Below are 230,686 nucleotides of genomic sequence, written 5' to 3' on the forward strand. Positions count from 1 at the left end.
CCATGCCGACGGCAATGCAGGCGGAGCGCGAAGCTCTATCACATCGGCGAAGACTGTCCAATCGCGGACACTCTTTTGCTTGCAGAAATCGGTCTCCGCCTGCTCTGCAGCAGCACTCAGCGAGGCGGCATCGACCTTGAACGCTGCCTGACAGGCACGATGTTCGTGGCCGGTATCGTCACGAACGGTCTTAATGAACCGAACGTTAAATGAAGGCATGACAGCCTCTTCCTGTGGGTTTACTCATCCACCATTCTGCCATTCGCGCCACAAGAGTATTTGATCTGCCTCAAGCAGCATCCCCAAGAGGTTGTCCGCTCCTCCGATCGAAATAAGGTCGAGACTTGGGTAACGCGGCGCGAGCGCTCCCGTCGGCCCGCAAACCCCGCAATAGCTCTCTGTGCAGCTTGGCGGACCGCACTCTGTTTTGAGCCGACGGACAGCGCCTTCTGGTCTGCTCATGCCCTCGACCGACAAAATTGAGTCGATGATCGAGGAACGTCTCGAAGAGACGATTGAGAACAGCATGCACCGTCACGCCCGAGATGCCGGCTATTGATCTCTATCGATCCCATACTCAACCGCTGGCAATATCGAACCTCGAGCCGCCGCGAACTTTGCACGCGATACTTGGTCTCACGAGGCATCGCCGCAAATACCGGGTCATTGGCCAATCACCGGGTAGAGCCATTTCTGACGCGCGCCGGCGGCCGGGGGCTATCGACGGCGAAACCTACGCGCACGTGATCATGGCCAATGAGGCGAACCGCCTCGATCTCGGTCCTGACGGTCCACCCTGCCGCCGCGACAGCAAAGCCGATGATCAGGCTTGTCACAGCCAGCGTTTCGATAAGCCCAAGGTTCAGGACTTCCGCGCGAAAGCCTATGGCTGGGATTAGCCCCGGCAAGGCTACCGACAATGCGAGGCGAGCGATCAAATTACCATCTGCTTGCCGGCTATCGCAGCATTGAGGACAAATGCTGTCGTGGCCCATCCGCGTGCGGTGCGCCTCAAATCAACCCTGCTACACGCTGGCGTGTCGCGGACCAACGCGACGCTCTGGCGGATCGCACGAGTTGTGACATGTCGCCTGCCAACGCGGGCCTGTCCGGCTCGCAGCGGCCGCTCGGGCTCGGCCATTCTGGACGCGCATCAGCTCTTTTTTTGACCTGTATCAATTACTGCGACGGCTGCCTACTGATACAAGTGATCTTCCAGTCCAAGGTCAGACACATGGCAGACAGAAAGACTTGGCGCCCCATCATCTTTTCATGTCCAGATACCGGCGACCTAGTTCAAGGACTGCTGCCGGACGCACCCGAACCGTGTGCCGATGACCTGCACCCGATAGCCTGCGTCGCTTGCGATGGCGCACTTCATCGACCTGCGGACCGGCGCGCGATGATCGGTGCCGAGCGCATCATCCGAATGGCGTCAAGCGATTTCCGGCATCTTCCCATTCTAGCTTGGGATGCCGCCCGCTCGCAAGGGCGCGGCTGAAGTCATCATAACCCAACGCCCCACGCTGACGCCGTGGGACAAGGAGATTCCTCACCAACGAAGGATGTTTCGACATGACGGACATTTGTCCCGCCGCGGGCCAAGTTGCGGGAGCGGCAGTCCAGTTTAACTTCTGCAGAACAGCGATGAATACCAACCGCCGAAGGCTCGAGCTGATCCAGATCGATTCGACCGAAGCCCGGGAGTTGTTTCGCAGCGCCAATCCTAATATTTCGGTCGGTGAGCGGATCAGGTCCCGGCACGATAGGTGCCACGGCGCCGCGGCCGATAAAACCCCGGTCACGGCTGACGCGATCGAGACCACGCGCCGCCTGGGCAATATTGGGCTGAGCCTGTTCGCACGGCGGCCAAGCGATCGCTTCCTTAGTGCCCAGAAGGTTGCCTGAATTTGTCAGCCCGCAGCGATGAACCCCGTTCAGGATCTAATGGCGACCTGACCTGGGAGCTACTCGAAACGGCGCCGCCCTTTGATCGAGATTTGGAGATTGCCGTGATCGAGGGTAACACCATTCACCGGGTGGTCTTTCCTTGCCGCCGGATCTTCGGCGGCTGGATCAAGGCCAAGACCGGAGAACACGTCACCGTGCAGCCGACGCACTGGCGCATCTGGCCGAGATAGCTGCGGCCATCCTGCACAATAGATTGGCGTGAGTTGAGACGCGGACTGCCTCCGGTGGCCTCTCGGGGGAAACAATGTAAAGTCGATCGAATGAGAGGGGCTGCGAGGAAACATGCCGGACCACATCTGGTACCGCTATGGCACTGCCGCGGCCGTCGCCGGGCTGGCTCTCGTACTGCGCCCAGCGCTAAATCGGTATCGTCCGGACCGCACGTTCACGATCATCTACCTTCCAGTGGTCGTTTTTGCCGCTCTCGCCGCGGCGGCGGACGGACCAACTTCGCTACCGTGCCCTGCCTCATCATCAGCGTGGCCTTTCTTGCGAAAGGCCTCATCACCGATTCCGCAAACATGATCAATATCGCGGAATTCGCGGTACTTGGCCCCCTCCTTGGCTTCATGGGCAATCGGCTGCGGCGGGAATCAGAGCAGGCGCGTATAGGCTAGCCCTTCTGCAGTTGATCCTGAACACCGTGCCGGAAGCCATGATCGTGATTGACGAGAAGGGCATCATTCGCTCGTTCAGCGCCGCGGCAGTGCGTTTATTTAGTTGCTCTCCGGACGAAGTCGTCGGAACGAATGTATCCAGGTTGCTGCCGGAGCCCTGCCGCGCCGAGCATGACCACCACATCGAACGTTATCTGAGCAATGGCGAGCGGCACACGGCATCGGCCGCATCGTGGTCGGTGAACGGAGCGACAACTCGACCTTTCCGATGGAGCTTGCCGTCGGTGAGGCCAAAGTGCGCGGCGAACGGTTCTTCGGTTTCATCCCAAATCTCACCGAACGGCGAGCGCAGAAACGGCGCTTGCAAGAGCTGCATTCTGAACTCGTGCACGTGTCGCGGCTGACCGCCATGGGTGAGATGGCATCGACTATTGCCCATGAGATCAACCGGCCGCTCTCCGCAATTACAAACTACATGCGCGGCACAAAGGCTCTGCTGGCGCCCGACAAGCCGGACGCCAATCGCATTGCTGGCGCACTCGAACACGGCGCCCAACTGGCTCTGCGCGCCAACGCTGTCATCAAGCGCCTGCGGGAATTCGTTGCCAAGGGCGAGACGGAGCACACGGCGGAGAATCCGCTCACGCTCCTTGAAGAGGCTGTGGCTTTGCCCCTAGTCGGCGCCAAAGTGCAAGCCGGGCGCGTGGCCATCCGCAGCGACCGCAATCTGCCATCAATGATTGTCGACAAGATCCAGATCCAGCAGGTCGCGCTGCACCTGATACGCAATGCAATCGAGCCATGGCTTCCTGCCCGCGCCGCGAATTGACCGTTGAACTTGCCAAGGTCGACAGGTTTGCCGTTGCTGATAAGGGCCCCGGCACCAGCCCTGATATCGCCGACCGCTTGTTCCAGCCCTTTGTCACGACCAAAGAGCATGGCATGGGTGTGCGGCTATCAATCTGCCGGACGATCATCGAGTCACATGGCGGCCACATTGTCCCGGAAGCGAATTCGGGCGGCGGCACGATCTTTCAGTTCACCGCGCCATTTGCGGAGCTTAGTGAAGAGACATGATTGGCCAGCGCATTCTTGTGATCGACGATGACGCGGCGATGCGGGAATCGCTCGCGTTTCTGCTTGATGTTAACGGTTTCTACGTAGCAACCTATGAGACGGCGACCGCCTTTCTCAATGACGTCGCGAGCGGTCCGGTTGACTGCATTGTGTCAGACATCCGCATGCCCGGTATGAGCGGTCTCGAACTGGTCCGCAAAGTGAAGGCCGATCGCGTCGACTGCCCCGTCGTCCTGATAACTGGTCATGGCGACGTATCGCTCGCAGTCGAAGCGATGAAAGCGGGTGCGGTCGACTTCATCGAGAAGCCGTTCGAGGAGGAGGTGCTATTGCGTGCGATCAATAGTGCTTTGGAAGCGCGGCCAACAAGGCAAGCCGATGACGCAGCGAAACTACAGGCGGAAGCCCGCCTCGCGGACCTCTCGTCGCGCGAGCGTGACGTCCTGCAGGGACTATTAGCCGGCAAGATTAACAAGGTGATCGCCCATGATCTCGGCATCAGTCCCCGGACAGTCGAGGTTTACCGTGCGAACCTCATGGCCAAGATCAATGTCCGCAGCATGTCCGAGTTGATGCGGATCGCCATTACCGCGGGACTCTAGCAGCAGCGCAAATGGCGCGAATGGCTGATTCCTGCATTCAAGCTGCGCAGTGCAGACGACGAACGGAGGGTTTTTCGGGCGCACGGCACCGAGCCGATCATGTTTTCGGTGACGGCTCCCGATGCAACACGGACAACGGCATAGTTCGGCAATATATTGGTCCATCCTCCAACGGAGCTCCCGGTGCGGGCTGCAGTAAACAATTCGATTTCCTTCGCATATTGGGCACGGGTGCGCATTTTGACGCTATGGCGATCGGTTACGAGAGGACCATCATTCAGTGATTGCGCTAGGCTGGTCGGCAGTCACTTCGGTGTTCGAAATCAAACGGTCGCGTGCGTTGGAGCGGGCCGAAGCGGCACTTCGGGTCTTTGATCTGCGGGCACGGAACCGCCGGCATACCAGCGCACTGAGTGGGGTTCCGGCCGAGGCGCGCCGGATTATCTGCACGAGCGCGCGGGTCTACGACCTAGCCATCGTCACGCAACCTCCATCGCCAGGCCGGCGACCCTGTTTTTTACCAGCCATACATCTTCCATGGTGCTTTTTTTCGATCAGACGAATCGGGATTTGCTCGGGCGGCAGGCGCCGTGCGGCCCGCGCGTTGCACGACCCGATGCCGCTGCTATGTAAAGCAGACGCCCTCACCATCGTCGCGACCGCCGCTCCGGACAAGGTCCCGCCGGAAAGTTCCACCGCCTGTCTGGGTTAGTACCTTGCAAAGCCAGGACTTACTGCAAAGGTCGTCTCACTCCCGACATCCCGGTCAGCGCAGCGCGCCCGCCTATCGCTTGCGGCGGACGAAAGCCTCGACCTGCTGGTGATGGGCGGATACGGCCGCTCTCGGCTCAAGAAAGGCTGCTCGGCGGTATCGCGGGAGATATGCTTCGTGCAATCTACCATCCCAGTCCTGATGTCACAATGAGGGCAAGAATTTCAGATACGGTCAAAAGGCCGTCGCAATCGGCGCAATGGCGACGCCAGGCGCGCATCAGGAACAGGAGTGCCGTCTGTCCGGAGCCCTCACGGTTCGCCGGCGCTCCATCGACGAGGTGCGGCCGAGCCCACCGGTGATGCCCCGAGCTTAGCTTCAAGCCAGGCCAGTCACGATTTCCTCCGGCTTCAAAAACGCGGGAGAGTCGGCAAGGCCGGCCGTTGCGCCAGGTCAATATGTCACGCGAGCCAAGCACTATGATCCGGGTGGGCCCCAACTCGGTCCACAGGCGCAAGTATCGCATGATCATCAAGCACGTCGACCACGTCGGCCTGCGTACATCGATCAGGATGCTGTCAATATCCGCCTCGTCACCTCCGCGGCCGACCGATGCTGACGAGCATCAGAGTCAAGGCGAGCGAACAAGACTTCCTGCGGCGAGCCGAAAGTGGCGGTGGACGCCCGCGTTCGACTTGGCTGGCGCTCTTCACGGGTGCGGCCGTGCGCTTCCGACTGTTCCCATGGTCGCGGCCGACGAAGCCAGCATGCAGCTTCCTAATCCGATTTGAGCATGTTTGAGCAACCAAGGGACCGCGCCGCGGCGCGCATACGAGATGCCCTCCTCACGGGACTTACGTGTAAATACTTAGGGGCTTCTACCTAGGGAAAACATCCAAATTCCCCAGTTCGTCAAGAGCAGTCAACATGAGAGGGAGCTAACATGGGAGCTGTGGGACGCGATGGCGCTTGAGCTCCGCCGCTTTCACGAACATATGATGATCCTGATCAGCAGCGCTGAAGACCGGATCGTCGCCTTCCTGCTCGATATGTCTCGCCGCGCTATGAAGAACGCTGCCATCGAACTGCCCAGTCACGGCAGGAGGTCGTCGATTATCTTGACTTCACGATCGAACCGGTGTCGCGCACCTTTACCCAACTTGAGCAGAATGGCGTGATCGCCCTGCCGACATCACGCCGACTGGAGCTTCGTACAGATTGCCCAGGAGCTTTGTGCAAAAACCTAGGTTAAGTTGATTTATGCCAGCTCGAATTGAAGCGCGCTACGCTTTTGCGTCGAACAGCGCTGACAAATTGCAGCGCATAAGGACACCGAATTCGGCTTAGGCGATCTGGCAAATGGCAGAAACGCGTCCAGCCTACATTGTTCCTCTAGGAGTATGGCAATGATCATCGATCTTTTGGTTCGAGAGCATCGCAATATTGATCTGCTTCTGGTCGCTCTTCAACGCGAATTGGAGATTTTTGAGAAAGGGATCCGTCCCGACTATGAGGTCATTCGCGCGATTATCAGCTATTTCGAGGTTTACCCGGAGGTGTACCATCATCCACAGGAAGACTTGATTTTTTTCCAAGCTCAAGGTTCGCGATCCGGATGCGGCTGCAATCGTCGGCGATCTCGCGCTTGAACACCAGGAAGTCGTCGACCGTTTGCATCACTTCGCTCAAGCTATTGATGCCATCCTCGCGGATCGTGAAGTCCTTCGGCAAAACGTCGGCAATATCGTACGCGACTTTATAGTACGCGAGCGGCACCACATGATGTGGGAAGAACGAGATTTCTTTCCCGCCGCCCTGAAGGCTCTCTCGGCTCAGGATTGGACCGAAATCGCCTCCGCCCTCACCGATGATGGAGATCCGCTATTCAGCGAGACAGCGACAGCGACTTCCGATGCACTAAGAGCGCATATTTTGCAATTGGAGCAAGAAGCTGAGTCCGAACGGAGCTCGGTCGCGTTGTCGTCCGCCAAGGCCGGCAACCCGCGACACGGCGCCGAGACGGATGGGGCGTATTGACCGCTGCCGTTTCACAGCAGGAAGTGGACCTCATGCTTGGGGGTGCTCACCGGCGCGCAGGCTGCCGTACTGCGAATATGGCTTCGGCGCAATAATCGCTTCCTCGACCACCGGTGCAAACGGCATGGCCGAACTTCCTGAGGTTTTGTTCCGGCACGTTCCACACTGGGACCGTTGCAGGTTCGGCATGCGCAGTAATATCGCACTAAGCGGACGCCTCTCATTTCCGCCGACCGATAAGGACGGACGATTGCGGCCTCGGGGGGCGGCGAAACACTCCCATTCCTTCCCCGCCCGGCATGCTCTGAATCATCCTGGTTCGGCTCACTGGACGCCAACTGCCACGTCCCGGTACGTTCAGCACGAACAGCAAGGCGTTGGATGTCGATCGCCTCGCCCAGTTCTAGCGGTATTGGATCACAACGAGCTGTGGGGCTCAGCATCGTAAGGATGCTCATTCCTGGCGTGTGACCGCTTCATCGGAATCCAAGATACGATGTATGCCGCGTGCAGTATGCCCTACCAATTGCGCTGTGGAGTGGCCATAGCCATCAGCAAGACAGATATTTTGAGGCAGCGCAAAGCTTCTCCGGGCGTGTCCGATAATCGGACCCAGAAAGCAAGAAAGGCATCCGAATGCGACCGGACCTGGCACAATCCTAAGGGCAGCATCGCCTACCGCGCTACACCAGCTATCTGACGTCCCCGCATTTCTCAGCGTCAGTTCGCGAATTGGACCATCAAGCGTGGCTCAAGTCCTTGGGCAGGCGGCAATCCGCCTCGATCTACGTGCACCTGCATTTGGTCGAAGCATGTGCTGATACAGCGGCTGCCAGACGTCAGTCACGAAACGCGGCGAGCCGATCGCGACTATGCCTTCGGTCGATCGGTCACGCCGCGCCCGCGTCGGCCGGATCAATTTCGACCTGCTCTATGGCCTGTCCCGGCAGACAGTAAGCCTATATGCCTGGACAGCCAAATGCCTCGAGTTGCATCGGACCGGTTTGCCGCCTTTGGTACGCGCACATTCCTCCATTCAAAAAGCACCAACGCAAGATCGACGAATTCACTCTGCCGGACAGTGTCGAGCGCTACCCCCATTCGAAACGATCGCGGAAGCTTTAGTTGATGCTGGATACGTACGCATCGGCATCGATCACTTTGCTCTGCCGCACGAAAGTCTTGCCCGGGCGAGGCAGAAAGGCAGGCTGAAGAGCAACTTCCAGGGCTATACTGACCATTGCGCGGACGCCCTCATTGGTCTCGGCGCGGGCGCCATCGGGCGCATGCAACAAGGGTTCGCGCGAACGCTGTCTCGGCAAAGGACTACCTTGCTCTCATCACCGAGGATCGGCTCGCCACCGCAAAGGGCTATTTGCTGACGGATGAGGATCGCTTTCGCGCCGAGATCATCGAGCAAATCATGTGCGACATGGCAGTCGATCTCTCAGAGACATCCCGTCGTCACGGTCTGGATCCGAAGTTCGCCGTCGTCGATCGTTCTCGAATAGACAGCCTTATTGCAGATGGGGTCGTGCTGATTGACGATGCCCGGCTTTCCGTAGCTGATGGCGCAGAGTTCCGGTTCCTGGTCCGCAGCGTCGCATCGTCGTTCGACGCTCATCTTCCTCGGTGCGGGGCTACACACAGTCCGGCGGTCTAAACCGGCTGCGCCGAGCCGAGTCGTGTCGGGTTCGAGATCGCCATCACTTAACTGGCCTATTTTTGGCGCAGGACCACACTCACTTCTGAGTAGCACCCTATTGGCACCCGCCACCTTCAAGTTCGTGACGTTCTCTAACTCGTCCGCTCATAGAGCTCAAACACAGGCCCAAGCCGAAACTGACTATCGGTGGAACCGGTCAACCGACGACTGCCTTAATCAGGGTCCCAATCAACAGTAGCCGCTCATGCATTCGTACGTTTGCGAGATCCTTGGAGCCCGGTTTTTCGTATCGCCGCGGTGATCAAGCATATCGTTTCCAGCCAGGAAGCGCACCAATTTGCGGGTGGCCCCCGCGGCGACCGCCGGCATCACTGCCCCTCGTTGCCGACGTGCTCATGAGCTACAAACCTTCGTGTAGACTTCTAAAACTCAGGCTATACGGTCGCATACCACAGCATAATTGAGCTTACGCTGAGCTTGTGCTTTAACTGGGCTCAGATTTTCGGCGAATGTCCTCGCCGTGATCGAACCGTCGGCTGTCCTCCCTCCGCCGATGGAAGTCGGCGCGATGCGCCAGCGGTCGTTCCTCCCAGACTTCCTTCCGCCCGGCCCGCCAAGGCCGGGCATTTTTTTGCGTTCCCAAGGCTCCCTCGAGATTATCGAGAGCGCAAATGACCACAAGCGGATCAGCTTTGTCGAGAAAAGGCCCAGGCCCGCGATCAACGGCCTAGCGGATCGGATGCAGCGCGCAATTCGCGGGCGGCAGCGACCATGTTCGCTAGCGCCGGCCGAACCTCCTCCCATTTGCGCGTCTTCAGGCCGCAGTCCGGATTGACCCAGAGCTGCGAATCCCGCAGCCGTGCCCGAGCCAATGCCATCAGCTCCTTCATTTCGCCCGTCTCGGGAACACGTTGAGAGTGGATGTCGTACACGCCTGGCCCGATCTGATTTGGATATTCGTAGTTCCTGAACGCGTCGAGTAGTTCCATTTTCGAGCGCGACGTCTCGATCGAGATGACATCCGCGTCCATTGCAGCGATCGCACTCATGATGTCGTTGAACTCCGAGTAGCACATATGCGTATGAATTTGCGTTTGATCGGCGACGCCAGATGAACAGATGCGGAAGCAATCCACGGCCCAGTCGAGATAAGCCGTCCACTCCGATCGACGCAACGGCAATCCTTCGCGGAGTGCAGCTTCGTCGATCTGGATCATGGTCGCACCAGCGTTCTCGAGATCGCGGACTTCGTCTCGGATCGCGAGCGCAATCTGGCGGCAGATCTCGCTTCTGGGAATATCATCGCGAACAAAGGACCAGTTCAAGATCGTCACCGGTCCGGTCAACATCGCCTTCATCGGCTTCCTGGTTAGTGATTGCGCGTAGCGCCACCACTCCACGGTGATCGGCTTCGACCGCAAGACATCGCCAAACAGGATCGGTGGCCTGACGCAGCGCGAGCCGTAGGATTGCACCCATCCGTTCGTGGTAAATGCGAAGCCGGCGAGGTGCTCGCCGAAGTACTGCACCATGTCATTGCGCTCAAATTCGCCATGCACGAGGACGTCAAGACCGATATCCTCCTGCCAACGTACGGCGCGCGCAGTCTCCTCCTTGAGGAACCGGTCGTATTGCTCGTCGCTCATCGCGCCTCGTGCATGCGCTGCACGGGCATTCCGGACCTCTGTGCTCTGCGGAAACGATCCGATCGTCGTGGTAGGGAAAGCCGGTAGTCCGAAACGATTGCTTTGGATCTCGGCACGACGGGCAAATGGGCTGGCGCGCCGGCGCATGGTCTGGTCGATCGCTCTCATCCGGACAGCGACATTGGCATCACGGATTTTCGGGGAAGTCCGGCGGACAGTCGCGGCACATTCCGACTCGGCAAGAGCTAGCGCAGCATTCTGGTCGCCTGCGAGTGCCCGCGCCAGGGTTGCAAGCTCACGCATCTTCTGAACCGAGAAAGCAAGCCAACGCTTGACGTCGGAAGCGAGTCCGGTCTCGAGTTCAACATCGACCGGCACATGAAGCAGCGAACAGGATGGGGCGATCTGTACACGATCCTTGCCAAGCTCCGCAATCGCGGGTTCCAGCCGCTGGCGGAGCGACGACAAATTCGACCGCCATACATTCCGGCCGTCGATGACACCGAGAGACATGACAAGATCACTTCGGCCGCCAGCGATGATCTGATCCAATAACTCTGGCGCTCGAACCAGATCGAGGTGCAGTCCGGCAACTGGAAGGCTCAAGGCGGTGTCCAGATTGTCGCCTAGGTCGCCGAAATAGCTGGCAACCATGATCTTGATGGCCGGCCCCTCCTTCGCGAGCCGGTTATAAGCATGTAGCAAGGATTTTCGCGCCACCTCGCCCAGATCAAGAACCAGGCAGGGCTCGTCGAACTGAACCCACTTTGCCCCGCGTTTGGCCAATTCCTGCAGGACCTCGATATAGACCGGTATCAGATCGTCCAGTAGCGAGAGTGGCTGGAACGCAGGATCGGCACTCTTGCCGAGCTTTAGGAATGTGACCGGCCCGATCAGGACAGGGCGGGTCTGGAAGCCAAGGGCCTTAGCTTCCTCATACTCCTCGATCGGCTTGCGAGAGCACAGTCTGAAAGTCTGTCCCCCGTGAAACTCGGGGACCATGTAGTGGTAGTTGGTGTCGAACCACTTGGTCATCTCCTGCGCGGGTGCGCCAAATCCGCGCGGTCCGTGACCGCAACTCGCATCCTGGTCGTCGCATTGTGAACCGCGGGCCATGGCGAAGTACGTCTTGAGCGAAACGGACTCGGCTTTCGAGGCGTAGATGCCCGGGATGGCGCCAACCATGACACTTGTGTCGAGCACCTGGTCATACAGCGAGAAATCGTTCGATGGAATCACCGTGACGCCGATAGAATTCTGACGAGCCCAGTTCGCGGCACGCAGGCCAGCTGCGTCCTCGAGCAACTGCTGTTCGCTGCTTTTTCCGGCCCAATAGCTTTCGAGAGCGCGTTTGAGCTCGCGCCTTGGACCCATGCGTGGCGTTCCGAGCGTGGCAACCGGAAGGGAGAGAAGAGACATAGCGTTAACCCCATGTTGGGGGCAAAGGCCATGGCGGACGCAGGCAGGGGAAGTCGCGCGTGCGACGGCTGCTTAGCGCACCACCGGGACACCCCGCCCGCGGACGAATAGATGTCGGGGCAGGTCTCCTGGCTCGCGGGTCATCGCTGCTGTCCGGCCTTCCCGAAGCCGCGCAGGCTTCAGTGACATCGTTGGACAGCGGCTCGCCGCTCACAGTTGCGGGGGCAGCGCCGGCATTTTCACCGGCTTCCCTCTTAGCTCCGGATCAAATGCAAACCGGAGAACCTCGACGAGTTGGATTATCGGCAAGAGAACTCTTCCGTCAACCTCTCAGATTATATCTCAAGCTAACGCTGCGACATCTGCTACGGGAATGACGTGCATATCTTTCGTTGACCACGATGTAGAAGCGCTCTCCAATCAGCGATGTCGGAATGACCATCGGAGCTGCGTGCGCGTGGGGCCGCACGCCAGATCGGTGGAAGGGGCAAATGCGGCTTGCGCGGTCGGGACTGCTGCCTCGAGCAGAACGCATTTGATGCGAGTCCCGGCTTCCCAGCGGTTCATCGAGCACGTCCGCCATCCAACCGCCTTCTCGACCAACAGGATCCGTATTGAATAGGCCTAAGACACCTGGCGAAAGTCAGCAACATACCGGCGAGCATGTTGATTTGCGGTGCGAGCCAGACTCCAAATGCTCGGCGTAAAGATCGGCTTGGCGTCGTTGGCCATCGAGTGCAATCCGCAGCTGACTGAGGCTGCTCTCGACTTCCGGAGCCGCCGCATATCGCGAAAGGAGCGCCAAACGCGCCGCGGCCCCGTGGCCACAAGCGCCCAAAGGCATGGCAGAGATCGAAAGCCCACATTCCTGCAACCGAACCAAACGGTTCAATGGCGGCAAACGTGCTCCGAATTCTCATCAGGAACTTGGCACCGAAGCGTTCCCCTGCGTCGTCGAATATCCGGTGCGGGACGAGGATGGGTAAGCCGCGATGGATAGGCTGAATGGAACGATCGAAACGTGTGCAAGTCGGAAAGTCGACAAAGAAGACACAAAACCGGTAAGAATTTCCGTCTGTTACCTGGCACGAAGAATGCAAGTCATCGGCATGCCCAGGCCCTCCTGCTGGGCATGTCCAGCACAGCAAATCCGGGCTGTCGCTGGCGACTGAAGTTAGCGGCGCGTGACATAGAGGGGAGCGCCTGCTCGCGCGGGACACCATCGGTCGCCCCGTCGCGTCGACGCTAACTTATTGCGCTCGCGCATAACAGGTTGAAGGTTGCCCGCCTTGAAAGACGTGTTGATGAAAAACCAGATAGGCCGACGGTTGTGAAGAAAATGTCTGGAAGACGCGCGCTATGGTTTTGTCTTGGTCCATCGCTGATCTGCCTGGTCGGACTGGCTGCGACGAGCAACAGTGTTCGTGCCAACGAAAGCGCCCTCGTCGAAAGAGTCAAGTCCACGTGGCGAGCGCAAAACGGTGAGACGATAGAACACATTCTCTCCAACGTCTCGAAGGTCGCACAGTTCGTCCCTCGAACGTGGGGCGTTGCTGAAGGATTTGACCGAGATGAATATGTTTTCGTTTCCTGGACCAGGCACCGGGACAATAAATCAGACGAACAGTACGTTATCACCTGGAAGATCGCATTCGACGGAACGATTCAACTTGCGTCGACCTATGCAAAGCCGATGGAATTGGGCTGGCGCGCCCTGGCGCTCTCGTTGATCGCCAGTGAAGTCGCGGATGGCGAAAGGGACGCAAATCATCGCTTTCTGCATGACCTGGCCAACTTCGACTTTGTCACGACCACGCGAGGTCCGCTCGGCAATCTTCTGCGGCAGGGCCGCTGCACTATCGTCGAACCTGTTGGAGTGGACTACTTGCCGAAGCCGAATGATAAGCCGACCGAGAAAGGGGGTCTATGGCGCGTTCTGCTTTTGGTGAACTGTAATATCCCCGGGCCCCGCTTTTTTACTCACAACGGGGTCATCATTTTCGAGAAGAGCGAAGGATACGATTGGGAGCCGCAATCCTTCTTTGCCAAGCGTATCGCGGCGTTCCCTCCCGGCTCCTGGTTCGATCGCATAGAGCCAAAGGAATGGGAAGAGTTAGACGGGCGCGACAGGCCTCGGTAAATAGTCGCGCAGAGCAGGATCGCGCCGCAGCTCTTTGGGCGCCGAGCGCCTCAGAGCAACTGCAAAACATATGCGCTCCAAAGTCGCGGTGTTTACGCCTTCGCAACAGTCGCGAGCCTTCGGGCCGTGATCGGAGCGCGCGCAGAACCTATTTCCCTGACCCGTTCGCGGGCTCGATTTTGACAACGACAGCGTTCACGAACGACACGGTCGTGCCGTGGCGCCGCTCACGATGTTGAAGTCACTCGTTCCAGGGCCTACAAGAAGGACGGTCAGGCACTCGTCGCACAAAAGAACGGAGCTATCGTTCGCCGCCTGGTGGGCTACGGGCGGCAGATGACGGGCTGCCCCAGCGAGGCCTGTTCGATATGGGTGATTTGCCGATGGGACGCCGCCCGTACGGATGATCAACGATACACGGTGAACTTCAAATTCACGTTCAAGGAGGGCAATGTCCTGCCGTCGCCCGATGAAGCCGGCCATTTTGTACGAGGGCCCGGTCGGATCAGCTGATCTGCTGGGCGAGCATAGAGCACGGCCCGATCGAGCGTCGACGATCGATGATGCTTGCTTCTCAAGAAAAGCGGCAGTTGGTCCGCGTGGCGCGTCAATATGCGGTCAGTACCACGAAAGAGCGGCCGCCCATCGGGCAGCCTGGGTCATGAACAATCCGGTCCGATTATACGAACGGTGCGGCAGCACCACGTACGATTATGTGGAGCTCGGAGGTGCGAAAAGCCATAATGTGATCGGTATCAACGACCATCCGGCTGGCTGTACGAAAGAGAGCTCCAGGTTTTGCAGGGTTTGCGCAACGAGATTCCGACTCATTTACGCAGCGAGGGGTGAGCTGAACTCCTTGGCGCCTTTGTCCAAACCGGTCAGAGGAAGCGAGACCATATTTCTACATCGGTCTTTTCGCGACAAGAATTTTACGACGAACTGTCATCACCGTCGTCGAAACCGTCGGCAGCCTTCTGTCTGCCGATGCAGGTTGGCACGAAGCGTAGCAAGGTCGCTCCTCCACGACTGACTTGCGCTCGACCGCCGAAAATTCACAGGCGCTTTTGTTCAAGCGCGTGAGAAACAGCGTTCCGAGGTCCGGCTTTCTCCTGCATCTTCGAGCGATGGGGATCTCCTCCTCAGGTCGTCAGGGTGCAGTGCGCGCCGACTGAGAGAGACCGGCGAGCCTCGAAGGATACCGAGACACGCACACCGTAAGAAATCGCTTGAACCTCACGCTGCGTCAGGTCGTAGGTTGGAAATCACGACCAAGCTTTCATAAAGCACGTCGAACGATGCTGGCCCAATAACGGACATGGTGCGGTCAAGCAGTCGAATGTGGCGGCGCCGGATCGTGCGTAAACATGGACCAAGAACGAAAGGTTAGTGTCGGGATGAAACACCGCCGAATGATGGTCGCATTGCTCGCCGTCATGACATCTCCGGCTTGCGCGGCGAAACTCAGCGACGCTCCGCGCATCCTCGACGGCAATACGATCGAGATCGAGCAAACCAAAATACGGCTCTCAGGCATCGAAGCTCCTGCGACTGATCAGATTTGCGTCGACGCCCACGGCCGGAAATGGGCTTGCGGCGTAGCGGCTCGCGACGAGCTTATCAAGCATTCAAAAGGACGAACGTGGGATTGTCATACCACAGGAGTTGATGAGTACAGGAGGTCACTCGGCACTTGCTTCATTGAAGGCGAGAATGTGAACGCCTGGATGGTACGCTCGGGCTGGGCACTTTCGTCGGGTCGATCTAACCCTAACTACGCCATCTATGAGTTGGTGGCGAGCACAGCCGATGTGGGGCTGTGGTCGGGGGCGTTCATCGCGCCTTGGGACTGGCGTCGCCGCAACAAGTCGACGATCATCGTCGGTGCGAGCTCGGTTCCGATCAACGCTCGGGAACTCCTGCTCGGTTCCACTCTGTTATCGGACCCGCCCTCGCCCGAGTGTCTGATAAAAGGCACCGTGGACCGCAACGGCGAGCGCATTTATCACCTGCCCGGACAACTCAGTTACGAACAAATCGACATAACGAAGATGCCTGGTGACCGCTGGCTCTGCAGCGAAGCGGAAGCTGAAGCCACCGGGTGGCATAAAGCCGTGCGATGAGGTGAAGCACATGCATGCAGGCCGTTCTCCGAATATGTCCTATCCGACCAAGATCGCGCCTTCGCGCCGCTCGCTGTTGCTGTTCGCTGTTTCGGCGAGTTGCCTGCGGCTTGCCAACATTGTCGATGCGAAGGAAGCAAAAGCGCCGCCGAAGCCAGATAACCTGCTCTCGCCGGATGCTGCGCTGAAGCGGCTGATGGAAGGGAACGATCGCTATGTCCAGGGCACTTCACGAGGCGACGATTTCAAACGCGAGCGCCAAGTCTTGGTCGATGGGCAAAATCCTTATGCGGCGGTTCTGAGCTGCGCCGATTCTCGCGTGGCGCCTGAACTTGTCTTCGGCAGCGGACTTGGTGATTTGTTTGTCTGCCGTCTCGCCGGCAACTTCGTCAACGATGACACGCTCGCCAGTGTGGAATATGCGGTCGCCGTGCTGAACACGCCGCTGATCCTGGTACTTGGTCACGATCATTGCGGTGCGATAGACACCACGGTCAAGTCGCTCCACCACGATAAGCCACCGCCGGGGCACATTTCATCCCTCGTCGCTGCGCTTGCGCCTGCGGTAACGGCATCTCGCCAGCAAACCGGTGACACGTTCGCCAATGCAACCCGACAAAATGTAATCGATAATGTCAACAAACTCAAATCGGCGGGCCCGATTCTGAACGCGGCAGTTGAGCAGAACAGACTGAAGATCGTCGGGGGCCTGTATCGGCTCGACACCGGCAGGGTCGATTTGCTGAGCTAACGCTGGCACCTTCGGGCGGCCGGCTAGTCGTTTGCCGCCTGATACAGGGCTTCGGTCGAGTTCTACGTAATCACTCGTCCATCGGCTGCATCAAATGCACCGAATACAATTCGCTCCACAAATGTCATAGCTTCGGGAAGACCTTTGGTATGCGCGGCCTCTTAATTCTCCTCGTACTCTACGTACTCATGTTGGCAATGCGAGACCAGCACCAAGAAACACTCATACCGCGGCCGACAGCATCCATACCTTCACGTTGATCCGCCAAGCCCACAGAGGTGGTTCAAGAGGCAGATTGCGGTGCGAGGCATGCGCTGGGGCTGAGCTCTCGGCCTCAGGACACGCGACAATTCCGGCAGACCCTCACCCGCGATCCGGCAAGTCACCTATGGTTCTGCTTATAATCACCAGCCTCAGTCAGGGCCGAAGATCACATAGAGCAGGATTACGACCACGACCACTGCCCAGCCGGCCGATGTAAAGAAAATTGCTACTCGCGTCGGCATCGGACGATCTCTCCTGCATCAGATTTTTGGAGACCGCCAGTCTCGGAAAAGCAGCCTCGTTGCATCTGCTTGGGAACGCCTCGACGTGCCATCCAAAGAGCGTTCCTGGTTCTGCGCAGGCCGGGCTTGTCATTGCGATTTGAAGTGCGCATCGAAATGGAGCATCTTCGCGCGCCGACGCGCACCTTTGAAAATCGCTTTGCCGATGCGGACATCAGCCCCATGATCGCGGCTCGCGCCGTCATCGCACGTCGCCCCAAGTCTCTTCGACCAACGCATCAATCATGTCGGATACATCAACTTGCCCGACGTTAAGCGTCAGCGAGATCCGCAACCTTGCCGTTCCCACAGGCACTGTTGGGCGGCCGTATCCCGCGGATATCAAAGCCGCGCGCCTGTAGTGCAGAGGCGAGCCGCATCGCGCGGCCGTTGTCACCCACGACGTAAGGAATGATCTGAGAGTTCGAACGGCTCGGGCGCCCGCACACAACGAGCTGACGATGTGTAAAGTCGATCAGATCGATAAGGCGTTGCTGCCGCTCGGGTTCCTCCTGCAGGATCAAGAGTGCTTCTCGCACCGCGACAGCCATAAGGGGTGATGCCGCGGTGGCGAACACAAATGGACGGCACCGATTGACCATGAAGTCGCGCAATACGCCGGAAGCAGTGACGAGCGCGCCCGCCGCGCCCAGCGCCTTCTCGCAAGTGTGGATCACCACCAGATCTTCGCGCCTCTCATAGGAAGCGGTGAGCCCCCGGCCCTGCTCGCCGTAAACGCCTGTGGCATGAGCCTCGTCCACGACCAGGAACGCCTCGTAGCGCTCGGCCATTGCGACCAGATCTTTAAGCGGCGCGAAGTCACCGTCCATACTGTAGAGGCTCTCCACCACGATCCAGATGCGCCCCATTCCGCCCTTGGCGCGCCAGTCGCTAATCGTATCTGCAACCGACTGTAGATCATTGTGGGCGCTTATCCGAAACTCGGCTCGACCCGCTCGCGCGGCTTCATGAATGCTGGCGTGCACGAGCGAATCGAGAACGAGCAGATCGCCCCGCTGCGGCAGCGTCGTCAGAACAGCGAAGTTTGCGATATAACCGCCGCCAAAGAACAGCGCTGTCTCCGATCGGAAGAACTGCGCCGCCTCGGCTTCGAGAGCTTCGTGCTCCTCGCAATTGCCGCGCAGCAGCCGTGACCCACCAGCTCCGATCGGCGTGCCGCCCTCAAGCGCGGTGAACAAAGCCTTTTTCATACGCGGCGCGCTCGCCAGGGCCAGATAATCGTTCGAAGCAAAATCGGTTCCTGCGCGTGGCATTAGGCCGCGCAGTCGATCGCCTCGTCTCAAGGCTTCCAGGGCCGCGGCATAGCTGTTAAGCTTGCCTATATAGGTTGGGTACATTGATCAATCCGCCCAATGCCATCAATCGTGAAACGACTGTGATGGCTACAAAAAGAAGATGAAGGATCCGCCGTGCACTTTTTCAGCCGGTCGGACGTAACTGTCTCCCATCAACCAGCACGATGCGCGGCCTGCACGTTTTTCCCGCCCCGAAGGACTCATAACTGCAGCCAGTCGCGCGCCCATTAATCGCCACCATGATTGGCGACAGGAGTGCTTCGATTACGTATGTGACAGCGCTTCGGTTTCGATTTTGGCAGGTCACAGCGTGTCCGTTGATCAACGATCCCGCCCCCCGCGACAGCGCGCGGTCGAGCCTTCGTCGCACAAACTTGCTCGTGTCACCGGCGCGCGACACATTTGTAGGAAGATCGAACGCGCGCTGGCGAAGCCGGGCGCAGCCGGTGCCATCCGTTATTTGCTGCCGCCCGGAAAACAAGTCTCCTGTTGGGGTGCATGTCGCGACCAAGCGCACTCCTCAACGCCACCAAACGGCACATGCTTGACGCCATTCCAGAGGAATGACGGTTAGGCAGAACCAGCATACCTAGGTCACCCTCGACACGCTCGCCCATGCCGGTGATGCCGCCACTGCACACCTTGATGCCAGCGCCACGCGGAGACACCTGCGCCCCAGTTCTTTGCCCCTAAGGGCCTTTCCAAAGGCGCGCCGAAGGAAGGAACCGGTGCGGTGCGGGCGATTCCTCCCCGCATGCTTATTTGGCAGATTGCGCTTCGGCAGGCGCGCGCAACCTTCGTACTGACCGGACAAACGCACACTCTCTCAGCGAGAGTGGTCTGATCGTCTCAGAAGCGTACGGTGCGTACGGGAGCGAACTGAGAAGATCTCCAGTTTCGGTATGCCGAACCACCGGCCGTCTTGCCGCGCGTCACGGCAGCCGCACCAGCATTGCGATGCGGCCAATCTCACGATAGTGATCTGACAGATTTGCGACACCAGCTTCGCATCCATGCTAAGTTACATCGTCTCGTTCGCCCAAGGATGCGACTCACATCGATGAGATCGTCGAAGGTGTGGCTGTTCTCACCACAATCCCGCATGCGCGCCGCTCGAGATCGCACCCAATCGCAAGACGGGCGCGCGTCCGTCCCTTTAGTACAATATTTTCGCTATTTGCACCAGCACACCTGACAATGGAGCCCGATCAGGTCGTGTTGCGCTTAGCAGCCGGGAGACGCACGGGAGTTCAGTCGCTCTACCGGATGGCTGTTGGCCCAACCCGCGACAATCTGGCGACCTTCTCCGCTACCGATCGCGCCTCCTTGGGATCGCAGCCATACGATGTCGAGGGCGAGCGTCTTGCCGAGTACGCCGCGGGAAGCGTTAATCTGCTCCGCCGCCATCTCTGCCGTTCTTCATTTGTCGCCCGAAGGCGGACTCGCTCCCTGCTATCGATCTAGCGACGGCGATGGTGATATCCTCCAACATGCCGCGGTGGACGGCGCAATCGCTGCTCCAAGTGCAAAGCCGATCAGCTTGAGCGATGTCAACCAGTGGTGCGTGTGGTCAAACCAGCATTCTTTGAAAGTGTTGGGGTGAACGCGGCCCAAGCGCGAAGTGAGCAAGACGTGCGAGGTTCGGGCACGATTGCCCCGGATAGGTCACTGTGTTCCGATTGACATTCCATCTTGCTGCCATGGTGGTTGAAATGCGCGTGTCTGCCCCTGTACCGGGCCTGCCGGGCGGACGTCGCTCGCCCCTTTTAGCGACAGTGGCTTGGAAGGTTCGTGAGTTGAACCGGGAGTCGTTGCGCTGAAATGCAAGTGGATCGTGCTCGACACGACAATGATCAAGGCAGTGGGCGTAGAGGCTTATGAGAGCTCGCTATGTTGGCGACTGGGAAGGGAATGCTCACGGATATACCGCGGGTGTTTTTGAGAAGCGGTTTTCCTCAAGGGTCGCTCTCTCTTGGCCTTTAAACAAGGCTGGCAGGCCGCCAGGTCCTCCAGCGGCAGACCACATCATGACGCAGGTCTGGCAATCCGTTGCTGCGGGGCGTGCGGAATTGCTCGTGGATGAACCATTTCATGGAAAGCCTGGTATGCTGCACTTCCGAGCAGGAGTCCGACGGGCGCTGTCACAACCAACTTGCCCGGCGCGCCTTCTCGTAGCGAGCCGAGAGCGAGCGCTGGCGCAACAGATCCAGCTCGTACTCGTTGAGGCTGCCCTTGAGCCCGAGCAGCAGGGGCGTCGTTGCCGTGCCTTGGCGCATAGATGGTCTCTTGATCGACCAGCACGGTATCGACCACGCGGCACATCTCGATGAGTTGCTGCCTATCCCGGCTGTTGCGGGCGAAGCGCAAGACCTCGCGGGCGCAAACCGCACCAACCTTGCCGAGGCAAACCTCCGCCACCATTCGCTCGAATCCGGTGCGTTGTATGCCGCCGGCCGCTGAACGACCGAGATCATCATCGATCACTTCAATTTTCCGACCACTGGCGGATCACTTAGCTGCCTGTGACAGCTCGGCGACTTAAATTTTATGCGGATCAGCTCACAGGCCTTGAATCGCACGTAGCGTCACGTTGTACATTTCGAAGTAACTGATGAGGATGCCCGGCAAGTCAGACCGGCCCGCTGTTTGCTGCCATCAGTGAGACGATGATACCAATGCGGTCGATGTGTGTACAGCAGAGGGCGACGCAGGTGGCCCAAACCCCGCCTGCGGGATCGCGCGAACGGGCTCCGAGTGCTCGCATGCGAACGATGACAGCCGCGGGGGATGCTGGGCTGCTGCGCTCTGCGGCCGGCACGTTGAAGCCGTTCGAACAGCCGCGGATCGTCTCTGTTCGGCGCTGCTCATTTAATCAGCATGACTTTGACGATCCTCAGGGCAGCGGAGACCCCCCTCCAAGGTCTGTGCGAGCCAGTGTTGAGCCGCATTCCATCAATATCGTCTTGATAGAGAAGGAAACGACGACAGATTTCTCGATCATTGATCCTCTCGCAACTTGAATTTGCGGTAAGCGTTTTGCCGCAAATAACCGTCGGCAGGTCCTCCCTCTGTCGACGACTGACTTCCGCCCGGCCATCGAAATGAGGCCGGGCTTTTTTTGCTACCAATGAACGACAGTTTGGAGTGTTCTGGCCCGCCGTGTCTGATGATTGATGATTGGACGATTAGGGAGACAGAGACAAGCATAAGCGATCGATTGGGATGATAGTTCGTCACATGCTGAAATCCTGATCCGATCCTGACGCCCGAGCTGCTCTTGCTGCTCGCCTCCATGGGCACGCGGACGCCGATCGGACCGGCCTGAAATTGCGGTTGATCGAGCGGCAACTCCGGACCACCTCGATCAAGCTGACAAGCGCGGCATTGAAGGGGTCGAGGCCTTCCGCCGGAATTCAGTACTTCCGACGTGAGCGGCCGCCGGCCTCTTGCACATCGTAAAACGGCGTATGGTCGCCGAACTTGGAGACGATCACGTGCGCAATGGCCGCCTCGGTCGACAGTCTGCCGGGCACGACATGCTCCGTCGCGTGTGCCTCCGATAGCGCCCGAGCGGCCACGGCAGACGTATTTTGGGCGGCGCGTGACCAAAAATCCGCCGTTGCGCCGGGATCAGGTCGAGGCGTTTACTGAGGTGCTCGCCGATCTTCGTCATGGCGCCGCAGCCGCACGGACAGAGCGTGCTCGCAGCCTCGATGATCCGCTCCACCTGGGGCACATGAGCAGGCAAGCAGCCGCGATTGCGATCACGATCTTGATCCGATCCGGCGCGCGATCGGCCCCTGATGATCGCCGCCGCCTTCTCCTGCACCGTGTCCAGGACGCCTTGCGGGACAATCGACTTCGGCAGTTATGCTGGACCCCTCACGGCAATCTTGATCCGGAATGAACAACATGCTTCAGCTCGCTTTCCCATTGAGACAACAATAGCGACGTCAAGCGCGTGATGAAATCTGCCCATCTCAAGGAGCTAGGAGAACTGATGCAATTGCTTTGGCATTTGTTCGAAGCAGTGCACCAGCTTCCCAGAGGGCCAGACCATACAGCAGCCGTTCAGACGATCAAACGCCTCGAGCGCCGGCTGACAGTGTTGATTCAAGCCTCTGCTCGAGCTGCCGACCGCGAAGTCGTCGGTCGCGCCGGCTCGGCTAAATAAATGATTGTCAGAAACCCACCACCCGCCCGACGCGGACGTCGCGCGCGGGGTTTGCAATGGCAGCCGGAAACCGGAGTGCCCGTCCGGCTACCGATATCCCCTGGCCTTATTGATCACCAGTTGTGCCCCGTGGGTCGGTCAAAATCCCCCGGGTATGGTCACTTGAAACTCCCCCACCTGATGATCGCCGTCAGCGCCGCTGAACAGCAGTAGCCGGTCAGGCAGGACGTTTATGTTCGACCCCTTTAGCCAGCAAGGGGCCGGGGAGTTGAACGTCTTGAAGCGACATCTGCAAAGCACGGTATTTACATTACTTGATCGCAACGCCAGCCAGCGCGAGATCCACAGGCTGACGGGGGTCGATCGCAAGACGATCCGGCGTTACCGGGCGCTGCGGGCTGGTGCGGAGGCAAATTCCCCCGGGGAAGTGACCACCGGCACGGTGAGCGCGGACGACCAAATTCCCCACCCCGACCACCGGCTTTTGGGGTGTCGGAAGCGACAGCCGCCTGCAGCCTGGCCCGCTCGGCCTGCGAACCGCATCGGGCATGGATCGAAGAACAGGTCCGCCTGAAGCGGAATGCGCAGGCGATTTACCAGGACCTGGTCGATCGATTTGGCTTTCCGTCCAGCTATCAGAGCGTCAAGCGGTTTGTGCGCACGTTGCGACACAGCGATCCCGAGCAGTTTGATCGACTTGAGTTCCTGCCTGGCGAGGAGGCCCAGGTCGACTATGGCGAGGGCGCTCTGACGATTGATCCCAGGAGCGGCCGGTACCGCCGTCCCCGCCTGTTTGTGATGACGCTGCGCTACTCGCGGCGCAGCTTCCGGCGGGTGGTCTGGAAGTCCAGCCAACACGTCTGGGCGCAGCTCCACGAAGAGGCGTTCCGGTATTTTGGCGGGGTCCCCAGCTATGTCGTGCTCGACAATCTGAAGGAAGGCGTCCTCAAGCCGGATTTGTACGAGCCCGAGCTCAACCCGATTTACAGCGCGATGCTGGCTCATTACGCCGTGGTCGCCGATCCCGCGCGGGTGGCCGATCCCAATCGGAAAGGCTGCGTCGAGAGTGCGATTCAACATACCCAGGGCACCGCGCTGGCCGGACGGCGCTTCGAGACACTGGAAGCCCAGAACGAGTTCCTGAGGCACTGGGAGGAGAATTGGGCCTCCAAGCGCATCCACGGCAGCACGCGCCGTCAGGTCGAGGCGATGTTCCAGGAAGAGAAGCCGCACCTGCGGCCGCTGCCTGTCGCTCCCTTCCGCATCTTCACCGAAGTCGTCCGGACTGTCTGCGACGACACCACCGTACGCGTCGACAACAGCTATTACGCCGCGCGGCCCGCGCCGATCGGCAGTCAGGTCGTGGTGCGGATCTACGCCTCCACGATCGAGATCCGTGATCGCCACACCCGTGCGCTGCTGCGTGTTCATTCCCGGATGACGCACCCCGGTTCTGTTGTCCTGCCGACCAGCGAACGGCCGTTCAATCCGTCGCGGCAAACCGCCGTGCTGCTGGCGAGCGCCGAGCGCATCGGGCCGCAGACCAGGGCGCTATGCCAGCAAGTGTTCGACACCGAGGGGCGCCCCGGACAGCGCGCGATGTGGGGCATTGTCGGGCTGGGCCGGAAGTATCCGGCGCGGCTGGTCGAGCAGGCCTGCGCGCACGCCATCGACAACCGCATCTACCGCTACAAGCACGTGCGTGCGACCGTCGAGCGGTTGTTCGAACAGGCGATTGAGCAGGTTGGAGTGACGCCACAGCCGGCATCGCCGCTCACCCAGGATCATCCGCTGATCCGTACCCCCGCGGAATACGGCGACCTCTTCAGCCGCGCTGTGCGGCGCGACGCCGACGATAATGGTCGGCAGGCCGAGGCTCACGACGATCACGCCACGGCAATCCGCGCTCGTGTCGCCTGCGCAACCCCGGCCAGCTCCGGCGCCACGAGCGCTCCCGCTGCACCTTCTCACCTTAAACTGGAGACCTAGCCACATGATGACCATGCCGGAAATTGAGCGTTGCCTACGACAGCTGCGCCTGTCGGGTGTCCGCGACACGCTGCAGACGCGCGTGCTCCAGGCGCAGGGCGCCAACCAGCCCTTCCTCGAGACCTTCTCCCTTATCCTGCAGGATGAACTGGACCGTCGTCAGTCCCGTCTTATCGAGCGGCGATACCAGCAATCCGGGCTCGACGAAAAGCTGACGCTCGCCGAGTTCGACTGGTCCTTCAATCCCAAACTGCCACGTCAGACCTGCTTCCAGCTCCACACCCTGGCGTTCATTGCCGCTGGCGAGAACGCTCTGCTTGTCGGCAAACCTGGCACCGGGAAGTCGCACATCGCCAAGGCGATTGCCTATCAGGCGATCCTGCAAAGCCACAAGGTCCAGTATCTTGAGACCGACGACTTCTTCCACCGCTACGCCCTGAACTCTCCGGCACAACGCGAGGTCCGGCTGCGAACCATCATCGACTGCGATCTCCTCGTGCTGGACGATCTATTCCTCGCACGCGCCATCCCCGACGACGCCGGCACTTTGCTGCAGACCCTGATCCATCAGCGCTACAAACTGCGCCGCAGCGTCATCGTCACCTCCAATCGCGTCGTGCAGGATTGGGGGGCATACCTTGGGGACAACACTATGAGCACGACGATCCTCGATCGCCTTATGCATCATTGCCATCTGCTTGAGTTCGACGGACGCAGCTATCGGCTCAAAGAAGCCGCTGAAGCTCTTGCCCGGGAAACAAACTCAAACTAACAGTCCCTTGTCCTGCCTCGCGGGTGGAGGAATTTGACTGACCACACCCGGAGGAATTTGAAGTGACCCGCGGGGAGTTGTGCAGCTTTGGGTGGCATAGAGCGCACCAGTCACGTCTTCCAGCGATGAGTGAGGCGCTCGATATGAGTAGCCACTAGAAGCGCGTATTTTTGAGCAATACATCACCTTCCACTGCGCGTGGATAGTGGGCCGCCACTTCGAATGATGGTAGCAGGTCCAGAATGGCTTGCAGAGACAACTGCCCTTCGTAGAGCTCGCGGTCGCTATATTCCGTGTAGATGAAGCGCGTGTTGCTCAAGGTCCGCATGCCGCCGGCGATAACATCGGCTTCGGCTCCCTGGACATCCATCCAGATGAAATCGACCGTGTTCAGCTTGGCATCGCTGCACCAGTCGTCCAGCCGCCGCGTTTCAACCGAGACAGGGCGATCGAACCGAACCCAATCATACTCGGTAAGATGGTTCTTCGGGCGGCGTATCGAGCCGGAGAGGTCCCATTCCTTCGCATCACCATCTGCATTGCTTGGATGGAAGTCGATCATCCCGTTTCGATCACTGATGGCGATTTCAAGCAGCTTCAACCTATTGAGGGATGGGCCCAGCTTCTTCTTGAAGCGCGCGATCGCTCTGGGGTCCGGCTCAAAGCAGTAGAGCTGAGCTTGCGGGCACAGGTTGAGAAACTGTTCCGTATCGGTCCCGTCATTGCAGCCGATATCCAGGATGACCGGATTCGGCTTCTGAAGAAGTGAAACGATGTGCTGGTGTACTTCTACAGACGACACAGGTGCTTTATCCCTTGGGCGCGGAGATCGGGTGAATTTCGACTTCGAAGCCGCAATCACACGCCAGACGCGCCGGCACAACGTATATCAAGGTATACAATGCATATGTCCGTCAGTTCCCTTGATCCATGACGGCTATTTGGATGCCATCGACATCAAAAGGGAACCTGTCGGACCGGGAGGTGCAGCGACTGCCTGGAATGGAAATTGCCACCCAGCGTCGGCAGACGCGCCCTCTGTGAGCCAGATCGTCGTCTGCGGTTCTTTTTCGGGGCGGCCAAAAGATGAGCTTCGCTCGAATGTCACCTGTGGCTATTCTCCCTGGAGCGTGCCGGGCAGAGTGATCTCTCGTGCGCAGCAATAGCCTATCACCTAGATCACAGTTGCGCGAGATATGCTCTGCCGGCTGACGGCCGCCATCTCAGATTCGGCTGACGCAATGTGCGAGCAGCTCCGGACGATACCTTCCTCGGACTCATCTGCTCTTTGGAGAAGACCATACGCGGATCCGCGTCTCGACGCACGCGTTTGCTGCAGCAATCCTCCGCAGCGCTCGTCGCAGATCTCTTCGACTTTCTGCAGCAAACCTTGCAGCGGATCTCCGGCAACCCAAAACTGGCGGAGCCAATCCGTTATGGCGTCTCGAGGGTTGCCATCTTCGAACGCTTCCTCACCGACGGCCGCATTGAGCTCGACTGCAGCATCGTCGAACGCGCCACCGCCACAAAAATTACGGGAAAGCTCTTCGCGGGCAGCGGCGGCGGACAAACCTGGGCAACTATCGCAACGCTGCCGCAAACAGCGAAAGTGGACGATGTCGATCCGTTCGCCTGGCTCGCCGTATTGCCAACTGTTTACCGAGGTTGACGGCCTCAGCTTGCTTTCAATTACCCACATTTGACATCGGATTTGAGCGAGGCGCCGCGGGCGAAATCTTAAATCGCTAGAATCTGTTGTGATTCGTTGTTGAGCACCTGATTCGGAAGCGCGGAGTATTCGATGGGCTTGGTGAAAGAATGCGCGGGGGCGCGTGCTCAGCGATTGACGACCGGTATCGAGACATGGGTTGATCGGGAAGTTGCGGGATTTGAGTTTAAGGATGAGCGGCTTGGTCGCCAGTTCTGCAAACTTCTCGCCAAATCGGGCGCGACATGGGTCAAAGCATCCCGCTGGTTTATCAGGATTGGGCCAACACGAAGGCCGCCTATCGCTTCTTCTCCAACGAACGGGTCGACGAGGCGGATATTCTTTGCGGTCATTTCGAGGCGACGCGCGGGCGCGTAGCGGCGACGGAGGGACCGATCCCCGTCCTCCATGACACGACGGAATCTTCAGGCTCTAAAGCCAGCGAACGATTCCGCCCAATTTGGCGATGAGCCATCTTCTCAACTTTAGCCTCCGCCGATTTGCGTCTGCCACAAGCGAGCATAAGCGCTTTCACCAAGCAGATCAGTATGCCTGCCCTCCGCAACGATGCGGCCCCTGTCTAAGACGACGATCTTGTCGGCATCACAGATGGTGCTGAGTCGGTGAGAGATGACCACGATGGTCTTGCCGGCCCGACGCAAATCCTGGAGGAGCCGGTGCACCGTGGCTTCGGCAACCGGGTCGAGAGAGGAAGTCGGCTCGTCTAGGATTAGGATTGCCGGATCCCGATAGAGAGCTCGCGCCAACGAAAGGCGCTGCTTCTCGCCGCCAGAGAGCCTTACGCCGTTTTTGCCCAGATAGGCCTGGAAGCCTCCGGGCCAACGCTCAATCACCTCCCGCAGCCCAGTTTGATCGCAGATTTTCATGATCCTGTCGATCTCCGGCTCGAACTCGCCAAGTGCGATGTTCTCGATCACCGAGCCCGAGAATACGTCCGTTGACTGCGGTACCGAAGCAACAACGTTACGCAGGGATACGGTCGATAAGTCTTTGAGATCATGGGGGCCGATCCGGATGCGCCCACCCTCGAGCGGGTAGATGTTCTGCAGCAGCGCGGCAAGGGAGCTCTTGCCGGAGCCGCTTTCCCCGACCACGGCCGTCATCTCGCCTCTGCGGAACGTGACGCTGAGGTCTTGAAATAGCTTGGGCTGGGCGCCGTGACGGAACGTGACATTCTCGAAGATGATATCACCGAGACTGGATTTCGTGACATCAGCGCCTCCGTCACGCGCCGGCTCAAGGTCAAAAATCTCAAACAGGCGATCCGCCGCGATAAAGGCGTCCTGCACAACTCTGTTAGCTTGGATCAGGTTGGCGACTGGGCGGGTGATATAGCCGAGCAGCGCATAGCACGAAAGTAATTCACCCGGAGTGACGGTCTGATCCAGAACAAGCGTCGTCCCGAACCACATTAGCAGGATCGTCAACAGAGTTGAGAGGAACGAAGAAGCGTTATCTCCTAGGATCGAGATAAGGCCGGCACTGTAGACTGACTGCAGCGTCTTAACGAAGCGGGTCTCCATCTTAAGGCAGGAGCTGTTCTCCATCCCGAATGTTTTGATCGTAGAAACAGCTCCGAGCGATTCCACCAATTGCGCCTCCAGATCGGCGGCATTCTCCATGATTGCGCGCTGGCGCTTGCTGTTCAGCCGATTAGTGGTCCAGTATACCAGCGAATATAGTGGAACCGAGATCGCCACGACCACAGCGATCTTCCACGAGTAGAGGAACATCAACCCGAACGAGAACAGTATGACTAGGATGTTGACGAACATCGTGATGGAGACCTCGTTCAAGAAGCTCCTGATTTTCACCGCGTCGTTCATCCGGGAAACGATTTCTCCCACTTGCATACTATCGAAGAACTTTTGGGGTAAGCTTAGGATGTGATTGTAGTAGCTGAGGATCAAGCACACATCGATCTTCTGCCCAGTTTCCAGGGCGAGCCGGCTTCTAAGGAGACTGATAAGGATTTGTGGCACCAGGATCAGCAACATCGCGACGCTCATGAGGTTGAGCAAGTTGCGGTTGCCCGATGCAATCACGTGATCGACGATCTTCTGTACGTAAATGGCCGTCGAGAGTCCCAGAATGGTGGTTACCAGTGCGCCGACGAGCGCCTGCGCCAGCGCAGCTCTGTGCGGCGCAAGCAGTCGGACGAAGCGAAGAAAAGTTGAGGTGGTCTCATCGCGGCGCTTGAAGGTATCTGCCGGAACCAGGAGCACCAGGACACCGGTCCACTGCCCTTTGAATTCTTCATGCGACAGCTTTCGAATTTCACCAAAAGCTGGGTCCATCACGGTGACGCACCTCGCGTCGATCGCCTGGACGACCACGAAGTGATGCAGGACGTCCTTGACGATCACATGCGCAATAGCGGGCTTCGGGACCTTGTACAAGCTGTCGAAGTTGCCCTTGACACCTTTAGCAATGAAGCCCAGCTTTTGAGCCGCGTGCAAAAGACCCGCCACCGTGGTGCCGGAGCGGTCGGTTGAGGCAAACTGTCGGATGCGAGACAAGGGCAACTTGCAGCCATAGAAGGCGCCAACAGAAGCAAGGCTGGCTGCCCCACAATCCGTCATGTCCCGCTGCTTCAACTTGATGATCTGTCTCGACATTGGCTCACTGGCTCTCGAATAATCAATAGTTAGCGGGCAGCCAGGAGCGGGTTGAGCCAATCGTCGACCTCAGTGTAGAGGAGTTGCAGTAGAGTGCGCTCAGCCACGAAAAAGCGGGCTCGCACGGTCATGCCCTTCTTCAGATGGCCAATAATTCCGTTTTTGAGTGCAAGGTAACTGCGAGAGAGCGCGCAACGGACCTTGAAGACCGGGTTCTTGTCCAGGAGGATGAAGTCCTGCGCCACGTTTAGCACTTTCGCGTCGATTCCCCCCCACTGATTGTAATTGAAAGCGTCGACCTGGAGCCGCACCGCCTGCCCCTGCTGCACGAAGCTGATGTCTTTGGGAGAGACGTAAATTTCTGCCACCAGTTCGCCTTCAGGCGATATCCAACCCACGGTTTGCCCTGCCTGGACGTAGCCGCCTGGCGACAGGCCAGAGAATTGCTCGAGCGCGCCGGACACGGGAGCGCGAATGCGGGTCAGGTCGCGTTCGCTCTCAAGTTGGTGCAGGCTCGCAGTGAGCTCCTGAAGGCGGAGGTTCGTATCGAAGAGTTGCTGATTCCATTCGGCGGATTTGCTCCGTGCAAGGATCTCGCCTTTTACTTCGAGGCTCTGCAGCGCCAAGGTCTTTTCCTCAACCGCCTTGGCGGGCGCTGCAGCAACGGAGAGGAGGCGCTTGGCCCGATCGAGCTCCACCGCGGCATTGCCGCGGGCATATTGGTTCTCCCGCAACAGATTGAGAAAATGCAGCCGCTCGGCCTCGGCGGCCTCGGTCCGGAGGCGGATGGGAGGGGCGAACTGCGCGCCAGAAGAGATCAGGGTCTGGAGGTCGATGGCACGATCTCGCTTCAGACGGATTTCGTCCGTTAGCGTACCGATTTTTTCCTCAATGACCTTGTCGTCGAGAACTAGGATCTCCCGGCCTTGTTCAACGCGATCGTTCTCGACCGCAAGAACCCGGGAGATGCGCCCGGAAAGCGGCGCAATCAGGGGAGTCTTCTCCATTGTGGGACGAATAGTACCGGCACTTTGAACAGAAAGCGTGACAGTAATGATCGGCAGCGACGACATGGTCGCAACGACAGACAGTACTATCAGCTTGTAGATTGCCAAAGATCGCCCTGATCCTCGCGACAGAATACTCTCCGCAGTGCAACCGACCACTTCCGGAGGCAGTAACTCATCAGTCATAGTAGTCACGCTATATGGCGATTAGCAGGCCCAACATGCAGATCTAGCTTGAGCACCTCCGAGGGATGCACCGCCTCTTATTCACCGGACCAAACGATCAACGCATTATATCCCATGCAGCTACAGCTGCGAACACCGCAATAACTGCTGCAAACAATCCGAGAACCCACCCTCCCGAGATCGCAGCTGCTTCGCCAGCGGTGAGTTCGGCCAGATTGAAAGATGGCACATCGAGCTTCATTGTTTGTCTCCTCCTGAATGGGGAACGGTCGGCTCTGCAGGTCGGCGGCTTGCTCGGTCACCGAGAGAAGTTAAGAAATTCTCAGACCCTCAGCGCCCACATTTGTCCTGCTCCAGAGCGACGGACTGTTAGCGGACGCACGTTGAAGAGGATATTCCAACCGTAGCTGCGGCGCGAAAGCGTTTCCGTCCCGTACAGAAGTTTCTGCATCATGAGGCGAGCCAGCCTGGAGGACAGGTATCTGCGCCACAGACTGGCTCACCAAGTTACTTTTTGCGCAGGCTACTTATGCACTCGGAGTCGGAGGCGGGCAGTAGATTGGCTCGACGATGATATAATTACCCTCCGGATTTGGCCTAACTACCCAACCGCACGGATCTTGCCCTCCCGCAGCAGCACACGCTTCTTCGAGAGTCAATTCGGTCACGTCATAAGCTGACATATTCATGCTTTTTCCCTTCGCGTAGTCGGCGGTCAGGAACTGCTGCCGCCGACGCAGGATAATCAAATCTCGTGCCAAGCGCTCAGGAAAGCCAACAAGCTCGGGAAAGCCAAAAATAAGCGGCTCTGCGTCTTCAGAGGCTTAACCGAACTGTGCTGCAGGCCGCGCGAACATTACGTCGCCAATGCGACTAATCAGTCGCGAACACAACAAGTGTGAAGAAGCCGGTGAGCATCCGTATTGGGCGAGCCGGCTACCCGAGAACTGCTGGAGCGAATTCCCATCAGCACCGCTGGCCGGCCTTTGCGCGTTCGTACTGGGGCGCGCAATGGCCAGATCGAGGTCGGTGCGGATCATTCTTCAAGAACTCCCGCGCTCTTTCCCGCACCGCTGTCTCCGCTCCATGGCACGAATCTTGGTTTTCTATTTGCGCGAGGCGGCAGGCGTTGTCGGCCAGCGTCACGCCGGACCTTCTTGTTTGGAAAGGAGACTCTGATGAGGACCAATATGTCAGCTTAGCGTGTAGCCTAACTAACCCGCGAACCAGCATCTGCAACTTCGGGAGGGTCGATATTGACCTTGCCCCTCGGGCTTAATCCAGTTTGAAGTTCGTTCTGGCCCAAGACGAGGACCAGAGCATGAAGCGCAAGCGGTTTACGGAAGAACAGATCATCGGGATTTTGAAGGAGCACGAAGCCGGGGTTCCGGTCGCCGATCTCTGCCGCAAGCATGGTGTCAGCGACGCCAGCATCTACAAATGGAAGGCCAGGTTCGGCGGGATGGACGTCTCGGAGGCCAAGCGACTGCGGTCGCTGGAGGACGAGAACACGAAGCTGAAGCGGCTTCTGGCAGACGCCATGTTGGACAATGCGGCGCTGAAGGATCTCCTGGGAAAGAAGTGGTGACGCCCGCGGGGAAGCGGAAAGCTGTCGCTCATCTGGTGGATGCCCATGGGATGAGTGAACGGCGGGCGTGTAAAGCCATCGGCTGCTGCCGCATGACCATGAGATACCGGACGACCCAGGCTGACGATGCCAGCCTTCGCCAGCGCATGAGGGCGATCGCCCAGGAGCGCCGCCGCTTCGGCTATCGGCGGCTGCATGTTCTGCTCAGGCGGGAGGGCTATCTGATCAACCACAAAAAGCTCTTCCGGCTCTATCGGGAAGAGAAGCTGACGGTGCGTCGCCGTGGTGGCCGCAAGCGGGCGATCGGGACCAGGGCGCCAATGCTGGTTCCGATGACGCCGAACGACCGGTGGTCGCTCGACTTTGTGTCGGATCAGCTGACCGACGGCCGCCGCTTCCGCATCCTGACTGTCGTCGATGATTGTACCCGTGAGTGCCTGGCGCTGGTGGCCGACACCTCGCTCTCCGGCGTCCGCGTGGCGCGGGAACTGGACCGGCTGATGATCGAGCGCGGCAAGCCCAGGACGGTGGTCAGCGACAACGGCAGCGAACTCACCAGCAACGCCATCCTGGTGTGGGCCGACCAAAGCCGTGTCGAATGGCACTACATCGCGCCGGGCAAACCCATGCAGAACGCCTTCATCGAGAGCTTCAACGGCCGGCTGCGGGATGAGCTGTTGAACGAGACGTTGTTCACGTCACTGGCACAAGCCCGCGTCACACTTGGATGTTGGCGGGCCGATTACAACGACACACGACCACACTCGCAGCTCGGATGGAGAACCCCGTCCGAGTTCGCGATGACATGCCACCCGCGCCGGGATCTGGCGCTGCGCTATGCCGAAGGCTCCGCGCCAGCCCCCGTCGCTGCCACCGCCCAACCGGGCAAATCCAACGGCACGGGCGAACTCAGGACTGGATAAAACTTGGGGCAAGGTCAATATCGTTGGGAGCATTTGCCTGAATTTTGGGGCTAGCAGGGGCTGCAGCTGCAATTATAAAGCAGATAGTGCTTGGCTTGAAAGTCCGATCCTGGGTGGCGAGTTCAGCTGCATGGTGGACTTCACTAACCTGACCCGCAAAACAGCGGTGTTCGATCCGATGACGACACTCGCCAACGCCAATGGTCTGTGCACGACCGCGTCCACCGATCCGATGGCGCGATTGCCGTCGCAGCGCTTGCTGCGCGGCATGCCGGGGGCCTATACCCGCCTGACGGCCGAGGCGCAGTGGCGCAAGCCCTTGCACGCCGTTCGTCAGTGTCCGCGCCGGGCATCAATGCCGACATCTCGAGCCAGCCGGGCGTTTCCAACTACCTGCCGGTTGGCAGCACCCAGACGGTCCGCCTGATGCCGACCGTCGGCTTTGAATACCGCTATCCCCTCATCAATGTGCAGTCGATCGTTAATAAGCCGAATTGGGCTGAACTGGACAGTTGAGCGTTGGCCAGAGTGAGAGCAGGAAGAGGGACAAAAGGTCTCTGAGCCAAGCCAGGACACGGCGGAGGTTGTGGCCAACGGCCGAGAGGAGAACGTTAGCGGCATCTCCGGCGCGGCCTTTGAGATAGCAGCGGCCAAGGTGACCTTCGTTCTTCATGTGTCCGATGATGGGCTCGATGGCGGAACGGCGGCGTAGCTCGCGCTTGATGACGCCGAAGACGCCGCGCTTCTGGCCCGAGATGAAGACGCGGCGGGGATTTTGTGTGTCGTGGCCGCGATATCCCTTGTCGACATAGGCCCGTTCGATCGGGCAGCCGGTGAGGCTCTCGGTGCGCTCGATGACGTCGCGAAGGGTGTGACCGTCGTAGGGGTTGTCCGGCAGCGCGCAGGCGTGGAGCACGAACAAGCCGCCGGGAGCTCTTTGGTTGTTGGTGACGATGGATGCCTTCACGCCGAACTCATAGGGCGCGGCGGCCTTGCCCTTGCCGATGCACTCGACCTCCGGAGCATGGAAGGAATACAGCTTGAAGCCGCGCTGGCGCTGCTGCTGCGAGCGGATCTGGGTGGCTCGGCTCAGCGGCAGGGCGAATGCCTCCTCCAGTGCGGGCTGGCCCTCGGTCTTGCGGCGAATGTCGCGGATGATCCGGCCCAGCCGGCTGCGCAGAAGGCGCAGCTGTCGCTGATGCCGGTTGAATTGTTTGGCATGAGCGTAGCGGCCCGCCATCATTGCCGCGCTTTTGGCCACGCGAATATAGGATTGCCGGAGCCTGACCCCGTGCTTCCTCGCCAGGCGGTTCAACCCGCGGATCGCTGCATGCAGCAGCTTGGCGTCGGTCGGAAAGCTGATGGCCTTCGGTTGGACGGTCGTGTCGACCGTGACCCGCTTGAGGTCCTGGCTGCGCAACGCACCGCTCGCGTGCGCCACCCGAAGGCTCTCGGCCAACAACCGCTCCAGCTTGTCGCCGAGCCGCTTGCGCCAGTGGCTCAGGTCTGAGCGCTCATGCGGGAAAACGTGCTGGAAAAACTCTTCGCCTGTGAAGAACTGGAAGTACGGATCGTGGACCCAGCGCTCGCACACCCCCTCATCGGACAGGCCGTAGATGTGCTTGAGCAGCAGCAATCCGATCATGAATCGGGTCGCGATACCCGGCCTGCCGTTGTCGCTGTAGAGCGGCGCGATCTCGCCGTCGATCCAGTTCCAATCGACCCTGCCGGCGAGCAGAACCAGCTCGTGTCGCATGTTGATGATCTGGTCCAGCCGGGACCGGAACAGATCGTTCGAGCCTGTCGTCCTGTGCTTCTTTGGTCGCATCGGTGCCTCCGATGCAGCACAGAATCACGGTTCGCAGCGGCAGGGAAATCCAAAATCGAAATTGCAGGGTTTTGGGCTGTGAAGCCTCAATCCCCTGCAATCTCAAATGCCGTCGCAACCGGAAAACAGACTCCCAATCAAGTGCTTGGAGGCTTGTTCACGGACAACTGTGCAGCCACGGGGCACGACCGCCGTCGAGCCAATCGCGCAGGTCATCATCCGGCCCGACGAGCCCCACGCCGGCAAGCTGCCGAACGAGGACGCGCAGAATTTTGTATTCGACACCTCGAGCCTTGTTCGCGGTCGTATGTCGACGATTGCTTCGTACTGGCGGCAAACTACGTAAGTTCCTACAACTACTCCGCTGGTTCGGCATCGCCCGTGCTGAACAACACCTGCCTGCTCACTCTCGGTCTACGAACGATCGGGGTAAATTCAGTCAGTTTTTGAGCGACCGTGCCACGGCTGGACATCGACAATTCGATACAATTCGATGATGGCCTCTCTTGGAGCACGCCGCCTGAGTTTTTGAGATAGTTGGCATACTTGTTATTGTGCGCGACTTCGTCAAATTCATCGAGCGCCGATCTTCGATGAGTCTTGTGCACCGCACGCTTCGTCGGCGTCAGCTCCTAGATGCTGCCGTCAGACGAAGCAATCATGTGCATTCCGGCCACCGCCGTCGAAACACGCGGCGCTTCTACCGGTGTAACGGCCGCCAGGCCAATGTTGAGGAAGGTTCAATCTGGGTGTTTCGACGAAACGCAATGTTATTTTCGTCACAGCTTGGCGGGCCGTGTACCTGAGGGCGTTGGCTTCCGGACAAAGACACGCGCAGGCCAGGCAACGATTCAGCAGAACTGCAGGGATGGATCGTTCAGCTCATTTTTGGCCTGACTCTTGCTACAATTGGGCTGGTCACAATGTGCCTATCACCAACTTGCTCAAACGCTCAGGAGACCTGTATGACTTTCCGTCCGCTTCACGACCGCGTTGTGGTCAAGCGCATCGACGCCGATGAGAAGACCGCTGGCGGCATTATCATTCCCGACACTGCCAAGGAAAAGCCCTCGCAGGGCGAAGTCATCGCTGTCGGCCCCGGTGGCCGCGACGAGACCGGCAAGCTGATTCCGATCGACATTGAGGTCGGCGACCGCGTGCTGTTCGGCAAGTGGTCCGGCACCGAGGTCAAGATCGACGGGCAGGACCTGTTGATCATGAAGGAGAGCGACATCATGGGCGTTCTCACCGATGTGTTGTCCAAAAAGAAAGCCGCCTAACCCAGCGCTCGCACAGCTCACCCCTGACGAGCGCCCACCGGGCGCGCTGAAGGATCAGAAACTAAGAACTGAGGGAATTCTTTATGTCACCGAAAGAAGTCAAATTCGGAGTGGACGCGCGGGACCGCATGCTGCGCGGTGTCGACATCCTCGCCAATGCCGTACAGGTCACGCTCGGTCCGAAGGGCCGCAACGTGGTGCTCGATAAGTCGTTCGGCGCGCCTCGCATCACTAAGGACGGCGTTGCCGTCGCCAAGGACATCGAACTCGACGACAAGTTCGAGAACATGGGCGCCCAGATGGTGCGCGAGGTGGCTTCGAAGGCGGCGGATGCTGCCGGCGACGGAACCACCACCGCGACCGTGCTGGCCCAGGCGATCGTGCGCGAAGGCGCCAAGTCGGTTGCCGCCGGCATGAACCCGATGGACCTGAAGCGCGGTATCGACCTCGCGGTCGAAGCCGTGGTTGCGGACCTGCAGAAGAACTCCAAGAAGGTCACCTCGAACGAGGAGATCGCCCAGGTCGGCACCATCTCGGCCAACGGCGATGCCGAGATCGGCAAGTTCCTCGCCGACGCCATGAAGAAGGTGGGCAACGAAGGAGTGATCACGGTCGAGGAGGCCAAGTCGCTCGAGACCGAGCTCGACGTCGTCGAGGGCATGCAGTTCGACCGCGGCTACATCTCGCCCTACTTCGTCACCAACGCCGACAAGATGCGCGTTGAGATGGACGACGCCTACATCCTCATCAACGAGAAGAAGCTCTCCTCGCTGAACGAGCTGCTGCCGCTGCTCGAGGCCGTGGTGCAGACCGGCAAGCCGCTGGTCATCGTCGCCGAGGACGTCGAAGGCGAAGCGCTCGCGACCCTTGTCGTGAACCGCCTGCGTGGCGGCCTGAAGGTCGCGGCCGTCAAGGCTCCGGGCTTCGGCGATCGCCGCAAGGCCATGCTGCAGGACATCGCGATCCTGACCGGCGGACAGGCGATCTCGGAAGATCTCGGCATCAAGCTCGAGAACGTCACGCTCAACATGCTCGGTCGCGCCAAGAAGGTGATGATCGACAAGGAGAACACCACGATCGTCAACGGCGCCGGCAAAAAGGCCGACATCGACGCGCGCGTGTCCCAGATCAAGGCGCAGATCGAGGAGACCACCTCGGACTACGACCGTGAGAAGCTCCAGGAGCGTCTCGCCAAGCTCGCCGGCGGCGTCGCGGTGATCCGCGTCGGCGGCGCGACCGAGGTCGAGGTAAAGGAGCGCAAGGATCGCGTGGATGACGCGATGCACGCGACCCGCGCGGCAGTCGAGGAAGGCATCCTGCCGGGCGGCGGCGTCGCCCTGCTCCGTGCTTCCGAGCAGCTCAAGGGCCTGCGCACCAAGAACGACGACCAGAAGACCGGCGTCGAGATTGTGCGCAAGGCGCTGTCCTGGCCGGCCCGCCAGATCGCGATCAACGCCGGTGAAGACGGTTCGATCGTGGTGGGCAAAGTTCTCGACAACGAGCAGTACTCTTATGGCTTCGATGCGCAGGCAGGCGAGTACAGCAATCTTGTCTCCAAGGGCATCATTGACCCGACCAAGGTCGTGCGCATCGCGGTCCAGAACGCCTCCTCGGTGGCGGCGCTGCTGATCACGACGGAAGCGATGGTTGCCGAGCTGCCGAAGAAGGCCGCGGCTGGTCCAGCAATGCCTCCGGGCGGCGGCATGGGCGGTATGGACTTCTGATCCACCTCTCAAAGCGTCGATGACATGCAAAACCCTGGCAGGAATGCCAGGGTTTTTTGCTCCGCGGGAGCTTGCAAATAGCCCTTGCAAGCCGCCCCGAAGGCCCAACCCATCGGCCTATCGATATGAGCGGCGGTTGGGCCCAGACCTAATTTACTTGTGACTTTTCCCTCGGCGGCGACAGGGCCTCGGCCAAGGTAAAACGGGTCCAGCACTGCGATGGAACCGGGCCTATCGCTATTTGACTCTCACGAAGCTGCCTCTGCTCATCCGAGTGTTGAACCCTTGGTCTGCGGCATATCCGGTGCTGCCTACCCGCTTTCGACCTTTTGCGTACTTTCCTGTCCTGACGCGTAGTCCCAAGCGCCCAAATGCCCTTTCCTGGAGCTTCGCACTCACATCTCATGGCCAGAGGGCTCGTTTGAAAGCAGCGAGAATGCTCATTGTCAAAAACCACACAGTATCCTGCGGAAGTGCCATGATTAGTGTACGCTTTATTTTGTCCTCGCGGACGGGCTCCGCTTCGCCTACGGGGGCCCCCTCAACTCCGCTGCAGCGTCCTACCATGGATATCTGTTTTAGAGAGAGTGTGTGTCGGCAGGTCGTGCAATTGATGCTGTTCCAGGCAGATCACGGGGAATGACTTTTGAGGAAGCAGCGACACCGAAGTTTGGACCGCCCAGAAATGGAGTTTTACGACTCTTGTAGCGAGACCGAACTTTGGACCAGCCAGAACTAGAGTTTTGCGCCTCTCATCACGTTGGCGGGCTGGTGGCGCCGGCGTGATTCTGCAGCAAAATCGGCGGCCGATTGCCGATCGCCCCGTGGGGCCGTTCCTCGTTATAGTATCTGCGCCAAGTCTCCACTTTTTCCTGGGCGTCTGCAAGGGACAGGAACCAATGGGCGTTGAGGCATTCGGCCCGGAAGCGGCCGTTGAACGCCTCGATAAAGGCGTTGTCGGTTGGCTTGCCCGGCCTTGAGAAGTCCAGCGTAACACCGCGCTGATAGGCCCACAGATCGAGCTCGCGCGACACGAACTCGCTGCCTTGATCGACACGGATCGTCGCCGGGAGCCCCACTTCCTTGCAGGCTCTTTCCAGCCCACGACGTCGCTGCCGCGGAAGGCTCGCGCTCCGCAAATCGCTCAATATTTGCGGATCGGCTTCATGGAGCTCTCTCCGTGCAAACGGCACGAATCTTGATTCGTTTCTTTCGCACAGCAGCAGCCACCTCGTAACTGTCATCACCCCAAGCCGCCCGAGAAGGACATGAGGAAAGCCAAAGTTCTGATCGACCGCGACTTCACCATTGGTTACACCGACCCTCGTCTTTTTGGTGCTTTCATCGAACATCTGGGCCGATGCGTCTACGGCGGCATCTACGAGCCCAACCATCGGACCGCAGACAAGAGGGGTTTTCGGAAGGACGTGCTGGCGCTGGTGAAGGAGCTCGGCCCGACCCTCGTTCGATATCCTGGCGGCAATTTTGTCTCCGGATACAACTGGGAGGACGGCGTTGGGCCACTGGAGACGAGGCCGGCGCGCCTCGACTTGGCCTGGTTCAGCACCGAGCCGAACAGCTTCGGCACCAATGAATTCATGGACTGGTGCAGGGCCGCCGATGTCGCGCCGATGATGGCTGTCAATCTGGGGACACGCGGCGGCGATGCCGCTCGCAATCTGGTCGAATACTGCAACCATCCCGGAGGAACTGCGTGGTCGGAGCTCCGCCGCAAACACGGCTGGCAGACGCCTCATGGGATCAAGCTGTGGTGCCTCGGCAATGAGATGGACGGGCCCTGGCAGATAGAGCAAAAGAGCGCCGCCGCTTACGGGGTAGTTGCAAGAGAGGCGGCCAAGATGATGCGGCGGGTGGACCCTACCATCGAGCTTGCGGTATGCGGTTCATCGTCGCGCAAGATGCCTAGTTTTGGCCAATGGGAAGAAACGGTCCTGGAACACACCTTCGATTACGTCGACTACATTTCAATCCATACTTATCTGGAGAACTACAGTCAGGACACCGCATCGTTTCTCGCGAGCACCGACCTGATGGACAGCTTCATCGATGAGGTCGTCGTCCTAGCTGATGCGGTTGCGGCCAAGCGGCGCTCCAAAAAGCGTCTTATGCTGAGCTTCGACGAATGGAACATCTGGTATCGAACGAGCAACGAGGTTGCCCCGGTAGACCGCTGGCCAGTGGCACCCCCCATTCTTGAGGAACTCTATACGATGGAGGACGCGCTCGCCTTCGGCGGCGCCTGCATTTCCCTGCTGAATCACGCCGATCGGGTGAGAGTTGCCTGTCTGGCGCAACTCGTGAACGTCATCGCGCCGATCATGACCAAGACAGGCGGAGGTGCGTGGCGCCAAACCATCTTCTTTCCTTTTGCGCATATGAGCCGCTTTGGCCGCGGCAGGATTTTGCGCGCGCAAGTCGAGTCGGAGGCCTACTATGCGTCGTACAACAATCCTGACGGTAGACCGGCCGACACCCTTCCAGCGCCCGACGTACCGTATCTCAAGATAGCGGCAGTCGCCGAGCAAGGCGGCGGCTTGTCGCTCTTTCTGCTCAATCGTGATCTGAAGCAGGAGATGGAGGTGAGCGTCGAGGCTAGAAGCTTCGGTCCCCTGACAGTTCACGAGCGGCTCGAGCTCCGGCACGATGATCTGATGGCGGCAAATACCGAAAATACGCCGGACAAAGTCAAGCCGGCGCCCTTGCAAAGCGTGGCCTTTGACCGCGGGAGGTTGCGGGCGAGACTCAAGCCGGCGTCATGGAATGTGATCTACCTGGCGGCAGACTGAGAAGATGAAGGATCCGCGAAGGCAGCGCCAAAGGATCAATTACCATCGCGGTTTAGGTTCTTGCTTGAGCATGATTTCCGCGAAAGCTATTAGGCCGAGAGCGTGAGCACATCGCAAAAGCTGTGACCGCTGCCGGTCGTACCAGGGCCGATGATCGCAGCCAACGGCATGGTGATGGGTCACATAGCCCCCTGCCGCGATCAGCGCGTCCGCCGCCGCCGCACCCGGCCCAGCCTTGCCTGCATGGGGTACGGCCAAATTTCAGGCCGCCGTATTCCGCGCCTGCACCACGTCATACCGTGATCGTCGCTCGCCTGCCCGAAGCAATCGGTCCGTTCGAGAGCGGCTCGTCCCACCGCGTCAGCGAGGTCGCAGCGTTATGCTAAGTCCACGCCACTCTCGTTGACACCGCTCTGGCCGTCCATGACCTGATCCTGCCTCCATTCTCCGTCGAAAAGCGCGAGCGCTATTGGGCTAAAAGCCGGCTGTTCGGGGCAATATTCGGGCTGACGTCGAGCGAGTTGCCGACGCATTGGGACTCGTTCGCGGCCTACAACGCGGCGATGATGCAATCGGATACATTGTCCGTCGGCACCGCCGCGCGCGAGGTGGCCCAAGATCTTCGCCGGTTCACGACCATGTTGCGGCCGCCGCGGCTGGTATCAAACCCTGAGTGCCGGACTACCGCCGGACCGATTACGCACCGGCTTCGGGTTTGCGCTCGACGAACGCGAGAGAGAGGCCGCAGAGCGTGCAGTTGCCCAAATACTACGCATCTATCCCAAAATGCCGACCGGCTTCGCTACGTCGGCCCCTACTAGGAAGCTCAAAGCGCGACTGCAGTGAACGCCGCAACTGAGCTGGACAACCGGGTGCCTGAAGAGTGCCTGGAGAGCACAACCCCAGTTGGATGACCGCCGGAACAGGTAAAGCTGTCCCGGACAGCCGCGGACGTTGCCGACCGCCTGCCGCGCCTCGCCGGCGGTCTTTGCCCGCAAATTTCATTGCCAGGTTACGCGTGACGTCGGGGTAGATGTCGCCGCTCATGACGTCGTAGAGAGGCACCATCGTGATTGTGCCTCCCGCCCGGAGGAGAAGTTTGCGTCAAGCCGACGGACGCAGCCTGCGAGCTCTTTACGGCGATCTTGTCGCAGGACACCCGTATCGCAATTGGGCGTACGCCACGATGAAAAATCCGAGAGGCTCCCGCACAGCGCAAGGAGTGGGGAGATCAACTCTGCTGTTGCAATATGCTCAGGGCGCCAAGGTTGCTAGGTGCAATTGGTCATCATCGTCGTAAGCTAATCAGTGACGTTCGTCCGGAGCGAGCGGACTCCCCGGATGTTGTAGGAGTTGGCAGACCCGTCATAGTCGCAAAGATGCGTTGGATACGTCCCCCTCCTCATCCCTGCCGTTCGTTTGCCAGGAAGCCTGACGAGATCAGGCGGATGCCAAATCTAGACTTGGCGACCCCAGAAGGACAATCGGCCTGCTGCGAGCAACCGCCGTCCCGGGCGGCAGCTGTGCCACTTAGACTTCGCACCGGGGCGGCCCCATCCGGTCTTGCCGCAAACAATCAAACTTCCGGTTCTGATCAGCAAAGTCATCGGCAATCCCCATTGCCACCGTCCAATGTGGCCGGAGGCAAACGAAGCCGAACGACCGCAAGAAGCGCGAGCCGAAGGCTTGGTATTCCAAAGCGCTGGGCCCATAGTCGCACGCGACTTTGCTGGCGCAAATATTGCCCACCATCAACTTTGCGCGCGGCTGAGTTCAAATCCATCACGTATAATGCGATGCAGGAGACAGTTTGAATTGGTTGCGAAAATTCATTGAGCAAGGCCCGTCTGACGAAGGGCCAGGCCGAAGCGCGTCCACTTTCGAGCCATCCGCCTTGCCATCTCCCGGCGCAGGCATGACGTGGCACCCCATCGCGGATTTCAGCGCTGCAGAGGAGATCCTGCTGGACCCGAACCTTAAGAAGGTCTTCAAGGCGGTTCTTGACAACGGATCCGCAGTGGTGTCCGCGAGCAAGGACTAGCTGAACTGCACAAATGACGATCATGGGGCCTTGCACAAGGAGCCGGCCCAGCGATCGAAACGCCGGTGTCGGTTCACTTTCGAAATGCGTTCCTGCCTTGACCATTGTCCGACATCACCGTTTGAAGTCCCGAGTGCCCGTCGCGAGAGATCAAGGTCGGCGACCGTGAACACGATGCGAGCGATTGCTTGCAGTCTTGAGCGACAAGCGCGTATGTCCGCGCTATGCCGAACAACCACGGAGTGGCGGTGAACATGATTTAAGTGCCATATGTCACGTATCGGCTCGCTATCCTGGCGATCGGTGCATGACGGATGTCTCCCCAGGAGGCTCTCTTAGGGACGAAACACCAAGCGACAACCCTGAGTGAGTCTTGAGGAGAATGGGAGGTCACTGAAACGAGCGTGCGCCTCCGATAGGTCATATCGACAAGACGCATCTTGACGGGAGACCCATGCGGCGGCCGCAATAGATCCCAGTCCCGGACAACGTGCTTATACTTGCATCCACACTATACCAATGTGTAACCGAGCTAACCCCGGGGATGAATTGGCACGAAGCGCGGCCGGGATCATTGTGGACCTTATGGCTATGCAAACTCAGGTTTACGCCCAATTCGGGGAGGCGCAGGAACGCACAGCTGAAGGCCGTGCAGCTGCACTATACTCCGGTTTAATCGCTGACCTCAGTCAGCTGAATTTCGCAGACGCGGACGACCGCCGAGCATTCCCTCCCACCCTACACAGCATATTGGCAAGGCATGGACTGTTCGGGCTCACCACACCAGGAGAGCACGGCGGGTTAGCTCTTCCGTTGCAAGAGGCCATCGACCTCATCTCCGCCACTGCATCCTTTGATGTCTCCGCTGCCTCTACCCTCGTCATCCATAACTTCCTGGCCTTGCCCTGCATCGAAGCGGCACCGCACATCCCCGAACAAAAGCATATCATTTGGGGTGCAACACGCGGCGATCTCTGCGCTTTCGCTTTGACGGAGCCTGGAGCTGGCTCTGCCCCGAGGCATATAGAGGCTTCGGCTCTCATGCACGAAGATAAAGTTCGTATCTCTGGCCGCAAGATCTGGATCGGCCTCGCTGACTGGGCCCGCTGGATCGTTTGCTTTGCGCGCGCGTCTGGTCTCGATGCGAAAGGTCGGCTCGTTGGTGTACTCGTTGACAGGCAGGCTCCAGGCCTAAAGGTCACGCACGAGCATCGCACACTCGGTCTACGTGGCATTATTCAGAATACTCTGGAGTTCCAGGATGTCGAGGTGCCGCGTGCTTACGTGCTCTCTCGCGATCAAGACGGCTGGGGCGCGGCGACATCTAGTATGAACCGCGGCCGTATCGGTGTGGCCGCTATGGGTCTTGGAGCGCTTGAGCGCGCTATCCAGGTCGCAGCTTCTTATGCGAGCCATCGTCGACTCGGTAAACTGCGCATGATCGAGAACAGCTATATCGAGCAGTTATTTGGGCAGATGGTGCTGCGGCGGGAAGTAGTGAAGGCGATGCTGGCAGCATCCTGCCGACTTGTTTCAGCGCAGGGCGCGCCCAACGTCCACCTTGCGTCGGCAACGAAGGTTTTGTCCTCGGAGTGGTGCGGCCTTGTCGCTGATCAATGCGTCCAGCTGTTAGGTGGCCGTGGTTACGATGAGGGAACGCCTTTAGCCAAAATCTATCGAGACGCTCGCATCCTTCGCATCTTCGAAGGTCCGACTGAGGCGCTCCTATCACATCTCGGCCGCTGCCTCCTCTCTAGAGCCACGCGGGACGAGATAGCCGATCTCTTTCGGTCTGTTGGTGCGGCATCAGTCCATGCTGCTGTACTTGAGGAACTCTCTGCGCTCAGTGAGACCGACGGTGCCGTGCTGATCTATGCGGGTTGGCTCACCACACTGGGACTGGCACAGGCTGTCATGTCTGCTGGTTGCTTCTCTGCCTCAGATTGCGCCGCAGCAGCGGCTGACCTGGTCAGTTCCGAATTAGCAATTCTCCGTACTCGCGCGCCGGCACGGCAATCTTTCGAAGGCCGCAATCGGGCCAGCCGGACTCTGACCACCTTCCTTCAAGACGCGGCCTGTTCCATTCGTTCACCTGTCCTCACAGACGATTACCTCAAACTGGTGCAGTATGTCTGACATCTAGCTATGGGTGCCGGACGTCTTTCCACGTGGTGGGGCCGCGCGCGACGACGCAGCTGCGCAAAGCCGAGGCGTCCCTGAACACTGCCACCTCTGAATCCGGCAGGCTCTGCTATGAGGCCCTAACCCAAGCTCGCTTCCGGGCAGCGCCGGCCGCAGCAAAGGCTTGCGCGTTCAGGAGGAGCACCGCCTCCTCGACCGGCTGTGGCTCGACAACGGTCGGCCGCATCCATGAACTTGAGCACGTTCTGTCCCTTGTCCGTGATGGCCAGCCACCGTTTCGGGGGCTTCCATGTTCGATACTAAACCACCGTGCTTTTGCGCCCGGGCGACTGCGCGATAGGGATGCGGCTTCCGACCTTTCTCGTAATGCGCCCGAGAAACGTCATGTACCGCCCAAGGACGCGGTGCCGCCCCACGCACACAAAAGCCCAAGCCCTTCGTTTTTGGTACTGTTCCGCTCCGTTGGGATGACGGCGCCCAAGCGCATGCTGCAACGAGATCCGCCATGACCTAGCTAGTGCCATGGGGCATCTGTTATTTTGGGCATGAGCGGCCAAGCCAGGCACCCATCAGCCATGTGTAAGCGGCCTGATGGTTCGCTGCTCGCATGTTCGAGTCGTGCAAGATCAACGACGTCGATCCCCTCGCCTATCTCACGAACGTCCGACAGGATCGTCAACGGGCATCCAAACCGCGACATGGACCAGCTACTGCCCTGGGCCTACCGAGGTCAAACCTTCAGAGCCGTGGTCTGAGAGCGGCGCTTACGTTCTACCTTAATGTGTGATCGGTCTTTACCGGCACGCCAACGGCAACTTGGTCGGTCCAAGCACGGCGGATGCACTAGCTAGCGGCGGCGGTAATCGACACTGGTAGTGATCGGGGGCTTCAGGCCTGACAACCGCATCGGGCGATCCGCTGGCCAGATGGGTGGTTTCCAGACAGAGGGCACCGACCCACACCGGCCACTTTTCGTTTTGTGAATCGCGTCGGGTTCGTCAGCTTTCGGAAAGCTAGTCCGCGTACAACGCCGTTGAAGTTAGCGGCGCGTGGTAGGGACAGCGCTTGCCCTGTGTATGCGTGGGGCTTTTGGGGCGCCGAGTCACGTTTCTGCTAACTTCACTCAGTAGTGCGGGCGTGGCAGGGACAGCGTCTGATCCATCCCAGCCGGACCAGCGCCGAGTCGCGCCCGCGCTGCTTCCGTGTGAGATTGGAATCATATCCAAGCCACCGGGCGACGGTCTTCCAGATCAAGCTTAATAGCCAGCTTGCGCCGCTCCGCCGAGAATGGGCACGGGCCGTAAATCAGAATGTCACCTCGCATTATTCGGGAAGAAAATTGGCAAATGACCATGTAGTCGGTGCAAGCTGGACCAATTCCAAAGAGTAATGCGTCAAGCTGGGGACATCGCTGCCGGTTAGGGCGAGCCCACCTTCAATGCTGCGCCCCACCTGCGGCTTGGCGAACTCCTCCCGGAGTCGTTTGGTCACGGCTCCCATCAGCCAGTCACGACGTTTGTAGGGTTCGATCAACAGTCGTTAGCAAATCGCGCGTATTCGACATAGGTGCAAGCATCCGGAAATCTCATAGTGCGCGACGCCACCGCACTAACGCCTGGCAGCCGACCCCACGTATCTCCGACGCGGTTCGAGCCCGATCGCGGGTAATCTGCATAGCTTAGAAATCGATCGAGTTGCTGGCGCAGCAAGATCTAGCCGCCCCTGAAGTCGGGCGGGCGATCGACTACTGCGGTCCGCCGATCGACTTGTTCCTCGCCGGCTTGCCAATGATTTGAAAAGAGGCCGCGTCTCGACGGACCGGCCGATCCCCAAAACAGAGGGAGGTAACCGTTGCCCCTGAACCTCTGGTTCGGTCCGCCGCACAGTCTGGTGTCGGTGAGAGCCGTTCCACCAGCTCCATCAGCCCAAGGAGGATCAGCCCCTCAGTCGGTCCTGGAGTGCCCGCCGATCGGCGACGAGATTGTCGAGGTCCAGCGGCTCGTGCTCTGGCCGCTCTCCTTGCGCTAATCGACCAACCAGCGCCCGCGTGCCGTCAACGACAAAGACGCCGCAATCATAACCGTTCTCCTGCTGGGCGATGCGGGCTGGCTCCAGGTGAAGGTCAAGCTTTTCCGCGAGCGCTTTTGCAATGCCCCAGTTCATGGTCTCGATGGAGTCGTAGTGATAGGCGACCGGCTTTTCCCGATCGCGGCGATCAATGAACAGCAGCGACCAATGCGTGCCGCGGCGATCCGGACTGGCATCATTCAGCGGCAGGAACACGAAGTCGGCTGTATCCTCTCCATTCCGATTAGAAACGATGCGGTCGAATGAGCCTCGCGCGACGCTCACGGAGCCCCAGCGCTGCCTATAAAGGGCTTCGAGGGGATCCACGAACCGCGTCCGGGCGGCGAGATCCGGATTGGCCCGCTGCAACTCCTGCGCCAGGAGCTCGTAATCCCTCTCGATATGCTCGTCGCCCAGCCATGCCATGGCATCGAGCTCAAGTCCTCTGCGGCCGGCGAGCGAGGCTGCCCCGATCTGAGCATCGAACGGTGCGCGCGGGAGCATCAACGGATAGTCAGCCTCATCGCTCAACTCCTGCGGATTGGACGGCAAATCAACCAGAGAGGCAAGACCGCCGTAGATGTCTGACGGATCCATCGCGGCTGCCGCTGGCACAGCTTGACTACCAATTCGGGTGTGACGGATGAGCTGAACGTCATTGCGCCCGTCCGGTCCCAACAGCGATCTGCCGTACTCACCGCGAGGGAGCATCATCTCCGAGGCGGGGTGGTTGCCGTGGGAAAAGCCCTCGGGAAGGGCCGATGAAGCATCAAAAGTCTCGCCGAGCGCTGGCGAGGTTTCCTCAGCCCTGTCGGACGCCGCCGCGACTTGCTCCATCCTCCGTGCACGCAGCTCTGGCAACGCCCCATCCCCCAGCTGCGCGCTGGAATGCGGAGCGTTTTCCGGCCGATAATTAAGACGAATGGCAGCGCCTGGCTGATTGAGTGGGATGCTCTGCCTCATCACTCCCGCGGGCACCAACAACGCCGTGTAACGGTCATCGTTGATCACGAAGCTGGTCGGTCGGTTGTCCTGGCTCGGCAGGACGCCGCTCCCGTCAAGCGCAACGATCAGCTTGTCCGGCGCGCTCTGGTCGCCGTGCCGCCAGTTCAAGGGAGGAACGGCCTCTCCGAAATCCGGCGCCTGGTGATGGAGCGCTGTTGGCTTGAGAGACGGCGGCGGGCCGGCGTCTTGCATGAGCACACGAGCCGCGAGAGGGGCCTGGATCAGCACGCCACCGCCTGCCTTGCCATCGCTCAGCTGCCGCTCAATGTCGACGCCTTGCGGATTGTTAAAAGTCCTCTGCCTCTTCGCTGGCCTCAAGTCCGCTGTAGCATGCCCGCCGTTGATGAGGAGCTCCTCGCCTGGCAGGCGGCTGGTCCTGACACGTGCGTCCGTCAGCTCGTCCGTGCCCTGGTGGTTCTGCTCCTCGTTGACAGCTGGGACTGGCGGGGCGGCAGCCTGTCGGTCCTGTCGAGAGCCGCTCCTGATAGAGGCGCGCTCCCCGCGAGCTGGCCCGTCGACAGGCCCGTGGTCGTCTCGAACAGCCGGAGCACTGCGTTCGCGATACTTACGAAGCGCCTCCAAGGCGGGAACCAATTCCCTCTTCGGGAATACGGTGGCAGCGAGCTCGATCAACGAGTCGTGAGCAAGGCCTTCAAACGTTTTGCCCTCAGACTTGAGGTGATTTACCAATTTGCGAAGATACCCAATATATTGCCTCACGGTACTCGATCGCAGTTTCCGCCGCGCCTGAACCGCGGCGTCGATGAGGTCCAGATCATCCTGAGACAGATGAGGATGAAACGGGTCTGGCCGGACCACGATGCCGGAAGCCGGAATTGCGGCGTTGGCTCGGCCCACCTCGCCCAAGTGCCCCTGAAATTGCTCTTGCCCGGCATGTCCCGTTTGATGCTCTTGCAATTGGAAAGACGGCGGCGAATCAACCCCTAATGCAAGACCGCCGTAGATATCTGAGGATGCCCTCGGCACCGTAGGCGCAGCTTCACCAAACAAGGCGGGCTGGGGGTGATGAATGAGTTGAACGTCTTTGGATCCCCCCGGTCCCAACACGGCCGTGTAACGTTCGCCGCCAATTTCGTAGCTCATCATCGGATATTCCGCATTAGGCAAGAAGTCCCACTCACCTAACTTGGACAGCATCAAGTCGGGTGCGGGCTGGGTGCAATGGTAAAAGTCCTTGGGAACGGCGAACGATACATCAAAGATATCGCCGATAGCGGGAGAGCGCAGATGGATGAGCTGAACATCGTTGAGCCCTCCCGGTCCTAACACGGCCGCATAGCATTCACCCCGAATGTCGTAGGTCTTAACCCGCTGTGCTGCATCAGGCAATAGGCCCCAGCGGCCCAGCTTGGAGCGCATCATATCCGGCGCGGGCTGGGTGCCGTGAGAGAAGTCCTCGGGAACAGCCAAAGAAGCATCGAAGCTCTCACTGGTTGCAGGGAGCGTCTGTTGAAGCGCTACCGAAGCCGCATCGCGCTGGTCGATCATCCTGTGAAAGTAGTCTTCAGGGCCGGAATACCGCGGCCGCGAGGCGGGCGGCCAGCTTGCGGGATCCAAAAGCTCGTCCTGGCGGACAGTTTCCGGCGGCTGCGCGGCACCCGCTATTTCTGGCCAAAGCTCCGACGCATCGAGACCATCAGCAGACTTGGAGCCGTCCCAATTCACGCCATCGAGGAGCTCGTCCTGGGCGAAACTCTGCACGAGCGAGGGAGAGACTGAACGCTTATGTTGCCAGAGCACTGGTGCATCGAGATCCGGAGCTGGAGACTCGGCGCTCGGCTCCGCTGCGTCGAAAAGCACGTTCTGGGCGACACTTTGTATCGGAGAATGAGCGGCTGAACTCGGTCCCTGCCAAAGCTGCAGAGTATTGAAACCGTCAGCCCGCAACGAGCAGCCGCGATCCGCAGCGTCTCCCAAGCGCTGCTCATCGACAAGCCGCATGGGCGAAGGGGCAGCCGGCTGAATGGCCTGCCGCGAGCTGCCTCCTTCTGCGCCCAAATTGCTGTGACCGATGATCGCACGATATTCGCGAAGACCGTTCAAGGCGGAGATGAGCCCCCTGTCATTCTGAAACAAAGTGTCGGCGTGACCGAGCAGGGTATCATCACCGAGCTTGGCCATAGACAACGGTCGGAGCGCTGCCGCCAGCTTCCGCAGACAGCTCGCATAGGTCTCGGCGGTTTTCGCGCTGATCCCTCGACCAAAACCTGCCTCACTTGCCTCCCTGATGAGACGTTCATCTTCTATGGAAGGACGATAAGGACGATGATGTGTTGTGGCGGGCCGAGCGATGGCATAAGACTTGCGGTACCGCCTGACCATTAACAATGCTGGGGCAATGATCTTGTCGTTTGGAAACAGCTGCTTGGCGCAACCGAGCAACGTATCGCCATCGAGGCCAGCGATTGATTTGCCAGACTGCTTCAGCGCAGCAGCCAATTGGCGAAGTTGACGATCATAAACGCTCACGGTGGTTGGATTGGGCGGTGGCCTTCGCTCGAGGGCGTCGGCCAACGCAGCCTGGATGAGGCGATCGTCTTCCTCACTGACGTCGTGAAGCTCTCTATGGGAATATACGGGACCGACCGATCGCGCGTCTCCCAGGTGCTGCTCAAACTGCGCTCGCTGCTGCTGCGATTGCTCCGCGGGAGTATCAGACACAGCGGAATCATTGCCGGCTCGGTTGATATTGTTGAGTCGCTCCATGTTCGTCCGCTGGCCTCGCTGATCTGGTTCCCTAGCTACGAGCGTTAGCTTTCCAAAAGCTGACGTTGATAGAATGAATTGGACGGCAAGGGTCTTCTTCCAAGACGCTCAATCGCGAATCGTGCCAAACGAAAAATCGTGACTGTCAAAGTACCGACGACCGACTGTCGTGGTTTTGTCTATATTCGGATCGCTACGGCCTAGCCTGCTGCTCAGCGGCCGCAAGCGCTCTAGTCCCCGACCTTGAGGAGTACGGGAGTGTGTTTCGGCATGGAGTAAGGGCTCGCAGCCTGATCAAGGAGTATGGATTATTGTTCCCTCGCGCAATCGGCCTGCAGTTCCGCCACTAGGTCCACGAGCTCTTGGGCGATGATCATCAGCTTCTGAGCGTGATAGCGCCGCTCTTGTCGATCCGCGAGAACGTCAGTAAACAACGGTGCAAATTTGATGACGAACTCCGTCGTTTGGCAAAACAGCACGAGACGACGCGCCTCAGATGACGGTCCCGGGTGTCAGCGTCGTGAACGCCCTAACGTTCCGCCACACGATCGATGACCCTCCGCGCTTCCGATCGGCCTCGACGATCGGCGCCCACCTGGGCCTTACGCCGCGTACGTAACCAATCTGGCGAAACTGACACCAACAGCAAGATATCCCGATGGGGCGACCGACTTCTCCGAACTTACAGCTCGAGGCCGCGACCGTTCTGCTGTATCGAACAAAGAAATGGACTTGCCTCAAGGCCGGGGGGATGAACCTCGCAAGCGGATTGGCATGAGGAAGGCAAAGGTAGCCATTGCCCGGAAGATCGCCGTAACCTGCACTTCATCTGGGTCGACGGCACATCGTTCGACTGGGGGCAGGCGAAAGAGGCCCAATCCTATTTTGCAAGTTCATAGTCCGGTCCGCCGGACTGGCGATGTCCCGCGGGGACGGTGGTCGTGGCGACCTCGGTCAATCGGCTGGTGACGGTTCGTCCGCACTCCGCCGCAAATGTTGAGGCGCGCGATCCGGACGTCATCATGAGGCGCTTGCGAAACGGGAATGACCATGACCCCAGCTGCGACATCAAACCCAATCACGCTGAAGCCGCCAACGACATCGATTATCCAATCCCATCGGCGATCGTCTCCGCGATCGCTCCGTCTCCGCAACCCCGACAGCTCCGACGGAGCAATCGCTGCCGGCATGTCACTAGAGAGAAAGAATAATAGCTCGACAACAACCCGCGTATTCCTCCGTTGAGGCCGTTGAGGACCGCCTTGTTTGATGGACGCGAGTGCTGCAGGTCCTAGGGGTAATCCCAGGAGAAGCGCTATGACGATTTCGCGGGCGGAGGTGATCACATCGGTCGAGCGGCGGCGGCGGTGGTCGCAAGATGAAAAGGAACGGCTCGTTGCAGCATCGCTCGGGCTCGGGGCTACAGTTCCCGAGGTGCCTCGCATGGCCAGCCTTCATGTGAGCCAGCTGTTCAGGGTGCGCAAAGAGCTTTGCAAGCACGGTGAAACGAGTGTAGCGCCGTTGATGCCGGTCGAGATTAGCCCGTCTGTGCCGCCGCGGGATGTGGCCGAAGCGCCGTTGATGACGAAGCGCTGCGTCGAGTTCTCGATGCTCTGATGCGTCGATGATCCCGGTACGGCGCATCTCGAGCTGCGGATCGAGAAACACAAACGCGAACTGTACGGGCCGCGGTCTCCACAAGTCACCAATACCTGGATAGCAGAGCTGCTCGGCAGGCGTCCCTTCAATGTCGTGACGGTTGCGACTTCGCTCGCTTCCTCGACGATGGCAGGATCTGCTCGTCTCAACGACGTCGATCCCAAGGGCTGGCTCGCCGACGTCCTGGCCCGTATCGCCGATCTTCCCCCATCGCGTCTGCGCGTGCTGCTGCCCTGGGAATGGAAGCTCCTGCGCCAAGCCGACAAGGCCACCGATCAGCAGGTCGCCTAACCTTCGCGCAGCCCATCATAGAGCTCGCCACGCCCGCGCGCATGCGTCAATCAGGCGGTCTTCGTCGTCTTCGTCGTATGCGTACCTACCCGCAATTAAAGGGCGGATTGAAAGTGAGGCCAACGCGCCGCGGCCCCTTGATGCTGGGATGCCAGCTAGGGAATTTCGAAGCCCACAATTGAGGGTATTCAACGCCCGGCGACACCCAACCGAGCGGGCGGCGAGCCCGCCACTGCCTGTGAGTATGGGGGGACATGATTACGACCGCAGGCAGGTCTGACGATCAGTGAGGCTGCGTGGACGGTTACATAGCGTCACAGCCGTAACTCTGATCATCTCTAAAGTCCTGATGACGAGATATAGACTATGGACCGGGATGCCACCCCTTCTTGCGCAGCGTGCTGTCAGACTCTAACAGCGTCGATTGTCAGCTCTGAAACAATGTCTGATTGTCGACGCTACAAACATTCGTAGAAGACGCAGAGCAAGCTGCGATTTTCATCGGCACGTCCATGCTTGGTTCATCTACGAAGATCTCGGATCGCTGTCACAGAGTGGGTGAAGCTGAAGGTTGCCTTCTTGCGTGTCGCCACGAGCGCCGTGATCGTCAGCTTGCTCTGAGGCAACAAAACACTAGGCTCAAGCGATAAGGTCGCGTTGGCTTGGCGCCTCCGCCCTCATATCGCGTCGGACGTATCAGACGTGATGCCGACGGCCATTTGTTCTTATGGACATCGAGATTGTCGCTCTGCTCAGCAAGGGGTTTATACCCAGGCGTCGGTCGGCGAACGCAAGTGACAAGCTTCCGCGAACAACAGTGGCCTTTGGCACGAATGTGGCATCAGAACTCAGTGCCAACGCGGACATCGGTTCGCACGTGATGGCCCATAACATTGGGGTGAAGGAACCTCTTTGATGAGGACCGTATCGATTGAGTTCACCAGGTTGGTGTTTGTGTACTTCGTGAGCGTGCTCGCGGCCTTGCTTTTGCTGGTGGCGAGCATTCGCGGAGCCATCGAAAAACACCCCGGCTATCGGAGTGATTGCGCCGGGATGCTGATTGTTTCTTCTATGCTACTTGTTGATAATTTTCAGTCGGAATGCCGCGCTCTCCTTCTTTTCGGTGACAACCAGCCCGCACGAAGAAAGATCTTTGAGGGGGGTGCGGATCTGTTCAGCGTCAATGGGGCTAATGCGAAGGCACCGTGCAACGCTGTATCGGCTCCTGTGATTCTTCCAGCGCCCTCCCGTCTGCGCTGTCGATCGATGACGCTGAGCAGTGACGAGCCGTCATATTGTCCCGACGAAGACGTTCTAAAGAGGAGAGCAGACAAAGGGTGCCGAGTGGCGTCGTTCGCGCTTGCAGGATCGTTCCGGCAGAATAGTCCGGCTCTCCGTGCGGAGGCGCCTGCCGGTCCGATGCTGATGCAGAGGCCAGTCTCTTTGGCACCTCATAGTTTTACGACCTCAGCCGGGGTCACAATTAGCTTCACGTTGATCATGGCGTTAAACCCGAGCGGTACTGCTTTTGGTCCAAAGGTCTTTATGGATGCCGACAGTAAAGCTTTGGTCTGCGCGATCTCGCCCACGGATGCGGAAAGCATCTCTGCGTTTCGGCACTCGCTGGCGCAAGCCTTTGTTCAACAAGCGGCGAATCCCGGCGGGGGACTCCCGAGCAAGGATGTCGATGATTTGTTCGCGAACAACTGGGCTGCTAATGCAACAAATGGCATTATGGGCGGTTGCCTGCTCGGAAATAATAATGGAAGGGGAGCGATAGTGTAGCGCAGCACGTGGGCTTCGCGAACTCCACGAACGAGTCCGGGTCGCCAGATCCGGATTGAGCGTAATCCGCCCGATATGCTCGTCGCCCAGCCATTCCATGTCGTCGAGCACCCGCCCTCTGGCCGTGAAGCGTGCCGAATTGAAAAGTGCGGTGCATGCCGTCGCTTGATAATCGTGTGGGCGCGTCGGGGTGCGGGTTAGCGGACAACTGGCAGGCAGTCTTCATAACTTGGGCGTCGACGATCGACGATCTGGTCCCTCATCGAACACAGGCGGCGCGCCCTCATCAATCGCCATCTGGGCTGACGACCGCTTACACGCACTAATGAAATCGTGCGTTTCACCAACTACCGATACCCTGCCAAGGGCTCGATTGTCTGGTTCGGACCAATGTCGACAACCGGACGCACGTCCCATGAACGAACCCGCTTGAGGCTCTATCTTCGAGCGGCATGCAGCTTGCTTCGTTTGCGCAGGCGCTCGGTATTGGACAGAGTGCATGATGCGATTTGGAGTTCTTCTTTGAGTAGCCACCACCATTGCGCTTCTAGCCGGCGGCAGGCCGGCTGGGCCGACTTTGGGCCAGCAGTGAAGCCCTGGTGCCAATCCGCAAACGGGGGAGCAGAACACAGCATTGGGCTCTGGCCCCGGCGCGGTTGCGTTATTTGCGGCTTCGGTCTGAGCCTTCCCATGCAGTTGAGGTACCGTGTTCACCATCTTTGTGTTCACTGGTTGTGGCTAGTTGCATCTGGACGTCAAGAAAATGTGCGTTCATGCATCTGGTGACTTCCGTCTGGCCGCCAGTACTGGTTGGCCGCTTTATCAGATTGTTGGCCTTGCTGACCCGACGGAAAGGTTAGTGGCTGTGGCTGCGCATCGTCACAAACTGATTGCGGTCGCGCCGGGGCGCGATCCGTGGCTCTTCACGTCGCTAGTCTGCCACTGCTTGCTTGCCATAGCCCTTGTCATCGCGACTGGTTTCGGCCCCGTCGTTAAGGCATCCGCCCAGAGCTTCACCTACAATCCGCTGCCGCCGCGTCCGAAGCCGCCGAAGGTCGCCAACGACAACCAGATGCTGGTTCAGGCGACCGAGGTCGTCTACGATTACAACAATTCGCGGATCTCGGCGGTCGGCAACGTGCAGCTGTTCTACAACGGCACCAGCTTCGAGGCCGACAAGGTCATCTACGACCAGAAGACCAAGCGGCTGCATGCCGAGGGCAACACCCGCATGACGGATACGGAGGGTAAGATCACCTATGCCGAGATTCTGGATCTGTCCGACGACTATCGCGATGGCTTCGTTGATTCGCTCCGGGTCGACACCGCCGACCAGACGCGGATGGCTGCGACCCGCGCCGACCGCTCCAGCGGCAACTACACCGTGTTCGAGAACGGCGTCTACACGGCCTGCGCACCCTGCAGGGACGATCCGAAGAAGCCGCCGCTCTGGCAGGTCAAGGGTGCCCGCATCATCCACGACCAGCAGGAGAAGATGCTGTATTTCGAGACGGCGCAGCTCGAATTCATCGGCGTTCCGCTCGCCTACATGCCCTATTTCTCGACGCCCGACCCGACCGTGAAGCGCAAGACCGGCTTCCTGATGCCGGGCTTCACCTCCTATACGGCGTTCGGCTACGGCATCGAAGTCCCGTTCTACTGGGCGATCGCGCCCGATATGGACGCGACCTTCAACCCGCGCATCACCTCCAAGCAGGGCGTGCTATTGCAGACCGAATTCCGCCAGCGCCTGCTGGACGGCGCCTACCAGATCCGCGCCTACGGGATCCATCAGCTTAATCGCGGCAATTTCCCCGGCCAGCCCGGCGACCGCCAGATCCGTGGCGGCGTCGAGACCAAGGGCCAGTTCGCACTGAATGACAAATGGGTGTGGGGCTGGGACGGCGTTCTGCTGTCCGATTACTATTTCATGTCGGACTATCGCCTGGCGGCGTATCGCGATCCGCTTGGATCGTTCCTGAATCTGCCGACGGAAGCCATCTCGCAGCTCTATCTGACCGGCGTCGGCAATCGCAGCTTCTTCGATGCCCGCACGATGTACTTCCTGAGCTTCTCGGGTAACCAGCAGCAGGTTCCGGTCATCTATCCCGTGATCGACTACTCGAACGTGCTCAACTATCCGATCTTCGGCGGCGAGGTCTCCTACAAGACCAATTTCGTGAACCTGTCGCGTGATACCGCCGTGTTCGATCCGATCACGACGCTCGCCAACACCAACAGCCTGTGCACGACGGCGTCGGCCGATCCGCTCGCGCGCACGCCTTCGCAGTGCCTGTTGCGCGGCTTCCCCGGCACCTACACCCGCTTGTCGGCGGAGGCGCAATGGCGCAAGTCCTACACCGATCCGTTCGGCGAGATCTGGACGCCCTTCGCGATCCTGCGCGCTGACGCGATCAACGCCGACGTCTCGAACCAGCCGGGCGTGTCGAACTACCTGCCCGTCGGCGACACCCAGGCGTTCCGCCTGATGCCGACCGTCGGCCTCGAATACCGCTATCCCTTCATCAACGTTCAGCCCTGGGGCTCGACCACCATCGAGCCGATCGCGCAGGTCATCATCCGTCCGAACGAGACCTATGCCGGCAAGCTTCCGAACGAGGACGCGCAAAGCTTTGTATTCGAAACGTCGAAACTGTTCAGCGTCGACAAGTTCTCCGGCTACGATCGCGTCGAAGGCGGCGGCCGGGCCAATGTCGGCGTGCAGGCCACCACCCAGTTCGACAGGGGCGGCGCCGTCAAGGTGCTGTTCGGGCAGTCCTACCAGCTGTTTGCCGTCCGGGATTCCACCAATACTGGCCTCGATTCAGGTCTCGACAAGCCGCGATCCGACTATGTCGCGAGCGTCGACTACTCCCCGAACCGAACCTACACCTTCAGTGTCCGCGGCCGGTTCGACGAGCAAACCTGGAACGTCCAGCGCTTCGAGGCTGAAGGCCGCGCCAATTTCGACCGCTGGTCGCTCAGCATGATGTACGGCAATTACGCGCCGCAGCCGGAGCTCGGCTACCTGACGCGACGCGAAGGCATTCTCACCTCCGCATCGGTGAAAGTCGCCTCCAACTGGCTCATGCAGGGCTCCGCCCGCTGGGACCTCGAAGCCAACAAGATCAACCAATACGTGGTCGGCGCCGGCTATGTCGACGATTGCTTGGTGCTGGGATTGAACTATCTGAAATCCTACAATTTTACAGTAGGTGGCGTGCCCCCCGTCTTGAATGAAACCTACATGCTAAGTATAGGTCTACGAACATTCGGGACGATCGCAATCGGCTTCTGAGGCACGGATAGCGCGGCATGCGGGTCACGTCGGGCGACGTCACCACCACGACCGAGGCGCGCGATGGCGGGCAGCGGTCACGGCTGTGCTGGGAAAGCTCGAGTTCAACGAACGCGCAGAACTGGTCCACTTCATCCATGTCGCTTATCCGAGGGACCGCTGAGACTGAAATGGATCCCGGTTTTGGGACCAGGGGCGAAGTTAAGGGCCGCGCATTGGAAGCGGTGCTGGAGCAGGCGACGGCGGCCGTTCTGGCCCAGCGCTATGAGGTTCACCCGAACCAGATCTACGCATGGAAGAAGCACCTGCTGGACTAGGCGGCCGGAGCGTTTGACGCGGGTGTCGGGCGCGAGAGCGAGGAAGCGCGCGAGTTGTCCGTGAACAAGCCTCCAAGCACTTGATTGGGAGTCTGTTTTCCGGTTGCGGCGGCATTTGAGATTGCAGGGGATTGAGGCTTCACAGCCCAAAACCCTGCAATTTCGATTTTGGATTTCCCTGCCGCTGCGAACCGTGATTCTGTGCTGCATCGGAGGCACCGATGCGACCAAAGAAGCACAGGACGACAGGCTCGAACGATCTGTTCCGGTCCCGGCTGGACCAGATCATCAACATGCGACACGAGCTGGTTCTGCTCGCCGGCAGGGTCGATTGGAACTGGATCGACGGCGAGATCGCGCCGCTCTACAGCGACAACGGCAGGCCGGGTATCGCGACCCGATTCATGATCGGATTGCTGCTGCTCAAGCACATCTACGGCCTGTCCGATGAGGGGGTGTGCGAGCGCTGGGTCCACGATCCGTACTTCCAGTTCTTCACAGGCGAAGAGTTTTTCCAGCACGTTTTCCCGCATGAGCGCTCAGACCTGAGCCACTGGCGCAAGCGGCTCGGCGACAAGCTGGAGCGGTTGTTGGCCGAGAGCCTTCGGGTGGCGCACGCGAGCGGTGCGTTGCGCAGCCAGGACCTCAAGCGGGTCACGGTCGACACGACCGTCCAACCGAAGGCCATCAGCTTTCCGACCGACGCCAAGCTGCTGCATGCAGCGATCCGCGGGTTGAACCGCCTGGCGAGGAAGCACGGGGTCAGGCTCCGGCAATCCTATATTCGCGTGGCCAAAAGCGCGGCAATGATGGCGGGCCGCTACGCTCATGCCAAACAATTCAACCGGCATCAGCGACAGCTGCGCCTTCTGCGCAGCCGGCTGGGCCGGATCATCCGCGACATTCGCCGCAAGACCGAGGGCCAGCCCGCACTGGAGGAGGCATTCGCCCTGCCGCTGAGCCGAGCCACCCAGATCCGCTCGCAGCAGCAGCGCCAGCGCGGCTTCAAGCTGTATTCCTTCCATGCTCCGGAGGTCGAGTGCATCGGCAAGGGCAAGGCCGCCGCGCCCTATGAGTTCGGCGTGAAGGCATCCATCGTCACCAACAACCAAAGAGCTCCCGGCGGCTTGTTCGTGCTCCACGCCTGCGCGCTGCCGGACAACCCCTACGACGGTCACACCCTTCGCGACGTCATCGAGCGCACCGAGAGCCTCACCGGCTGCCCGATCGAACGGGCCTATGTCGACAAGGGATATCGCGGCCACGACACACAAAATCCCCGCCGCGTCTTCATCTCGGGCCAGAAGCGCGGCGTCTTCGGCGTCATCAAGCGCGAGCTACGCCGCCGTTCCGCCATCGAGCCCATCATCGGACACATGAAGAACGAAGGTCACCTTGGCCGCTGCTATCTCAAAGGCCGCGCCGGAGATGCCGCTAACGTTCTCCTCTCGGCCGTTGGCCACAACCTCCGCCGTGTCCTGGCTTGGCTCAGAGACCTTTTGTCCCTCTTCCTGCTCTCACTCTGGCCAACGCTCAACTGTCCAGTTCAGCCCAATTCGGCTTATTAACGATCGACGCGCGAACGCGAGTAGCTGCAAGCCAAGATCGGACAATGACAGTCGAGCGCGATTTGTATGAGCAATCTCACGTCAAGAGACATCATCAGGTCATTTTGCTTCCCCTGTGGGAATCGATTTTGTGCATTGGCGGGCTTCGGATTGAGCGGCGGCGGCGCTCCGCACCTAGCGGAGCCCGACGGCGTCGTGTCTCGGTTCGATCGGATTGCCGGGTTCGATAATCTCTCGTGCGCGCGTGCGTTTGGCGCATCAACTTATATCCAACAGCTCCGTAACGGCATACGACAATCCTGCATGCACGAACCAAGACATCGAGGAGGCATCAGGCGCCTGGAAAACTGCGCGCCGATGGCGGTCTGGCGGACCGCTGTAACCGGCGCATTCGGCGAAGAGTGTAGAAGTTTTGACTTAATCTGACGGCAAGGTTTGAACTGGCAGGGAATGGAGCTGCGGGCGAGCAGGAGCGCTCACCCAAAGGGCGCTCCCGCGCAGCCCGCAGCGTGCGGCTGAACTGTTGAATGATCGCGTGGTGCCGTTCTTCGATGCGCGGGGCATCCCACTGAACCGAATCCTGACCGACCGCGGCACCGAGTATTGCGGCAATCCGGAGCATCACGAATACGAGCTCTACCTCGCCGTCGAAGACATCGATCACACCCGCACCAAGACGAGGAGCCCACAGACCAACGGCATTGTTGAGCGCTTCCACCGCACCGCGCTCGAGGAGTTCTATCGCGTCGTGTTCCGCAAGAAGATCTATCCGAGCATCACCGCCTTGCAGAGCGATCTCGATGAGTGGATCGCTGCCTACAATGAGGTGCGCCCGCATCAGGGGCGCTGGTGCTACGGCAAGACGCCGATGCAAACATTGCTTGACGCAAGTGCTCTGTCGAGAGAGAAATTGTTGCCGGCTGCGTGAGGTCGGACATGAAACCTTTGTCGGACACCTGCCGCGGCAAAGCACTCACTGTCAGCTCAAGTCCCTTCTTTTACAGCGAAGAGGCTGTGGATATGTCGCTTCCCGCAAGCGAGAAGCTTGGACAGCGCTGCGCGTTGCCCACATCCCGCAGCCACAACAGCGGCACGCAAGAGTAGCGTATGGGAAGAACGAACGGCAGCAGCTCCACTTAAGAACCGGACCCGGTGGTCCTCAGCAAAGGGTCCACTTCAATTCCCTGCCAGTTCAAGCCTTGCCATCAGTTCTACAATTTCGCGTTATGCCGTTTGGTAGGAACATGCTTTTCGCTCCAAAGAGTGCGCAATTCGCGTCGTCGGATCGTCCAGTGATTGCCTTGAGAGCTGGCCCCGGTTGTTTGGACAGCGCCCCGCTGGATTTAAGTGGATTCCTGCCGGGTTATGCTGAACGCGGGGCTTTACGATTTTGTCGTTGCGTCGGGAGGGCGTAGCCCGACCAGAGCGACGACAAAATCGTCGGCGACGGTCATGCGGCCATCACCATAGCTTGCGTGCCGAAGTAAGCCTCGTCGGGCGTGCGGTCGTCAAGGCTCGAGTGAGGGCGTCCCTGATTGTAGAAGGCCAGATACTTGGCAATTGACGCTCGCGCCTCGGACGCGCTGTCGTAGGCGCGGAGATAAACTTCTTCGTATTTGACCGTGCGCCAGAGCCGCTCGACAAACACGCTGTCGCGCCAGGCGCCCTTGCCGTCCATGCTGATGGCGATCTTCGCGTCCAGCAGCACATCGGTGAACTCGAGGCTGGTGAACTGGCTGCCCTGATCCGTGTTGAAAATCTCGGGCCTGCCGTGCTTCGCCAACGCCTCCTGGACCGCTTCGACGCAGAAGGCCGCCTCCATTGTGATCGAGACGCGATGGGCCAGGACCCGTCGGCTGAACACATCGACGACCGCCGCGAGATAGACGAAGCCACGCCGCATCGGAATGTAGGTGATGTCCATTGCCCACGCATGGTCGGGCCGCTCGATCTTCAATCCGCGCAACAGGTACGGGTAGATCTTGTGACCCGGAGCCGGCTTGCTCGTGTTCGGGCGACGATAGACCGCCTCGATCCCCATGCGCTTCATCAGCGTCGCGATGTGGCCGCGACCGGCGTATACGCCCTCCCGCCGCAGCAACGATCGCAGCATACGCGCTCCCGCGAAGGGATAATCGAGATGCAGCTCATCGAGCCGACGCATCAAGGCAAGGTCCTCGGCCGAAACTGGCCGAGGTTCATAGTAGACCGTGCTGCGAGCCAGCTTCAGGACCTTCGCCTGGCGCACGATAGAAAGATCATGACCGCGGTCGATCATCGCTTTGCGCTCAGTAGGCCCGCCTTGGTGAGCGCGCCGGACAAAAAATCGTTTTCCAACGCCAGCTCGCCGATCTTGGCATGTAACGCCTTCAAATCGACCGGCGTCTCGGCCGATGTCTTGTCGTGCCCAAACACGCCGGCGGCGCCTTCCAGGAGCTGGTTTTTCCAGATCGTGATCTGGTTCGGATGAACATCAAACAGTTGCGCCAGCTCCGCCAGGGTCTTGTCGCCTTTGACCGCAGCCAAAGCAACCTTCGCCTTGAATGCCGGAGAATGCGTCCGGCGGCTCTTCTTCGTCATCTTCGCTCCTGATTCGCAGCAAGAATCCTCGCCGCTGTCAGGCAGAAAATCCACTCAAGCTACTGTCCGAATTTGCGGGGCCAGCTCTCTTGTGACCCGTCGTCGGCCAGGTGAGACTTTGTTGTTGCTGCCGAGCCGGCGTTCATCACGATTCCGCAAACACTGGTTTCAATGCCGCCAAGATCCTAACTCCAATCTATCGTTCTCCCGACAATAACTGGTCTAAGCGCGTACGAGACATCTCTTGAACCGGATTAGTGCACTGTCAGCGGGCTCCTTCAGGCGATCGGTCTTGACATATATCCGCTTGTGACGCCTCATTCCGGTGGCGCCGAACCAGTTCTTCTGCATCCACTGGCCTCATCTTTCGCTCCGATATCGTTTACTCAGCTCATCATGCTGTCGCGCTCATCCGCGCGAACAACATTGCCGCTTCCGATGGCCCTAGCCCAACGATGCCTACAAAGCTCGGCGGCGGCATTGGGATGCCCCGATGAGTGGGTCTCCACAGGTGCAGGCAGTATCGGCTGTTATTCACATACTGCGAATGTGGCGGATGCAGCTGCATGACGCACTCCTCTTCATCCCAGAACAGGTCTTTGACAAAGCACATCTCCTCCCAATTCGGACAACGCCGCGGCGTCGAGACAGCGACATGTTCCCAGCCAGGACGGACAAATCCACTTATCTTGAGTTCACACCCGCAAGGCCCCTGCACAAAGAACAGACCGCAAGGGCCTGATCCCGGAACGGTAGCGAACTGGCCGTTTTGCACGCGGCCGGCCTCCAACTTCTCTATGATCTGCGCTCGCACGCCCCCTCCTTTGCCTCTCGGATGGCCTTGAACTCGACGTAGATGACGTTGTCTCGCAACTCATTAACCGGCTGGGTCCTCTGCGCGGCGTTGCTACATCGCTCTTCAGCGAACCATCTGCCGATAAAGCTGCAGATGTCCATCGTCACTCTTCTCCTGTTATTAGTTTTCTAACGCTGGCATCGTGGCTGACGAACGCTCTCGAAGCTCGTTGATTGCCTGACTACGAGCCGCGCAGCTTCTGCGCGATGGCGAATAAGCCCGCAGATCGCACATTCCCGCTCATGGTGGCCCGACGGGGTTCGCTCACGGGACAACTCCGTCATCAAGCCCTCTCATGCGAAGCATCTTGTCATCCATGCCCGCCGGTGCTGGCCGCACATCGCCGAACAGAGCGCCCGCACCAGCAATTGTAATATCCGCCATCGAGCTTTCGTGCGTCCAGCAAGCGTTCGTGCCCCTGCCAATTCATGTCTCATGGCGACTTGCTTAAGTCCATGAAATCGGCGGCTCTTGGCTCATCGCCCGCCCTCAAGGAATCGCTCGTCATCATGGCAATGCTCTCAATAAACCTTTTGCATCTAAATTCCATGATGGTTCTCAAACCAGTGCGGCACCAGGTGACGCTTCGCGGCGATGTTGCTGCTTCGTGAGGTCGTACTTGATCATTCGCTGCTTTCTCGCCGAGTCTGAAACAGTGCCATTGAGCCATCTATGTGACCACGATTGAGTTGTATGGGGTCAAATCGAACGGGCTCACACCAGAGCCGCGGACGCCTGGCATGAACTGTCTTCGAGCCGATAACAGCCAGCGGATCGCCTACCATCTCGGTGCTCCTTGTAAGTCGGCGATCAGGAACAATGATTAATCGATCTCATTGACTGCAAATGCGACCGGCGGCCGATCTTCCCGCGTCACTACGATGCAACTCCTAACGCATTGTTTCCGGTATCGCGCACGCGAAGCGCTCACCTTTTTGCCGCTAATACGGGCGTTGTCTTTCAGAGGTCGACGTCGCGAATCCGACAACGGGCGGCGACTCCGTGTCGCCAACGCTGATAGCGCGCTTGTTTTTTTGCATCAAAGCCGTGCAGGCACTCCTCCGTCGTGGCATGTAGGTTGCTGTGGTGACGGAACGCGACCTCCCTGTACCGACGATGCGCGAGCATGTCATCGGCCGGATGCTAGCCGCGCAACAAACAGGGATTCTGATACTCGCGCTTTGAAAGAGGACTGCGAACTTATGAGTGATACGAGGCATGTAAGGCCTGGACTTTTTCCGCGGACCAGCGCGGCAGGTGATGAAATGACACATTGGCGCGCACCAAAGCACTCAACGATCAACCATTATGGCGCCGATTGTCGCTCCTGGCAGGCGCAAAGGAGGTGGAACCTGTGGCCTCTGGCCGCACTCCTCATAAATGCGCTGCTTTGGGCTGGTATCTACTGGATCATCGCAGCGTTCTTCTGAAATAATCTCGCGGCTGGCAAAGGCGCGAGGGGCTTTCCGACGCCCCTCACGTGCCGCGGCCGCAACGTATGCACACCATCAATCGGACGTGGAGACCTCTTCACAGACTTGGTCAAGCCCAGACTTGGCGCGGCTACCAGGATATAAAATCCGCACCTCCGACCAACGCAAACGAAATATTGAGGCATGACGCAGATGTCTCGAATTGGCGAAACTGATATGCGGCCAGCTTGCCCGCGTGGATTGCAGCGGCGATGAAGTGCCAAACACTGACCTGTAACAGCTCAACACGGCCACGCGAGGATGGCATCCGGCCTTCTACGTTCAGCGCGACGCATTGACTGCAGGCGGAAATCTAGGTTCGGCATCTTCATGATAAGAGGATTAGCTTTCGAGAAGCTGACTAAACGAGTAGACTGAAGTGACCGTTAGGCAGGCTGCCTGCTCCGCCTTCTCACTTAGTCGATCGTTAATAAGCCGAATTGGGCTGAACTGGACAGTTGAGCGTTGGCCAGAGTGAGAGCAGGAAGAGGGACAAAAGGTCTCTGAGCCAAGCCAGGACACGGCGGAGGTTGTGGCCAACGGCCGAGAGGAGAACGTTAGCGGCATCTCCGGCGCGGCCTTTGAGATAGCAGCGGCCAAGGTGACCTTCGTTCTTCATGTGTCCGATGATGGGCTCGATGGCGGAACGGCGGCGTAGCTCGCGCTTGATGACGCCGAAGACGCCGCGCTTCTGGCCCGAGATGAAGACGCGGCGGGGATTTTGTGTGTCGTGGCCGCGATATCCCTTGTCGACATAGGCCCGTTCGATCGGGCAGCCGGTGAGGCTCTCGGTGCGCTCGATGACGTCGCGAAGGGTGTGACCGTCGTAGGGGTTGTCCGGCAGCGAGCAGGCGTGGAGCACGAACAAGCCGCCGGGAGCTCTTTGGTTGTTGGTGACGATGGATGCCTTCACGCCGAACTCATAGGGCGCGGCGGCCTTGCCCTTGCCGATGCACTCGACCTCCGGAGCATGGAAGGAATACAGCTTGAAGCCGCGCTGGCGCTGCTGCTGCGAGCGGATCTGGGTGGCTCGGCTCAGCGGCAGGGCGAATGCCTCCTCCAGTGCGGGCTGGCCCTCGGTCTTGCGGCGAATGTCGCGGATGATCCGGCCCAGCCGGCTGCGCAGAAGGCGCAGCTGTCGCTGATGCCGGTTGAATTGTTTGGCATGAGCGTAGCGGCCCGCCATCATTGCCGCGCTTTTGGCCACGCGAATATAGGATTGCCGGAGCCTGACCCCGTGCTTCCTCGCCAGGCGGTTCAACCCGCGGATCGCTGCATGCAGCAGCTTGGCGTCGGTCGGAAAGCTGATGGCCTTCGGTTGGACGGTCGTGTCGACCGTGACCCGCTTGAGGTCCTGGCTGCGCAACGCACCGCTCGCGTGCGCCACCCGAAGGCTCTCGGCCAACAACCGCTCCAGCTTGTCGCCGAGCCGCTTGCGCCAGTGGCTCAGGTCTGAGCGCTCATGCGGGAAAACGTGCTGGAAAAACTCTTCGCCTGTGAAGAACTGGAAGTACGGATCGTGGACCCAGCGCTCGCACACCCCTTCATCGGACAGGCCGTAGATGTGCTTGAGCAGCAGCAATCCGATCATGAATCGGGTCGCGATACCCGGCCTGCCGTTGTCGCTGTAGAGCGGCGCGATCTCGCCGTCGATCCAGTCCCAATCGACCCTGCCGGCGAGCAGAACCAACTCGTGTCGCATGTTGGTGATCTGGTCCAGCCGGGACCGGAACAGATCGTTCGAGCCTGTCGTCCTGTGCTTCTTTGGTCGCATCGGTGCCTCCGATGCAGCACAGAATCACGGTTCGCAGCGGCAGGGAAATCCAAAATCGAAATTGCAGGGTTTTGGGCTGTGAAGCCTCAATCCCCTGCAATCTCAAATGCCGCCGCAACCGGAAAACAGACTCCCAATCAAGTGCTTGGAGGCTTGTTCACGGACAACCACTTACGTGTTGCGGCAAAGGACCGTCGGGATGCCTCGCCCTACGGTGCCGCCTCAACGTCCCGTGCAAGCGCACTGACTCGCCTGCTGAGCGACATTTTATTGGATCGGGTAGCGATCAACAGGCCGGGGCGTTTTTATGGAACCGCAGCGACGCTTTACAGCTCTTGCTCAGGCCACATCATCCTCGCCGCTGCGCGTCTGCCACACCTGGGCACGGAGAGCCAGCTTGTCATATTCCATGGCAATCTTAAGCAGCCTGTCTCTCGGTTTGCCGTCGGCGAGCGCTTCCGCCTTCTTTCGCGTTGCTTCCGCACGGCCTCGCCAGTGGTCGGGCTGGTAGAGTTTACTTTTCGGATTCATGCCGAGAGCATGCAATTCGTAGATCAAAGAAATGCGACACGGGCCTCCGTATAATAACGTAACAGCGACGCTCGTTGCCCGGCTGCCGAAGCGGACAGTCGCCCTGCACAGCCGCTATTCAGAAACGCCAAAGTGCGCATTGCAGCCGAAGCTCGTACGAAGATTGCACAGCTCCAACATCTTCAGACGATCGGACGCACGAAGGGGCTTGAATCGCACTTAGCGTTAGATTGTACGATCCTGGACACGTGGGAACGACCTCTGACAATCCAGACGCTTCCTGACAGGTCATGAGAATTGCAAATGTCTCAAACATCTAAACTCACCTGCCACGACCGCATAAGACCACAAGATCCTCCAGATGCCCGCTTGTCCGCGCTTCATCGGAGGTGTTCCTGTCGCAACTGGACGAATCGCGCGTTTCGAGATCTGCACGGCAGGCGCTCCCACCACCGTAGCCTCACCGGAACTGACGCAAGACGAATTCTCCATCCCAGATACCCCACCCACGTCTTCACATAACGTGGAACACAGGCGCGCGATTACACCAAAGATAGTCTCGGCGCGCGCCATCATGGTTCGCTCTGCACAATCGAATGCATCATCAACAATGCCTTGAGCGCACCTGGCTTTTGCCTGATCTCTCTGCCTCGCGATAACTGGCCCGGGCCCCTCGCGCCGGCTACGGGGTCATTAGTCGGCTGGCGGGTACGCTGAGCCAGAGTACCTAAGCACCTGTCACGCCCAAGCAATGCCTCGCGACTCCAGGCAGGCACCGACCGCACAATCGACCGGAAGCTCCAAAATGATCCCTTGCTGGACCAGTTCAGCCGCCAGTACTTCCCCTCTTCGGCTGGCTCCGCCACTTCGGCAGGTGTCGTTTCTGTCGTGCCGGACCGATGACCAGCACCGTACAGTCAAGACCGCAAAAGTGGAAGAACGAGCTTGCGGCACCGCGCTTAAGCAGTTCCGGCCTGTTTCCCCCCGGTTGACAGGTCATGTTGCGCTTTGCGCAAAGAACAATACCGCAGCCTCACCGATTTGAAGGGATATCATGACTCAAAATCACCGAGCTCAATTGGCTTCCAGCCTCACAATTTACTACTGCGCCATCGCTCTTGCGGTCGCAATGACAGCTGTGATGCCCGGGCCAGTCGACGCGCGCGATCAAGCGCCGACCGCAGAGGAGAAAGAGGCTTGCATGGAGGACGTGTTTCGCCTTTGTAGCAGCCACATACCAGATCGCACCGCTATCACTACCTGCCTCAGATCCAGACAAGCGAGCCTCAGTCAGCAATGTCGCTACGTGATCTCCGTGCGTGACACTGGCAAGAAAAGCAAGGACTCGAACTGAAGATATGGCGGCCTGTTCGTTTGCCTCATCCTCAGAAGTGGACCCAGCCTGACCAGCAGGACCGTCGCCCAAGGTCAGGTGACGAGCATGGCTCGCCTACAATTGACCGACGCTCTGGTTCAATCGCGCTTGTCTGGATCGGCGAATGCGCAAATTACCCTTCAATACCGGTCTGACCGCGAATACGGGGAGATAGCCGCACGTATCATCAAAACGTTGCACAAGCTTGGACGTCGTTCTGCAATTGCCCAGCATGAGGTTGACGAAGGGACCCCGGCCGTCTCAATGGCCGGCTTGGCCATTCCGATCAGCGGCCGCCCGCCGATCGCAAGCTATCTGAACATCGCGCAGATTATCGCTGCCGCCCACAAGGCGAACGCCGGCGCGATACATCCGGGTTATGGAGTGCTTTCTGAGAGTGCGGAATTCGCGAGGACAGTGTTAAAGGCCGGAATTGCGTTCATTGGGCCGGTTCCAGAAACTATCGAACTAATGGGCGATAAGATCCGCGCCCGTAATTTCGTTCAGGGCAACGGCTTCGCACCCTGCGCCATCGAGGAAGATGATCCGCCAACATTCGTTTCGAGAGCGCGGGCTGTTGGAGTTCCTTTGCTCGTCAAGGCCATCAGGGGACGGTGACGGCAAAGGAATGCTGATTGTACGCGACCATGCTACGTTGGAGGCAGCCATTGAGCAATCGAGCAGTGAAACGCGTCGCTGCTTTGGAGATGTCCGACTTGATGTTGAACGATATGTCGAAAGCCCTCGACATATTGAAGTACAGGTGCTCGGTGACTGCTTCGGTAACCTGATCCCTCTCTTCGAGCGCGAATGTTCGGGTGCAGCGCCGTTTCCAAGAGATCATCGAGGAAACGCCCACGCTGGCGCTATCGCCGGAATTGCGGACCCCGGTTTGCGAGAACGCTCCTGCTCTTCCTGCAGAATGCAACGGGCTTGATGGTTGGCCGCGAATATGAACGGCGTGGGATCACCAAGGACGCAAAGCTGATCATGGCGCGTCCGTGCCGACGTTTGCGATCATTTGTAATAGCTCGCACGGCGCAGGAACTTACGCTATGTCGGGACGCGCGTTTGATCCATGCGCTTTTCGACGCGCCGCAGTACGGCGTAGTCCGACTGTAAGGCGGGACCGAAGACCGGCGGCTCACCGCCTCATGTGGGCGGATCAACGGAACACGTCCATCGCTCTACGAAGGCTGTCCTGCGCACCTTCATTTGCAATCGGCTGGGGTTCTTTTGTAGAGCGGGCTCGATCTACCCAGCACCGATAGCCTCGAAGCAGGTAGAGGAAGCCGCTTCAACGCTCCACGACGGCGGCGCCGGAAAGCCATAAGGCTTTGAAGGATGCGGTGATCCGGCCGGAACACCGCGGTCAAGAGGGCGCTGCGGACGCGGCAAGCGGTCCCTAGACAGTGCCATTGGTCCCGGCGTCAAGCAAACTGCAAGTTCCAACTAGGCGGCGATCTCCTATCGACGGCACCATAAAATGAAGCTTGCCCCTCACGTAGCGTCAGGTTGTAGCCTCGCCAAGGTGCGCACACTCAACCGACTGCCGCCTCAAGCGTCAATGAGACCATGCCCCGTGGGGCGGGCAGCTGCATCAAGGCAACCGGTGCCAGGTCTCTTCAACGATGCTTCGTTGAACGGAAGAGCGCGAGGCTTGGACAAGGAACGTGTAAAGTTCGATGGAAGCGCTTAGATCAATCATCGGCAAAGTTGCCACCGGCGCCACTCTGACGCGTGAGGAAACTGCGTCAGCCTTCGAAAGCATGATGTCGGGGTACGCGACTCCCTCGCAAATCGGTGGCTTGTTGATGGGGATGCGGGTCCGGGGCGAGACGGTCGAAGAAGTCACCGGCGCCGCCTCCGCGATGCGGAATAGGATGCCGCGTGTCGAGGCGGCATGCGACCCCTTCGGTATCGCTGGCGCGAGCGACACCCTTATGTATTCGGTCAACGTGTCGACGTGTGCTTCCTTTATCGTCGCCGGGGCCGGCATTCCTGTCGCCAAGTATGCCAGCCGCGCTGCGTCTTCGGGATCAAGCACCGCAGACTTGTTGGTGCGGCTCGGCGTGAAGGTCGATCTCAAGCCTGAGGCCATTGCACGTTGTGTGCAGGAAGCCGACGTCGGCTTCATGTTTGCGGCAGCCCATTATCCGGCGATGCAGCGCGTCGGCCAGATCCGGAACGCACTTGGAACCCACACGATCTTTAATCTGATCGAGCCTCTGTCCAATCCGGCCAGGGTAAAGCGGCAGATCGTTGGGGTGTTCTCTGCCGAATGGGTCCAGCCCCTGGCGCACGTTTTGAAGAACCTTGGGGCCCAGTCGGTATGGGTTGTTCATGGCTCGGACGGGCTCGATGAAATGACCCTCACCGGTCCAACCTTTGTTGCTGCGCTTGAGGCGGGTATAGTCCGCACCTTCGAAGTGACGCCGGAAGAAGCCGGGCTCCCCCGCTGCCGCAACGACGCGCTGGAGAGCAGCGATGCCGAGGCTAATGCCGTTGCACTGCAAAATGCGCTTGATGGCGTACCAGGTCGATTTCGCGACGCTGCGCTTTTGAACGCAGCGGCGGCATTGGTCGTGGCCGGGCGGGCCTCGACCCTGCAGGAAGGCGTAGCACTTGGACAAGAATCACTTGATCGCGGCGCCGCAGCCGCTCGACTGAAGCGCCTGATCGCGGTTTCGAACGCGTGACAGCTAGGCTGGCCGATGTCCCAGTATTCCGACCAAGACTGCGGCTCACGAGCGCGACGATATTGCAGCCGCGAATGCGCTCACGTCTGTGGGATTTCAAGGAGCGTGCGCCGCCTGCACTCGCCCCGACCAAAGCAATTCGCGCTGAGCACGCGGCCCGAGAGCCAATTTTTTTTATCGAAGAGCCTGTTGCAGCCGGGGTTGCCGAGGTGAGCCCCCGACGAAGCGCGCGCTGCGCTCCGAAGGAGAAAATCGATGATGTCCCGGCAGAATATTGAAGCACTCGGATCTATTGCAATGATAGAACACATCATTCGGAAGTTTCGGGAATTGATCGATACAGATAGCTCGATCCCGCCGGAGCTGCGGGGTGCGCTGCACGCGACGCTCGATAAGCATCTTCTCGAGGCAAAAAAGCGTGTTCTCCTAAAAGTGCCTTAGGTGCGCCGCTGCCGTCTACGTGCGGAGAAACTCTGGCAGGCGCGCACCGGTACCGCAATCGGCATCATCCCATCCGCACGGGGGCCCAGCGAGGCTCCAGCCCAGCCGGTCGGATCGCGACTCCATGTGCACTTCGCCGGCCGCTCAGCGTGGTTTCCTGCTTGAGAAGGGTCCTATTGTGCGGCAATTCTCAGTTGGCCGCTGGATCGCTGATCCGGCCTACACGGCGAAATATTGCACGTCCGTCGGGTCATGATGGTAGCTAATCCAGCGGACACCAACGAGATGACGAACTCTCTTGACGCAAATTGCAGCGCTGAATGCTTGCGACACCAGACCGGCCGATCCGGCAGCCCGAGAGCTTGGCCATGTTCTCACAGGCTGCCAAAAAAAGCTTGAATCTGACGTAACGTTAAATTGTACGGTCTTGAGGTTGGCACCTATCTTGGTCTGCCGCCGGGATTATGAAGGATTGCGAATGTCTCAGCAGGTCAGATCCACGACCCGATGGCGCTACGGCTCGCTCGTAGCTTTGAATGCTTAGGCATTCAGGAACCGAAACTATGGGGCTAACCTGAGCCGAGCCACCAGAGAGCCGCGCGACACCGCGCCAAAATCAGTTCGCCGAACCGGTTTTGCGCTCTGTTCAAACTACTTTCCCGTGGCTGGCTAGGCATTTCCATGGCGCAAAGGTGCGGCTGACGGCGGGCCTCCGCAGGTTTCCTAAGATCCTGAGCTGCGAGTGCCGCTCCGCGTGATCCCGCGGCATCGGAAGATATTGCTTGGCATTATGGAGCATCCAAGTTGAAAGAGCCCGACGGCGTCAAGAAGGTCCTGTTAATCGACCATATTGAAGGCCAATGCCGTTGCATCATCGGCTTCAAAGATGGAGATGCCAGAGCGGCCTATATGTGCGGCGAGCCTGTATATCAAGGACGCGGCAAGAAACTATCTTCGTGGTGTGCCTATCACTACCGACAGATGCACACGACCGTCGCCGAGCAGAACAGAGTGAGCGATCAATCGCCCGAGATCCCTCAAGCAATATCCATTGTTCGCAGCCAATGACAACCATCCAGAACCAAATCCTGCCAAGGCGGTGCGATCATAGCCTGTACGAAGGCCAACCGAAGCATACGAGCGGGAGCTCGAACAAGCATTTCGGGGTTGCGACTGAAGCGCATCGGGACAATCGTGCTGTGCGGACCTGATGCGCATGGATAACAAGTTGGATCGCTGCATACTGATCGAGCGCGTCATTGCTGGCCTGGGCTTGCATCATGGCTGGCACCAGGGCTGCCAGCGTCGACCGGCCCCGCTCGAATGCATTAAGCGTGGTCTCCGGCATAAAGCGGGTGTGGAGCACCTTGTCGTATAGCGCGACGATCTGGGTCGGAAGAGCGCGGCGATCAGGATGGCGAGTCAGTGTCGCGGCGCGATGATGATCGCCGCGATGATTGTCGCGTGCAAGCGTTTTGTTGGCTCTGGTTGTCGCGGAGCGTCAATCAAGCGAGCGTTTTTTGTGTCGCGTGCTCCGGTGGCCGCCCTGGACCACGCTTTCGCTCGAGGGCAGTGCGCCTGCGATAGCTCTCGACGTTCATCTCGACGATGGTGGCGTGGTGAACAAGGCGATCGATCGCCGCGAGGGTCATAGCTGGGTCCGGAAAGACCTTGTTCCATTCTCCAAAGGGCTGATTGGCGGTGATCAGCAAAGAGCGTCGCTCGTAGCGTGCGCTGATGAGCTCGAACAGCACACTGGTCTCGGCCTGGTCCTTGGTGACATAGGCAAGATCGTCCAAGATGACGAGATCGAAGCGATCGAGGCGGTTGATGGCGCCCTCGAGGTTGAGCTCGCGGCGAGCCACCTGGAGCTTCTGCACGAGATCGGTGGTGCGGGTGAACAGGACGCGCCATCCGTTCTCGATGAGGGCCAAGCCGATTGCTGCCGCCAAGTGGCTCTTGCCTCCACCGGGCGGACCAAACAGCAGCAGATTGGCGCCCTTGCCGAGCCAGCCGTCGCCGGCGGCGAGTGCGGTCATTTGCGCCTTGGAGATCATCGGCACGGCCTCGAAGTCGAAGCTGTCAAAGGTCTTTCCGGTAGGCAGCCGCGCCTCGACGAGATGGCGCTCGATGCGGCGGCGGCCGCGCTCAGCGATCTCGTGCTCGGCAATGGTGGCGAGGAAGCGCGCCGCCGGCCAGCCTTCTTTATCGGATTGCTCGGCAAATTGCGGCCACAGCGCCTTGATGGCGGGCAGCCGCAGCTCGTTGAGCAACAGATTGAGGCGCGCGGTGTCGACTACGTTGGTTGTGCTCATGCGGCGCCTCCGATCTCGGCGGTACCGATGAGGCATTCATAGGTGGCGAGCGGTGCGAGGCGTACCACGACGTTCGGCACCTGGGCGGGATCCGGGGCGAAGTGAGTACGTAGCCGGTTGAGGTCGGGCAGCCGGCCGTCGTTCAGGTCGGCCGTGAGCTGATTGGCGAGTTCGGCCTCGCAACCGCGCTCATGGGCGAGTGCGAGGAGATCGACCATGATCCGGCAGGCCTTCTTGTCCGGTAAGCGTTTGCGCAAGACGTCGAAGGCTCGGCGGTAAGCTTCCCGGGGGAACAGCTGGTCGCGGTAGACCAGGTTGAGGAGCGCCATCGGCTTGCGCCGCAAGGAATGGATCACGTGCCGATAATCGACGACCTGATCGTGCTTGCCATTGGGATGCGGCCGCCCGCGCGGCAAGGTGAGGAGATGCGTGCCGCCGACAAACACGTCGAGGTGATCGTCATACAGGCGCACCCGCAGCCGATGGCCGATCAAGCGCGACGGCACCGTGTAGAACACCTTGCGCAAGGTGAAGCCGCCGGACGACGTCACGTGGACGATCACCTCTTCATAGTCCGACGTGCGGCGGTCCGGCAGATCCTGAAGTGCGCTACGTTCACTGTCGATCCGCTTGGCGTTGCGGGCATTGCGGCGGCTGGCGATCTCATGGATGAAGCCACGATAGGCAGCCAGATCGTCGAAGTCGGCGGTGCCACGCAGCAACAGCGCGTCGCCAATCGCTCGCTTGAGATGACCATGCGAACTCTCGATCGCCCCGTTCTCGTGGGCGATGCCACGATTGTTGCGGGAAGGCCGCATGCTGTAATGGGCACAGAGGTCTTCGTATCGCCGCGTCAGATCGTCTTTGGCGTCGCGGTCGAGATTGCAAAAGGCGGCCGACAGGCTGTCGGTGCGATGCTCCCGTGGCGCCCCACCGAGTGACCACAAGGCATTCTGCAGGCCTTCGGCCAGAGCGACGAAGCTCTCACCGCCGAGCACGACATGGGCGTGCTCAAACCCGGAATAGGCCAGCCGGAAGTGATAGAGACGATGGTCGAGCGGTACGCCCGCGATCGTGACACCCAATTCGCCCATGTCGGTGAAGTCGGACAGGCCGCGCTGACCGGGTTCGTGGGTCTGGCGGAAGATGACCTCCTGCTCCTCGCCGTGGATCGCCCGCCAGGCCCGGATCCGGCGCTCCAGCGTGCGACGGATGCCGGCGCCGAGCTCGGGATGGCGTCGGAGCAACTCCTCGAAGATCGTGACCGGCCGCACACCGGGGGCGGCCTTCAGCATCGGCACGATATCTGTCTCAAATACGCGGGCCAAGGGATCTGGCCGGCGACGGCCGCGGGGAGCCTTCTTCTGCGACGGAAGGCGTCGATCCTTCTCGATCCGGTAAGCGGTCGAGGTGCTGAACGACGCCTTGGCGGCGGCCACGGGTGGGCTATCGGTCTGACGGTACTTCATGTAGAGCCTCATTTGGTGATCGGTAATGTGTCGGCCTGGCACGCGAGTGATTCCTCTTGGCGGAAGAACCACTTGCATAACCAGCCGGCCGCGATCACCAGTCGGCGCGGTCCGCTGTGGATCGCGCCGACGCCGGGCTCGTAACTCCGGTCGGGCTACGCCCTCCCTGCGTCATGAGCCCGGCGTAGCCCTCTCATCATGGTCGACGCTCCACTTCCATCCTGTTCGCCGCGCGGCATTGTCGAGCGCTTTGACAAAATGAAAAGTGCTCGGCGGCCGCACGGCGCCAATTCAATGATACGAGGATTGCGCCGAGCCTCGCAGCAGGCATAGAGCAACGCCAGATAATCAGGTCTATTGAGGCTGACGATCGCGATCCGGTCTCCCCTCTGGACGCCGAGCTGGCTCTTGAAGGCGCGGGCGATCCGCTCGATCTGTCGATTGAGGCCGGCGTAGCTGAGAGTCTGCCCCTGACTATATTTAAATCGCTCAATTCATCCGAACTTGCCCAAGCTTTCGATCGCGCGCTGGAAAGCGGTACCCTGAGGACGTGAGGTGAATGTCTGCTTCGTCTCGTTAGAGCATTTTCCGACCGGAATGAATCGGGTGGGGATTCCCAAAGCGGCGCGAGTCAGATTCAAGCTGCATGCTGGCGAGGGAGGCCAGCATGTATGGCCAGGGCGCTTTCGGTTGATCTTCGCCAAAGGGTGGTAGCAGCGATTGACGGTGGCATGTCCTGTCGACAGGCTGCCGAGCGCTTTGGTGTCAGCGCGGCCAGCGCGATCCGCTGGCGCGGTCGCCTCAAGGAAGTTGGCGACATCGTTCCTAAACGCCAGGGCGGTGACCGCAAATCGCAGCGCATCGAAGCGCATTCGCAATTGATTCTGGAGGCGGTGAACGCGAAGCCGGATATCACGCTCGCCGAGTTGCGAGAACTGTTGAAACGTCGTGGAATATCGACTGGCATCGCGTCGCTCTGGCGTTTTTTCCAGCGCAGAAAGATCACACTTAAAAAAAGACAGCGCACGCCGCCGAGCAACGGCGCGGCGATATAAATGCCGCGCGCGAGGAGTGGTTCGAAGGGCAAATCGATCTTGACCCTGAGCGTCTCGTTTTCATCGACGAAACCAGCGCCAACACCAAAATGGCGCGGCTTCACGGGCGCTCGCCACGCGGCGAGCGATGTCGTGCAGCTATCCCACACGGACATTGGAAGACGACGACATTCACCGTTGGATTGCGCTCCGACGGTCTGATCGCGCCGCTTGTTCTGGACGGCCCAATGGATGGCGACGCTTTCCTGGCCTACGTCGAGCAATTGCTCACCCCATCGCTGCGGCCGGGCGATACCGTTATCATGGACATGTGTGGACGCCCCCGTTGGTGCAAGAAGAATCTTTCGCCCCGCGGGTCACTTCAAATTCCGCCGGGTGTGGTCAGTCAAATTCCTCCACCCGCGAGGCAGGACAAGGGACTGTTAGTTTGAGTTTGTTTCCCGGGCAAGAGCTTCAGCGGCTTCTTTGAGCCGATAGCTGCGTCCGTCGAACTCAAGCAGATGGCAATGATGCATAAGGCGATCGAGGATCGTCGTGCTCATAGTGTTGTCCCCAAGGTATGCCCCCCAATCCTGCACGACGCGATTGGAGGTGACGATGACGCTGCGGCGCAGTTTGTAGCGCTGATGGATCAGGGTCTGCAGCAAAGTGCCGGCGTCGTCGGGGATGGCGCGTGCGAGGAATAGATCGTCCAGCACGAGGAGATCGCAGTCGATGATGGTTCGCAGCCGGACCTCGCGTTGTGCCGGAGAGTTCAGGGCGTAGCGGTGGAAGAAGTCGTCGGTCTCAAGATACTGGACCTTGTGGCTTTGCAGGATCGCCTGATAGGCAATCGCCTTGGCGATGTGCGACTTCCCGGTGCCAGGTTTGCCGACAAGCAGAGCGTTCTCGCCAGCGGCAATGAACGCCAGGGTGTGGAGCTGGAAGCAGGTCTGACGTGGCAGTTTGGGATTGAAGGACCAGTCGAACTCGGCGAGCGTCAGCTTTTCGTCGAGCCCGGATTGCTGGTATCGCCGCTCGATAAGACGGGACTGACGACGATCCAGTTCATCCTGCAGGATAAGGGAGAAGGTCTCGAGGAAGGGCTGGTTGGCGCCCTGCGCCTGGAGCACGCGCGTCTGCAGCGTGTCGCGGACACCCGACAGGCGCAGCTGTCGCAGGCAACGCTCAATTTCCGGCATGGTCATCATGTGGCTAGGTCTCCAGTTTAAGGTGAGAAGGTGCAGCGGGAGCGCTCGTGGCGCCGGAGCTGGCCGGGGTTGCGCAGGCGACACTAGCGCGGATTGCCGTGGCGTGATCGTCGTGAGCCTCGGCCTGCCGACCATTATCGTCGGCGTCGCGCCGCACAGCGCGGCTGAAGAGGTCGCCGTATTCCGCGGGGGTACGGATCAGCGGATGATCCTGGGTGAGCGGCGATGCCGGCTGTGGCGTCACTCCAACCTGCTCGATCGCCTGTTCGAACAACCGCTCGACGGTCGCACGCACGTGCTTGTAGCGGTAGATGCGGTTGTCGATGGCGTGCGCGCAGGCCTGCTCGACCAGCCGCGCCGGATACTTCCGGCCCAGCCCGACAATGCCCCACATCGCGCGCTGTCCGGGGCGCCCTTCGGTGTCGAACACCTGCTGGCACAAGGCCCTGGTCTGCGGTCCGATGCGCTCGGCGCTCGCCAGCAGCACGGCGGTTTGCCGCGACGGGTTGAACGGCCGTTCGCTGGTCGGCAGGACGACAGAACCGGGGTGCGCCATCCGGGAATGAACACGCAGCAGCGCACGGGTGTGGCGATCACGGATCTCGATCGTGGTGGTGTAGATGCGCACGACGACCTGGCTGCCGATCGGCGCGGGCCGCGCGGCGTAATAGCTGTTGTCGACGCGCACGGTGGTGTCGTCGCAGACAGTCCGAACGACCTCGGTGAAGATGCGGAAGGCAGCCACAGGCAGCGGCCGCAGGTGCGGCTTCTCTTCCTGGAACATCGCCTCGACCTGACGGCGCGTGCTGCCGTGGATGCGTTTGGAAGCCCAGTTCTCCTCCCAGTGCCTCAAGAACTCGTTTTGCGCCTCCAGCGTCTCGAAGCGCCGTCCGGCCAGCGCAGTGCCCTGGGTATGTTGAATCGCATTCTCGACGCAGCCTTTCCGATTTGGATCGGCCACGCGCGCGGGATCGGCGACCACGGCGTAATGAGCCAGCATCGCGCTGTAAATCGGGTTGAGCTGGGGCTCGTACAAATCCGGCTTGAGGACGCCTTCCTTCAGGTTGTCGAGCACGACATAGCTGGGGACCCCGCCAAAATACCGGAACGCCTCTTCGTGGAGCTGCGCCCAGACTTGTTGGCTGGACTTCCAGACTACCCGCCGGAAGCTGCGCCGCGAGTAGCGTAGCGTCATCACGAACAGGCGGGGACGACGGTACCGCCCGCTCTTCGGATCAACCGTCGGCGCGCCCTCGCCATAGTCGACCTGAGCTTCCTCGCTGGGGAGGAACTCAAGACGATCAAACTGCTCAGGATCAGCGTGCCGCAACCGGCGCACAAACCGCTTGACACTCTGGTAGCTGGACGGAAAGCCAAATTGATCAACCAGGTCCTGGTAAATCGCCTGCGCTTCCGCTTCAGCGGACCTGTTCTTCGATCCACGTCCGATGCGCTTCGCAAGCCGAACGGGCCAGGCTGCTGGTGACCGTCGCTTCCGATGTCCCAAAAGCCGGTGGTCGGGGTGGAGGAATTTGGCCGTCCGCGCTCACCGGCCGGTGGTCACTTCCCCGGGGGAATTTGCCTCCGCACCAGCCCGCAGCGCCTGATAACGCCGGATCGTCTTGCGATCGACACCCGTCAGCCGGTGAATCTCGCGCTGGCTGGTGTTGCGATCAAGTAATGTAAGTACGGTGCTTTGCAGATGTCGCTTCAAGACGTTCAACTCCCCGGCCCCTTGCTGGCTAAAGGGGTCGAACATAAACGTCCTGCCTGACCGGCTACTGCTGTTCAGCGGCGCTGACGGCGATCATCAGGTGGGGGAGTTTCAAGTGACCATACCCGGGGGATTTTGACCGACCCACGGGGTTCGAAGAGTGCGGAGCGTGGTCGGGTGCTGACATGTGTCCGGCCTTTTGTTGCGGCATGTCACATGCCGCTGGCCCGTATGGGAGTTCGCGGAACGGGTCCAATTCAACTTCGCGTGCTCGAGGCGCGTATCCATGATTAAAACGAGCAAAGCCATCCCATCGGTTGAGCAGATAATTGATCGGCTTGATCACGTTTGACGAACGCGAGAGCCGGGCGGATTCCGCCCGTAGCCAAGCCTCAAAATCGCTCAGCAGCGGCGCGCTTCTGTCTTGGCGGACCCGCAGCCGCTCCTCGGCATTCAACCCATGGATCTCGCGCTCGATCTCGAACAGCTGGTCAATTCGAGGCACCGCTTCCAGCGCAATGGGCGAGATCGCCGCCGCCGAAGCGCCTCAACGTCGACGCCCGCATCGACAATGACGCGCCGCCCGCCAGCCAGCTCGATCTCAATCCGACGCTCCGTCGAGTGTGCTGTCGCGCTCTCCGATGAAGCCGCCACCGACGCCACAGGCCCATCCTCGGCCACAACTGCCCTGACAAAGCCAGCCTCGGATTTGGTCCGCTCCGCCGCGAAGGCTCTTCGCCAAGTCACCAGCAGAGAACGCGACAAGCCGTATCGCCGCGCTGTCGCCGCAACCAGCCGCGGCTCGGACAGGCTCTCCAAAACAATCCGCGCCTTCTCCTCCTCAGACCAACACCGCCGCCGGCCCGTCTCCACCACTTCCAGTCGATTCAGCGCACTGATCGTATGGCTGTCCATACGTACAGTTCTCAACCATCAAGCCAGCCCGTCGCAAGGCGTCTTTCCTCGGAGGCTTACCCTGCGCCAACGGCGTAAGGCAGCGCAACGCGCAAGACGGCCTCCCCGGCCTCTAATCAGCGCTCGTGTCAAGTCTACCAAAAAACTCCGCAATCATGGCCGTTCTGCTGCCGGGCTATGCGGGGCGGTTGCACGCGGGAGCCGAGACGGGCGGCGAACTGGACGGCGCTGTTGCGAGACCCAGCGGAGTTACTCTTCCGAGCGGCTTTAGCCGGCGACCTTTCGTTGGGCTTTAAAAGAAACGTCTATGTCCCAACCTGGTTCTTTCACAAGATGGCCGAGCTACCAACCTCATCTTCTGATGAGCTCACCCGATACCCAACTCATTCAAAGGCCATTTCAACCACCTCAATCACAGGCCACCGGTAGGGCTTCCGACGACCCGGCGGTTCGCGCCGGTGCGTTTTGAACAGAAGTAGACCAACGATCGGCGCTCCCCGGTCAGCACAGGCTTCACCTCATGTCGGAGCCTACATGTGGTGACAAGCACGGCGCCAAAGGGCGGTCGGAATACCTGCTGTTCGTATCCGCTTGGATATACCACGAACTCCCCCCCATCGAAGTCTCTCGCGAGCTGCACAATCACCGAGTACTCGAAATCCGGGTCGCTCGCCGCATCCCGATGCATGCCAACAAAGGAACCAGGTGGCATACGATGCATTTGGCATCGGCGAATCACGTAATCTGACGATGCCCCCAAGATCTTTCTTACCGCGACTCTGCGGTCTTTCCTTTCAAGTAGTTCCATGATCTGCCCTGGAGCTGCACCACTCGCGTTGCTAGGAGCGCGGCCGGGCGGGTCTACCCTCACGCGTTTGACAAAGACATGGTGCGAGTCGCCGGCATCTCCTTCCCGCACTTCTTCTTCGGGAATCTCAGCCTGCAGCTGATCGATCCTGGCCAAGTCATCTTGGGTGAACAATATCTGGGGGCCGATCACGACCGTCCCCTTCACCAACAGCTCTATGCGGTATTTTGTCAGAGCTTCTTCTGAAAGCAGACGGGATTTATCATTCATTGCGCGCGCCATTCTAGTTCACTCCAGGGCTTCAATCTTCGAGGCAGGGCTACCGGGTCCTGGCGCATATAGCGGAATGCTTGCTCCCAATGCTCGCCATCGAACTCGTTTATTCTTATGCATTCGATTATCCAGGCATCGAATATTTACGGCTGAATCCGGAAGGGTTCGACTGCGGCCTATAGAATGGCTTTGGGCCACAAAGCCGGCAAAACGTGTGCCGAGCGATGTTCTTGTTGAACTGGTACGCAGTGAGGAATTCTTCGCCGCACTTAATGCCGAGCCTATCGCCAGGTACGAGCAAGTGCAGAAATCCAGACATTTGGCAGATTGAGCAATTGCATCGAACTGCAGAAGCTCTCGTGGCGCTCGGACGCAGAACTTGACAGAACCACAATGGCAACGGCCATGGTGTTCGATCTCCGAGTGACCATCTCCCTCACGTGAGACGATTCGGAGCAGATCGCGGCACCACAGTAAGCTGAGCCGATAGGCTCGATCGAATTCATTCAAAAAGCGACCATTAAGGTCTGCCGGGACAAGTTCGCCAAGCAGCCGGCTTGTCATTTCTCTGTGATACTTCTCCGCGGGATCTTCTCCGCGGACATGGCTGCGGAAATTCTCAAGATCGTCAGACCGCGCCTCAAAGGTTTTTACCAAAGTGGTCCGCCGCGACTGGATCATGTCCGCAGCGTGTAGCTCAAAACCGACCATGTAGGCGCAACCCACTAGGGGGTCTTTCGATGACAATCCGGCATAGAGAGAATACAGGTACCGCTTCGTCGTGGCACTGTAGTTGGTCCGCACTGCTCTGCCGAGTAGTCGCGAAGCATTCTTTCTAAAGAGGTTTGAGTGGAGGTTTTCAATGACCGGAATATCGGGTAGCGCTGCCTTGCCGCCCTGGGGAACTCGGCGATAACCACCCCTCTCATCCCAACAGTTAAAATTTGCGACCATGCTGGTCAGTTCAATGTCCCTCGCACGATCTCGATTGTGATGCATTGCATCGAATATGAGATCCCTTTGCGACTCTGCCTGCAGGTACGAGAACGCCTGTGACATCGCCAGGTATTCAGGCATCAGGATAGCGACCTGGTCTTCGGACATCTCCACATCGAACGGGTGCGGGCCGAACAGGGCTCGCGCTTGCTCAGTCAAATACTCGCAGCATATCTGCGGAGGCTGATCCGGTGGAAATCGAGACGCTTGAGATGTCATTTGACCTATGGCGATGAGGAGAGAACGAAGCCACTTCGTGTCCGGACCGGCTATTGGCCGCCGCGGAGATCTGCAACTTCGTTGGTTCGATGGTCGTATGATCGCGTTCACCATCGAGGCGAACTTCCTCGTGCCGACGTTCACGTACCAGACAGCGGCATGCTCAATCCTGCTCACGCGATGTCCACCAAATTGAGCGGCGGCGATCCAGTCGGATTCCGGACCATGAGCAGTCCGATGCCGTGAATGCCCGGCACGGCTAGCAATCGCTTGTAGAGTCATGGTGAGATCTTGCCGGCGCACGCCATCGGGAAGCTAACGTCACTGCGCGAGTCGCCCGGGCGCTTCCAGCTTTCGCGATCTGTCGTGGATGAATCAAGCCCTCGCGGTTGCTGCTCCTGCCAGTTCATCGAACGGCTATGACCTACGTACAACATTGCAAGGATCAATCCGCATCTACCTGGCGCTTGACGCCTTTGGCCGCAAGCTGCGCGAAATGCCGGCTGCTGGGCGGCACGAGCGTCTCAAAGAGACCGCCGCTAGTTTTCGCGTTGCGAGCGCCGCCATATTGTGTTCTTGCACGTTTACAGCAATCACCGTGCCAAAACCGTGCACTCGCCCCATAAGGTTATGAGTGCGTTGACGAAACGCTGGCGACCGACTCCTCATTGCAAGTGTATTGAACCTGACAGGACTTGCACGGCCCTCGGAAACCAAACAGCGAAGAGCCAGCGGCCACTCACAATGGGTATAGGGCTGTTGAATTGCGAACATTGCTCAAAAGGCGACACATAGGTGGGCTTTGCGCCCTGAACCGCGCGACAGCACTTTGGGCGTTCAAGCGGCATCGCGCTAGCATGGTGATCCTAGTCGCTGACGTGTTCCGTCTTCGTTCGTAACAACTACGCGCGAAGCAGTCGTCGAATACGACCACACAGTGGGGGTCTGCACGCATGCGCAGCCCTTAGTCGATGCGCCTGATCGCAGCCAACTCGGGGCATCGATCGGTCTACGGAACATGCAGTCCCGGGTGATCGCGAGCGATCGAAGAACGCCATAGACCAGAATGCGCAGGTCGCGGGCTGAGATGCGTACTACATCTTGCGCGCTCTCACTGGACGGTGCCTCTTGCCCTTGGTACATCCTCGGACCGTTTCCGATCTATCGTTGCCAGGGCTCTCCAGATCACGCGTCACGGACAAGTGCCGCAAGATCGGTTTCGAGCTTCGGTTGATACTTGAAAATAGCGTCTATCAACGCCTGTGCCGGTTGCTCGGCGGCCTCAACCAACGTTGCCTTCTCAGCCCGCGCAGAGGGAGCGAACACTCGTTTGACGACGGTCGGCGAGCCCTTGAGGCCGCATTTGGAGACGTCTTCGACACCGGCATCGTGCGCGCTCCATTTCACGATTTGGGCACGCGCGGCACGCAAGGCATCCGCCATCGCGCCGCGCCGAATCTGATTCGTTGCCTCCAGCATGGTGATGAGACAGGGCAGCCTCGTGTGCAGCACCTGGACACCACCTTCGGAGCGTCGTTCCGCTTCAATTGTATGGGCGGCGAGATCTAAGGATCTGACCTTGGCAACGTAGGTTAGCTGCAGTACGCCAAGCCGCTTTGCGATGCCGGGCCCAACCTGCGCGGTATCGCCGTCGATGGTCTGCTTTCCCGTGAAGATAAGGTTGGTCGGGCCGTATTCCTTACCAATTTTTCGGATGGCTGTTGCAAGTGCATACGTTGTGGCCAGGGTGTCGGAGCCCGCAAAACAGCGATCGGTGAGGAGTACGGCGCGATCGGCGCCATAAGTCAGCGCCTTTCGCAAGGAATCTTCCGCCGATGGCGGCCCCATTGTAAGCACGGTAATTTCGCCGCCGAACCGATCGCGAAGCTCCAGCGCGGCCTCGAGTGCGAAGAGGTCATATGGATTGATGATGGTCGGCACTCCCTGACGCATGATCGTATTGGTCACGGGGTGCACGCGGATCTGCGCCGAGTCCGGAACCTGTTTGATGCAAACGACATTGTGCACGGAGTTGCTCCAAAAAGTTGCGACAGCTGCGAAGAGAACAGCAAGTGTTGTACCATCGCCATCCTTTTGAAATCGGCTTGCCATCACAGTGGCTAGAGCGGGTAATGCGCCCCTCTAGCCCGCTCTTCCTGACGAACGAATGCTGACACAAGTCGGGGCTGCGACAGCGCTGTTCCGCAGGGCACGCCAGCCGAGTGACGCCAGGACGGCTTGCGACAGACTACCGCCGCTAATCACGAGCGGGCGGCGGACCGGTTGACGGTCAATGAGAATTGCCGCTAGTCCGGCTTGATGGACGAATACGCGTGATAGCTCGTCTGATGTCGAGCAATTGACGGCTCGCGCTTGCAGACCGAAGGTGACGCTCTGTATGTCGTGGCGCGCAAATCCATCTCTCACCGAACCAGGTGAGTTTGCTTGCGACAGCAGTCTCGGAAGCGAGCGGAGCGGTTTCGGTCGTGGCCAAGTCGCCGCCGAGGGCGGACCCGTTCCTTTAAGATTGCAATGAGATTGGCCACCGGAGATCGTCCTCACATAGCTATTTGGCTCAACTGTGATAGTAAAGGTTCCGGCCGATTTTGTCGTTCAGAACCGCTTTATTTCGATTCCGTATTTCCTCAGCGCGTAGCCGATCTGGCGTGGCGTTAGTCCGAGCAGGCGCGCTGCCTTTGCCTGCACCCAGCCAGATTTTTCCATGGCCGCAATGACCCGTTCGCGATCGGCCATCTTCGCGCCGCTTACGAGAACTGTGCCGGGAGGAGCCAGTGAGGTCAGTTCGCTGCCGACGGACGGGACCGGCGGGGTCGCTTCAGCTAGCGGAATGATGGACTTTCCGGGCACCGGCGGGATGGGTGCCGGCTGGTCTGGCCTCCCGTCCGATGTACTTTTCCACAGCATCGCGGAAAGGCACTGGGCCTGGTGGCATGCAAAGTCAGTTCTTACGATCGATGATCCGGCGCACAGCGTCGCTGTCCGCTCGATGCAGTTTTCGAGTTCGCGGACATTTCCCGGAAAGCCGCACTTCATCAGAACATCGATCGCACTCGCCTCCAAGGTCAGCGTACGGCCGTTCTCGTTGTTGAACTTTCTGAGGAACTCGCTGGCAAGCAGCGGAATATCACTGCGTCTTTCGCGCAGCGGTGGCAACAGCAAGGGAACTACGCTGATGCGATAGTAAAGGTCCGCGCGGAACTCACTCCGTGCCACGGCCTCTTCAAGGTTCCTGTTGGTCGCAGCTATGACTCGAACATCGACCTTAATCGTCTGGTTGCTGCCGACGCGCTCGAACTCCTGCTCTTGCAGGACGCGCAGCAACTTCGCTTGGAACGGAGCTGAAATCTCGCCGATCTCGTCAAGAAATAGCGTTCCTTTGTCAGCAAGTTCGAAGCGTCCCTTGCGCGAACTGAACGCACCGGTAAAGGCACCTTTCTCATGGCCAAATAATTCCGATTCCAGGACGGTCTCAGGAAGCGCCGCGCAATTCAGCTTAACGAACGGCCGCTTGGCGCGGGACGACGATTCGTGAATGGCCTTGGCTACGAGTTCCTTCCCGGTACCGGATTCGCCACGCAACAGAACCGTGCTTTTCGATTTGGCTACAACCGCAATCTTCTCGAGCAGCCCGCGCAGCGCCGGGCTGTCGCCAATGATCCCATGGACGTGTAGCTTCTTGCGCTCTCGAGCGGGCTGCCTGAGGTCAAATATCTGCTTTTGTAGACGGTCTTTCTCCGCCACCAGTGGTTCGCGATCGCAGGCGAACACGCGGTCTAACTTCACTGTTTGTCCCACGAGGTTGGCGATCATGGCGAGCAGCCGCGCATCGTAATCGATGCGGAGGCTTGACCTATCGTCGCGGATACGGTCGATCGTCAGAGTACCCACAACCTTCGGACCAATGCGAATCGGAACCCCGATGAACGACACTGGCATATTATCGGAGGCGCCGAGCACTTCCCGGTCGTCAGCGCTGAATGCCGGCTCGGCGGCCACGTCCTCGGCGACAAGAGGCCTGTCTGTCGCGACGATCTGATCGATTGCCTTCCGTGGCAGGCGCATCCGGTAACGCTCGTCGCTGCCTTCGCTCCAGCCGGCGCCCACTGTAATGTCCGGCATGCCGTCATCGTCGAACAGTGAGACGATGCCGTGTCGCATCTGCACAAACGATTGCAGAAGATCAACAACGTTTGCCAATGTGACTTCGAGCGGACAAGGAGCCGTGAGTATTTTCGATATTTCGAAGATGCCGGCTAACGCACTCTCACGCAACGGCTCCCCCGAGAGCTTATGCTCCGGCTCAAGTTGCGAGGCAGGTCTTTCGAGTGAGGAAGGGATATCCAGCATGAGGCGGCCTCCGTTGTCTTGATGATCCTCCGTAGCACCTTGTTCGGGTTTGCGAGGTTCGTTTTGCATGTCACTCTCGATCTAGTGCCAAGTGTTGACGAGATGACACAGAACCGTAACACCTTTTCATGGCACGACGGTAAACTTACAGTGTGCCTTTTTCCTTTTGCGGAATGTGTGCGCGTCGTCAGCGGAGAGCATAAGTACCGCTGCTGCAGCTCAAGTCACTGCGGCGCCAAGGCTTGGCCAATTCACAGATGTTGCCCACCATCGATCGGCACCTCGGCCCCCGTGACATAGCTCGCCGCATCCGAGCACAGGAAGAAGATGACCTTGGCAACTTCATCCGGGGTTCCCACTCTGCGCAAGGGGATGTTTGGCACGAGACGCGCTTCTGTGTCGGGCGATAACATGTCCGTCCTGATTTCGCCGGGCGCGATCGCATTCACGCGAATGCCATGCGGCGCATAATCATGGGCCATTTCGCGTGTGAGGCTTGCAAGCGCAGCTTTTGAGGTCGCATAGGCACTGCCGGCAAACGGGTGCACCCGCGAGCCCGCGATCGAAGTCACATTCACGATCGATCCTGACGCGGCTCTTAGCTCGTCAAACAAACCCTGCGCCAGCATGATCGGGGCCACCAGATTGAGATGGAACACGCTCATCCAGGTCTCGGTTGAAGTCGTCAACGACGTCATCCGATCGCCAGTGGGCGTTTTCGGCGAGACACCAGCATTATTCACCAGCGCGTGCAAAGGAGCACCTGCCAAGCGCTTCTTGACCTCGCTGATCGCGCGCGGCAGCATTCGATGATTGCTCAGGTCGATCTGGACATGATCCTCGTTCCCTGCCTCCCAGGGGCATCGCTTGCTGTCGAACGGTTGGCGCGCGCAAGAAATGATGCGCCAGCCCGCCTCCGAAAACAGCTTGGCAGTGGCATGGCCAATTCCGCGCGATGCCCCGGTCAGCAACATCGCCTTATGTTCTCCGCGATGAATACGGGCATTATCGGCGTGAAAGAGGCAACCCAGGTGTGTTTCGGGCAGCTGACCTCTGATCAGATCGTCATTCGGCAGATCGAGACCCACGCCCGCCTCCTCTCCTATTGCGTCGGCGCACGCGTAGCAGAATTTGCGCCACTGCGATGCACGCAAATCAACTCCGTTTTTGCGTCCTAATGTCGCGCACGCGGAATGCTTGGTGGGTTCAAGACACCGTGCGTGTGCTCTGCGACAACGATGGTGCATTACCTACGTAATGTCACGAGCACACTCGCCTGCGTCAAGACGAGGGTGCAGCCGCGCTCTCTTTCCTGATCGCGCAACCGAGGAGCCAGCCGATGGGCACCGCCTCTCGTTGGAGGAACGATCGATCAGGATAGCGGCCCGCGGCCAGTAGCCGCGTCAACTCGAAAACTGACGTTACCAGCTTCGTGCGTCAGATTTGTCGGCAACTGATGCTGACTTTATCGCGCTCTGCTCTGCAGTGTCCGGCACTGGCACTTCGCCGGATTGGTCCTGGACCACGACCTGGCTTACTGGATGTTCAGCCCAACATAGTGGCTCTCGAGACCGCCGCTCCGCACCAGCGCGTGCCCGACCGCAACTACGGAACTCACCGGCTCTACGGAGACCCTTTCGATATGTTCGTCCGCGACCGACCACCGATTAGCTTCCACTCGCGGTCCGCGCAAGGCGAAGACGTGTTCCACCTGTTTAACGTGGCGGCAGCACGTTAGGGCCATCGTTGTCGACGTCGAGCTTCGGCGGGAGGCATTCGGTGGAGTTGTGCGACAGAGCATTACTTTGCGACAAATGCCGCCCCGAAAAAAAGTGCCAGCACTGCTGGATGCAACGAGCGGCAATCAGATCGATCAAGCGGGCAACGACTTTCATGAAGCAACGAGCTCTTGCGAGGTTTCTTCAATCAGGACCAAGCGGCTCGGATCGTTCAAATCGAATTCAATAACGCGTGGTGCGTGGAGACGCGCATAGCGCGTGAAGGCGCTCGTCGGGGGAAAACGGATCACGGTGTCGCAGCGCGCAAGAAGATACATATCAATCAGGGCGGAAAAGCCGCCCTCGGCTCCTAGCGCGGCGTTGTGCAATGGGCCGGCCTGAGGCGCCTGAAACCGTTTGGGGATCGTGAACACATCGGGAAATCTAGTCGACACTTTCTCAAGGACGAGCGCGCTGTCCGTGCACAGGAAAGCTCTCACGGGTTTTGCGTGGGGTAACCCCCGGGCCTTATCAATGGCATCAAAGACCTGTCGCAAGGCGCGCTCCGGGTCGGCCCAGTAGGGAGTATGCCCCATAATATCTTCGCCGTTGCCATGCCGGACATGAATGCCGATTACGCTGTACGGCTCAAAGTGCTCACGGTAGACAGCATCAATCCGAGCCTGAATTTCAGGTCGTGGCTTGATGCTCCGAAAGATTTCTCGTTCGGCCTCCTGGTCGCAGCGCCACATCAGGCACGCGTCACACACGACCGTGTTAGCGTCACTATCTTTCTGACTTCGCAACAATTGATCGAGTTCGTCGCGTTCCCGGAAAATCTGCTCGTCCGGACGATAGACGCAATCGATGGATGGCTTGTTCCACCATGTCGGGAAGAATGGTCCCGGAAATGAGCACTGATTGATCCTGTCGTCGCAGATCACCCGCACGCCGGCAATGTCTTGAACCGGTTCGAAGAAGACTGGAAAGGCGTTGGTGAATGGCTCATCGAGATAACAAGATCCCCGCCAATCAATGGCTAGCGTCCGTCCTGTCTGCTTTGCAAAACGCCAGGCAGCGGCCAGTGACCACAGGCAGTCGCCGAACCCCGTACGTCGCCGGGAAACTACGAACCGATCCTTCCTCGAACCGCTAAGCATCTGCATCGCCTCTTCCCGGGCTCCTGGTTGGACAAGAGACGTCATTGCAGACATCTTATGTATCATCTTGTCCGACGTCATGGTCTGAAATCGCAGTGCCGGCGAGCTGCGTCGGTAGAACTTCATAACAGCGCTATCCTTGATGGGCCGCGTTCTCTCAACACTTTCCGTCTTTTCTTCAGCGGTGTCGCGTCCACGTGCCCGATTTCAGTCGGATGCCCGATAACCCCGTGTGCGTCGGATGGCCTGGCCCCCTCACATGCAGGTATAGGCATGGCCATGCTCATGAGTCCCGGCTATGTCTATTTTTCACTTCATTGTGGCCGCAAGCCGCGCGCGGCGGATGCAGGCGAACGCCCCGCAGCTCCCACACGAGCCGCAATTCCTTCACGAGATCTTCACGCTGGGCCTGGCTCAGCATGGTTGTGTCGAGAAGCCAGCCGAGCGACGCCTCGCCCTCGATCCGCATCAAGATCTCGAAAAGCTCATGTGAGATACGCATACTATCGTGGGCGGAATGTCCCTTGCGGATCTCGCAGACCGTTTCCTGACGATCTGGCGCTGTGTGGGAGCGAACACGATGAAGGGATGCATACGGCGGCAATGAAACGCCCAGTGCACTCCAATCCTGCAGTGATGCTGGCCGCTTCCTGACGAGGAAAGGCCCAACAACAAGTCCGTCCAGATCAGTCGTCAAGAACGTGGTGATCGCATCTGACACGGACTCCACGATCGGCTCGGCATTGTTGTTAAATGACGTATTTAAAAGAACCGGGATGCCCGTTCGCCTCTTGAACGCATTAATTACATCCCAATAGGTGGGGTTTGTCTTGCGCGATACTGTCTGCAGCCGAGCGGTCCCATCAACGTGCGTGATCGCACCGAGCACGTTACACTTGGTTTCACGCACACGAACTACGAAGTTCATGAAGGGGAGCTGCTGCGTGCCGTCCGGGAGCTCAAAGAACTCGCTCGCATCCTCCTCCAGTACAGATGGCGCAAACGGGCGATAGCCCTCACGCTTCTTGACCATCGCGTTGATGCGGTCCTTGTTTTCCGCAGGGCGCGGGTCCGCAAGAATGCTGCGGTTACCAAGCGCACGGGGGCCGAACTCAGAGCGGCCCTGAACCCAGCCGATTACAGCGCCATTTGCCATCCAGTCTGCCGCACTGGATGCTATGTCATCACTTCGTTGAATGTCGAGGTGGCCTGACCATGCGTTGAGCTCATGCTCTACGGCTTGGTCGCTCCCGAGATCGGGCCCCCAATAAACGTCCGGCAGTCGCTCGCGTGGTGCTGGCCTGCCCAGCTCGTTCGATACCATCAATGCAGCGCCGAGTGCGCAACCGGCGTCGTGCGCCGCGGGTTGAACAAAGATGTCGTCAAATAGCCCGGAATAAAGCAGTTTACCGTTCAGCGTGCAATTATGCGCTACCCCGCCAGCCAGGCACAAGCGTGTCATGCCCGTCGCTTCACGATGGTGCCGCAGGATGTGAAACACGATCCGCTCCAGCGCTTCCTGCAGCGAAGCGCTGACATCTCGATGCTGTTGAGTGAATGGCATTCCTTTTCGCCGAACCTCGATGTTGCGGACCAGGGCCGGACCGATTCGATCCAGGTAAACGCGATAGCCACCGTTGTCCAACAACTCGTAGAACTGCGCGAAGAGCTCGCGATAGGGAGCGGGATCACCATACGGGGCAAGCCCCATCACTTTGTACTCGTCGAACAACCCGTAGCCGAGATATCGGATCGTCTCGAGATAGAACAGCCCCAGGGAGTTATGTTCCGGGAAGCTTTCAAGTTGCGTAATTTCGGTGCCAGACCCCACCGCCAATAAGCCGGAGAGAAAATCGCCACCGCCGTCGATCGCAAAAACAAGACTTTGCTCGAACCCGGACATGGCAAACGCGCTCACAGCATGCGCTTCGTGGTGATTCACGAAGGAAACTCGGGACGGATCGATCTCGGCGCCGAACTCCCGTGTCAGCAGCTGCCGCAGCAACAGTTTGGCGTCCAACGGAATGGGCTGAGAAACAGAAAGGCGCTCGAGCATAGTATTGCAGTAGGCTTCAGTCGCGTAGAACGCGATACGGTCGATCTCTCCGAGCTCAACTCCTGCGGTAGAAAGGCAGTATCGGATCGAATTGCTCGGGAACTTGTTGGAGTGCTTGACGCGGTTGAGGCGCTCCTCTTCGACAGCAGCGATCACGCGGCCATCCTGCACAAGAACCGCAGCCCCATCGTGAAGAAATGTATTCGGCAGCTCCGGCGAGCTTTCATAGATTCTGTCAAGACCGCCACTCACTCCCAGGCACAACATCCCGTTCTCCATTTGATCATGACGGCAAGGCCAACTGCCGTCCCACCTACTTAATCTGTACAGTCACGCTCCGTCGGGTGCGCGGGCCAGACAGCACAACACAACTTTGCAAAGTCCGTCACGGCGCCTAGCGACAGGCGCTCAGAAATAACGGTGCTGGCGTCCGACACCGATCGACCGAACAGGCGGCCGTAGACCTAACTCGATCGCGACCTCTTAAGGCCATTGCAGCATCTGCTGTGACAGACCAGGTCACTCCCGAGCTACCGCAGAAAGCATCGTGACACTGAATCGATTTGACATTCTCCGTTTTCGCTCAACTCACATCAACGCAGCAGGCGGCGCCGAAATAGTGCCGTCGACGCGAAAAAGGGCAAGACCGCGTAAACGCAGAGCGCACCGACGTGCAGCGCAGCACTGTCGGCGCCGCGCTCAAGCATCGCTGGGCGAATAAGGTCGACCGAATGTGCGAGCGGCAACAAGCCGGCGAAGTGCTGAAACGAGCCGGGCAGCTGGCTCGTCGGAAAGACCACGCCACACAAAAACACCATAGGAGTGAGGACAAGCGTCTGGTAAAACACGAAGTAATCGTAACTTGGCGCAAGAGATATGACGAGCATCGCCAGGCTGGCGAAGACAAGGCCAGTGAGAGCGATTGTTGGCATCGCATACAAAATGGATGGCCATGATGCATAACCCAGCGTAGCAGCGACGATCCCGATCGCTGTTCCGGCCAGAACGGACTTACTGGCCGCCCACACCAGTTCACCCAGAACGATATCGCCAAGCGTGAGCTGAGTAGAGAGGATTGCTTCCCAGGTGCGGCTGGCGTCCATGCGTGCAAAGGCTGCATACATGGTTTCAAAGGTCGCGGACGTCATGGCGCTGGTCGCGACCATGCCTGCCGCCAGGAACGCGATGTACGACGTCCCCTCAACGCGCCCCACGATCAGTCCAAGGCCAAAGCCGAGGCCAAACAGATTGGTTAGAGGATCTGCGAGGTTGCCAAGAATCGATGCAAGTGCGACTTTCTTCCATGCCAGGAAGTTCCGACGCCATACCGCGATCCAGTTGTACGCGTTAGCGGGCATCACCGCCGCATAACTTTCACCCATCGCTCACTTCTCCATCTCGCGCCCGGTCAGCCGCAAAAACACGTCTTCGAGATTCGGGGGGCGCTGCAGAATACGAAGGCCCGCTCGCCCGCGCAGTTGCACGCGTACCTGCTCCGGATATGGCGCATAACAAAAGAGCGTCTCTCCACTCACTTCGATGTGCCGCGCATACGGCCTAATCAGCTCGCAGAGCTGGTGCGGATCACCCCCATAGATTTCGATCACGTTACAGCCGATATGCTCATCGATCAGGCCGTCTGGCTTGCCCTCGGCGATCTTGCGTCCACCCTCGAGGACACACAGCCGATCGCACAGGCGTTCGGCCTCTTCCATGAAGTGAGTGGTCAAGAGAATCGTCTTGCCCCGCGCAAGCAGAACTCGCAGACGTTCCCAAATCAGGTGGCGGGCGTGCGGATCCAAACCAGTCGTCGGCTCGTCCATCACGAGCAGATGCGGGTCATTGATTAGCGCACGCGCCAGCGTCAGCCGCCGTTTCATGCCACCGGACAGCTCGGCAACGCGCGTGTCCGCCTTGCTTTCGAGGCGTGCAAACTCGAGCAGCGAGGGGGCGACCGCCTCGATCTTGCGAGCGCTCATGCCGAAGTAGCGGCCAAACACCAGCAGATTCTCTCGTACGGTGAACTCGAGTTCAAGATTATCGAATTGCGGCACCACGCCGATACGCACACGTGCGACACGAGCGCGTGCAGGTACAGGCTCATTGAGCACCGTAATCTTTCCTCCGTCCGGCGAGATCATGCCAAGCAGCATGCGCGCGATCGTGCTCTTGCCAGCTCCATTCGGCCCGAGAAGGCCAAAGCATTCTCCCCGCGCGACCGAGAACGACAGATCATTGACGATGATCTTGTCGCCAAATGATTTTTTCACGCCGGCAAGGTCGATTGCTACGGTGGACATGCTCACTCTTAGGCTGACAGAAGTCGTTCGGCCGATGATGACTTCCTTACGACCGTCTTGGTCCAGAGCAGGCCGTCGCACCACACATGCTCAACCCGTCCCCACTCGCAGGCCGCGGCAGCATCCGGAAAGAATCCACGTCCGTGGAGGTTGGCACTCGTATTGCAGAGCAGCGGAACGCCTGTGAGTTGTTCAAATTCGACGAGAAGCTCGGCGATTTTGTGCGGAGAGTTGCGGGAGATTGTCTGCAGCCGCGCCGAACCGTCCAGATGGACGACAGCGGGGACCTTGTCGCGCCATTCCGCGCGGGTCTGGTGATCGAACAGCATGTAAGGATCTGGCGTACCTGGGTTGAAAATCTCTGGGGCCCGATCCTCCAGACAAATCGGCGCCACCGGTCGGAAGTGCTCGCGACGCTTAATGTCGTTGAGATGATCTTTCATTGCTGGGGAGGTCGGGGCTGCAAGAATGCTTCTGCCGCCCAACGCCCGCGGCCCAAGCTCGGCGCGCCCGGAAAGGAAGATGATCGGCTTGTTGTCGGCGAGAATCGCCGCAAGTTCACGCAGAGTGCACGGCGCGGCCTCCCAGTCCGACGGAAGCTCGCTGTCCTGCAGGGCCGGCCCACTGTAGACTGACCATTCCACTGGCCCGAAGCCATTTTGCGCCGCCATCGCACCGCAAGCAGCGCCGATTGCCGAGCCGCTGTCATTCGGAAACGGCGGCACCCAGACATCATCGAACAGTCCCGTCATACGAAGCGCACTGTTCCACTTGATATTGAGACCGCAACCTCCGGCGACACATAGATTTCGCGCCCCCGGAAGCGACGAGTGCCGCAGCAGAACCATCGCGATTTCCCTGACAAGAAGACGTTCCAGGAACACATGAAACGACGCAAGAACGTCCTCCGCTCGCTTGGCCGTCAGGCGCAATGCGCTTGCCTCAAAGAACTCGTGTATAGCTGCGAGAGACGATTCCGCATTGTTTATGTCCGCGCGGTAGCGACGAGCCTGCTCGGTGTCGGCCGCGAAGCGCTTTTCATAGAGCTCCTGAAACACTGCCACGATGCTTTCGTCGACAGCGCCAAGCGCGATGTATGCCATCAGCTTGCCGGCGATGCCCAAATCCCAACTGGAGCGGTTCGGCTGCCTGTAAGGCCCGAAGTGAAGGCCCGCGGCAGCATAGGCGTGGCCGATCATCGGAAACAGGGATCCAATGAGCCGCGCCCCCCGAGGTTCGACATAGTAAAGACGTGGAAAGATGCAGCCGTCCCATACCAGACACAACGCCGGTTCTCCCGCGCTGGCAAAGGGACTGGTGCTATATGCTGACGCGACGTGGCCCGTGACGTGCGGGTAGCTCTTATATGGAAACACCTTGCCGCCGAGGATCAGGCCAAAGCCGTCGACGGAATCAAGAAGCCCCTCAGCATGGCGCTCGACGTATGGCGCCCCTTTCAGCGCGATCGGCACAGCTCCACTGAGGACCTGGAAATGCGACTCGATCTCCCCATCCCAGCCATCGATGACGAACTGATCGATATCTCGCGGATCCAGGCCATGCTCCGCCAATGCGAGCACGACTGCATCGAGATTCTCGACGGATTGATAGCGTGGACTGTTGCCTCGCTTCTCTTGCTCGGTGCAAAAGAGAAGCCGCCCGTCCTCGACGACAGCAATTGCGCCGTCATGTGTTAACTTGATGCCGCAGATGCGCATACGACCCCCTGCCTAGTGACTGACGTTTGATTGTTCTGACGGGTGACCCTGCTTCCGGAACCGGACGATCAAGCAGTCTTCGTTGACCGACCCGGTGTGGCAGTGCAGACGCTCGACCTCCGATAGACTCTCGTTAAAGAGACCGATCACCGTCTCGGCACCAGCTGTATGACCCCAGCGTTGACACGTGGCATCACGTGCGGACCCGAAAATCAGAGCTCCATTTGGTGCAAGCATACTCACCAGGTTGCGGATAGCCGCATGCATCTCGACAATGTCCTTGAGGTAGTAGAGAACTTCGGCCACGACAATCAAATCGAACTGCTCAGTGGTCGAGAACCGTTGAATGTCGCAGGTCACCCACGTGATATGTGACCACTTCCTGGTCCGTAGTCGCGCTCGCTCGATCGCCTGCGGCATGACATCGACCACCGTGAGTCGCTCGCAAAGCGGCGCCAGCCTGTCCGTGAATGCACCGGCTGCACATCCTACTTCGAGGGCATACGCAACATCTCCACCGCAACGCGACATCCGGAGCATTTGCGCGTATCGCTCCTGCTCGAACGAACTACTGTCGAGGCGCCATGGATCGTCGACAGCCAACTCTCGCTCTAATAGCTGATGATTTTTGTCCGAGATCATGAGCCAACCACTTATTTGAAGGCGGTCGAACGATCGCGAGCGCAAACACTCTCCGTCGCCGCCAGGTTCGATGAAGGGTGCGAAAGCCCCGCCTTATGAATTGTGCCGGACATTCCCCCTATACTTGCAGGACTTCGTCCAGCGTTCGGGTGCAGGATGACGCACTGTTTTTCCCCTTCGGCCGGCACGTTGGCGACCTTGCGCGATAGCCAATCGCTGTTGCTCAATGTACAAAGTGCATAGGCCTTCAAAGGAAGTAAGAGAAAGATATTGATCGGTGTGTGGAGCGAGAAGCCGAGAAACCGCACTTCGCGAGCACGAAGCGCTGCAACACTGCACCGGACCATCGTCATTGCTACAATCGTCAATCCCGTCCACCAGGGTACCGAGCCGCCGATTACAAGCTGCGCGAGCGCAGCCAGTGATGAAAGGGCGAGAAGCAACGGGCCGAGATTTTGCCCGATAACGTCTAGCGTCAGATAGCCATCGAGCTCTGGCAGCAGACGTAATGCAAGAAACGTGTCCCGAAAGGTACTGCGCGCCCAGCGGAGCTGCTGACGCAGATATGGCCCAAGGCTGTCCGGAACTACTGTTGCTGCGATCGCGTCCGGGACATATTCGGTTCGAAACCCCGCCTTGAGCATGAGGATCGTTAGATGGCGATCCTCGCCGAAATCGCTCGGCTTCCCGCGAAAGAATTGCGCTTCGTATTGATCAAGCAGCAAAGCGAGCGCGGAGCGACGATACATCGCACATGGGCCGCAGCAGCACATGACGGCACCGAAACGAGCCTGTGCCGCACGCTCTTCGTTGCATGCCAACCAGTATTCCATATCGATCAGCCTGGTCAGCCAGGTTTCGCTGCGATTGCTCGCTATCAACTGACCCATGGCCGCACCGATTTCTGGGTCATGCATCTTCACTACAAGCTTCGTGACAACGTCAGCAGCAAGTATCGTATCCGAGTCGACGTTGAGCACCAGGTCCCCGGATGAGCTGCGTATTGCAGCGATCTGCGCCTTGCGCTTTCCAACGTTGTTTGCCAGCAAGATGATGCTGAATCTCGGATCGTTCGCATAGATTTTGTGTACAGGCGCGACAACGTCGCGATTTGCAGATCCGTCGTCGACCACATAGACCTGTAACTTTCCCGCGTAGTCTTGACTCGCAAGCGACTCCAGACATTCGGCGAGCGTGTTTGGATCCTCGTTGAAGCACGGCACGATGACGTCTACACTGGGAAGGACCACGTCCGATTGTCCCAGGTTGTCCTGCAGCGATGAGTTATTCGCCGGTTGGGCATAAAGCGCTTGCGCGCTCTTGTAGATAGTGGAGAGCAGTGCATAACACGAAACGGCGACAGCACTGGTTGTAGCGAGCAGGTCCATAGGGTGCCAGTTTTTGTTCAGTGAAGTTGAGGGAGCGGACGAATTACAAACCCGCGCCGTTGCAATGCCGGAATCAGATATGACAGCGCCATCGTGGTCTGATCACGCTGCGTAGCATCAGTGCACAGCCTCTCCTCATCAGGAGGATATCCGTCGTGCAGGAGCACAATTGCACCCGGGCGAACGCTCGCGAGCACTGAATTCACAATTCTATCAACCCCGGGGCGGGACCAATCTCGCGGATCGACCGACCAGTGCAGAGCTGTGAGACCAGCGCTCGCTGACATAGCGAGCACCTCTTGTGTCCATATGCCGTAAGGTGCTCGCATGTGCCTGGGCGAGGCCTCCGGGCACGCCGAACGGATCGCCTCGCTCGCCGTCAACACTTCATCGTGCACCTCCGCAGGTCCGCATCTGGATAGATCCGGATGCGTCATCGTGTGGTTCGCAACCTCGTGTCCTTCCGCGATCATTCGTCGAATGAGTTCAGGTTGGTCGGCCGCATACGTGCCGATCACGAAGAACGTCGCCGGAACCTGATGTTGCGCCAGCACATCGAGCACCTCTGGCGTGCAAAATGGATTTGGCCCATCGTCAAAGGTCAAATAGACAGGGCGACTTCCGCTCACGTCAGCGTAGTCGCATCGGACAGCAGATAGGGGGAAAAGCTCGTTCACAGCTCAGGCCCGTTCCGATCGATGATCGTCCCGGCCGGCCACTCGCTCATCGAGCGTCCAACCGGGAAAACCACCACGATCACGTCTTCGATCCGGATCGGCGACAAATTGGGATAGACATCCGGATGCGTGGAGCGGACGCGAATGCCAGACAGGAGGGTGGCGAGCCCCTGCCTTTCGACCAGTCGGGTCATATGTTTCTCTAGCGCAGGCCGAACTGTACCAAAGCCGAACGGGACCCCAAGCTCCTGCAGTATGGGATACATCACGCGCATCGCGTGGCTAATTCCCAGCCCTTCAAGATCCGGACGCACCGCATATAACCCCAGTTCGGCCACGAGGAGATCGACCCCACCAATCTTGATGAAGCGGCGTAGTAACCCGGCGTGAGCAGCTACCCCGCGGGCGTCGTAACCAATTACGCGGACCTCAGGTCTTGCACCGGCCCAACTTCGGTTGCCCTCAAATGGCTGCGCATTGAACGCACCGGTCGGCCCGTAACTCTTGCGGAAGAACTCGGCGAGCTCGGCATGATCGGCGAGCCGCAGCTCGTTTTCCCAGCGACGGCTCCACTGCACTTTGGCGCGCGCAGAAGGAGCTTCCGCAGTCCGGCATACGGCGATGTTCATGGCGGGCTTCCTTGCGCCAGTCGAATTAAGAGGGGAGATGGTCACGTGATGTCGCTACTCGCCGAACCGCTGATCAATACTGAAATGCGCTGCCATGCGTCGTAGGAGCTCAGCACCCTCGCCTGCACCGTGCCGTGCGCCTTCGCTCGCGACGAAGCGATCGCATGGTTCGCGCTCGTCATCCCGGCCAATGCCCCGCGCGAGATATGCCGGAAGATGCCGACGAGGCGATTGGACCATCCAGAACCTGTCGGCACCATGGAGCTTTTCCGCCTCGTCCAGCATCGCTGTCGACGTGTTGACGTCTGAGGGCATGCCATCGATGCGCGGGGCCGCTTCGAGGGCGCATCGGAGTGGCATTAGATCAAACTGGTTCTTATGCATCTTCGACTCGCCCTGAATGCGGTGGACAGGCGAGCCGTTTGGACAGTCGCCGGGAATACTTGGCATGCGCAATCTGCACCTGCCGCTATTCCGCGACACTAGAATGAGGCTGAACGCGCCCTCAAGTGTACGTGGGTAAACCTCCAATATGGAAACGGATGGAGTACGCATACCAACGTTTATCGGGACCCGCTTGGCGTCCGATCGAGCGCGCTTCGCAACCGAGAAGAAGCGATGCGGCACGCACGGCGCGCCCATCGCAGCCCGCGAAACCGATGCGGCGGGTGCTCGCACCTCCAGGAGTTTTTCTCTGAGCCCGCGCGAACGACCAACAGCCATCGTGGTATGCCATGATTACTTTTCCAAACCGATGTTTGCTATCCAACATCTCGCGATTTGGTAAAATCGATTGTTTCGATAGAACACATCCACACGATGGATAGACTCACAACATGCGGTTCAAGGGACTCGATCTAAATCTTCTCGTTGCGCTCGATGCTCTGATGACGGAGCGCAACCTCACAGCGGCGGCGCGCAAAATTAACCTGAGCCAGCCCGCTATGAGCGCTGCGATCGGGCGGCTGCGCACCTATTTCCGCGATGAACTATTTACCATGAGAGGTCGCGAGCTCGTCCCGACACCTGGCGCGGAGGCGCTTGCAGGTCCGATTCGCGAGGCCCTGCTGCACATCCAACTCTCGATCATATCACGGGACGGGTTCGACCCGACTCACTCGAGCCGACGCTTCAGGGTCATTCTCTCCGATTTCATGACAATCGTCTTTTTTCGGAGAATCGTGGACCGTATTGCACACGAAGCCCCCGCGGTACGCTTCGAATTGCTGCCATTTTCCGATGAACCCGATGAGCTGCTCCGCCGGGGCGAGGTCGACTTTCTCATTCTGCCAGAATTGTTCATGTCGAGCGCGCACCCTAAGGCGACGCTGTTCGACGAGACCCTCGTGTGCGTGGGATGCCGCGCGAACAAGCAGCTATCGCGGCAGCTTACGTTCGAGAAATACATTTCGATGGGGCACGTTGCGGCCAAGTTCGGACGGGCGCTGAGACCAAACCTAGAAGAATGGTTTTTGCTTGAGCACGGCCTCAAGAGACGCATTGAGGTCGTTGTGCAGGGCTTTAGCCTGATTCCGCCGATATTGTTAGACACGGGCCGTATCGGCACGATGCCATTACGGCTCGCCAGACACTTTGAAAAGCGGATGCCGCTGCGGATCGTCCAACCACCGCTCCCCCTGCCGACATTCACCGAGGCTGTGCAGTGGCCTGCGTTCCACAATACCGACCCGGCGAGCATTTGGATGAGGCGGATATTGCTGGAGGAGGCATCCAACATGGCATCTGGGCATCAGGAGCCTCCAACTCGAAGGCGCTGCTAGGCTCACCATAAGCCGGTTCTAAATACGCTATTAAATCCTTCGATGTGCTCGGCAACTTTATCATCTCAACCGTCTCGGGGGCGAAGCTGCTAGAGGCCGCGGGGAGGCGGCGATCAGTTGCGAAGGCTTGCCGGGTGGTGAGCGTGGTGATCTCGCAGGTGTGGTTTGACGCCCAGCAATATTGCGCTCGCTTCTTCCAGAACAATAAATGTTTGGCTTGCCCAATAGAATCGCTTGAACCCCACACTGCGTCAGGTTGTAGATTGGCCGCCGTGACTAACGCTGCGCTACGGAACCCGTCGACGGAGCGCTTTGGCGAACTTAGGGCGCTGGCCGGACACTGTGGTTGATCTTCCATTAACGAACTGACCGGGTCCTGTTGCGTGGCTCGTCGGAAGGGGCGAGACCGATCAGCTTCGGGGCACCTGACGGTTTTCGGCCGCTGGTGGTCGGCCTACCGCCTTGCTCGCCATTCTTGCGATCATTTCGCGAGCGTCTTCTCGCGATCACACGATGGAACCGATGTCCATTCGGACGACGCAATAAGACCGCATCAGACGAGCCGTCACCGCTCGTTGTATGCACCGCAAGGATGGTTTGTGCTGGATAAGAAGACATGCGTTTCAACGGCCTGGATCTAAATCTTCTCGTCGCGCTGGATGCTCTAATGACTGAGCGCAACCTCACCGCAGCGGCACGCAAGATTAACCTGAGTCAGCCGGCCATGAGCGCAGCCGTTGCCCGGCTGCGCACCTATTTCCGTGATGATCTGTTTGCGATGAGAGGGCGGGAACTTGTCCCGACCGCGCGCGCGGAAGGACTCGCAGCTCCAGTTCGCGAGGCTCTAATGCACGTTGAGCTCTCCATTATCGCGCGGGACGTGTTCGACCCGGCTCGATCGAATCGGCGATTCAGGATCGGCCTTTCTGACTTTATGACAGTCGTATTCTTCCGAAATGTCGTGGAGCGCGTCGCGCGAGAAGCACCCGCCGTCAGCTTCGAACTGGTGCCACTCACAGATCAGCACGATGAGCTTCTGCGCCGCGGCGAAGTCGATTTTGTTATCCTGCCGGAATTATTCATGTCCAGCGCGCACCCCAGGGCGGCCCTGTTCGAGGAGAGCCTCGTCTGCGTAGGCTGCTGCACGAACAGCCAACTACTACGGCGGCTTACATTGGATCGGTATATGTCGATGGGCCACGTTGCGGTTAAGCTCGGAGGTGCGCGCAAGATCCCGGTCGAGGAATCCTTTTTACTCGATCTCGGCCTCAATCGGCGCATCGACATTCTCGTGCAGAGCTTCAGCATGATCCCGCCCTTGCTGGTAGGCACGAACCGCATAGGAACGATGCCATTAAGGCTCGTAAAGCATTTCCAAAGAACGATGCCCCTTCGGATTGCCGAGCTTCCGCAGCCATTCCCCGCCTTCACCGAGGCGGTCCAATGGCCCGTGTTTCACAACAGCGACCCGGAAAGCATCTGGATGCGAGAGATATTGTTGCAGGAGGCTACCCTCATGGCAACTGCACAAGAGCCCTCCATCATCTGCACTTCGAAACCAGCGGATACTGCCGGCGATTTCGCACGATCTGTCTCGCCGTTGTCGTAAGGACGTTCGCAAAGTCTGCGAGCCTCATATCCCAACACATGTCTCAAAGCACGCAATTCAGGCTTGCCTCGCTCGAACTCATTGTCGCTGGATAAAGATCCTCGCAGCGGACGGCTATCATGACGACGTTGCGAAGCTCTTTCGCACGTTGGCATCAGGCTCGTCGTGCAAGCGGCGGCTCAGACTGGCGGCCCTCTTACAGACAGGGACGGAGCGACGCGCTGGCTGCCAAGCCAGGCCTTTACGTTGCAACCCGGCGTCCGGGCGCACCTGCCTCGATACAGGGAGGATCGGCGCGCGGCTGTCGTCGTCAAGTCTCCGAATGAGTAGCGGCTCCCAATGAGCGGAGACGATTCCGCTTCTTCGGAGCTGTACCACGCGCACAGTGAGCGGAGCTATGGCTGATTTTGGGTGACGCGGCCTGATCAGGCGGCGTGGCTTTCAGTGTTCGGAATGACTTCGATTCCGTCGATGAACTTTACACCGGCGATGACTTTCGGCAACTGGTTCGTGCTCTTCAATCGCCGCCAGGTCTTCGATGCGGCGTCGATGAGCTTGAACACCATCAGCTTCGCAGTTTGTTGCGACAGCGATCCCTTGGTCCGCACCGTTCGGTGGCGCACCGTGGCGAAGACGCTCTCGATCGGGTTCGAGCTGCGTAGGTGGATCCAGTGCTCAGCAGGGAAGTCGAAGAAGGCGAGCAGCGCATGGCGATCCTTGATCAGGCACTCCACCGCACGTCCGTATTTGACGTGGTATTTCTCGACGAAGACGTCGATCGCGGTTTCAGCTTCGGCCCGGTGTGGGGCCAGATAGATGTTCCGCAGGTCGTTCTTCATGGGCCCTGCACGGATTTGGCGACCTTGTCGAGTACGTTGCTCACTTTATGGCACCAGCATCGTTGGTGCCGCGTGCCGGGAAAGGCCTCGTCCAGTGCCTTCCAGAAGCCGAGGGCGCCGTCGCCGATGGCGAGTTGCGGGGCAATCCGTAACCCGCGTTGCCGCAGGTCGATCAGGAGTTCGCGCCAGCTCTGCGCGCTCTCGCGCACGCCGACCTGGAAGCCGATCAGCTCCTTCTTGCCTTCCGGCGTGGTGCCAATCAGCACCAGCATGCATTCGCTGTGATCTTCCATGCGGGCCTGCAGGTACACGCCATCGGCCCAGATGTAGACATAGCGACGCGCCGACAGATCGCGTCTCTGCCAGCGTTCGTACTCGACCTGCCAATCGGCCTTCAGGCCGGCGATCACCGAAGGCGACAGGTTCGGCGCATCCTTGCCGAGCAGCGCCGAGAGCGCCTCCTGGAAGTCGCCGGTCGAGATGCCGCGCAAATAGAGGACCGGGATCAAGGCATCCAGGCTCTTCGTCCGCCGCGCCCATAGCGGCAGGATTGCCGAACTGAAGCGGAGGCGGTCGCCTGGCCCGCTCGCTCCGCGGTCGCGGACCTTGGGACGAGCGACCTCCACCGGACCGATGCCGGTCGCAATCTCGCGCACCGGACCGTGCCCATGTCGGACCAGGCGCGCTCGACCGTCGGGCAGCGTCAGATTGGCCGTGCTGGCCAGAAACGCGCCAACCTCGATCTCGATCGCCCTGGCAAGCAGGTCCCGCGCGCCGGCACGAACGATATCGGTCAGTGGATCATCAACCGCGGACGGCTGACGGAAAGCAAGAACATTGGTAGTCTCGGTCATGGCGTATCGCTCTCCTCGAGAGGTTCTGGCAGGCTCGTCACCCGCCTCGATACGCCGCCTTCCTCACACCGTCATCACCCAGATTCCGCCATAGCTCCAGTGAGCGTGGTGGTCATCTCTCATGTATATGACCACGACCTCTTACGCTCTCGAAGCAAGCATCGCGCACGTGTGTTGCCCTGTCGCATCACCCTGGAGTACATCGCATCTTCGTCGCTCTGCGCCGCCGGTCTGACTTCTTTTGGCCCTACCGCGGCCAAACGTCTTGACGACGTGCGCTGCCCTGACGCAATGACAAACAAGGGCTGAACGTTGGAGCAATGCAGCAGGGTGTTCGATCCGGAAGAGCTTTCCGTCTGGGAAGCCCTTATGATGGCGCGGCCACCGCGTTACCGCCACATGCGAAATCCGGAGAATCGCACGGCAATCGCCAAACTCATCCTGGAGCGTACAGCGGCTGGCGAGGCTCAACTGGCATGCCTGACGAACTTGTTGATCACCATTTTTCCGCTCAGGGTTGATCCCCCGCCATTCTGAGGATAGTCACCACTCTCGCGCTGGAATGGAAGACGATCCAGTTAGAGCTTTGAAATAGCTTGAATCATACGTGACGTCAGGTTGTAGGCTTTGAAATGAACAACATGAGCAAAGCTACACCACGAAGGCGTCGATGGCGCATTGGCGAACTTGCAGAGGCGACCGGAGTAACGGTGCGCGCGCTGCATCATTATGAACACACGGGCCTCCTAGCAGCCTCAGAGCGTACTGACGGCGGTCACCGAATGTACGACCGCGAAAGCGTGCAACGGGTTCACCAGATTCGGGCGCTACGTGAGCTTGGCTTCTCCCTTATCGAGATCCGTAAAGCTATGGAGGGCACGACCTCACTCACCGACCTGCTGCGCAAACATCTAGAGCGGATAGAACTTCAAGTCGCTCGAACTACTCTGTTGCGAGATCGTTTGCGCAACATGACCATCGACAGTGAGATCCAGGTAAGTGTGGATGAGCTGCCTGCCACCCTGAATGCCATGTCGCGGGTCGAGACGCGTAGTCAGACATCCCGATGCACCTGCAAGTTAGCTGCAGATCGCGAGGAGCGGTGGCGGCGGATCCGCGACGACCTGCGTGATTGTATGGATCGGGGCGAGCACCCTTGCGGCGAGCGGGCAAAGGCTGTCGCAGTTGCAGCACGCCTGCTGATCAGCGAAATCGCCGGCGCGGATTCACGCGTTTCGATGGTCCTGAAGGTACTTGCACGATTAAGCGCCCCCCGCAGTCTGGCTGGTTGGGATCCCAGCCTCATGCAATATCTCGATCTCGCCCTTGGCGGGTTGGAGGATCAGCCGTATTGACGTCCTCATGGTCAGCTCCGCATAGAATTGCCGATCGGTGACTCCCTTCAAAAGGGGGCTTGAACCGCACGTAACGTCAAATTGTAGGCTCTACCGTGGTTGCAATCCGGCCGACCTAACGCACGCTTCGCTTGGCAGGCAACCTCGACTTGCCGGCACGTCTGATCACAGCTGCTGGCGGTTCACTTCAGGTGAACATTGGGAGCTCTACAATGTTAAATGGGCGTAACGCTTCTGCTGCGCCTGCAGCGCTTCTCTTCTGCGCCCTCGCCTCCGCTGTGCTCGGTTCCGAGGTCAGTATTGCCGTGGCTGGCCCAATGAGCGGAAGCAGCGATGCGTTCGGCGCGCAAATGCGCGATGGTGCGGCTGCGGCGTTGGAGGCATTGAACGCTTCGGGCCTAATTCCCGATAGCAGGGTGATATTGAGTGTCGCCGACGATGCCTACGCCCCGAAGCAAGCTGCCGCAGTCACGAATAAGCTCACAACAGAGCGAGTCCGGTTGGTCGTTGGCCATTTTTGTTCCTCTTCGTCGATCCCGGCCTCCGCCGAAGCAGCCATCCTGCAGGTGTCCCCTGGCTCGTCAAATCCTCAGCTAACAGAACGCGGCCTTCTGTCTTTCGGATCTGCGGCCGCGACGACCAACAGGGCACCGTTGCCGCTGAGTACATTCACCGGAACTACCCTAACGACAAGATCGCAGTGTTCGACGACAAGAGCACCGCGGGCAAGGGCATCGCCGACGTGGTTGAGGCACAGCTCAAGAGATTCGGAGAACAAGTCATTCGGCAAAGCTATGTAGCCGGTGAAAAGGATTACAGGGCGTTTGGTCTTAAGAATGAAGAAGGATCGGGTGCGCGTCGCCTATATCGGCGGCTATCGTACCGAAATTGGATTGTTTGTACGCCAGGCATCAGAAGCAGGAGCGGACTCATCGTCATGGCGAGCGATCCGTTGATGACCTCTGAATTCTGGGTCATTACCAGCAGGGCTGGAAATAGAACATTGTTTACCTTCATGCCAGCCCCCGCCAGGAATGCCAATGCACTCGGCGTGGTAGCCCGACTCAAAGCTTCCAACCTGTCCGAAGGCTACACGCTTTACGCCTATGCAGCCGTGCAAGCATGGGCAGAGGCGCTCCTTCAATGCTGCGCGCGTCGCCAGTGCACTTCGTTCACGGCCGATCGATACCGTGATTGGCCCGGTCTGGTTCGGTACAAAAGAAGACAATGCGGCTCCTGGTTTTCTCGTTTACCGCTGGCGCCACGGCCATGTTGAAACTGTCGAGCAGAACTGATTGGCATCAACGCCGCCTTCCCAAGCCCAAAGTGACACGAATGACGAGACGCCCTCAGGACGTTGGAGCAGCGATACTCGCAACCTCTCTTATACTTGCAGCTTTTGGAGCGTTTTTCGCGTTCGTTGGAGCGCTCGCACAGCTACCCGATGTCGACCTGAAGGAGACGCTACGGCCGATGATAGACAAATAGTAGCCGTGCCGAGCTGATCTGGCTCGCAGGCACGGGACCTCTTAAGCGATCTTCAATTGTGCCAGGTTTGGCGCCATGGGCGTTTCTGCGGCCAGGCGGTGAAGGCCCAGGAAGAGGAGAACGCGAAGGTACCGATGCTTCCGGTCGAGCACATGCTCGGTGTGGAGGCGCTTAGCCAACTTCTATCAAAGCAAGGGCCGGACCGTCATCTGCGCATTCTCGTGCCCCAATCACATCGTGCCAGCACAGATCCACGCACCCAAAGAGAACGAACTAAGCGGCCAAATGACGAGCGAGACCTTTTTGAGCGAGAGCATGAAGCAACCAGGACTCGCCAACTATCCCATAATCGGAGATTGATCGAGTGAAGAGTGGCTTTCCTTCAAGACTAACGTGCGGAATTTTCGACCATTTGGATGACGACGGCCGAGATGCCGCACGACAATATGAAGATCGTCTCAAGCTGGCGGAGGTCTGCGATTCTCTCGGCTTCTACGCTTATCACCTCGCCGAACACCACTGCACACCTCATGGCAGAGGGCCCTCGCCGAACCTGTTTCTGTCAAGCGTCGCGCAGCGTACCCGGCGATTGCGGTTCGGTCCGCTCGTCCTGTTGCTCAACCTTTATCATCCATTGCGCGCATTCGAAGAGATCTGCATGCTTGACCAATTGAGCGGCGGCAGGCTCGAGCTCGGGATCGGCCGCGGCTCCCAGCCGATTGAATGTGGCTATTTCGGCATTAGTGCAGAAGCCGCACCAGGCCGTTATACTGAAGCCAGCGAAATCCTGAATATTGCGCTGAAGGGACATACGCTATCTTATCAGGGACACCACTTTGAGCTCAGCGAAGTACCCTTAACCTTGAGGCCTCATCAACGTCCATATCCGCCGACCTGGATCGCGAGCAATCGGGCCGAGTCGGCGCAGTGGGCCGCTGCAAATGGCGTCAATCTGGCGTGCGTAGGCCGCGCCTGTGTTGTCCGGAACGTTACGGATGCCTACCGCGCCCATCGAGCCCACAGTACAACCCCACACGGCCGCGAGCCATTTCTCGGGCTGGCCCGCATGGTCGTGATTGCGCAGTCTGACCAGGACGCTCATGCGGCGGCCGAAACTGCGTATCGACGATGGCTGGAGAGCTTCAAGTTTCTTTACGAGCTGAATGCCATTCCGACACCGCCCGCCCTTCCGCTGACCTTCGATGCAGCACTTGAGAGCGAATTGTGCGTCGTCGGAACGCCAGCTTCCGTCCGACAGCTCCTTCTTAACCAGATGGAAGAGGCAGGTGCCAACTACTTGCTTTGCCAGCTTGCATTCGGAAACCTTCCGCTGGAGATTTCCCTGTACACCGCAACGGCAATCAAAGCTGAAATTCTCGATAGCTTTGGCGGATAGTGTCTAGATTGGGGAATCATATACTTGGCAAGTAGACCGACGCACTGAGGTTCTATCCGAACGCTGATTGCCATTTTGGTTGTCGTTTGCCCTACCGCACAGGCGATCATCAGCCTCAATGGCAGCGATCAAGCGGTCAATTTTTCTGACTGAGCTTTTCGACACTGAAACTCTGCTTTCGAAGGGAATTCTTCATTGTGAGCGCGCTTTGCGCAATGAACTTTGTCGGCATGGGCGGAACTGGCGGCGGTGCCGTCTACGTCGGCAACGGCAAGATTGTCGCGATGGACGTTGGAAACCTTCGCATAGGGGCACCTACATCGAGCAATGCGGTCGCATAAAGGGGACTGTCAACCTATATGCGCCAACCGGCGGTATGCAGTCGATCGTTAATAAGCCGAATTGGGCTGAACTGGACAGTTGAGCGTTGGCCAGAGTGAGAGCAGGAAGAGGGACAAAAGGTCTCTGAGCCAAGCCAGGACACGGCGGAGGTTGTGGCCAACGGCCGAGAGGAGAACGTTAGCGGCATCTCCGGCGCGGCCTTTGAGATAGCAGCGGCCAAGGTGACCTTCGTTCTTCATGTGTCCGATGATGGGCTCGATGGCGGAACGGCGGCGTAGCTCGCGCTTGATGACGCCGAAGACGCCGCGCTTCTGGCCCGAGATGAAGACTCGGCGGGGATTTTGTGTGTCGTGGCCGCGATATCCCTTGTCGACATAGGCCCGTTCGATCGGGCAGCCGGTGAGGCTCTCGGTGCGCTCGATGACGTCGCGAAGGGTGTGACCGTCGTAGGGGTTGTCCGGCAGCGCGCAGGCGTGGAGCACGAACAAGCCGCCGGGAGCTCTTTGGTTGTTGGTGACGATGGATGCCTTCACGCCGAACTCATAGGGCGCGGCGGCCTTGCCCTTGCCGATGCACTCGACCTCCGGAGCATGGAAGGAATACAGCTTGAAGCCGCGCTGGCGCTGCTGCTGCGAGCGGATCTGGGTGGCTCGGCTCAGCGGCAGGGCGAATGCCTCCTCCAGTGCGGGCTGGCCCTCGGTCTTGCGGCGAATGTCGCGGATGATCCGGCCCAGCCGGCTGCGCAGAAGGCGCAGCTGTCGCTGATGCCGGTTGAATTGTTTGGCATGAGCGTAGCGGCCCGCCATCATTGCCGCGCTTTTGGCCACGCGAATATAGGATTGCCGGAGCCTGACCCCGTGCTTCCTCGCCAGGCGGTTCAACCCGCGGATCGCTGCATGCAGCAGCTTGGCGTCGGTCGGAAAGCTGATGGCCTTCGGTTGGACGGTCGTGTCGACCGTGACCCGCTTGAGGTCCTGGCTGCGCAACGCACCGCTCGCGTGCGCCACCCGAAGGCTCTCGGCCAACAACCGCTCCAGCTTGTCGCCGAGCCGCTTGCGCCAGTGGCTCAGGTCTGAGCGCTCATGCGGGAAAACGTGCTGGAAAAACTCTTCGCCTGTGAAGAACTGGAAGTACGGATCGTGGACCCAGCGCTCGCACACCCCCTCATCGGACAGGCCGTAGATGTGCTTGAGCAGCAGCAATCCGATCATGAATCGGGTCGCGATACCCGGCCTGCCGTTGTCGCTGTAGAGCGGCGCGATCTCGCCGTCGATCCAGTTCCAATCGACCCTGCCGGCGAGCAGAACCAGCTCGTGTCGCATGTTGATGATCTGGTCCAGCCGGGACCGGAACAGATCGTTCGAGCCTGTCGTCCTGTGCTTCTTTGGTCGCATCGGTGCCTCCGATGCAGCACAGAATCACGGTTCGCAGCGGCAGGGAAATCCAAAATCGAAATTGCAGGGTTTTGGGCTGTGAAGCCTCAATCCCCTGCAATCTCAAATGCCGTCGCAACCGGAAAACAGACTCCCAATCAAGTGCTTGGAGGCTTGTTCACGGACAACTATGCAGGTACCGGCAGACAGCAGATGGAACCTGACGCTCGATTGGCCTGCCAACTTCTCAGATGGGAAGCCACAGGCGCTCATGGTTGAGGGTAGCCCGGTACACGTCATACTGAAGTGGCCGGTCATCAACGAATCAGCAGGCTTGCCTGAAAGCCCTTAAGCTCACTGAACAAGACGGCGGAAAAAATCTAACTAACGCGCTTTCGATGTAGGCGATGAGATTACTCGCGTTCGCCATCCACGAACTGGATGCATCCCATCGACACTTTCAATTTTACAGATTTCAGCCAAATACCCATAAGTCGATCGCCGGTTTCCGGAAAGCACATTTCACGAATGTCGTGTGACAATGGATCCTTTTTGTTTTCAGCATAGTCGCAGGCCAATTCAAGCTTCTCGTGGCTACATCCCCAACGACACCGCTCAATCTTTGAAATGCGCGGATGGCCAATCGCAACGTCTGGCGCGCAATCGATCGCGTTGTCGCCTCCCCCTTTGCCATCATACTAAAGGCCTCCAAAAAGATCGGCTCTCACGCACACTGTTTGGCCGGGTAAATGCGTGCGCTGCATAGAACTCGGGCAGGCGAACTGCCCTCTACACCGGTGCGGGCTGGACTTGTTGCCCTGACCAGGCGGGCAGCGTCGACAATCCGCCGCTGTCGCGGCCTCCAAGCAAAGCAGTACAGTCAGCTATCTAACTACCTTAAGTGCAAGACACATATCCTCCGGCCAGGACGAGGCACTGATGTCGATCCGTGTGATGAGACCAGCCTCGCGATCTTACTGTCCGCCCCCGTACGTCGTGTGATCGTGGATTCTCACTCTGCTCGCGTGCTCAGCTTTCGTCGGTGGGCGGCGCCCACACCCGCTTCCTACAGACTGACGTCCCCCTATCTCATTCTACGCGCCGCCGCTCTTGGAACATATCAAGACGCGGTTATGCCTTGTCAGCAATCCTTGCATCACCATCGGACCGAGTGGTGGACGTGCGCGATCTGCCGGTCTTGGATCTCAGCGCGCACAGCTTCCAGGAGCCCGTCCGCACGCTCAGCATGCCAGGCATCTCCAGTCAACGATCGCGGAGACAAACTTCAGTCGTATGTAGCGGATGTTGGTTCTGGGTTGCCTGGCATGGGCTGGGCCATCAATGTCTGGCATGATGAGAAGTCCGGTTTTGGGCCAGCTAACGGCGCATCTTCAGCAACAGCTTCGTCCAGCGCCAAGCGCTCTGTATGGCACTCCGGCTCGCGAGCCCTCTGGTTACGTCTCGATCGCTATGCCTCGCGGCAAGAAATCCCGCAGCAGTTTGGGCAGCCGCTTCTCGACTTGCCGTCATCAGCGGCGTCCCAGCTGGTTGGAGTCACTGCCATTGCCCGACGCGCTCGACCGGCTCGACAGTCCAATCAAATGACGGGTCATCTACAACGCTGTTCGCAGCGCTCTATACCCTCGATTCCGGCTTTGCGATCCAGCGGCACATGCCTGCCACCCTCTCTCCTCGGCGACCGTGCGTGCGCACCATGCCTGGTGCAGCAGCCATTCATTCTAGCGTCGCGTCTGCCGTCTCGCGAACGGGGAAGCACGACACAACCGTTACCCAGCCTGCCCTGCATTTAACTACTCTGGAGCAACACCGTGGAACTTGACCCCTCCAATTCACGCATACAGGACCTCGAGAATCGCATCGACCTTCAACTCGACATCGTGGCTGCCCTCATAAGCGAAGAAGGCAACGAGCTCGAAGCGATCCGACTGCTTAACGCACTCACAAACCAAATGATTACGGCGGAACTGGAGCTCGGCCAGCCCGGCGACACGAGAACCGCTGGCCGCGCTGGCGACCGGCGAACAGCGCGACTGTCGCGAGACCGTGGCGTTTACGACCCCGAAGACCTTCAGGTTTTGGGACGTCTTCTCGATCAGGCAGTGGCGGCATTACCGGCAGTGCTGCGAACTCCCGCCAACCAATTGAAGATCGCCAAACTAATTCTGTCACGTGCAGCAGCGGGCTGAGATTTCATTTGGCTTTTTCTCGAAACGTTTATCGCTGGGCTGAAAGTCGTGCTACGGCCGTACGCATCAGGGATCGACGGCTCGGGGTTTCTGGGCTCACCGTCCCGTAAGCGCGCCGCTTCCGCTGGCTTTCCATACCGCAACTGCTCGCTACCATGTTCGAAAGCAGGCGCCCCTATTAAACCACCTCGCGCCGGAGATGCCACAGCTACATTCGATCCAGCTAGACCTTGCTGTTCCTCGAGCACCTGATAGCTATGGTGTCTTATAAGGCTCACGCGTCGGCAGCCTGCCGGCCAGAAATGCCCCCTGCAATACAGGTCAGTACACGTTCGCGAAGATCCATCGACAGCGGCTTCGCCATGCCCGCCGGCCTCCCGTCCGGCCAGACGAATGCGCGAGCGGGAACAAGATCTGATCGATGCCCATCAGACGACGATCCTGACTCTGCTGGTATCGGCTTCGCGCTTACCCACGGTCATTCGCGATGGACGACCGGAAGCCCCCTATTCTTCAGACGCGCCGCGTCAAGACAGCATCGTGCGCGAGCCTGCGCCAGGTCAGAGATGAAATTGAGATTGCGCGGCAGCTTTCGGCGGAGGTCAATGCCGTCTCCATTGGCTCATTGCCAATCCTTTTGACGCTCGTCAGCTTCTCGAAAGCTCACTCTCTTAGCATGGGAGAGCGGATGTCTAGACGACGGCGATGCCGCCTATCCATCGTAATGGAGCACCCGATGCTCGGAATAACGGCAAGCGTGGCTGGCGCCATTTTGCCGGCAGCTCGGAGGCTGCACTCCACACGAGCCTTCGAAACGCTTCTCTGGAGGTCGCAATGCAAATGGCCTCCGTCGAACTAGGGCTCGAGCCGACCTTTTAAAGGAGGAACAGAATGGATTTCAACTCAATCAGCCCAACGAACACGAGCCCGCAGCCCGATTCACCATCACCGCCCGCGGACCCAGCGGGCTTTGAGCACCTGCTGAGCGAGTTCGAAGGTAGTGCTCCGCCACGTGCTGCGGGGTCTCCCGTGCAGCAGGGCGAAGCCTACTCGCCATATCTGGACGCCGGGCATCCCTATTCGCAATACTTGGAGTCGGGGCATCCCGATCCATCACTGTTGGATTGGGACGATGATCTATATGCGCCGGCTGCGCCCTCCCCCGGGCCATTGGTGGCCGACAGGGAAAGCTCTCCGCAACCCGGCTCGCAGCAGCCGATTGCTCAAGCCATCGCGGAACTCCCCGAGTTCGATCCTGAGCTGATTTGGCAGCATGTGGAAGCCGGCCCATCGCAGGCTGGACCATCGCAAGCCGGGCCGTCGCGAGCCGGGCCGTCCTCGTCCGCCGGGGCTGCGCTGTTGGAACTCACAGATTTCATTCCAGAAAACGAACGTTTTATAGCCGACCTCTGGGTCTTCTTGCCCCATACGGCCTCGGATGCGCAGATCAACATATTAAGCAGGGCCGGACTCTTGCCTACCAATACCTCCCCGACCACAACTTTCACCATGCTGGGTATGCCCCACACGGCCGAATTGCGACAAGATGGGCTTGTTAGTGTCAAACCGTCGCTGAACGCAGGCGCTTGGCCTGGACAGCCGCACGGCGACGCGCCCACCGAATAGGTATGCCATAGCCCAGCCCGCGGCACGGGCATAGCCGTGCTGCCAGCAGACCTTCGGGACGTCGTCGACGGCAGGAGCATTTGGCGACGTCCTTTCGGACGGCGTCGTCACCCTATGGACGCAGCTTGACGCTTTGCCGAATCGCCACGGCATGAGGTCTTCGATTCCGACCTCATGCCCGGCACAAGCAGATCGGCCGGATGGCGTTTTCGACCGGATTGGTGTCGAGCTCGAGACGACCGTCGTCGAGGAAGCGGGTCAGTCCCCGCCAATGATTGAGCGTAGCGGATGTTATCGGCGAGCAGAGCGTGCTCGCAGGTTCGATGATCCGTTCCACTCGCGGAATGGGCAGGCAAGCAGCCGCGATTGCGATGAGAACCTTGATCAGGATCGCTCTGCGATCGGCCCTGGATGACCGTCTCGGCTCTTTCCTGCGCCGCGTCCAGGATGCCTTGCGCGATCTCCACGTCTTCGAGCGGCAAATGGTACTGATCTGGCCGCAGCTTCTCGGACTTCGAACCGAACTTTTCGCGTCGCAATTCGCCGAGGATGACCTCCAGCCGACGCCGGGCCTCCTCCGACGCCGCCAGTGCCCCCCTGATGCTCGCTCAAGGCCGCCTGCGTTTGCGCCAAAAGCGCCTTCAGGCGTTCGTTTTCATCGCGCAGCGCCGCGATGCTCATGCGCTATTTCGAGCACATCGTCGCCGCGCATGCCACGTTCAAAATAGTTTCCGAGTCATTCTGTCGCAGTCATCCCGCCGCTTGCTGGCGTCGTGTTTCCTCCGGGCGGACCAACCTCCAATCCAGACCCTCGAATAAGGCCGCGAACATCGCCGGCGACATGCGCATCACGCCGTCCGCGATCGCTGGCCAAGCGAATTGCAACCTTCAAGGCGTTTGTTCACCAACACCAGGCCCGTTTGGTCCCAGACCAAAATCTTGATCCGGCCCGCTCGTTTTGATCGGAACACGAAGGCTGCGCCACTGAATGGGTCGAGACGAAGCATCTCCTGAACCTTCGCCGCAAGCCCATCGTGGCCACAGCGGAAGTCGATCGGCCGCGTCGCGATGTAAATCTTCAGATCGGCACCGGCCGCGATCATCGTGACGCTCGCACTGCGCGGATCACCGAGACAGCTGCTTGGCATCATTGGCCGTATCCGTCGGCAGCACGACATCGCCGATCTCGATCTCAAGCTGATCGCCGGAACGTGACGCTCCTCCAACGCGCTTTCCACGACCAGCGGTGCGAATGTCGACTGCAATGCCTCGCACGGCCGCAACATGCCCCGCTGTCGAAACCGCGTCGCCAATCGTAGATCTGCCAGCGCGTCGCTCCGTGCTTGCGTGCCACCTCGGACACCTGGGCACCCGGTAACAGACTCTCGGCGGCGGTCCGAGCTCGCTCAGCATCGGAACGCACGCGACGTCCCGAGGGCCCTTCAAGAACCGCCAGCCGGCTCACCGACCTTGCCGACGAGCCGTCCAAATGGACGTCCTTTTTTGCTGTTCAATCCCATCCAAACCTCCGTTCCAAGTGGGAGGCTTCTTCGCACATTCGTTCTACTCTGAAGCCAGGGTATCGGCTTCGCGCTTACCTCTGCTGTAGGCCACGCCCGATATCACCATCGAGGAATTGCGCGATAGCTTGAGCAAACAAGGCCTATCCCTTGGTTATGGCACGATCCGCCGCTTCTTCGAGCGCCACGAGATCGCGCGTAAAAAAAATCGCCCATGCCACAGAGCGGGATCGCCCGGATGTCTTGACGCGGCGCGAGGCCTGGCGTGAGAGCCAGGACAAGCTCAATCGGAACCGGCTGATGAGACCTGGGCATCGACCAACATGGCGCGAACACATAGCCGTTGCCAGCGCGGCGAACGGCTGCGGGCCAGCGTTCCTCACGGCCATTGGAGAACAACTACCTGCGTAGCCGCTCTAACCACACGCGGCATCATCGCACCTTGGGTGCTCGATGGTCCCATCAACCGCGATGCCATCGAGACCTATGTCGAAAAGGTGCTCGTCCCCGAGCTTCCAACCGATGCCATCGTGATCATGGACAACCTCTCTAGCCACAAAGGGCCGCGTGTCCGCGAGATGATCGAGGCTGCCGGCGCAACGCTCCTTTATCTTCCGCTCTACAGCCCCGTTCAACTCTAGAGAACGCCTTCGCAAAGCTCAAAGCAAATCTGAGAAAGGCTGCCGAATGCACTGTAGAGCTGGCTCCGGAAATCTGGACAGGGCGGTAAGTGGAGTTTCTGCCTGACGGCGGACAAGATTGTCCCGCGAATCAGGAGAGACGATGAGCAGACGAGCCCGCCGGCAACACGCACCGGCATTCAAGGCCAAGGTGGCGTTAGCGGCGATCAAGGGCGAGATGACGCTGGCCCAGCTGGCTGAGCATTTCGACGTGCACCCGAACCAGATCACGCAGTGGAAGTCCCAGCTTCAGGAGGCGGCGGCCGAGGTGTTTGGTCCTGGCGGTGGCAACAGAACGAGCGAGTCCGCGGTAGACGTGAAAACGCTGCACGCCAAGATCGGGGAGCTGACGCTTGAGAACGATTCCTAAGAAACAGCATCGCCGACGTTCGGCTCCAAGGGCTGGAGAACGAAGCCGAATGCCTTGGCACGCCGATGCAAATTGTTGACCACTCGCGTCCGGTAGCGCGTCTCGTAGGACGAGGCCCCGGGATCGACATAGTCCATTCCGTATCGCACAGCATTGTAGAACAGAACTGCGATCTTGCGGGCCGTGGCGGTCACTGCCTTGGCCTTACCGATGCGCGATGAAAGTCGCCTGTAAAAGGCGCCGAGCGCAGTATTGGTGCGTCCGACGGTGACGGCAGCAAGGCGCAGAAGCGCCGCCGCCCGGCCGCCGGATCGGCGCGTTCGGGACGAGAGCCTTTTGCCGCCGGAGACCTTGTTGCTCGGCGCCAGTCCTAGCCAGGAGGTAAAATGCTTTGCACTTGGCCACGAGGAGAGGTCGTCACCGCATTCAGCGATCAGCTTCAGCGAGAGGTAAGGACCGAGGCCGTCGATCGTGGTGATGTCTTTTCCCAGCAACGCGAATAGCGCCTCGCGGACGTCGAAAGCTAGAGCGTTCGCCTGATCGGTTCGATTCCGACGCAGCGAGGCCGGCGGTGCTGGTCCATGACCACGACCGCGATGGTTGCTCAGTTCCTTCAACACGGCTTCGATCCGGGCGTCGCAGGCAGATGCCTTCTCGTGGTAGGTGTCGTAAAGCGCAAGTGCCTGCTCGAGCGCAAACAGATGCTCGGCGCGGTAGCTCCCGGTGAGCGCCTTCGCAATCGTCTCGGCACTGGAGTGGCAACTGTAATGGCGCAAGCACGCCAGCGCCTCGGGATCGCGCTCGCCGGCAAGGATCGCGCGTATGATACGCAGGCCGGTCGCGCCGGTGATGTCGGCGACGACGTGGTGGAGCTGAAGATTCATCTCCGTCAAGGCCTTCTGCATATGCTGGATGTGTGAGGCCGCGTACTCCAGCAGACGCTCGCGCTGACGCACGTAGGCTCGCAGCTCGGCAATCTGCCCTTTGGGCTGAAAGCTGGCCCGCAGCAACCCGAATGAATGGAGCCGCTGCAGCCATTGCGCATCGCTGACATCGGTCTTACGCCCCGGCACGTGCTTGGCATCCCGCGCGTTGACAAGAAACACCGTAAATCCCCGGGCATCGAGAAGCTCGAAAATTGGAATCCAGTAGACGCTGGTCGATTCCATGACGACGGTCTCGACGCCGCATTCCGTAAACCAGTCGACCAGCCGATGCAGATCGGCCGTGAAGGTACCGAAACTGTGGACTGGCTCCGGTGCGCGATCTGCCCTAACGGCCGCCATATGCATGGTGGCGCCAACGTCGATGGCAGCCGCGTTCGGGTGCACCATCGGCATCTTACCGCCGTCCTTCGACTTCGATCTTTTGGGATTCATCTGTAGTTCCTCCTGACTCCGGCGGAAGGGCTGGGCTGCGCAATTCATTCAAATTCCTAAACGGGATCGCCGAGATGGCGTCACCACTCTCAAGTGCGCAACAGCCCATGGACCAGGTTTTTTGACGGGGTCACGTGCCACCAAAATCGTATCGGCCGCTCCCTTCCGGCCGCAGTCTAGCGGTTGCCCGTTTCTATCCCACAGGGGGCGCGCAGCGTCGCGCATAGTTTTTTAGAAGGCGCGCTCAGCAAAGCCGGCCTGCTGAGCGCAAAGCGATGATCGACCGTGAGCACGACCTGCCGATCACCAAACAGGCGGAAGTTTTGAAGATCAGCCGTGGCAGTATCTATTATCTACCACGTCCGGTGTCGCCCGCCGACCTCGCGATCATGCAGCGGCTTGACCGGCTGCACCTGGAGTTTCCTTTCGCCGGTTCGCGAATGTTGCGAGACCTGCTGGCTGCCGAGGGGTGCAAGATCGGCCGCCGGCATGTCAAAACGCTGATGCGGCGGATGGGGATAGAGGCGCTCTATCGCCGGCCGCGTACCACCAAGCCCGAACCCGGGCACAAGATCTATCCGTATCTGCTGCGCGGGATGGAGATCACACGCCCGAACCAGGTCTGGGCGATGGACATCACCTACATCCCGATGGCGCGCGGCTTCGTCTATCTCGCGGTGGTGCTGGACTGGTTCAGCCGCCGGGTGCTGTCGTGGCGCGTCTCGATCACTATGGAAGCCGCATTCTGCGTCGAGACGCTGGAGGACGCTCTCGCTCGCCATGGCAAGCCGGACATCTTCAATACCGACCAAGGCTCGCAGTTCACGGGCGCCGCGTTCACCGGCGTGCTCGCCAGTCATGGCATCGCCATCAGCATGGACGGTCGGGGCGCCTGGCGCGACAACGTGTTCGTCGAGCGTCTGTGGCGCAGCATCAAATACGAAGAGGTCTATCTGCGCGCCTACGACACCGTGTCCGACGCCCGCGCCTCGATCGGCCGATACCTCGCCTTTTACAATGGCCGGCGTCCCCACTCGAGCCTTGACGGCGGCACCCCCGATCAAGCTTACTTCAGCCCGCTGCCGTTCCGCGCGGCAGCCTAACTCTGGCAGAAACTCCACTTATCGACGCGGAATTGCTGTTCAGACAACCGGGGCCAGCTCTCTGTCGTGCGGTCTCTGGGACGCTATCGACCGCATCATCGACACTTACACGCCCGCAGAATTCTCAAACTACTTCGCTGCCGCAGGATATTTGCCACCCGACCGGCTAACGCTCTAGTGGGCCTCACCTGGAGCAAACCGCACTGAGAGCAGGAGGCCATGCGCAGGGTCGAACAACAGGACGACGGGCCGCGGGCGCATGGCAGAAAGAAAACAAGTAGCGTTCGGAACACGCCACATGATTCCAAAAGCGGCATGACAACCGGTAACAACGCGTGCTCGCTTAAAGCGCCTTTGAATTATTCGAATCGCGCCTGGCAATACGACGGTCATCGGAACTTCAACAAACATCTATAAACTTCATTGAAGCGCCGAGAGCGGCTCGATAGGCAAGCGGGCTGCGGCCCTGATGTCCTACTTGCTGGGACAAGCCACGGACCCTCGGTTAGCTTTTTGCATGGTACTTCCTTGTATCAGGACATCGAGGAGTGTTGAGATGGATCAGTTCTCATCCGAGCAAGTGCAGGTGCGAGATGCTATCGTGAGCGTCGCATTTGATAAAGCTTGGCGCTTCATCGAGAAGGATCCGTTGCTGGCGCATAATCTCAAGACGGTCCTTCATAGCCGACTGCGAACTTTCCTTGAGTGTTCGATAAGGAACGGCGAACGGAATACTTTGAATCTTGCAAACGAGGCGATACGCAAGTTGCGGGCTGAACTGGCGCCGTCGAGCGAGCAATAAGGCGCTTGCACCTCTACTGCCAGGTGGGTTTGGCTTCGTTAAGGCTCTTGGGAATCTTATGCGGCAGGAAAACAACCGGGTCAGAGCGTGGTCCAGCTGACCTTCCTCCACTCATGTTCTGCCCCGCTGGAGACGAGCACGTTCGGGACGACTGTTGGCTGTGCAGCTTTTCTGGCGACCCGCTCCTTCTGTCGCTAACTAGCTAGCGCCAAAGCCAGGCTGGGCCAACCTGTTCCGTGCATGTTCGCGGTTCAGAGAGTTCGGCAAATGACCGCTGATCGAGGACGCGTCTCGGGCGCTGAGGCTCATCCTTCCGGCAGGAAGCTCATGAGCGATGCGGTGATGGTCGATCACAGACCTCGATCGCTTGTACCTCCGGACCTACTACAAGTGTAGCACGATGTTCCTCAATCTCTACTTCGATCGAGGGGCGTCAAGAAGCCGATGCGGCTGCGCTTGACGAGGCTCTTCCTTGAAGTTGCGCAAGCTCGTGCCGAGCCCAAGGTCAGGAGAGAAAACGGTATGCCTTTCCTGGCGCCAGGGAATAATAATAGCGCGGCTGTGCAGCCTCGTCGCCGACTTGCTCTAGATTCCACTTTACTGGCCTCGCCAAACACCTCGCAGCATTTTGTCGCATCACAGGCCATCACGAACGGATCGCATTCAAAGAAGGACCTGCGCCAAGCGACCACTGTCAGGCCGCAGCATTTCGGTCAAGGCAGTGCATGGCAAGTTGCGCGGCTCACAATCTGACGCGGCGTGCGATTGGCCCCATTTCTTTCGAAGACATGTTGTGCCGCAGTTACAGCAATTCGCGATCATATTGTTAAACGCACGGCGCCGGGGGGCATCGAAAGGAACGACACTCGAATGAAGACTTTTCTGATTCTGACCGCAAGCATCGGCGCACTCAGTGCGGCCGCTCCCGCATTCGGCGCGGACTTCGCCGGCCAGCCCGTCAAGATCAAGGCGCCCCCGCTGCCGGTCGCAGTCCCGATTATCGATTGGTCCGGCTCCTATATCGGTGTCAATGGCGGCTGGGGAACGAGCCGCAATTGCTGGGATTTCAATGGCGTCACTCCCGAGGGTTGCCATAATTCGACTGGCGGCACCATTGGCGGCCAGATTGGCTATCGTTGGCACATCTTCAAAACGGTCTACGGCATCGAAGGCCAGGGCAACTGGGCCGACTTCAGCGGCTCCAATGTCAGCACCGCCTTCCCAACAGATACTATTGGCACCAAGACAGATGCGTTCGGTCTGCTCACCGGCCATATCGGCTACGCGTTCAATGCTGTGCTGCTTTACGCCAAGGGCGGTGCTGCGGTGACCAGCAACACCTATCACGTCAACTCGGTAGCTACTGGCACCGAGATTGCCAAAAACAATGATGTGCGTTGGGGTGGCGCGCTGGGCGCCGGTGCCGAAGTCAGCCTCACGCCGGACTGGTCAGCTGGCGTCGAGTATACCCACTTGTTCATGCAGCGCAGCAACGTAAGCTTCCCACCGGCCCTTGGCGCCGATCGCGTCCACCAGGACATCGATCTCATCACGGCACGGCTCAATTACAAGTTTGGCCCGGCGTTTGCCAAATAGTGATCTCCACGCGATTGCGTAAATCGGGGGCCCCGACCATGGTCGGGGCTCTTTCTTCAGACGCTCCTCTCCCTCGGGGCATCCCTGCCGCACTTCCGAAGCACCAGGCCCGAGCTCGGCTAAGCCTGGATCACCGGCTGGATGGAACGACGCCGCCTGGCCCCCAACGCTGGCGGACCAGGTCAGTCGATTCGACACGTCGTCGACGACTATGGGGCTCCACAACCTGAGGCAGCGTGAGGTTTGAGAGTCGATCGTTAATAAGCCGAATTGGGCTGAACTGGACAGTTGAGCGTTGGCCAGAGTGAGAGCAGGAAGAGGGACAAAAGGTCTCTGAGCCAAGCCAGGACACGGCGGAGGTTGTGGCCAACGGCCGAGAGGAGAACGTTAGCGGCATCTCCGGCGCGGCCTTTGAGATAGCAGCGGCCAAGGTGACCTTCGTTCTTCATGTGTCCGATGATGGGCTCGATGGCGGAACGGCGGCGTAGCTCGCGCTTGATGACGCCGAAGACGCCGCGCTTCTGGCCCGAGATGAAGACGCGGCGGGGATTTTGTGTGTCGTGGCCGCGATATCCCTTGTCGACATAGGCCCGTTCGATCGGGCAGCCGGTGAGGCTCTCGGTGCGCTCGATGACGTCGCGAAGGGTGTGACCGTCGTAGGGGTTGTCCGGCAGCGCGCAGGCGTGGAGCACGAACAAGCCGCCGGGAGCTCTTTGGTTGTTGGTGACGATGGATGCCTTCACGCCGAACTCATAGGGCGCGGCGGCCTTGCCCTTGCCGATGCACTCGACCTCCGGAGCATGGAAGGAATACAGCTTGAAGCCGCGCTGGCGCTGCTGCTGCGAGCGGATCTGGGTGGCTCGGCTCAGCGGCAGGGCGAATGCCTCCTCCAGTGCGGGCTGGCCCTCGGTCTTGCGGCGAATGTCGCGGATGATCCGGCCCAGCCGGCTGCGCAGAAGGCGCAGCTGTCGCTGATGCCGGTTGAATTGTTTGGCATGAGCGTAGCGGCCCGCCATCATTGCCGCGCTTTTGGCCACGCGAATATAGGATTGCCGGAGCCTGACCCCGTGCTTCCTCGCCAGGCGGTTCAACCCGCGGATCGCTGCATGCAGCAGCTTGGCGTCGGTCGGAAAGCTGATGGCCTTCGGTTGGACGGTCGTGTCGACCGTGACCCGCTTGAGGTCCTGGCTGCGCAACGCACCGCTCGCGTGCGCCACCCGAAGGCTCTCGGCCAACAACCGCTCCAGCTTGTCGCCGAGCCGCTTGCGCCAGTGGCTCAGGTCTGAGCGCTCATGCGGGAAAACGTGCTGGAAAAACTCTTCGCCTGTGAAGAACTGGAAGTACGGATCGTGGACCCAGCGCTCGCACACCCCCTCATCGGACAGGCCGTAGATGTGCTTGAGCAGCAGCAATCCGATCATGAATCGGGTCGCGATACCCGGCCTGCCGTTGTCGCTGTAGAGCGGCGCGATCTCGCCGTCGATCCAGTCCCAATCGACCCTGCCGGCGAGCAGAACCAGCTCGTGTCGCATGTTGATGATCTGGTCCAGCCGGGACCGGAACAGATCGTTCGAGCCTGTCGTCCTGTGCTTCTTTGGTCGCATCGGTGCCTCCGATGCAGCACAGAATCACGGTTCGCAGCGGCAGGGAAATCCAAAATCGAAATTGCAGGGTTTTGGGCTGTGAAGCCTCAATCCCCTGCAATCTCAAATGCCGTCGCAACCGGAAAACAGACTCCCAATCAAGTGCTTGGAGGCTTGTTCACGGACAACTTGAGATCGCTTATCTCGATGAGCGTTGCATCTGCGATTTGGCCGAAAGTGCCATGCTGAAGTTGCCAGAAGCTGGAAGCAAAAATTTGGCAGTTGGTGCTCGTTCCATTCGACTGATGAATTCAAAGAACATTGAGGCGAATAGCCATAACGATCGCTTGAATCCGGCTGGTCGCACCCAGTTTTCGCATCGCATTCTTGATATGAAAATTGACTGTATTCTCGCTGATTCCCAGGATCATTCCAATTTCCCATGACGATTTCCCCTCCGCCACCCACCGCATGCAATTTACCTCCCGCTGAGATAGTGCCACTTTTCGGTCGCAACCATTATTGGAGGGACGAGCGATCTCGCTATAGGCAGTGTGAAAGTTCCAGGCCAGCGCATTGAGATGACCGATGTGGTCCTGAGGATCAGCATCATCGGATGCAGATGCAAACGACACCACAGATACCCGACCCAACGGGCCGAACAATGGCACGCTCATACCATGCTTCAGGCCCGCCTCTCTCGCCTCGTCCAGTACGCGTCTCTCGTCCGGTTGAAGTTGATAGTGGGCGGCGAGTTGATCCCACAAAAATGGCCGCGAAAGCATCGGCGTCCGGCGGACCACCGGATCGATAGTATGGTACTTGCGTTTGAAGTATCGGTCGCACCAGTCTGGCGGCCACTTCACAGCCACAGTCGGAGGTGGACACTCCGCCAGCCGAAGTGGCTCGACGAAGTTGAGAGCGCCGTAAGCGACTTCGCTGAACCCTTCCTCGGTGGCACAGCTTACAAGGAGCTCGAACAGCGGTTTGAGCGAATGCGTCTGGTTCGCGCATTCGGTGAAGCTAAAGAGATCCATGATGGGCGCCTCAGAACGCCGATCAAGCTCGCTGTCACTGTGTTCGATTACGCTTGTTTCAGGCAGAGCTAAATTCCATTCCATGACCTGAACTCTTGGGTTTGTTCTTCGTGAAGTCTGAGCGCTCGCACGCTGCGTCAGACGCCATTCCCGAATTGCCCTGCCGCTGGCTGCGCCGGCATGATCGTCCCGTCAAACAGCCGAGATGCCGCCACCATCCCTGGTCCGAGCGGCACGCCGCAATCGAAGCGCCGTTGTACATGCGAAGTGATCGGTCCAGCTCGCAGATGACGCACTGGCCAAATCGGAGATCACCGCGCCGTCGTCCATGTTGATGGTCTGGCAGTGATAGAAAGTCCGAGGGCCCTGGCGACTCAGCTGGCGAGGCGAACCAAGCAGCACGAGCGGCTACAGGCCCGGCTCTGTTCAGATTGGATGGCGAGAAACTAAGGTCCTGTCCGAACGACGCTTCGCATTGTCTCAAGGCCGAGCACGAGGAGATCCTGGGCACTGAGCTCCGCGATACAGGTAAGGTAGAGCACGCCGATGCACTTGGCGGTCCCGGACTCGACCTGCGCGTTGTCGGTATCCATTCTCTGCTTGCCGACGAAGACAACAGGAGCGTCATTTTTCTTCCCGATCTTGCGAATTGCCATCGCAAACAGTTGGCTGATCCTCCGCCCTATGACGGCGTCGGTGACGCGATCGATGAGCAACACGGAACAGCCGAAGCCAGACCCCTCGCATGATTGGCCGGCGTCTCAGCGGGCCCGTCCGGCAGGTCCGGCGAAAATGAATCGAAGGGGCAGAAAATGGCCACGTCAAAGGCGCAATGGGAGATACGCGCGGTCGCGAGATCTGCTTGATGTAGAGGACACTTTGCATGCGCATCTCCAGAAGGGAGGACCCCGGGGGTCGGACAGCAAGTGTCATACCAACTGTTGATTTCGTGAAAATCAACCGTCGGGACAAAGGCTTGAAAGGCGGACGGTTGGTTGCAAAGTAAGTGCATTGAAGCAATCATGACATAAGGAGGAAAGGCGACAGCGCCATTTGCGCGAGCCGCGGCACGAGTTGGCGGGAGGGTCAATGTCGAGCGGGGCGGGCGAGCAGGATGAGGCGTACGCCGATCTCGTCTATTGTGTGCGAGGCAGCTTCAATCAAGCGCGCAGTAGCTGCAGGACCAAGAGCGCCTGATGGACGGCATAGGTACGGTCGTGCAGATCGATCCAGGGGGCGCATTCGGTTTCCTCAAGAGCGATAGGGGCCATGAGATCTACTTCAATTGTATCAGTATTCTAGTGCTCATCTTCTCGGTGACCGTCACTTTGCTCGTGACCGTGCTGACCTTCCTGCTTGTTAGCCGCCTGATCGGCCGGCCGGAGGCGAATTGAACGACAATCCCCACTCGCTCTGGGTCTATCTTTCACAGTCGCCGCTACTCTGGCTGACTGCCACGTTGCCGGTCTATGCGATCACGGATGCGCTATCCTTGGCAACGCATCGCCATCCACTTGCGAACCCGGTCCTGCATGCAATGTGGATTATCAGCCTGTTTTTGCTTCTGACCGGCACTTCCTACACAACCTATTTCGCCGGCGCGCAGTTTGTACATTTCCTGCTCGGGCCTGCGACAGTCGCGCTCGCCGTGCCACTCTATCAAAATCGCAAGCTTGTTACCGCGGCGATCGTTCCGATGTTAGCCGCCCTGGTTGTCGGCTCAATCACAGCGGTGACATCGGTCGTTCTGCTTGCCGAAGCCGCGAGGCTCCCCCGGGAGATTATCCTGTCCCTCGCACCGAAGTCCGTCACGGCCGGCGTTGCAATGGGAATCAGCGAAGCGCTCCTGTCGGCTCCCGGCCTTCGCGGCGCCGCGCCCGCGTCTCGCAGTCCGCCTCTAGGCTATGACGGGCTCCCGCTCGACGCATCATGATTTCGAGCCGACCGCATTGAGGTCGACTTCGGCCAATGTCTCGCCAGGCTTGCTCCGCCTGGGAGGCGGCGGCTCGTGCTTAGTGCAATCGACCACCAATTTCGTGAAAGGCACGATGTCGAGGCCGCCGCTCGCATCCTCGAGCGCCCTCATGTATTCGTCGCGCCGGTCGACGGGAACGATGGTCCAGGGAATTCCCGCCGACGCGAGCATCGAGTTCATGATGAAACGACCGGTCCGCCCGTTGCCGTCGGGCAGGGGATGGATGAACGTGAAGATGAAGTGCCCCAGGATCGCGCGCACGCGCGGATCCTGTTCGGCCTTCAGACATTCGAAGAACGATTCCATCGCGTCCGGCACGGTTTCCCAGTTCACGGGCGTGTGTCGGGAGCCGCGGATATGCAGAAAGTGCTGTCGGTACCCCGCCATATTCTCCGGCTTGACGATGCCGGCCGCCAACGACGGCTGAAAGAGAGCGCGATACCAATTGAGGTGTTCGCGCTCGACGACTTCCTCCGCGGATTCGCCGTCGAGAATGCGGGCGACCGCGGCGCGTACTTCTTGGAACGCGTCCCAATATCCCTTGGCGGCGAGCGCGTCGCGTTGCTGCCGGTCGTCCGCGTCGCCGTCCGGATTCCAAGATCCCTGTCGGACCTTTTCGATGAGTTGCTCGGTCACCGTGTAGCCCTCGATCGACAACGAGTGGTACGCGTCCGAGGTGTACCGATCGTCGATGGATGCCAGGTATCCGTCGCGATCGTTGATCCTTCGGGGCTCGACGTCGAAGTTCTGCAGTACCTTGTCGCGCATCTCCGCCCACATCAGTTTCACGCGGGTCGCGATGGGAGACACCGGGCGGGTGACGGATAGCTGCGTGCTCACGGGGCCCTTGAAGGGATCGGCGTCCTCCCGGACTTCGTGTCCGGCGCGCTTCATGGTGGCGACGATTTCGTCCGCTGCGCGCGCGTTTCCCAGAAGCCTGTAGGCACCCGCCAACCGGCCTGCCGCGAGCACGTAGCCTCCGGCCAGCAGGGCATTCAGGATCGTGGTGGTGCCTCTGATCGAGCCGAGCAGGGCGATGACGTCGTTCTTGTTGTTCTGCCAGAACGTGGGCGAAGCCAAGCATAAAGCGTCCGCCTGCGAAAAGGCGCGCATACCTGCGACCTCGACGGCCGACGTTGGAAGCTTCGGCACTCTGAGCAAGTACAGAGAATTGTTGTGCAGCAGATCGAGCCGTTGATTGTTCGCAGCCGGCGAATGCACGATGACCTGGGGTGGGACGTTCAAATTCTCGGCATGGAGGACGATCGAAGCTTCGGGAGATACCACCCAGTTCTTGTCGAACCGGTCGTCGAGGTACGCCCGGCAGAACTGCCAGAACGACGAATACCATGAGGTCGTGTCGCCGGGCTTCTCGCCGGGACAGACCATCAAGACCCATCCTCGGATGATCTCGCTCAGAAATCCCGCTTCCGATAGCCGTTCGCGGTCGGCTCGACCCAGCTCGGCGAGTTTGAAGACCCGCCTATCGCCGTTCTTGCTGAGTTCGCGCAGATTGCTCAGAGAGCCCGCGAGTTTTTCGTTGAGGCTCGCCATGCGATTTTCTCCCAGGGGGCGGGTGCGGATGATCATCGCCACGCATTTGGCGACGTCGGCTCACACTAGTTTCATGTCGTTCAATTACACTAGATTTGCGTTGTTCGGTTACGCTACTTTCGCATCGTTTATTTACACTAATCCGGCGCCGTACGGAAACACTAATTTAGTGCCGTGTAATTGCACTACTTTCGCGTCGATCGACTTTGCTAATTTGGTGATGAGCCCGAACAAGCCGTTGTAACTTCTGTTGTATATTGCACCAATTTTCCGGTTCCTGACACATTGCGCTCGAAACGGGCTCGCCGAGAATTTTCTCGACCCCCTTGTAATGTCACACCATGTGATACATATTGGAACCATGACGATCACGATACGGCCAGACTTGAAGATAGCTTTGTTCGGTGAGGAGACGACGGTCTCCCTGCCGACTACCCAGGCTGCCGTATTCCTCAGCCACAACGATCGCGACCACCAGCACGCCGCCGACTTGGCGCGGCTCATCGCGGTGCTGACCGTCGACGGAACGCTGGGAAAGAAACACTTCTGGTCGACCATCAGTCATTCCGACATCAAGCCGTCGTCGCTGCTGGTGTCTGAAAAAGCCGAGGTCTGCGACGTCGCCCGTGCCGCAGCCACGCCGTTCTGGCGCGAGCACGCGCAAATCGACGAAGCGTACATTTCGCGCAAGAAGATCGATGCCATCCGCGACGAGGTCATCGACCTCTGGAAGAGCATCCTGCCGAGTCCGGTCATCGTCGCCGGACATCACGATTTCCCGGAAAACGCTCCTGCGGAGCCAGATTCGGACCTGTACTTTTGTCTCCACCACGAGATCGCGCACGTGCATCTGTCCGAGGCGGATGTCCAGCGCATCGAGCTCGCTGTCAAGCAAGCCATCGAAAAGCGCGTCCGCCTCATCCAGAGGTTCGTCTTCAAATGGACCCGCGCATACCTGTGCGACGACGACGCAGTGCGCGTCGCGATCCACTGCTACCGCGTTAGAACCGGGATTTCTCCTCCTGGGATCGACCCGAACCGGACGACCTTTTCGTCCAGCTCAGCATCGATCTCAATCTCCGAGGAGAACTACCATGAATACGTTCGCAGACCAGCGAACAGAGGACGTTTACAGCGGCCGACACCGTATGGATGTGCCCGCAAGCGTCGCAGCCAGAGCCGCCAGGCAAATCGACATCCTGCTCGCAGCCGACAAGCTCGAGGACTGTCGAATTGCGGGACACGGACGCATCGCAAAGCGTCGCAACACCACGCCGCCCACCTTCTGCTGCAACACCGAAGGCCGGTGGTGGGTGACGTTCCAATGGCAGCATGAGAAGGCTGTCAACATCGCGCTTGAAGACACTGGCTAAGACCACCGAGGCCGACATGACCGAACGACGACCGACAAATCCGGGTGAGGTGCTCCGCGAGGATTTCCTCACCCCGAGCGAAATCACTCAGGACCAACTCGCGGAAGCGATGGGCGTGTCGCGATTTCGCGTCAACGAAATCGTCAACGGCAAGCGGGCGATTACCGCCGAGACCGCGATCCTGCTGAGCAAGGCGCTCGGCACGTCGGCGAAATTGTGGATGAACCTGCAGATGGCTGTCGATCTGTTCGATGCCGAAAAGAAACTGGGCGGCGCGGCCGATGCGGTTCGCCGCCTAGTGCCGGCGACCGATTTCATAACGGAAACGCCGGCCTAACCGACCCGCTGCGCCGAAATCGCGCGGCGGCGAGGTTGGCCTCGGACCGGACTCATTTCGCGGTGGATCCAAAGCGGCTTCGGCGGCCTGATCGACGCGTTCGAGCCAGATGAGCTCCAGCGCGTCGCGGGCGCCCTTCGGAATGTCGTCGAACGACGCGCATCAGGCCTCCCGCGGCCGAGGGAATTCTCGCCGGTCATGGCGGCGTCTTTCCACACGGTTCTGTTGGTCAGCAGCGAGGTGAGCGCCGTGAACATCGCGAACCGTGGGCAACCTACAGTTATTGGTAGGTCCGCAAAGTGCGGTGAGCATCCGAGATGCCGGCGGCAAAGAGACGGACAGTGAAATACTGGGCAGGTCGTGGATCGACTCGAATGGAGGGTCTCATTCAATAGTTTAACCGCGGATACAGGCCTTGTATGAAAACTTTTCGCTGCTTCCATCGACACGATTGACCCAAAAGCATTTTGAGCCGAAGTCCGCGCTCCTGACGCTGAAATGAGTGATGCCTAGCCCCATCTTCGTAGTCGCATCCGGGTGGAGCGCCAGTGCTGCAAGCAGTACCTCGGCATCGCCCGCGCTGACTTTGTCTCCAACATCATACTTATGAAGCATTGCCTTCAAAAACGCGGCGGCATCTCCCTTCTTACTGAAGTGATGAGGGCCAATTGTAACCGGCTTTTTGACCATAAAAGTCTCCCAATCAATATTAGGATGTTGACGTGGCAGCTCCTGCGTTGCCCTCAGGCAGCAGTTTGGCGCGAATCTCACGCAGGATGATGGCCGAAATGTCCATGCCCTCGAACTGAGCGTCGTGTTCTCTTACCCAAGAAATGCAATCTTCCTTATTGAGGTCATCTCTTGCGATCTTTTCGTACAGCGCGACAGCGCTCACGCGCGATAATCCGAGCTCGATCAGCGAGAGTAAGGTCCGCGAAGAAACACCGAACTCGAGCTGCGTTCCTATATCGACATCACCATCAATGGGGTCTTCCCGCCCTAATGCAACTAGGTGCATATTGAGAACGTCGACATAGGCGGACAAATACTTCGGCGCCCGAAATCGCGCGATTTGTTCGACCATCTCCATCGTGCTGCGTATCAGGACAGGCAGCTTAAATGACCGACCGGTCCTGCGATGGTAGTCGATATTTCGCTCGATCATTCGAGACAAGGAGAACCCCTTTAGCCATTGCACGACAATCAGTGCGTGAAGCGGAATGATCTTGTCTGGTGTGAATGCGGGAAACAGATATTGGTTGATCCGGCACATAATCGTCACGAAACGATCGTAGCTGTCCTGGCTGTCGACGGCGGCCGGCAAAAGATTCTCGACATCACCTTTGTAGTTGCGGAATGCATCCAACAGGCGCTGCATGCCCAGGGCGCTAACACCAGGATGTCGGGCTGCGATATCTGGGCCTATCGCGATCTGCGTGGCGATATTTGCAAGACTCGCTTCAAGCCGCTCGATGGTCGCGGGATTGTGGCGTTTGGCGAGGCTGGATTGTGCAATTGATCCCTGCCGTAAAAATGTAGCGAGCAGATATGAGGCGACCTGCTCGAATTGATTTGGATCTTCGAAATCGGCCAAATCAGTCGTTGCCCGGCGGTCCAAATAATCCGCAAGGCTATCTCCCTGTTCGATCACCGCGTCACTTCCGCGTTTGATTGGGAAGCGTGCACGTTCGGGAACGCCATCAGGCCATGCCTGTGCGTTCTGAGGATCGATGCAGATGATATTCCCTTGGAATTCATCGCCCCATCGACCGGCGCGGCCGGCACGATTCCAGAAATCGTGCGCCTCCATCGGATGCCCGATGCCCTTTCGTGGGCCGCGCAGTACAATGGTTCGGCACGACAGATTTACACCTTCGATGAGCGTCGAGGTACAAACAAGAAAGCGAATCTTGCCCGACCGGAACAGCCGCTCGACCTCCGAGCGGACGAGCGACGGCATGTTGCCATAGTGAAAAGCAACGCCTCGCTCGACGAGCGGCGCGAGCCTGTAGTGCGGGTGAACGCCTTTGCGCGCCAAATCCGCAAGCTCAAGCAATTCAGGGGCAGATGGTACTTCCGGTATCAACTGACTGATGAGATCGGCGATGTCTTCGGAATCGGCGGCGCCGTTCGCGTAGACGAGTGTCCCGCCGCGCTCTCCGGCAGCAGCGGCGATGAACGCCAGCTTTTTCTTGAGAGAGCCTGGGCTACTGCCCAGCTGGACCACGCCGAGCGGCAGCATAGACGCGTGTTGGCGTGCCGACAATTTCCATAGTTTTGGCTTACGCGGCACCTGCTCGGTCACGATGAGGTTTTGAAGCACAGTCGGAACGTCGCTTTCAAACGACGCGGTGTGAGCTCCCTCCGGAGCATCTGCAAGAAGCTCCTGCGGGTTTTGCGTGGCGGGACTGATGAACACGAGCTTGAGCGTGGGATTGGAGCGGCTGGCGCGCTCTATGGCATCCTGAAGAACAACGCCGCGTTGGTTGTCCCCGATCTTATGTGCCTCGTCGACCACGAGCAGATCGACCTTGAAGGCGCCGCCGACGGCGTTAGCGAGCAGGTGCATGCGCTCCTGGGTCAGAACAAAGATAGCGCGTGGGACCGCCTTCCTGCGCTTTGTCATGCTTTTCCCGAATCGGAAGCGAGAAGACTTCTATGCCGCTGCGGGCTCCGAGCAACGAGACTAGATTTGCTTCGATCTCAGCAACAAGTGCCCTTGTCGGCGCCAAATAGACAGCGACACGCATCTCGCTCGATCGGATTTGGTCGATCAGCCATTGCAAGACTAAGAACGTCTTTCCCGATGCTGTCGGAGCAGATGCCGAAAGCCATTGGTAATTGTCGGCCTGGCTCCAGAATCGTTGTTGGAAGTCATTGACCCGAATCCATCGCCCACTGGATTGGACAAGGATCGACTGATCCATCTGGCGGCGTTGCGCCTCGATACGTAACGCCATGCCGAGTCGTCCATCAACATCGGCAGTGAGCAATCCGCGTTCGGTCGCGAGCGCAACCGCACGAAAATTCGATAGCTGGCCTAAGAGAACCGCGCCAGAATCTTTAATAGTCTCACTAGCGGAGAGCGTGATTGCCGCGGTGGCGGCGATACGAAGCGCTGCGTCTTGATAGGCCCGCTGATCCGACCGCGCAAGTATGCTTCCGGCTAGCAAAAGCCGTGGCCAGGCGGGCGAAACAGGCAAGGGTTTTGCCGTCGCGGCCGGGGAAGTCAAAGCCCTAGCAAGTCAGGCCAAGAATGCTACTCAGGAGATCGCCACACAAATCGTAGCGGTTCAGACCGAAACGGATGCCGCCGTGGCCGCTATCCGGCGAATATTCGACGTCATCAATCGAGTTGGCGAAACGACTACATCTATCGTCAGCATTCTTGATGAACAAAATGCCGCCATCGGGGACATCAGCCGCAGCGCCGAATCCGCTGCGGCCGGAGCACGCGCAGTAGCCGGGCACGTTCTCGAAATTTCCGGCGCCGCTGCGACCAGCCGTGGGGCGGTCGATGACGTCGTCCGCACAGTTCATGACCTGATGGATCGCAACCGCGCCCTCGGCCAAGCGATTGCGACATTTGTTAGCGAGATGCGCCAAGCCGCGTCTTAGTCAGCTTGAACCTAGTCATCTGGAATGCAAGTTCGTGACATTAGTTGATCGCTCGAATCTCTAGAGAGGGGAGCCCTCGTGGCGAATGCAGGTGTGAAAGGCCGGTCGATCGCGCCGTTGGTACTGAGTCCGCAGGAGCGGGCGTACTTGGAGAGACAAGTTCGTCGTCATCGTGTAGCGCGATCCTGCGGTGTGCAGATGGTCTGCCAAGCAAGTCTGTGGCTGCCGAACTTGGCATCCATGAACACACCGTTGGCAAGTGGCGCCGCCGATTCTTGAAGGATCGCTGTGATGGCCTGCTTGACGAAGCCCGCCCTGGCCGCCCTCGAACCATCGACCATGATCAGGTTGCCGAGGTAATCGAGCGGACATTGCGTACGACGCCGCCCGGCGCGACGCACTGGTCGATCCGCTCGAGGGCCGCGGAAACTGGCTTTTCTCACACCACGATCCGCCGAATGTGGACGGCGTTCGGCTTGCAGCCGCACCGCAGCCAGACATTCAAGCTGTCGAGCGATCCCCTATTCGTCGATAAGGTGCGCGATATTGTCGGGCTTTACCTGTCCCCACCGAACCGAGCCCTTGTCCTCAGCATCGACGAGAAGAGCCAGATCCAGGCCCTGGATCGCGAGCAGCCGGTCCTGCCGATGATGCCGGGCGTGCCGGAACGTCGCACCCACAGCTATGTGCGGCATGGTACGACCACGCTGTTTGCCGCGCTCGATGTCGCTTCCGCTTTGTCATTGGCAAATGCTATAAGCGCCATCGGGCGGTCGAGTTCTTGAAGTTCCTCAAAGAGATCGACGCTCAAATCCCTGAGGGGCTCGCTGTCCATATCGTCATGGACATGTGTGGACGCCCCCGTTGGTGCAAGAAGAATCTTTCGAAGAGTGCGGAGCGTGGTCGGGTGCTGACATGTGTCCGGCCTTTTGTTGCGGCTGTCACATGCCGCTGGCCCGTATGGGAGTTCGCGGAACGGGTCCAATTCAACTTCGCGTGCTCGAGGCGCGTATCCATGATCTGGTTTTCCCATTCCTGTCTCGTGACCGTGCGCCATACTCTCCGGTTGACCTTCTCACACTCACGGTCCCTGCCGCGGAACTACTTCGCCGCAGCCGGAGCCCGATAGGTTCCGCCTCTCGCCATCAATGCCCAGACGATGCGCGCCATCTTGTTAGCGAGGGCGACGATCACCAGCATGGGCGGCTTGAGGGCAAGCATGCGCGCAAGCCAAGAATCCGCTGTCGAGCCTTTGCGCATTGCCCAGCGCACGGCCGCGCTCGCGCCGATGATCAGCAGTCGTCGCAGGGTTCGTTCGCCCATTCGTGACGTCTTGCCGAGCTTCTGCTTGCCTCCGGTGGAGCGCTGCAGCGGGGTAAGCCCCAGCCATGCCGCAAAGTCGCGTCCCCTCTTGAAGGCCTGGGCTGTCGGCGCCAGGGCAACGAGCGCCGTAGCCGTGATCGGCCCAATTCCTGGGATCGTCATTAGCCGCTTCGCTTCGGCATCCTCCTTGGCGCGGCGGGCGAGCTCTCGGTCGAGCAGCGCCACCTTCTCGTTCAGGGATCGCAACAGCTCGACGAGCAGCCGTAGGATCGGTCTAGCCAACTCAGGAATGTCGGTATCATGGCTGATGATCACGGAAACGAGTTTGGCAACATGGGAGGGACCTTGCGCCGCTACCACCCCAAATTCGGTCAGATGGCCGCGGAGCGCATTGATGGTTTGGGTGCGCTGACGCACCAGGAGGTCGCGGGCGCGAAACACAATGGCCGCGGCCTGTTGCTCCTCGCTCTTCACCGCCACGAAACGCATCGTCGGCCGCTGGGCGGCTTCGCAGATTGCTTCCGCATCGGCGGCATCATTCTTCTGCCGCTTGAGTAGAGTCGAGGAGAGGCGCGGTGATGCGCTTGTTGCGCGTTCCGTTTCCTCTCCCCGCTCATCAAACCGGACGTGCGGTTTTCCCGCATCCGGCTTTCCGACAGGTTTCGTCACAAGGCGCACGTCGGCGACACTTTGCGCACGCGGTTCAGCACAAGTACGCCAGGGTTCCCATAGATCTGATCAGAGAACCGTCTGACGCCACGTCCTGGCGTCTTATGTCGTCTGCGCAGAAAGGCGAGCACGCGGTCAAAGACGTGTCGATCAACGGCCTGATGAGCCGTAGCAAGCGAGCCATAGCTGAAGTAAGCGGACCAGCCGCGCAGAAGGCGGTTCAGTCGTGCTTGTACTTCGGGCCAAGCGCCCTTGTTGCCCGGCGTCAGCAGTTCGCTGACCTTCCTCTTGATCCGCAGCACGCTTTTCTTCGACGGAGCCGCGCCAAGATACCACCGCCCCCATTGCGGAAGTGGCGGGGTCCGAGCGTGTACCCAAGGAAGTCAAAGCTTTCCAATCGGGCATTCTTCACCGAGGTTTTAGTCTCGTTGAGTGTCAGCCCAAGCTTGGTCATCACCGCTTTCGTCCACGTCAATGCGTCTTCCGCGTGGCCGCGGCTGAGAATGACGAAGTCGTCGGCATAGGAGATAATCTGGCCATGGAATGCTTCACGCCGACCGCTGAGACGCCAATGCTTCAGGAACCGGTTCATGTAGATGACGGAGAGCAGCGGACTGATGACACCGCCCTGTGGCGTGCCACACTTGTTGCTCTTACCGCCGCTCATGCGCCGTTTCCCGTTGCTATCCCGCTCCTCGACCGGTACTCGCAGCCATAACTTAATCAGCCGCAGCACATTCCGGTCGACGATGCGTCGGGCCACCGATTTGAGGAGGTCCGAGTGCGGTATCGTGTCGAAGTATTTCGACAAATCGGCGTCAACAACATCTGTGTAGCCCGGCACATAAGCCGGTGCACTTCCTTGACGGCATCGACCGCGCTGCGGCGCGGGCGATATCCATAAGCTCCGTCCTCAAAATCCGCCTCGAAGATCGGTTCCAGCACGATCTTTGCAGCAGCTTGGACGACCCGGTCCCGGATTGTTGGGATACCGAGCGGACGTTCGCCGCCGCCGGGCTTCGGGATCATCACCCGCCGCACCGGATCGGGCCGATAGGTCTTCGTGACGAGTTCATCGCGCAGGCCAGCCAACCATGCTTCGAGTCCCGACGCGTCGATCTGTTCGAAAGTTATTCCGTCCACTCCCGGCGCACCCGCGTTGGCGCGGGCCAGCTTGTAGGCATGGCTCAGAATGTCCTCGCGGCAGATCTTGTCGTACAGCACATAGAAGCGGAAGGCAGGCTCCGCCTTCGCTTTGCAATAAAGCTTTCTCTGAAGGCTCCTGATCTTATCGGGCGTTTCAAGGCTCATCGCCAATCTACCCTTTCCCTCGCCATCTTCAAAAGCGCACCTGAAGTCAGGGTCCTTTCCTCCGCCGGAATTACCCGGTTTCATCGGTACCTTTGACCCTGTCCGACTCCCGTCCGGTCCATCGACTACTCAATGCTGAAGGCGCGACCTTCGACCAAGACGGGTCTCCCCCGATTACCCGTACTACCTTTCCAACGTGCCGTGCCCATTACCCGGTGAACCAGACAGGTGCGTGCGTCGATTGCTTCCCTGTCCGCACGGCCTTCCCCGCCATACGATCGGATCGGCATTCACATCGTAACTTTCGAGGCGTGCTCAGGCTTCACTCACGTTACGGCCCGCTGGATTGCTCGGCCGCCTAAAGCGACCTTTGTCACGAGGCTTCGATCCGTCCGATTGCTCGTCCAAACCGCTCGTCAGCTACCAGATCAATCGACAACTCTCTGGGTGGATCCTTCCTCCACTGGTAATACGCGCCGTCGGGGCGCACCGAAAGGCTTTACATAGTCTGGCGCAATGAGTCGCACCGCATGCCCTAATCTCCCGATCTCGCGCCCCAGTAGTGGCTGCTGGCGCAGGCCTCCATGGCGACCGTGCACGTCGGCTGCGCGGCAAGACATTTAAGCACCTGCTCCCGGCGCAGCTTCTTGCGGAAGAGCACCGTTCCTGATCCATCCGCGCCGTGCATCTGGAACACATTCTTCGCCAGATCCAACCCGATTATGCTAACTTCCGACATAGACGCCTCCGTTCAAGTGATAGTCAACGATACCACTTTGGCACAGCGATGCCGTGAGGGGCGTCCACCCCATCAACTAGCCACCCACAAGACACCCAAGATCAAAGCGTGGCTCGCTCGCCGGCCGCACTATCATGTCCACTTCACGCCGACTTCCGCGTCATGGATCAATCAGATCGAGCGCTGGTTCGCTGAGCTCACCAGAAAGCAAATCCAGCGAGGTGTTCACACCTCCGTCAGGCAACTCGAGGCCGACATCCGTACCTTCATCGAACTGCACAACAATAACCCGAAGCCCTTCAAATGGACCAAGTCCGCAGACCAGATCTTGGCTTCCATCAAACGCTTCTGCCACAAAGCCCAGCAGACTTTATGTGGCGAACTTTAGATTCACGTGACTAGAAGGCCGCGCCAATCTCGACTCGCGCGTCGACTATACGTCGAGGAGCTCGGTAGTTGGTGAGCTGCATTGGAGCCGGAACGGGACGCCGCCGAACCAAGGCGCCCCGACGCACTTTGCCGGGGGTTGAAAGCGCGCCGGGCCCGCCCCAACATCATCAGTACATCCGTGATGATGCTTGCGGCAATGAGACAAGCAGCGTGGCGGAATTGAGGCTCATGCATTTTATACTTGAAATTAAAAAATGTTCTCGTGAGCTGCTCCAAAGCACTTGAATCGCACGTAGCGTCACGTTGTACGATCGCGCACTTGGCGCTCTTCATCTAGCAAGCAATTTATTTTCCGTGACACGCCGGCCTTCAACGGGAGGCATCCGACTCGTGGCATCTGCTGAGAGGTGCTGCATATCGAAGGTAAGCGGCGAGACGCCCGCCTCCCAAGCCAGCCATTGCTCCATGCTTTAGTGCCCTTGGATTCCCAAAGGATGATACCGGCTGGACGAGCGATCGAACCGTTGATCTGCTGGACGACGTGCGCGCCAGCTCCTTTGCCGATCGCCTCAATCGTCTCCGTAGGAAACGGCTGCGAAGCAAGGCTTCGAGCTCGAGCTCGCGCACTTCGCCCGGGAATTGCTGGAGGGCTGCTCAGCCTTGCGCTTCAACTCCTTGATCGTCTGGGCAATCGACTCCATCGATTGATCCTTCTCAAGCACACGCAAGCGCGCGGCTTCGTCAGCTTCCTGCCTGGCTTTCGCCTGGAAATCACCGATTGAGACCTATTCGATGGCAGATCGAGTTCACGTTCTCTTCATCAAGGGCACGTTGCTTGCGGATCAGCTCGGCTTGAGCCTGCTGCGCCTCGGCAAGCCTGGCATTGTTGGCTCCAAGTTTTGACAAAGCTCGGCCGCTTCGGCAGTTTGTGCCATTAGCTCGGCCGCCGCAGCGTCTCGAGCCTTCTTCGCTTCCATGGCGACGAGCTGGCCGCGCTCGGCAGCTAACCGCTCGGCGAGCTGGTCCTCGACTGCTCGCGCTGCGTGGCCCCTCGCTGCTGGGCAAGGCCTCGGCCTTGCGGGCAACCTCGGCATCCTTGTCCGCCAAGTTTTGCTGAAAGCGCCGGCCGGTTCCCTCATTCACGGAGCAGCAAGAGAATCGGTGAGGTGAATCTCGTGATTGCAGTTCGGGTGGGCCGATGAGCGGCACCCGCCGCGGGTGTTTCAGGTTCTGAGCCCTCATGCCCTATTGTGCTGCCGGACTAGACGTGATCTCGCCAGCGTCGGCGCATTTTACCATGCGACTTTATCGTGATTTCCACATCCTGGTCGAATGCCATGAGCATCCACATCGGCTTTTCCTCGGAAAAGCCCAGCGACAGCCTGGCCCGCTTTTGGTGATGCCTTTAGATCCGTGGTTTTCGTCGCGAAAGGTTGCGCGTCAAGGAATGCGGAAGCGACGCGCCCTCGGATGAATGACTGACACTGCGCGCAGGCTAGTCAGGGGAGACTAGCCGCTCCGACCGTGCTCATACGAGAAGTTCATTCTACCCACAAGCATCCAGATAATCGCTAACGAGCGGCTCTCATTCCCATTCTCACTCCCGGCCCCTAAGCCGCGTTGGCAGTGACATCGAGAGCGGGACCAGACTTGAGGAACAGGTAGGCCCGTTTGACGTAACGCAAGGACAGAAGAGAGGGCGTCGGTCAGCTTCATACTGTTTGAGCATAGGAAAGTTCAGCCTTGCAGACCTCCCTCCTAAACAAGTATTGCGATGCTCGCCTGCCTTGGTACACCATCTACCCAACCGTACCGGATTTCTCCGCGATGGTCGGTGCCGAGACTTGTGAGACATGGTTGAGGCGGCTGCCGCCCGACGAACCCGTATCGCTCTACCTCCACGTGCCGTTCTGCCGCTCGATCTGCTGGTATTGCGGCTTTCCTACAAGCCTCACTCGCAGCGAGCGACCGATCAGCATTTACTTGGCGGCGATGCATGAGGAGATCCGCTTGGTCGCAGAGCAAGCGCCGCGCGCTCTGCCGGTGAGCGACGTGCATTTCGGCGGTGGGACGCCGACCACCATTGCGCCAACCGATTTCCTGGCCTTGATGGAACTCCTGCGCCGCTGCTTCGCGTTCAGCAAATCAGCTACCATCGCCATAGAAATCGACCCGCGTGCGTTCACGGCCGAGATGGCCGAAACGTTACAAGCAGCCGGGGTCAGCCGCGCGAGCATCGGCGTGCAAAGCTTCGACCCCGTGGTTCAAAGGTCGGTCAACCGCGTCCAGAGCGAGGTGCAGACGGCTTCTGTCGTCGAAAGTCTTCGCCAGCATGGGATAAGCCGCATCAATTTCGACCTTCTCTTCGGACTGCCGCATCAGACGGTCCGGTCCTGCGTGGACTCCGCGCGGACGGCTCTGGCCATGCGGCCAGACCGGCTTGCAGTTTTTGGATATGCTCACGTCCCCTCCTATATGAAACGTCAGCGCCAGATCGATGAGGCGGCGCTGCCGGACAATGTCGCCCGCGCTGAGCAAGCCGCGGCCATTGCAGATACACTGGTCTCGGCCGGCTACCGCCAGATCGGGCTTGACCATTTCGCCCTGCCCGACGACGAGCTCACGCTAGCGCAGAAAGCCGGTCGGCTGCGCCGCAACTCCCTGGGTTATTCGGCTGATACCTGCAAAACCGTGATCGGCTTAGGCCCGTCAGCCATCGGCCGTCTGCGTGACGGTTACGTCCAGAACGAGATCGCAACTGCTTCCTATCACCAACACATTCAGGCTGGTCGTCTGGCAACCTCAAAAGGCTACTTTCTCTCCGCCGAAGATCGCCTCCGAGCCGCAATTATCGAGCGTCTGATGTGCGATTTGCAGGCCGACGTACCAGCGATCTGTGCTGCTCACGGATTTGATCCGATTCCTCTTCTCGATTCGGCCGACCGCCTGGGAATGCTTGCCGAAGACGGGATAGTGGACATTGAAGACGGATTCATTCGGATCAAGCAGGAGCACCGGTTTGTCATTCGTGCTGTTGCTGCCGCATTCGACACTTATCTCGACCGTACCCCTATTAACTAAGCCACGCATGTGAGCAGATCCCAAACATCTAAGCTCTTCGCGAGGGGGCGATCCGAAGAATCGCCTCGGGCAGACGGGCCAGATTTCGAGGATGCAGCGGCGGCGTGATGACATGAACTTTCAGATATGGCCTCAAAACCGGCGAGGGCTGATCAAAAGGAAGTTGATTTAAAGGAAGACGCAGCGGATTCCGCTGTTCAGGGCCACGCCTCGATCACGCGGAAAGGGCTCTGCTCCACCTCCCTCGGCGTGCTCTCGATGATGGTGACGGCCTCAGCGATATGCCGCTGAAGACGCCGGCACCCGCACAAGCTTTGGGTATTTTACGGCCGGAGGCAGCTTTGCGAAGTTACGGTCCACCTCCTCGAGCGCAGTTGAAGACTCGACCACGCCTGCAGCGGCCACTGAGACCTCAAGGCTCGGTGGTCTTCGGTCCTGCGATCACTGGCGCGCCTCCGACGGAAACAGGTCCCTGTGGTTTGGACTGCCCGAGGCGTTTCCTGGCGACGCTTGAAACAGCCCCGGATGACGACAAAGGAGGCACGGAAGCAGCCGAAGGGGCAGGTATTAAACTCTGCAGCGAATCGATCCGCGAAGTCAGCACGGTGATCTGATCCAGGATCCCTTTGAGGTCATCCCGCTGGGCATCGATCCGGCGGTTGAGTTCTGCGATCTCATCGCCAGCTTTCTGCTGTGCCCACTTTATGTCGGACAGGGATGCACTGTCCTCCGGTGACAGGCTCATCGTTGAAGCGACTTCCCGGGCTTCCGGCGTCTCGACAAACTTTTCAAGGTTAGCCCAAAGCCAGGCGCCAGCAGCACACGAGCCGACGAGGACAAGCGGGAAAACCAGGGGAATCCGTCTTGACGGCCGGTGCAAGAGCGGCCGCAAGTCTGAAGCGGCCGCTTGATCAATCCAGTCCATTGTCCCTCGCTCAACATCCCATTCCAGCAGGCTTATTTCGTCGAAGCGACAGCCTGCGATGCTCACGCGCTCCAGTAGCTGCCAGCGTCGAGAATAATCAATCTTGGCGACCTTCCCGATCGGCTGCCACTGCTCTTATCAAACTCCCTTCTTGAGCAACGCAACGCGACAATTTGCGCGCGTTCTCCATGATAGCATCACCATCGAATGGTTCTCGTCTTCGTCGGCGATGGCGCAGCATTTTCTCATCATTCAGAAGAACCTTGCAGATTTTCCTACCTTGCCGCTGCACGAATGCAAACCGTCCACCGATTGCTGCAGCGTGTTCGATGGAGTCCCGCCTCACGCGTTGCCGAGACCAGCAACTTCATTCCGGACGCGCCACGTGAGCGCCACGGCTGAGCGGCCGAGCCGCAATGGCCGATTGGACCGGCAACCATTGCACCTGGTCAACTACCAATTCCGGCAGGTTGTTCGAGATGACGGGCACGTGGCAAGCGTGACCAACGAACGCCGCGCACGTGAAGGATTCGGATGCAAGACAGATTTTGCCGCGCCAACGGCGCTGACGGAGGCAGCAACTGCTCGCCGATACACGCCAAAGCTGCTCGATGGCTGATTCCTCTGGTCTCCTGGGCCACCACGTTAGACGTTGTGGTGTGGTTGCCGGGCGCGCAAATTCAAAGGCTCTCCGGCCTTCGAGCCTGGCGATTGTCGCGTCTTTCGGTGACAACGATACCAATGGAGCGCTTCGTGAAGCCAGGCCGCTTGCCGGGCGAGCCTTGCTTTCTGGTAGCTGCCGTTTCGTCGAGAAAGCCGCCTTCGATGCAAATGCGCGGCACCGCCGGAATCGCCTGACTCACAGTGCTGGCCATTCGCAATGTCTTGGCGGCCAGGACAGCGAGGTCCCGGGCGCTCGGCGTGAGCATTTTGCCGAGCCAGCGCTCGCCGCTGGCTCTCGGCGCAGCGGCCGTGATGCTCAAGAAAGTTGCAGACCAGACCATCATCGCGCCGCGAGCGGAGAGGTTTGGGAAGCCTGAGTGGTTCTTTTCGGATAGATCGAATTCTGGCTCGTCCCCCTCGCCCTCGGACGCGAAAACGCCGGGAGCTCACTTTGGGCCAATCAGGCCGCAGTGCAATCTATTCATGGCCGGCAGACATGGACCCGAAGTGCGCCATGCGTGATTGCTTACTTGCGACGACCTCGCCTCGGACATACGCGGCTACGGCAGCACTTTCTTCCAATTTTAGACCAAGGGGAAAGCAATGTTGGCTTGTTATCGCACTTTCGCTAACGGCTTGTCTGGTCGGCAATTCCGTACTGGCACAAACCGCGAGCGGGCTTGATCCTAGTAGCCACCCTGTGGATCAGGCCAGCAAAAGGGCTTCCGATCGGGCCGCAAAGCTCCCGATCGACCTGATCCGTCAGGCAATCCGCCCTCCTGCCCCGGCGTCAGCAGCAGGTCCCGGAGTGCCTTTCGAGAAGCGCGGCAATGCGGACAGGGCTGCTCAGACGAGACCGCAAAAGACGATCGATCCCTTCGCAAGGTACGACGATCTGCGTGAAAAAGGGTTGTGGCTCAACATACCCGGCCCTGCGGACACAATTGATCAGGACAACGTTAGATCGGCGCTGGCAGATGTCGGCATCGGCTACATCGGCTGGACACACAACAGCTTTGCAAACAACCAGCTGCCGAATGCAGCCAGAAGCACTATCGCAAACCAGCTCTATATGGGCCAGAATCCGACCTTCGCGTCGGCAAACTTCATGATTGTCACCTACGATCTCAGCCGGTTTGGCATTGCCGACGGACAGATTGTCGTAGGAGCCGAGCAGCAATACTGGACGTGGGATCGCCCGGGGCCAGATCGAGTGGGAATCAATACGCTCGCCTACTACCAGACCCTCTTCGACAGGACACTAGAACTCAAACTTGGCTACCTCAGAAACCAAAATGAGTTCACCGGCACATTGTTCGGAGGGATTACAGGATCGAACATGTCTGCCTTGTTCCAGGCAGGGATGAGCACCAATGCCGCGCCCACGCCGGCGGTCAACTTGAAGTACAATTTTGACGATCGCTTGTACAACAAGGTCTCCATCCAACGCTCAATCAGTCCAGATGGTCCCTATGCCCAGATAACGGAGAATCCCACCGGCTTGAACTGGAGCACGGCCAATGCAGGCATCCTTCTCGTTGAAGAAGCCGGCTACAAGAGCAAGGCTGCTCCGGGCGTAACCGACACGTGGCTGCGGGCGGGCGTCGGTTTCAACAATAGCCGCTACACGAATTTGGCGGATCCCAAGCAACAAAGGGAGAGCGGAAACAATTTCTACTACATCGCTGCCGACAGGCAGCTCTCGCAGAGTGACGCCCCTGGGTCGCCGTCTCGCGGCATCTATGGCGGCTTCTCCGTCATGGGAACTCCACCTGACCTCAACAGGATCAGCCGGTATTATGAGCTGCGTCTTTATGCGAAGGGAGCTTTTGATAGTCGGCCCAGTGATCTGATTGCTCTCGTTGCGACCAACACAGCCTGGAGCAAGCATGCAGTGGATGCTGCTCTGGCTAAAGGCCAGCTTGCGCACCGCCAGACCACAGCAATCACGGGGACATACACCGCGCATCTCGCCCCGGGGATATATGCAAGCGTCGGACTGTCATACATTCACAACCCGACAAGCATCACACACACGCCCCAAACGGAGCATGCGCTCAATCTGTTGGTATCTACGTTGATCTTCTTCTGATCATCGCATGCGCCATTCTGCTCCCACGTTCTCGTGACGCATGGGACCGAAGCTTCGCGATCTCCTTGAAAGGATCGGCCGCAATGCGCTAGACGAGCCCGTTAGGTCGGATATGACCGGACGCCAGCTGGAAGAGATTATGGAGAAGGATCTCGTTAGTTCTCCAGGGAGCATCGGGCGGATGGAGGAGAGGCTGGTCCCGAGCGCCGTCATTTCCGAGGTGGGCCAGCGCGAATAACTCCCTGTATGGTACCATGGCCAGGTCAGGTTCTCGAAAGCTTGCCCGACTACCGAGACCTGTTCAGGTGATCCTGGAGGTGAGGTTAGCGTGGACCCGCAAGGTTCTGACCCATTTAATGTACCAGCTTGGTCGCAGGTGCAGCACGCCGTCTCGGAACAGCCGCAGACGAGCCAGACCCGACAAGATGGCTTTGAGCAGCACTTGGCCCAGGCAAGGCAGCCCGCTCCCGTCGGCGGCGGGGGGCCCCTATCCCCGTCTGCTATCTAAAGACCGGCAGGGCGATTGCTCAATATGCGGCTCAGAAAGTCCACAACCGAACACGGCCGCGGCGCCTTTCACCTTCGTCGGGAATACCGCGAAGTTACTGCCCTGCCCGAGCCCATCGGTGAGGCCAACTATCTGGTTGGCGCCCATTTCTTCGCGAGGGCCGATCCGCCCCACATGGCGCCGGGGTGTTGTACCGAGAGGCACGGGTTCTCTCATGGGCAGGCCATTCTACCATGGGTTGATCAATTAGGTGTTGTGGCGGGAGATAGCCGTGGACGAAACTAGCCTTCATGACTTTGACGGACCGATGTCGCCTCAGACTTGGCGATCATGGGAAGCCTGGACCGACCATCAAGACTCAGAACCGCAACCCAAAAGCCTCCCCTTCGTTGTGGCCCGCCTGCTCTTGTGATTTGGTTTCTGTTGGGATTCGTGGCTTTGGCGAGCTGGGTCGGACTTAGCGCCTTAAATGATCCGGATCCGCCTGTTCGCAACGACAGTTGGCGGAATTCTGGAAACAGGCGTGCTCGTGCCTCCCTGTGCGGTATCAGTAAACGTGACGGCACCAGTTGACGTGAGAGCCGTGCTCTTCAGGCACGGGTATCCTGACAAACTTCGGCGCCGACTTAAATCAGGCGCAGCGAGCGGGCCGACGCGCTCCTGTTTCAGCACCACGAATACGGCACTGCCAACTAATGATGAAGCGACACAATGAGGCAAACGATGCTCGGAGGAGGCCGGTCGTTATGCAATCTGACACCTCCACGACCGGCCTGCTCTTTTGTCCCGGGGGACGTCACATGCGACGTAGAGCAGAGTTCTTCAGGAAGCCGGGGCAAGTGCTGGATTAGCCGGAAGACCAATCCACCCCTCCCAACGTCCTTTCAAAGCAGCTTCCTCGGTCCTGGAGAACCAAAGGCGGCGTCCCGTCTACGAGATCACTTCCAGTGGGCCGGCGTAGTCTTCCGAATGCTTACCAACATATCACCACGATCGACCAGATCGTGCCAGACCACCTCGACTTCGCCGGTGCAAGAAAAACGTCAGCGGAGGATGCTCGCTCCCCTGGAGGCGAAGTAAGCCTCGCAAGGGCTAAAGTTGCCCATTCGATCACGACGAACCAAGCCGCAATCATCATCCTGCTCGGGTCGTGACTCCGTCCGTGGGCAGAGCTGGCTCCGGAATTCTGGACAGGGCGATAAGTGGAGTTTCTGCCTGACGGCGGGCAAGATTGTCCCGCGAATCAGGAGAGACGATGAGCAGACGAACCCGTCGGCACCACGCACCGGCATTCAAGGCGAAAGTGGCGTTAGCCGCGATCAAGGGTGAGATGACGCTGGCCCAGCTGGCTGAACATTTCGACGTGCACCCGAACCAGATCACGCAGTGGAAGTCACAGCTTCAGGAAGCGGCGGCCGAGGTATTTGGTCCTGGCGGTGGCAACAGAACGAGCGAGCCCGCGGTGGACGTGAAAACGCTGCACGCCAAGATCGGGGAGCTCACGCTGGAGAACGATTTTAGAAGGCGCGCTCAGCAAAGCCGGCCTGCTGAGCGCAAAGCGATGATCGACCGAGAGCACGACCTGCCGATCACGAAACAGGCGGAAGTTTTGAAGATCGGCCGCCGGCATGTTAAAACGCTGATGCGGCGGATGGGGATAGAGGCGCTCTACCGCCGGCCGCGTACCACCACGCCCGAGCCTGGACACAAGATCTATCCGTATCTGCTGCGCGGGATGGAGATCACACGCCCGAACCAAGTCTGGGCGATGGACATCACCTACATCCCGATGGCGCGCGGCTTCGTGTACCTGGCTGTTGTCCTCGACTGGGCAACCCGCCGGGTGCTGTCGTGGCGCGTCTCAATCACGATGGAGGCCGCATTCTGCGTCGAGACGCTGGAGGACGCTCTCGCTCGCCACGGCAAGCCGGAAATCTTCAACACCGACCAGGGCTCACAGTTCACGGGCGCCGCGTTCACCGGCGCGCTCGCCAGTCACGGCATCGCCATCAGCATGGACGGCCGGCGCGCCTGGCGCGACAACGTGTTCGTCGAGCGGCTGTGGCGCAGCGTCAAATATGAGGAGGTCTATCTGCGCGCCTACGACACCGTGTCCGACGCCCGCGCCTCGATCGGCCGATACCTCGACTTTTACAATGGCCGGCGTCCTCACTCGAGCCTTGACGGCGGCACCCCGGATCAAGCTTACTTCAACCCGCTGCCGTTCCGCGCGGCAGCTTAACTTTGGCAGAAGCTCCACTTATCGACGCGGAATTGCTGTTCAGACAACCGGGACCACCTCAGTCAGCCGATGTTCGATGCCATTCTCTTGGCAGCGCATATCAAACATATGTGTCACGTATCGTGCCGTCGGGCCGCCCGCGTAACGCGGTGGGAAAGTGAACTGGATCCCATTGTCTGTGAGAACCGTGTGGATCTTGTAGGGGACAGCCGCGATCAGAGCCTCGAGGAAGGCGGAGGCTGAGGTCCTTCCCGGCTTCCTGACCAGTTGCACGAAGGCGAACTTGCTGGTGCGATCGATAGCGACATAGAGGTAGAGCTTACCTTCAGCGGTCTGGAGCTCAGCGATGTCGATATGGAAGTAGCCGATCGGATAAGCCTTGAATTTTTTCTTCGAAGGCTTGCTGCCTTCGACCTCCGGCAATCGGCTGATGCCGTTGCGCTGGAGGCAGCGATGCAAGGATGATGCGTGAGATGGCCGTGGCGGCCGGTAAACCCCAGAGCGCGCGATGCCAAGCAACATGCATTGCCGGCGGATCGACAGCGCCATGTCGGCGCGATCGAGCATTCCTCGACGGTCCGGCGTGCTCATCTTCCGACCTCCGCGCCAAAAAAATCGCGCTTTGTCCAATCTTGCCGTGCAGCTTCTCGATCTCGCTTTCGCGAGCGTCCTCGCTCTCCCGCCCGACACCCGCGTCAAAGGCCAGGGCCGCCTGGTCCAGCAGTTGCTTCTTCCAGGCATAGATCTGGTTCGGTGAACCTCATAGCGCTGGGCCAAATCGGCCACCGTCGCCTGCTCCCGCGCCGCTTCTAGTGGTTCATCACAGTGATTTTGACTCTTTAGCGGTGGCTGGATAAGCGCGGCCGAGTTTGGCGCGGGCTTTGTCGGTTGTGAACATCCATTTTATGCTGGCTCGGGTTTTATTTCGCCGCCGTTGCCATGCTGCGATCTCGTTTCGGAGCCTTTTGGGATCTGCGATGCGGCGGCCGAGACACTGGCGCTGTAGCACGCTGATCTCGCATTCGACCATGTTGAGCCAACTGGCGTGTTTCGGGGTGAAGTGGAATTCGAGGCGGCGCAGGATGCGCCGGGCCTCGGCGGGCGCGAAGGCCTCATACAGCGCCCCAGGCTTATGGATCGACAAATTGTCCTGCACGACACGGATGCAGGCGGCGTCGGGATAATGGACGTCGACGAGATCACGCATGCAGTGGGCGTAGTCCACGGCGGCGCGGCGGTCGGTGACCTTGACGTTGCGCCAGCCCCGATGTGGATCGAAGGTGACGAAGGGATTGGCGGTGCCGTTGCGGCGATACTCGTAATCGTAGCGCTCGCGCTGTCCCGGTTGGGCCGGGACCGGCTGGCGCACCTCGCCGATCAGCTGGATGGGGGTCTCGTCGAAGCAGACCAGCGGCCGGGCGGGATTCTGCGTCTCGGCGTAGAGGTCGAGCACGTCCTCCATGCGGGCAACGTATTCGCCGTCGACATGGGGAATGCACCACATGTCCCTGCGCCACGGCTTGAGGTCGTTCTCGGCCAGCCGGCGACGCACGGTCTCGCCCGACAGGCTGTTGTGATCGGTGAGCTTGACCATCGTGTCGGCCAGCAGCGTCAGCGTCCAGCGTTTGCAGCCAGCGGGCGGCTTGGCGCATGCGGTCGCCACCAGCAGGGCTTCCTCCTTGCCGGTCAGCTTGCGCTCAGCGCCCGGACGCGGCTCCTCGCTCAGGGCCCGCTCCAGATTGCCTTCCACGAAGCGGCGCCTGGTCCGGCCGACGGTGGAGAGGCTGACACTCACGGTCCGGGCAATCTCCTCGTCGCGGCCGCCCCTATCGGCCGCTCTGCGCCCGCTTCAGCTTGCGGGCGGCGTGCTTGCCGCCACCGAGCATCGCCGTCAGTTCATCGCGCTCGGCTTGGATCAATTCGACCCGATAACGTACATTCATGCTTTGCCTCCTTGTCGGAGGCCGGGACGAATCCAGTGATGAGTCAAAAATCAGGCGCGCACTTCACCGAGAAGCAGGGACATTACCTGGCCTTCATCCATACCTACGCCCACATGTTCGGACGCCCACCCGCCGAAGCCGACATCCAGCGCCACTTCCGCGTCAGCCCGCCTTCGGTCCACCAGATGATTGTCACCCTCGAACGAAACGGCTTCATCCGACGTCGACCCGGCGTCCCCAGACGCATCGAAATCCTCGTGCCGCCGGAAAGCTTGCCGATCCTCGAATGGCTCGGCATCAAAACGTCAAAATCACTGTGGTGAACCACTACCTAGCGCGATCTTTGCCTTCAGTGCCGCGTCGACCTTGCGTCTCGTCTTCGTCGTCATCATGCGTTCCGTCTATCAAACGGAGCAGCCCGTTCAACAAGCACGTGGTCCCAAAATCAGGGCCATTTCAGTTGCGATGGTCCCGTGGGAGACGATCAAGCTCAGGCTCCCAGCGTTTGTGCTCTATCGCAGAAGGGCTGGACGCGTTGCAGTCTTCTCTCTCGGCCCTGCACGTGGTCATCGTCAGGTTACCGACAGCTTTCCCCGGCTAAACACTTGGCGCTGATCGGACTGGAACACATCGCACGATGCTCACGGTGTAGGCATACTCGTGGGGGTGTTGTGGTGTGAGGGCCACGTCGAGAAGTGGACTCTTAGATAATCGGCCTCGATCTTTGTTCGCAAACCCCGGGACGTCAGATTCAGGCCAGCTTCAAACAGTGCTATATCTTTGAAAGTGAGAACGGATGGATTTCCCCTCGACCCAGTGGGTGCGTGAACAATCGGACAGCGCAGGCCCGCAGCAGAGGTCGGCCGCGGTTCCGTCCCCAGGAGCGGAGATATTTGAGCGGCACCTGACCGAGATCGCTTTTGGAAGCGGTGAAGCAATGCCGGAGCAGCCGGCTCAGCCAACAGCGGTTGCAATAAGGCGCAGCCCGCAGCCTCTTTATCCCGAGGATGCTTCGCTTATTTGTGGGCTTCAGGACGCCCTCATCAAGGGCGGGGCCACCGAAAGCACCGCCAAGTCCAATGTGTGTCGCCTAATCACCTTCGGCCACTGGCTCTTAGCAAACAACAAAAAGTCGATCGGTACCCGGCTGAGCCATGAGTCACTAATCGCTGATGCGCGTCAGTTCATCGCAGAGGGGAATTACAGGGGTATCATCGGGGCAATACGTCATCTTCGGGACTCGCAGTTGATGGGCGGTGTCGCGCAGGTCAGACGCCCAAATCCTCACTTCGAGGACGTGACTCTCATCAAAGAGTACAAGAGCGAAACACCGACCCGAACCACCAATAACTATGCCCCTTATCTTGTCCGCTTCAGTGACTATCTTCGTCGAAACAACCGGCCGAGTTTAGCTGCTCGGCTTTCCGAAACGTCGTTGTATGAAGATGCCAAGACTTTCAAAGCGCACCACGGTGGTGATCGGAGGACCCTATCCGCGCTCGCTCATCTCCGCAAATCCCAGGCGGGCGCTAAGGCGATGGAGCTTGAGCGCCATATTGATCCCGAAGACGCAGCCCTGAAGGAGCCGAGGCAGGTCGGCGCCGCCGCTGCGCAGCACAGCGCGCCGCAGGAAGTCGGCGGCGGGCCAAAGGAGCTTCCGGCGGAATGCCACGATCGGGATTCGCTTTTGGGGCTGATGGATGAACCCGGCGCTGTGTTATCTGTCGAGCCGGCCGCGCGCCATGACGGGGCACCCGACCCCGGAGCGTCGGTCCGTCCCTTGACCTTTCGCCAAGACGGCGGGCAATCGCCGGACGAGCCGATAGGCGCGCGTGCCAGGAGTGATCTGCCAAGCGAGGGGGACCTTATCATCCCTGATCACCGCATGGTGGAGCGCGCTGACCCCGGGCAAGGCCCTTGGCAGGCGGAGGATGATCTGGCCTGGTCGCCGCTCTTAAACGTTGACCCAGAGGAGCTTCGACGGCTACTGGATGACGAGCCGATGTCCTCGCAGCCGATCTATAATGCGGCGGAGCTTCAAGACAGTGAAGACCCGTTTGAGCAGCTGCCGAGCGAAAATTTGGCGGAGCTTCTGGAGGCGCTTGCTTCACCTCGCCATTCGCCAGCGGACAGTGTCGATCAGCCTGGCGCAGCCGTTCCTTGGCCATTGCAAGCTGGCGATCGCAACCGCATTTGGCTGGAGGCGGAGCAGGCTGGCCATCTGCCCATCAGCGGTGCGCATGACCCAGCTGATTTGAGGCCAGCGAAGAGGCCGAGAACCCTAGACCCTTTGCAAGGCGTTGGCAGCGGGCAGCAGTTGAGCGCGGTCGGCAATTCGGGCGGCCGCCTGCTGACGCCGGCCTCCGCCGATCAGCTGGGTCCATCGCCTTGGCAGGCGCAGCCGATAGTGCCAGAGAGCGGCTACGAAGACGCCGCGGTGCAGCATGCGGTCGCGACTGACCTTGACGCCGCCGCTGCGCAGCCCAGCGTGCCGCAGGCTGTCCGTTGGCCATTGGTCGTCCCGGAAGATTACGTTCAGGGTCTGCATTTGATGGTGGAAGACGGCCCGCGGTGGCCCGGGATTCCTCCTCAGCAGGAGCAGGACATAGTTCAAGCTGAAGGGCAGGAATCTGGCTGGTCCGCCTCAACCTGGTCGCCGCAGATGCCGTCCGACTTTGATTGGAGTATGTGGCCGACCTTGGAAACAGCGCCAGCGCGCTTTGCTGTCAGGACTCACTCAGACGCTGACGATGGTCTTGAAGTATCGTTTAATTCGAATTCGCTCGCAGCCTTCGAGCCGCATGACACTTGGGGGCCGCCGCTTGACGTTCCGCCGCCGTTTGCAGGGCCAGGACTAGGGCATCACCGTGGCGCTCGACAGCGCGAAGCGCCGCAGGAGCTTGCCCCAATCCCAGGCGGGGAAGAATTAGCTTGGCTGACCGAGCAGATGTGGTCTGAGGATCCATCGGCTAGGCTGTCAGACATTTACCGCAGTTCCGTTAATCCGAATCCACCTGCAGCCTTCGAATTGGGTGACAATACGAGCTTTGCGCCGGTGCACGTCGCCAGGGCTGGCTCAAACCTCTCCTCAGGTCTCCCATTGGTTGACCTGACTGCACCTACGCTGTCCGAATTCAGCGATGAGGCTGATTCTGCGTGGCGGGGGCCAACCAGCTTCAATGCTCAGATCGGGACTTTGGATCCGACCGTCTCCAGCCGGAGCGGGCTGATGCTCGGCGATAGGGAGTGGCTCACCGATGACCATATTCTCAGGGATTATGAGCTCCTGGAGGAGGATTTGCGGAACATCGATCCGATTCTCGCCGGCCGGACGCAGTTCGTGGACCCCATCGTAGCCAATCAGCAGCTGGCCTGGGGCGATACGCAAAGTGCCTTCCAAAGCATCGTCAATCGGCAAGGTCCCGATAGAGCCGACTTTCTGTTCGTGCCAGTGAACGATGCCCATCCTCCTGATTTCCGCGGCAGCCATTGGTCGCTGTTGCTCGTTGACCGACGCGATCGTCAAGAGCCGGTCGCCTATCACTACGACTCCGCCGGACGCTACAATGCAACACCTGCAAGACAGCTCGCAGGCCGGCTAGGCGCCCGTCTGGAGTGGCCCCGCGCGCCTTGGCAGGACAACACCTATGATTGCGGCGTCTTTGTCGTCGACGCCACGCGGGAGCTGGTTAGTCAATTGGCGCAAGGAGAGCAGCCGGACCAGCTGAACCTCGACGAACTCGTCCCCGATCGGCAAGCACTGCAAAACCGACTGAGGGGCTGAGGTCGGCTATGCGGATCCCGCGAATTTTACAAGCTAGGCGTGAAGGCATCCATCGTCACCAACAACCAAAGAGCTCCCGGCGGCTTGTTCGTGCTTCACGCCTGCTCGCTGCCGGACAACCCCTACGACGGTCACACCCTTCGCGACGTCATCGAGCGCACCGAGAGCCTCACCGGCTGCCCGATCGAACGGGCCTATGTCGACAAGGGATATCGCGGCCACGACACACAAAATCCCCGCCGCGTCTTCATCTCGGGCCAGAAGCGCGGCGTCTTCGGCGTCATCAAGCGCGAGCTACGCCGCCGTTCCGCCATCGAGCCCATCATCGGACACATGAAGAACGAAGGTCACCTTGGCCGCTGCTATCTCAAAGGCCGCGCCGGAGATGCCGCTAACGTTCTCCTCTCGGCCGTTGGCCACAACCTCCGCCGTGTCCTGGCTTGGCTCAGAGACCTTTTGTCCCTCTTCCTGCCCTCACTCTGGCCAACGCTCAACTGTCCAGTTCAGCCCAGTTCGGCTTATTAACAACTTCTGAGACCGGATTATGCGGGGTCTGGCATTGATCGGCTGCGATAGAGGATCAACAAGGCACGCAAGAGTTCCGCGAACCATCGCAGGAGCAGGCTGAAGTTGATGGGGTGGACGCCCCCCGACGGCATCGATGTGCCAAAGTGGAGACGTTGAAACCACTTGAAGGAGGCGTCCATGGTAACTGTTAGCACAATTGGCTTGGATTTGGCCAAGAACGTATTTCAGGCGCACGGTGCGGATGCGGGGGGCGCGGTCGTTTTCAGAAAGAAGTTGCGGCGAGATCAGGTGCTTAGGTTTTTCGCCGTTCAACCGGCTTGTATAGTTGCGATGGAGGCCTGTGCCAGTGCCCACTACTGGGCGCGCGAAATCGCAAAGCTCGGTCACACTACAAGGCTGATTGCGGCTCATTACGTGAAGCCGTTCATTAAACGCCAGAAGAATGATGCAGCTGACGCGGAAGCGATCTGCGAAGCTGCGCAACGCCCGACTATGCGCTTTGTGACAATCAAGAGCGAGGAGAAGCAAGCATCCGCGGTCGTGTTCCGAACTCGCGATCTGCTGGTGCGCCAGCGTACCCAGGTCATCAATGCGCTACGCGGTCATCTCGCCGAGTATGGCGACGTCGTGCGACACGGCCCGGCACATGTCGCCAAACTGATCGCACTTGTGCAAGATACCCGATGCGATTTGCCGGAGGCGGCGCGCGCGATTCTTACGATCTTGGTCGAGACCCTGCAGGCGCTCGAGGCCAAGCTTAAAGTACTTGATGCCGAGATCGCAAGGCGGGCCAAGCAGGACGACGTTGCCAGGAGACTGATGGCGATCCCGGGTGTAGGCGCCGTGGTTGCGACAGCGATTGAGGCTCTCGCGCCGCCAATGGAGGTATTTAGAGCGGGGCGCGACTTTGCCGCGTGGTTAGGCTTGACGCCATTGCAGCGCTCTACCGGTGGCAAACAGCGCCTCGGCAAGATGTCGAAGATGGGCGAGCGGACGCTACGGAGGCTTCTAATTATTGGAGCCAGCAGCGTAGTCCGCCAAGCGGTCAGCCGCGGCGCCCTGGCTGGCTCGTGGCTCACGCGCATGCTCGCCAAGAAACCGAGAATGCTTGTGATTGTCGCACTCGCCAACAAGATGGCGCGTGTCGTCTGGGCGCTGATGGTGAAGGGTGGAATTTATCGAGCTCCGACCGCAGCCGCGTGAGCGAGATTGCGGATCTGAGGCGGTCGAAGATGTGAGAAGGTCAATGGAGGTATGGCGCAACGGTCGGTGAGACGAGGTCGGGAAAACCAGTCCAGGCTATATGTGCCTTGAGCACGGGAAGTTGATTTGGACCCGATCCGCTTACTCCCATACGGGCCCGCGGCATGTGAAAGGCCGCATCAGAGGTCGGACACATGTCAGCACCCGATCACACGCCGCACCATCCAAAAGATTCTTCTTGCATCGAAGGGGGCGTCCACACATATAGCCGGCGGCGGCGAGCACGGCGTTGATGCGGTCGCCATCGCGCCCCTTGAGATAGTTGCGGCGCATCCGGTGGCCGTCCTTGAGATGGCCGATCACGGGCTCGACGGCGGCGCGGCGACGCATCTCGCGGCGGATGGCTTTGGTGACCCTGCGGACTTGACCTGAGATCCAGACCTTGAAGCGGTGAGGATAGTTGTGGCCACGATAGCCTTTGTCGCCGTGGATGCGGCGCACGGCGACACCGGTCAGCTTTTCGAGCTCGGGGATGACGGGAGCAAGCGTGCGGCCGTCATACTGCGGATTCCAATGATCGCGCGCGGGTATTCCAATCTGATGCCGCGCAGCGTCCCAATCTGATCGCGCGCAGGTAAAGCCCCCGATCGTTAAAGGCAATTGGCACTATCGTTAGCCTGTGGTCAAGCGGCTGTCGAAGAGAGCGGGTCTGATGTTTGATTTTGGCTCGACGGAGCGAAGCTGACCGGACGCGCACCCCCGACAGTGCCGTAGCGGCCGGTCAGTTTCGCGGGCCGCAGACTAGGTCTTCATCGGCCGACCGCGTAATCAAGGCCGAGGAGGAACGGGTGGGCGACGCATGGAGTCACCGTTCAGTTCGAGCCTGTGAGCGTTGTGAAGCAGGCGATCAAGTATGGCATCGGCATAAGTCGGATCATTTATGAGCTCATGCCATTTGGTAATTGGAAGCTGGCTGGTGACGAGTGTTGATCGACGGCCGTAGCGGTCTTCGAGGATTTCGAGCAGATAATGGCGGGCGTTGGCATCGATGGCTTGGAGGCCCCAATCGTCCAAAATTAGGAGATCGACGGTGGCGATGCTCTTCATCCGCGAGGCGAGTCGGCCATCGCCTCGGGCAAGGTCCAGTTCTTCGATCAAGCGCGGCAACCGGGTGTAAAGTACAGAGAAGTTGTCTCGACAGGCCTTGTGGCCGAGTGCACAGCCTAGCCAGCTTTTCCCGACGCCGGTCGGCCCGACAATGGCGCAATTCTCATGGTTCTTGATCCAGTCTCCCTTGAGCAGCGTGTCGAACAAGCGGCGGTCGAGCCCACGGGGAGCGCGGTAGTCGATATCCTCGGGCACGGCATGATGACGCAGCTTTGCCTTGCGAAGACGAAGCGCCAGGCGCCGGTTGTTACGCCAAGTCGCTTCATGGTCCAGCAGCAACGCCAGCCATTCGGCGTGAGCGAGACCCTGGACATCCTCATTGTCGGTGAGGCTCGTGAAGGCCTCGGCCATGCCGGTAAGGCCGAGCCGGGTAAGCAAGTGGAGTGTGGGGTGTGTCAGCATTGTCTTCCCTTCTAGTGATAATAGTCCGAGCCTCTGATGTTGGTGTGTATGATCGGCTCGCGCTCGGGCGACGCGGGCGTTCGATCGAGCCCCTTCTCGAGGATCGATTTGACGCTGGGGTAGTTGCGCGCCTGGATCTCGAGCGCGCGCAGGGCGGCCGCCTCGAGGCGCTCGGCGCCAAAGCGCTTCTCAAGCCGGAGGATACCCAGGCACGAACGATAGCCCTGTTCGGGATGCGGCCGATCCTCGATGATCCGGTCGACCAGCTGGCGCAGCATCGGGCCAATCCGGGTTGCCTCGCTGCGGATCTTTGCCGGCGTCCACTCGCCATACCGCCGGTGGCTGGAAGGCATGTGGGCGCTGATCGTCGTGTGCCGCCCGTTGCCGCTGCCGCGCATGTGTGCAGCGATGCGCTCGCCCCCCAGGAAGATTTCAACCGTTCGCGCGCAGATCCGCGCTTCGACTGTCAATCGGCATTGGACTGGGACCCCCGATCGGCATCCAAAAGGACCCCCTTTGATCGGCGCGTTCTGCTGGTAGCGCTCGTCTCGTCGGAGCTGGTCGGGATAGCGGAGGCGAGACGAGCGCGGGTGATTTGATCGTCGTCTCGGCTTTTGAATCGCCAGCTGTCGTTGCCGGTCTCGACGATGTCGCAGTGGTGAGTCAGCCGGTCGAGCAGCGCGGTGGTCATCTTGGCGTCGCCGAACACACTAGGCCACTCGCCGAAGGCAAGGTTGGTCGTGACGATCACGGAGGCGCGCTCGTAGAGCCGGCTGACGAGGTGGAACAGAAGCTGGCCACCGGACTGGGCGAAGGGCAGATAGCCGAGTTCGTCCAGCACGATGAAGTCCATCCGGGTTAGGTGCTCGGCGAGCCGGCCCTGACGTCCGCTGCGGGTCTCGGCCTCGAGGCGGTTGACGAGGTCGACCACATTGTAGAAGCGGCCGCGGGCGCCGCTGCGGATGCAGCTTCTTGCGATGGCTATGGCAAGATGGGTCTTGCCGGTTCCAGTACCGCCGACCAGGACGACGTTGCGCTGCTGAGCGATGAAGCCGCCGCCAGCGAGATCATTGACGAGCGTCTGGTTGATCGGCGTTCCGTCGAACTGGAAGTCGGCGATATCCTTGGCAAGCGGCAGCTTGGCAATGGTGAGCTGGTATTTGATCGACCGGGCCTGCTTCTCGTTGATTCGGCGTTGAGCAGGTCGCCGACGATGCGCTGGGGTTCGTGCTGGCGTTTGATCGCGGTCGCCATGATCTCGTCGAAGGCGGCCTTCATGCCATAGAGCTTGAGCTCGCCCATGAGGTCGAAGATTTGAGTTCGTTCCATCAGCTGGTCCTCCTAAGGTTGTCGTAACGGGAACAGTCGGCGATCGGCGCATGGCGAAGCGTTAGCGCCGCCGGCGTCATGATGTTGGCCGGTGGAGCGGGTTCGCGTTGCCGGGCCAGGATGTTGATCACGACATCGGCGGAGTGGACGCCGTGGCCGAGCGCTTCGGCACAGGCGGCTTCCACCGCCGGCAGACCGTCGGTCAGCACCGCGTTGAGGATGTCGACCATCTGCCGATTGCCATCGTCGGTGCTGGCGAGCCTGCGCCGGATCCGTTCGATCGCTGCCGGCAACACCCAGTCCTTGAAGGGAGCGCCATTGCGCAAGGCGCCGGGTTTGCGAGCAAGCACCGGCACATAGTGCCAGGGATCGTAGGTCGTCTCGCCACGTCCGAAGGATCGTGGATGTTCTGCGACGATGCGCCCATCCTGGCGGATCACGATGCGGTCGGCATAGGCCTGGACCTCGACCGGGCGCCCGACCGCGCTGGCTGCGACCGAGTATTTGTTATTGTCGAAGCGCACCAGACAGGTCTTGGAGACCGATGCCGTCACCGCATGGAAGCCGTCGAAGCGGCCGGCATAGGGAACGAGCTTGGAACGCTCGGCTTCGAACACCTCCCAGACCGTCTGCTCGACCAGCTCCGGATGGCGATGAACCTTGGCGTAGCTGATGCACTTGTCGAGCAGCCAGGCGTTCAACTCGTCCAGGTTTTTGAACCGCAGCCGTGGCGTGAAGAAGCGCTCCCGGACCAGCCCGACCTGGTTCTCGACCTGGCCCTTCTCCCAGCCCGAGGCCGGTGTACAGGCGACCGGATCGACCAGATAATGGCTGCACATCTGCAGGAAGCGGCGATTGTAGAGGCGATCCTTGCCGACGAAGATTGTGAGTACGGTCCTATTTTCGACCCACTGCGACCAGATTTGAAGGAGAGGCTTGGCGCGCTGGTCGGGATGACGCATCAGGCGTCGGCTTCGCGCATCGTTTCGAAACGATGGAATCGTGCCTATTGGACCGGGCGATGTTCGCTCAGGGATTACGAGCAATGCAGCGCGCGATAACAACGGCTGTATTCGCCATCTTCATGCTCCCTGCGGGGATCGTACACGCTCAATTTCTGTTTGAACCCCAACACACGTTCTGGCCGGGCCAATACGCTCACAAGCACCACCACCGGCAGACAAACTCTGAAACCGCGCCCGAGCCCCTTCCGAAGGGCCCGCTCCAGATCATCATCTCAATAGCAGACCAACGAGTCTCGCTTTTTGACAACGGCGCCCTGATTGCACGCTCTTCGGTGTCCACGGGAATGGAGGGGCATCCTACGCCCCTCGGCGTGTTCAGCGTTATCAGCAAACAACGATGGCACCGTTCAAATATTTATAGCGCCGCACCCATGCCCTACATGCAACGCATCACCTGGTCAGGGATAGCGTTGCACGCCGGTGTCGTGCCTGGGCATCCGGCGTCACACGGCTGCATCCGTTTGAAGAATGATTTTGCCGTTCGACTCTGGCATCTCACGAAGCGCGGCACGCGCGTGATCATTGCGCACGGTGATGTCCAGCCGGTCGAGATAACCAATCCGCATCTTTTTCAAGCGAAAGCCGCGTCCGCTTCGTCGGAATTCCAGACTGCCACCGTCGCAACCAAGAGCATCGGTACAGCCGCAGCAACGCAGGGATCACTGGTGTCAAACGCGGAGACTCCGGAAGCCGCCAGTCTCCAGGTGCCGGGCTCGGTTCCCGCTGCAAGCGCGCCAAAAAAAATCGTCCCAATCTCCATCTTCGTCAGTCGTAAGTTGAGCAAGCTGTTCGTGCGTCAGGGATTCACGCCGTTGTTTGATGTCCCGGTCAAGATCGAAAATTCGGAGGAGCCGCTGGGAACACACGTGTTTACCGCAATGGAATTCCAGAACGAGGGAACGGCTATTCGCTGGACCGTCGTGTCGATTCCGGACGAATTTCCTCGCATCGAGGGTGCCACGAAAGGGCGCGAGGCGCCCGTGAAGCAAACCGCCCTATCGGTACCGTCGCCCGATCAGGCCAACGCTGTCCTCAACCGCATCGAAATACCTCAGGATACGGTTGAGAGGATCTCTAAACTTCTGACGCCGGCCTCTTCATTGATTATTTCCGACAACGGATTTAGCCATGAGACCGGAAAAGACACGGATTTCATCGTGGTAACGCATTGATGCGGCGACGCAACCCACCAACAAACGACGCCGCTGCGCAACCCGTTGGAATTGTTCGACCGCAATTCTGGTGCAAAATTCTTGATGTCCGCACCTAAGCCAAAACGGCGCGAGGTCCGTTCTGGGTCACGAGCGACAAACCTCACGTTGAGCACAACGAGTCCGCTCTTGCCTCGGTCGCCGACATGCGAGCGGACATGAACTTCTGTCGCTAAGGGCCATAAGCCGACCTGCCAGGGGGCAGGGAATGCTCCGATGAGCGGCAGTGGTGGCATGGCAGACACGATCGAACCGGCTGGGCGTTACCAGCGGCACTTGGTCACCTAGCAGGCTCACCGTCGATCAGGCGAAGGGGGCGGCCCCGGTTGGCTTCGCTGGCAGCGGATGCCAAAAACTCATTTAGCAGGTGTCGTTTGATCCTGATCGGTTCACGCTCGCCTTGGGAAGCGAGTAAGAGAACGCGCTCGGCAACTTCCACCGCAGATCGCTGCTGCTGACGAGTGAATGACGGACTGGAAAGAACGTCGTCTAGAACGTCGCGGAGCATATGTACTGTTACCGTGTCGTAAGTCATGCGCCGAATACCCCGCTCGTCGAAACAAGATGCGTCGTAGTGATGGCGCAAGCGAAAGGAAGTGAAGCGTCGCCGGGCTCGAAATAAGCGTCCCGGCAGCGCTTATTCTCTAACTGAGCGCTGAAATCCCAGTCGTCCTGCATTGTGCAATGGTCATGCCACAGGCTTGTGACGCCGGTTCGCGCCGGGGTTCCATGCGACAGTCGAACGGCGACCGGAAGCCCCGATCGCGATCTACAGTCCCGTAATATGCACGTTGACGTGCATTTGGTTCCCAGCAAGTTCTTAATATATATAAAGAATTTCCGCTAGATATCTGCGCCGAGTGTTGCAGCTTAGCTACATCAACCTTCAGGCGAACGGGATAGCGTTGATTCCTCAGGTGGGCGTCGTGCCTTTTTTGAACTTCTTTCTGGGGAGATTTCTCGTAATGAAAAAGCTTCTGATTGCCGCGGCCGGGATGATGGCCGTGGGTCTATCCGCCCTGCGTCGGCGGCTGATCTGGCGGCCCGTCCCTACACCAAGGCGCCGCCCCGGTGGTCGCGCCGATCTATGACTGGACGGGATTCTACATCGGTGCCAACGGCGGTTGGGGCCAAAGCCACAGTTGCGTGGATTTCGTAACTGCCCTTGGAACGGTCGCGAGCGGGTGCGGTGATCGGTCGGGAGGCGTCGTCGGCGGGCAAATTGGATATCGCTGGCAAACCAGTCAGTTTGTGTTCGGATTGGAAGCCCAAGGCGATTGGGCCGACCTCAAGAACACGCGGGTGAGCCTGTTCAATCCGACGCTCTCAACCACGGCAAAGACTGACGCCATCGGTCTGTTCACCGGGCAACTCGGTTGGGCTTGGAATTCGGCGCTGCTCTATGTGAAGGGCGGTGCGGCTGTGACCAGCAATCGCTTGACTATATTCGACAACACCACCGGGATCGGTCTGGTCTCGGCAGATAATACGCGCTGGGGCGGTACCTTGGGTGTCGGCTTTGAGTATGGCTTCACGCCCAACTGGTCGGTCGGTGTTGAGTACGACCACCTGTGGATGGGGCACGCAAATAACTCCTTCTCCGTGGTCGATCCGCGCCTTGCGGCGGTACTCAACGACCGGATCAGCCAGGACGTGGACATGGTCACCGTTCGGTTCAACTATCGCTTTGGTGGTTACGGGGCTCCGATCGCGGCGAGATACTGATCGCTCCAGTCTGTGCAAACCAAAGCCCCGGCTCGCCGGGGCTTTTTTGCGGGCTATGAATTGCTAGCGTCTGAGGTGGGTCAAAATGCGAAGGACTCAACGTAAGCTCGGGTCTGCTATGCCCCGTTGAATGGACCTCAATGAGGCGTGTCGCCGCTTCGCTACCGGAAGTCAGGCGTCGAACTCCGCGAGAGCATGACGATCTAGCAATTCGATCCGCCGCTGAATGTTTCCGTCAAAGCGCAGCAGCGCTTCGTCTCGAAGTATGGAAAACGCGCGGGAGACGGTTTCCAAGGTGATGCCGAGATAGTCGGCGATGTCGCGGCGGTTCATTGGCAGCAACATCATCGCGGGATGTGCTAGCCGTTCATCCATTTCAAGAAGGAAGGCGGCAACTCTCTCCAGGGAAGTCTTCCGCCCCAGGAGAAGCATGTGATCTTCCGCGTGCTGCAGGTTTTGCGTAACAAAGCAAATGAGGTTTTTTGTGCTGACTACTCGATTTTGCATGGCATCGAGGATGCTGCCTCGCTTTATGATGCGAACGTGGGTTTCGACGAGAGCGTCAGCGCTAAACCGGTGCGCGACGCCATTCTCAAATCCGAACATGTCACCCTGGAGGTGGAACGCATTGATCTGGTGGCGACCATCTGGGAGCATCTTATACGTCCGCACCGCTCCGGAAGTAATCTGGTAGACGTATTCGTCGGCGTGCCCCCCTTCGCCAAAAATCTCGATGCCCTTGCGATACTTGAACTCGCTGCAGAAGACGCGCTCGCCAGCGAGATCGGCGAGGTGCCCGTCAATAGGCTGGCGGGTGGCAGCGTTCGCATTGACTAGCACCGTTCAACCATCCCCGTTTTGTAGCTTGGCAAGGAGTTGAGCATAGAGCAAATCCCCGAGATTGATCAGGCGCAAATTGGGGCGGACCTACGTAGTCAACCGGAGGCGGGTGCTTCTCTTGGCTGGCCGGAAAAATGCGTACAAAAGGAAGCCGCCAGCCCTTGGGGAAGCCAGCGGCTTTGGGTGGGGTCGCGTAGTGGGGGCTACGCAACGTCTCCATTAGCTCTAGCGAAAGGATCGCATGTTGATCAGGATCAAGCTGGATATCGGGTGGAGTCGATGGACGCCCGCTATGGGTCAAAAGCGACCGTCTGGCGCTCGGCTACAAACTTCCGGTCTGCCCCTATGAACTGACATCCCGCTACACCGCGCCTACGGACGCGATGGGCCATATGCGGAAGTCACTGCTCCGGTAGCCCCGCTTTGCGCAACGCTCCTTCCACGTAAGCGCGCTGCTCCACGTAGGCAGGATCGTCCGACAGATCGGTGGCCCGGAATTTCGCAAGACTGGTGTAGTTCGGATTCAGGCGACCCGCCGCCGCGAGTGCCGCGCGGGCAGCCGTTATGTCGTCTTTGATAGCCATGATCGCGGCGTAGTAAAGTTGGCCATATGCCAGTCTCGGATTCGTCGCCACCGACCTGCTGAGCCAGGTTAGCGCCTCATCATCGCGCCTGAGCAGGATCATCGCGCGCCCCATTTCAAACTGCCACGTTCCAAGACCCGGGTCGCGTGGACTGAGTTCAATGGCCCGATCGAACAGCGGGATTGCGTCAAGAGATTTCCCGGTGAAGACAAACGTCTCGCCAAGAAAAAGCGTCGTTGTCGCTATATTGCCGTTGATTTGCAGGGAGATCCTGTACTGCTCGGCGGCCTCTTTCTGCCGCCTCTGTGCCTGCAGGGCCCGGGCGCGCAACGCATGAGCGGCCGCATTATTCGGATCGAGCCCGACTGCTTGCTGCGAGAGCTCGTCGGCGCGACTTAAATCTCCTGCCGGGTCGGGGGATTGTCCATTGATCACCAGATTGGCTAGTGTCAGGGAAAGTCCTGTCATCGCCCTTAATGTATGCGGATCAATCTCAAGCGCATGCTCAAACAGGCGCCGAGCTTCCTCACGCGTCTCGGGCGTGGTCGGCTTGTACACGGCAGCCCATCCCTGCAAAGCAAGGTCCGACGCGGTAGGATTGGTCTGGTGCTCCAGTTCGATGCTGCGGGCCGCTAGAACAACCAGTTCCAATCCCAGAGTGCGGGCGATCCGGCCGGTTATGTCATCTTGCAATTCCAGATAGTTGCTCCGCAGACGATCGAAGCGGTCCGACCAGACATGGCCGCCAGTTTCAGTATCGATCAGCTGCGCATTGACTCGAACCTGATCGCCGACGCGCTGCACGCTACCTTCGAGCGCGAAGCGGACACCGAGTTCACGCCCGATCTGGCGGGCATCTATCGACTTGCCCTTGTAGGTGAACGCCGTGTTGCGCGCGATAACGAAGCTGCCCTGAATTCGCGAGAGATCTGTTGTCAGGCCGTCCGTGTGCGAAATAATCCTGTCCCGGATCGCCACTGAGGTTGGTGAAGGGAAGCACGACAATGGATAAGCGCGGTGCTGTCCTGGATACTCGGGACGCCGCTTACGCGCCCTCTCGCGAGGGCCAAATCCGCCGTGCCGCTGTGCCTCGTGGTGGGGCGCTACCCGTAAATTTCCCAAGTGTTGGCGACTAGGCGCGCTGGTTAAGTGGTCGGCAGGTTCTGAGCGCCGTACCATGAAAGCACCGAAGCCAAAGCAATGGGCCGAGCAGGAAATCCGACGCTTGGTCAGGCTCGCCCGGCAGGGCGTTGGCGTATCGAAGATAGCCACCGAACTGGGCCGCCATGCGGGGTCGGTGAGGCGAATGGCGCGAACGATGGGAATACTATTGAAGAAGTAGCCGTCGTTCGACGCCTGATCCGTTGAATGCAGGGCGGCGGCCCTACAGCCCAAAACCGCGGCCAATCTCCCGCACAAGCCTGAACGCAGCGTCAGTATTTCGGCCGTAAAAGAGCGCCTGATCGAGCTGCGAAAGAATGCTCAGCCCAAATAGCGCGATAGCTATGCCTCTAAATATGGTTGTGGACCGGGTTGAACCATACAGCGAAAGTTCAAATCGGCCCCAGCCGCAGGTTGGGAGAAACAGCCGGGGCCGACATTCCCATTCCGTGTGCCGTAATCAGCGGTAATCGGCACGGCTCCCAGCAAGCCACAAGAAAGCTAATGAACTGTTTCGCTCGCCTCTGTTCGGGCGGACCAGCGCCGCTGCGTGCTCCCGTGTGTAGCGCAGCGGTGACACTCCGGGCCCGAGCCCCCATAACCTCAGCAGCCTGAACGGCAGGTTGTTCGGCTACGGGGCGAGGCTAATAACCTGGCGAAGCAAGCCGCGTCGATCTTGCGCAGGCGCGCATCGCTGCACCACCTAGCTGAAGGAGGTGCGTTGCCGCTGCGCGGCGCGGCGCGAGCTGGCCAAGCAGAACTCACATCGTTTGCAACAATATCATTCCGACGACGGTCACAAAGAAACCGATTGCCGTCACTGCGGCGAAGCACCGCTCTACGCTATCCATGAACGCAACCCCTGCCGAAAAAATTCAATTCAGCGTTTTCCGTGATCTACTGCGATTCCAACCGCTGACTCGCTCGTACCCCGCGAGGAAATTTGAGATCTCCTTCCCTAGAACAGAACGCTCTGCAAAGAGTGAGAGCTAGCTGTGACCGTCAAGGGGACTTGGTACCGAAAGCGCTCATGCCGCCCTACTGTGGGCCGATTGCGTGGTGTTCGCATCATCTCCAATTGCTGGGAGCGGGAAGGCAGATGTGCATGACTGATCGCGCAGCGCATCATCGGCCAAATGCTCCCAAAACTCAGCTTCGGCGAGCAGTTTCCAACTTCGATCAGGGTGATGCGCAGCAGTCTGACGGCACAGCGATGCCATCGCGCGCAGGCGACTTAGAGTATCCACCTACTCCTCCCAATATCTTTGTTTTTTCCACCCTATTTTCTATTTTTGCGTCGGAGTCATTATGATTATGACGCAGAACCAATTTTTAGGTTTGCAAGCGCGATTCGGCTTTCGTTACGCCTCAAATCGCGTCCCGAAAACAACGGACGCAACCCGTGCTTCTTATTCGCGCTCAATTGTCGAGCGGCGCCAAAATGGTTGTCGAGTTTGCAGTGCAGTGCAAAGGTCCTCGCCATAGCCCGTAATTCTACGGCGATGCGCATCCCTAACGTTTGGCGTCTACTTCAGATTGTTCTTATGACGATCTAATTTCAGACGAGGTCCCATGAGCGTCAAAGCCATGATGGCGACCATTCTCCAAGGCCAGATGACGTTGCGTGGTGTGAATTCGCTGTCGCCCTCCGACTACGAGCAGATCGTCGAACTGCTGATAGAGCGGCTTCGAGAGCTGGAGCTTAGCCTGGCGGCGCGAGAACTGACGGACAAGCACGAGCCGCAGTAGCGTAATGAACAACCAAGGCTGGCAGGGGACTTTCGACGATCCGATCCTACTGCCAGATGGCCGCAAGCTGATCACGCTGCACGACGCCGCCACCGTCATCACGAAGCTGCCGAAGCCCGAGCATGATGCTCCGGAATGGCAGGCCGCCATCGAGGCGCCGATGCTGGTGGTCGATCTCGGAGGCCCGACGATCTTCGCTCGCGTCGGCGTTGTGCGTGCGCTTAGCCGACATCAGAAGCCGTTCGTCAAGCCGCGCAAGAAGCGCGTGAGAGCGTACACGAATCGTCAGATGATGAAGCGGCCCTGGATTGTAAAACATCAACCGCGCCCTATTCGCAGCGCAAGCACTTGTGCTGCGTGGGGCGCGGAGGTTGACGCTCGCTTTCTCTGGCCGCCAGGACGCTGGCACTGTCGGCGCTGACCCCGTCGGGCGCTGGCATTACCTGTTTGCCAGGCTAGCCGAACACCTGTCTGTGCTCGCATCGGAGGTGGAGCGGGCGATTGGCAAGCCTGCCGCCCAAGGCCGTAAAAGCCACACGGGCGACGATCTGCGGAGGCTGCCGCTGCATCTTCGCAAGTCCAATCTAGAACGCCTACTTGCGCGGCGCCCACGATCTGCGCCACGGGCAACTCGACAAGAACGCGCCTCTGCTTGAGTTACCTCCTAATGGTAGACGCCCGATCTACCGTTTGTTCGCAACGATTGGCATGATGCACGGACTGTACGCCGTGAGGTGAAGACAATGATCAATGACCGCCTCCTGCGGCCACCGCCGATGGCTCGCATCCGCAAGATCGGCATCATCGGAACCGCACTCCTCCTGCTTGGGCCGATGGCCGCTTCCACCGTTCTTGGAGCAGGAACGCGCATCTCTGAAGGCTTCGAGCCGTTCGAGAAATCAGCGAATGAGCGCATCGCCCAAGCCTTCGAGGACATTAGGGACCTCGCGCCCATCTCTGATGAGCTGAACACCGCGCTGGCGTCGCTGAGCCAGAGTGTGCAGGGCGCGCAGAAGCCGCCGGTTCAGGCTGAAGGCAATGAATGACCTGATCTGACTTCCTTCTGTGATGAGAGGCAATGCAGCTCGTAGTAACGCCGTGCCGTTTGAGGTGCCATTTCCGGGCATGGGACAGCAGGCACGTTTTCACCACGAGGTTGTCAAAATAATCCCTCTGCTTCCACGGAATGGGATACCTACGACGTCCAGTACCTCAACGCCGATCCCAAGTAATTGCGACCACGTCCGTCGGAGAGATCGACGATGACCGAAGAACGAATTGCTCGTTTACGTACCCATAGGAACAATATTGATCGATATCGGCGCCTGCTCGAAACTGAGTTAAGTGAGGCCGAACGGCACTACCTCGAAAGGCGGCTGTCCGAAGAACAATCCGCAATGGAAATGGACCTGAGCACGGTCGAGCCGCCGCCGATTATGGTCGGACCGAAATGACCACCTCAGATCGAGCACGACCTTTGGCGGGCGACGGCCCGACCACTGCGGAAACTGCTCGGCGTCTGGGGATAAGATACCAACATGCCTACAACATCCTGCACAATTCTGGCGCTGACAAATCCAATCGGCGGATCGGGGCGAGGCAAGTGGGTCTCCTCGCCATATACGCGCAGCGGCGACATTAAGGGAACGAGGGAAAGACGGCTACGTTCGACCACAACAAATGGCCCCGACGCTTTGCACGTCGGGGCCCTTCAAGATTATCAGGCCGGTTACATCCGCCGTGCCCTCTGATCCAGATGTCGCCGATTACTGCACCCGATTTTGTGCAGATGATGGCAGCCGCACGGCATTGAGGTAATCACATGCGGCGCGAAAGCGCTCGGCCGCCAGCTCGCCCTTGCGCCACTCGGCGCGCCGTCGGCGCTCGGCCGCCAATTGTAGACCCGCGACCGTCGTTGCGATAACGTCGTCGATCTCCGCGCCCGTTAAGGTCCGGCGAATTTTCAGCACGATGCTCAGCGCCATGATGATTGGGCCGTGTGGGCGCAGCAGATCGTGCGCCTGCTGCTCGCAGAACGACAGGAACCGCTCGACAGCCTGTGCCGACTTGCAGACCAATGTCGCGAGCGCAACTGCTTGCTCAACGTCACTAACGGAGGGCACGGGCTCCCTGGCAGAAGCATACGTTCCGCGACAGATGCCGCGCCCAGCTCAATGCAACGGTCGAGCACGTGCAAGTACGTATCTGCGGCATCGCCGCGAACCTCGCCATCCTGGGGCATGAGGTCCCGCAATTGGCCGCACAGCTCCGGCACATCAGCAGCGTCGTCATCGCTGCCGAAGGCAACGCTGTGGCGCGGCCCCCACACGAGACCGCCGTACTTCCCGTTCTGATCGGGATTGATTGTCGCTCCGCCGAGCGGCTTGCCGAGCAAGCGCGCTGCCACGGCGTGACCGGCCGAGCAGATCGTCGTATTCGTCGTGCTCGTCGCCAAAGCTCATGTAGTCATCATTCATGCCGGAACTCCTGCGGCCAGCTCATCGCGTCCGATGAGCTGGCCGCCTTCCACCGACTCCGCGAAAGCTTATTCACGAACGCGGAACGTCAATCAGGATCGTGCGCGGTTCCGCGGTGGGGAGCGGAGTGAAGTTCGCTGAGCGCGGCACAGGATCGTAGTGCGGCAGGTTCTTGGGCTCCTCGACGACATCGAGATCGATGACATCTGGCGCGCGCGGATTGAAGTCGCCGCCGCGCGTACCACGGAGCCGAGCGCGCTTCGGATCCGTCACCAAGACCGCCACACCCATGCGCAGAGCACGCTGCGCAGTCGTCACCGGCATGGTTGCATCTTCAAATTGCTTGGCGAAACGGATGCGGCCGTCGTGATCGCGGAAATTTGCAGACTTCATCATGAAGATCATTTGCGTCGGCGGCGACGGCTCAGCAATCGGGACCGAAGTGGTGACCGGCTGGGCTGCCGGGATAGGCGCAACGCCCTCGCGGACCGCGACCACCATGCCGCGCAGCTCCACGAGCGCAAAACCGGTAGCGACTTCGACCTGCGTCGCGGTGTTGCAGATAAAGCGGACCATTGCGCCGCTCTCATGGTGGAAGTGAAGTTTCTCCAGGGCGTCGGCAAAGCGCTTGCCAGCCGCCAGATAATCCGGCAGCGCCCGCTCGACGGCATCGAGATCACTGGCCAGCTTTTCGCTTGCGGCCTTGCGTTCGACAGTAGCGCGTTCTGCTGCGAGCTTCTGCTCGGCATCGGTAATCTTCGCCTGCACCTCCACGAGCGCATTCGCGTAACCGTCACGGGTCACAGCGCAGGCGGCGACCGCCGTCTCCAACTTCGCGCGGGCCTTGTCATCGGCATCAAGATCGGCATCGAGGTGGTGACGCTGGAGTTTCGCTTTGGCGTCATCGTGGGCCGCTTCCGCAGCGGAATGGCGGCTATTCAAGGCTGCGGCGCGCGTGCGCAGCGAGGCCAGTTCGGCTTCAAGCTTTTCCATGGGTGATTTTCGTCGGAAGAATGGTGTCATGCCTCCTAGCCTACGGAGAGCAAACCGATTTGCGAATGATGGACCTGTGGCCTGCGCCACATGGCTGGGCATTCAAGGGCAATTGTTGTGGTGATGCCCAATGATTGCCGGATCGTTGGGCGGGCGCACTTGCAAATGGCCTCAGATCAGATGTCCGCTTGCCCCTGATAAGCGGCGGAATAGCGGACGTTCTCCAGTGGCTGCTTGGGGCCAACAACGGACGTCGCAGTTGCGGAGCAAGTCGCAACGACAATCTCATATCCGAGGCCGCACTGTCTCCAGAGCTTTCAGAGCCTCCACCACCGAATTGTAGATCAATTGGTCTTCCGGCTTACGGTTCTCTTTGAGCTTCTCCACGTTCGCGCGATCAACCCAGAGAGTTTCTGACACTTTGTCGGTTTCCAGAGCTGGATTTGTGAGGTCCCCGTCGACGGTCACGATGAACTGTCGTTCTTCGTAGGGTGTCGGCCCATAGCTCCAATACTTAGGTGTTAGCTCAAGAACGATGTTTTTGAGGTGCCAGCCTGTCTCCTCATGTATTTCGCGGCGCAGAGCAGAACGAACGTCCTCGTCGTCTTCGACGTGCCCGCCGATTAAGTCCCAACACCCGGGAAACAAGCGACGCGTCGATGAGCGCCTTTGCACAAAGACGCGCCCTCGACCATCAACGACCATCGCGTCCGCAATAAGCTGTCTTCTTGATGGCATTTCGTCGGTGTCGGGTGCGGTATAGGTTAGCCTTTGCGGCGTCCACTTGAGGCCGACGGCTTGGCCTCAATGTCCAATTTTTAATCCGGGTGTCCGAGGTCCGCAACGGGTCATTCGTGTCGTTTAGCGGTCGGTCAAGCTACCTCTGATCTACCCCCAACTTCAGACATATTGTGCCACTGCGCTAACTGACGCGAAGGGCCACAACCGGACGTACGTTCGGGATGCCCCGTCATTGACTGGTCTCGTTCTGTCTTCGGATCAGGGACACGTCCGAGACGCGGGCAGTGATCGGCAATCCATGCTGTCTGAGAACACTCCATCCGGCCCATAGCCCGACGAGGCCGAAAAGACTGGCCGCAGGAAGAACCCAGGTCATTCGTCCGGCGCCCAACGTAGCGGCCATCGTCGCGCAAAATACAGCGACCAAGACGGCAGGAAGGACATAGGGCCAGTTTCCGATAACTCCGTCCAACCTCCTTCGGCCGATGAGCAATACCGCAATCACCCCGAAGCAACTCATGGCTAAAAGGAGGACATTCCCGCCGATGTCGAGCACAACGCTTATCCCGTGCTGTGGCATGGAGAGGGCCCCCAGCACGTGTTCGTAAAGACGAACGCTCGAAGCATAGGCCATAAGAAGACAGAACAACCCGAATACGAAGCCGATCGTCTTGAAGAGAGGCCTTGCCGCTTGTAGTTCCATGCGCACCTTCACCCCTGCTCAACGCTTCTTGAGGCGTTCAACCAAAGCCCACTTTGGGTAGAGCGCGCTGGTGAATTTACCGCTCATGTCCTTGGTTAAGCTGAGGTTGCCGCAATCGCTTAAAGGCGTTGGAGAACGACGGCCTATAGTATCGGCCGGAGATCACCCCAATAACCACCTCACTTCCGCTAATGGGATGGTCCGGCCGTGCTCCTGCCCCGCCAGCGATAAGCTGGCCAGGGGCGCCAAGACAAGGAGCACGCCATGTCCCAGACACCCAGTACCGCGATCGCCGTGATCGGCATCGATATCGGCAAAAACTCGTTCCACGTCGTGGGCCCCCAAATGGCCCAATCGAGGCCTGTCCGCTAATGAGAACGCACGCGCGCTGATATCCATGATGGCCCGGAGAAAATGCTCCAATCAAAGGCCGGATACATTGATGCAAGACCACACCACCTGATCGACGAACCTCTTGCTACGCACGGCCGGACCATACACTGGGTCATTCGCGTTCATTTGGCCGCATCCCCACCACGTCTGCTCTGGCGTCGGCTGCTGACGAGCCGGGCGCGGTTGCAAGTTCGCCCTCGGGGGCGTTCTCCGTGGTCAGTTTCGTTCTGGCCGGCCACTGCCGCTGTCTCGGATCGCCCTGGGCAATATCACTTGGCCTTTGGTCGAGACGGTGGTGGTCAGTTTCTGTTTGGATCAGCAGGCACGGCGGACGTAACCGGCCTGATGATCGTGAAGGGCGACGACGTGCGACATCGTCGGGGCCTTTCTGCTTTGTGTCAGGGGAAACGGATCGGCCTCGCCACGGCCGCCTATCTATCGACGTTATCTCCGCGGGTTGCAAACCGCTCGTCCACGGGCGTTGGCTGCCGCCGGGGTTCGTAGCGCTGCACTAAATTCAAAAGGCGCTTTTTGATGAATGGGTCGGCTTGCTCTGCGAGTTCACGTAATATTTTCGCACGTTGCCTATTAAATTCGTCGTCCAACATAGTCGGCCCCATCATAAAATATGAGATCGCAATAGTATGAATGTAGCGGCTTAGGCTTCGCGAGAAAGCCCAAAATATTTTCCTGCGTGACTAATACGAACGGCCGCGCGTTACAGAAAGACCATCTACAGACGGTCTTTCTGTAGGCGCCGGATGCGCGTGGCTTCTTCCCCGCCGATCATAATATTACCAGCCAATTTTAGCGCAGATTATCTACGCAGGTCAGGCTTATCGTGTGAAGCCGAAACCACGGTGCAAATCATGGAACAAGAGAAGAGTTGCTTGCGTGCAACATGCTAGTGCCTGCCAACTTGTTTGTTCGCGACCTCACAGCTCCCGCTCCATCGCGGGGTGACTGCGGTTTTTTACCTTTACCCAATGCTTGCTCCGGCCCGCCTGATCAGGCTGGTCGCGACGCTTCGATACCAATCCTTCAAGACCCATGTTGCACGCGGCGCGGAATAGGTCAGGTCCAAGCTGGCCACGCTCAAAGGGATTAACGAAAACGCCTTCAGGACGCCGCGCCAGCAGGCGCTCCAAGTTCGTCTTCCGCATCGACAACGAGAGCCTGCGGTGATCGTCGCCGCCTTCGGCGAGAATATCGAAGGCGCAGAACTGCACTTCGTGGTCGCGCTTGCGCGAGTGAAGTGCGTTGAAATCGGAGATGCCATCGACGCCGAGCACGACTGCTTCGCCATCGAGGACGAAATGCTTCTGGCGGACCTTGCGCGCGGCCTCGACGATCCAAGGATAGCGACTGGCCCAGTTGTACCCGCCGCGCGTGATCAGGCGTACCCGGTGGCCCTCGCGCTCAAGGCGAAGACGGTAGCCGTCATACTTTACTTCATGAAGCCAATTTACTTCATGAAGCCAATCCGGCCCGCTAGGGACCGCCACACCTCTGCTGGGAAGGCAAAACTCAAATGAACGCATTCAGGAAAAATAGGCATTCGATGCCTGATTACGAGATGGAGCTTAGGGCAACTCGGTCAAGCTGGCGTCCACATTTTTACGGCTTGGGCGGCAGATCAGGAGCGATGTCGCTGCCGTGCTCTCACCGATAGCCTGCTCTACTGCGGATGCGAGCACCGCAAGGTGTTCAGCCAGTTTGGCAAACAGTTCGCGCTTTTTGGGGTCCGTCGCCAAGTCGCGAATAAGGGCGCACTCAGCGGCGTCTCGCTGTAGCTTCTCCAGTTGGGCCTGCATGTCTTTCATCTGCGGCCTCGATGTTCCAGTGCGGGAACATTACAAATACCTGTTCCGGGTCACAAGTGAACAGAGCGATATCGCCGACTGGGACTAGCCTCCAATTGCGTGGCGCCTCCTCACGGCGCCAGCCCGTCGGACCGCTCGGCCCCGCAACTGTCCCCTCCGTACCGCCGCAAGTGGGCCGGGCTGGTCCGAGGGGCTTTGCGCAGCGTCAAAGCGATATCCTGCCATGTCGGACAGACTGGACGCGTAGCCGAACAACCTATTGTCAGGCTTCTGAGGTTATGAGGCCCTGGGCTCCTAGGCGCACCGGGCCTCGCCTTAACTGCCTATCCGCCCCTGACTGTGTGTTGATCTCGCAGGCGATGTGCGACAGGAGGCTAACGTGTCCGCCGAAAATTACGCCGATGATCTCCGCGCGACCGTGCGCTTTGCTCTAGAGACGACCCGTGCAATCGCGGTCTGCCCCTTCCATTCTCAAGTGACCATCCGCATAGGGGATGATGCGGCCGAGAGCCATGCTTTCGAGCGCGCGAAGAGAGTCGTCAAGAGTGACGGCACGAACTGGGACCCGCGGGCTCTTATGGGCGAGATTGGTCGGCAGCTAGGTGAAGCCGCTGACGGTGAATGTCCGCTTTGCGCGTCGTAGAGAGCCATCCGTCTGGCGCTCACCCGCGCTTATTGTGCGAGCGCGGTTGCTGGCCGCTCGCAGGTGCTCGGCTGATGTTTGCGATCACCTGTTTCGCCGTTTTCGTATCCGCACAGTCAGCCAAGCCGCGGCCTGAAGACTGCGCACTTCCGCTGCAGGCTGATACCGACCTGCAATCGTCGAATTCGCAATCTTCTTCGCTGCATCTTCGCCACATCGCCTGCCGTTGAGATCGCCGGCGTCGCCAGTCCGTGTAACTACAGCTCCGGATGAATACTGTGAGAAAAGCTGACTTATCGAGCGATCTTTGTGTGGGTGCGCCCCAGCGGCAAAGAACGTGGCCGCGATATCGAGCGTACGAAAAGCCGTCCTCAGCGACATTCGCGTTTCGACAAGTCTTGAGGGAGCTGACCGCACGAGCGGCCTTCAAGCGCCCGAGGAACATCTCCGCGCGCGGTCGGTTGGCCGAGTGATTGCCGATGAAAGGACGGGGCGGCGGGAGGAGGCTGCAGTGGCAAGAACATCGATCTCGAAGACCGACTTGGAGCTTATGGCGCTTCAGCAGATTCGGAGCTTCCCGGGCGGCGAGCATGCGGTTTCTGTCGAGGTCGAATGCGTCGCTGGCGAGGCCCGAGACGTGACCTGGAGGCTTCATGTCACCATGTCACCGCAAAGGACGAAGCCGACTTCGGGCGTATCCATTATGCCGCAGAGACCACGACCGAAAGATTGAAGCGACGGTATTGCCTCAAACGGTGACCAGATGATCCATCACGTCTCGCTCGGCAGTAACGATGTCAACAGCGCAAGAGCTTTCTACGATCCGCTGATGTCCCTTCTCGGACTGCGGCTCCTAACACTCGGACCGTTCGCTCCACTACGGCGCCTCGGATATCATTTTCAGTATCGAAACCCCGATAGACGGGCTTCGGGCAACGGCAGGAAATGGCACTCACGTAGCTTTTCAAGCACCGGATCGCGAGACAGTGAGAGCTTCCACGCGACCGCACTTGCGCTTGGAGGCGTTGACGAAGGGACTCCCGGCATCCGAGACAATTACAACGCGAATTATTTTGGTGCCTTCGTACGCGACCTCGACGGAAACAAGATTGAGGCGGTGACGTACACCGCAAGAGAAAGCTTTTAAGAAGGCCCTTGAAATTCGCCCCGGCTAGGAGGCTGTCGAGGCCGGTGTCCCGAGAAGCGCGTCCTGCAAAGCGAGAGGATTTGAACCTCCGACCCTAGTCTCCCAGGCGCGGGCAACCTTTTGATCTTTCGATGTTATTTTCGAACTACCCTATTCAGCCCCCGCTGAATGAGCACGCTTTTCGGCCCGATTGGAACGTGAGCCTGACGTACCGCATTACCGCGCATGCCGAGATATTTCTTTCACATTACGCACGAGCGCACCGAGATCGACCGCGTGGGCGAGGACCTCCCGGACAAGCATGCCGCGTGGAAGGAGGCCACTGTCACCGCCGGACAGATACTACAGGGCATTGACGGGAACCTAGTACCGGGCCGAGACTGGCGGATGGAAGTGGCCGACGAGTTTCAGAACACGCTCTACGTTCTGCATATTCGGGCTGAAAAACCAGCGTAAGGCCGCCTCAGTTGGCCGTTTAGTGTTCGATTTTCATTGCGAACTGAGTGTTCGCGAGCCACATACGATAGCCCACCACCGTTGTTCCTCGAGATGGAACCAACTTGTCGGGATCCGCATCTTAGGAATCGGAAAACTCAAACCCTGCGGTTAGGACCCGTGAGACGAGGTGTTGTCATGCAGCGCCGCCGCCGTTTCAAACAAATACAGTCCCTTGAAGAACGTTTAGCCGAAATAGCAAAACGCCTCCGTGAAGAGGCCAAATCCCTCCCCCCAGGAATGGAGCGCCAAGAAAAGCTCCGCAAAGCCTGGCAAGCCGAAACCGGCTCGCACGTGAGCGAGTGGCTGAGATCGCCCGGATTGCCACTGCCTGAGTAATCCGCTCAGCGGTTTCAGGAACATTTGCCGGCATAGGCCGGTTGATCGCCATCACCGTTACAACATTTGGCCTTTGCCGGTGACTGCGAGTCGTTGTTCACGCCTCCCACCGTGGATGGCAAGCATGTGCGAACATTGCGTGGAGCTAGATAGACGGATCAACCACCTGAAAGGCTTGCTTGCGAAGGTGACTGATGCACAGACAGTCGCCGCAATCGGCGCGATGGTCGAGAAAATCGAAGCCGAGAAGATCGCCCTCCATCTCACCAAATAAAGGCCGCCTCAGTTGGCGGCTTCTCCTGTTCGAGGATCGAGCGGCTCAACGCGCGAAGGTTTATCGGGTGCTGTCCTAGGCCGTGTACCTATAAACCCGGCGGCGTCATGTGACTGGTGACTACGTCTGCTTTGCTCCTATAGCGACCAAGTTCTTGGGGCAGCGCAATATGTCGTGAGAGCAGCGAAGCCAAGCTCGATTGGGTTTTACGTCGGAACGGCGATTTCGCAAACTAGCCCTTCCGCGCGCCAGTCAAAATGCACCTTGCCGCCAAGTGGGGTGATCGTTCCTTCGATGAGGCGGCTACCAAAGCCCTTGCGTTCGGGCGCATTTACCCTCGGACCGCCCAATTCGGTCCAGCGGAGCATTAGCTGTCCATCCTCGGCTCGCGACCAATCCAATCCAATCCAGCCTTTCGCGTTAGACAGCGCTCCATACTTGGCAGCGTTGGTCGCTAATTCATGCAAAACCACAGCAATCGCCTGTGCAGCGGTGGGTTCTAATACAATTTGCAGACCCTCCATCACAATCCGCTTGTCTTGGCCTTCTTGGAGATAAGGGGCGAGCTCTTGCTTGGCGATCGCCGAGACCTCGGCTCCTATCCACCGCGTTTCAACAAACAGCGAGTGAACATTTGCCATCGCTTGGATGCGCCCGCTGATCACTTCCTTGAGGCGCTCGGAGGTGTCGGACTGAGAAAGATTGATGATTGCCTGTACGTTCGCGAGGATGTTCTTGCTTCGGTGCTCCGCCTCGCGAGCCAGAATGCGAATCTGCTCCTGAGCTCGCTTGTGCTCGGTAATATCTCTAGCAATCTTAGATGCGCCAATGATGTTGCCGTGGGCATCTTTGACAGGAGAAACGGTCAGCGAAACGACGATTGAGCTACCATCCCTACGTCGGCGAACAGTCTCAAAATGGTCGAGGCGCTCACCTCGTCGGATGCGGGTTAAAATCTCGCGTTCTTCGCTTTGTCGGTCCTCCGGGATCACAAGTGTAATAGGCTGGCCGATCGCCTCGGCGGCCGAATAGCCGAAGATGCGCTCAGCCCCCTTATTCCAACTTGTAATAATGCCGTCCAGATTCTTGCTAACGATCACGTCGTCGCTAGATTCAACTATGGAGGCCAGCAGATTGGCCAACCGCTCGGCACGGTCCAGGGCCGGCTCGCTGACGAGAGCTTCGCGTTGAAGTCCCGGCTCTCCTTCAATCGCCAATAGGACCCCCAAACCCAGATGTTGCACTGCCGTTAGTGCCCAATCATAGCACCGAAAGCAAAGGCAAGAAGGTGTCCATTGGGACGGTTTCAGCGGAAATTGTCGGTCCCCTTCTACTCGGTAAGTGTCCAACCGGGGCCTGCCCGGAAGCGTTGCGTCTGGACAGGGCTGGCTGCGCGTTATGAGTCCGCGCCCTAGTCATCTGGAACGCAAGTTCGTCACATTAGTTGATAGCTCGAATCTCTACAGAGGAGAGAGCTCGTGGCTAATGCAGGTGAGCGAGGCCGGCCGATCGCGCCGTTGGTGCTTAGTCCGCAGGAGCGGGCGTACTTGGAGAGGCAAGTTCGTTGTCATCGCGTTGCCCGATCGCTATCTGAGCGATGCCGCGCGATCCTGCGATGCGCGGATGGATTGCCAAGCAAGTCTGTGGCTGCCGAACTCGGCCTGCACGAACACACCATTGGCAAGTGGCGTCGCCGATTTTTGAAGGACCGCTGTGATGGCCTGCTTGACGAGGCACGCCCTGGCCGCCCTCGAACCATCAACGACGATCAGGTTGCTGAGGTGATCGAGCGGACGTTGCGGACGACGCCAGCCGATGCCACGCATTGGTCGATCCGCTCGATGGCTGCGGAAACCGGCTTTTCCCACACCACGATCCGCCGAATGTGGGCGGCGTTCGGCTTGCAGCCGCACCGTAGCCAGACATTCAAGCTATCGAGCGATCCGCTGTTCGTCGACAAGGTACGCGACATCGTCGGCCTTTACCTGTCCCCACCGAACCGAGCCCTTGTCCTCAGTGTCGATGAGAAAAGCCAGATCCAGGCCCTGGATCGCGAGCAGCCGGTCCTTCCGATGATGCCGGGCGTACCGGAACGGCGCACGCACAGCTATGTGCGGCATGGTACGACCTCGCTGTTTGCCGCGCTCGATGTCGCCTCGGGATTCGTCATCGGCAAATGTTACAAACGCCACCGGGCAATCGAGTTCTTGAAGTTCCTCAAAGAGATCGACGCTCAAGTCCCTGAAGGGATCGATGTCCATATCGTCATGGACAACTACGCCACTCACAAAACACCCAAGATCAAAGCGTGGCTCGCCCGCCGGCCGCACTATCATGTCCATTTCACGCCGACTTCCGCGTCATGGATCAACCAGGTCGAGCGCTGGTTCGCTGAGCTCACCAGAAAGCAGATCCAGCGAGTGTTCACACCTCCGTCAGGCAACTCGAGGCCGACATCCGTACCTTCATCGATTTGCACAACAGACACCCGAAGCCCTTCAAATGAACCAAGTCCGCAGACCAGATTTTGGCGTCCGTCAAACGCTTCTGCCACAAAGCCCAGCAGACATTATGTGGCGAACTTTAGATTCAGGTGACTAGTTAAGACACTCGCAGGGGCAGACAGGAGACACCCGCCTAATCTGCTGCGTCTGTGGCAGCGAAAAAATCAATTAGACGATTCACAAATGTGCTTGCGAGAATCTTGAGGATCGGGAAAAATCGGCAATCCGGGGCTGGCTAGACCATTTGATCTCGGAATTATTGAAACCCGGACGGGGCCGCTGATGGCGAGTCGGCGGCCCTTGTCTATGTGGCAAGGCGGCTGCCAAGTTTTCCTGGTGCCCCGCGACCCCGTTGGCGACGTGCTCTATGGTACCGAACTCCTAGACCTATGCTATTGGCGGTCCACCGCAAAGATTGATACGTGACAGCGCCCGTGCCGAGCTCCTATTAAAGCCCCCATGACCACGCCGATCACGATCAAGAAGCACGAACTCGTCCCCGACACCGGCAGCTATAAGGTCCGCTTCGCGGACGGCCGTCCGAGCGTCTATTTCTACTGGGGCGACCTGCCCGGCCGGCGGCTTCGACCGGATCTGCTGACGCGCAACGAGGCCGAGGCCAAGGCCAAGGAACTGGCTCGCCGGCGCCAGCGCATGAAGCACGTCGAGACCCGCCACTTCGCAGATCCGCAAGTTGCCGCACGCAAGCTCCTCGAGCTCGCCGCCGGCGTCGAGCCCGTCAATGGGCGCATTCACATCGAGAAGATCAACGCGCCGTTCCTCTCCAGGAACGGCTGCAAGGCGACGGGCCCGGAGTTCGGCACCGGCATCCAGCATGCGGTCGAGAGAGGCTGGCTCGAGCTGCACGAGAGCGGAACCTTCGTGCGGCTTAATCAAGGCTGAGGTCCAATAAAAACGGCCCCAGCATACCCCTATGCTGGGACCGTTGGAGGTGCTTGGCGGTAGTGGGTCGCTAAGCATCCCTAGCTTAGGAAAAACTGGCAATCAGGTCTGTGCGCTTTCGTACACAAGCGGTATGGTTCCGCTCGGGAACGGAACTGATCGCAATGAAAGACATGCAGGCTCAATTGGAAAAGCTCCGCACGGATGCTGCCGAGTGCGCCCTCATCCGTGACCTGGCGACCGCCCCGAAGAAACGAGAGCTTTTTACGAGGTTGGCTGATCACCGTAAGCCCCCGGTGACGGCCACCTTGCGTCGGCAGTGAGGCTTCGCGAAGCCATAGGACTAGTCCTGGAGCTAGTCCTATGGCCAAAGCGGAAGTGGAAGTGATCACGTCGGAGCGGCGACGGCGGCATTGGTCGCGGGCTGACAAGGAGCGCATCGTCGCTGCAGCGTTGCAGCCGGGTGCGACGATCCTGGGCGTGGCGCGCGCGTTTGGTGTGCATTCCAGCCAGGTGTTCCGCTGGCGCCAGCAGCTGTGCGGCGAGGAGACTGCCGTGCCCGGCTTCGCCGCTGTGACGATTGCAGCCGATCCCGATCTTCACGCAGCGGCAGCTCCGCCTCAGGGGCTGATCGAAGTCGAGATCGGGACTGAGACCAAGATCCGGATCAGCGGCGCGGCGGATGCCGCGACGGTGACGGCGGTGATCACGGCGCTCCGGGCGGGTTCGCGATGACGATCCCGATCCCCTCCGGCACACAGGTCTGGCTGGCGAGCGGCCATACCGACATGCGCAAGGGCTTCGACGGCCTGGCGCTGCTGGTCCAGGAGACCTTGAAGCGCGATCCGCATGGCGGCCATCTGTTCGTGTTCCGCGGCCGCAGCGGCGGGCTGATCAAGGTGCTGTGGCACGACGGCCAGGGCATGTGCCTGTTCGCCAAGCGGCTGGAGCGCGGCCGCTTCATCTGGCCACAGGCTGTGGACGGAGCCGTGACGATCACGCCGGCCCAGCTCGGCTATCTGCTCGAAGGCATCGACTGGCGGCATCCGCAGCGGACGTGGCGCCCGGAAGCTGTTGGTTGAGCGCTCGAACGTAACGGCACTGATGCGTACCGGGCGGAGCTGTGATTCCATCTTCTGCGATGATCACAGCCGATTCGCTCCCTGATGATGTCGCGACGCTGAAGGCGCTGGTGCTCGCCGGCCAGGCGGCCCAGCTTGCGGCGGAAGCCAAGGCACGCAATCTCGAAGCCGAGGTCCGCGCCCGCACGCTGCTGATCGAGCAGATGAAGTTCACGATCGCCAAGCTCAAGCACGAACAGCACGGCCAATCCTCCGAACGAGCCTCGGTGCTCGATCAGCTCGAGCTAGAACTCGCCGACCTCGAGGAGGATGCATCGGAGGCCGAAGCCGATGCGCAGCTGGCAGCCGAACGGGCCAAGGCCGCGAAGATAGACGTGCAGCCATTCGAGCGGCGGCGTCCGGCGCGGCGGCCGCTGCCCGAGGACCTGCCGCGGGAGCGCGTCGTTCATCCCGCGCCGGCCCATTGCCCGTGTTGCGGCGGCGACAGGTTGCGCAAGATCGGCGAGGACGTGACCGAGACGCTGGAGCTCGTGCCGCGGCAGTGGAAGGTGATCCAGCACGTCCGTGAGAAGTTCTCCTGCCGCGCCTGCGAGGCGATCAGCCAGCCGCCGGCGCCGTTCCATCCGATCTCGCGCGGGCGCGCTGGACCGCGTCTGCTCGCGCACATCCTATTCGCCAAATACGGATTGCACCTGCCCCTCAACCGGCAGAGCACGACGTATGCGCATGAAGGTGTGATCCTGGACGTCTCCACGCTGGCCGACTGGGTCGGCGCGGCGGCGGCGACATTGATGCCGCTGGTCGATGCGATCAAGGCGCATGTCCTCGCTGCCGAGCGCATCCATGCCGACGACACCACGGTGCCGGTTCTGGCCAAGGGCAAGACGCGCACGGGGCGCGTCTGGACCTATGTGCGCGACGATCGGCCCTTCGCCGGGCACGCGCCGCCGGCCGCCGTGTTCTTCTACTCGCCCGACCGCTCCGGCACCCATCCAGAGGCGCATCTTGCGACCTATGCCGGACCGATGCAGGCGGACGCCTATGCCGGCTTCAACAGGCTCTACGATCCATCGCGGAAGCCGGGCCCGATCATCGAGGTCGGCTGCTGGGCGCATGCACGGCGCAAGTTCTTCGAGATCGCACGGCTGAAGAAGGCGCCGATCGCGATCGAAGCGATCGCGAAGATCGACGCCCTGTTTGCGATCGAGCGCGACATCAACGGTCTGCCGGCCCACGAGCGCAAAGCCGCGCGCCATGCGCGCAGCCGCCCGCTGGTCGATGAGCTTCATACCTTCCTGCACGAGCGCCGCGCCAAGCTCTCCGGCAAGAGCGAGACCGCCAAGGCGATCGACTACAGCCTCAAGCGCTGGGAGGTGTTCACGCGCTTCATCGACGATGGCCGGCTGTGCATGACCAACAACGCGGCCGAACGCGAGCTACGCGCCGTGGCCGTCGGCCGCAAGAACTGGACCTTCGCCGGCTCCGACGATGGCGGCCGCCGTGCCGCCGCCATCTACACCCTGATCCAGACCGCCAAGCTCAACGATCTCGATCCGCCGGCCTGGTTGACGGACGTGCTGCTGCGGATCAATGATCATCCGGCGTCGAGGCTCGACGAGCTGCTGCCGTGGAATTGGTCAAAACCCAGAACCCTTGTCGCCGCTGCCTGATCAGATGAAGATCACGTTTAACGGAACTGACTTGTCGATTGCCACTGTCGAGCATCTGAGCCTTGCTCTGGATCGCATCGACAAGCAACCGCAGTTCGAACTCTGGATATCGGTACCGAACGGTCAGTCCTTAGCCATGCTGCGCAATGGTAGCCACGCTTGGCTTATGTATCTGCGGTTCAATGGTGATAGCGGCGTCGTGACAAAGGGTAACCCAGACCATCAGGGAACCTGCGCTTACACAATCTCCAACGGGCAGGTCGACGAGCATCCCCTATCCTGGTGCATAGATCTAGAAGAATGCTACAAAGCGATTGCGTACTTCTTCGTCAATGACGGAGCACGATACGATCACGTCGCGTGGCAAATCGCGTAACAGATCTGCCGCGGTCTTGGCCGGATGGATACTGATCACCTGACGATGCTCCAGCGCGCAAGGATGCTGGCAACCGGCGCCACCTCGATCTGCAAGCTGAACCTCTTGGTGTAGAGATTGATGAGCGCATCGTGACTTTCATCAGACGAGCTGCAGAGCGCGTCCTCAGCGAGGATAACACGGTAGCCGATATCGACCGCAGCCAGCACCGTTGCGAGCACACAGACATCGGTCTCACCGCCAGACACGATCAGCGTGTCCACCTGATGCTCATCCAGAAAGGCTTGCAGCCGCCTATTGGTGAATGCGCAGTAAGTCTGGCGGTCGATGACTGTGGCAGGCGGCACAAAGCGTGTCAGGGCCGGCATCAGCTCAAGCAACCCCGGATCGGCCTTGTCGCGTGTCACGCATTCCCATTTCTCATAATAGGCTTTCCAGACGCCGCGCGCCTCGGCCTTGTTACGGACCGGAATGAAGCGCGTGAAGACGGTACGTGGCGGCGCGTGCGCAATCAGCCTGACCGCCTCGGGTAGCGCACGCTCCAACCAGGGCGTTGCCCACGGGGCATACGGTGCGAACAACCTTTGCATGTCGATGCAGAGATGGACGGCGTGAGGACCGGGGGGTGCGAGCAGTTGCCCCATGACTAGCCCGATCTTCCCTGACGACCAAATCCCGTCAGCCGCCTTATGACGCGCTCCAGCGCGACTCCGATCGCCAGACCCGCAAGTACATCACTTGCCCAGTGAGCCAGCAGGAACACGCGCGTCGACACCAGAACGGCGCCGAGGCCCCACGCGAGATTGCGCTTGGCGGGCGACAGGACCGCGGCGGCGGATGCGAGGGCACCGACATGCACGGCATGCCCCGAGGGGAACGCATCCAGCGCGCGGCCGGAGAGTGGGATGCCATGCAGATGGCCGCGCACGGTGCGCCGGTCCGGCCGCACCTGGTCAAAATGCGTTTTTAGAAGGTGTGGCAACAGGACAGAGGCGAGCGTCGTCAGCAGCACATGATCGCTTGCGTGCCGCTGCGGCAGTGGTTTGGCGCGACACCAGAGCCACCATCCGACGGCTACCGCGGTCAGAATATGCTCATCCGCTCCCCAGGTCAGCGCGCCCGAAATCCGCTCCGGCAGCGGACGGGTGTGTCGCGCAATCGCACGCGCAAGTTCGATATCGGCGGACAAAGGATGTACTCGTATCGTCATCGACTGCCTTCTCTCGCAGATGTCCTTATGCCCTGCAGCAATCTCCGTAAAAGAGCGATTGGAAAGCAGAGCAAGTCGACCTGGTCTTTCAATCAACCGCCTCGAAAACCGTTCCCGGCGAGGAACTGTGCGCCGGACGGACGCGTTGGATGCGAGGGACAGATCACTGGAGGAGAGAGCCATGGGCTTTGGACGAGGCGCATTGTTGTGGTTGCTGGGCATACCGTTGCCGATCATTCTGCTGCTCGCGATCTTCTGGCACCATTAAACCAGCGGCACAGGTCAGGCGAGCCTGTCGGCCAAAGGACTGTCAAAGTGCCCTGAGCAGCCCTGATGTAATATTCATGCGATGCTGGCCGGCTCGACAGCCTATGCCATTGGCGAAGGCCGCAGATGCCCCGTTGGCCTCGCCCGCAAACCGCGGCAGGCCATGGCGTTTTATTCGGTGCTTGCCCTCTCGGTCGGCCTCGGTGTGGCGCTCAATTTCACGCCAATTGATCCGATCAAGACGCTTTACTGGAGTGCGGTCATTAACGGGGTGCTAGCAGCACCGGTAATGACCGTTTTAATGCTGCTTGTCAGACGGCGTGACGTGATGGGCAAGCTCGTGGTCGAAGGCTGGCTGTATTGGCTCGGCTGGGCGTCGACGGCGGCGATGGCTCTTTGCATCGTCGGCATGGCGGTCAGCATGCTGGTACCAAGATCGTCCTAGAAACGGCGATCAAGGAGGAAATGGTGGACTACGCGCTGCGCTTTCTGATTGGCGGCTTGGTCGTTTCCCTGTTTGCGGTCATAGGCGACGTGCTGCGGCCCAAGAGCTTCGCGGGATTGTTTGGCGCCGCGCCCTCCGTAGCTCTAGCAACGCTCGGCCTCGCCTTCTCAAAACATGGCGGCGACTATGTTGCGATCGAAGGCCGCTCGATGATGCTCGGTTCGATCGCGCTCGCGGCTTACAGCGTTGCTGTTTGTCAGTTGCTGATACGGGCCGAATGGTCGGCGCTCAAGGCCACCCTCGCCGCTTTCGCGATCTGGCTTGTGGCCGCGATAGGCCTCAAGCAATTTTTGATAGGCTGACCACTATGGTTGTCCACTTCAAGTTCTCCGCACTCAAGCAGGGACGACTTTACGAATATGTCGTGCGTTTTGCATTGGGCGGGTTGGCAACCGTGGTGGCTGGCCTTGTCGCGGACGGGGCAGGGCCGGAGGCCGGCGGGCTGATGCTGGCCTTTCCGGCGATCTTCTGTGCCAGTGCGACCTTGATCGAGAAGCATGAGCGTGAGCGCAAGGAGAAAAACGGCCTGCGCGGGCAGCGACGCGGAAAGGCTGCCGCCGCACTTGATGCCGCCGGGGCCGGATGGGGAAGTCTGGGCCTTGCCTGCTTCGCGCTCTTCATCTGGCACGGACGCGCTTTACAGCCCGCGCTCTGCCTCGCAGCGGGTTCGCTCGTCTGGTTCGCGGTCGCCGTCCTCATGTGGCGCCTACGGCGCGAACTACGTTTCGGAAGTCCCTCCTAAAATTTAAGAGTCGTCCGCAAGCCGAACACGGAAGCATTCTCGAGTGGCGTTCCGGCTAGAGGTCCTGAAGGGTTCGTTGCTCCTCCACCGGGGTGAATAATGTACTGAAAATTGGGCTGCAGCGTGCAGCCATCCCTGATCTGGTACTGATAGACGGCGGTTAGAAGGCCTTCGCTCACAGGTTATTCGGCGGCCCAACTGCTGGGCCTAACAATTTTCGACGAGACGCATCCGGAAGATGTGTCGGAGGATCGCCGTCAATTCCAGCGCCAGCTCGCGGGCGAGTTCGAGCGCTGCAGCATCGAAAAGCGCATTGCCCGCAAGGATGGCGGCCATATCTGGGCCCAGGTGACGTCGTCGAGCGTCCGCGATGCTGACGGGCGCTTTCTTTATGCGGTTCGCGTTCAGCACGACATCACCAATCGCAAGCGAGCTGAGAGGCACTATCCCGTCGCATGGAAGAACACGCAACGCTGCTTCTGTAGAACAGGGATGTCCTGTGCGATAAGAAGAAGGCCTAGAGGCAGCATCCAGAGTCCGAAGATAGGCAGAAAGCTGAAGACGCCTCCTAGGATGAGCAAACAGGCGACAACGACACGGACCAAAAACGAGGATGGTTCTTGTAGCCACAGAATGAAGGTCGACACCTTCGTGGGCACCCGTCGCCGGAACAATTCAAAGTATCTATCCAATTCCGCTTTGACGGAAGCCATCAATTCGACCTTCTCTGATACCAGGACGCGGCAACTCGCTCGAAATCCGCGACTAAATCAAAATATCTGTACGGAAAGCGTTCCAAACCCTTCGGCTTCTCAATGGAGATGACGGACGATCCGTCTGCGGACAGTCAGGGCCGAGACCTTGCCGGCACTGGACCAGTTCTCCATGGTGGCTTCGAAAGACCGCCTGCCAAATTTCCTCAGGGTTGCGCAGGGCAGATGATAGCCGGCAAGCGCGGGTATGACGGGTAGCCCTCGCCTAAAGCGTATCCGGTGTGCGTCGAGGTGAGCTTTGATCCTCGTTGAGCAATTCCTGCTCGGCCAAACGCCAAAAGTCTTCGTCTCGGCCCTCTGGCTTACCTGCCTGCTCCCACAACTCGTAGGCCCGGGCCGCAATGCTCTCGTCAATCCGATGGTTCATTTGTAGCCCCTTCTTGTTCGTGCTCAATTGAGTCGCTTGGGATCGGTGTCAATTTCTACAATGACCGCCTCGATGTCGGGTACGCCATCCACGTCGCTGTTGCAGACACACGGCATACCGGCGCCACACTGGCAGCCTCCCGCACCTTCGGTCCACGCCTTGTCCGGATGATTTTCGCAGACCCAACCGAGACCATGGCAAACTGGGCAATGGGAATTGGTCATGCTGCGATCACCCGTCGATGGCGTTGGTAGGCTTCGATGGCGCGGTTCGCGAGCATCAGCTTTCTATGTTCTCCCTTGAGGACCATCGCATCGACAGTCCTCAGGAGAAAGCGGCTGGCTTCTGAAGCATTCCCAATCTCGCCCGTACGCTCCAGATAATTCCAGGCGATCTTTATGGAAGACTCAATCAGCCAAGGGATAGGTTCGCTCATTAAAGCAGAACCCGCAGCACCGCCCGCCGTTCCTAGTGGACTGTCGACCGGTACTTCGCCTCGACGACCTCCACGTTGGCTCGCAGTCCTGCTTTGTGAAGTCTTAGGAGGCCTTGCGCCAACTGCCGCAGATCGTTTCGAGCGGGGCCGACCGGCGTCTTGCGAGCCCGCCCAAGCAGTAGAGCCGCGTGAACTATCAACGGAGATTTTTTCATTTTGGCGGCTGCAAGCCAGGGGACCTGAGCCAGTCATTCATATGCGAAGCTGTTTCTGCCTGCTTCGCTTTGCGAAGAAGATGTTCGCGTTCGAGACCCGGCGGCATTGCCTGGACCTCCGCCCTCAACCTCTCGGCTTCCCTTGCAAGACGTTCATCCAAAGTTTCGGTTTGTTTGAAACGACGCCGTTTCTGCATGGCGCGCTCCTTTCGTTCGAGAAAGCTGGGAGCGCAATTGGCGTTCTCATCACCGATATAAGCACGATCCGCGCGGTGATAGAGTCATCGTACACCTCAAGTCGGAAACCAGACCTAACAAACGTCAAGACCTGGAGAATCCTTTTAGGGCACTGGCACGCAGCAGTCCTTCTGACGTGATATCGCGATACTCAATTTCTGCTGTAAAAACAGGCTCAACCCAGGTAGCTTTCGGTTCTTGAGTTGCTTACTCAGTTTACTCTTTGGACTAATCACGGTGTCGAGAGCCCGACGCATCTTGCCGGACGTAGTCGGGTCCCAGCCCGTTCCGACCTTGCCCATATAGACAAGCTTCTTACCTTCCTTTTTTCCTAAATATAGCGCGGCGACGCCGGATGGATCTTTGATGCATCCGACCACGGGAAATTGCCCTTCAGCCGTCTCCCTACCCGTCGCCGTTGACCGTGACAGACAAAGCGCGCCCAGCCCTGATTTGTTCCTCGCTCCACTTCGGCTATGCTGCTGAAATGAAGGACAGTTATGCGGGACGAACAAATCGATTTCCGCTTGCGGACTACGGGCAAGACCGGGTCTTATCTTGCGGTTCCGAGCGCATGCGATGACCATTTACACTGTCCACCACAGCACTGTTTATCGCTATCCCACGCCCGTAAAGCTTGGGCAGCATCAAATGCTCTTTCGTCCGCGAGATAGCTTTGATCAGCGGCTGCTCGACTGCCAACTTGTGGTAAAACCGGATCCCGTCGAAATTCGCTGGATACATGACGTCTTCGGCAATTGCCTCACGCTGGTTGACTTCAATACTTTGGCAGAGGTGCTGGAGTTTGAAACGACAATTCGTCTTGAGCATACTCCAGAGAACGCTCCAGACTTTCGGATCGAGGAATACGCCCGGGAGCATCCGTTCGCTTATGACGGCAACGAGCTGCCGGATTTAGACCCATACATCCGTCGCCATTATCCAAGCGATACAGCCGTCGACGAATGGCTTTCCAAGTTCATGGGGCCTGGCGTTAACCGACCCACCGGGCAGTTACTCATGACGCTCAACGAGGCGATCGCAGAGGGATTTTCCTACCGGCGCCGCACGATGCGAGGTACACAAACACCCGCGGAAACCATAGGCCTTCAACAGGGGACCTGCCGAGATTTCGCATTTCTAATGATGGAAGCCGCGCGCTCGCTCGGCTTCGCCGCCCGCTTCATCACCGGGTACGTCTATGTGCCCGATCGCGATGGACCGGTCCGGCTCGGAGGTGGCTCGACACACGCTTGGTGTTCAATCTACGTCCCGGGCTCGGGCTGGGTAGAGTTCGACCCAACCAATGGAATAGTCGGGAATCGGGACCTTATTAGGGTTGGCGTAGCTCGAACCCCGGCTCAGGCTATCCCACTTTCAGGCAGCTACTGGGGCGATGCCGGCGAGGATGTCAGCATGGAAGTCACCGTAAACGTGAAATCAGAGCCGATTGACGAATATCGCACCTGAAGCCGTGCTCTGATCTCATCGAAGATAATGAGACACGTCCTTAGCCCGCGACGCCAGCTCGCCCTCGACCTTGTCAATCTCGGCTTGGTTGCGCTCGATGAAGGCCGCGAGTTCGTCTCGAGACATCTCAGAGAGCGCCTTCTGTTGTGACGACGTGTCCTTGCGAGTAGGAGCAATGTGCCCTGCCCGGTCCAAAACCTTGATTGAGAGATCCGCCAGACGCGGGCGCTAACGCTTGCGTCCTGGAGAAGTGACTTCGCCACTCGATACGCCAGCGGTGCGCCGACCACCGCGAGATCGAGTTGGATCGACTCAGAAATTGCCGCCGCGACCGCTGGTAGCCGCATAGTCTTATAGACCGACTTCGGGGCACAGGAGCGCGCGCAGGCATCCGGGAACTTCGACCTCGCGAACAACCTGGGCCGATTGCGGAGTGCGATAAATCGCACCCTCGAGGACGCGCCCGGCTATGCGGAGGCCAATGCCAACTATCAGCGCTTCGCACAGCGTTTCCGTCCCAGCACTCTGCGTCACGCCGCCACGGCGCGGATCGACTTTCCAAGACTTGACGCCGCGACCATTGTTCGGGTGATAAGGCTCGTGACCGGCGGAGCCTGTCGGCAGGCGATCGACAGCAGGATTGTAGCGCAAACGACCTTAACAGACCTTGTCATTGCGGTTCGGTTCGATCGTACGCCCGCCCAATGCATTGCCGAACTCCAGCGCTTGAGCGATGCAAAAGACAAGCTCAAGGCGGCGCGTGATCTGACACTGTCGGATCTGCACGGGCTGGGCGAGGCCCGCGCCTGCGCCGAGGCGACAATCTCCGACATCAAATCCTAGAAAGATGGACATATCTCGTGGTCTTCTGCAATCTCGTCAGGAATCGCACTCAACGGCCCGGCTGGCTGCGGCAAGACGACGTTCGCTGCCGTATTTTGCCGCGAAGCCGGCCTTCACATGATGAGTGCGTCGCTGGCCAAGTGGCAAGGGTCTGGCGAGGGCAACCTCGGCCATCTGCTGCGTTCCGTGCGGCAAGATTTCGAGGATGCACGCGCCAATGTTCCATCGTGCGTCTTTATCGACGAGATCGATTCGATCGCTGACCGCGCCAGCATTTCCCACGCATGGCGAGACTATGTTGTGGAAGTTGTGAACGCGGTGCTTGCCGAAATCGACGGCATCAAAGGGCGTGAGGGCGTTTTGGTCATCGGCGCGACCAACGCAATCAGTCGCTGCGAACCCGCCTTGCTGCGATCGGGTCGCCTGGAGAAGATCGTCAATATTGGTTTGCCGGACTCTGCCGAACTGGAGCGCATGTTCAGGGTGCGCTTGCGCGGCGACTTACAGCAAGAGGACCTGACCGCGATCGTCGAGTTGGCTATCGGCATGGTCGGTGCGGACGTCGAGCGCGTGGTCAAGGACGCGCGCCGCGCGGCGCGCAATGACGGAGGCCGGCCTCTCGCTTTGCGCGACCTGCGCGGCGCACTGGTGACGAACGACGATCGGCCACTCGAGCTGCGATGGCGCAACTGCGTGCACGAAGCCGGCCACCTTGTGGCCGACGTGATCCATTTCGGTCCCGACAACGTGTTTGCGAATACGGCCCGGGTCGGCTCACGCGGCGGCAGGTTGGTGCGCACCACTGCTCCGGCTTGCGCAGGAACGCTTGAGGTCTATCGCCGGCGGCTCCAGGTGATTTTGGCCGGACGGGCTGCCGAGGAACTGCTGCTCGGTGCCGGCTCGCATGGTGCGGGCGGCGCACGGGAGTCGGACCTCGACCATGCGACCTCGCTGGCCGCCGCCATGGTCGGTTCGCTCGGAGTGATTGGCGCGGATTACATCACCTACTTCGGTCCACGTGATGATACGCGAACATTGTTATCATTTGCGGAGGTCCGAGAGGGAGTGGCTCGCGAGCTCGCTGACGCGGTCGCGGCCGCGCGGTCACTCCTCGAGGCAAACCGCGCGGTGGTCGAGGTTGTGGCGCAGCGGTTGATGGATCGTGGGCGCGTGGCGGGCGCGGAGGTTTCGGAGGTGTTGCGGCGGGGCCGCGTTCAGCAATCGAGCCCCAACGCTGCATCGGCGCGAGCCCAACTTGACGGGGTCTGCGGAGGGAGAAGCGGGAGTGCCCGATTTAACCAAGGATTCGAATGGCATTACCTTGGAAGCGAAGAACGGGGCGTCTGGCGAAAAGCGGTTGTGAAGGGGCCTGGGTGACAGGCGAAGTTCAGTTTGTTTCTTTGAAGGCAACGTTCCGAGGGTTTGTCCTCGGGCAGCACGGACGAATTATCCCGAACCACTGGAGGATCAACAATGGATACCGCAGCGACGCCAAGCCCCCTAGTGTACACCATCGCTCAAGCCTGCAACCTCGCGTGCAGCGGTCGCTCATCACTTTATCAAGCGATCCGGTCGGGCGAGCTACGTGCCGTCAAGCGTGGACGGCGCACCCTTATTTTAGCGACGGATCTAGGTGACTGGGTCAGGCGCCTACCTGCCGTCACGGCCGCGCAAGCTGAATAGTCGCATCACCAAGGGTGAAACTATCCAGACAAACATTGCCCGGCGGAAGCTTCGCAAGAGGATTTCATCCACGATCCACGAAGGATGCACTGCTAGGGTTCGAGATGTGAGGTTGGCGACTGTGCGACGCTTGCAACAGCGCCCGCGCGGCTCCGCTCCCGCAGGTTTGAGACCGACCAATGACGCACCCTCGGAGTGCAATCCTCTCCGTTCTGGTCTGAGCTTGATGCAGTTTCTTTGGCAGGGCCCGAAAGCATTGCGGTACTCAGGGCCCGGGCCCGGGGAAAAACTGAAAAGATTGCTCAATTGAAGGATTCAGGCCGCCGAAGCCCTTCAAGGATTCGATTACGAATCGCGAGAAACTTGAGACGCTACCGATTTGCTACGGCACAGGTGTCTCAGATGCGGCGCTCGCGCCGAATCCGCATATCATATTGATTTCAAACGGCTTTATGGTAGCGGGGGAGGGACTCGAACCCCCGACCCCAGGATTATGATTCCCGTGCTCTAACCAGCTGAGCTACCCCGCCACAGGGTCGCGAACGGCGAAACCGCCGATCTCGCGAACGCGCGGCATATAAGGAAGGGGGCGGCGGGCTGTCAATCCGGGTTTGCGAAAGCTTTGACGGATATGGCGCTTGAGAGGGGAAAACCGGCCCCTTTAGGCGCTGGAGTCGCGATTTCGGGCACCAGACTCGCGGAGAGTCCCCCTCACCCGGATCGCATCTTCGATGCGCTCCGGCCTCTCCCCGCGGGCGGGGAGAGGCGAAGGAAGAGCGAGCCTATTTCGGCCGGACCGTCGGGTCGCCGCCGGGGCTGCCGGGGGCGGGATGACGGGGGTGTTGCCGCCGCTTTCGGGGGCGGGGGCGTGCATGTCGGGGTCTACGCCCGAGGGCGGGCAGAGCACGCCGTCGGATTTGGCCAGCCTGTCGCCGAGCGGTTCCCGGGACTGGCCGGTGGTGGTGCCGTCGGGTACGGCGGCGCGGTTCGGGCGGTCCTGGGGCAGGCAATTGGCGGCGTGCTGCGCCGATGGCGGCGCGGTCGCTTGCGGCGGCGTCGCAGGAAGCGGCGGGGCCTGCGCGATCGCGGCGCCTGACGCGGCGATGACGAGGCCCGCAACGAGGAGTTTTGATGTCGTGCGCATGGGAGGGAAACGCGCGGCCAAGCCCGCGTGTTCCGAGCCCATGATCACGATTTGCGGTAGCGGATCAGCGAAAAGTGTCCCATCGGCGGCATGGGCCTGCGCTCGGCGAGCGTGATGCCGCCGTGCTTCGCTGCCCAGTCGACCAGGCGCTGCCACGGGAATTCCGGGCGCCAGCCGAGGCGGCGGGCGACGGGCGCGAAGGCGAGCTCGAACAGCTTGCGCGGACCGCTCTCGGCACCGATGTGGTTGACGAGGATCAGCTCGCCGCCGGGCTTCAGCACGCGCACGAATTCGTCGAGCGTGCCCTCGGGATCTGGCACGGCGGTGATGACATATTGCGCGACCACCGCATCGAAGAAGTTTTCGGGGAAGGCGAGGTTTTTCGCGTCCATCACCGAGAGCACCTCGACATTGCTGAGCCGCAGCGCGCGCACGCGCGCCTGCGCCTTGCGCAGCATCGGCTCGGAGATGTCCACGCCGCAGATCTTCGTGGTGCGCGAATAGTCGGACAGCGAAAGCCCGGTGCCGACGCCGACATCGAGGATGCGGCCGCCGATGCGGTCGGCCTCCGCGATGGTCGACTGCCGCCCGGCGTCGAACACCTTGCCGAACACGAGATCGTAGACCGGCGCCCAGCGGCCATAGGCCTTCTCGACCCCGGCCCGCGAGATGTCTGCTGCCATGCCCCCTGCCCCGGAAATTTTCTAGCCGCGCACCGCTTCCACCAGCGGCCTCGCAGCGTTGCTCGCAACCTTCGCCGCGGCGCTCTGGATGAAGCCGCCGCCGAGCACGCGGGCCTGCCCCGAGGGCGCATCGTAGAACACGCAGGCCTGGCCCGGCGAGACGCCCTCCTCGCCGGCGACGAGCTCGATCTCGTAATGGCCGCCAGCGCCGCGCAGCCACGCCGGCTGGGGGCTGCGCGTCGAGCGCACGCGCACGAACATCTCGAGGCCATTGCCGATGGCGCTATCGATATCACCGCCGCCGAGCCAGTTGACGTCGCGCAAGCTGATGCGGTGCATCTTCAGCGCCTCGCGCGGGCCGACGACGACGCGGCGATTGGCGGCCTCGAGCCGCACCACGAACAGCGGCGCGTGAGCGGCGATGCCGAGGCCGCGGCGCTGGCCGACGGTGAAATTGGCGATGCCGTTGTGCCGGCCGAGCACGCGGCCGTCGAGATCGACGATGTCGCCGGGGTCCATCGCGTTCGGCCGCAGGCGGGTGATGATGTCGGTGTAGCGCCCCGTCGGCACGAAGCAGATGTCCTGGCTGTCGTGCTTGTCAGCGACCGCAAGACCGAAGCGGCGCGCGAGCTCGCGCGTCTGCGGCTTGGTCATGTCGCCGAGCGGAAAGCGCAGATAGTCGAGCTGTTCCTGCGTGGTCGCGAACAGGAAGTAGCTCTGGTCGCGATCGGCATCGGCGGCGCAGACCAACGCGCGCGAGCCGTCGTCGAGACGGCGCGAGGCGACGTAATGGCCGGTGGCGAGCGCCTGGGCCCCTAACTCGCGCGCGGTCTTGAGTAGGTCGCGAAACTTGACCGAGCGGTTGCACTCGATGCACGGCACCGGCGTTTCACCAAGAGCATAAGAGTCGGCGAAATTGTCGATGACGGACTCGCGAAAACGGTCCTCGTAGTCGAGCACGTAATGGGGAATGCCGAGCTTGGCGGCGACGTCGCGGGCGTCGTGGATGTCCTGGCCGGCGCAGCAGGCGCCCTTGCGATGGGTCGCCGCGCCATGGTCGTAGAGCTGCAGCGTGATGCCGACGACGTCGTAGCCCTCAGCCTTGAGCAGCGCAGCCGTCGTCGAGGAATCGACGCCGCCCGACATGGCGACGACGATCCTGGTGTCCTGCGGACGGCCTTCGAGATCCAGACTGTTGAGCATGGGTTCTTAAGGTGTGACGGCGGCGTTCGGCGATCCGCGATGTGCCTTTGGCCGGGACATCGGTGGTCCCGGGGAACTTCGGTTCCCGCAGGGCGCGACTGGCCCGGTCGAAAGCGGCTGAGAGCGATCTCTTTAATATAGGGGGCATTCCGGTGAAGCAATCACAGGGGAGGCCGGCTTAGGGCAATTCTTGCCGGGGCGGCAGAAATGGCGGGGTCGCGGAGGGCCCTGCGGTAGCAAGCTCGACGCATCAAGATATTGATTTTACTTCTAAATTTTCCACGCTCAGCGCTGGCCCGCTCCTTGCTACCCCTGTACCGAAGATGTTTTCAAGAGGTCGCCTGTGGTCGGTCGGACGTCAGATGTAGCTGCCAGCGTGCCGGTTCCTAGCGCGCAGCAAAAGACTGCACGCTCGCAAGGGCCGAAGGACACGTCGACGAACGACGCCTTCGGCTCGCTGGTCGACAGCAATACCCAGGCGATCAGCAACAACGCGGCCTCGCAGGCGCAGGACAGCGCGCCGCGGCGGACCGATTCGGCGTCGTCCGCGTCGGACAAGAGCCCGCGCGACACCTCCTCGACCGACCCGTCCTCGCAGAGCAAGGCGAGCGACGACACCGACAATTCCGCGCCCGCCGGGAGCGAGACGACGGACGATCCGGCCAAAGCCACGGACACGGCGTCGGCCAAGAGCAAGGACAAGACCAAGGACAAGCCGGAGGCGTCCGACGCCAAATCGGCGGACAAGTCCGACGAGACCAAGGGCGACAAGGCCGACGGCACCGACGGGCTCGCCGCCGCCGTCGCAATCGATGCCGCCGCGGCCGCGCAAGTGGACGCGACCCAGGCCGCCGTGCCCGATCCGAACGCGATCGTGGTGACCGCGCCGGTCGTGCCTCTCGATCCGAACGCTGCGGCGAACCAGGCCGGCGATGCCGCCGCCTCGCCGCTGACGATCGCCGCCGCCGGCCTCGCCGCCAGCGCCTCCACCGCGGCGCAGATCGCCGGCGCCAAGACCGATACCGCGACGGCGGGCGACAAGAGCGCCAAGGCCGCGGGCGCCAAGGTCGATGCCGAGACCTCGGCGACGCTCGCGGACGCCGCGACCGGCACCACCGACGGCACCGCGACCGACGCCAAGACCAATGGCGGGCTGATCGCCGCCGCCGTTGACCAGGGCACGCCGAAGACCTCGTTCAAGGCCGCCGCCACCGCGCCAGGCGCGAGCGACGTCTCCAATATCGGCCAGGACGCGGGCAAGGCGAATGCCGCGACCGCGCAAACGCCGGCGACCGCGACGGGCGCCGCCGCGCATCCGCAAGCGGCCAAGCCGCAAGACGATGCCGGCGCGACCGACGCGAAGGCTGCTCCCGCCGACCGAGCCGCCGATGCAGAGCCTGGCGCACCGGCCACGCACGCCCATGCGAATGCGCCGGCCAACGTAGCCGCGACCGACACCAGCGCGCAGGCGGCCTCCGCCGTGCAGGCGCCCCTGACCACGACGACGTCGGCCGCGACGGCATCCACCGCAACGCTCACCGCGACGGCGGCAACTTCGACCGCCGTGCCGATCAACGCCGTGCCGATCGAGATCGCGGCCGCCGCGCGCGCCGGCAAGACGCGCTTCGACATCAGCCTCGATCCGGTCGATCTCGGCCGCATCGACGTCCGCATCAATGTCGACCGCAACGGCCAGGTCACCTCGCATCTCACCGTCGAGAAGCCGGAGACGCTGCAGATGCTGCGGCAGGACGCGCCGCAATTGCAGCGCGCGCTCGACGATGCCGGCTTCAAGACCGGCAGCAACGGGCTCTCCTTCAGCCTGCGCGACCAGAATTCGTCGGGCCAGAACTCCGGCCAGAACAACGACAATGGCGGCAATGCCCGCCGCCTGATCATCAGCGAGGACGACACCGTTCCCGCAGCGCCCGTGGGACGCGGCTACGGCCGCATGCTCGGATCGAGCAGCGGCGTCGACATCAGAGTGTGAGGAGTATTCGCAAATGACCACCACGAATGCCGCCACCGCCCCTTCCGTCGTCTCCGGCACGACCGACGTCCCGAAATCGTCCTCGTCGAACTCGCTGAGCTCGAGCACGGGATCGACGCTCGCCGGCAACTTCCAGACCTTCCTGACGCTGCTGACGACGCAGCTGCAGAACCAGAACCCGCTCGATCCGCTCGACACCAACCAGTTCACCCAGCAGCTGGTGCAGTTCGCCGGCGTCGAGCAGCAGCTCAAGACCAACGATGCGCTGTCCCAGCTCGTCACGCTGCAACAGACCACGCAGGCGACCCAGGCACTGGGCTTCGTCGGCAAGACCGCGCTGGTCGACGGCTCGACTGCGACCATGAAGAACTCGTCGGCGACCTGGCATCTCAACGTGCCCAGCGACTCGACCGTCGACATCACCGTTGCCAATTCCAGCGGCCAGACCGTGTTCACCGGCAAATACACCGCCGCCGCCGGCACCGACATTCCCTTTACCTGGAACGGCCAGGGCAATGACGGCACGCAATGGCCCGACGGCAAGTACACGATCTCGGCCACGGGCAAGGACGTCGCGAACAACAATGTCGGCATCGCCGCGCAGGTGCAGGGCGTGGTGTCGTCGGTCGACCTGACCCAGTCGCCGCCGCTGCTCACCATCGACGGCGCCAGCTACACCCTGAGCCAGGTGAAGAGCATCATCGCGACGAGCAGCAATTAAAGGCCTGCGCGGCCGCCACACACGAGATGTCATCCCCGCGAAGGCGGGGATCCATAACCACAGAACGTCGTTTTCGCGTGAGACCGTAACCCCGAGTCGTCGTCAAACTACTCCCTGGGGTTATGGGTCCCGGGCTCGCGCTCCGCGCGCCCCGGGACGACGGTTGAGAGCTTTGCAGCGTCGCGCTCGGCCCCGGTTTGTTAGTAAAGTATTTACCTTCTACCCGCCCGGCCGGCCGAGATTACGTCTCCAGCCCTCCGGGCCGGCCGTGTTCCCGCAAGTTTCAACGAGAATTGTATTGAAGCCTTAGGCTTAGCGGATTTTTAAGCCGCCGCGCGTAGGGTTACGGCGTGAGTTCAGTGGTTGAGAGTTTGTGAGTACGCCATGACAGAACCCCATCGCCCGAGGGTAAAATACGTCATCGGGCCGGACGGCAGTCCGCTGACGATCGCAGATCTGCCAGCACCCGGCACCAAACGCTGGGTCATCCGCCGCAAGGCTGAAGTCGTCGCCGCCGTCCGTGGCGGACTTCTCTCCCTTGAGGAGGCCTGCAGCCGTTATACGCTGACGGTCGACGAATTCCTCTCTTGGCAGTTTTCCATCGACCAGCACGGTCTGGCGGGTCTTCGCACCACCCGCATCCAGCAATATCGCCAGTAAGCGATCCGGAAATCTGCGGCTTTTGACGAAAATCGGCCTCGCCCTGCGAGGCCGATTTTTTTCATGACGCGACTTTTGTCCCAGCTCTTAACCTTCGTTAACCATATCGAAACCATCACCTAGGCAATAATTGCCCAGTCGACCGCGCTGGAATGCGGATCGAAGCTTCGGGGCGGTTGCTTGCAAGGTCTTGCGGACTTTTTAAAAGGTATCGGCGCCGCCCGCTTCGGGGCGATGATCGCGGTCACCGCCGCGCTCGTCGGCTTCTTCGCGTTCGTCATCATGCGGGTCACCACGCCGCAGATGACGACGCTGTTCACCGACCTCTCGGTGGAAGATTCTTCCAGCATTATCAAGGACCTGGAACGCCAGGCCATCCAGTTCGAGCTGCGCAATGAGGGCACCATCATCATGGTGCCCAAGGACAAGGTGACGCGGCTGCGGATGAAGCTCGCCGAGGGCGGCCTGCCCAAGGGCGGCGGCGTCGGCTACGAGGTGTTCGACAAGTCGGACGCGCTCGGCACCACCTCTTTCGTCCAGAACATCAATCATCTGCGCGCGCTGGAAGGCGAGCTCGCCCGCACCATCCGTGCCATCGACCGCATCCAGGCCGCCCGCGTCCATCTGGTGCTGCCCGAGCGCCCGCTGTTCTCGCGCGAGGCGCCGGAGCCGTCCGCCTCGATTGTGGTGCGGGTCCGCGGCGCGCTGGAGGCGCAGCAGATCAGGGCCATCCGCCATCTCGTCGCCTCCGCCGTCAACGGACTGAAGCCGCAGCGGGTCTCGATCGTCGACGAGGCCGGCCAGCTGCTCGCCGACGGCGCCGCGACCGATCCGGAGCAGGCGCTCGGCGACGAGCGCCGCACCACCTTCGAGAAGCGGATGCGCAAGCAGGTCGAGGACATCGTCTCCTCGGTGGTCGGGTCGGGCCGCGCCCGCGTCCAGCTCTCCGCCGATTTCGACTTCAACAAGATCACCCAGACCTCGGACAAGTTCGACCCCGAGGGCCGCGTGCTGCGCTCTACCCAGACCCGCGAAGAAAGCAGCATGACCGCCGACAACAACGGCCAGGTCACCGTCAACAACGAGCTGCCGGGCAACCAGCAGAACAACGGCGTCGCGGCCAAGGACCAGAGCAAGAAGACCGAGGAGACCAACAATTACGAGATCTCCCGCACCACCAAGACCGAGGTGACGGAAGCCGGCCGGGTCAACCGCATCTCCGTCGCGGTGCTGGTCGACGGCATCTACAGCAAGAACGACAAGGGCGAGCTGGCCTATCAGGACCGCACCAAGGAGCAGCTCGACCGCATCGCGACCCTGGTGCGCTCGGCCATCGGCTTCGACCAGAAGCGCGGCGACCAGGTCGAGGTCGTCAATCTGCGCTTTGCCGATGCCCCCTCCACCGCCCCGATCGCCGAGCCGTCGGGCTTCCTCGGCATGCTCCAGTTCACCAAGGACGACGTCATGTACTTCGTCGAGCTCGGCGTGATGATGCTGCTCGGCCTGGTCGTGCTGTTCATGGTGATCCGCCCGCTGGTCAAGCGCATCCTGGCTTCCGACGAGGTCGCCGCCGCCATCAGTGGCGTGCTCTCCGGCCCGGCCGCCTCGGACGAGGCCGCGCCGGCCGCCGGCCAGGCGCTGCTGCCCGGCGGCGCCGCCAGCGCGATCGACGTGGCAACCATCCAGGGCCAGGTCCACGCCCAGTCAGTTCATCGTGTCGGCGAGCTCGCCGAACGCAACCCCAACGAAACCGTCGCCATCATTCGCCAATGGCTGACCGAACCCGCGAAATGATCGAGAAGTGAACTGACATGGCCGCCAACCTGCAAAACGCCAACTCCAACGACATCACCAGCGTGATCTCGACGCTCGGCGCCCGCCAGGGCAGCCGTGCGGGCGCCAAGACCGAGGCGGTGGCGGGACCCAAGCGCGCCGCGATCCTGATGCTGGCGCTGGGCGAGCAGTACGGCGGCAAGATCTGGTCGATGCTCGACGACGACGAGGTGCGCCAGCTTTCGCTGGAAATGTCGACGCTCGGCACCGTCGAGGTCGACACGGTCGAGGACATGCTGCTCGAGTTCGTCTCGCGCATGTCGGCCTCGGGCGCGCTGATGGGCAATTTCGACGCCACCGAACGGCTGCTCCAGCAATACCTGCCGCCGGAGCGCGTCAACGGCATCATGGACGAGATCCGCGGCCCCGCCGGGCGCAACATGTGGGAGAAGCTTTCCAACGTGCAGGAAGAGGTTCTCGCCAACTATCTCAAGAACGAATATCCGCAGACCATCGCGGTGGTGCTGTCGAAGCTGAAGCCGGAGCACGCCGCGCGCGTGCTCGGCATCTTCCCCGAGGACCTCGCGCTCGACGTCGTCAACCGCATGCTGAAGATGGAAGCGGTGCAGAAGGAGGTGATCGAGAGCGTGGAGAAGACGCTGCGCACCGAATTCATGTCCAACCTGTCGCAGACCCGCCGCCGCGATGCCCACGAGGTGATGGCCGAAATCTTCAACAATTTCGACCGCCAGACCGAAACCCGCTTCATCACCTCGCTGGAAGAGGACAACCGGGAATCGGCCGAGCGCATCAAGGCGCTGATGTTCACCTTCGACGACCTCGTGAAGCTGGATTCCGGCTCGGCCCAGACCCTGATGCGCAACGTCGACAAGGACAAGCTCGGCGTCGCGCTCAAGAGCGCCAACGAGGACGTCCGCAACTTCTTCTTCGGCAACATGTCCTCGCGCGCGGCCAAGATGCTCCAGGACGACATGGCGGCGATGGGCCCGGTCCGCCTGCGCGACGTCGACGAGGCGCAGGCGCTGCTGGTCAACCTCGCCAAGGATCTCGCCGCCAAGGGCGAGATCATGCTGACCAAGAACCGCGCCGACGACGAACTGGTGTATTGATGGCCGCTCCGGCAAAATTCCTGTTCGACACCGACTTCGCCGCGCCGGACCGGACGCGCGAGAAGGCCGCGACCGCGGCCGAGATCGCCCAGAAGGTCGCGGAAGCGGAGGCGCGGGCCTATCAGGACGGCTTTGCCGCCGGCCAGCGCGAGGCCAAGGCCGAGAGCGACCGCCGCGTCGCGCTCGCCATGGAAGAGATCAACATCGCGATCCGGGGCGTCGCCTCGGGCATGGGCAACATCGAGATCAAGATGGAGACCGAGGCGGTGGAGGTCGCGGTCGCGGTGGCGCGCAAGCTGTGCGCCGACCTGGTCGCCGCCGAGCCGCTCGGCGAGATCGTGGCGCTGGTCAAGGACTGCTTCTCGCATCTGGTCGCGACGCCGCATCTCGTCGTCCGCATCAACGACGCGCTCTACGACAGCGCCCGCGAGAAGATCGAGCGGCTCGCCAAGCAGAGCGGCTTCGAGGGCCGGCTGGTGATCCTGGCCGAGCCGGAGATTGCGACCGGCGATTGCCGGATCGAATGGGCCGATGGCGGCGTCGTGCTGGAGCGCGGCGCCATCGCGGCCAAGATCGACGAAATGGTCGGACGCTATATCGCGTCCCGCAGGGGGAGCTAAGCCATGAGCGACACCGACGGACAGGTCCCGCTGCCCGATCTCAACGGCCCGATGCCGCCAACCGGCACCGATGTCGGCTACAGCGAGGACGAATATGCGGCGCGCGCCGCCGCCGACCTCGAGGCCGTGTTCGACGTGCCGGTGCAGGTCTCGGCCGTGCTCGGCCGCTCCAAGATGGACGTTGGCGAGCTCCTGAAGCTCGGGCCCGGCACCGTGCTCGAGCTCGACCGGCGCGTCGGCGAGGCCATCGACATCTACGTCAACAACAAGCTGGTCGCCCGCGGCGAGGTCGTCCTGGTCGAGGACAAGCTCGGCGTGACCATGACCGAAATCATCAAGACCGAACGCACGTAATTATTGCGCGAACGCAGGGAATGACGCGCGGCAGCGCGACCAGACGGACAGGAGACTGACATGCGGCTTCTCATCGTTGGCACATTGAAGGGCCAGCTCACCACCGCCACCAAGATCGCGATGGAGAACGGCGCCACCGTGACCCACGCCGAGGATCACGAGCAGGCGATGCGCGTGCTGCGCGGCGGCAAGGGGGCCGACCTGCTGCTGGTCGACGTCGCCCTCGACATCCGCGACCTCGTGATGCGGTTGGAGGCCGAGCACATCCACGCCCCGATCGTCGCCTGCGGCATCACCAACGACGCCCGCGCCGCTGTCGCCGCGATCCGCGCCGGCGCCAAGGAATACATCCCGCTGCCGCCGGATCCGGAGCTGATCGCGGCGGTGCTGGCCGCCGTCGCCAACGATTCCCGCGAGCTGGTCTATCGCGACGAGGCGATGGCCAAGGTGATCAAGCTCGCGCAGCAGATCGCAGGCTCGGATGCCTCGGTGATGATCACCGGCGAATCCGGCACCGGCAAGGAAGTGCTGGCCCGCTACGTCCACACCCGCTCGTCGCGCGCCAAGCGCCCGTTCATCTCGATCAACTGCGCCGCGATCCCCGAGCATCTCTTGGAGTCCGAGCTGTTCGGCCACGAGAAGGGCGCCTTCACCGGCGCGATCGCCCGCCGCATCGGCAAGTTCGAGGAAGCGACCGGCGGCACGCTGCTGCTCGACGAAATCTCGGAGATGGACGTCCGCCTGCAATCGAAGCTGCTGCGCGCCATCCAGGAGCGCGTGATCGACCGCGTCGGCGGCACCAAGCCGGTGCCGGTGGACATCCGCATCATCGCGACCTCGAACCGCAATTTGGCCGAGGCTGTGCGCGAAGGCACGTTCCGCGAGGACCTGCTGTTCCGCCTCAACGTGGTCAACCTGAAGATCCCGCCGCTGCGCGAGCGTCCCCTCGACATCCTCGAGCTCGCCCAGCACTTCGTGAAGAAGTACGCCGAAGCCAACGGCGTGCCGGTGCGCCCGATCTCGGCGGAAGCGCGCCGCGTGCTCTCGACCAACCGCTGGCAGGGCAACGTCCGCGAGCTCGAAAACACCATGCACCGCTCCGTGCTGATGGCGCAGGGCGACGAGATCGGACCCGACGCGATCCTCACCCCGGACGGCGACCGCCTCGACCTCGCCAAGACGGTACCGGCCGTGGCGCATGCCACGATGGCCGCCGAGCAGGTGACGCGCGCGCTCGTCGGCCGCACAGTGGCCGATGTCGAACGCGACCTGATCCTGGAGACGCTGAAGCACTGCCTCGGCAACCGCACCCACGCCGCCAACATCCTGGGGATTTCGATCCGGACGCTGCGCAACAAGCTCAACGAATACGCCGACGGCGGCATCCCGATCACGCCAGCCGGGACGCCGGGTGAGTACCCGCGGATGCCGATGGTGGGGGCGTAAGGCTTCTGCGAATATCGAGAGGATGCGAATGTCCGGGCTCGGCCCGGGCATTTTCTTTTTGAGGAGAACGCAACCAGTCACCACACAATAAGTGTCGTCCCGGCCTAGTGCGAATTGCGCACTAGGCCGGGACGACGTTGGGAGATCTAGCGCGCCCGCGCGAGTCTACTTGCCCGGCGGAACGTAGGTGCTCACGAGTTTGGAAGCCTTCTCCGCGATGCTCTTGAACTCGCTCATCTTCCAAGCGCGTACGGTTTCGATCTTGGAGACGGCGCCAGCCGCAGCCGCCACCATTCCAATCGCAATGGCATCGGAGCCGTCAGGAAACTCCGTGACGAGCACTGCATCGTGTTGACCAGTGGTCATGAAAGCTCCCTGAAGCTTCCCACCGGCCTTCTCGACCAGCGCGCCGATGGCCGATGTGCGATCGGCCGGCTTGTCGACCATTCCCTTGATACCGGCATTTGAGTATGAGACGTACGAGATGAACAACGGCATGTTTCTCTCCGTTGAGGTTACACCGTGACAATGTCGTCCTAGAAAAGACGCCCTGAAACGAGAGCAAGGCACGGCCTGCCGACGGCATGCGAGCTGCCTTGAAAATTGAGCTACGGACTTCGGCACGTCCAACTGGCAGCTTGCGCCGACTATAGCCGACTGCATAATGCGGCGCGAACGGTAAGCCAAGCCTACCCATTCGGGACACCACTGTTCTGCCGACCGAGAAAAATCTGCTTCTCGGTTGAACCGCGTGCGGCAAGTGAAGCAGTTCACAATCAAGCCACATCAAGATCGCTAGAGTCCGCGGGCAGCGCGACGCGACGTCGGCCAGAGCCGCCTCGCGAAACGTCCTTCAGATCGAAAGGGCACGCCATGAAATGCTCCTCGTGGACCATCTCCCGCTTATCGCTGATTGTAGCGCTGATCGCGGCCTCGGCGTCGCTGGCACGCGCCGACGTGATCATGGACTGGAATGCAAAGGCCGACGCGATCGCTGCCGAGAAGCAAATTCTTCCAGCGCCCCACAGCCGCGTCTTGTCCATGATGCACGTCGCGATGTTCGAGGCGGTCAACGCGATCGACCGCCGGTACGCGCCCTACAAGCTCTCCTTGCCCGCGGATCGTTCGACGTCGCGGGAAGCTGCGGCGGCAGCTGCCGCTCACGACGTGCTGCTTTCGGTCTATCCGGACCTCAAGCCGGACCTGGATGCGACGCTGACGAATTCTCTGGCGCCGATTGCCGACGGCGAGTCCAAGATCGCCGGCATCAGCCTCGGGAAAGAGGCCGCGATGCAGATCATCGAGCTTCGTGCGAACGATGGCAGCGCCGCTCCGGAAACTTACCGCCCCCTGACGACACCGGGCGCGTACGTTCCGACCACCGTTCCGCTGTTCTCAACCACGGGCGCGACGACGCCCTGGGTCATGGTTTCCGGATCGCAGTTTCGCCCCGGCCCGCCGCCGGCGCTTGGTTCAGAGGTGTGGACCCGGGATGTCAATGAAATCCGCGAGGTCGGCAGCCGAAGCAGTACAACCCGGACGCCGGAGCAAACGACGATCGGCCGATTCTGGTTCTTTGTCGGTGCCCGCACCTACAATCCGATCGTGAGGCAAGCTGCAATGGCCAAGGGCATGGATCTCGTCGACTGCGCCCGGCTGTTCGCGCTGACGTCAATTGCCGGCAACGACGCCCTCGTTGCGGTGTTCGATGCAAAATACCATTACAATCTCTGGCGACCGATCACCGCCATACGCAACGCCGACCTGACGTCGAATCCGGCGACGCCACGCGACCCGTCCTGGCTGCCACTCGGCGAAACGCCGATGCATCCAGAATATCCCTGTGCTCACTGCATCACGTCGGCGGCGATTTCGACCGTGCTCCAGAGCGTCGTTGGAGATTTCGGCGAGTTTTCGCTGACCAGCTCCACGGCACCAGGTGTCACGCGCAAATGGTCGCGGCTCCAGGACTACAGCGACGAAGTCTCCAACGCCCGCATCTGGGCCGGCTTTCACTACCGGTTCTCGACCGAGGTCGGCAAGGACATGGGTCGGAAGATCGGCGCACTGACCGTCGCGACCCAGCTTCGCGGTGTGGAAGCGATGGCGGAGCCGAAGCGTTAAGGCTGGTGCCCACATCCGCAGTGTCGTCCTGGCGAAGGCCAGGACCCATTACCCCAGAGAGGAGTTTGACGAAGATTCGTCGTCCGGTACTCCTACCGCCCTCCATCGGTAGATTCCGCGGTATGGGTCCTGGCTTTCGCCAGGACGACGATGAGGAGACAGTGTGCGTCCAAACCCGCAGACGGCGGCATGGCCGCACCGCGTTCTCCGACTAGGTCGCGCCTGCGCAAGGCCGTATAACCCCGCGTGAGAACCACACGAGGGTAAACATGTCTGAAGCTCAAATCACGGACTGGCTGGCGTCGCAGCGGCAGGCGATGATCGATCTGTTGCGCGACGTCGTGAACATCGATTCCGGGTCCTATGACAAGGAGGGCGTCGATGCGGTCGGGGCGCGGTTCGAGCGGCACTTCGCCGAGCACGGCATCCCGTTCCGGCGCGAGAGCAACTCCACCTTCGGCGATGCGATTCATGCCGAGGTGACAAAGCCCGGCAGCAACGAGAAGCCGGTGCTGCTGATGGGCCATCGCGACACCGTGTTCGGCAAGGGCGAGGCCGGACGGCGTCCCTTCACGATCCGCGACAACCGCGCCTATGGCCCCGGCGTCGCCGACATGAAATCCGGCGTCGTGATGAACATCTTCGTGGCGACCGCCTTCCACAAGTTCGGCGGCAGCCCGCACCCGATCAAGGTGCTGATCACCTCCGACGAGGAGATCGGATCGCCCTCGTCGCGACCCGTGATCGAGCGCGAAGGTCGTGCCGCGCGTGCGGTGTTCAACTCCGAGCCGGGCCGCCCCACAGGCAACGTCGTCACCGGCCGCAAGGGTGGCATCTTCATGCATCTGGCCATCACCGGCAAAGCTGCGCATTCCGGCGCCAATTTCGCCGCCGGCGTCAGCGCGATCGGCGAGCTCGCGCACAAGATCGTCCAGGTCCACGCGTTGACCAATCTCGACAAGGGCATCACGCTCAATGTCGGCCTCGTCTCCGGCGGCCAGTCCGTCAATACGACGGCGCCCTATGCCGAGGGCCAGATCGATCTGCGCTATGTCGATCCCGCAGACCGCGCCACGGTGATGGCCGCGATCGAGACAATCGTCGCGACCTCCTATGTGCCGGGCACGAGCGCAACGCTGACGATCAAGGGCGAGTTCGTGCCGGTGGTGCAGAGCGAGGCCTCGAAGACGCTGTTCGAAGGCTATCAGGCCGCCGCAAGGCAGGTCGGCCTCACCACGCTCCAGGGCGAGTTCTCCGGCGGCTGCGCCGATTCCGGTTTCACCGCCGCGGTCGGCACGCCGACCATCTGTGGCCTCGGCCCGGTCGGCGGGCTCGCGCACACGCCGGAGGAATATCTCGAGATCGACAGCATCGTGCCGCGCGCACAGGCGCTGGCGCTGGCGATTCTGAGAGGGTGAATTCGTAACTTCCGTAGGGCGGGCAAAGCGAAGCGTGCCCACCATTTCGTTCGCAGCGAAGATGGTGGGCACGGCGCAAGTGCGCCTTTGCCCACCCTACGAGATCTCGGGCGTCACGAATAACTCGGTGCGTCGGGCTTGCGGAAAATGTGGATGGGGTCGCCGGGAATGATCGGCTGGCCGCTGAACATGGCATAGGCGTAGAGCGCGAGATAAGCGATCGCCAGCGCGCCGATGGCGTAGAAGGCCCAGGTCGCGACGCGTTTCATCGTTCCGCTCCGTTGCCGTCCCGGACGGGAGGCTCAGGGCGCTTCTAGAGCGATGACAGGGAAAAGGCCAGCCTGCGTGCTGCCTCTTTGCGGCGATCAAACGCCGCGCCGGGTGCGCGCGGGAAGGCTGACCTCGGCGAGCCTTGCCGCGTCTTCATCCTGGTCGACCGCGACGTACTGGCCGTGCCAATAGGCGAGCGCCGCGGTCCGCGTCGAACTCCTGACGTCCCTGACACGGCCGATGACGATGCCGTGCGAGTGCCGCTCGACGATCTCCTCGACCTCGCAATCGAAGGCCGACAATGCGCCGACCAGCAGCGGGACTCCCGAGACCGCCGTCACCCACCGGGCGCCGGCGAAGCGGTCTGCGCCCTTGAGCCCGCCCTTGCCGGCGAAGCGTTCGGCGACGTCGAGCTGGTCGGCGTTGAGGATGTTCACGCCGAAGGCGCCGTGACGCCGGATCAGCGGGAAGGACGAGGCATCGCGATTGATGCTGACCAGCAGCGTCGGCGGCTCGACCGACAGCGAGGTGACCGAGGTCACCGTCATGCCGCTGATGTCCTTGCCCCGCCCGGCGGTGATGACGCTGACGCCGCCGGTGAGGTGGCGCATGGCGCCGCGGAAATCGGCGGGCGAGACGGGGATTTCAGTCATGAGATCGCGAGGCACTACATTCATGGCGTGGTCCCCGAAGCGGGGTTCCCTCTATTTAGGTACGATCGTCCGCCGACAAAAGGTGGCTCAGGATCGAGCCTTCGAGGCCCGCAAGCTCGGCCGAGCCGCGCTCCCGCGGCCGGGCTGCGTTAACCACGACGTCATGGGCGATCCGGCCCTCCTCGATCACCAGCACCCGGTCCGCCAGCGCGACCGCCTCGGACACGTCGTGGGTCACCAGGATCGCGGTAAAGCCCTGGTCGCGCCAGACCCGCTCCAGAAGCCGCTGCATCGAGATGCGGGTCAGCGCGTCCAGCGCGCCGAGCGGCTCGTCGAAGGCCAGCACGCGCGGACGGGAGACCAGCGCGCGGCCGAGCGCGACGCGCTGCTTCTGGCCGCCCGACAACACCGAGGGCCACTGGTCTCGCTTGTCGGCGAGGCCGACCTCGGTCAGCGCCTTCTCGGCGCGAGCATGCGCATCCTTCGATGCGCGATCGCGGCCGAGACCGACCTCGACATTGGCGAGCACGCGCGCCCAGGGTAATAGCCGCGGCTCCTGGAACATCACGCGGATATCCTCGGGCTGGACGTCACTGCCAAGGCTGATGGTGCCGGCATCGATCTTGTCCAGGCCGGCGATCAGGCGCAGCAGCGTGCTCTTGCCGCAGCCGCTCTTTCCGACGATGGCGACGAACTGGCCGGCCGGGATGTGCAGGTCGATGCCGCGCAGCACCTCATTGTCGCCGAAGGACTTTCGCAGCCTGGCCTGCACCACCCGCTCCTCGCGCACCACGCGGGCGTGAGGCGCGAAATTGGCGCGGCTGGCGAACTCGGTTTCGGGAAGGGAGGTCCGACGGGCTGTCTGCATGCGATTCCCAGTATTGCTGCTCAACGTTTCTGGAAGGCGGGGTGCCAGGAGAGCGTCGCCCGCTCCAGCACGCGGGAGGCGCTGTCGGCGAGCTTGCCGAGCAGGGCGTAGATCAGGATCGAGAGCACGACGACGTCGATCAGCATGAACTCGCGCGCCTGCATCGCCATGTAGCCGAGGCCCGAGGATGCCGCGATGGTCTCGGCCACGATCAGGGTCAGCCACATGATGCCGAGCGCAAAGCGGATGCCGACGAAGATCGAGGGCAGCGCGCCCGGAAAGATCACGCGGCGGAACAATTCGCCGTCGCTCATGCCGTAGATACGGCCCATCTCGATCAGCTGGGGATCGACGGTGCGGATGCCGTGCAGCGTGTTGAGGTAGATCGGAAAGAACACCCCGAGCGCCACCAGGAACAGCTTTGCGCTCTCGTCGATGCCGAACCACAGGATGACCAGCGGGATCAGCGCCAGGTGCGGCACGTTGCGGACCATCTGGAGCGTGGTGTCGGTGAGCTTTGCCGAGAGCTGCGACAGGCCGTTGGCAAGCCCGAAGGCGAAGCCGATGCTGCCGCCGATCAGGAAGCCGATCGAGGCGCGCCAGAACGAGACCCAGATGTTGCGCGCGAGCTCGCCGGAGAGCAGCAGCTTCCAGCCGGCGAACGCGACGTCGCTCGGCGCCGGCAGCACGCGCGTCGGCACGAAGCCGGTGACGCAGGCGAGCTGCCAGATCGCGACGATGGCGAGCGGCACGATCCACTGCACCAAGCCGCCCGCACGCGGCAGGCGGACCCGGCGCGGAAGAGAAATACTGTCGATGAGGCTCATGATTGCGATGCCAACCTGGAGGGACGGAAGTCGTTGCCGACGGTCTCGCCGAACGGACCGCTGTTGTGATGCAGCCGCGTCACGTTGCCGCCGTGATCGAGCGAGAGCAGCGGGAACACCAGCTCGGCAAAGCGATAGGCTTCCTCCAGATGCGGATAGCCCGACATGATGAAGGTATCGATGCCGATATCCTGATACTCCTTGATGCGCGCCGCGACGGTCTGGGCGTCGCCGACCAGCGCCGTGCCGGCGCCGCCGCGCACCAGGCCGACGCCGGCCCACAGGTTCGGGCTAATCTCGAGCTTGTCGCGCCTGCCGCCATGGAGCTGCGCCATGCGCTGCTGGCCGACGGAGTCCATCCGGGCAAAGTTCTTCTGCGCCCGCGCGATGGTGTCGTCGCTGACATGCTTGATCAGCTCGTTGGCCGCACGCCAGGCCTCTTCATTGGTCTCACGGACGATCACGTGCAGGCGAATGCCGAAGGACAGCTTTCGGCCCCGCGCGCTCGCGACCTCCCTCACCTTCGCGATCTTCTCGGCAACCTGGGCCGGCGGCTCACCCCAGGTGAGGTATTTGTCGACGGTATCGACCGCAACATCGATGCCGGCGTCCGACGAGCCGCCGAAATAGAGCGGCGGCCGCGGCGACTGCACCGGGGGAAACAGCAGCTTGCCGTCCTCGATGCGGATGTGCTTGCCCTCGACATTGACGGCCTTGCCGGCGAGCAGGTCGCTATAGACGTTGAGGAACTCGCGCGTGACCTCGTAGCGCTCGTCGTGGCCAAGGAAGATGCCGTCGCCCTTGTTCTCGACGGGATCGCCGCCGGTGACGACGTTGATCAGGAGCCTGCCGTTGGTGACGCGGTCGAGCGTCGCCGTCATGCGCGCGGCCACGCTCGGCGATTGCAGGCCGGGCCGGACAGCCACGAGATAGCGCAGCCGCTCGGTGAACGGCGCGACCGAGGAGGCGACGATCCAGGAATCCTCGCAAGACCGCCCGGTCGGCAGCAGCACGCCGAAATAGCCGAGCTGGTCGGCCGCCTGCGCGATCTGGCGCAGATAGTTGAAGTTGACCTCGCGGCCGCCGGTCGCGGTGCCCAAATAGCGGCCGTCGCCGTGGGTCGGCAGGAACCAGAGGATGTTGCTTTTGGATTGGCTCATGGATGGGCTCCGATGACTAGCCGTAGGTCGTGCCGACGGCGGCCGCGACGATGCCGACCGACATGACGATGGCTGCGATCACGCGTAGAACGATGCGCCTCATGTCTAGACCTTTTGAAACGGGGAGATTGGTCGGCACGATCAGGCTGCCGGGTTGCGCCAGACGATGTCGCGGATCACGATCGGCTTGGGGATCAGGCCGAGCTTATGGAAGCGGTCGGCGACGCCCTGCTGGGTCGCGACGATGTCGTCGGTGACGGGACCGACCACGAAGGCCGAGCGGTTCGCCGCGATGGTCTGGATCTCCAGGGGAATGCCTGTCACCGCCGCCAGCGATTTGGCGACCTCGTCGCGGTGCTGCTCGGCCCATTTGGCCGTCGCGGTCGTCACGTCGACGATCTGTTGCAGGATGGCGCCGTGATTCCTAGCGAAGTCGCGGTTGGCGATGTAGAAGGAATTGGTCTTGGTGACCTCGCGCGCGTTGATCAGGATGCGGCCGTTCTGCCTCGTCTCGCCGATCGCAAAGTACGGATCCCAGATCGCCCAGGCCTCGATGCTGCCGTTGGCGAAGGCGGGGCCGGCGTCAGGCGGCGTCAGATAGACCGGGGTGATGTCGGCATAGGTGAGGCCCGCCTTCTCCAGCGTCTGCACCACGATGTTGTGGGCGCTGGAGCCCTTGGTGAAACCGACGCGCTTGCCCTTCAGCTCGGCGATGGCGCGGATCGGCGAATCCTTCGGCACCAGAATGCCCTGGCCGTTGGTGATGGGCTGGCCGGCGGCATAGACGATCGCGGCGCCCGCGGCCTGGGCGAACACCGGCGGGGAATCGCCGACCGCGCCGTAATCGACGCTGCCGACATTCATGGCCTCCATCATCGGCGGGCCGGAGGAGAACTCAACCCATTTCACCTCGATGCCTAAGGCTGCGAAATGTTTTTCCAGGGCGGCCTGCTGGCGCGTGATGACCAGCACGCCGTTCTTCTGATAGCCGATACGAATTTCCTTCACCGCGCCTTGCGCGCGGACGCTCGAGGCGAACGCAGCCGCAGCTGCCGTTCCAACGGAGAATTTCAGGAAGTCCCGACGCTGCATTCAACACTCCCGGCCGCATGCGGCCGTCATTCATTCACGCCAGGGAATGATGGTGCGGCTTGCCGGAGGTGTCGAGACACGCGGAAAAATAGCGATGCGAGCACTGCGCGCGTGGCAGGGCGCATGATTAATCTTTCAAGCGGCCGCGATGATGCAGGGAGAATTTTTCCGCACGCGAATGTGAGAGCCGCGGGGATTTGGTGCGACGATGCAGGGCCGGAACATAAAACGTCGAAAACAACCCCATGCACAGTAGCCGACCATAGTCGGATCAATAGCTTACGCGGCAGGCCGAGTCGTTTGACCCGTCGGGCAAGACAGGAGCATGATGGCATGATCGGCGAATGGGAGCTGTTGTGGCGCGAAGCTCCCTTCCAGCCGGCCTAGTGTAGCCATCTCGCCGGCAAATTCTGCAAGCCGCGGAACGCCCAGCCGCCGATCCGCACCGGCTCGTCATCGGCAATCTCGATCCGGCCGGCACGCGCGAACAATGTCGGCAGCGCGACGTCGGCGATCATGGCGCGCGAGGCCCAGGCACCGGCGCAGAAATGCGGGCCGGCGCCGAAGGCGACGCTCTTGCTGGTGTCGCGCCGCACGTCGAACTGGTCGGCGCGCTCGAAATGCTTCTCGTCGCGGTTGGCGGAACCGAACATCAGGAACACGCGCTCATCGAGCTCGAACGCGACGTCGCGGATCGACCACGGCTTTGCGATGCGCCGCGGCGACATGCCGATCGGCGAGATCCAGCGGGCATATTCCTCGAAGGCCTGGAGCCAGGTGACTTCACCACGCCGGACGAGGTCGAGCTGCTCGGGATGGGTCAGCAGCGCCCACACCGTGCCGGCGATCGCCTTGCGCGGCTCGTTCTGGCCGCCCGATATCGCGAGCTTTACATTTGCGCGCACGCTTTCCATCGGCATGCCCGACGCGAGGAGCACACCGAGGATGCTTTGATCGGGATTTTTGCGCATGACCGGCAGCATGTCGTCGATCGCCGCATCGATGCCCGACGTCGCGGCATGGCAGCGCGCCTCGATGGCGGGATCGCCGACATAGTTGGCGATGCCCTCGATCATGCCTTGCGACCAGGCGTCCATCTCTGCAAAGCTGATATTGGTGAGGCCGGTGATCGACTTCAGGCATTCGCCGGAGAACGGCAGCGCGAAGTCGCGCATGAAGTCGATCCGCCCCGGCTCGATCGCATCGATGATGCGGTCGGCATGGGCCTGGAACAGCGCGGTCCAATGCGCCTTGACCGTCTTCGGCGACACCGTCGGAAACATCGCACGGCGCTCGACCTGATGCGCCTCGCCGTCCTTGCGCATCATGTTGTGGCCCATCAGCCGGTTCATCAGGCCGGCGGGCTGGTGCGAGGAGAACACGTCGATCTGCTTCTCGGAGATCGAGATGTCGTCGCGGCTCGTCAGCAGCGTCGAGCCGAGCTGCGGCACGAAGGCGATCGGCGCCTCCTTGCGCATGTTCGCGAGCATCGGATAGGGGTCGGCCCAGAACGCGGCCGGGTCGATGTCGATGCGCGGCGCGGTGCTCAAAGCGGTCTCCCTGCTGTGTCCCGCCAGACTAGCGCGTTCAGGAGCTGCCGTCTGTCCCCAGCGGTTGGGACAACGTTCGTCAAGGGCCATGAAGCGACAGAGGCGACATTCCAACCGAGCGCCAGACAGCGCGCCTGGTCGCGGCGCCGGTGAAGCGTCCGAGACCGGTCGCGAGCAGCGGCTCGCACAACCGCGGGCCACCGATCATTTCGATCGCCATGGGGTCATCCGCGGTATCCAGCGCGGGACGGCGGCGCGGAACCCCTCGTACTCACTCCCAAACGTCCGCTCGAGCGTGGGTTCTTCGTACGCCACGACGAAGACGTGGAAGAAGAGCCAGAGCAGCGCGCCGTAGACGATGAGGCGCCAATCGCCCATCAGCACCGCTTGACCCAGGATGATGGCAACGACCGCGACGTATATTGGATTACGTACATAACGGTAGAGACCGGTCACCACGAGATTCCGGGTCGGCGCGATGGGCGCGGGGGTGCCGAGACCCTGCAGCGCGAAACGCGCAAATGCGTCAACGAGCCCAGGCACGCCTGCGAGAATCATTATCGCGCCGATGCCGCGCGTCAGCTCCAGACCAAGGAACGGCGGCCGGAATTGCCAACCCGTGATCGACCATGGAACGAGCCCCGCCAGCGTACATGGGGCGAGCACGAAGAAAACCGCCGAGCCCAGGACGGCAATGGTTCGTTGCACGGCGGTTCCCGACACTCGCTGCGAGCTCATTCCAAGCTCCCCGTCATGGTTTCCCATCGTCATCCGGGTGCCGACACGCTCGCCACGTTATCCCAAAAGCGGAAACCGCGCACGACTAAAGCCAGAATGCCACGGCGGCAACGAGGCACAGGGCTGAGAAGTAGTTCCGAGCGAGTTTGTCGTAGCGCGTTGCGATGCGCCTGAAGTCCTTGAGCCTGCAGTAGCAGCGCTCGATGACGTTGCGATCCTTATAGGCTTGCTTGTCGTGACGTATGCGTTTCTTCCGATTTGACCGGCCTGGGATCACCGGTTTGATGTCGTCCTTGCGCGGAGACTTGCGGAACGAGTTGCTGTCATAAGCCTTGTCACCGAGCAACTCGGCGATGCCGTCGAGCAGACTGACACATGCCGGCCCGACTGTGCAGTCGGCGGTATTGCCAGGCGTGAGGATCAAGACCCACGGGCGGCACAGCTTATCGACAAGGCCGTGAATCTTGCTGTTGCGCCCGCCCTTGGTGATGCCAATCGCCTGTTCCGACGCCCCCCTTTTCCGCCGCCAGCGCAGCGATGCGCTTTGACATGCGTGCCGTCGAGAGCCATTCGTTCCGGCGGTTCAGCAGGTTCGGCCCGCCGCCTCGAAGATACTCTGCCAAATTCCCCGCGTACTGCCCGTCGCTAAACCAAAACAAGTTCGCCCGCATCTGTTGGCCCCCGATTCGGTTGACCAACCCGTTGAATCTCAACATGGATAATTGGGTCTTAACCCTAGGTCAGCCTGCGCATGCCAGTGGAAAGGGTCTCGTGTGAACCCACCGGGGTGCAGGTCGTAAATACGAGGGCAAACCGGCTGCACTGCCAGTCCGCGCCGAGCGCGGCGCTGGTGGGTGATGTCAGGTTGACCGACAGAAATGCCGCTACGCAGGCCAACGTCACGTACGCCGCGATCAACATCGCTCTCTTGTGGGTCCTTGGTTGAGAAATCATGGCCTTGGCTCCTGTACGATGGCCGGACGATCAAGGGGCAGGCTCCACAGTCCCTTGTCGGTCCTTGTGATCTAATCCACATCCTGACCCGCACTTTTCGCTGGTGGCCCGAAGGCGTGCGCGATTGCTGGCACTGGATCCGCGCGGCAGCCGGACTCGCGCACCGGAGCAAACAGCATCTTTAGTCGATCAACCTTGTCGGCACAGGCGAGTACCGCGGGCGGAATGTCAACGCCGAGTGCCCTGGCTGTCATGGGATTGATGACCAGCTCAGACCTGGTTGGCTGCTCGACGGCCTTCGCATGCAGCTGCTGCCTGGGTTTGATCATGACCAAATGCAGCAGCGCCGCCACCACGATCATCACCAGGACGCCGCCAACACTGAGCGCGATCTGCATCGTCAGCCCCTCCGAGATGTCGAGCAGCGCCAGGTGGCTGGCCAGCGTCAGCAGAACGCCAAGGCAGTAGATTGGCAGCGAATTCCGGCCACAGAGAATGGCGCCACGCATCACCGGCGTCGTCAGCCCTCGCCAATCGCGAGGCATGAGCCATACGGCCAAAACTGCAAGGGCCAGAAAATGCAGCAGTCGCAATGGAGCGAGATTCGATTTGTCCATCGGGTAAAACAGCGTCAGGAGTGCCCGAGGGACCAACGCTTCCAGCGGTTTGACGCTCCAGCTCAATGCGATGATGAGGCTGATCAGCAGATAAAGAACCGCAGGAACAAGCACGGTGCGTGAGGTCACCCACGGTCGAACTCTCTTGCCCTCGATGATCCACCACGCGCCAAGCACAAGCGGCAGCTGCCAGGCCAGCGGATTGAAGAACCAGTGGCCGTTCGGCCATGCCGGGATGGTCCAGCCGAAGACGTGCACCAGTGCGTAAAGCAGCAGCGACGCGCCCAGCGTTGCGTTCGGCGCTCGCAGCAGCAGCCACAGCAGCGGCGCAAACAAAAGGTGATAAAGCACGAAGAGCGGCAAGATGTCGGTATTCACCGGGCGGTATTGCAGGATCGCCGCGTGCGCGAGCGTCACGCCCGGCTGATCCAACAGAATGCGCGTATTGCTCTTGTCGGCAAGAGGGCCGCCGCCTGCGAGGTGAACCACGATGGCGCAGGCGGCGGTAAGCAGTAGAAATGCGACATAAATATCCCAGCTTCGCCACAGCGTCCGGCCGATCACGCCGGTCCAGCCCCCGCTCTGCCGTGCCTTGCCGTAGGACAGCGCGCAGGTCAAACCCGAAAGAAACATGAATACTTCCGCCGCATCGCTGAAGCCGTAGTTGCGCAGCGTCAGCCAACTCCCGATGTTGTTGGGGACATGGTCAAGAAAGATCCACCAGAGCGCGATGCCGCGGCAGGCATCAATGCGCAGATCGCGGCCGCAGCCGTTCAGCTCCGGCACCGCGCCTGCGAATGGCTTCAGGGTGGCAGTTCGATCAAGCATCTGGTTCCCCGTCCGGCGTCCGAACACGTTTCAAGAGGGACCGAAACTGACGAAAAGCATCAGCCGCGCCGAACCCGGCCGCGAATTACGGCGACGCCTGGTAGAACCTCCTGGCGCGGGAGCTGTCGGGTGACGATTATCGTTCAACGGCACCGCGCGTAAATCAGCCGGAGGTCCTCACGGAGGGGTTCCTAGGTCCTATGATCAAGGTACTTACGGATATCCGCAGTCTGAATCCGCGACTCTGGTGATCCGCACTCGCTTTTTTGGCGTCCCGTGAGCTGATTACAATTACAGCATACAACGGCATTCAACTTCTATCTTGAGTGCCTAACCGTGACCCGCTGGCTGGACCAGCGATGAAGAGTGGACGGTCTCGAGGCCGGTCTTCCCGCCAGCCTCTTCCTCGCCAAAGACCCAAGGGCGGGTGTATGATTTCTCAAATTGGATCTCCGTGCCATGGGATGACGGAGAGCTTTTCATGAAAGTCCTTATTGTTGACGATCATGCATTGATACGCGAGGCGTTGTGCGCGGTCCTGAGACAGCTGAAGCGAGAGGCCGTCATATTTGAAGCTTCGAGCAGCCGTCAGGCAATGGACATAGTCGAGGAACATCCCGACATCAGCCTCATCCTGCTTGATATCAATTTGCCTGACAGAGATGGCTTCTCTGTCCTCCGCGAACTGCGAGACGGCTATCCGACCATTGCTATCATCATTCTTTCGTCCTCGAATGATCAAGACACTGTCAAGCGCGCTTTTAAACTTGGCGCGCTGGGTTTCATCCCTAAGACGACCGAACGAGAGGTCATGCTCAACGCCATTGAGTTGGTGTTCTCTGGCGGTATCTACATTCCCTCTGAAATTCTGGAGGAAGCACCGTCTCGGCGGCTTGCAAATAAACCGACGACGCCCGACTTTCTCAGGGGCCTCGGATTGACCGATCGGCAGATCGAAGTGCTTGCGCTTCTGATGAAGGGAAAAAGCAACAAGATCATTGCCAAGACGCTCAACATGGCAGTGCCGACAGTGAAAAATCACATCACGGTCGTTCTCAAGGCGCTCAGCGTAACGAGCCGCACCGAGGCAGTCATCAAAGTGGGAAAAATGGGCTGGGAATCGCCGCCGAAATCCGAGTCATGAAGCCGCCCGGGTATCCCTCCCATCGCCGTGATCCATCAAGAGCTCGTGCATGACAGCGCGGAGCCGCATCGGGTCGACAGGCTTGTGCAGCAAAATGTATCCTCTATCCTTGACCTCACGTGCTGGTTCGGGTGCCGTATCGCCGCTGATGAGAATAGCTGGAATGGATGAACCGAACGCCGCATTGATTTTTTCAATGGCTCGGATCCCGGTCTTTCCATTCGCAAGATGATAATCCGAGATGATGAGATCGGGGCGTTGTTGGCGCTCCGCAAGTCGGATAAGTGCCGCTTCGTCGGATCCGGTGGTAAGGACGGTGTATCCCCATCTGCCAAGCAATCCGCCCGTTCCCTGCTGGACAATCGGAGCATCGGCAATAACAAGAACGAGCTTGCCTTCGACTGCAAAGGCCGCGGGGTGGGGAGAGTCGACGGGCTCGGCGGATGTATCGCATTCATCGGCCATCGGAACCAGGATCGCGAATCGCGAACCTCGGCCCACGGTCGAAGCTAAGTCGATTGGATGGTTGAGAAGCAGGCGAAGCCTGTCGACAATAGCCAAGCCGAGCCCCATGCTGCCGTACCGGTTCCGGTCTCGGGCGGCCAGTTGAAAGAACTCGCCAAAGATATTCTGCTTCTGATCCTCGGGAATGCCGGGACCACTATCCCATACTTCGATGCGCAACATTTGACCGCGCCGGCGACAGCCGACAATGATCCCACCCCGCAACGTATAGCGCACAGCGTTGGATACCAAATTGAGCAGTATGCGTTCGAGGAGCATGGCGTCGCTCCGCACCCAGGCGTCACTTCGCCTGACGCGTAGACGCAAGCCTGTTTCTCGCGTTGCCTGATCAAACGTCGTCTCAATTTTTTGCAACAGGCGCGCGATCGGGAATTCAGTAATTGTGGGTATAAGGATTCCGGCATCCAGCTTGGACATATCCAGCAGCGAATTGAGCATTTCATCCATTTCCTTGCGCGTTGCATCGATCAGCTCGATCGTCCTTGTCCGTTCCCCCGATCTGAGCGGCATGCGCAGCTGGGCAATGAACAAGCCCAGTGCATGCAATGGCTGCCGCAAATCGTGGCTTGCCATGGCAAGGAAGCGCGATTTTGCTGCATTGGCGAGCTCAAGCTCCTGCGTACGCTCTGCGACCTTCCGTTCGAGTTCGACCTGCGCACGGCGCAGACGTTTCTCCCCCCTCTTGCGGACCTCGACGTCGGCGCTCAGTAACAAGCTCGGAACCGTAATGCTGATCAGGAACATCAACACCAGCAGGAATGAAACGTTGAGGTCCGTGGTCGTGAAGGGGCCGCCGCCCGTGAGCGTCCCCCAAACCGTGATGCCGGCAAGCACCAGCGCAACCGTTGCGGTGTCACGTGGACCGCGGCGCAGTGCCGCCCACAACATTGGCAGGATCGCGAGAAAACCCAGTGGATCTCTGCTCGGCGTTTGCTCGATCAGGGGACTGAAAGCAAGGAGTCCAACAGCCGCCGCTGTTGCGAGGACGCCGACCGTCTCCAAACAATCATTGCGGTTGAAAGCATGGTCGTAGCTTGATGCCCAAAGCACGACAACGGGGGCAATGACCAGCGCGCCGGTCACATCTCCCAGCCACCATGTGACCCAGGCGTTCGCGAAATTGGTCCGATCGATGTACCCGGCGGTCGCCAGGCTGGTCAGTCCAATGCTGGCGCTGATCGGCGTCGCGATCACGATGCAGATCAGAGCAAACTTCGCGACGGAGTTTGGTCTCGAAAACGTATGACGGCCGCGCGACCATCGATTGACCAGATAAGCGCCAACGACGGCCTCAAGAGTGTTGCCGGAAGCAATCGCAATTGCGGTGGCAACGGAACCGGCGGTGGTCGCATTGGCGATCACTGCTGCAATGAAAATTGCCGGCCAGGTCCGATATCCCCACAACAGCACCGCCGCCAGCGCGAGACCCGTCGGTGGCCAAATTGGCGTTGCACTGGGATGAACAGAGGCGAGAGCGAGGCCGCCTTTTGCCAGGACGAAATAGATCACTCCAATCGCGACCAGGACGCCGGCATATCTGGTGCCTTGGCGGAAATTCATCTCCGGCGTTAGCGATCGTGGATCGGACATCGTCGACGCCTGGACCAGGCAGTTGGATTGTCCATCATGGCTGACCTTTTGATCTCCCTGATAAAGATCGAAGATCGCTACTTTCCCGTTCACCAAGCGGTTGATCGACACCCCTACGTCCGATCGGTGCGACAATGCAGATGCGCTCAGACCGGATTGATCACTGCAGTGCCGACGGACGAAGAGATGGCGCGCGTTTGGTTCACGAGGGCAAACTCTCTGCCGATGCCGATCGGCATCGGCCTGGGGGCTGGAATGGGCGTGGCGGTGAATATAACGAAGACGGAGCCTTCCGGAAGAATGCTTTGGGCCTGGACATTGCCAGCCATGAGAACGGTAGCAACTAAGGACATTGACAGAACTGAATAGACATTTGCCATTGCGGCCTCCTAGAACTGCGAATTGGAGCTACAGCTCGAGGATCTAAAGTCGCACAAACCTATCGGAGCTAAGCGGCCCGTCGCTGACCCTGATAGAAACCAAGGCCGCCCCCCTACAACCGCGGCGGCCACCGCAATTGCCCTGCATCATCGCAAATCGGGTTCATTGAGGAAACTACCCATTTCGAGTTAGCGGACCTGAGAGTACCCCTTAGTTCAGGCCGCTCGGCCCCGCGAGCAGGCGCAGCACGATCGAAAACAATTCATTCTGCGAGGAGATACCCAGCCGCTCATAGGCGCGCTTGCGGTAGGTCAGCGTCGAATGCAGGCTGATGCCGAGCGCCTGCGAGATCGCCTCGGAGCTGAAGCCTTCGAGGATGCGCCGGCAAACCTCCCGCTCGCGCGGCGTGAGATCCGCGAGCGGCGCGTGCGTGGCGAACAGCGCGGCGAGAGACTGATCGGGCGTTGCGCTCCGCTGAAAATGGCGCGCGACGCTCGCCCCGATCGCAGGTGCGATCGCCTGGAGGCGTTCGCGCTGGGCGTCGCTGAAGCGGCCCTGCGCGGCGATGCGATAGAAATTGACGTAGAAGCAGGTGTCCTCGACCCAGATCGCGGTCGCGCATTTGTCGACGATGCCGGAATCGTTGAAGAAGATTTTCCGGTAGCGCGCGCCGTACATGCGCGGGGCGAAAGTCGGAAGCACGATCGACGCGCCGCCCTCGCCTTCGAACAGCGCATCGCGATTGGGATCGGATTCGTGGAACTGCCCGGCATAGGCCGCGCCGAGATCGCCGCCGATCGGGATGTTGCCGGCATCGAGCAGGCAGCGGGCAGCGCCGGCCCGGCTCAGCGCAAACACCATGCAATGGCCGACATCGGCCTGCCGGCGCAGCGTATCGATCAGCACGCTCGGAAAATCCGGCCGTCCGATGGCGAGCACCGCGGGCGTGACATCGCCAGCCGCTATATTCGAGGCCATCCCGTGGGGCCGCATCGTTATCCTCCGCCAAACGTCTTTTGGCGGAGAATATCAGCAAGGGCGGCGTGCCGGAAGCTGGCCGTTACCATGCCGCCTCCGGGTCCCGGCCCGGCGCCGTAGCGCTACGCCCCGTCGGCGGCGCGCTGCTGCGTCACTCTTCGGGAAGTCCCGACGCACATCCCGATCCAGCTGCTTGTACGTGACCGCACCGCTCGACCAGGTCCATCAGCGAAAGGGATCTTGAAGCCTGATCACCGATCATTGTTGGGGACCCATTCCTCCGCGGCTGTGTCCCAATGATGGGTATCGTCGAAGTATTTCCAGGGCGGCCGCCTCGGCTTGCTTTCGCCCTTCCGTCGATTTGCATTCAGTGCACGGAGTTGGACGGCGAGCGCCCCAACCATCATCCCCCATTCGCGCGCGTTGTATCGGGAGTTCCATTTGATTGCTGCGAGCATTGGATGCCTCCTTCAAAGCAAGAAGCTTCCGCCACGTTAGCCCGGGCCAAGAACACGGGATGTAAGCTACTTCACAGTCGGCCAACATCTTCGACATAGCCGCGGGCGATCTCTGTGTACGGCGACCGGAACCTACGTTCGCTCGATATTCGGGCGCCGGGCATAGGTCATGTTGCCGCGCGATCAAAGCGCGCGCGGCGAAACGTAGCATTGTCCCTGTGCGCGAAGGCACGTCCTTTCGACAGAGCGTATTTTATCGCTGGTGGACGCCCGCTCAGATAGAGGCCAGCGCATGCTTGAGCTTTGGAACAGCTGGTACGACACCCTAGCCTCGGTGGAGGCGCTTGCCACGGTCATCGTCATTGTCCTGGTGGCTAGCGGCGCCATTACGCTGGCGGAAACTCGGCGGCAAAAAACGCGTGCAACAAGGGATTGATCTAGGGGAGTACACGCCCTACCCCGCCGCCGCCTTCGCCGGGGCGGCGTTGATGGCGAGCTCGCCGTAGCGGTCGGTGTGCGGTCTATTCGCACACCATCACGCGCCGGTAACGTCTGTAAACGTAGTAGCAGTCACTGTCAGAGGAATAGCGCGAGCCGCCATAGGCGTAGCCGGCAGCGGCTCCGGCGTAAGCGCTGGCCGCATACGCGGCGCGATAGCCGTACCGGGCTCCACCGTAGCGGCCGTAGCCTCCGAAGCGGTTGTAGGTGACGGATGTGGCGCGAGCGGCGTTCGCCACCGCCGGGCTGCCGCGCCCGCTTCCAGCGAGAGCCCCGCGCGGTGCAGCTCCAGCACCGAGGCGGGGCGCCGGGCCGCCGAGGCCGGCATGCGGCACACCGCCAGGTCCGATCGGCGGACGAGCCGCGAAGGCCGGAGGACCTCCGGCTGCTATCGGCGGAGGCCCCGCCATGGGCGGCGGCGGCGGGAATTGCGCGGACGCCGGATTTGACGTCAACGTCACCGTTACAAGTGCCGCACCGATGGACAGCATCAGACCTGTGTTGCGAAGCATTGTACTTTCCCTTGTTAAATCTGTGGTTCGAGAACCGGCACCGGCGCGGCCGCGGAGACCGGCTCCGGCGAAATGTCGTGCGCAGGCGCTGCGGGCTCGTGCATGGATGAGTTATCGTTGTGATCGGGGTGAATGCGGAACCAGGCCACATACAGCGCCGGCAGGAACAGCAGCGTCAGCAGCGTGCCGACGATGATGCCGCCCATCATCGCGTAGGCCATCGGCCCCCAGAAGATCTCGCGCGCGATCGGAATCAGCGCGAGGCTTGCCGCGGCCGCCGTCAGCAGAATTGGCCGCATACGATGCTCGGTCGCTTCCACCACTGCGTCCCAGGCCGGTCGCCCCTCCTTCCTGAGATCCTCGATCTGCACGATCAGGATCACCGAATTTCGGACCAGGATGCCGATCAGGGCGAGCACGCCGAGGATGGCGACGAAGCCGAGCGGAGCACCGCTCGGCAGCAGCGCCATGACGACACCGATGACGGCCAGCGGCGCGACCGCGAACACCAGAAACAGGCGATGGAAGCTCTGCAGCTGGATCATCAGCACCGTGGCCATGACGAACAGCATGAGCGGAACGACGGCGACGATCGGCGCCTGGCTCTTGGCGCTCTCCTCGACGGACCCGCCGATGTGCACCGAATAGCCGGCCGGCAGCGCCTTGGTGAACTCCGCGACTTTCGGCGCGAGCTGATCCACGACGGTCTTTGGCTGCGCGTTGCCCACGATGCCGGCCTTCAACGTGATGGTCGGGATCCGCGCGCGCCGCCAGATCGTCGGCTGCTCGAGCTCGTAACGCAAATTGGCCACCGCACCGAGCGGCACGGCCTGGCCGCCGAGCGCGGTCAATTGCAGGTCGCGCAGGGTGTCGATGGAGGCACGCTCAGCCGCCGTCGCACGTCCCGTGACACTGACGAGATAGATGCTGTCGCGCACCTGGGTAATCGGCGTGCCCTCGAGCACGGAGTTCAAGGTGGAGGCAATGTCCTCCGAGGTGACGCCGAGCTGCCGCGCCTTGTCCTGGAGAACGTCCACCTTGACGACGCGGGCCGGCTCCATCCAGTCGAACACGACATTGCCGAGATCGGGGCTGCTCCGCACGATACCGGCGAGCTTCTGCGCGAGGTCTCGCACCTTCGCGATGTCGGGCCCGCTCAAGCGAAACTGCACGGGACGCCCCACCGGGGGGCCGACCTCGAGCAGCTTGACGTAGGTATCGGTGCCGGGGAACGTCTTCCTCAGGTAGTCCTCGAACTGCGCCTTGACCTGGTCGCGCGCCTTGATGCCGCCCTTGGTCACGACCACCATCTGGCCGAACCAGGTGTTGGCGGTCTGCACGTCGAAGGACAGGACGAAGCGCGGCGAGCCGGTGCCGACATAGGACGACCAGTGGTCGACCGAATTGCTGCCCTGGAGCTGTTCGCGCTCGAAGCGCGCCATCTGCGAGTTGGTATCGGCAATGGATGCGTTCTGCGGCAGATTCCAGTCGATCACGAGCTCGGCGCGATCCGAAGACGGGAAGAACTGCTGCTGCACGAAATTCATGCCGAACAGCGCCAGCAGAAAGGCCGCAACCGTAACACCGATCGTCGTCCAGCGGCGATGCATGCAGACGAGCAGGAGACGCGTGAACAACTGCGCTACGCGCCCCTTCTGCTCGTGATGGCCCTTCATCCTGGCGGGCAGGATGGTGACGCCGAGCAACGGCGTGAACAGCACCGCCACGATCCACGAGACGATCAGGGAGACGGCGATGACCACGAACAGCGTGAAGGTGAACTCGCCCGCATTGCTGCTATTGAGCCCGATCGGAATGAAGCCGGCCACGGTCACCAGCGTTCCGGTCAGCATGGGAAAGGCGGTCGAGGTGTAGACGTGCGTCGCCGCCTTTTCCAGGGGATCGCCGACCTCGAGCCGCGCGACCATCATCTCGACGGCAATCATGGCGTCATCGACCAGCAGGCCGAGCGCGATGATCAGGGCGCCAAGCGAAATTCGCTGCAACGAGATGCCGGCATAGGCCATCACGACGAAGGTGATGGCGAGAACCAGCGGAATCGCGATCGCGACGACAAGGCCGGCGCGCGTGCCCAGGCTGAGAAAGCTGATGCCGAGAACGATGATCACGGCCTCGAACAGCGCCTCGGTGAAGCCGGACACGGCATGCTCGACAACGACGGGCTGATCGGCGACGAGGTGAACGCCGACGCCGACCGGCAAGTCGGCGGTAATTCTCGACATCTCCTCCTGCAGCGCCTCGCCGAAATGCAGCAGATTCGCGCCGGACTTCATGCCGATGGCAAGCGCGATCGCCGGCTCGCCGTTGTACCTGAACAGGGTCCTGGCCGGATCGGCATAACCGCGCGTGATGGTTGCGACGTCGGTCAGGGGAAAGAAGCGATCGTTGATGCGCAGATTGACTGCCTTCAGACTTGCCTCCGACGTGAACTGGCCGTTCACGCGTACGCTGATCCGCTCGGGCCCCTCCTGGAATACGCCGGATGGGGCAACCGCATTCTGCCCCTGCAAGGAGCTCATGATCGCGTGAACGTCGAGGCCAAGGGCCGCGATCTTGCGGGTGGAGAATTCGAGATAGATCACCTCGTCCTGCGCGCCCAGGATGTCCACCTTGCCGACATCGGGCACGGTCAGGACCTTGGCACGGATGTCCTCGACATGATCGCGCAGCTGGCGCTGGCTCAGACCGTCGCTGGTGAAGGCATAGATGTTGCCGAACACGTCGCCGAAGCGATCGTTGAAGCCGGGCCCGATCACCCCTTGCGGGAAGTCGCCCTTGATATCCGCGATCATGTTGCGAACACGAATCCAGGTCGGCTTCACGTCGGCAGCCTTGGTGCTGTCGCGCAGATAGACGAAGACGGTGGTCTGACCGGCAACCGTCACACTCTTGGTGTAATCGAGCGATTCCAGCTCCTCGAGCTTCTTCTCGATCCGGTCGGTGATCTGGCGCGTCATCTCCTCGGGTGACGCACCCGGCCACTGCGCCTGGACGACCATGGTCTTGATGGTGAAGTCGGGGTCTTCCTGCCGTCCCAGCTGAAGATAGGCAAAAAGTCCCGCCGCCATGAAGGCGATCATGAAATACCAGACGAGCGAGCGGTGACCGAGCGCCCAGTCGGAGAGGTTGAACGCCTTCATGGCTGCTGATCCTGTTCGATACGGACGTGCTGTCCTTGCTTGAGACTGTGGACCCCGGCGGTGACGACGCGTGCGCCAGGAGCAAGTCCACCGGTGACGCGCGCCCCGGTTTGGCCAGCCGCCACATCGATCTTTTGCAGCGACACCGTGCTGGCGGGCTGATTGACGATCCAGACGAAATTGGCGCCATCCTTGGCGAGCAGCGCCGACGCAGGCAGCCGGAGAACCGGGCCTTGCTGCCTGCCGAGCTTTGCCGTGACGGTCGCGCCGAGCCGGAAGCTGTCGGGCGGATTGCTGAGTGCGATGCGGACCCGCCGCAGGCGCGTTGCCGGATCGGCCTGCGGCGCAATCTCGCGAACGGTGCCTTCCACTTGAACCGCCGGCAAGAGCTGCAGGCCGACCGTGAACGGCAGACCGACCTCCAGCGGCAGCGGATAGTCCGGTCCGATATCGACGACCGCTTCGCGGATATCGGGCCTTGCGATCGTCACCACGCTTTGGCCGGGGGACACCACCTGGCCGACGTCCGCACCGACTGCGGTGACCACACCGGCGAAGTCGGCCTTGATCTGCGAATAGCCGAGCTGCTCGACCGCCTTGGTCAGATTGGCCTGTTCGCGCGCAACCGTCGCTTCGGCGCCGGCACGCGCCTGCTCGGCGTTATCGAGCATCTGCTTCGTGGTTGCATCGGTGGTGATGAGCGTTCGCTGCCGTTCCTCCGTCGCGCGAGCGGTCGCGAACTGCGCCTCGGCCTTGGCAAGCTGGCCTTTGGCCGCGCGAACGGCGAGCTCAAGGGCGGTCGAGTCGATCGTGCCCACCGCCTGTCCTTCAGTCACGAGGTCACCGACGTAGACGGGACGCGTGATCAGACGTCCCAGCACGCGGAAGCCGAGATTGGTTTTGTAGCGCGGCTCGATAACGCCCACCGCAACGGCATCGTCCGCGTGGTCCGCTGCGAGAAGCAGCGACTGGACGGGCCGCACGGCCTCGGGTGCCTTCGTCTCCTGCTGGCATCCGGCAAGCGCGAGCGCGCATGCAAGCGGGCCAGCCACGATCGTTGCGCGGCCCGTCATGAGCGGTCTCCTTCATAGGTCACGGGCTGACCCACGCTCAAAAGCTTGCCGCCGTCCACGACGACGCGCTCGCCCGGATCCAGACCTGCCTTGATCAACACTTCTCCGGCCTCGTAGCCACCGACCGTCACCGGCTTCAGCGAGGCGGTCCGCGTTGCCGGATCGACGGTCCAGACCGCAGGGCTGGTGCCCGCCGCCATCAATGCGCGCCAGGGCAATGCGATCTGCGGCTCGGTCTTCACTCTCACAGTTCCCGCGACGGCGCTTCCAAGCGTCATCGCGGCAGGCGGGTCGTTGATCGCCACCTTGACCCGAATGGTCGCGCTCCTCGCGTCGACCGCCGGCGAGACCTCCCGAACCTGACCGCCTGCCGTCACGGTCGCATCCGAGATCAGCACCAACGAAACGCTGCTTCCGTCGGCAGCACCGAGGAAAATGGACTCATAAACGTCAAAGACGACGTCCCGGTCCCCGTCCTGCGCCAGTGAAAATACCGGTTGGGCAGCCTGTACGACCTGACCGGTCTCCACACTGCGTGCGGTGACGACGCCGTCGGCTTCGGCTCGCAGCGCGGTATAGCCGAGCACGTCCTTCGCGGTTCCGAGCTGCGCTCTTGCCGCTTCAAGCGCACCTTCCGTGGTTCGCAACCCTTCCTGCGCCTGGTCGTAGGCCGTGCGCGTGGTGAAGCCGCTCGCGATCAGCGCCGTCTGCCGATCGAAAGTCGCCTTTGCCACACGCAGCTGGGATTCTGCGGCGAGAACGGCGGCGGTGGCGGCATCGACATCGGCCTCCTGCTCGGCCGGGTCGAGAATGGCCAGCACTTCGCCGGCCTTCACGTGGGTCCCGACATCGACATAGCGCGCGAGGACGCGCCCGCTGACGCGGAACGACAGATCCGCCCGAAAGCGGGCCTGCACCTCACCGGTCAGGGTAAGCGAGGATTGCCGATCTCTCGGCTGCACGATTTCCGTGCGCACGACAGCGGCGCGCGCGGAAGGACTGGCAGCGTGATCGTCGCAGCCGCCAAGCGCGGCAGCAACAAGTGCGAGGGCCAGGCCACCGAGAGGCCTCAGCAAGCGCTCGGTTCGACCCATTTTGGAGAGGTTCGAATAACGCGGGTTCATAGCGCGTCCGTACGGTGAGAGGGTGACAGTAGATTGCCCAGGACGTCCGGGCCCGTGGTCAGCGTGGCCCGTTCGTTCGGGCGCGCTCGCAGTGAATCTGGATCCGCGCGCATCGCGGCCGGACGCTCGATCTGATCCGGGAGGCCGGCGCCCGAGCCGGGCGTCACGGACGCGTTGGTCTTCAGCCGGCGCGGCCGCCTCATGCGGCGCGCCGCCATCGACCAGCTTGCCTGCCGCTCCCGCTCGCTCAGGTGAAACGCGACCACGACGGATGTGAACTCGGCAGCGAAGCCGTGCTCGATCCGTCCGCCGAGCCCTTTCGCAAGGTCATTGCTGATCTCGAACTCCCGGCCCAAGGCCCGCGCCGGCCGCGAGCCGTTGTCCAGCACCACGCAGTTCGCGACCGAGCCGATGCGCGACAGCTTGACCTTGATCTCGCCGGAGCGCGCGTCGAAGTACGCATGCTTCGCTGCGTTGACGATGAGGTCGTGGACGATCAGGCCAAGCCGTCCGCACCGCTCGGGCTGAAGCGGGAGAGACTCGGTGGTGAGCGTCAGCCGGATCCCCATTCGATCCAGAAAGGATTGGCGCATGGCGCAGCCCAGTCGGCGAATGTAAGTCGCGGCATCGTTGAGGACATCGCCGTCCGGCATGGCCAGCGCCCGATGCAGCTCCGCATGTCCGTGCATCAGCTCCACGACGTCGCTCAGGGCGGCCTTTGCTTCCGCTCCGTCGGCGCGGATGACCGCCGCCGAGACCAGATCGATCGCCGAGGCGATCCCCTTATCGACCCTGTGATGCAACTCGCGCAGCAGGATGCCGTGTTGTGGGCGGTCCGGGTCGGGGCACGACATATTCGCTCTCTCCTGAGGTCGACCGGACGGTCGCAAGGCCAATGCACACAGGTTTGCGGCTTCGACTGTCCGGGAGTGCCGCCGCGGGTCCTGATGGACGTCGCGGCGATTAAATAAACTATACCGTATATTTTCTTTTTGTTGCCTTTTCCGGCCCGCCATGTCAAGTGCGATCTGCGCGCGCACAGACTCGTGACTGGAGGATCGACGGATGACCAAGAAGAGCACCCCGAAACGGGGCAGACCGACCAAAGACCTTGCCGGCGACGTCCAGGTCCGGATCCTTGACGCAGCCCAGCAGCTTTTTCTCGAGAAGGGCTATCGCAGTGCCAGCATCGACGACATTTCCGAGCTGGCGCCGGCGAGCAAGCCAACCATCTACGCGCACTTCCCCGGCAAGGAGGCGCTGTTCGCGGCGGTGGTGGCCCGCACCATCAGCAGGCTGACGGATTTCGAAGGCGTCGAGCCCGAGGGCCGCACCCTTCATGACAAGCTCTCGAACCTCGGCACCACCATCGTGGAAAAGCTCATCGAGGAATCGTTGGGCATGGTTCGCGCCACGATTGCTGAAGCGCAGCGTTTTCCCGAGTTGAGCCGCAACGTCCACGACGCCGCGCGCGATCGCTCCGTCAACGCCGTTTCCCAACTCTTGAATGAAGCGACGCAGAAGCTGGCGCGCGCTCCAAAGGGGCCCTTCAGCGGCAAGCGAAGCCTTGCCACCGCTCAGATCTTCCTGGATCTGATCCTGCTGCCGATGCTGTTTCGGTCGCTGGTCGGGGAAACACCGAAGGAGCTGAGACGGGAGCTGCCGTCCTTCATGCGCGAACGCGTCGGCTTCTTCCTTGCGGCCTGTGAGGCAGACTGGACGCCGTGAGCCAATCGAGCGTCGGGTTTAGCAGGCGGATTTGTAGCGCATACTGGCCTGAACGTCGATGAGTTGATGGGACGCCGGGCCAGCGAACGCTGGGTTGCCAAGCGCCCCCGCGCAAAAGCGCATCATCTCGTCGAACGTTGGCCGAAGGGCGGTCGCCTTGACACGGGAGGGGTTGAGGTAAGCATCCATCGCGTCCAGCAGGCAGCAGGCGAGCGCCATCGGGCTCCCGCCGCGGAACTCCCCGCTCACCTGCCCCGACGCGATGATCGACCGCACCACACCACGAAGCCGATCCGCATGAGACAGGCTGGCCAGCCAGTTCGCCTGTCCTGCGGCCACCACCAGTTCGTGCAAGCGGACATCGTTTGCCAGCCGATCTTCATGCAGCCGGGAGATCGCGCCAAACGTTGCATTCAGGCGCTCCAGGCCCGAGCGGCCGCTTCGCGCTGCACTTGCGGCCGCCGCCGACACCTCGTCGAGCAGCTCCGTCACGACGGCCTCCTCGAGCGCCCGGCGGGAGGGATAGAACCGGTAGAGATTTGCGGGGGACATTGAAGCGTCGCGAGCGACGTCGGCAACCGTGGTTTTCCGGTACCCGATCTCCCGGTACAAGCAGATTGCAGCCTGCACGATTCGTTCACGCGTGCAGGACAATCCAGCCTGGCGGGTCGTCTGCGCCTTCAGCATGCTCGGCCTCAACGCAACGGAATCGCGTGCATCTCACGCCGGCAGGCTTCGCCGAATTCACGCAACGGATCCATCTCCTCCAGGAAGCCCGGCAGGTCGACGAACGGGGTGTTCGGTGCAAGGTAGGTCTCGATGATCAGCCGGCCAGCCCGCTCTGCGGCATGGACCACCTCATCCTCGGACAGAATCCGCATGCGCCCGATAAGCGCATACAAGTTCACCAATGCCGGGATCTCGGATTTGTCGCTGGTGAGCGCGTCCGCGTAAAGTCGGGACGCCTCCTCAATGAAGCTGCGATAGAGCTTCTCGCGCTTCGACACCGCGTGCGCCTGATGGCGCTCGCGGAGTCTGCGGCGCCGGGACATCCATCCCGTCACGATCGTGGAAATCGCTCCGAAGGCCGAGCCTCCGAACGCGGCGAAAGCAGGCGCATATATCGTATTCATACGATCGTTCCTCATTCCTTGCGCCGCGCTATCGGTGCGACCCGACGGTCCTGACCGAAGCCGCAGCGGCTGCATGGTCGAACACGGCTCTGCAGGCTTCGCTCAGGTCCGACTTTCTTTGCCTGAGACAAGCTTCCACATTGGTGGGATCGGGGATGTAGCCGGCGCACAGGCGAAACGCGTCAGACGTGCACGCCGCTCTCTGCTCAGCCGTGCCGCGGTCCTCCTGCGCGAACGCAGCGGCGCCCGACGCAACGAGCACCAGGAGTGCGAGCACCAACCGGTTCTTGAACATATCGAATCCTTTCTCAAGTTGAGGCATCTGCTTTCAAAGGGAACCTTGGCCTCACTCCGAAGTCCCCTCGCCCGAC

Annotated in this window: 185 protein-coding genes, 1 tRNA gene, 39 pseudogenes and 1 riboswitch (1 of these 226 cut by a window edge); of the genes and pseudogenes, 111 read left to right on the forward strand and 114 right to left on the reverse strand. The window is 60.2% G+C overall.

Going from position 1 to position 230,686, the window contains the following annotated elements; translation table 11 throughout:
- Positions 1–219, reverse strand: partial view of a hypothetical protein gene (locus tag EI171_RS39055; RefSeq protein ID WP_097669773.1) — the 5' portion only. The gene continues 9 nt to the left of window position 1, outside the view; only the first 219 of its 228 coding nucleotides appear in the window; its start codon is at positions 217–219; the stop codon falls past the left edge of the window.
- Between the two features lie 296 nt (positions 220–515).
- Here EI171_RS39055 and EI171_RS39060 point away from each other — a divergent pair, with 296 nt between their 5' ends.
- From EI171_RS39060 to EI171_RS46110, 12 genes and pseudogenes are all read left to right on the forward strand, one after another.
- Positions 516–899, forward strand: coding sequence for a hypothetical protein (locus EI171_RS39060; RefSeq protein ID WP_161536435.1), 384 nt, complete (start codon positions 516–518; stop codon positions 897–899).
- A gap of 185 nt (positions 900–1,084) precedes the next feature.
- Complete coding sequence (locus EI171_RS39065; RefSeq protein WP_161536436.1) at positions 1,085–1,501, forward strand: hypothetical protein; 417 nt, start codon at positions 1,085–1,087, stop codon at positions 1,499–1,501.
- Between the two features lie 146 nt (positions 1,502–1,647).
- Positions 1,648–1,908 (forward strand): hypothetical protein, encoded by a 261-nt coding sequence (locus tag EI171_RS39070; RefSeq protein WP_143279401.1) that lies wholly within the window; start codon positions 1,648–1,650, stop codon positions 1,906–1,908.
- A gap of 104 nt (positions 1,909–2,012) precedes the next feature.
- Positions 2,013–2,141 (forward strand): hypothetical protein, encoded by a 129-nt coding sequence (locus EI171_RS46505; protein WP_143279402.1) that lies wholly within the window; start codon positions 2,013–2,015, stop codon positions 2,139–2,141.
- Between the two features lie 485 nt (positions 2,142–2,626).
- Positions 2,627–2,806, forward strand: a pseudogene (locus EI171_RS46090) (PAS domain-containing protein); the annotation flags it as partial.
- Between the two features lie 50 nt (positions 2,807–2,856).
- The gene (locus tag EI171_RS46095) at positions 2,857–3,417 is read left to right on the forward strand and encodes a sensor histidine kinase (RefSeq protein ID WP_246740668.1); all 561 of its coding nucleotides are present in this window, start codon (positions 2,857–2,859) and stop codon (positions 3,415–3,417) included.
- Complete coding sequence (locus EI171_RS46100) at positions 3,414–3,665, forward strand: ATP-binding protein (protein WP_246740370.1); 252 nt, start codon at positions 3,414–3,416, stop codon at positions 3,663–3,665. The genes EI171_RS46095 and EI171_RS46100 overlap by 4 nt, the downstream gene beginning before the upstream one ends.
- Positions 3,662–4,267, forward strand: a complete 606-nt coding sequence (fixJ, locus tag EI171_RS39085; RefSeq protein ID WP_161536437.1) for a response regulator FixJ — start codon at positions 3,662–3,664, stop codon at positions 4,265–4,267. The genes EI171_RS46100 and fixJ overlap by 4 nt, the downstream gene beginning before the upstream one ends.
- Before the next feature lie 1,841 nt (positions 4,268–6,108).
- Positions 6,109–6,231, forward strand: coding sequence for a hypothetical protein (locus EI171_RS46105; protein WP_245570234.1), 123 nt, complete (start codon positions 6,109–6,111; stop codon positions 6,229–6,231).
- A 154-nt stretch (positions 6,232–6,385) separates the two neighbouring features.
- Positions 6,386–6,628 carry a hemerythrin domain-containing protein gene (locus tag EI171_RS39095; protein WP_161536438.1) on the forward strand — a complete coding sequence of 81 codons (243 nt, stop codon included), beginning with the start codon at positions 6,386–6,388 and terminating at the stop codon, positions 6,626–6,628.
- Between the two features lie 22 nt (positions 6,629–6,650).
- Complete coding sequence (locus EI171_RS39100) at positions 6,651–7,016, forward strand: hypothetical protein (RefSeq protein ID WP_246740371.1); 366 nt, start codon at positions 6,651–6,653, stop codon at positions 7,014–7,016.
- Positions 7,017–8,391: 1,375 nt separating this feature from the next.
- The gene (locus tag EI171_RS46110) at positions 8,392–8,679 is read left to right on the forward strand and encodes a hypothetical protein (protein WP_245570230.1); all 288 of its coding nucleotides are present in this window, start codon (positions 8,392–8,394) and stop codon (positions 8,677–8,679) included.
- A 722-nt stretch (positions 8,680–9,401) separates the two neighbouring features.
- Here EI171_RS46110 and metE read toward each other — a convergent pair.
- Positions 9,402–11,747: a 5-methyltetrahydropteroyltriglutamate--homocysteine S-methyltransferase gene (gene metE, locus EI171_RS39110; RefSeq protein ID WP_161536439.1), complete on the reverse strand. Its 2,346-nt coding sequence runs from the start codon at positions 11,745–11,747 to the stop codon at positions 9,402–9,404.
- 100 nt (positions 11,748–11,847) lie between these two features.
- A riboswitch (cobalamin riboswitch) is annotated at positions 11,848–12,051 on the reverse strand.
- Between the two features lie 969 nt (positions 12,052–13,020).
- Between metE and EI171_RS39115 the strand changes: the two genes are divergently transcribed.
- The 3 genes from EI171_RS39115 to EI171_RS39125 all read left to right on the forward strand — a co-directional run bounded on the left by EI171_RS39115 (position 13,021) and on the right by EI171_RS39125 (position 16,761).
- Positions 13,021–13,887, forward strand: a complete 867-nt coding sequence (locus EI171_RS39115) for a nodulate formation efficiency C protein (protein WP_246740372.1) — start codon at positions 13,021–13,023, stop codon at positions 13,885–13,887.
- 1,412 nt (positions 13,888–15,299) lie between these two features.
- A complete protein-coding gene (locus tag EI171_RS39120) occupies positions 15,300–16,010 on the forward strand; it encodes a thermonuclease family protein (protein ID WP_246740373.1) in 711 nt (236 codons plus the stop codon).
- 10 nt (positions 16,011–16,020) lie between these two features.
- Positions 16,021–16,761, forward strand: a complete 741-nt coding sequence (locus EI171_RS39125) for a carbonic anhydrase (protein ID WP_161536440.1) — start codon at positions 16,021–16,023, stop codon at positions 16,759–16,761.
- Between the two features lie 747 nt (positions 16,762–17,508).
- Here EI171_RS39125 and EI171_RS39130 read toward each other — a convergent pair.
- From EI171_RS39130 to EI171_RS46120, 3 genes and pseudogenes are all read right to left on the reverse strand, one after another.
- Positions 17,509–18,664, reverse strand: a pseudogene (locus EI171_RS39130) (8-amino-7-oxononanoate synthase).
- Between the two features lie 1,253 nt (positions 18,665–19,917).
- Positions 19,918–20,176, reverse strand: a pseudogene (locus EI171_RS46115) (branched-chain amino acid ABC transporter substrate-binding protein); the annotation flags it as partial.
- 587 nt (positions 20,177–20,763) lie between these two features.
- Positions 20,764–20,898, reverse strand: a complete 135-nt coding sequence (locus EI171_RS46120; RefSeq protein ID WP_246740669.1) for a recombinase family protein — start codon at positions 20,896–20,898, stop codon at positions 20,764–20,766.
- A gap of 10 nt (positions 20,899–20,908) precedes the next feature.
- Between EI171_RS46120 and EI171_RS46900 the strand changes: the two genes are divergently transcribed.
- Positions 20,909–21,082: a hypothetical protein gene (locus EI171_RS46900; RefSeq protein ID WP_371740340.1), complete on the forward strand. Its 174-nt coding sequence runs from the start codon at positions 20,909–20,911 to the stop codon at positions 21,080–21,082.
- Positions 21,083–22,112: 1,030 nt separating this feature from the next.
- Here the strand turns inward: EI171_RS46900 and EI171_RS46905 are convergent.
- Positions 22,113–22,295 carry a hypothetical protein gene (locus tag EI171_RS46905; RefSeq protein ID WP_371740557.1) on the reverse strand — a complete coding sequence of 61 codons (183 nt, stop codon included), beginning with the start codon at positions 22,293–22,295 and terminating at the stop codon, positions 22,113–22,115.
- On the opposite strand from EI171_RS46905, the gene EI171_RS46135 reads away from it, so the two are divergent.
- The 3 genes and pseudogenes from EI171_RS46135 (at position 22,224) to istB (EI171_RS39150) (ending at position 25,557) form a co-directional block, all read left to right on the forward strand.
- Positions 22,224–22,529: a hypothetical protein gene (locus EI171_RS46135; RefSeq protein WP_246740375.1), complete on the forward strand. Its 306-nt coding sequence runs from the start codon at positions 22,224–22,226 to the stop codon at positions 22,527–22,529. The two genes, EI171_RS46905 and EI171_RS46135, sit on opposite strands and share 72 nt — an antisense overlap.
- 499 nt (positions 22,530–23,028) lie before the next feature.
- Positions 23,029–24,785 (forward strand): annotated as a pseudogene (gene istA / locus EI171_RS39145) (IS21 family transposase).
- Positions 24,786–24,789: 4 nt separating this feature from the next.
- Complete coding sequence (gene istB, locus EI171_RS39150; protein WP_038952109.1) at positions 24,790–25,557, forward strand: IS21-like element IS1631 family helper ATPase IstB; 768 nt, start codon at positions 24,790–24,792, stop codon at positions 25,555–25,557.
- A gap of 154 nt (positions 25,558–25,711) precedes the next feature.
- On the opposite strand, the gene EI171_RS39155 is transcribed toward istB (EI171_RS39150), so the two are convergent.
- Entirely contained in the window at positions 25,712–26,359 is a 648-nt protein-coding gene (locus tag EI171_RS39155) for an FkbM family methyltransferase (protein WP_161536441.1), read from the reverse strand.
- Between the two features lie 486 nt (positions 26,360–26,845).
- Between EI171_RS39155 and EI171_RS39160 the strand changes: the two are divergent.
- Positions 26,846–27,196: pseudogene (locus tag EI171_RS39160) on the forward strand (transposase); the annotation flags it as partial.
- 314 nt (positions 27,197–27,510) lie between these two features.
- The gene (locus EI171_RS46140; protein ID WP_246740376.1) at positions 27,511–27,735 is read left to right on the forward strand and encodes a transposase DNA-binding-containing protein; all 225 of its coding nucleotides are present in this window, start codon (positions 27,511–27,513) and stop codon (positions 27,733–27,735) included.
- A 15-nt stretch (positions 27,736–27,750) separates the two neighbouring features.
- On the opposite strand, the gene EI171_RS39170 is transcribed toward EI171_RS46140, so the two are convergent.
- The 3 genes from EI171_RS39170 to EI171_RS39180 all read right to left on the reverse strand — a co-directional run bounded on the left by EI171_RS39170 (position 27,751) and on the right by EI171_RS39180 (position 31,338).
- Positions 27,751–29,904 carry a peptidase domain-containing ABC transporter gene (locus EI171_RS39170; RefSeq protein WP_161536442.1) on the reverse strand — a complete coding sequence of 718 codons (2,154 nt, stop codon included), beginning with the start codon at positions 29,902–29,904 and terminating at the stop codon, positions 27,751–27,753.
- Between the two features lie 29 nt (positions 29,905–29,933).
- A complete protein-coding gene (locus EI171_RS39175; RefSeq protein ID WP_161536443.1) occupies positions 29,934–31,019 on the reverse strand; it encodes an HlyD family secretion protein in 1,086 nt (361 codons plus the stop codon).
- A gap of 175 nt (positions 31,020–31,194) precedes the next feature.
- A complete protein-coding gene (locus EI171_RS39180; protein WP_161536444.1) occupies positions 31,195–31,338 on the reverse strand; it encodes a hypothetical protein in 144 nt (47 codons plus the stop codon).
- A 1,080-nt stretch (positions 31,339–32,418) separates the two neighbouring features.
- Here EI171_RS39180 and EI171_RS46145 point away from each other — a divergent pair.
- The 3 genes and pseudogenes from EI171_RS46145 to EI171_RS39190 form a co-directional block, all read left to right on the forward strand.
- Positions 32,419–32,571: pseudogene (locus tag EI171_RS46145) on the forward strand (transposase); the annotation flags it as partial.
- The gene (locus EI171_RS39185) at positions 32,538–33,608 is read left to right on the forward strand and encodes an IS3 family transposase (protein WP_246740377.1); all 1,071 of its coding nucleotides are present in this window, start codon (positions 32,538–32,540) and stop codon (positions 33,606–33,608) included. The pseudogene EI171_RS46145 and the gene EI171_RS39185, both read left to right, overlap by 34 nt.
- Positions 33,609–33,702: 94 nt before the next feature.
- A pseudogene (locus EI171_RS39190) lies at positions 33,703–34,082 on the forward strand (LPS-assembly protein LptD); the annotation flags it as partial.
- Positions 34,083–34,089: 7 nt separating this feature from the next.
- On the opposite strand, the gene EI171_RS39195 reads toward EI171_RS39190, so the two are convergent.
- Complete coding sequence (locus tag EI171_RS39195; RefSeq protein WP_161532315.1) at positions 34,090–35,436, reverse strand: IS5 family transposase; 1,347 nt, start codon at positions 35,434–35,436, stop codon at positions 34,090–34,092.
- A 965-nt stretch (positions 35,437–36,401) separates the two neighbouring features.
- Here EI171_RS39195 and EI171_RS39205 point away from each other — a divergent pair.
- Both EI171_RS39205 and groL read left to right on the forward strand, forming a co-directional pair.
- Positions 36,402–36,716 (forward strand): co-chaperone GroES, encoded by a 315-nt coding sequence (locus EI171_RS39205; protein WP_097669955.1) that lies wholly within the window; start codon positions 36,402–36,404, stop codon positions 36,714–36,716.
- 83 nt (positions 36,717–36,799) lie between these two features.
- Positions 36,800–38,440, forward strand: a complete 1,641-nt coding sequence (gene groL, locus EI171_RS39210; RefSeq protein ID WP_161536445.1) for a chaperonin GroEL — start codon at positions 36,800–36,802, stop codon at positions 38,438–38,440.
- Between the two features lie 755 nt (positions 38,441–39,195).
- Here groL and EI171_RS39215 read toward each other — a convergent pair.
- Positions 39,196–39,540: pseudogene (locus tag EI171_RS39215) on the reverse strand (integrase core domain-containing protein); the annotation flags it as partial.
- A 168-nt stretch (positions 39,541–39,708) separates the two neighbouring features.
- Here EI171_RS39215 and EI171_RS39220 point away from each other — a divergent pair.
- Positions 39,709–41,247, forward strand: a complete 1,539-nt coding sequence (locus EI171_RS39220; protein ID WP_161536446.1) for an alpha-N-arabinofuranosidase — start codon at positions 39,709–39,711, stop codon at positions 41,245–41,247.
- A 39-nt stretch (positions 41,248–41,286) separates the two neighbouring features.
- On the opposite strand, the gene EI171_RS46910 is transcribed toward EI171_RS39220, so the two are convergent.
- Positions 41,287–41,505, reverse strand: a complete 219-nt coding sequence (locus EI171_RS46910; protein ID WP_161536447.1) for an FAD-linked oxidase C-terminal domain-containing protein — start codon at positions 41,503–41,505, stop codon at positions 41,287–41,289.
- Between the two features lie 176 nt (positions 41,506–41,681).
- Here EI171_RS46910 and EI171_RS46915 point away from each other — a divergent pair, with 176 nt between their 5' ends.
- The 3 genes and pseudogenes from EI171_RS46915 to EI171_RS46920 form a co-directional block, all read left to right on the forward strand.
- Positions 41,682–42,068, forward strand: coding sequence for an oxygenase MpaB family protein (locus EI171_RS46915; RefSeq protein ID WP_371740558.1), 387 nt, complete (start codon positions 41,682–41,684; stop codon positions 42,066–42,068).
- Between the two features lie 1,811 nt (positions 42,069–43,879).
- Positions 43,880–45,424, forward strand: coding sequence for an acyl-CoA dehydrogenase family protein (locus EI171_RS39235; RefSeq protein ID WP_161536448.1), 1,545 nt, complete (start codon positions 43,880–43,882; stop codon positions 45,422–45,424).
- 607 nt (positions 45,425–46,031) lie between these two features.
- Positions 46,032–46,185 (forward strand): annotated as a pseudogene (locus EI171_RS46920) (transposase domain-containing protein); the annotation flags it as partial.
- Positions 46,186–47,365: 1,180 nt separating this feature from the next.
- Here EI171_RS46920 and EI171_RS46150 read toward each other — a convergent pair.
- Positions 47,366–51,229, reverse strand: coding sequence for a Ulp1 family isopeptidase (locus EI171_RS46150; RefSeq protein ID WP_246740378.1), 3,864 nt, complete (start codon positions 51,227–51,229; stop codon positions 47,366–47,368).
- A 496-nt stretch (positions 51,230–51,725) separates the two neighbouring features.
- Between EI171_RS46150 and EI171_RS46155 the strand changes: the two genes are divergently transcribed.
- The 8 genes and pseudogenes from EI171_RS46155 to EI171_RS39285 form a co-directional block, all read left to right on the forward strand.
- Positions 51,726–51,848 (forward strand): transposase, encoded by a 123-nt coding sequence (locus tag EI171_RS46155; protein WP_246740379.1) that lies wholly within the window; start codon positions 51,726–51,728, stop codon positions 51,846–51,848.
- 698 nt (positions 51,849–52,546) lie between these two features.
- Complete coding sequence (locus tag EI171_RS39255; protein WP_161536449.1) at positions 52,547–52,846, forward strand: transposase; 300 nt, start codon at positions 52,547–52,549, stop codon at positions 52,844–52,846.
- A 177-nt stretch (positions 52,847–53,023) separates the two neighbouring features.
- Positions 53,024–53,179, forward strand: a pseudogene (locus EI171_RS39260) (transposase domain-containing protein); the annotation flags it as partial.
- A gap of 915 nt (positions 53,180–54,094) precedes the next feature.
- Positions 54,095–54,964 (forward strand): hypothetical protein, encoded by an 870-nt coding sequence (locus EI171_RS39265; protein WP_246740380.1) that lies wholly within the window; start codon positions 54,095–54,097, stop codon positions 54,962–54,964.
- A 946-nt stretch (positions 54,965–55,910) separates the two neighbouring features.
- Positions 55,911–58,262, forward strand: a complete 2,352-nt coding sequence (locus tag EI171_RS39270) for an LPS-assembly protein LptD (RefSeq protein WP_371740559.1) — start codon at positions 55,911–55,913, stop codon at positions 58,260–58,262.
- Between the two features lie 170 nt (positions 58,263–58,432).
- On the forward strand, positions 58,433–58,579 hold the full coding sequence (locus tag EI171_RS46540) for a transposase (RefSeq protein WP_143279288.1): 147 nt from the start codon (positions 58,433–58,435) through the stop codon (positions 58,577–58,579).
- Positions 58,580–58,800: 221 nt separating this feature from the next.
- Positions 58,801–60,147: an IS5 family transposase gene (locus tag EI171_RS39280; RefSeq protein ID WP_161532315.1), complete on the forward strand. Its 1,347-nt coding sequence runs from the start codon at positions 58,801–58,803 to the stop codon at positions 60,145–60,147.
- A gap of 496 nt (positions 60,148–60,643) precedes the next feature.
- Positions 60,644–61,075: pseudogene (locus tag EI171_RS39285) on the forward strand (integrase core domain-containing protein); the annotation flags it as partial.
- A gap of 522 nt (positions 61,076–61,597) precedes the next feature.
- On the opposite strand, the gene EI171_RS39290 reads toward EI171_RS39285, so the two are convergent.
- From EI171_RS39290 to EI171_RS39300, 3 genes are all read right to left on the reverse strand, one after another.
- Positions 61,598–62,727, reverse strand: a protein-coding gene (locus EI171_RS39290; protein WP_161536451.1) for an IS3-like element ISRj2 family transposase whose coding sequence is annotated in 2 segments (ribosomal slippage) — positions 61,598–62,475 and positions 62,475–62,727 — 1,131 coding nt in all. Because the reading frame shifts where the segments join, the coding sequence is not laid out codon by codon here.
- 2,755 nt (positions 62,728–65,482) lie between these two features.
- A complete protein-coding gene (locus EI171_RS39295; protein ID WP_161536452.1) occupies positions 65,483–66,829 on the reverse strand; it encodes an IS5 family transposase in 1,347 nt (448 codons plus the stop codon).
- Positions 66,830–67,168: 339 nt separating this feature from the next.
- Positions 67,169–67,387 carry a hypothetical protein gene (locus EI171_RS39300; RefSeq protein WP_245448762.1) on the reverse strand — a complete coding sequence of 73 codons (219 nt, stop codon included), beginning with the start codon at positions 67,385–67,387 and terminating at the stop codon, positions 67,169–67,171.
- Positions 67,388–68,801: 1,414 nt separating this feature from the next.
- Here EI171_RS39300 and EI171_RS46165 point away from each other — a divergent pair.
- The 5 genes from EI171_RS46165 to EI171_RS39320 all read left to right on the forward strand — a co-directional run bounded on the left by EI171_RS46165 (position 68,802) and on the right by EI171_RS39320 (position 72,943).
- Positions 68,802–69,353 (forward strand): biotin carboxylase N-terminal domain-containing protein, encoded by a 552-nt coding sequence (locus EI171_RS46165; protein ID WP_246740381.1) that lies wholly within the window; start codon positions 68,802–68,804, stop codon positions 69,351–69,353.
- Between the two features lie 10 nt (positions 69,354–69,363).
- A complete protein-coding gene (locus EI171_RS46170) occupies positions 69,364–69,672 on the forward strand; it encodes a hypothetical protein (RefSeq protein ID WP_245448758.1) in 309 nt (102 codons plus the stop codon).
- Between the two features lie 748 nt (positions 69,673–70,420).
- On the forward strand, positions 70,421–71,434 hold the full coding sequence (trpD, locus tag EI171_RS39310; protein WP_161536453.1) for an anthranilate phosphoribosyltransferase: 1,014 nt from the start codon (positions 70,421–70,423) through the stop codon (positions 71,432–71,434).
- 255 nt (positions 71,435–71,689) lie between these two features.
- On the forward strand, positions 71,690–71,875 hold the full coding sequence (locus tag EI171_RS39315) for a hypothetical protein (RefSeq protein WP_097668530.1): 186 nt from the start codon (positions 71,690–71,692) through the stop codon (positions 71,873–71,875).
- A gap of 804 nt (positions 71,876–72,679) precedes the next feature.
- Complete coding sequence (locus tag EI171_RS39320; protein WP_161536454.1) at positions 72,680–72,943, forward strand: hypothetical protein; 264 nt, start codon at positions 72,680–72,682, stop codon at positions 72,941–72,943.
- Positions 72,944–73,380: 437 nt separating this feature from the next.
- Here EI171_RS39320 and istB (EI171_RS39325) read toward each other — a convergent pair whose 3' ends face one another.
- The 3 genes and pseudogenes from istB (EI171_RS39325) to EI171_RS39335 all read right to left on the reverse strand — a co-directional run.
- Positions 73,381–74,190 (reverse strand): IS21-like element ISBj11 family helper ATPase IstB, encoded by an 810-nt coding sequence (gene istB / locus EI171_RS39325; protein ID WP_018270204.1) that lies wholly within the window; start codon positions 74,188–74,190, stop codon positions 73,381–73,383.
- The gene (gene istA, locus EI171_RS39330; protein ID WP_161536455.1) at positions 74,187–75,737 is read right to left on the reverse strand and encodes an IS21-like element ISBj11 family transposase; all 1,551 of its coding nucleotides are present in this window, start codon (positions 75,735–75,737) and stop codon (positions 74,187–74,189) included. Before istA (EI171_RS39330) ends, istB (EI171_RS39325) begins: the two co-directional genes overlap by 4 nt.
- 190 nt (positions 75,738–75,927) lie before the next feature.
- Positions 75,928–76,153, reverse strand: a pseudogene (locus tag EI171_RS39335) (AMP-binding protein); the annotation flags it as partial.
- A 177-nt stretch (positions 76,154–76,330) separates the two neighbouring features.
- Here EI171_RS39335 and EI171_RS46180 point away from each other — a divergent pair.
- Positions 76,331–77,022, forward strand: a pseudogene (locus EI171_RS46180) (IS630 family transposase); the annotation flags it as partial.
- 114 nt (positions 77,023–77,136) lie between these two features.
- Here the strand turns inward: EI171_RS46180 and istB (EI171_RS39350) are convergent.
- From istB (EI171_RS39350) to EI171_RS46195, 21 genes and pseudogenes are all read right to left on the reverse strand, one after another.
- Positions 77,137–77,904 (reverse strand): IS21-like element IS1631 family helper ATPase IstB, encoded by a 768-nt coding sequence (istB, locus tag EI171_RS39350; protein ID WP_038952109.1) that lies wholly within the window; start codon positions 77,902–77,904, stop codon positions 77,137–77,139.
- 4 nt (positions 77,905–77,908) lie between these two features.
- Positions 77,909–79,411 (reverse strand): IS21 family transposase, encoded by a 1,503-nt coding sequence (gene istA, locus EI171_RS39355; RefSeq protein WP_246740382.1) that lies wholly within the window; start codon positions 79,409–79,411, stop codon positions 77,909–77,911.
- Between the two features lie 39 nt (positions 79,412–79,450).
- On the reverse strand, positions 79,451–79,663 hold the full coding sequence (locus EI171_RS46185) for a hypothetical protein (RefSeq protein ID WP_246740383.1): 213 nt from the start codon (positions 79,661–79,663) through the stop codon (positions 79,451–79,453).
- Positions 79,664–79,910: 247 nt separating this feature from the next.
- Positions 79,911–80,147 (reverse strand): annotated as a pseudogene (locus EI171_RS39360) (transposase); the annotation flags it as partial.
- Positions 80,072–80,533 carry a transposase gene (locus EI171_RS46190; RefSeq protein WP_246740384.1) on the reverse strand — a complete coding sequence of 154 codons (462 nt, stop codon included), beginning with the start codon at positions 80,531–80,533 and terminating at the stop codon, positions 80,072–80,074. The gene EI171_RS46190 and the pseudogene EI171_RS39360, both read right to left, overlap by 76 nt.
- A gap of 412 nt (positions 80,534–80,945) precedes the next feature.
- The gene (locus tag EI171_RS39370) at positions 80,946–81,623 is read right to left on the reverse strand and encodes a 2OG-Fe(II) oxygenase (protein WP_097668527.1); all 678 of its coding nucleotides are present in this window, start codon (positions 81,621–81,623) and stop codon (positions 80,946–80,948) included.
- Positions 81,624–81,629: 6 nt separating this feature from the next.
- Positions 81,630–82,718, reverse strand: a complete 1,089-nt coding sequence (locus tag EI171_RS39375; RefSeq protein WP_246740385.1) for a GFA family protein — start codon at positions 82,716–82,718, stop codon at positions 81,630–81,632.
- A 1,296-nt stretch (positions 82,719–84,014) separates the two neighbouring features.
- The gene (locus EI171_RS39380; RefSeq protein ID WP_097668526.1) at positions 84,015–84,857 is read right to left on the reverse strand and encodes an electron transfer flavoprotein subunit beta/FixA family protein; all 843 of its coding nucleotides are present in this window, start codon (positions 84,855–84,857) and stop codon (positions 84,015–84,017) included.
- Positions 84,858–85,442: 585 nt separating this feature from the next.
- A complete protein-coding gene (gene nifA / locus EI171_RS39385) occupies positions 85,443–87,266 on the reverse strand; it encodes a nif-specific transcriptional activator NifA (RefSeq protein WP_161536458.1) in 1,824 nt (607 codons plus the stop codon).
- Between the two features lie 182 nt (positions 87,267–87,448).
- Positions 87,449–88,285: an SDR family NAD(P)-dependent oxidoreductase gene (locus EI171_RS39390; protein WP_161536459.1), complete on the reverse strand. Its 837-nt coding sequence runs from the start codon at positions 88,283–88,285 to the stop codon at positions 87,449–87,451.
- Positions 88,286–88,912: 627 nt separating this feature from the next.
- Positions 88,913–89,092: a hypothetical protein gene (locus tag EI171_RS39395; RefSeq protein ID WP_143279286.1), complete on the reverse strand. Its 180-nt coding sequence runs from the start codon at positions 89,090–89,092 to the stop codon at positions 88,913–88,915.
- On the reverse strand, positions 89,089–90,201 hold the full coding sequence (locus EI171_RS39400) for a nodulation protein NodZ (protein WP_305765000.1): 1,113 nt from the start codon (positions 90,199–90,201) through the stop codon (positions 89,089–89,091). Before EI171_RS39400 ends, EI171_RS39395 begins: the two co-directional genes overlap by 4 nt.
- A 157-nt stretch (positions 90,202–90,358) precedes the next feature.
- On the reverse strand, positions 90,359–92,398 hold the full coding sequence (locus EI171_RS39405) for a carbamoyltransferase (RefSeq protein WP_161536460.1): 2,040 nt from the start codon (positions 92,396–92,398) through the stop codon (positions 90,359–90,361).
- Positions 92,399–92,724: 326 nt separating this feature from the next.
- Positions 92,725–93,513 carry an ABC transporter permease gene (locus EI171_RS39410; RefSeq protein ID WP_097668520.1) on the reverse strand — a complete coding sequence of 263 codons (789 nt, stop codon included), beginning with the start codon at positions 93,511–93,513 and terminating at the stop codon, positions 92,725–92,727.
- A 3-nt stretch (positions 93,514–93,516) separates the two neighbouring features.
- Positions 93,517–94,437, reverse strand: a complete 921-nt coding sequence (nodI, locus tag EI171_RS39415; protein ID WP_245448754.1) for a nodulation factor ABC transporter ATP-binding protein NodI — start codon at positions 94,435–94,437, stop codon at positions 93,517–93,519.
- Positions 94,438–94,439: 2 nt separating this feature from the next.
- A complete protein-coding gene (gene nodU, locus EI171_RS39420; protein WP_097668519.1) occupies positions 94,440–96,149 on the reverse strand; it encodes a nodulation protein NodU in 1,710 nt (569 codons plus the stop codon).
- A 12-nt stretch (positions 96,150–96,161) separates the two neighbouring features.
- Positions 96,162–96,791, reverse strand: a complete 630-nt coding sequence (gene nodS / locus EI171_RS39425) for a nodulation methyltransferase NodS (RefSeq protein ID WP_097668518.1) — start codon at positions 96,789–96,791, stop codon at positions 96,162–96,164.
- A gap of 11 nt (positions 96,792–96,802) precedes the next feature.
- The gene (gene nodC, locus EI171_RS39430) at positions 96,803–98,179 is read right to left on the reverse strand and encodes a chitooligosaccharide synthase NodC (RefSeq protein ID WP_143279285.1); all 1,377 of its coding nucleotides are present in this window, start codon (positions 98,177–98,179) and stop codon (positions 96,803–96,805) included.
- A gap of 17 nt (positions 98,180–98,196) precedes the next feature.
- Positions 98,197–98,856, reverse strand: a complete 660-nt coding sequence (gene nodB / locus EI171_RS39435; RefSeq protein ID WP_097668517.1) for a chitooligosaccharide deacetylase NodB — start codon at positions 98,854–98,856, stop codon at positions 98,197–98,199.
- Entirely contained in the window at positions 98,853–99,485 is a 633-nt protein-coding gene (locus tag EI171_RS39440) for a NodA family N-acyltransferase (RefSeq protein WP_097668516.1), read from the reverse strand. The genes nodB and EI171_RS39440 overlap by 4 nt, the downstream gene beginning before the upstream one ends.
- Before the next feature lie 41 nt (positions 99,486–99,526).
- A complete protein-coding gene (locus EI171_RS46195; RefSeq protein WP_246740386.1) occupies positions 99,527–99,745 on the reverse strand; it encodes a hypothetical protein in 219 nt (72 codons plus the stop codon).
- Positions 99,746–100,321: 576 nt separating this feature from the next.
- Here EI171_RS46195 and nodD1 point away from each other — a divergent pair.
- Both nodD1 and nodD2 read left to right on the forward strand, forming a co-directional pair.
- Positions 100,322–101,266: a transcriptional regulator NodD1 gene (nodD1, locus tag EI171_RS39450; RefSeq protein WP_097668515.1), complete on the forward strand. Its 945-nt coding sequence runs from the start codon at positions 100,322–100,324 to the stop codon at positions 101,264–101,266.
- Positions 101,267–101,882: 616 nt separating this feature from the next.
- Positions 101,883–102,875 (forward strand): transcriptional regulator NodD2, encoded by a 993-nt coding sequence (gene nodD2 / locus EI171_RS39455; protein ID WP_097668514.1) that lies wholly within the window; start codon positions 101,883–101,885, stop codon positions 102,873–102,875.
- Between the two features lie 425 nt (positions 102,876–103,300).
- On the opposite strand, the pseudogene EI171_RS39460 reads toward nodD2, so the two are convergent.
- A pseudogene (locus tag EI171_RS39460) lies at positions 103,301–104,568 on the reverse strand (IS256 family transposase).
- Positions 104,569–104,898: 330 nt separating this feature from the next.
- Here EI171_RS39460 and EI171_RS39465 point away from each other — a divergent pair.
- The 5 genes from EI171_RS39465 (at position 104,899) to EI171_RS39480 (ending at position 108,807) form a co-directional block, all read left to right on the forward strand.
- Positions 104,899–105,105 (forward strand): hypothetical protein, encoded by a 207-nt coding sequence (locus EI171_RS39465; RefSeq protein WP_246740387.1) that lies wholly within the window; start codon positions 104,899–104,901, stop codon positions 105,103–105,105.
- A 104-nt stretch (positions 105,106–105,209) separates the two neighbouring features.
- Positions 105,210–105,923: a MerR family transcriptional regulator gene (locus EI171_RS39470; RefSeq protein ID WP_179879918.1), complete on the forward strand. Its 714-nt coding sequence runs from the start codon at positions 105,210–105,212 to the stop codon at positions 105,921–105,923.
- Positions 105,924–106,273: 350 nt separating this feature from the next.
- Positions 106,274–106,723 (forward strand): ABC transporter substrate-binding protein, encoded by a 450-nt coding sequence (locus tag EI171_RS46200; protein WP_245448782.1) that lies wholly within the window; start codon positions 106,274–106,276, stop codon positions 106,721–106,723.
- Complete coding sequence (locus EI171_RS46205) at positions 106,624–107,199, forward strand: ABC transporter (protein ID WP_246740670.1); 576 nt, start codon at positions 106,624–106,626, stop codon at positions 107,197–107,199. The genes EI171_RS46200 and EI171_RS46205 overlap by 100 nt, the downstream gene beginning before the upstream one ends.
- Before the next feature lie 576 nt (positions 107,200–107,775).
- Positions 107,776–108,807: an LLM class flavin-dependent oxidoreductase gene (locus EI171_RS39480; protein WP_161536462.1), complete on the forward strand. Its 1,032-nt coding sequence runs from the start codon at positions 107,776–107,778 to the stop codon at positions 108,805–108,807.
- Between the two features lie 389 nt (positions 108,808–109,196).
- On the opposite strand, the gene EI171_RS39485 is transcribed toward EI171_RS39480, so the two are convergent.
- Positions 109,197–110,543, reverse strand: a complete 1,347-nt coding sequence (locus tag EI171_RS39485; protein ID WP_161532315.1) for an IS5 family transposase — start codon at positions 110,541–110,543, stop codon at positions 109,197–109,199.
- A 1,808-nt stretch (positions 110,544–112,351) separates the two neighbouring features.
- Here EI171_RS39485 and EI171_RS39490 point away from each other — a divergent pair.
- Together EI171_RS39490 and EI171_RS39495 are read left to right on the forward strand one after the other, a co-directional pair.
- Positions 112,352–112,729, forward strand: a complete 378-nt coding sequence (locus EI171_RS39490; RefSeq protein WP_097668512.1) for a NolY — start codon at positions 112,352–112,354, stop codon at positions 112,727–112,729.
- Positions 112,730–113,620: 891 nt separating this feature from the next.
- Positions 113,621–114,355, forward strand: coding sequence for a hypothetical protein (locus EI171_RS39495; RefSeq protein WP_161536463.1), 735 nt, complete (start codon positions 113,621–113,623; stop codon positions 114,353–114,355).
- A gap of 178 nt (positions 114,356–114,533) precedes the next feature.
- Here EI171_RS39495 and EI171_RS46210 read toward each other — a convergent pair.
- The 4 genes and pseudogenes from EI171_RS46210 to EI171_RS46925 all read right to left on the reverse strand — a co-directional run.
- A pseudogene (locus tag EI171_RS46210) lies at positions 114,534–114,746 on the reverse strand (transposase); the annotation flags it as partial.
- A 13-nt stretch (positions 114,747–114,759) separates the two neighbouring features.
- Positions 114,760–114,894, reverse strand: a pseudogene (locus EI171_RS46215) (transposase); the annotation flags it as partial.
- A gap of 309 nt (positions 114,895–115,203) precedes the next feature.
- The gene (gene tnpB / locus EI171_RS39505; RefSeq protein WP_202633234.1) at positions 115,204–115,458 is read right to left on the reverse strand and encodes an IS66 family insertion sequence element accessory protein TnpB; all 255 of its coding nucleotides are present in this window, start codon (positions 115,456–115,458) and stop codon (positions 115,204–115,206) included.
- Between the two features lie 89 nt (positions 115,459–115,547).
- Entirely contained in the window at positions 115,548–115,820 is a 273-nt protein-coding gene (locus EI171_RS46925) for a transposase (protein WP_371740344.1), read from the reverse strand.
- A gap of 153 nt (positions 115,821–115,973) precedes the next feature.
- Between EI171_RS46925 and EI171_RS46220 the strand changes: the two are divergent.
- Positions 115,974–116,596, forward strand: a pseudogene (locus tag EI171_RS46220) (IS630 family transposase); the annotation flags it as partial.
- Positions 116,597–116,658: 62 nt separating this feature from the next.
- Positions 116,659–116,919: pseudogene (locus tag EI171_RS39520) on the forward strand (transposase); the annotation flags it as partial.
- A 2-nt stretch (positions 116,920–116,921) separates the two neighbouring features.
- Here EI171_RS39520 and EI171_RS39525 read toward each other — a convergent pair.
- The gene (locus EI171_RS39525) at positions 116,922–118,304 is read right to left on the reverse strand and encodes an IS110 family transposase (RefSeq protein ID WP_161533276.1); all 1,383 of its coding nucleotides are present in this window, start codon (positions 118,302–118,304) and stop codon (positions 116,922–116,924) included.
- 227 nt (positions 118,305–118,531) lie between these two features.
- Between EI171_RS39525 and EI171_RS39530 the strand changes: the two are divergent.
- The 3 genes and pseudogenes from EI171_RS39530 to EI171_RS39540 all read left to right on the forward strand — a co-directional run.
- A pseudogene (locus tag EI171_RS39530) lies at positions 118,532–119,407 on the forward strand (IS3-like element ISBj3 family transposase); the annotation flags it as partial.
- Positions 119,408–119,963: 556 nt separating this feature from the next.
- Entirely contained in the window at positions 119,964–120,209 is a 246-nt protein-coding gene (locus EI171_RS39535; protein WP_097668612.1) for a hypothetical protein, read from the forward strand.
- Between the two features lie 870 nt (positions 120,210–121,079).
- On the forward strand, positions 121,080–121,805 hold the full coding sequence (locus tag EI171_RS39540) for an outer membrane protein (protein ID WP_097669885.1): 726 nt from the start codon (positions 121,080–121,082) through the stop codon (positions 121,803–121,805).
- A gap of 257 nt (positions 121,806–122,062) precedes the next feature.
- Here EI171_RS39540 and EI171_RS39545 read toward each other — a convergent pair whose 3' ends face one another.
- The 3 genes from EI171_RS39545 to EI171_RS39555 form a co-directional block, all read right to left on the reverse strand.
- Positions 122,063–123,409 carry an IS5 family transposase gene (locus EI171_RS39545; protein WP_161536466.1) on the reverse strand — a complete coding sequence of 449 codons (1,347 nt, stop codon included), beginning with the start codon at positions 123,407–123,409 and terminating at the stop codon, positions 122,063–122,065.
- Between the two features lie 290 nt (positions 123,410–123,699).
- The gene (locus EI171_RS39550) at positions 123,700–124,425 is read right to left on the reverse strand and encodes a LuxR family transcriptional regulator (protein ID WP_161537168.1); all 726 of its coding nucleotides are present in this window, start codon (positions 124,423–124,425) and stop codon (positions 123,700–123,702) included.
- Between the two features lie 446 nt (positions 124,426–124,871).
- On the reverse strand, positions 124,872–125,144 hold the full coding sequence (locus tag EI171_RS39555; RefSeq protein WP_202633063.1) for a hypothetical protein: 273 nt from the start codon (positions 125,142–125,144) through the stop codon (positions 124,872–124,874).
- Between the two features lie 477 nt (positions 125,145–125,621).
- Between EI171_RS39555 and EI171_RS39560 the strand changes: the two genes are divergently transcribed.
- Together EI171_RS39560 and EI171_RS39565 are read left to right on the forward strand one after the other, a co-directional pair.
- Positions 125,622–125,819 (forward strand): hypothetical protein, encoded by a 198-nt coding sequence (locus EI171_RS39560; RefSeq protein ID WP_161536467.1) that lies wholly within the window; start codon positions 125,622–125,624, stop codon positions 125,817–125,819.
- Positions 125,816–126,301: pseudogene (locus EI171_RS39565) on the forward strand (LrgB family protein); the annotation flags it as partial. The gene EI171_RS39560 and the pseudogene EI171_RS39565, both read left to right, overlap by 4 nt.
- Positions 126,302–126,352: 51 nt before the next feature.
- Here EI171_RS39565 and EI171_RS39570 read toward each other — a convergent pair.
- A complete protein-coding gene (locus EI171_RS39570; protein ID WP_161536469.1) occupies positions 126,353–127,954 on the reverse strand; it encodes a Fic family protein in 1,602 nt (533 codons plus the stop codon).
- Between the two features lie 334 nt (positions 127,955–128,288).
- Positions 128,289–128,945: a hypothetical protein gene (locus EI171_RS45130; RefSeq protein ID WP_202633064.1), complete on the reverse strand. Its 657-nt coding sequence runs from the start codon at positions 128,943–128,945 to the stop codon at positions 128,289–128,291.
- Positions 128,946–129,048: 103 nt separating this feature from the next.
- Here EI171_RS45130 and EI171_RS45135 point away from each other — a divergent pair, with 103 nt between their 5' ends.
- Positions 129,049–129,327: a hypothetical protein gene (locus EI171_RS45135; RefSeq protein WP_202633065.1), complete on the forward strand. Its 279-nt coding sequence runs from the start codon at positions 129,049–129,051 to the stop codon at positions 129,325–129,327.
- A 16-nt stretch (positions 129,328–129,343) separates the two neighbouring features.
- Complete coding sequence (locus EI171_RS39580; RefSeq protein ID WP_210202972.1) at positions 129,344–129,664, forward strand: HigA family addiction module antitoxin; 321 nt, start codon at positions 129,344–129,346, stop codon at positions 129,662–129,664.
- On the opposite strand, the pseudogene EI171_RS46930 reads toward EI171_RS39580, so the two are convergent.
- The 4 genes and pseudogenes from EI171_RS46930 to EI171_RS46225 all read right to left on the reverse strand — a co-directional run.
- Positions 129,623–129,924 (reverse strand): annotated as a pseudogene (locus EI171_RS46930) (hypothetical protein); the annotation flags it as partial. The gene EI171_RS39580 and the pseudogene EI171_RS46930 overlap by 42 nt on opposite strands.
- 136 nt (positions 129,925–130,060) lie before the next feature.
- A complete protein-coding gene (locus EI171_RS39585) occupies positions 130,061–130,354 on the reverse strand; it encodes a DCL family protein (RefSeq protein WP_161536471.1) in 294 nt (97 codons plus the stop codon).
- Positions 130,355–130,373: 19 nt separating this feature from the next.
- Positions 130,374–132,233, reverse strand: a complete 1,860-nt coding sequence (locus EI171_RS39590) for a helicase-related protein (protein WP_246740388.1) — start codon at positions 132,231–132,233, stop codon at positions 130,374–130,376.
- On the reverse strand, positions 132,217–132,867 hold the full coding sequence (locus tag EI171_RS46225) for a DEAD/DEAH box helicase (protein WP_246740389.1): 651 nt from the start codon (positions 132,865–132,867) through the stop codon (positions 132,217–132,219). Before EI171_RS46225 ends, EI171_RS39590 begins: the two co-directional genes overlap by 17 nt.
- On the opposite strand from EI171_RS46225, the gene EI171_RS46935 reads away from it, so the two are divergent.
- Entirely contained in the window at positions 132,821–133,282 is a 462-nt protein-coding gene (locus tag EI171_RS46935) for a methyl-accepting chemotaxis protein (RefSeq protein WP_161536472.1), read from the forward strand. The genes EI171_RS46225 and EI171_RS46935 overlap by 47 nt on opposite strands.
- A gap of 78 nt (positions 133,283–133,360) precedes the next feature.
- Positions 133,361–134,129: pseudogene (locus EI171_RS39600) on the forward strand (IS630 family transposase); the annotation flags it as partial.
- A 254-nt stretch (positions 134,130–134,383) separates the two neighbouring features.
- Here EI171_RS39600 and EI171_RS39605 read toward each other — a convergent pair.
- The 4 genes and pseudogenes from EI171_RS39605 to EI171_RS45275 all read right to left on the reverse strand — a co-directional run.
- A pseudogene (locus tag EI171_RS39605) lies at positions 134,384–135,181 on the reverse strand (IS110 family transposase); the annotation flags it as partial.
- 89 nt (positions 135,182–135,270) lie between these two features.
- A complete protein-coding gene (locus tag EI171_RS46235) occupies positions 135,271–135,576 on the reverse strand; it encodes a group II intron maturase-specific domain-containing protein (RefSeq protein ID WP_244651866.1) in 306 nt (101 codons plus the stop codon).
- Positions 135,540–136,669 (reverse strand): annotated as a pseudogene (gene ltrA, locus EI171_RS46240) (group II intron reverse transcriptase/maturase). The gene EI171_RS46235 and the pseudogene ltrA overlap by 37 nt, the downstream one beginning before the upstream one ends.
- Positions 136,670–137,076: 407 nt before the next feature.
- Positions 137,077–137,324 (reverse strand): annotated as a pseudogene (locus tag EI171_RS45275) (IS110 family transposase); the annotation flags it as partial.
- A gap of 79 nt (positions 137,325–137,403) precedes the next feature.
- Between EI171_RS45275 and EI171_RS39615 the strand changes: the two are divergent.
- Positions 137,404–137,712 (forward strand): annotated as a pseudogene (locus EI171_RS39615) (IS630 family transposase); the annotation flags it as partial.
- A gap of 300 nt (positions 137,713–138,012) precedes the next feature.
- Here EI171_RS39615 and EI171_RS46940 read toward each other — a convergent pair.
- Entirely contained in the window at positions 138,013–138,372 is a 360-nt protein-coding gene (locus EI171_RS46940; RefSeq protein ID WP_333927158.1) for a DUF2130 domain-containing protein, read from the reverse strand.
- 1,085 nt (positions 138,373–139,457) lie between these two features.
- Between EI171_RS46940 and hemN the strand changes: the two genes are divergently transcribed.
- On the forward strand, positions 139,458–140,795 hold the full coding sequence (gene hemN, locus EI171_RS39620) for an oxygen-independent coproporphyrinogen III oxidase (RefSeq protein WP_097669941.1): 1,338 nt from the start codon (positions 139,458–139,460) through the stop codon (positions 140,793–140,795).
- Between the two features lie 412 nt (positions 140,796–141,207).
- On the opposite strand, the gene EI171_RS39625 is transcribed toward hemN, so the two are convergent.
- A complete protein-coding gene (locus EI171_RS39625; RefSeq protein ID WP_246740391.1) occupies positions 141,208–141,786 on the reverse strand; it encodes a hypothetical protein in 579 nt (192 codons plus the stop codon).
- Positions 141,787–141,823: 37 nt separating this feature from the next.
- On the opposite strand from EI171_RS39625, the gene EI171_RS39630 reads away from it, so the two are divergent.
- On the forward strand, positions 141,824–142,339 hold the full coding sequence (locus tag EI171_RS39630) for a hypothetical protein (protein WP_161536473.1): 516 nt from the start codon (positions 141,824–141,826) through the stop codon (positions 142,337–142,339).
- Between the two features lie 61 nt (positions 142,340–142,400).
- On the opposite strand, the gene EI171_RS39635 is transcribed toward EI171_RS39630, so the two are convergent.
- The gene (locus tag EI171_RS39635; protein WP_161536474.1) at positions 142,401–142,703 is read right to left on the reverse strand and encodes a hypothetical protein; all 303 of its coding nucleotides are present in this window, start codon (positions 142,701–142,703) and stop codon (positions 142,401–142,403) included.
- A gap of 380 nt (positions 142,704–143,083) precedes the next feature.
- On the opposite strand from EI171_RS39635, the gene EI171_RS39640 reads away from it, so the two are divergent.
- The gene (locus tag EI171_RS39640) at positions 143,084–144,475 is read left to right on the forward strand and encodes a carbohydrate porin (protein WP_246740392.1); all 1,392 of its coding nucleotides are present in this window, start codon (positions 143,084–143,086) and stop codon (positions 144,473–144,475) included.
- Between the two features lie 1,763 nt (positions 144,476–146,238).
- Entirely contained in the window at positions 146,239–147,225 is a 987-nt protein-coding gene (locus EI171_RS39645) for an IS3 family transposase (RefSeq protein WP_161537170.1), read from the forward strand.
- Between the two features lie 54 nt (positions 147,226–147,279).
- Here the strand turns inward: EI171_RS39645 and EI171_RS39650 are convergent.
- Positions 147,280–147,690 (reverse strand): annotated as a pseudogene (locus tag EI171_RS39650) (DDE-type integrase/transposase/recombinase); the annotation flags it as partial.
- Between the two features lie 355 nt (positions 147,691–148,045).
- Positions 148,046–149,168 (reverse strand): annotated as a pseudogene (locus tag EI171_RS39655) (IS630 family transposase).
- A 38-nt stretch (positions 149,169–149,206) separates the two neighbouring features.
- On the opposite strand from EI171_RS39655, the gene EI171_RS39660 reads away from it, so the two are divergent.
- From EI171_RS39660 to EI171_RS39675, 4 genes and pseudogenes are all read left to right on the forward strand, one after another.
- Positions 149,207–149,491 carry a LexA family transcriptional regulator gene (locus EI171_RS39660; protein ID WP_161536475.1) on the forward strand — a complete coding sequence of 95 codons (285 nt, stop codon included), beginning with the start codon at positions 149,207–149,209 and terminating at the stop codon, positions 149,489–149,491.
- Between the two features lie 473 nt (positions 149,492–149,964).
- Positions 149,965–152,952 (forward strand): Ulp1 family isopeptidase, encoded by a 2,988-nt coding sequence (locus tag EI171_RS39665; protein WP_161536476.1) that lies wholly within the window; start codon positions 149,965–149,967, stop codon positions 152,950–152,952.
- A gap of 27 nt (positions 152,953–152,979) precedes the next feature.
- Positions 152,980–153,477 (forward strand): annotated as a pseudogene (locus tag EI171_RS39670) (transposase); the annotation flags it as partial.
- Between the two features lie 180 nt (positions 153,478–153,657).
- Complete coding sequence (locus tag EI171_RS39675; protein WP_161536477.1) at positions 153,658–154,683, forward strand: IS110 family transposase; 1,026 nt, start codon at positions 153,658–153,660, stop codon at positions 154,681–154,683.
- 141 nt (positions 154,684–154,824) lie between these two features.
- Here EI171_RS39675 and EI171_RS39680 read toward each other — a convergent pair.
- From EI171_RS39680 to EI171_RS39700, 5 genes and pseudogenes are all read right to left on the reverse strand, one after another.
- Positions 154,825–155,259, reverse strand: a pseudogene (locus tag EI171_RS39680) (hypothetical protein); the annotation flags it as partial.
- 252 nt (positions 155,260–155,511) lie between these two features.
- The gene (istB, locus tag EI171_RS39685) at positions 155,512–156,252 is read right to left on the reverse strand and encodes an IS21-like element helper ATPase IstB (RefSeq protein ID WP_161536478.1); all 741 of its coding nucleotides are present in this window, start codon (positions 156,250–156,252) and stop codon (positions 155,512–155,514) included.
- An 11-nt stretch (positions 156,253–156,263) separates the two neighbouring features.
- Positions 156,264–156,725: pseudogene (locus EI171_RS39690) on the reverse strand (IS21 family transposase); the annotation flags it as partial.
- Positions 156,726–156,859: 134 nt separating this feature from the next.
- Positions 156,860–157,581 (reverse strand): annotated as a pseudogene (istB, locus tag EI171_RS39695) (IS21-like element helper ATPase IstB); the annotation flags it as partial.
- Between the two features lie 8 nt (positions 157,582–157,589).
- A pseudogene (locus tag EI171_RS39700) lies at positions 157,590–158,474 on the reverse strand (IS21 family transposase); the annotation flags it as partial.
- A gap of 152 nt (positions 158,475–158,626) precedes the next feature.
- Here EI171_RS39700 and EI171_RS39705 point away from each other — a divergent pair.
- Both EI171_RS39705 and EI171_RS39710 read left to right on the forward strand, forming a co-directional pair.
- A complete protein-coding gene (locus EI171_RS39705; RefSeq protein ID WP_028176055.1) occupies positions 158,627–159,778 on the forward strand; it encodes a L,D-transpeptidase in 1,152 nt (383 codons plus the stop codon).
- A gap of 1,004 nt (positions 159,779–160,782) precedes the next feature.
- Positions 160,783–161,542: pseudogene (locus EI171_RS39710) on the forward strand (outer membrane protein).
- 171 nt (positions 161,543–161,713) lie between these two features.
- Here EI171_RS39710 and EI171_RS39715 read toward each other — a convergent pair.
- The gene (locus EI171_RS39715; protein ID WP_039185326.1) at positions 161,714–162,346 is read right to left on the reverse strand and encodes a helix-turn-helix domain-containing protein; all 633 of its coding nucleotides are present in this window, start codon (positions 162,344–162,346) and stop codon (positions 161,714–161,716) included.
- Positions 162,347–162,783: 437 nt separating this feature from the next.
- Positions 162,784–163,944: a tetratricopeptide repeat protein gene (locus EI171_RS39720; RefSeq protein ID WP_161536479.1), complete on the reverse strand. Its 1,161-nt coding sequence runs from the start codon at positions 163,942–163,944 to the stop codon at positions 162,784–162,786.
- Positions 163,945–165,699: 1,755 nt separating this feature from the next.
- On the opposite strand from EI171_RS39720, the gene EI171_RS45140 reads away from it, so the two are divergent.
- The 4 genes from EI171_RS45140 to EI171_RS39735 all read left to right on the forward strand — a co-directional run bounded on the left by EI171_RS45140 (position 165,700) and on the right by EI171_RS39735 (position 167,330).
- Complete coding sequence (locus EI171_RS45140) at positions 165,700–165,876, forward strand: hypothetical protein (protein ID WP_166466000.1); 177 nt, start codon at positions 165,700–165,702, stop codon at positions 165,874–165,876.
- Between the two features lie 4 nt (positions 165,877–165,880).
- Positions 165,881–166,297, forward strand: a complete 417-nt coding sequence (locus EI171_RS39725) for a hypothetical protein (protein ID WP_202633067.1) — start codon at positions 165,881–165,883, stop codon at positions 166,295–166,297.
- Positions 166,298–166,619: 322 nt separating this feature from the next.
- Positions 166,620–166,922 carry a hypothetical protein gene (locus EI171_RS39730; protein WP_060910340.1) on the forward strand — a complete coding sequence of 101 codons (303 nt, stop codon included), beginning with the start codon at positions 166,620–166,622 and terminating at the stop codon, positions 166,920–166,922.
- Between the two features lie 216 nt (positions 166,923–167,138).
- The gene (locus EI171_RS39735; protein WP_011090426.1) at positions 167,139–167,330 is read left to right on the forward strand and encodes a hypothetical protein; all 192 of its coding nucleotides are present in this window, start codon (positions 167,139–167,141) and stop codon (positions 167,328–167,330) included.
- Positions 167,331–167,642: 312 nt separating this feature from the next.
- Here EI171_RS39735 and EI171_RS39740 read toward each other — a convergent pair whose 3' ends face one another.
- The 6 genes from EI171_RS39740 to EI171_RS39765 form a co-directional block, all read right to left on the reverse strand.
- Positions 167,643–167,999 (reverse strand): hypothetical protein, encoded by a 357-nt coding sequence (locus tag EI171_RS39740; protein ID WP_053815160.1) that lies wholly within the window; start codon positions 167,997–167,999, stop codon positions 167,643–167,645.
- 426 nt (positions 168,000–168,425) lie between these two features.
- Complete coding sequence (locus tag EI171_RS39745; RefSeq protein ID WP_074077358.1) at positions 168,426–169,346, reverse strand: hypothetical protein; 921 nt, start codon at positions 169,344–169,346, stop codon at positions 168,426–168,428.
- Between the two features lie 285 nt (positions 169,347–169,631).
- Positions 169,632–170,084 (reverse strand): NUDIX hydrolase, encoded by a 453-nt coding sequence (locus EI171_RS39750; protein WP_063789848.1) that lies wholly within the window; start codon positions 170,082–170,084, stop codon positions 169,632–169,634.
- A gap of 232 nt (positions 170,085–170,316) precedes the next feature.
- Positions 170,317–170,790, reverse strand: coding sequence for a hypothetical protein (locus EI171_RS39755; RefSeq protein ID WP_131727850.1), 474 nt, complete (start codon positions 170,788–170,790; stop codon positions 170,317–170,319).
- Positions 170,791–172,118: 1,328 nt separating this feature from the next.
- On the reverse strand, positions 172,119–172,724 hold the full coding sequence (locus tag EI171_RS39760) for an RNA ligase family protein (RefSeq protein ID WP_082755444.1): 606 nt from the start codon (positions 172,722–172,724) through the stop codon (positions 172,119–172,121).
- A 42-nt stretch (positions 172,725–172,766) separates the two neighbouring features.
- A complete protein-coding gene (locus tag EI171_RS39765; protein ID WP_038967817.1) occupies positions 172,767–173,006 on the reverse strand; it encodes a hypothetical protein in 240 nt (79 codons plus the stop codon).
- Between the two features lie 379 nt (positions 173,007–173,385).
- Between EI171_RS39765 and EI171_RS39770 the strand changes: the two genes are divergently transcribed.
- The 5 genes from EI171_RS39770 to EI171_RS39775 all read left to right on the forward strand — a co-directional run bounded on the left by EI171_RS39770 (position 173,386) and on the right by EI171_RS39775 (position 175,904).
- A complete protein-coding gene (locus EI171_RS39770) occupies positions 173,386–173,649 on the forward strand; it encodes a hypothetical protein (RefSeq protein WP_028176062.1) in 264 nt (87 codons plus the stop codon).
- A 74-nt stretch (positions 173,650–173,723) separates the two neighbouring features.
- Positions 173,724–173,879, forward strand: coding sequence for a hypothetical protein (locus tag EI171_RS45280; RefSeq protein ID WP_210253962.1), 156 nt, complete (start codon positions 173,724–173,726; stop codon positions 173,877–173,879).
- Positions 173,880–175,021: 1,142 nt separating this feature from the next.
- Positions 175,022–175,252 (forward strand): hypothetical protein, encoded by a 231-nt coding sequence (locus EI171_RS46945; protein ID WP_011090434.1) that lies wholly within the window; start codon positions 175,022–175,024, stop codon positions 175,250–175,252.
- Positions 175,253–175,429: 177 nt separating this feature from the next.
- Entirely contained in the window at positions 175,430–175,630 is a 201-nt protein-coding gene (locus EI171_RS46245) for a hypothetical protein (protein ID WP_074076794.1), read from the forward strand.
- A 124-nt stretch (positions 175,631–175,754) separates the two neighbouring features.
- Positions 175,755–175,904: a hypothetical protein gene (locus EI171_RS39775; protein WP_156149849.1), complete on the forward strand. Its 150-nt coding sequence runs from the start codon at positions 175,755–175,757 to the stop codon at positions 175,902–175,904.
- A gap of 206 nt (positions 175,905–176,110) precedes the next feature.
- Here EI171_RS39775 and EI171_RS39780 read toward each other — a convergent pair whose 3' ends face one another.
- A complete protein-coding gene (locus EI171_RS39780) occupies positions 176,111–177,121 on the reverse strand; it encodes a PAS domain S-box protein (protein ID WP_236845253.1) in 1,011 nt (336 codons plus the stop codon).
- A 261-nt stretch (positions 177,122–177,382) separates the two neighbouring features.
- On the opposite strand from EI171_RS39780, the pseudogene EI171_RS39785 reads away from it, so the two are divergent.
- From EI171_RS39785 to EI171_RS39810, 6 genes and pseudogenes are all read left to right on the forward strand, one after another.
- Positions 177,383–178,491, forward strand: a pseudogene (locus EI171_RS39785) (IS630 family transposase).
- A gap of 376 nt (positions 178,492–178,867) precedes the next feature.
- Positions 178,868–179,311, forward strand: coding sequence for a hypothetical protein (locus EI171_RS46950; protein ID WP_371740348.1), 444 nt, complete (start codon positions 178,868–178,870; stop codon positions 179,309–179,311).
- 363 nt (positions 179,312–179,674) lie between these two features.
- Positions 179,675–180,046, forward strand: a complete 372-nt coding sequence (locus EI171_RS39795; protein WP_039187448.1) for a transposase — start codon at positions 179,675–179,677, stop codon at positions 180,044–180,046.
- Positions 180,043–180,393: an IS66 family insertion sequence element accessory protein TnpB gene (tnpB, locus tag EI171_RS39800; RefSeq protein WP_075969263.1), complete on the forward strand. Its 351-nt coding sequence runs from the start codon at positions 180,043–180,045 to the stop codon at positions 180,391–180,393. The genes EI171_RS39795 and tnpB (EI171_RS39800) overlap by 4 nt, the downstream gene beginning before the upstream one ends.
- Before the next feature lie 59 nt (positions 180,394–180,452).
- Positions 180,453–182,063 (forward strand): IS66 family transposase, encoded by a 1,611-nt coding sequence (locus tag EI171_RS39805; RefSeq protein ID WP_075969262.1) that lies wholly within the window; start codon positions 180,453–180,455, stop codon positions 182,061–182,063.
- 4 nt (positions 182,064–182,067) lie between these two features.
- Complete coding sequence (locus tag EI171_RS39810; protein ID WP_161536480.1) at positions 182,068–182,439, forward strand: Imm1 family immunity protein; 372 nt, start codon at positions 182,068–182,070, stop codon at positions 182,437–182,439.
- A gap of 35 nt (positions 182,440–182,474) precedes the next feature.
- Here the strand turns inward: EI171_RS39810 and EI171_RS39815 are convergent, their stop codons facing one another.
- Positions 182,475–183,083, reverse strand: a complete 609-nt coding sequence (locus tag EI171_RS39815; protein WP_039184892.1) for a cysteine hydrolase — start codon at positions 183,081–183,083, stop codon at positions 182,475–182,477.
- Between the two features lie 2 nt (positions 183,084–183,085).
- Positions 183,086–183,628 (reverse strand): phosphatase PAP2 family protein, encoded by a 543-nt coding sequence (locus EI171_RS39820; protein ID WP_211434525.1) that lies wholly within the window; start codon positions 183,626–183,628, stop codon positions 183,086–183,088.
- A gap of 370 nt (positions 183,629–183,998) precedes the next feature.
- On the opposite strand from EI171_RS39820, the pseudogene EI171_RS39825 reads away from it, so the two are divergent.
- The 3 genes and pseudogenes from EI171_RS39825 to EI171_RS39835 form a co-directional block, all read left to right on the forward strand.
- Positions 183,999–184,361, forward strand: a pseudogene (locus tag EI171_RS39825) (divalent metal cation transporter); the annotation flags it as partial.
- A 20-nt stretch (positions 184,362–184,381) separates the two neighbouring features.
- Positions 184,382–184,723 (forward strand): DUF3147 family protein, encoded by a 342-nt coding sequence (locus EI171_RS39830; protein ID WP_038967813.1) that lies wholly within the window; start codon positions 184,382–184,384, stop codon positions 184,721–184,723.
- Positions 184,724–184,728: 5 nt separating this feature from the next.
- The gene (locus EI171_RS39835) at positions 184,729–185,163 is read left to right on the forward strand and encodes a DUF3147 family protein (RefSeq protein WP_011090440.1); all 435 of its coding nucleotides are present in this window, start codon (positions 184,729–184,731) and stop codon (positions 185,161–185,163) included.
- Here the strand turns inward: EI171_RS39835 and EI171_RS39840 are convergent.
- On the reverse strand, positions 185,160–185,342 hold the full coding sequence (locus EI171_RS39840; protein WP_246740393.1) for a carbohydrate porin: 183 nt from the start codon (positions 185,340–185,342) through the stop codon (positions 185,160–185,162). The two genes, EI171_RS39835 and EI171_RS39840, sit on opposite strands and share 4 nt — an antisense overlap.
- Before the next feature lie 34 nt (positions 185,343–185,376).
- Between EI171_RS39840 and EI171_RS46250 the strand changes: the two genes are divergently transcribed.
- Positions 185,377–185,988 carry a PAS domain S-box protein gene (locus EI171_RS46250; protein WP_246740657.1) on the forward strand — a complete coding sequence of 204 codons (612 nt, stop codon included), beginning with the start codon at positions 185,377–185,379 and terminating at the stop codon, positions 185,986–185,988.
- Between the two features lie 153 nt (positions 185,989–186,141).
- On the opposite strand, the gene EI171_RS39850 is transcribed toward EI171_RS46250, so the two are convergent.
- From EI171_RS39850 to EI171_RS46955, 3 genes and pseudogenes are all read right to left on the reverse strand, one after another.
- Positions 186,142–186,303: a DUF2934 domain-containing protein gene (locus tag EI171_RS39850; protein ID WP_074077757.1), complete on the reverse strand. Its 162-nt coding sequence runs from the start codon at positions 186,301–186,303 to the stop codon at positions 186,142–186,144.
- Positions 186,304–186,523: 220 nt separating this feature from the next.
- Positions 186,524–186,739, reverse strand: a complete 216-nt coding sequence (locus EI171_RS39855; RefSeq protein WP_074077371.1) for a hypothetical protein — start codon at positions 186,737–186,739, stop codon at positions 186,524–186,526.
- A 536-nt stretch (positions 186,740–187,275) separates the two neighbouring features.
- Positions 187,276–187,778, reverse strand: a pseudogene (locus tag EI171_RS46955) (hypothetical protein).
- On the opposite strand from EI171_RS46955, the gene EI171_RS39860 reads away from it, so the two are divergent.
- From EI171_RS39860 to EI171_RS39880, 4 genes are all read left to right on the forward strand, one after another.
- Positions 187,771–188,661: a transglutaminase family protein gene (locus EI171_RS39860; protein ID WP_028173125.1), complete on the forward strand. Its 891-nt coding sequence runs from the start codon at positions 187,771–187,773 to the stop codon at positions 188,659–188,661. The pseudogene EI171_RS46955 and the gene EI171_RS39860 sit on opposite strands and share 8 nt — an antisense overlap.
- 426 nt (positions 188,662–189,087) lie before the next feature.
- Positions 189,088–189,504 (forward strand): hypothetical protein, encoded by a 417-nt coding sequence (locus EI171_RS39870; protein ID WP_161536481.1) that lies wholly within the window; start codon positions 189,088–189,090, stop codon positions 189,502–189,504.
- Between the two features lie 42 nt (positions 189,505–189,546).
- Entirely contained in the window at positions 189,547–190,881 is a 1,335-nt protein-coding gene (locus tag EI171_RS39875) for an AAA family ATPase (RefSeq protein WP_246740658.1), read from the forward strand.
- 96 nt (positions 190,882–190,977) lie between these two features.
- The gene (locus EI171_RS39880) at positions 190,978–191,187 is read left to right on the forward strand and encodes a helix-turn-helix domain-containing protein (protein ID WP_074077374.1); all 210 of its coding nucleotides are present in this window, start codon (positions 190,978–190,980) and stop codon (positions 191,185–191,187) included.
- 453 nt (positions 191,188–191,640) lie between these two features.
- Here the strand turns inward: EI171_RS39880 and EI171_RS39885 are convergent.
- The 4 genes and pseudogenes from EI171_RS39885 to mnmA all read right to left on the reverse strand — a co-directional run bounded on the left by EI171_RS39885 (position 191,641) and on the right by mnmA (position 194,217).
- A tRNA-Met gene (locus tag EI171_RS39885) sits at positions 191,641–191,717 on the reverse strand.
- Between the two features lie 252 nt (positions 191,718–191,969).
- Positions 191,970–192,331 (reverse strand): annotated as a pseudogene (locus tag EI171_RS46260) (hypothetical protein).
- A gap of 44 nt (positions 192,332–192,375) precedes the next feature.
- On the reverse strand, positions 192,376–193,014 hold the full coding sequence (locus EI171_RS39895) for a class I SAM-dependent methyltransferase (protein WP_011089732.1): 639 nt from the start codon (positions 193,012–193,014) through the stop codon (positions 192,376–192,378).
- Positions 193,015–193,035: 21 nt separating this feature from the next.
- A complete protein-coding gene (gene mnmA, locus EI171_RS39900) occupies positions 193,036–194,217 on the reverse strand; it encodes a tRNA 2-thiouridine(34) synthase MnmA (RefSeq protein ID WP_161536483.1) in 1,182 nt (393 codons plus the stop codon).
- A gap of 343 nt (positions 194,218–194,560) precedes the next feature.
- Between mnmA and EI171_RS39905 the strand changes: the two genes are divergently transcribed.
- The 8 genes from EI171_RS39905 (at position 194,561) to EI171_RS39940 (ending at position 202,911) form a co-directional block, all read left to right on the forward strand.
- Positions 194,561–196,207, forward strand: coding sequence for a flagellar hook-length control protein FliK (locus EI171_RS39905; RefSeq protein WP_161536484.1), 1,647 nt, complete (start codon positions 194,561–194,563; stop codon positions 196,205–196,207).
- A gap of 13 nt (positions 196,208–196,220) precedes the next feature.
- Positions 196,221–196,928, forward strand: coding sequence for a flagellar hook assembly protein FlgD (locus EI171_RS39910; RefSeq protein WP_011089735.1), 708 nt, complete (start codon positions 196,221–196,223; stop codon positions 196,926–196,928).
- 384 nt (positions 196,929–197,312) lie between these two features.
- A complete protein-coding gene (locus EI171_RS39915) occupies positions 197,313–197,588 on the forward strand; it encodes a DUF1153 domain-containing protein (protein WP_002714638.1) in 276 nt (91 codons plus the stop codon).
- A gap of 180 nt (positions 197,589–197,768) precedes the next feature.
- The gene (gene fliF, locus EI171_RS39920; protein ID WP_011089736.1) at positions 197,769–199,382 is read left to right on the forward strand and encodes a flagellar basal-body MS-ring/collar protein FliF; all 1,614 of its coding nucleotides are present in this window, start codon (positions 197,769–197,771) and stop codon (positions 199,380–199,382) included.
- Between the two features lie 17 nt (positions 199,383–199,399).
- On the forward strand, positions 199,400–200,491 hold the full coding sequence (fliG, locus tag EI171_RS39925) for a flagellar motor switch protein FliG (RefSeq protein ID WP_011089737.1): 1,092 nt from the start codon (positions 199,400–199,402) through the stop codon (positions 200,489–200,491).
- Entirely contained in the window at positions 200,491–201,111 is a 621-nt protein-coding gene (locus EI171_RS39930; protein WP_011089738.1) for a FliH/SctL family protein, read from the forward strand. The genes fliG and EI171_RS39930 overlap by 1 nt, the downstream gene beginning before the upstream one ends.
- A 3-nt stretch (positions 201,112–201,114) precedes the next feature.
- Positions 201,115–201,465 carry a flagellar motor switch protein FliN gene (gene fliN, locus EI171_RS39935; RefSeq protein ID WP_028173120.1) on the forward strand — a complete coding sequence of 117 codons (351 nt, stop codon included), beginning with the start codon at positions 201,115–201,117 and terminating at the stop codon, positions 201,463–201,465.
- 60 nt (positions 201,466–201,525) lie between these two features.
- Positions 201,526–202,911 carry a sigma-54-dependent Fis family transcriptional regulator gene (locus EI171_RS39940; protein ID WP_161536485.1) on the forward strand — a complete coding sequence of 462 codons (1,386 nt, stop codon included), beginning with the start codon at positions 201,526–201,528 and terminating at the stop codon, positions 202,909–202,911.
- Between the two features lie 165 nt (positions 202,912–203,076).
- On the opposite strand, the gene EI171_RS39945 is transcribed toward EI171_RS39940, so the two are convergent.
- Positions 203,077–203,409, reverse strand: coding sequence for a GYD domain-containing protein (locus tag EI171_RS39945; protein ID WP_028173118.1), 333 nt, complete (start codon positions 203,407–203,409; stop codon positions 203,077–203,079).
- A 375-nt stretch (positions 203,410–203,784) separates the two neighbouring features.
- On the opposite strand from EI171_RS39945, the gene EI171_RS39950 reads away from it, so the two are divergent.
- Both EI171_RS39950 and EI171_RS39955 read left to right on the forward strand, forming a co-directional pair.
- Positions 203,785–205,035, forward strand: coding sequence for a vanadium-dependent haloperoxidase (locus EI171_RS39950; protein WP_161536486.1), 1,251 nt, complete (start codon positions 203,785–203,787; stop codon positions 205,033–205,035).
- Positions 205,036–205,304: 269 nt separating this feature from the next.
- Positions 205,305–206,453 (forward strand): M20 family metallopeptidase, encoded by a 1,149-nt coding sequence (locus EI171_RS39955; protein ID WP_011089743.1) that lies wholly within the window; start codon positions 205,305–205,307, stop codon positions 206,451–206,453.
- 113 nt (positions 206,454–206,566) lie between these two features.
- Here the strand turns inward: EI171_RS39955 and EI171_RS45145 are convergent, their stop codons facing one another.
- The 11 genes from EI171_RS45145 to opgC form a co-directional block, all read right to left on the reverse strand.
- A complete protein-coding gene (locus EI171_RS45145) occupies positions 206,567–206,722 on the reverse strand; it encodes a hypothetical protein (RefSeq protein ID WP_027544964.1) in 156 nt (51 codons plus the stop codon).
- 96 nt (positions 206,723–206,818) lie between these two features.
- Positions 206,819–207,400 carry a flavin reductase family protein gene (locus EI171_RS39960; protein ID WP_011089744.1) on the reverse strand — a complete coding sequence of 194 codons (582 nt, stop codon included), beginning with the start codon at positions 207,398–207,400 and terminating at the stop codon, positions 206,819–206,821.
- Between the two features lie 31 nt (positions 207,401–207,431).
- Entirely contained in the window at positions 207,432–208,244 is an 813-nt protein-coding gene (locus EI171_RS39965; RefSeq protein ID WP_161536487.1) for an ATP-binding cassette domain-containing protein, read from the reverse strand.
- Between the two features lie 20 nt (positions 208,245–208,264).
- Positions 208,265–209,071: an aliphatic sulfonate ABC transporter permease SsuC gene (gene ssuC / locus EI171_RS39970; protein WP_161536488.1), complete on the reverse strand. Its 807-nt coding sequence runs from the start codon at positions 209,069–209,071 to the stop codon at positions 208,265–208,267.
- Complete coding sequence (gene ssuD, locus EI171_RS39975) at positions 209,068–210,231, reverse strand: FMNH2-dependent alkanesulfonate monooxygenase (protein ID WP_161536489.1); 1,164 nt, start codon at positions 210,229–210,231, stop codon at positions 209,068–209,070. Before ssuD ends, ssuC begins: the two co-directional genes overlap by 4 nt.
- A gap of 16 nt (positions 210,232–210,247) precedes the next feature.
- Complete coding sequence (locus EI171_RS46510) at positions 210,248–210,370, reverse strand: hypothetical protein (protein WP_256380408.1); 123 nt, start codon at positions 210,368–210,370, stop codon at positions 210,248–210,250.
- A gap of 2 nt (positions 210,371–210,372) precedes the next feature.
- Positions 210,373–211,323 carry a sulfonate ABC transporter substrate-binding protein gene (locus EI171_RS39980; RefSeq protein ID WP_161536490.1) on the reverse strand — a complete coding sequence of 317 codons (951 nt, stop codon included), beginning with the start codon at positions 211,321–211,323 and terminating at the stop codon, positions 210,373–210,375.
- A gap of 383 nt (positions 211,324–211,706) precedes the next feature.
- Entirely contained in the window at positions 211,707–212,873 is a 1,167-nt protein-coding gene (locus EI171_RS39985; protein ID WP_161536491.1) for a cytochrome P450, read from the reverse strand.
- 204 nt (positions 212,874–213,077) lie between these two features.
- Positions 213,078–213,611 (reverse strand): isoprenylcysteine carboxylmethyltransferase family protein, encoded by a 534-nt coding sequence (locus EI171_RS39990; protein WP_202633068.1) that lies wholly within the window; start codon positions 213,609–213,611, stop codon positions 213,078–213,080.
- A gap of 85 nt (positions 213,612–213,696) precedes the next feature.
- Positions 213,697–214,146: an IS5 family transposase gene (locus tag EI171_RS39995; protein ID WP_161537172.1), complete on the reverse strand. Its 450-nt coding sequence runs from the start codon at positions 214,144–214,146 to the stop codon at positions 213,697–213,699.
- 490 nt (positions 214,147–214,636) lie between these two features.
- Positions 214,637–216,010 (reverse strand): OpgC domain-containing protein, encoded by a 1,374-nt coding sequence (opgC, locus tag EI171_RS40000; protein WP_202633069.1) that lies wholly within the window; start codon positions 216,008–216,010, stop codon positions 214,637–214,639.
- A gap of 481 nt (positions 216,011–216,491) precedes the next feature.
- Here opgC and EI171_RS40005 point away from each other — a divergent pair, with 481 nt between their 5' ends.
- Positions 216,492–217,154 carry a response regulator transcription factor gene (locus EI171_RS40005; RefSeq protein ID WP_161536493.1) on the forward strand — a complete coding sequence of 221 codons (663 nt, stop codon included), beginning with the start codon at positions 216,492–216,494 and terminating at the stop codon, positions 217,152–217,154.
- Here EI171_RS40005 and EI171_RS40010 read toward each other — a convergent pair.
- From EI171_RS40010 to EI171_RS40025, 4 genes are all read right to left on the reverse strand, one after another.
- Positions 217,149–219,380: an MASE1 domain-containing protein gene (locus EI171_RS40010; RefSeq protein ID WP_161536494.1), complete on the reverse strand. Its 2,232-nt coding sequence runs from the start codon at positions 219,378–219,380 to the stop codon at positions 217,149–217,151. The two genes, EI171_RS40005 and EI171_RS40010, sit on opposite strands and share 6 nt — an antisense overlap.
- A 35-nt stretch (positions 219,381–219,415) precedes the next feature.
- Positions 219,416–219,649 carry a hypothetical protein gene (locus EI171_RS40015; protein ID WP_039187257.1) on the reverse strand — a complete coding sequence of 78 codons (234 nt, stop codon included), beginning with the start codon at positions 219,647–219,649 and terminating at the stop codon, positions 219,416–219,418.
- Between the two features lie 211 nt (positions 219,650–219,860).
- Complete coding sequence (locus EI171_RS40020; protein ID WP_161536495.1) at positions 219,861–220,643, reverse strand: LuxR C-terminal-related transcriptional regulator; 783 nt, start codon at positions 220,641–220,643, stop codon at positions 219,861–219,863.
- Between the two features lie 236 nt (positions 220,644–220,879).
- Positions 220,880–221,086 (reverse strand): hypothetical protein, encoded by a 207-nt coding sequence (locus EI171_RS40025; RefSeq protein WP_060910315.1) that lies wholly within the window; start codon positions 221,084–221,086, stop codon positions 220,880–220,882.
- 292 nt (positions 221,087–221,378) lie between these two features.
- On the opposite strand from EI171_RS40025, the gene EI171_RS40030 reads away from it, so the two are divergent.
- Entirely contained in the window at positions 221,379–221,522 is a 144-nt protein-coding gene (locus EI171_RS40030; RefSeq protein WP_156149870.1) for a hypothetical protein, read from the forward strand.
- A gap of 85 nt (positions 221,523–221,607) precedes the next feature.
- On the opposite strand, the gene EI171_RS40035 is transcribed toward EI171_RS40030, so the two are convergent.
- Genes EI171_RS40035 through EI171_RS40055 form a run of 5 tightly spaced genes read right to left on the reverse strand, consistent with a single transcriptional unit; the run spans position 221,608 to position 228,308 of the window.
- Positions 221,608–222,096 (reverse strand): hypothetical protein, encoded by a 489-nt coding sequence (locus EI171_RS40035; protein WP_053815152.1) that lies wholly within the window; start codon positions 222,094–222,096, stop codon positions 221,608–221,610.
- A 14-nt stretch (positions 222,097–222,110) separates the two neighbouring features.
- The gene (locus tag EI171_RS40040) at positions 222,111–225,257 is read right to left on the reverse strand and encodes an efflux RND transporter permease subunit (protein ID WP_161536496.1); all 3,147 of its coding nucleotides are present in this window, start codon (positions 225,255–225,257) and stop codon (positions 222,111–222,113) included.
- The gene (locus EI171_RS40045; protein WP_161536497.1) at positions 225,254–226,330 is read right to left on the reverse strand and encodes an efflux RND transporter periplasmic adaptor subunit; all 1,077 of its coding nucleotides are present in this window, start codon (positions 226,328–226,330) and stop codon (positions 225,254–225,256) included. Before EI171_RS40045 ends, EI171_RS40040 begins: the two co-directional genes overlap by 4 nt.
- Positions 226,327–227,454 carry an efflux RND transporter periplasmic adaptor subunit gene (locus EI171_RS40050; RefSeq protein WP_161536498.1) on the reverse strand — a complete coding sequence of 376 codons (1,128 nt, stop codon included), beginning with the start codon at positions 227,452–227,454 and terminating at the stop codon, positions 226,327–226,329. Before EI171_RS40050 ends, EI171_RS40045 begins: the two co-directional genes overlap by 4 nt.
- Complete coding sequence (locus EI171_RS40055) at positions 227,451–228,308, reverse strand: sensor histidine kinase (protein WP_161536499.1); 858 nt, start codon at positions 228,306–228,308, stop codon at positions 227,451–227,453. Before EI171_RS40055 ends, EI171_RS40050 begins: the two co-directional genes overlap by 4 nt.
- A 211-nt stretch (positions 228,309–228,519) precedes the next feature.
- Here EI171_RS40055 and EI171_RS40060 point away from each other — a divergent pair, with 211 nt between their 5' ends.
- Positions 228,520–229,182, forward strand: a complete 663-nt coding sequence (locus tag EI171_RS40060; RefSeq protein WP_011089760.1) for a TetR/AcrR family transcriptional regulator — start codon at positions 228,520–228,522, stop codon at positions 229,180–229,182.
- Between the two features lie 18 nt (positions 229,183–229,200).
- On the opposite strand, the gene EI171_RS40065 is transcribed toward EI171_RS40060, so the two are convergent.
- Genes EI171_RS40065 through EI171_RS40075 form a run of 3 tightly spaced genes read right to left on the reverse strand, consistent with a single transcriptional unit; the run spans position 229,201 to position 230,610 of the window.
- On the reverse strand, positions 229,201–229,869 hold the full coding sequence (locus EI171_RS40065) for a TetR/AcrR family transcriptional regulator (protein ID WP_028173098.1): 669 nt from the start codon (positions 229,867–229,869) through the stop codon (positions 229,201–229,203).
- 8 nt (positions 229,870–229,877) lie between these two features.
- Entirely contained in the window at positions 229,878–230,330 is a 453-nt protein-coding gene (locus EI171_RS40070) for a hypothetical protein (protein ID WP_246740394.1), read from the reverse strand.
- 13 nt (positions 230,331–230,343) lie between these two features.
- Positions 230,344–230,610 (reverse strand): hypothetical protein, encoded by a 267-nt coding sequence (locus EI171_RS40075; protein WP_039187265.1) that lies wholly within the window; start codon positions 230,608–230,610, stop codon positions 230,344–230,346.
- Between the last annotated feature and the right edge of the window lie 76 nt (positions 230,611–230,686).

The organism is Bradyrhizobium sp. LCT2 (genome assembly GCF_009931255.1).
Classification (GTDB): domain Bacteria; phylum Pseudomonadota; class Alphaproteobacteria; order Rhizobiales; family Xanthobacteraceae; genus Bradyrhizobium; species Bradyrhizobium diazoefficiens.

Excerpts from the sequence above, each read along its gene's own strand:
- EI171_RS39535 (WP_097668612.1), top strand. The coding sequence starts at position 119,964 with ATGGATCAGTTCTCATCCGAGCAAGTGCAGGTGCGAGATGCTATCGTG.
- EI171_RS40050 (WP_161536498.1), bottom strand. The coding sequence starts at position 227,454 with ATGAACCCGCGTTATTCGAACCTCTCCAAAATGGGTCGAACCGAGCGC.
- tnpB (WP_075969263.1), top strand. The coding sequence starts at position 180,043 with ATGACGATCCCGATCCCCTCCGGCACACAGGTCTGGCTGGCGAGCGGC.
- EI171_RS39810 (WP_161536480.1), top strand. The coding sequence starts at position 182,068 with ATGAAGATCACGTTTAACGGAACTGACTTGTCGATTGCCACTGTCGAG.
- EI171_RS39915 (WP_002714638.1), top strand. The coding sequence starts at position 197,313 with ATGACAGAACCCCATCGCCCGAGGGTAAAATACGTCATCGGGCCGGAC.
- EI171_RS39830 (WP_038967813.1), top strand. The coding sequence starts at position 184,382 with ATGGTGGACTACGCGCTGCGCTTTCTGATTGGCGGCTTGGTCGTTTCC.
- EI171_RS40035 (WP_053815152.1), bottom strand. The coding sequence starts at position 222,096 with ATGCTTCGCAACACAGGTCTGATGCTGTCCATCGGTGCGGCACTTGTA.
- EI171_RS39835 (WP_011090440.1), top strand. The coding sequence starts at position 184,729 with ATGGTTGTCCACTTCAAGTTCTCCGCACTCAAGCAGGGACGACTTTAC.
- EI171_RS39705 (WP_028176055.1), top strand. The coding sequence starts at position 158,627 with ATGCAGCGCGCGATAACAACGGCTGTATTCGCCATCTTCATGCTCCCT.
- EI171_RS46540 (WP_143279288.1), top strand. The coding sequence starts at position 58,433 with ATGGATCCCGGTTTTGGGACCAGGGGCGAAGTTAAGGGCCGCGCATTG.
- EI171_RS39765 (WP_038967817.1), bottom strand. The coding sequence starts at position 173,006 with ATGAAAGACATGCAGGCCCAACTGGAGAAGCTACAGCGAGACGCCGCT.
- EI171_RS39070 (WP_143279401.1), top strand. The coding sequence starts at position 1,648 with ATGAATACCAACCGCCGAAGGCTCGAGCTGATCCAGATCGATTCGACC.
- EI171_RS39185 (WP_246740377.1), top strand. The coding sequence starts at position 32,538 with ATGGAAGGCCAGGTTCGGCGGGATGGACGTCTCGGAGGCCAAGCGACT.
- EI171_RS39645 (WP_161537170.1), top strand. The coding sequence starts at position 146,239 with ATGAGCAGACGAACCCGTCGGCACCACGCACCGGCATTCAAGGCGAAA.
- EI171_RS39485 (WP_161532315.1), bottom strand. The coding sequence starts at position 110,543 with ATGCGACCAAAGAAGCACAGGACGACAGGCTCGAACGATCTGTTCCGG.
- EI171_RS39560 (WP_161536467.1), top strand. The coding sequence starts at position 125,622 with ATGGACGGCATAGGTACGGTCGTGCAGATCGATCCAGGGGGCGCATTC.
- nifA (WP_161536458.1), bottom strand. The coding sequence starts at position 87,266 with ATGCAAAACGAACCTCGCAAACCCGAACAAGGTGCTACGGAGGATCAT.
- EI171_RS39180 (WP_161536444.1), bottom strand. The coding sequence starts at position 31,338 with ATGAAGCTCGATGTGCCATCTTTCAATCTGGCCGAACTCACCGCTGGC.
- EI171_RS39675 (WP_161536477.1), top strand. The coding sequence starts at position 153,658 with ATGGTAACTGTTAGCACAATTGGCTTGGATTTGGCCAAGAACGTATTT.
- EI171_RS46945 (WP_011090434.1), top strand. The coding sequence starts at position 175,022 with ATGCCGAGATATTTCTTTCACATTACGCACGAGCGCACCGAGATCGAC.
- EI171_RS39990 (WP_202633068.1), bottom strand. The coding sequence starts at position 213,611 with ATGAGCTCGCAGCGAGTGTCGGGAACCGCCGTGCAACGAACCATTGCC.
- ssuD (WP_161536489.1), bottom strand. The coding sequence starts at position 210,231 with ATGAGCCAATCCAAAAGCAACATCCTCTGGTTCCTGCCGACCCACGGC.
- nodD2 (WP_097668514.1), top strand. The coding sequence starts at position 101,883 with ATGCGTTTCAACGGCCTGGATCTAAATCTTCTCGTCGCGCTGGATGCT.
- istB (WP_038952109.1), top strand. The coding sequence starts at position 24,790 with ATGATGACCATGCCGGAAATTGAGCGTTGCCTACGACAGCTGCGCCTG.
- nodU (WP_097668519.1), bottom strand. The coding sequence starts at position 96,149 with ATGCGCATCTGCGGCATCAAGTTAACACATGACGGCGCAATTGCTGTC.
- EI171_RS39880 (WP_074077374.1), top strand. The coding sequence starts at position 190,978 with ATGGATACCGCAGCGACGCCAAGCCCCCTAGTGTACACCATCGCTCAA.
- EI171_RS39395 (WP_143279286.1), bottom strand. The coding sequence starts at position 89,092 with ATGAAAGTCGTTGCCCGCTTGATCGATCTGATTGCCGCTCGTTGCATC.
- EI171_RS40070 (WP_246740394.1), bottom strand. The coding sequence starts at position 230,330 with ATGAGGAACGATCGTATGAATACGATATATGCGCCTGCTTTCGCCGCG.
- EI171_RS39235 (WP_161536448.1), top strand. The coding sequence starts at position 43,880 with ATGCAAACTCAGGTTTACGCCCAATTCGGGGAGGCGCAGGAACGCACA.
- EI171_RS46165 (WP_246740381.1), top strand. The coding sequence starts at position 68,802 with ATGGCTCGCCTACAATTGACCGACGCTCTGGTTCAATCGCGCTTGTCT.
- EI171_RS46905 (WP_371740557.1), bottom strand. The coding sequence starts at position 22,295 with ATGACGAAGATCGGCGAGCACCTCAGTAAACGCCTCGACCTGATCCCG.
- istB (WP_161536478.1), bottom strand. The coding sequence starts at position 156,252 with ATGCTGACACACCCCACACTCCACTTGCTTACCCGGCTCGGCCTTACC.
- EI171_RS39585 (WP_161536471.1), bottom strand. The coding sequence starts at position 130,354 with ATGGTCAAAAAGCCGGTTACAATTGGCCCTCATCACTTCAGTAAGAAG.
- fliG (WP_011089737.1), top strand. The coding sequence starts at position 199,400 with ATGGCCGCCAACCTGCAAAACGCCAACTCCAACGACATCACCAGCGTG.
- nodD1 (WP_097668515.1), top strand. The coding sequence starts at position 100,322 with ATGCGGTTCAAGGGACTCGATCTAAATCTTCTCGTTGCGCTCGATGCT.
- EI171_RS40040 (WP_161536496.1), bottom strand. The coding sequence starts at position 225,257 with ATGAAGGCGTTCAACCTCTCCGACTGGGCGCTCGGTCACCGCTCGCTC.
- EI171_RS39095 (WP_161536438.1), top strand. The coding sequence starts at position 6,386 with ATGATCATCGATCTTTTGGTTCGAGAGCATCGCAATATTGATCTGCTT.
- EI171_RS39125 (WP_161536440.1), top strand. The coding sequence starts at position 16,021 with ATGCATGCAGGCCGTTCTCCGAATATGTCCTATCCGACCAAGATCGCG.
- EI171_RS39315 (WP_097668530.1), top strand. The coding sequence starts at position 71,690 with ATGATGTCCCGGCAGAATATTGAAGCACTCGGATCTATTGCAATGATA.
- EI171_RS39065 (WP_161536436.1), top strand. The coding sequence starts at position 1,085 with ATGTCGCCTGCCAACGCGGGCCTGTCCGGCTCGCAGCGGCCGCTCGGG.
- EI171_RS39545 (WP_161536466.1), bottom strand. The coding sequence starts at position 123,409 with ATGCGACCAAAGAAGCACAGGACGACAGGCTCGAACGATCTGTTCCGG.
- opgC (WP_202633069.1), bottom strand. The coding sequence starts at position 216,010 with ATGCTTGATCGAACTGCCACCCTGAAGCCATTCGCAGGCGCGGTGCCG.
- EI171_RS39370 (WP_097668527.1), bottom strand. The coding sequence starts at position 81,623 with ATGGCGCGCGCAATGAATGATAAATCCCGTCTGCTTTCAGAAGAAGCT.
- groL (WP_161536445.1), top strand. The coding sequence starts at position 36,800 with ATGTCACCGAAAGAAGTCAAATTCGGAGTGGACGCGCGGGACCGCATG.
- EI171_RS40030 (WP_156149870.1), top strand. The coding sequence starts at position 221,379 with ATGCTTGAGCTTTGGAACAGCTGGTACGACACCCTAGCCTCGGTGGAG.
- metE (WP_161536439.1), bottom strand. The coding sequence starts at position 11,747 with ATGTCTCTTCTCTCCCTTCCGGTTGCCACGCTCGGAACGCCACGCATG.
- EI171_RS39580 (WP_210202972.1), top strand. The coding sequence starts at position 129,344 with ATGACCGAACGACGACCGACAAATCCGGGTGAGGTGCTCCGCGAGGAT.
- EI171_RS39945 (WP_028173118.1), bottom strand. The coding sequence starts at position 203,409 with ATGCCGTTGTTCATCTCGTACGTCTCATACTCAAATGCCGGTATCAAG.
- EI171_RS39795 (WP_039187448.1), top strand. The coding sequence starts at position 179,675 with ATGGCCAAAGCGGAAGTGGAAGTGATCACGTCGGAGCGGCGACGGCGG.
- EI171_RS40015 (WP_039187257.1), bottom strand. The coding sequence starts at position 219,649 with ATGGCAAATGTCTATTCAGTTCTGTCAATGTCCTTAGTTGCTACCGTT.
- istB (WP_018270204.1), bottom strand. The coding sequence starts at position 74,190 with ATGAGCACAACCAACGTAGTCGACACCGCGCGCCTCAATCTGTTGCTC.
- EI171_RS40045 (WP_161536497.1), bottom strand. The coding sequence starts at position 226,330 with ATGACGGGCCGCGCAACGATCGTGGCTGGCCCGCTTGCATGCGCGCTC.
- EI171_RS39930 (WP_011089738.1), top strand. The coding sequence starts at position 200,491 with ATGGCCGCTCCGGCAAAATTCCTGTTCGACACCGACTTCGCCGCGCCG.
- EI171_RS46195 (WP_246740386.1), bottom strand. The coding sequence starts at position 99,745 with ATGGTGCCGACAGGTTCTGGATGGTCCAATCGCCTCGTCGGCATCTTC.
- EI171_RS40075 (WP_039187265.1), bottom strand. The coding sequence starts at position 230,610 with ATGTTCAAGAACCGGTTGGTGCTCGCACTCCTGGTGCTCGTTGCGTCG.
- EI171_RS39540 (WP_097669885.1), top strand. The coding sequence starts at position 121,080 with ATGAAGACTTTTCTGATTCTGACCGCAAGCATCGGCGCACTCAGTGCG.
- EI171_RS39950 (WP_161536486.1), top strand. The coding sequence starts at position 203,785 with ATGAAATGCTCCTCGTGGACCATCTCCCGCTTATCGCTGATTGTAGCG.
- EI171_RS39525 (WP_161533276.1), bottom strand. The coding sequence starts at position 118,304 with ATGAATCCCAAAAGATCGAAGTCGAAGGACGGCGGTAAGATGCCGATG.
- trpD (WP_161536453.1), top strand. The coding sequence starts at position 70,421 with ATGGAAGCGCTTAGATCAATCATCGGCAAAGTTGCCACCGGCGCCACT.
- EI171_RS39220 (WP_161536446.1), top strand. The coding sequence starts at position 39,709 with ATGAGGAAAGCCAAAGTTCTGATCGACCGCGACTTCACCATTGGTTAC.
- EI171_RS39855 (WP_074077371.1), bottom strand. The coding sequence starts at position 186,739 with ATGAGCGAACCTATCCCTTGGCTGATTGAGTCTTCCATAAAGATCGCC.
- EI171_RS39750 (WP_063789848.1), bottom strand. The coding sequence starts at position 170,084 with ATGCCATCAAGAAGACAGCTTATTGCGGACGCGATGGTCGTTGATGGT.
- EI171_RS39895 (WP_011089732.1), bottom strand. The coding sequence starts at position 193,014 with ATGGCAGCAGACATCTCGCGGGCCGGGGTCGAGAAGGCCTATGGCCGC.
- EI171_RS46140 (WP_246740376.1), top strand. The coding sequence starts at position 27,511 with ATGGGTCAAAGCATCCCGCTGGTTTATCAGGATTGGGCCAACACGAAG.
- EI171_RS45145 (WP_027544964.1), bottom strand. The coding sequence starts at position 206,722 with ATGAAACGCGTCGCGACCTGGGCCTTCTACGCCATCGGCGCGCTGGCG.
- EI171_RS39965 (WP_161536487.1), bottom strand. The coding sequence starts at position 208,244 with ATGCAGACAGCCCGTCGGACCTCCCTTCCCGAAACCGAGTTCGCCAGC.
- nodS (WP_097668518.1), bottom strand. The coding sequence starts at position 96,791 with ATGATCTCGGACAAAAATCATCAGCTATTAGAGCGAGAGTTGGCTGTC.
- EI171_RS39910 (WP_011089735.1), top strand. The coding sequence starts at position 196,221 with ATGACCACCACGAATGCCGCCACCGCCCCTTCCGTCGTCTCCGGCACG.
- EI171_RS46155 (WP_246740379.1), top strand. The coding sequence starts at position 51,726 with ATGACGGTCCCGGGTGTCAGCGTCGTGAACGCCCTAACGTTCCGCCAC.
- EI171_RS39665 (WP_161536476.1), top strand. The coding sequence starts at position 149,965 with ATGGATTTCCCCTCGACCCAGTGGGTGCGTGAACAATCGGACAGCGCA.
- EI171_RS39775 (WP_156149849.1), top strand. The coding sequence starts at position 175,755 with ATGTGCGAACATTGCGTGGAGCTAGATAGACGGATCAACCACCTGAAA.
- EI171_RS39980 (WP_161536490.1), bottom strand. The coding sequence starts at position 211,323 with ATGCAGCGTCGGGACTTCCTGAAATTCTCCGTTGGAACGGCAGCTGCG.
- EI171_RS39760 (WP_082755444.1), bottom strand. The coding sequence starts at position 172,724 with ATGCGTTCATTTGAGTTTTGCCTTCCCAGCAGAGGTGTGGCGGTCCCT.
- EI171_RS39470 (WP_179879918.1), top strand. The coding sequence starts at position 105,210 with ATGAGCAAAGCTACACCACGAAGGCGTCGATGGCGCATTGGCGAACTT.
- EI171_RS39755 (WP_131727850.1), bottom strand. The coding sequence starts at position 170,790 with ATGGAACTACAAGCGGCAAGGCCTCTCTTCAAGACGATCGGCTTCGTA.
- tnpB (WP_202633234.1), bottom strand. The coding sequence starts at position 115,458 with ATGATCGCGGCCGGTGCCGATCTGAAGATTTACATCGCGACGCGGCCG.
- EI171_RS39805 (WP_075969262.1), top strand. The coding sequence starts at position 180,453 with ATGATCACAGCCGATTCGCTCCCTGATGATGTCGCGACGCTGAAGGCG.
- EI171_RS39955 (WP_011089743.1), top strand. The coding sequence starts at position 205,305 with ATGTCTGAAGCTCAAATCACGGACTGGCTGGCGTCGCAGCGGCAGGCG.
- EI171_RS39735 (WP_011090426.1), top strand. The coding sequence starts at position 167,139 with ATGACCGAAGAACGAATTGCTCGTTTACGTACCCATAGGAACAATATT.
- nodC (WP_143279285.1), bottom strand. The coding sequence starts at position 98,179 with ATGGACCTGCTCGCTACAACCAGTGCTGTCGCCGTTTCGTGTTATGCA.
- EI171_RS46200 (WP_245448782.1), top strand. The coding sequence starts at position 106,274 with ATGCGCGATGGTGCGGCTGCGGCGTTGGAGGCATTGAACGCTTCGGGC.
- EI171_RS46120 (WP_246740669.1), bottom strand. The coding sequence starts at position 20,898 with ATGCGCCAAGGCACGGCAACGACGCCCCTGCTGCTCGGGCTCAAGGGC.
- EI171_RS39745 (WP_074077358.1), bottom strand. The coding sequence starts at position 169,346 with ATGGAAAAGCTTGAAGCCGAACTGGCCTCGCTGCGCACGCGCGCCGCA.
- EI171_RS39295 (WP_161536452.1), bottom strand. The coding sequence starts at position 66,829 with ATGCGACCAAAGAAGCACAGGACGACAGGCTCGAACGATCTGTTCCGG.
- EI171_RS46150 (WP_246740378.1), bottom strand. The coding sequence starts at position 51,229 with ATGGAGCGACTCAACAATATCAACCGAGCCGGCAATGATTCCGCTGTG.
- EI171_RS40060 (WP_011089760.1), top strand. The coding sequence starts at position 228,520 with ATGACCAAGAAGAGCACCCCGAAACGGGGCAGACCGACCAAAGACCTT.
- EI171_RS40065 (WP_028173098.1), bottom strand. The coding sequence starts at position 229,869 with ATGCTGAAGGCGCAGACGACCCGCCAGGCTGGATTGTCCTGCACGCGT.
- istA (WP_161536455.1), bottom strand. The coding sequence starts at position 75,737 with ATGCAAGTGGTTCTTCCGCCAAGAGGAATCACTCGCGTGCCAGGCCGA.
- istB (WP_038952109.1), bottom strand. The coding sequence starts at position 77,904 with ATGATGACCATGCCGGAAATTGAGCGTTGCCTGCGACAGCTGCGCCTG.
- EI171_RS39410 (WP_097668520.1), bottom strand. The coding sequence starts at position 93,513 with ATGGGTGAAAGTTATGCGGCGGTGATGCCCGCTAACGCGTACAACTGG.
- mnmA (WP_161536483.1), bottom strand. The coding sequence starts at position 194,217 with ATGCTCAACAGTCTGGATCTCGAAGGCCGTCCGCAGGACACCAGGATC.
- EI171_RS39195 (WP_161532315.1), bottom strand. The coding sequence starts at position 35,436 with ATGCGACCAAAGAAGCACAGGACGACAGGCTCGAACGATCTGTTCCGG.
- EI171_RS46185 (WP_246740383.1), bottom strand. The coding sequence starts at position 79,663 with ATGTTCGACCCCTTTAGCCAGCAAGGGGCCGGGGAGTTGAACGTCTTG.
- EI171_RS39730 (WP_060910340.1), top strand. The coding sequence starts at position 166,620 with ATGATCAATGACCGCCTCCTGCGGCCACCGCCGATGGCTCGCATCCGC.
- EI171_RS39255 (WP_161536449.1), top strand. The coding sequence starts at position 52,547 with ATGACGATTTCGCGGGCGGAGGTGATCACATCGGTCGAGCGGCGGCGG.
- EI171_RS39375 (WP_246740385.1), bottom strand. The coding sequence starts at position 82,718 with ATGTCCGAAGACCAGGTCGCTATCCTGATGCCTGAATACCTGGCGATG.
- EI171_RS39725 (WP_202633067.1), top strand. The coding sequence starts at position 165,881 with ATGAACAACCAAGGCTGGCAGGGGACTTTCGACGATCCGATCCTACTG.
- fixJ (WP_161536437.1), top strand. The coding sequence starts at position 3,662 with ATGATTGGCCAGCGCATTCTTGTGATCGACGATGACGCGGCGATGCGG.
- EI171_RS39405 (WP_161536460.1), bottom strand. The coding sequence starts at position 92,398 with ATGTTGTGCCTGGGAGTGAGTGGCGGTCTTGACAGAATCTATGAAAGC.
- EI171_RS46245 (WP_074076794.1), top strand. The coding sequence starts at position 175,430 with ATGCAGCGCCGCCGCCGTTTCAAACAAATACAGTCCCTTGAAGAACGT.
- EI171_RS39590 (WP_246740388.1), bottom strand. The coding sequence starts at position 132,233 with ATGCACCTGCTCGCTAACGCCGTCGGCGGCGCCTTCAAGGTCGATCTG.
- EI171_RS39940 (WP_161536485.1), top strand. The coding sequence starts at position 201,526 with ATGCGGCTTCTCATCGTTGGCACATTGAAGGGCCAGCTCACCACCGCC.
- EI171_RS39850 (WP_074077757.1), bottom strand. The coding sequence starts at position 186,303 with ATGAACCATCGGATTGACGAGAGCATTGCGGCCCGGGCCTACGAGTTG.
- EI171_RS46095 (WP_246740668.1), top strand. The coding sequence starts at position 2,857 with ATGGAGCTTGCCGTCGGTGAGGCCAAAGTGCGCGGCGAACGGTTCTTC.
- EI171_RS40020 (WP_161536495.1), bottom strand. The coding sequence starts at position 220,643 with ATGCGGCCCCACGGGATGGCCTCGAATATAGCGGCTGGCGATGTCACG.
- EI171_RS40055 (WP_161536499.1), bottom strand. The coding sequence starts at position 228,308 with ATGTCGTGCCCCGACCCGGACCGCCCACAACACGGCATCCTGCTGCGC.
- EI171_RS39495 (WP_161536463.1), top strand. The coding sequence starts at position 113,621 with ATGGATTTCAACTCAATCAGCCCAACGAACACGAGCCCGCAGCCCGAT.
- EI171_RS39960 (WP_011089744.1), bottom strand. The coding sequence starts at position 207,400 with ATGAATGTAGTGCCTCGCGATCTCATGACTGAAATCCCCGTCTCGCCC.
- EI171_RS46170 (WP_245448758.1), top strand. The coding sequence starts at position 69,364 with ATGCTGATTGTACGCGACCATGCTACGTTGGAGGCAGCCATTGAGCAA.
- EI171_RS46935 (WP_161536472.1), top strand. The coding sequence starts at position 132,821 with ATGCTTCCGGCTAGCAAAAGCCGTGGCCAGGCGGGCGAAACAGGCAAG.
- EI171_RS39660 (WP_161536475.1), top strand. The coding sequence starts at position 149,207 with ATGAGTCAAAAATCAGGCGCGCACTTCACCGAGAAGCAGGGACATTAC.
- EI171_RS39400 (WP_305765000.1), bottom strand. The coding sequence starts at position 90,201 with ATGAAGTTCTACCGACGCAGCTCGCCGGCACTGCGATTTCAGACCATG.
- EI171_RS39550 (WP_161537168.1), bottom strand. The coding sequence starts at position 124,425 with ATGGATCTCTTTAGCTTCACCGAATGCGCGAACCAGACGCATTCGCTC.
- EI171_RS39265 (WP_246740380.1), top strand. The coding sequence starts at position 54,095 with ATGAGGACCGTATCGATTGAGTTCACCAGGTTGGTGTTTGTGTACTTC.
- EI171_RS39280 (WP_161532315.1), top strand. The coding sequence starts at position 58,801 with ATGCGACCAAAGAAGCACAGGACGACAGGCTCGAACGATCTGTTCCGG.
- EI171_RS39205 (WP_097669955.1), top strand. The coding sequence starts at position 36,402 with ATGACTTTCCGTCCGCTTCACGACCGCGTTGTGGTCAAGCGCATCGAC.
- EI171_RS45135 (WP_202633065.1), top strand. The coding sequence starts at position 129,049 with ATGAATACGTTCGCAGACCAGCGAACAGAGGACGTTTACAGCGGCCGA.
- EI171_RS39570 (WP_161536469.1), bottom strand. The coding sequence starts at position 127,954 with ATGGCGAGCCTCAACGAAAAACTCGCGGGCTCTCTGAGCAATCTGCGC.
- EI171_RS39815 (WP_039184892.1), bottom strand. The coding sequence starts at position 183,083 with ATGGGGCAACTGCTCGCACCCCCCGGTCCTCACGCCGTCCATCTCTGC.
- EI171_RS39120 (WP_246740373.1), top strand. The coding sequence starts at position 15,300 with ATGATGGTCGCATTGCTCGCCGTCATGACATCTCCGGCTTGCGCGGCG.
- EI171_RS40025 (WP_060910315.1), bottom strand. The coding sequence starts at position 221,086 with ATGCTCGCAGCAATCAAATGGAACTCCCGATACAACGCGCGCGAATGG.
- EI171_RS45280 (WP_210253962.1), top strand. The coding sequence starts at position 173,724 with ATGTTTGCGATCACCTGTTTCGCCGTTTTCGTATCCGCACAGTCAGCC.
- EI171_RS40005 (WP_161536493.1), top strand. The coding sequence starts at position 216,492 with ATGAAAGTCCTTATTGTTGACGATCATGCATTGATACGCGAGGCGTTG.
- EI171_RS39860 (WP_028173125.1), top strand. The coding sequence starts at position 187,771 with ATGACCATTTACACTGTCCACCACAGCACTGTTTATCGCTATCCCACG.
- EI171_RS46190 (WP_246740384.1), bottom strand. The coding sequence starts at position 80,533 with ATGGACAGCCATACGATCAGTGCGCTGAATCGACTGGAAGTGGTGGAG.
- EI171_RS45140 (WP_166466000.1), top strand. The coding sequence starts at position 165,700 with ATGAGCGTCAAAGCCATGATGGCGACCATTCTCCAAGGCCAGATGACG.
- ssuC (WP_161536488.1), bottom strand. The coding sequence starts at position 209,071 with ATGAGCCTCATCGACAGTATTTCTCTTCCGCGCCGGGTCCGCCTGCCG.
- EI171_RS46950 (WP_371740348.1), top strand. The coding sequence starts at position 178,868 with ATGACCACGCCGATCACGATCAAGAAGCACGAACTCGTCCCCGACACC.
- EI171_RS39170 (WP_161536442.1), bottom strand. The coding sequence starts at position 29,904 with ATGTCGAGACAGATCATCAAGTTGAAGCAGCGGGACATGACGGATTGT.
- fliN (WP_028173120.1), top strand. The coding sequence starts at position 201,115 with ATGAGCGACACCGACGGACAGGTCCCGCTGCCCGATCTCAACGGCCCG.
- EI171_RS39440 (WP_097668516.1), bottom strand. The coding sequence starts at position 99,485 with ATGAACATCGCCGTATGCCGGACTGCGGAAGCTCCTTCTGCGCGCGCC.